Consider the following 215,729-nt stretch of genomic DNA (forward strand, 5'->3'; position numbering starts at 1 on the left):
CTGCTTAAAGAAGGACTCAATCAAGCTCCTTTTGGCTTCTGGTTGCTGCGCTACATAGCTGAGCATCGACGGTTAGTTACATCGCAGAGAACTTCTATGGACGCACCTAAGACCCTTAGCAGCGAATCCGAGCGCGCATCACGAACAGCTCTTTTATCGTGGCCCGAGTTGTATCCCTTGGTAGGCATTGTTTCGAGGATACGAATCGCGAAAGGACCAAGCTTCAAAGTCCCCGATTTTGACCCCCTCGATGGCGGTATCAAAGCGCAAGTCTTGTTCCTTCTGGAGGCTCCTGGTCCCAAAGCAGTCGCTAGCGGGTTCGTTTCGCGAAATAATCCAGATGAGACGGCTAAAAACTTTTACCTGCTCAACAACGAAGCAGGAATTGATCGTCGCCGCACAATTATTTGGAATGCTGTCCCTTGGTACATTGGATCAGGGACGAAGATCAGACCAGCTAAGCGCGACGACGTGCGCGAGGCTGATGAATGGCTAAAGTCCTTACTCGACACCCTACAACAGCTTCGAATCGTTGTGTTCGTTGGCCAGAAGGCATTGCACGCGCAGAGAGTTGTGATGGGCTACCGTCCGGATATTGAAGTCATGACTATGCCTCACACAAGTCCGATGTTTATCAATCGCGCCCCAGGGAACCGTGATCGTGCCCTTGCTGCCTTAAAAGAACTATCGGTTCGTATGGCTAATTGCGATGCCTAGGCTCACTTCCAAAGCCAAACCTCAGTCACAGCCATTCACCGCTTCAACCCCGCATAGAAATTTTCATGCGGTCCGATTGCCAACAGCATGGCTTCAATGGGGGCTGTTTTGTGCGGTTGCAGTTCATAGGCCAGCAGGGTTTCTTGGCCGTTCAATTTGAACTTGTAGACGAACACACCCGCGAGGTCGCCTTTCTTTTCTTCGCCCAGCTGCGGATTTTGAAGAATGGCCTTGATGGCTTCATCCAGTGTTTTTTTGTCGCGGGCGTGCAGTTTTTTGGCCACCCGGTTGAACGATGGCGATGCGCTGACTTGCAGCATCAGCCAAACTCATAAGGCGCAGCCAGTCCGGCTTTCACTTCTTCACGCGAGAGCATGGTGTCTTGTATCAGCCGCAAAGGCATGTCCGGGTTGTCGATCACGGCTTTGCCGATGCGTGCCCAGTACTCGATTTGCCGTGGCACAGAGCGGTGCTCTGCGGCGGCGTAGGGTTTGGCGTCTTCGACCAACTCGTCCGACAGTTTCATTGCAACAGCCATGGGGTATCTCCTTGATGGGTTGTATTTTGTAACCAATGGGTGTTTTGTGCAACCCGGCAAGTCTTTGATGCAGCTTGATTCACGGTGCTACAGGGTGCGAATCCAGCCCTGACACCCCAATGTCTTAAGATCACCCCCCTATGAACTGGCTCGACAAAATCAAATGGGACGACAAAGGCCTGGTGCCGGTCATTGCCCAAGAAAAAGACACTGGCGACGTGCTGATGTTCGCGTGGATGAACCGCGAGGCCTTGCAAAAGACGGCAGAGCTGAAAAGGGCGGTGTATTTCAGCCGTTCACGCAACAAGCTGTGGTTCAAGGGTGAGGAGTCCGGCCATGTGCAGACGGTGCACGACATCCGCATCGACTGCGACAACGATGTGGTGCTGCTCAAAATCACCCAACTGGGCCATGAGCCGGGCATTGCCTGCCACACGGGCCGCCACAGCTGCTTTTTCCAGAGCCTGCAAGCCGATGAGTGGCAGGCGACCGATCCGGTCCTGAAGGACCCTGAAACCATTTACAAGTGAGCGCCCCAAAGCCTATGACCAACCAGGACATCCTTGACCGCCTTGCGGCCGTGGTCGAAAGCCGCAAACCCGCCAATGGTGGTGACCCCGAAAAAAGCTATGTGGCCCGCCTGCTGCACAAAGGGCCCGACGCCTTTTTGAAAAAGATCGGCGAAGAAGCCACCGAAACCGTGATGGCCGCCAAAGACGTTGACCATGGCGGTGACAAAACCAAGCTGGTGGGCGAGGTGGCCGACCTGTGGTTTCACAGCATGATCGCGCTGGCGCACTATGGTTTGACGCCTGCTGACGTGGTCAACGAGCTGGCCCGCCGTGAAGGCCTGAGCGGCCTCGAAGAAAAAGCCATGCGCAAAGTGAAAGAGCGCGAGCGCTTGGGCGATTAAGCCATGAACGACCAACCCATCGACGACAGCACCCACACCATCAGCTGGGTCAGCTACATCCTGCACCTGATCGTGGCGGTGAGCGCCGTGATTCCCGGGGCGCAGATGGGCCCGGCTTTGTTGGTCGTTGCGCTCATCATCGATTTGGTCAAGAAGGGTGATGCCGCCGATTGGGAGTCCACCCATTTCAGCTACCGCATCCGCACCGTGATCTGGGTGGCGTTGCTTTACTTGCTGACTTTGCCCTTGTGGTTGTTCTTTTTCTTCCCGGGCTGGCTGGCTTGGGTCGCCATTTCCATCTGGTTTTTGTACCGCATCGTGTTGGGCATGGTGCGCCTTAACGAGAAGCGGCCAATGGCCGACTGAATCTTTTACTTGAGAGGCCGAATAAGCCATGACCGACACCAACTGTATTTTTTGCAAAATCATCGCGGGCCAAATTCCTTCGCGCAAAGTGCACGAAGACGAGCATGTGTTCGCCTTCCATGACATCGCGCCTTGGGCACCCATTCATTTTCTGATCATCCCCAAGTTGCACATCCCGTCGATGGCCCACCTGGCTCCCGAGCATGCAGGTCTGATGGGCCACATGATGACTTTGGCCCCCAAGCTGGCCTTGCAGGAAGGTTGCAACCCTTACCCGGAGGGTGGCTTCCGAATCGTGGTCAACAACGGGGCCGAGGGTGGTCAAGAAGTTCACCACCTGCACATGCATGTCATGGGTGGTCCTCGGCCATGGTTGCGCGGCTGAAATTCGCGAGTGTCATCAATTCCTTGTTTAATCAAGGCAGATCTTTCTGCGAGGGCTTCAGCCCTTAGAATTCACCAACTAGCTTAGGAGATTTTCATGGGTTCGTTTTCAATTTGGCATTGGCTGATCGTGCTGTTGATCGTGGTCATGGTGTTCGGCACCAAAAAGCTCAAAAACATGGGCTCTGACCTCGGTGGTGCTGTCAAAGGCTTCAAAGACGGCATGAAAGAAGGCGGCACTAAGGACGAGGCAGCAGCCCCTGTCGCTGGTCAAGTCACGTCTTCGACCACGGCTCAGGCCGAAAAGACCACCATCGACGTCGAAGCCAAGACCAAGTCTTGATCGCTTGAACGACTGAACGCTGCACTGTGCTGGACTTAAGCTTTTCAAAAATGGCCCTCATTGGGGTGGTGGCGTTGATCGTCATCGGCCCAGAGAAGTTGCCCAAAGTCGCCCGCACGCTGGGCACCTTGTTGGGCAAAGCGCAGCGCTATGTCGCTGACGTCAAAGCCGAAGTCAACCGGTCCATGGACCTGGAAGAGCTCAAGAAAATGAAAGAGACTATGGAGACGGCGGCTCGCGATGTTGAGCAAACTGTCCAAACCACGGCTTCTGATTTCGAAAAAGACTGGGCCGACACCACGGCGGGACTGAACAGCGATTTGCCCGCCATCGAGCCACCACCACCTTATTACGTCCGCCCTGACAAAAATTGGCGTCTCAAGCGGGGTGCGATGCCGCAGTGGTACAAAGCGCGCTCAGGGGTGCGCACGAAAGCGCTTTCGGGTGCTGCACGCGTGGCCCGTTACCGTCCCAAGCTCCTCAATTCTCTGTGACGCTGGCGCACCTTGGGTGCGCAACGTCCAACCGACCCTGCCATGTCCGATACCCCCTCTCAGCCCGACGACGAACTCAAAGGTTCTGAACAACCTTTTGTGGCGCACCTGATCGAGCTGCGCGACCGCCTGATTTGGGCCGTCGCCGCGGTGGCTTTGGCCGCTGCCGTTTTGGCCATTTTCCCTGGCCCTGGCAACTTGTACGACATTTTGGCGGCACCCCTGGTGGTGCATTTGCCCAAAGGGGCCACCTTGATCGCCACGTCGGTGATTTCGCCTTTTATGGTGCCGCTCAAGATTTTGCTGATGAGCGCTTTCCTCATCGCTTTGCCGGTGGTTTTGTACCAAGTCTGGGCCTTTATTGCACCTGGCCTTTACAGCCATGAGAAAAAACTGGTCATGCCTTTGGTGGTGTCCAGCACCTTGCTGTTTTTCATCGGGGTGGCGTTTTGCTATTTCTTTGTCTTCGGCCAAGTGTTCAGCTTTATCCAAAGCTTTGCGCCTAAGAGCATCACCGCTGCACCTGACATCGAAGCCTATTTGAGCTTTGTGCTGTCCATGTTCTTGGCCTTTGGCTTGGCCTTTGAAGTGCCCGTGGCCGTTGTGGTGCTGGCCCGCATGGGCGTGGTGACCGTGGAAAAGCTCAAAGAGTTCCGGGGTTACTTTGTGGTGTTGGCCTTTGTGATCGCCGCCGTGGTCACGCCACCCGACGTGGTCTCCCAGCTGGCGCTGGCCATTCCCATGTGCTTGCTTTACGAGTTGGGCATCTGGGCAGCGCAAGTATTCATCAAGCACACCCAAGCGCCGCAAGAACCCGACATTTCGACCTGAACTCAGGCCTCTGAACTCCGGCTTGAACGCCTTCCGGCGTACCCAAAGAAAAGAGGCCTGAGGGCCTCTTTTGCATGGTGAGCCCGAAGGGGCGGCGTTGAAAATGACCTTACTTTCTCTGCTTGGCTGCAGGGCGCTCAGCGGGTGTCAAGCGCAGGTTCACTTCGCCTTGGCGACGCCAAATGTTCATCTCCGCAGGCACGCCAGGTTTCAAGTTGGCCACTTGGGTCAGCAACTCGGACACATTGCCCACAGGCTGCCCTGCCACTTTGACGATCACGTCGCCAGGGCGAATGCCTGCTGCTGCTGCAGGGCCATTTTTGAGAACACCCGTGATGACCACGCCAAGCGGTATGCCTTGGCCAGAAGTGGGCAGCTGAAATGTTTGTGCCAACTCGGCCGACATGTCTTGGGGCTCCACCCCGATCCAGCCCCGAATCACTTTGCCGTTTTTCAACAAATCTTGCATGACCTGTTGCGCTGTCGAGATGGGGATGGCGAAACCAATGCCCATATTGCCACCCGAGCGAGAGTAGATGGCCGTGTTGATGCCCATCAAATGGCCATTCACGTCAATCAGCGCACCGCCTGAGTTGCCTGGGTTGATGGCCGCGTCGGTCTGGATGAAGTTTTCAAAAGTGTTGATGCCCAGTTGGCTACGGCCCAAGGCGCTGACGATGCCCGAGGTCACCGTTTGACCGACGCCAAAGGGGTTGCCAATGGCCAACACCACATCGCCCACCTGCAGGTCTTGTGTTTGACCCAAAACAATCACGGGCAGTTTGTCGAGCGTGATTTTCAGCAAGGCCAAGTCGGTTTCGGGGTCCGTGCCGATGACTTTGGCGGCAGCCCGGCGGCCATCGGCCAGCACCACTTCGATGTCGTCTGCGTCTTCAATGACGTGGTTGTTGGTCAGGATGTGGCCTTGCGGGCTCACGATGACGCCGCTGCCCAGTCCTGCCGGATTCTGGTCTTCTTGCTCGCCATGAAAGAACTTGAACCAAGGCTCTTGGCTTTGAGGGTTACCGCTGTTGGTTTTGCTGGTGTTGATGCTGACCACCGCGGGTGAAGCTTGGCGGGCCGGGACACTCAGGCTGCCTGCTGGCCGACTCAGGGCCGAGCCCAGGGGCGCTTGCAACAAAGTCATGCCGTCTGCCGAGCGTTTGGCACCGCGTAACCATTCGGGTTGCAAGGTGGCGATGACAAACCAGATGGCCAGCAACACCGTGACCCATTGGGAAAATAAAAGCCAATAACGTTTCATGGCTTGGATTGTCCTTGATTCGTGCCCAACGGGTATTGAACGGCCTGCGCCACAATAGGCGGTCAAGACAGAAAGCTTTAGCCAATGACCTCCGCGAAAATTTTGGGCCAGGCCTTTGATGCTTTGCTCGAGCCAGAGAAGTTCCGCGATTACGGCCCCAACGGCCTGCAGGTGGAGGGCGACCGTGACATCCAATGGCTGGTGAGCGGTGTGACCGCCAGCCGTGCTTTGATCGAAGCGGCCATTTCGGCAAATGCCGATGCCATTGTGGTGCACCACGGCTTGTTTTGGCGCGGCCAGGATGGGCGCGTCACGGGCTGGATGCGTGAGCGGCTGCGTTTGTTGCTGGCCCACGGCATCCACTTGTTTGCCTACCACCTGCCGCTCGACGCCCACCCCGAACTGGGCAACAACGCCCAACTCGCGCGTGTGCTGGGCCTGCAAGCAGAAGGCCGTTTTGGTGAACAAAATCTGGGGTTTTTGGGGACAGGGACCCAAACATGGACTGGACCGCAGGCCCTGGCTGACCATGTGGCCCACACCCTTGGCCGATCGGTGACATGTGTGGGTGACAGCGAACGCCCAGTGCAGCGCGTGGCCTGGTGCACGGGTGGGGCGCAAAGCTACTTTGAGGCAGCCATTGCACAAGGCGTGGACGCGTTCATCACGGGCGAAATATCAGAGCCGCAAGCGCATTTGGCCCGAGAAACCGGGGTGGCTTTTTTGGCTTGTGGCCACCATGCCACAGAGCGTTACGGTGCCCCGGCCTTGGCTGCACATGTGGCGCAAAACTTGGGTATTCAGCACCGCTTCATTGAGATCGACAACCCGGCCTGAACCTCTTTTGAAACCTCTGCGAATGACCTCCAACGCTGCTTTGCTCCATCCCCTCATGACCCGTCCCATTGCCATCACGCCCGGTGATCCGTGCGGTATTGGCCCTGAAATCGTGGCGCGCGCTTGGTGTGAAGCCCCCGAGCTGACACAAGGCTGTTTTGTCGCGGGCGATGTGGGTCTGATGCGCCGAGCGATGGCCTTGGTGCCCACGGCGATCGCTTTTCCCGTTTGTGAAATTGAGACCCCTGCAGACGCTTTGCAAGTGCCGCCGCGTTGCTTGCCTGTGCTGCAGGTCGTGCCGCTTGCCCCTGTATTGCCTTGGGGGCAGGTCGACGCCCGTGCTGGGCAATTGGCGGGGGAGGCGGTGCTGTGGGCCACCCGTGCGGCTCTGCGCGGCGATGTGGCGGCGGTGGTCACTGCGCCCTTGCACAAAGAGGCTTTGCATGCCGCAGGCGCGCCCTACAACCAATACCCCGGCCACACCGAATTGCTGCAGGCCGAGTCGGCACGGCACAAGGGCGTCCCTGTTGAACAAATGCCTGTGCGCATGATGCTGGCCAATGACGAGTTGCGCACCGTGCTGGTGAGCATCCATGTGTCTTTGCTCCAAGCGCTGGAGGCCATTACACAGGAGCGCGTTTTGCAAACCCTGCGCATCACCGATGCAGCGTTGACGCCAGTGCTGGGCCGCAAACCACGCATGGCCGTGGCAGGCGTGAACCCCCATGCGGGCGAGGGCGGCTTGTTTGGTCGCGAAGAAGTCGACGTCTTGCAACCTTGTTTGGTGCGGGCCCTGCAAGAGGGATTGGATGTGCACGGCCCTTACGCGCCCGACACGGTGTTCATGCGTGCGCGACAACAAGCCGATGGCCGCCGAGAGTTTGATGTGGTGATTGCCATGTACCACGACCAAGGGCTGATTCCCGTCAAATACCTGGGGGTGGAGCAAGGGGTCAACGTGACCTTGGGGTTGCCATTGATTCGAACCAGTCCAGACCATGGCACCGCGATGGACATTGCGGGTCAAGGCGTGGCCAATGCCAGCAGCCTGATTCAGGCCATTCGCATGGCACGTCACATGGTCAGTGGCGCCCACTGACCTTGCAATGCCTCAGCTTTTGTTGCGCAGGCTGTCGCGAATTTCGCGCAACAACAAAACGTCTTCAGGGGTGACAGGGGCAGCCGCCGGGACTTCGGCTGGGGCCTGAGCGGCGCTCAGGCGGTTCATTTGCCGGATCATCAAAAAAATGATGAAAGCCAGAATCGTGAAGTTGAGTGCCACGGTGATGAAGTTGCCATAGGCAAAAACAGCCCCTAACTTTTTGGCCTCTGCCAGGGACAGCCCTGCATTTTGCCCAGCCAAAGCCCAGTAATAGTTGGAAAAATCCAAGCCACCAAAAGCACGGCTGACCAAGGGCATCACCAAGTCACCCACCACCGAGTCAACGATCTTGCTAAAAGCGCCGCCAATGATCACACCCACCGCCAGGTCGATGACATTGCCTTTTACAGCAAAAGATTTGAATTCCTTCAAAAAAGACATAGCAGTCACTCCAAAATGAAAATACAAGCGCCGATTGTGAACCAACACAGTGCAGTCAGGGGTCTTGTCAGTTATTTGTCTGTTTCACTCCGCTACAATCGCGGGTTGACCCTGATAACGACTCGCTAGAGGATTCCCATGAGTGACACCCCAGTCGACAGCAGCAAACGGACCTGGCTGATTGCCTCCGGTTGCGCAGGTGCCGTAGGCGCTGGCTTTGTGGCCACCCCCTTCGTCAGCAGCTTCCAACCCTCCGAACGAGCCAAAGCGGCTGGCGCGGCCGTTGAAGTGGATATTTCCGCTTTGAACCCGGGCGAGAAAATGACCGTTGAATGGCGCGGCAAGCCCGTGTGGATCATGAAGCGCTCACCCGAGCAGCTCGAATCCCTCAAGAAAATCGAAGGCCAGCTGGCCGATCCGGCCTCGGATCGCAAGTCTTACCCGACGCCTGAGTACGCCAAGAATGGCCACCGCTCCATCAAGCCTGAAATCATGGTGGCCGTGGGCATCTGCACCCATTTGGGTTGCTCGCCTGGCGATAAATTCGCCACAGGCCCACAGCCTTCGTTGCCTGACGATTGGACCGGTGGTTTCTTGTGCGCCTGCCATGGCTCGACATTCGATTTGGCTGGCCGCGTTTTCAAGAACAAGCCAGCACCTGACAACCTCGAAGTGCCGCCTCACATGTACCTGTCTGACACCAAGTTGATCATTGGTGAAGACAAGAAGGCTTGATGGAGAACAACATGGCTCATTTCAAAGAAATTTCTCCGAACGCCCCTGCGGGCGAAAAACTGCTCAACTGGGTAGACAACCGCTTCCCGGCGTCCAAGCTTTACAAAGACCATTTGTCTGAGTACTACGCATCCAAAAACCTGAATTTTTGGTACGTGTTTGGTGCCCTGTCGCTTTTGGTCCTCGTGATCCAAATCGTGACTGGCATTTTCTTGGTCATGCATTACAAGCCTGATGCAGCGTTGGCTTTCGCATCGGTCGAGTACATCATGCGCGACGTGCCCTGGGGCTGGTTGATCCGTTACATGCACTCGACAGGCGCGTCTGCGTTCTTCGTGGTGGTTTACCTGCACATGTTCCGTGGCCTGATTTATGGCAGCTACCGCAAGCCGCGCGAGCTGGTCTGGATCTTCGGTTGCGCCATCTTCTTGTGCCTGATGGCGGAAGCTTTCATGGGCTATTTGTTGCCATGGGGTCAGATGTCCTACTGGGGCGCCCAGGTGATCGTGAACTTGTTCTCGGCCATTCCTTTCATCGGTCCTGATCTGGCTTTGCTGATCCGTGGTGACTTTGTGGTGGGCGACGCCACCTTGAACCGCTTCTTCAGCTTCCACGTCATTGCGGTGCCTTTGGTTCTGTTGGGCTTGGTTGTGGCGCACATCATCGCGCTGCACGAAGTGGGCTCCAACAACCCTGACGGTGTGGAGATCAAAGCAGCAGATGCACCTAAAGATGCCAAGGGCAACCCTTTGGATGGCATTCCATTCCACCCTTACTACACCGTGCACGACATCTTCTCTGTCAGCATCTTTTTGATGGTGTTCACAGCGGTTGTGTTCTTTGCACCTGAGTTGGGCGGCTATTTCTTGGAGTACAACAACTTCATCCCGGCCGATCCCCTGACCACGCCATTGCACATTGCCCCCGTTTGGTATTTCACACCCTACTACTCCATGCTGCGTGCCATCACCAGCGAGATGATGTATGTGTTGATCGCTTGCGTGGTGGTGGGTGCCGTGTTGGCCGTGGCCAAAGGCAAACTGCCGACATTGCTCAAAGGTGCCGTCATTGGCGCTGCGGTGGTGATCTCTGCCCTGATGTTGGCCATCGATGCCAAGTTCTGGGGTGTGGTCGTCATGGGTGGTGCTGTGATCATCATGTTCTTCTTGCCATGGTTGGATTACAGCCCGGTCAAGTCGATCCGCTACCGTCCCGATTGGCACAAGTACATGTATGCCGTGTTCGTGATCAATTTCTTGATTCTGGGCTATTTGGGCGTTCAGCCACCATCACCCATCGGTGAACGTGTCTCTCAAGTGGGTTCTTTGTTCTATTTCGGCTTCTTCTTGTTGATGCCATGGTGGAGCAAGCTGGGTACACCCAAGCCTGTTCCTGACCGCGTGACCTTCACGCCTCACTGAGATCACGGAGATTCAAGAACATGAAAAACATCAAGAAACTCGCTTTGGGCTTTGTGATGGCTCTCGGCCTGATGGCCGGTGCCCACGCCGCTGGTGGCGGTATCGCCTGGGACAAAGCACCTCATAAAACCAACGACTTGGCTTCATTGCAAAACGGCGCCAAGCTTTTTGTCAACTATTGCCTGAACTGCCACTCCGCCGCTTTCATGCGTTTCAACCGCTTGAAAGACATCGGTTTGACCGAGCAACAAATCAAGGACAACTTGTTGTTCCCCACAGACCGCGTGGGTGACAACATGAAAGTGGCCATGGACCCTGTCTTGGCCAAAGACTGGTTTGGTAAGAACCCACCCGACTTGACTTTGATGGCCCGTTCGCGTTCAGGCCACGGTGGCACGGGTGCCGACTACCTCTACACTTACCTGCGCACTTACTACCGCGATCCGGCCAAACCCACAGGTTGGAACAATTTGGCCATGCCCAACGTCGGTATGCCCAACCCACTTTGGGAACTTCAAGGTGAGCGCGAGCCGGTTTACACAGAAAAAGAAGAGCACGGCCACACCGTCCAAATCTTCTCTGGCTGGAAGCAAGTCAAGCCGGGCACCATGACGCCCTTGCAATACGATCAAGCCGTCGGTGACTTGGTGGGTTACATGCAATGGATGGCGGAACCCGCCCAAAACACCCGTGTGCGAATTGGCGTCTGGGTTCTGATTTTCTTGACCTTCTTCAGCTTTATCGCTTGGCGTTTGAACGCTGCGTACTGGAAAGACGTCAAGTAATTGATCTTTCACCTGGCCTTGGGGCTGGGTCTTGTGGAGTGGCAGGCCTTGGGGCCTTCCACTCTTTTTGATTTTTTGAGGAGCCTCCGCCATGATGGTGCTTTATTCCGGAACCACTTGCCCTTTTTCCCACCGTTGCCGGTTTGTGCTGTTTGAAAAGGGCATGGATTTCGAAATCCGTGACGTTGACCTCTACAACAAGCCCGAAGACATCAATGTCATGAACCCTTACGGCCAAGTGCCGATTTTGGTGGAGCGTGACCTGATTTTGTACGAGTCGAACATCATCAATGAGTACATTGACGAGCGTTTCCCTCACCCTCAGTTGATGCCCGGTGACCCAGTTGACCGTGCTCGCGTGCGCCTGTTCTTGCTCAATTTTGAAAAAGAACTCTTCGCCCATGTGTTGACGCTGGAAAACCGTACGCTCAAAGGCAACGACAAAGCCCTGGAAAAAGCCCGTTCGCACATCCGCGACCGCTTGACGCAATTGGCCCCCGTGTTCTTGAAAAACAAGTTCATGTTGGGTGACAACTTCTCCATGCTCGACGTGGCGATTGCGCCGCTCTTGTGGCGTCTGGACTACTACGGCATTGAGCTCAGCAAAAATGCGGCACCTTTGCTGAAATACGCTGAACGCATCTTCTCGCGCCCCGCTTACATTGAAGCATTGACCCCTTCTGAGAAGGTGATGCGCAAGTAAGTTCTGCCGGAGCCTACGATGATCAGTGCCACTGAATTGCCATCCACACGCCCGTACTTGATTCGGGCTTTGTACGAATGGTGCTCCGAAAACGGTTTCACGCCCTATGTGGCTGTGAAGGTGGACGCCTCCGTACAAGTGCCCCGTGAGTATGTGCAAGGGGGCGAGATTGTGCTGAACGTCAGCATGGACGCCACCAGCTCGCTCAAGCTGGGCAATGACTTCATTGAATTCAAAGCCCGCTTTGGCGGCAAGCCGCGAGACATCATGGTGCCGATTCACCGTGTGATGGCCATTTATGCCCGTGAAAACGGTCAAGGCATGGCATTCCCCATCACTGAAGACGGTGCACCCGTGACCACTCTGTCGGCGGTCAATCTGAACGAAGCCCAGTCGATGCCAGACGATGAGCCGACACCACCGAGCACATCGCCTTCGCGTCCTGCTTTGAAACGCATCAAGTGAAAAATTAACAGCCCTGGGCTCCAAAACGGGCTCAGAGCGCGTTAGAATTCAGCCCGTGCCGCTTTAGCTCAGTTGGTAGAGCACCCGCCTTGTAAGCGGTAGGTCGTCAGTTCGAATCCGACAAGCGGCACCACATTTAAAAGGCCCTGATCTTTGATCAGGGCCTTTTTCTTTGGGGCAACTCAAACCACGCGGTTCTGAACCTTGATGCGGATGGACGTCACCGCCAAACCTTTTTGCAGCAGGTGTGCTTGGAGGGCGGGCAGCAATTGACGCAGTTTGGCCGCCACTGCGTTGGAGCTGACCAGCAGGCACCAGCAACCCTCATCAATGGGGCCTGCTTGGACACTGGCCCGCAATGGCGCTGGCAACAAACCCCGAATGGCCTGCAAACGATCACTTGAAGCGCGGATCAGTTCGGACAAGCGAGCGAAGGTCGGCGACTCTTGCGCCGCTTGCTGAAGGGGAATGGCTTGGTGGCGTCTTTGCATGATCTGGAGGGTTGGGCTTCATTATCCGGTAGTGCGTGAGTCTGTGGAATCTGCCCTGAAAACCGAGCCGCCTAGGGGCTAAAATCATTCAATTCGATGGGCACCTGAGAGCCTGTCGTGGGCGTGGGGAATTCAATCCCGCAGTCTGCTTCATTTGAACTCTTAACTAGACAGGATAGACGGTCTGTTTTTCAGCCAAGGGGCTGAGAGAAGATCTCGTAGACATGGCCATCCCATTCCTCACCAAAATTTTCGGCAGTCGCAATGACCGCCTGCTCAAGCAGTACCGCAAAACCGTGGAGCGGATCAACGCACTGGAAGCCGGGCTGGAGTCCATCAGTGACGATGAATTGCGCGCCAAGACCCAAAACTTCCGCGAGCGATTTACAGCTGGCGAAACACTTGACGCGATGCTGCCAGAAGCCTTCGCAGTAGTTCGCGAAGGCTCCAAGCGCGTGATGAAGATGCGTCACTTTGATGTGCAGTTGGCGGGCGGTATCGCTTTGCACAACGGCAAAGTGGCCGAAATGCGCACTGGCGAAGGCAAAACGCTGACGTCCACGCTGCCAGCCTACCTCAACGCTTTGGCGGGCAAAGGCGTGCATGTGGTCACCGTGAACGACTACTTGGCCAGCCGCGATGCGCGTTGGATGGGCAAGCTGTTCAACTTCCTCGGCTTGTCGGTGGGCATCAACTTGGCCCAAATGTCGCGTGAAGAAAAGCAAGCGGCTTACAACTCGGACATCACCTACGGCACCAACAACGAATACGGCTTTGATTACCTGCGCGACAACATGGTTTATGAAGCCCATGACCGCGTTCAGCGCCCGTTGAATTACGCCATCATCGACGAGGTGGACTCGATCTTGATCGACGAGGCCCGCACGCCTTTGATCATCAGTGGTCAAGCTGAAGACCACACTGCCACGTACCTGTCGATGAAACAGGTCGTGCCCTTGCTCACCCGCCAAGAAGGCGAAGCCGATCCCCGCACCGGTGAGGGCGTGATCACACCGGGTGACTTCACGCTGGACGAAAAAGCGCACCAAATTTTCTTGACCGAACAAGGCCACGAAAAAGCCGAATCGGTGTTGGCACAGTTGGGCATGATTCCGGAAGGCGCAAGCCTTTACGACCCCGCCAACATCACCTTGATGCACCACCTCAATGCTGCATTGCGTGCGCAGCATTTGTACCACCGCGACCAGCATTACGTGGTGCAAGAGGGCGAAATCGTCATCGTGGACGAGTTCACGGGCCGCTTGATGACCGGTCGCCGCTGGAGCGATGGCCTGCACCAAGCCGTTGAGGCCAAAGAGGGCGTGCAAATTCAGGCCGAAAACCAGACCTTGGCTTCTATCACCTTCCAGAACTATTTCCGCCTCTACAACAAGATCGGCGGCATGACCGGTACGGCCGATACCGAGGCTTATGAGTTCCAGGAGATCTACGGCCTCGAGACCGTGGTTGTTCCGCCGCACCGCAAGAGCCAGCGCGAAGACCAGTTGGACCGTGTTTACAAGACCTCGCAAGAACGTTACACGGCCGCGATCGCCGACATCCGCGAATGCCATGAGCGCGGGCAGCCTGTGCTCGTGGGCACTACCTCGATCGAAAACTCCGAGTTGATTGCACAGTTGCTGACACAAGAGAAACTGCCACACCAAGTGCTGAACGCCAAGCAACACGCGCGTGAGGCGGACATCGTGGCCCAAGCCGGGCGTCCCGGCATGATCACGATTGCGACCAACATGGCCGGTCGAGGTACCGACATCGTGCTGGGCGGCAACATCGAAAAAGACATCCAGGCGGTGGAAGCCGACGAAAGCCTTTCAGAAGAAGCCAAGCAAGCCCGCGTGACGCAATTGCGTGAGCAATGGAAAGTGGTGCACGAACAGGTCAAAGCCTTGGGCGGTCTGCGCATCATCGCCACCGAGCGTCACGAATCACGCCGCATCGACAACCAGTTGCGTGGCCGTTCGGGCCGTCAGGGTGACCCAGGTTCATCGCGCTTTTATTTGAGCCTGGACGATCCGCTGATGCGCATTTTCGCGGGTGACCGTGTGCGCTCCATCATGGACCGCCTGAAAATGCCCGAGGGCGAAGCCATTGAAGCGGGCATCGTCACGCGCAGCATCGAAAGCGCCCAGCGCAAGGTGGAGTCGCGCAACTTCGATGTCCGCAAGCAATTGCTGGAATACGACGATGTCTCGAATGACCAGCGCAAGGTGATTTACCAGCAGCGCAACGACATCTTGGATGCACAAGACCTGAACGGCCAAATTGCCTCGCTGCGTGAAGGTTGCTTCAGCGATTTGGTGCGCCAATTCGTGCCCGCTGAAACGGTGGAAGAGCAGTGGGACTTGGCCAGTTTGGAAAAAGCCTTGGCCGAAGAATGGCAGCTGACGCTGGATTTGCGCGGCCAAGTGCAAGCCTCCAATGCCATCACCGACGAAGAGATTCTCGAGACGGTGGTCGGTGCGGCCAACGCCCATTTCCAAGCCAAGTTGGACGCTGTGGGTGCAGACAACTTCACCTCGTTTGAGCGCATGATTTTGTTGCAAAGCATCGACACCCATTGGCGTGAACACCTGAGTTCGCTCGACTACCTGCGCCAAGGCATTCACCTGCGCGGTTACGCTCAAAAGCAGCCCAAGCAGGAATACAAACGCGAGGCGTTTGAGTTGTTTGGCCAGTTGCTCGATGCCGTCAAAAACGAAGTGACCCGCACTTTGATGACCGTGCGCATCGATTCGGGTGATCAGATCGAGCAAGCGGCCCAAGCCATTGAAGAGCGTGCTGAGCAGATCAGCAACGTGACCTACACCGCTCCGGATGAGTCGGGTGATCCGCAAACCGTCTCGGCAGATTTGGCCAGTTTGCAAGAAGCCTTTGGCCAAGTGGGTCGCAACGAACCCTGCCCTTGCGGCAGCGGCAAGAAGTTCAAGCAGTGCCACGGCAAACTGGCTTGAACGGGCTGCGCGGATGAAACGGGCTTCGGCCCGTTTTGTTTGTGTGAAACCCGAAACGTTTTTTTCAAAGGACCACCATGCCTGTGAACCTGCCTCCTCTGGATCCCGCCCAACTCAGCCCCATTGCGGGCGTGCGCATCGGTGTTGCCGAAGCGGGTGTTCGCAAAGCCAACCGCAAAGACCTCACCGTGTTTTTGCTGGACGAAGGCACCAGCGTTGCGGGTGTGCTCACACGCAACCGTTTTTGCGCCGCGCCTGTTCAAGTTTGCCGCGAGCACTTGGCCGCAGGAAGTGCCGTGCGTGCGCTGGTCATCAACACGGGCAATGCCAATGCGGGCACGGGTGCACCCGGTTTGGCCCATGCACGCCAAACCTGTGAGGCCATGGCCAGTTTGATGCAATGCACGCCCGCACAAGTGTTGCCGTTTTCAACGGGCGTGATCATGGAGCCGCTGCCCGTGGACCGCATCGTCGCAGGCATGCCTGCTGCACTGGCCAACGCGCAAGCCGCCCAATGGGCTCAAGCGGCCGAAGGCATCATGACCACCGACACCGTGCCCAAAGCGGCGAGCGTGCAGGTGCAATTGGGCGGCAAAACAGTGAGCATCTCCGGCATCAGCAAGGGCGCGGGCATGATCCGCCCCAACATGGCCACCATGCTCGGCTTTGTGGCCACCGACGCGTGCATCGATCCGGGCTTGCTGCCCGCTTTGGCCAAACAACTGGCCGATGGTTCGTTCAACCGCATCACCATCGACGGCGACACCTCGACGAACGATTCCTTCATCCTGATCGCCACGCACAAGGCGGGCAACGCTCAGATCAATGCCTTGGACAGCGCAGACGGCCAGGCCTTGGTGAAGGGCTTGATGCAAGTGGCCCGCCAATTGGCGCACGCCATCGTGCGTGATGGCGAGGGCGCCACCAAGTTCATCACGGTGCAGGTCGAAGGCGGCCGCACGGGCGAGGAATGCCGTCAAGTGGCTTATGCGATTGCGCATTCACCCTTGGTCAAAACCGCTTTCTTTGCCAGTGACCCCAACCTGGGCCGCATTCTGGCGGCCGTGGGATACGCCGGTATTGAAGACCTGGACCAAGCTTTGATTGAGCTGCACCTGGACGATGTGCATGTGGTTTCGCAAGGTGGACGCCGCGCCGAGTACCGCGAAGAAGACGGTCAGCGTGTCATGAAGGGGAGCGAGATCACCGTGCGCGTGGGCCTGGGCCGCGGCACCGCCAGCGACACCGTGTGGACCTGCGACCTGAGCCACGAATACGTCACCATCAACGCGGATTACCGTTCATGAACTCTCCTGCTTCTTCAGCTCTGGACCAACTGCTGGCCAAAGTCAGCCAGCTGGTGGACCGCATCGAATCGGTCTTGCCCCAACCCTTATCGGCCCCCGACTGGACGCAGGCCATTGCTTGGCGCTACCGCAAGCGCTCGTCAGGTCACGGTGTGCTGGAGCCGGTGCGCCATGTGGCGGCCATGACGCTGGCTGACCTCAAAGAAATCGACGACCAAAAGGAAAAGCTCCAGCGCAACACCGAGCAGTTTGTGCACGGCCGCCCGGCCAACAACGTGCTGCTCACGGGCGCACGCGGCACCGGCAAATCCTCTTTGATCAAGGCCTGCCTGAACACTTACGCCCCGCAAGGCCTGCGTTTGATTGAGGTCGACAAAGAAGACCTGACCGACCTGCCTGACATCATCGAAGTGGTGGCGGGTCGCCCCGAAAAGTTTGTGGTCTATTGCGACGATTTGAGCTTTGAAGACGGCGAGCCGGGCTACAAAGCGCTCAAGTCGATTCTGGACGGCACCGTGGCGGCTTCGACCCCCAATGTGCTGGTGTACGCCACCAGCAACCGCCGCCACCTTTTGCCCGAGTACATGAGCGAGAACCTCACCTACAAACACACCGACGACGGCGAGGTTCACCCGGGTGAGGGCGTGGAAGAGAAAATTTCTCTGTCCGAGCGCTTTGGCTTGTGGATCAGTTTCTACCCCTTCTCCCAAGACGAGTACCTGACCATCGCCGGCCAGTGGCTCAGCGCTCTGGGTGCCACGCCCGCGCAAATCGACGCTGCCCGCCCTGATGCGTTGCTCTGGGCTTTGGAGCGCGGTTCGCGCAGTGGTCGTGTGGCCTACCAGTTTGCGCGGGACATGATGGGCCGCCAAGCAGACCCCGCATGAACGCAGGTTTGCTGGTCGCCGATGGCGAACGCGCACGCGAAGACCTGAGCGCAGGCCAGGCCGAGCGTGCCGTGGTCGATGTGGCCGTGGGTGTACTGTTGCAAGCCGATGGCCAGTTTTTGCTGACCTCTCGCCCCGAAGGGAAGGTCTATGCAGGTTACTGGGAATTCCCGGGCGGCAAACTCGAAGTGGGCGAATCGGTTGAGCAAGCCCTTCGCCGCGAGTTGCAAGAAGAATTGGGCATCACCATCGGTGCCGCCCAAGTCTGGAAAACCCAGATGGTCGATTACCCACACGCGCTGGTGCGACTGCACTTTTGTAAGGTGTGGGACTGGCAGGGTGAGTTGCAAATGCGCGAAGCGCAATCACACGCTTGGCAGTTGCTGCCCGTGGCTGTGACGCCGGTGCTGCCGGGCACCATTCCCGTGCTCTCTTGGCTGGCCGAAGAGCGCCAGTTCACAGACGCCACACACGATTGAAACCCAACGGGTTTCGGGCTTCTCACTGCAAACGTGGATCGCCAAAAGTCTCGTCGGGCGGGGTTTCGTCGGGCAGCTTGAACTCTTCGCTGGCCCAGGCCCCCAAGTCCACGCCTTTGCAGCGGGCGCTGCAAAACGGTCGGTAGGGGTTTTTAGGGCTGTAAAGGCTGGTGCCTGCGCAGGCAGGGCAGCGCACTTTGCGGGGTTCGAAGGCTTGGGGCTGGTTCGAGTCGCTCATGCGCACAAAGACATCTCAAAAGGCACATCGTCGGTGGTGGCCAGCAATTTGCCATCGGCCTGCTGCTGCATCATGCGAATGACCACCAACAAGCGGTTGCAGCTGATTTCAGGGGTGATGCCCAATGAGGGATCAATTTTCAGCCGCAGCAATTGGAAAGTGCGTCCTTGCGGCAAGTTTTGTTGCAGCTGACCGGCTGTGGCCATGACTTTCTGACTGCTGCCCGATTCGCGCAGCATTTGCAGCAGCAGCTTCACGGCTTGGGCCAAGGGGCCAAACGGTGCTACCCATTGCGACAGGTCTTGGGCACGGCTGGCGGCATCGTGGTGCTGCCAAGCGTGGTAGGCCGGCAGGTCAAATTCGCAAGTGCCGCCCGGGATCACGGCACGGCTACGTAAGGCCATCAGAAAATCGTTGTCGCTCAGGCCTTGGCCAATCTTGCCGCTGACCTGGTTGAGTGCTTCAAAGTGCTCGTCGAGCTGGGCGATCAGGCCGTCCAAGGCTTTTTCCGAGATGGCGGGGTTGCCGCGGTAGCCGTTGTAGAGTTGCTTTTGGCGATCCAGGTCTTTGAGTACATCGGATTTGAGTTCCGAGCGCGAAGCCACTTCGATGATCTCGAACAAAGTGGTCAGCGCAAAGTGGTGGTCCAAGGCCTCGCTGCGGGCCATCAATTGGCCCAGGCGGTTGAACAGTTGTTGCAAGCGCAGGTAAGTGCGGATGCGTTCGTTAAAAGGGTATTCGTACAGTATCACGCGGCGTCTTCCAGTGCCGCCATCATAGCCCGAAGTCAGCGGCCACTTGAGCCACTTGGGCCTCTAATTCGGCCAGACTCAGGCCCTGGTTGAAGATCACCTGGTCGGCACAGGCCAGACGCTGCGCACGGGGGGCTTGCAAGGCGATGATCCGGTCAATCTCTTCAACGGCCAAGCCACTGCGGGCCGTGACCCGTTGCCGCTGGGTTTGGGCATCGCAGTCCACCACGATCACCCGGTCGACTTGTTTTCGCCAGCGTTCGCCCGATTCGACCAAAAGAGGCACGTCAAACACCAGCACGCGATGACCACTTTGCACCGCCGCATGTGCTTGCTCTGCGGTGAGCTGGCTGACCAGCGGGTGGATGATGGCTTCCAGCTGTTGTTTGGCCTGGGGGTTTTGAAACACCACATCGCGCATGGCTTGCCGGTCCATCGCGCCTTGGGCATCGACCATGTGTGGCCCAAAAGTTTGTGCAATCGCGGCCATGGCCCGTCCGCCTGGGGCGGTCAAGCTGCGCGAAATCGCATCGGCATCGATCACGGCGGCCCCTTTGGCGGCCAACATGCCCGCCACAGTGCTTTTGCCACTGCCAATACCGCCTGTGAGGCCCAAGCGCCAAATGTGTGGGGTGTTCATGTTTTAAACCTGAATGAAAGGCAGGGGGCCTAAAGCCATGACCCACAGACCCGCCAAAGCCAAAAAGGGCCCAAAGGGCATCTGACCGTCTTGCGGCATGCGTTGGCGCCAGCGCAAGTAAAGGCCATAGGCCACACCCGTGAGAGACGCGATCAAGACCAGCGAGAGCAAGGCGGGCCAACCCAGCCAAGCGCCTAAAGCCGCCAGCAGTTTGAAGTCACCTTGGCCCATGCCTTCTTTGCCGGTGATGAGCCTGAACAGCCAATACACCGACCACAAAAACAAATAGCCCACCACAGCCCCCCAAAGCGCGGTGCTCAGGCTCACTTGGCTGAGCCCCAAGCTCGCGGCCAGCAAACCGGACCACACCAAAGGCTGGGTGATGGCATCGGGTAACAGGGTGGTGTCGGCGTCGATCGCCGCCAAAGCGACCAGCGCCGCGGCAAATCCGGCCCATGCCAAGGCTCTGGCGCTCAGGCCATGCTGGGCAAAAACCCATGCAAACAAGACCGCACACAAAATTTCTATGGCGGGGTAGCGCCAACCAATGGGGGTGTGGCATTGTTTGCATCGGCCTTTGAGCCACACATAGCTGAGCACGGGGATGTTTTCCGTCCAGGACAGTTCGTGCTGGCAGTGCGGGCAATGCGAGTGGGGCACAGCGATGTTGTAAGGGCCTTCAGACGAGGCTTGGGCGTCTTGTGCCATCTCTGCAGCCCATTGCGCTTCCATCATGCGGGGCAGGCGGTGAATCACCACGTTCAAAAAGCTGCCAATGGCCAAGCCCAGCAAGACCACCAAGGTCCAGGAAAAGAGGTCCAGGCTCATCTCAAAAGACCTGACCCAAGCGAAAAATTGGCAAATACATGGCCACAAGAATACCGCCAATCAGACTGCCCAGCACCACGATGATCAAAGGTTCCAGCAAACTGGACAAGCCATTGACCCGGTCGTCGAGTTCGGTTTCCATCAAAGCGCCTGCCCGTGCCAGCAAATGGTCCATCGAACCGGTCTCTTCACCCGTGGCGCACAGTTGCACAATCATGGGGGCAAAGCGCCCGCTCTGGGCCATGCCCTCGCTCAGGCGGCTGCCCTGTGCCACTTGCCTTTGCAGCTGCAAAGTCAAGCGCCCATAGACCGCCTGATCGCAGGCCTGGGCCACAGGTTCCAAGGCCTCGGTCAAAGGCACACCTGCCGCCAGCAAGGCCGACAAAGTCTGTGCCCAGCGGGCCACCACAGCCGTTTCCAGTAGCGCCCCGAAGACGGGTAGCTTGAGCAACCAGCGGTCCCGCCAAAGCCGAATTCGGGCGGTGCTGGGTGTGGTTTTTTGCTGTGCAGGCAGCCACCACCCCAGCCCGGCTAAAACCAGCACCAGCGCCAGTGGGCCCGACGAGCTCAGTCCCTCGCTCAGTGCCACCACCATTTGGGTGGGCCAGGGCAACTCGGCCCCGAAGGACTTGAACACATCTTCTAACACGGGCACCACCCACACCAAAATCAGCACCAACACCGCCATGGCCACGCCCAGCACCGCCATGGGGTACATGAGTGCCGATCGCACCCGCGAGCGCAGGGCTTCGTTCTTCTCCAAGGTGTGCGCCAAGCGTTCGATCATGGTGTCCAAAATGCCGGCCGACTCGCCTGCTTGCACCATGCTGATGTAAAGCCCGGAGAACTGCGCTGGGTGCTTGGCCAAGGCATCGTGCAAGGCCGTCCCCGAGGCCACATCGTTGTGCACCTGTTGCATCACTTCGTTCAAGGCCAAAGAAGGCAGGCTGCGTGACAACATGTCCAGAGACTGCAGCAGCGGCACACCAGCCCGAAGCAGGGCCGCGAGTTGCCGGGTCATGAGCGACAGTTCGTTAGGGCGCACGCGGGGCAGGCGGTCCCACCACAGCCGCTGCAGCCGCACCTGCATGACACCCTGCCTGCGCAATTGGGCCCGGGCCAGGCCAGCGCTGGGGGCCTTTAGCCGGCCCTGCTGTTTGCGGCCCTGAGCGTCTCGCCCTTGCCAAGCGAATGGAATGGGCTGGCTCATGCGCCGGACCGGGTATTGGCCAACACCTCGTCCAGTGAGGTCACACCTTGCAGGACTTTGCGCAGCCCAGCCAGCCGCAGTGTGCTGACCCCTTCGCGTTGGGCCAGTTCGCCCATCGCTTGGCTGCCAGCCTCTTGCAAAATGAGGTGTTGCATGTCTGCGCTGACGGGCATGACTTGAAAGATCCCGGTGCGTCCGGCGAAGCCTTTGTGGCAGTGCGCACAGCCGACCGGTTGGTACGCATCCACCGTTGGCCCGGTCAGCCATTGGGCAGGCCAACCCGCTTGCAAGCACACATCGGCTGGCAAACTCACGGGCACTTTGCACAGCGGGCACAAGCAGCGCACCAAGCGTTGCGCTGTGATCAGGGTCACGCTGGCCGCGATGTTGTAGGCGGCTGTGCCCATGTTGCGCAAACGCACCAAGGTGCTGGGGGCGTCGTTGGTGTGCAAGGTCGACAGCACCAAATGGCCCGTTTGTGACGCCTGAATGGCGATGTTGGCCGTCTCCAAGTCGCGCACTTCGCCCACCATCAAAATATCAGGGTCTTGCCTCAAAAAAGCCCGCAAGGCGATGGCAAATGTCAGCCCCGGCTTGTCCTGCACATTCACCTGGTTGATGCCTTGGAGCTGGATTTCACAGGGGTCTTCCACCGTGGCAATGTTGACTTCGGCGGTGTTGAGCCGGTTCAAACAAGCGTAAAGCGATTGTGTTTTGCCAGAGCCTGTCGGCCCGGTCACCAGCACCATGCCGTGGGGTCGGTGAATCGCCTCCACCAGGCGGGCCAGGTCTTCTGGCTCATACCCCAGTTGCGTCAAATCGAGCTGGGCTTGAGCGGTATCGAGCACCCGGATCACCAACTTTTCGCCGAACAAGGTCGGCAAGGTGCTCACCCTCAAATCGAGCGCGCGTTCGCTGGCCAACACCAGTTTCATGCGACCGTCTTGCGGCAAGCGCTTTTCGGCAATGTCCAACCGTGACAACACTTTGATGCGCGAGGCAAGGCGGTCTTTCAAAGCCGCTGGCGGCGTGGCCACTTCACGCAGCTCACCATCGATGCGCATGCGCACGCGGTAATGGTGTTCATAAGGCTCAAAGTGCAGGTCAGACGCTTTGAGTGCGACCGCTTGCTCCAGCAGTTGCTGAACCCACTGCACGACCGGCGCATCGTCCACGGCAGCCATCGGGGATCGGTTGTTGAGCTTGTCCAGCATCGCATCACCTTGAGCTATTTTGTTTTCATCAAGGTGGTCATCATGGTCTGAGTTCTTGTTTTTGTAAATCGCCGGATGAATGGGTGCGCTGGATCACCGCGAACAGCCCACTAAGATTGATAATCTGATGAAAATTCTTACCAGTTTTTTCGGTTTTCTAGATTGAGACCCCGCATGAAATTCATTGGCTTCATTGCACTGTTGTTTTGCCTACCGGTCTGGGCGGATCACTACAGCCCCATCACGGTTTGGCAAACCGTGCCCTTCATCAAAGGGCAAGACCTTTGCCAGTTCCAAGAAGCCTACGGCAGCACCGCACAAGAGAGCCAGAAAAAGTTAAGCCAACAACTGGTGACCTTGCTCAATGCGGGGGCTGACCCGGCCCAGTTGATCGACTTGATCAACGCGCTGGACCGCTACACCCAACAAAATCGTGAGCGCGCCAGTGCCGGTAAAGGCATGGACACGCTGCTGGAGGGCAGCCTCAAAGCCTCTTTGGACGCGCAGTACACCCAGCGGCAGCCACGCAACCGCAACATCACCTTCTTCAATCCGGCACCGATTTTTGCTTTGGCCCGTGACTTGCGTGAAGAAAAACGCCAGGGTTATTTGGATGCCAGCATGTTGGGCCAACTCAATGCCATGGCCTGGGGCACCTATTCTTATGCACCCTCGTGCAAAGGCGATTTGGTGGTGACCTTGCACATCCAGGTCACCTCCGGCAGAACCTACAACTACCAAGCGATTGGCCGGCCAGAGCAGGTCATGCGGGCCATCAGCAGCCAGTTGTTCGCCGAATTCCAGCACACCCAGTTCCCCTCCAAAGTTCAGATGGGCAGCCGGACATTGGAGTTGGTGGGTGCGCCCGGTGTGCCCATCAGCCACACCCGAAGTGCGGAAGCCGCAGAGCGGACCTGCAAAGGCATTCAGGCGCGCTTGCCCACAGCAGAAGAATACGAGTTCATGGCCAATTTGGGGGATTGGAACCAAGGCATTCGCACCGTCGGTCGTACTTGGGCCTTGGCCAACAAAATGGTGTTGGCCCCCGATTTGCCCAACCCTTCACCGATCCGCACGGAAAGCGAAGTGCGTGCACACGAGCTCTATTACTACTGCGTGCGGTGATGGCTCAAACGGGGCTGCTGGCCTGATGACTGGGGCCGAAGCCGTCAGCGTGGCATTCAGGTGAATTTGACGGGTTGGTACTGAGGCTCGGTGTGCTCGCAAGCCTCGGCCTTGGCGCAAGGCATCTGGCACAGGTCCCGGTCGGTGACCGGACAGGCGCGGTTGAAGGTGACCACATGGTCCACTTCGGCGCGAATGCCAATCCATTCGCCCAGCTTGTGGTCATGGTGACTGGGCACATGGGCCATGAGCTGCTCGCCCGTGGCCAAGCGCAGGGTGTACAAAAACTCGGAGCCGCGAAAAGTTTTGCGAACAATTTGCGCTTTCACGGGGGCATCGTCGTCGTGCACGATGTCGTCCGCCCGCAGCAGCACATCACATTGGCCGCCTTCAAAAGCGCAGGGCAGGGGGCATTCACCCACATCGCGCAGCTCGCCCACGGGGGTGCTGACCAAAATATGCCCGTCCACTTCTCGCAGCGTGGCGGGCGTGAAAACGCCGTGCCCAATGAAGTCGGCCACAAAGCGGGTGGCCGGTCGGTGGTACAGGCTGTAGGCATCGTCCCATTGGTGCAGCTGGCCTTGGTTCATCACACCGATCACGTCGCCAATGGCAAATGCTTCCAATTGGTCGTGGGTGACGAGCAAGGCCGTGGCTTTGGCCGCCTTCAAGATGTTGCGCACTTCGTGGGCCAGGCGTTCGCGCAGGTCCACATCCAGGTTGGAAAACGGCTCGTCCAGCAGCAGCAAATCGGGCCTTGGGGCCAACGCTCGGGCCAGGGCCACCCGTTGTTGTTGGCCACCCGACAGTTCATGGGGGAAGCGTTTGTCAGAACCTTCCAGTCCGACCAAAGTCAGCACCTCGGCCACACGCTGTTGGCGTTCGGCTTTGGACAGTTGCGCCAGACCAAAACCGACGTTGCTGCCCACGTCCATGTGGGGAAACAGCGCGTAATCCTGGAACACCATGCCGATGCGGCGGCGCTCAGCCGGTTCGGTGTGGGCGTTGTCACTGACGACCCTGTCAGACAGCAAGATTTGCCCGCCCGACACTGGCTCCAGACCCGCGACTGCCCTGAGCAAAGTGGTCTTGCCGCAACCCGAAGGCCCAATCAAGACCCCAATGTCGCCAGCCTTTAGGCTCAGGCTGACGCCCTGCACCGCAGGCACGGTGCTCCCGGGGTATTGGATGTCCAGTTGACGCAGTTCTAGAAACATGCTCTGGATTGTAGGCAGGTTGGCCTGCGCTCCTACAATCGAAGACTATGTTGACCACCTTGACCCGCCGTTTATCGGGTCTCCCCTCCTTGTTTTTGGCCCTGCTGGCGCTGGCTTTGGCCATGCCGGTCTTGGCCGTATTGGGTTCGTGGCTGCAATGGGGTGGCGAAAGCGCCAATCTGTTGTTGGAGATGGCCCGCACTGTGTTGCCCGATTACGCGCTCACCACACTGGGTCTTTGCCTGATGGTGGCGGTGGGTGTGACCCTGTTGGGCTTGGCCACGGCGGCGCTGGTGACGCTGTTTGATTTTCCGGGGCGCGGCGTTTTGGAGTGGTTGCTGCTCTTGCCTTTGGCGATGCCGGCTTATGTGGTGGCCTATGCCTACACCGATTTTTTGCAGTTCAGCGGGCCGCTCCAGGTGGCTTTGCGCGAGGCGTTGGGATTGCAAGGGCGATTGTGGCCCGATGTGCGCAGCGTCTGGGGGGCGGCGCTGGTGTTCACGCTCTCGCTTTACCCGTATGTGTATTTGTTGGCCCGCACCGCCTTGGTCGAGCGGGCTTCTGGCCTGATGGAAGCAGCCCGCCTGCTGGGTGCCCCTTTGTCCCGCCGCATTCGCGAGATCGCCTTGCCGCTCGCCCGCCCCGCTGTGGCTGCGGGTGTGGCACTCGCGCTCATGGAAACTTTGGCCGACTTTGGCGTGTCCAGTTACTTTGGCATCCAGACCTTTACAGCGGGCATTTACAAAGCTTGGTTGTCCATGGACAACCGCATCGCCGCGGCCCAGCTGGCCACGGTGCTGTTGGCGGTGGTGGTGGTTTTGTTGCGGCTGGAGCAGCGTGCCCAAAAGCGCATGCGCTTTAACCAAGGTCGCGGCTCGCGTCAGGGCTCTGCAGAGTCACAGCCCCTGCAGCTTCAAGGCCTGCACCGTTGGCTGGCTTGGGGCGTGTGCGGTTTACCGGTGCTGCTGGGTTTTGTGCTGCCGGTGCTCATCATGTTGCGGGCTTTTGTGGGCGAAACCAGCGAAATGCCTTGGGAGCGCTTTGGCCAGTGGGCTTGGACCAGCTTGCGCTTGGGCGCGGTAACGGCCGTGCTGGCTGTGGGTGTGGCGATGGCACTGTCTTTCACCGTGCGCACCCGGGCCAACCGCATCAGCCTATGGGCCATTCAGCTGGTGGGGCTGGGTTACGCCATTCCCGGCGCCGTGGTGGTGGTGGGTTTGCTTTTGCCCTTGGGCTGGATTCAGCAAACCTGGCCAGCATCGTCAGCCGGCGCATGGATCACCGCCACGTCTTTGGGCTTGGTTTGGGCCTATCTGGTGCGTTTTTGCGCAGTGGCCTTGCAGTCGGTACAAAGCGGCTATGCCCGCATTCCGGCCAGTTTGGACGATTCGGCCCGCATGTTGGGCGTGACGGGCTGGGGCCTGATGCGCAGGGTGCATGCCCCGCTGCTGCAGCGCACCACTTGGGCGGCCATGCTGCTGGTGTTTGTGGACGTGATGAAGGAGCTGCCTGCCACCATGGTGCTGCGCCCTTTCAACAGCGACACCTTGGCCGTGGTGGCCTACCAATTGGCGCGCGACGAACGCTTGGGCGAAGCGGCTTTGCCATCGCTGGCGCTGGTGTTGGTGGGTTTGATCCCGGTGATCTTGCTCAGCCGTACTTTGCGCCCGTCCGCCCACTGACAAACTTCAGGCGGGGTGGGCCCGGTCCATCAGGGTTTTGAACGGCCTGGATTCATCAGCGATTTTTCTTCCAAGATTTGCCGCACGATGGCTCGGGCATGGTCTTCGGTGATGCTGAATTCACGGCGCAAATGTTCAATGGTGCGCTGTTCTTTGGCGTCCACTTGACCGTCTTTGAGCAGTTCTTCCACTTCAGTGATGAACTCCAACTCATGCGTACGCACCCGGGTGGCAAAGGCCGAAGCCACAATGCCGGTCAACAAGGCCACTGTGAAAACCCCCGACAAGGCCGTGAACGCGCCGATCACTTTGCCCCAAGGGGAGACGGGCGTCACATCGCCATAGCCCACCGTGGTGATGGTGACGATGGACCACCACATGGCATCGGGAATGGTGCCCAGTTTGTCGGGCTGCAAGGCGTGTTCGGCAAAATACATCAAGCATGATGTGATGAGGATGGACAAGGCCAGCAGGTAAAGCGCCGAGATGAAAGCGTCTCTTTCGGCGTAAATAGAGGCCAACAGGTCTTCCAGGGCCGTGGAGTAATGCGACAACTTCAGGATGCGCATGATCCGGACGACACGCAAAAAACGCAGGTCCAGACCCGGCAAAAAGGCCTGCAAAAAGAAAGGCAAGATGGCCAGCAAATCCACCAAGCCGTGAAAACTGAGTACATAAGCCCAGCGGCGGCGGATTTCTGTGGTGTGTGTCTGCAGGTTTCGATCCGCTGCAGTCCAAACACGCAGCAGGTATTCCATGCTGAAAAATGCCACTGAAAAAGTATCAAAAAACACCAAGTAGGAACCGTATCGCGATTCGATCGACGGCACAGACTCCAAGATCACCGCCAACACATTGCCCAGCACCATCAGGGTCAACAGCCAAGAAAACAACCAAGCCAGTTTTTTGTCTTTGTGGCTCTGAAGCTCCAAGATGAGGAACAGCCGCTGCCTGAAAGTATGGGTGGATTGCATCACGGCATCTTAGGCGGTGTTCTTAGCTTTGTTTGTGAATAAACAAACAACTATTCGTTGGTTAAATAGAGGGTAAAAATCGGCACAATCTGTCCCCAACACCACCTATCCCGTTTGGAGCCCTTATGAACTTTCAATTATGGTTATTGACCGGCGCGTTGATTTCAACGGCAGGTTTGGCGCAGGCACAGTCTTCGGAGGCTTTGCAAGCGCGCAGTTGGGCGGCTTCTTGCGCTGCTTGCCATGGCACGAACGGCCAAGCGCAGCCCGGCATGATCAGCTTGGCGGGCCTGCCCCAAGAGGTCACCGTCCAAAAAATGCAGGACTTCAAAGCAGGGCGCATGCCCGCGGCGACCATCATGCACCAGTTGGCCAAGGGCTACTCGGATCAGCAGATTGTTGCCATTGCCGCTTACTTTGCTGCACAAAAGAAATAAGGAAACAAGGTCATGCAACGTCGTCAATTTTTGCAAACGGGCTCCGCATTGGGCGCGATGGGTCTGGTTTCGGGTTGTGCCACCGTGGGTGGTGGAAGCGGTCCCAAAGTGGTGGTCATCGGCGGGGGTTACTCGGGTGCCACGGCTGCCAAATACCTGCGCATGTGGTCCGAGCACAAGATCCAGGTCACCTTGGTTGAACCCAGCGATGCCTTCATCTCTTGCCCCATGTCCAACTTGGTCATTGGGGGCAGCAAAACCATCACCGAGATCACCACGCCTTATGACAACCTGACCAAGCGCCACGGTGTCAAAGTCATCAAAGACCGCGTCAACACCATCGATGCCGACAAGCGCATTGTCAAGTTGGCGGGTGGCGCCGAGCTGACTTATGACCGCTTGATCGTCTCACCCGGCGTGGACTTCATGTGGGAAACCTTGCCTGGCATGAACAAGGCCGGTGCCAAAGACAAAGTCATGCACGCTTGGAAAGCCGGCGAACAAACCGTCACCCTGCGCAAGCAACTCGAAGCCATGCCCGACGGCGGCGTGTTTGCCATGTCCATCCCGCTGGCCCCTTACCGCTGCCCTCCCGGTCCTTACGAGCGCGCTTGCCAGGTGGCCGACTACTTCAGCAAGGCCAAGCCCAAGAGCAAGGTGTTGATCTTGGACGCCAACGACGACGTGACTTCCAAAGGTCCGCTGTTCAAAAAAGCCTGGGCCGAGCGCTACAACGGCATCATCGAATACCGCAACAAACACAACGTGACCGATGTCGACGCGGCCACCAACACCTTGAAGTTTGAGTTCAACGACGACATCAAGGCCAACGTGCTCAACGTGATTCCGACCATGCGCGCTGGTGACATCGCTGTCAACGCGGGTCTGGCCACGGCCAACAAGCGCTGGTGCGAAGTGGATTTCCTCACCTTCGAATCCAAAGCCGCCCAAAACGTGCACGTTTTGGGCGACGCGATCCAGATCGCGCCTGGCATGCCCAAGTCGGGCCACATGGCCAACCAGCACGGCAAGACCTGTGCGGCAGCGGTCATTGCCTTGTTGATGGGCAAAGAGGTCAACCCCATGCCCATTTACAACAACACCTGCTACAGCTATGTCAGCACCAAAGATGTGGTGCATGTGGCCAGCGTGCACCGTTATGACGCGGAGAAGAAAACCATGCTGACCGTGCCAGGTTCAGGGGGTGTCTCGAGCGCTGCCAACGAACTGGAAGGTGTTTACGCTTGGGCTTGGGCGCAAAACATTTGGGCTGACACACTGGCTTGATGTGACGACCGTGACCCTTTACTCTCGACGCGAATGCTTGCAGCAGGCGGCTGGCCTCAGTGCGGGCTTGGCTGCCACAGTTTGGCCTTCCTGGGTGGGTGCAAGCTCACCCGTTTTTGAACGCAAAACCCTGGCAGAGGTTGCCAAAGCTCTGGGTGCTAAATCCCTGACACTCAGCGCAGATGTGAAACTCAACACGCTGGATTACGCTGAAAACGGGGCATCTGTGCCCATGGACATCAGCACCAGCTTGTCGGGTGTCAGCAGCTTTGCGTTGTTTGTCGAAAAAAACCCTGTCCCTTTGGCTGCGGTGATCAAGTTGACCGAGGGCGTGGGTTCGTCTTTGACCATGCACATCAAGATGGCGCAGACCTCGGTGGTTTACGGCCTGGTGCTTTTGAACGATGGACGTGCTTTTTACGCCAAGAAAGAAGTCAAAGTGGTGCTGGGCAGTTGTGGCGGCACATCCGACACGGTGGACGATGTGGAGGCCAAACGGGCGACCGAGCCGACCAAAATCCGCACCCAAATTCAAGGCGAGTCTGCCTTGGTGCGCATGCGCATGGCCCACGAAATGGAATCAGGGCAACGCAAAAACGCTGCAGGCAAGGTGGTGATGGCTTGGCACATTGACAGGGTGGTCATCAGCCACAACGCCAAAGAGGTCATGACCGCAGATTGGGGCCCGGGTGTTGCCCGCCATCCTTACCTGCAGTTCAACCTCAAAAGCGCCAAATTGGGCGATAAACTTTCCGTTTTTTGGCGCGACAACAAGGGTGCATCGAGAACGGATGACCTGCTGATACTTTGATGGCACTTTTCTATTGGGAGTTCAGATGAAACTGATTTATTCGACCATCGCTTTTTACGCGTTGACCATGTCCCCTGCCTTCGCCAGCGCTGATCTGGCCAAGAAAAATGCCTGCATGTCTTGCCATGCTGTTGACAGGAAATTGGTGGGACCTTCCTATCAAGACGTTGCCAAAAAATATGCAGGCCAGAAAGATGCCGTGGCCAATTTGGCCAACAGCATCAAGGCCGGTGGTGCCGGGAAATGGGGCCCTGTGCCCATGCCCGCTCAATCCGCGTTGAGCGAAGTAGATGCCAAAACACTGGCCGCTTGGATTCTGGCGGGGGCCAAATAAAAAAATCGCACCGATTGGGAGCGGGTGCCGATCAAAGGGCGTTCAAAGGAATTTTGACGTAGGCAATGCCGTTGTCTTCCTTGGGCGGCAACTCGCCAGCGCGGATGTTGATTTGCACCGCAGGCAGGATCAGCACCGGCATTTCCAAAGTAGCGTCTCGCTTTGTGCGCATCTCGACAAACTCGGCCTCACCAATGCCGTCGTGCACATGGATGTTCTTGGCTTTTTGTTCGGCCACAGTCGTTTCAAAATTCACCGAGCGGCCATTGGGCGGGTAGTCGTGGCACATGAACAACCGGGTCTGGGGCGGCAAGCTCAAAATTTTGCGTGTCGAGGCGTACAAGGTTTTGGCGTCGCCACCGGGAAAGTCGCAACGTGCGGTGCCCACATCGGGCATGAACAGGGTGTCGCCCACAAAAACGGCATCGCCAAATTGATAAGCCACACAAGCGGGTGTGTGGCCCGGCACGAACAGAGTGCTGCCTGTCAGGTTGCCAATGGTGATGGCCTCTTCCTCGGCGAACAGATGGTCGAACTGCGACCCGTCAACCTTGAAGCTGTCTTCCATGTTGAAGATGCCCTTGAACACTTTTTGCACGCCACCAATGTGGTCACCGATGGCGGTTTGGCCACCCAAGTGTTGTTTCAGGTAAGGGGCGGCGCTCAGGTGATCGGCGTGGGCATGGGTTTCAAGAATCCAGGCCACCTTCAGATCCTTGGCTTTGACAAACTCAATCACCTTGTCCGCTGACTTGTGGCTGGTGCGGCCCGACTTGGGGTCGTAGTCCAACACCGAATCAATGATGGCGCAAGCGGCCCCCGGTTTTTCGTAGACCACATAAGTGACGGTCCAGGTAGCGGGGTCAAAAATGCCGTGGACTTGGGGGGTGACAGTGGCGGTATTCATCGCAAAGCCCTTTGAATTAAGTTTTCAATAGTATATTGACTAATAGTTTGTTTGTCAATATAATTTACCATCCTTAATTGAAAAGCAGGAAAACCCGCCCATGGACACCAACACCCTGGACCTTGAAAAAATGAAAACTTCAGCCGGCCATGCTTGCCGTCTGATGAAAGTCCTCTCCAACCCGGACCGCTTGATGCTGCTGTGCCAACTGTCTCAAGGCGAAAAGCGTGTGGGCGAGTTGGAAGAGCTCTTGGGCATCGTGCAGCCCACCCTGTCGCAGCAGCTGACGGTACTCCGCGACGAAGAGCTTGTCACCACCCGCCGCGATGGCAAAAACATTTACTACCAAATCGCCAGCCCCCAAGCGCTGGCGGTCATGACCGTTTTATTCGAACAATTTTGTGGACCACAAGAAGGAGCATCAGCATGAACATCGATTGGGCACATTTCACGCCTTTCGCCTCTCTCGTCGGCGGCATCATTTTGGGGGTGGCCTCGGCCATCTTCATCTTGGTCAACGGACGCATCTTGGGCATCAGCGGCATTTTGGGTGGGCTGCTGCCACCTAAAGTGGGCGACGCCACTTGGCGTGTTGCATTTCTCCTGGGTATGTTTGCCGCACCCACGGTTTTTCACGCCGTGGTGCCCGCGCAGTACATCACCGCCCCGCGCATTGACGCGTCTGACTGGATGGTGATTGCTGCCGGTTTGCTGGTGGGCATCGGCACCCGCTATGCCTCTGGTTGCACCAGTGGTCATGGTGTGTGTGGTTTGTCTCGTCTGTCACCCCGCTCCTTGGTGGCCACCCTGTCTTTCATGGGTGCCGGCTTTGTCATGGTCTACGTGCTGCGTCACATCCTCTAAGGAAATCAACATGCTTAACAAAAACCACCTCCACCGCATCGCTGAATTTGTCGTTGGTCTGCTGTTTGGCTTGGGCCTCATGCTCTCGGGCATGACCGACCCCGGCAAAGTCATGGGCTTTCTTGACCTCTTTGGCACTTGGGACCCTTCCTTGGCACTGGTGATGGGCGGCGCCATCATGGTCGGCTTTTTCGCTTTCACCGTGGCCAAAAAACGCACCAGCACCTTTTTGGGCGGCGCTATGCGCCTGCCCACCAACATGGACATGGACAAAAAACTGGTGATTGGCAGTTTGTTGTTTGGTGCAGGTTGGGGCTTGGCTGGTTTTTGCCCTGGCCCGGCCCTGGTGTCGATGGCCGATGGCCAACCCAAAGCACTGGTGTTTGTCGTGGCCATGTTGGTCGGCATGCTGGGCTTTGAGTTGATGGACCGTTTTGTCCACGCACCCCGCAAAGCCAAATTCAACGCGGCTTGAGCCTCACGATGGACTCCCCCAACGCTGAAGTGGTGGACCGATGACCGCGTTGCGACAATGGTTCCCCACTGTTCCCATGCTGGTGTGGGGTCGCCTGTACAACCGAGAAGCTTTCACCAACGACATGGTGGCGGCACTCATCGTCACCATCATGCTGATCCCGCAAAGCTTGGCCTATGCATTGCTGGCAGGCCTGCCGCCTGAGGTGGGTTTGTATGCCAGCGTCGCGCCTTTGCTGCTCTATGCGGTGTTGGGCAGCAGCCGTGTCTTGGCGGTGGGGCCTGTGGCCGTCGTGTCTTTGATGACCGCTGCTGCGGTGGCGGAACATGCGGCTGCGGGGACGCATGCTTATTGGCAAGTGGCCATCACTTTGGCATTTTTGTCGGGCGGCATGTTGCTCATCATGGGGTTTTTGAGATTGGGCTTCTTGGCCAATTTTTTAAGCCACCCAGTCATCTCTGGTTTTATTTCGGCCTCGGGTCTGTTGATCGCTTTGAGCCAAATCAAAACCCTCATGGGTGTGAAAGCCGAGGGCCACAACTTTGTAGAGCTGCTGTCTGCGCTGATGCACCAAGCTTCTAACCTCCACTTGCTCACCTTGGGTGTGGGCTTCGCCGCCACCGTGTTTTTGTTTTGGGTTCGCAAAGGCTTGAAACCACTGCTCATTGCTGCAGGCCTCAAACCCAAGCTGGCCGATGTGCTGGCCAAGGCAGGTCCCGTGGCCGCCATTGCCCTGACCACGGCGTTGGCTTGGGCGCTGGACTGGCAAGGCCAAGGCATGAAGTTGGTGGGCACGGTGCCGCAAGGTTTGCCCCCGCTCACTGCGCCGCTGTGGGACTTGGCTTTGTGGCAAGAGCTGTGGGTGCCAGCGCTGCTCATCAGCGTGGTGGGGTTTGTTGAATCGGTGTCGGTGGGCCAAACCTTGGCCGCCAAACGTCGTCAACGCATTGAACCTGACCAAGAGTTGGTGGCCTTGGGTGCCAGCAACTTGTCGGCGGCATTCACGGGCGGCTTTCCCGTGACCGGTGGTTTCGCACGCTCTGTGGTCAATTTTGATGCCGGCGCTGTCACGCCAGCCGCAGGCGTGTACACGGCGGTGGGCATCACGCTGGCTTCGCTGTTTTTAACCCCTGCGCTTTACTATCTGCCGCAGGCCACACTGGCGGCCACCATCATCGTGGCGGTGCTCTCTTTGGTCGACTTTGGCATCTTCAAATCCACTTGGCGATTCTCCAAACTCGACTTCATCGCCGTAGCCACCACTTTGCTGGCCACCTTGTTGGTGGGTGTGGAAACGGGTTTGGTGTTGGGTGTGGTGGTGTCTTTGGCCCTGTTTTTGTTCCGAGCCAGCCGCCCCCACATGGCCACTGTGGGGCTGGTGCCGGGCACCGAGCATTTCCGCAATGTGCTTCGCCACAATGTGTTGACCAGTCCCAAGCTGGTCTGCCTGCGGGTGGATGCCAGCCTGTTTTTCGCCAACGCCCGTGGCGTGGAAGACCGCATCAACGCCGAGGTGGCAGCGCATCCAGGCTTAGAGCATGTTGTGTTGCAATGTTCTGCGGTGAACGACATCGACGCCAGTGCCTTGGAAAGCTTGGAAGCCATTGCCAGTCGAATGAAAGACTCTGGGATTGCACTGCATTTTTCAGAGATCAAAGGCCCGGTGATGGACAAGCTCAACACCACGCACTTTTTGCAGCATTTGCACGGGAGGGTGTTTTTGACCAATTACCAAGCCATCCAGGCGCTCACGCCTGAGGTCATTCGGTAATTTGGATTGGATGGCGTTTGGTGCCCCCGACAGGAATCGAACCTGTATCACTCCCTAGTACTGGCAAGGATTGCAACGAATTCTACGTTAGATCCTACCTAATTTCTAGCTAAACAGCTTACTTGGCAGAAATCTGTTGAGTCAAGACATAAGGGGGGAGGGGTGGAGCTGTCAGAGTTGCCAGTGCAGGTGCTTGCTACATTCACAAAAAAAGAATTCTGAAACGGTTAGGTAGTTAGCTAGTTAGTCAGTTCTTTGGTGAGTTCACAGGGATCGAGGCCAAGGGCCATACAGATGTCCAGCACCTCTATGAAGTCCATTTTCCTCTCCCCACTCTCGATTTTTGCTATGTAAGACTGAGGTTTTGCAAGTTGTTCTGCGACATCAACCTGACGCAGGCCAGCGGCAAGACGTGCCTGTTTAAGGCGCTCCCTCAGTGTTTTTTCTCTATCTCTAACGAGCCGCATGAGGCAATGCTGAAACCTCTTGCGGGATATCCCAAATTAGGATATCTTTTGAGTTCAGCAACAAAATGCAACCAGTTTTATGAAAAAAATTCTAGTAACTGCCTCATTGATGCTTCCTTTGCTGATCAGTTCTTCTGCAATTCATGCAAGTGCAGGCACTCTTAAGTCGTGCGAGGGGGTTAGCACGGCTCAAGGCTTCAAGTACATTGGGACATATTGTGTGGACTTTGAATGTAAATTCGTTACTAGACGGATGTTTGATAGTTATTGCCCTTTCCAAATTCCGAATTAAAAGTTTATAAAAATTTAAAATATAGGATAAGATAATTTTTATCACCTAAAATATATTATGGAAAAATATATTAATAAGGCATTCTTTGCATTTGTTATGCTATTTTTTTCGTCAGTACATTCCTACGGCCAAGAATTCCCATTTAGTCTTTCATGTGCAGGTAGTGGAACATCAGGTGGCAATCAATTAAATGTAAATTTTGAAAACTTTTTAATTGGTTCGGGATCTGTTGATGGCGTGCCGATAGTGTTTAGTAATCAGCTTTCGGGAGGGGATGCATCTTACAATTTAATTGGTTGGCCGCGTGTACAAGATACTGGTAATGCGCGTGATATTAAACATAAAATAGAAATATCTATTAATAGGTATAATGGGAATTATGCTATGACTATTTCTAGAGTTGGTGGTGCAGATGGAGTGACAGGTAGATCAAGCGGTCAATGTGTAAAAAATCAAAGTTCACAAAAGTTTTAGGTCGCATTATTAGTGTTTATCTAAATAACTTTAGAAAATAATTATTTCAGCAGTAATGGCTTGCCGCACTCCTTGTCCATTATTTCTTTAGCACCTGCTCCACAGAATGAATTAGCACACAGACCTAAAATCACGCATCGTGGTTAGGTAGGGTTGTAATGTGAATCTGCGGTTACTAGTAATGCTTTCCTGTCTTACTGTCTGTCCCCTATCTACTACTCTTCTTCTCTACCTTAGTCTTAGCACCGTCTATGACATTGTTAGCCCATTGCTTAGCCATCTGATCCCACAGCCAGCTCTCGTTGTCAGCAGTCGTTATGAATGAGTCATGAACTGGTAACACAACTATCCCTTTATTAGCTCCTGCTTCCATGATTTCTAGTGCTATCTGACCTTCTAGACTTTGCAGCATGACACCTACACCTGTGAACAGGGGTAGTCCCTCATACAAGCTGGTTGCAGCCAACTTGATCTTGTTGAACAACTCCTTATTGAACCTCTTACGCTTTAGCGAGTTGAAGGCTTTAACCTCTGAATCTGCCCCCAAACTGGCTGTAGTGAACACCTTGATTTGATCCCGACTACATTCTGAAATCTCAGCTATCGCAAGGTAAGGATCATCCGGTAGCGGTTGTCCCAGCATTGCAATGAGCATCATCAAGTGATTGGATTTGTAATCCAGTTCCACGGTCTCCTTGCCATCAATGAGCATCTGTGCACGGAGCTCCTTGGGCATGTTCTGGAACCTTGTGTACACCCGCCCGCTGTAGACGGGGTTTTTCTTGTACATAACCCTGATAGGGCCTCTTTGTTGCCAATGGTGATCTTTTAGGAACCTGTTGATCCTTGTTACCCGACTGACATCAGGGTGGTCTTCGCTCAGGGTGTCGGCCTTGTATGGGAAGTCAGTTAGTACAACCTGTGCTGCATCTTCGTCCCAGCCAAAGTCCACTGCCTCCGCAATCTTTAGAGCATCAACTCTCTGTGCCAGCTTGTCAGTTCCAAAGACTCGCGTCAATCTTGAGAATCCTCCGGGACCGTTGTAAACGCCCTTCATTTGGACTATCAGACCATCTTCAACAAGACGGTCGAGCGCGGGGACAGTGAATTTGTAAGTCAGACCACAGCTGCTCCAATAAGAGGCCTTCTGAAACGACTGCGTGCCCCTTGGTATGGCGGTATGGACCTTACGAACGCTGTTGTAGACCACATTCAAAAGGATCTGCCTGTACACATCGCGTAGGTCATGCCTTTGATCTTTGGTCAACTTTGTCGGATGAGTATCGATTAGTTCTTTAAGTAAATCCTTGAGGGCTGACTGCTGCTCCCCAATGACATTCAGTTGCATTGGTTCCAATGGCAGTGAGTAGTCCAAATCCTCAGGTGGATGACCAAATGAACTCATTTATTCTCCAAGTAATTCGATAAATTCAGGGCTATAGAGGGTGCTTAACTGACCCTCACATTCACTTTTCCAGCCAGTCGTATGCCTTACCTAACCATTCAAGCTTTAGTTCCACTGGGTAACCCTGCCCATAGTGGACCGATACATCATGGCTTGATGACCAGCCCCCGATTTCCTTAGCCACGGACTCCGGGCACATCACTGCCCGTAACTGATCTCTCATCGCATGACGGAAACAATGCATGGATTTACCCTCCACGTGTTTCTTCGCCCATTTGTTCAAGGTGGCAGAGGCAGAATCAGCGTTGGTTCCTTCGGAACTGGCATAGCTCGGAAACAGGTAATCTCCCATCACAGCATTGGCTTGCTTCGTCAAGGCTTCAAAGGCTAGCTCAAGCAATGGAACCACTCGGTTTGATTGCTCGGTTTTGACGGAGCGCGACGAGTGCTCACGAATATGGATGCTCCTAGCCACGGGATCAAAGTCATCTCCACGTAGGCCTACTATCTCAGCAAGGCGAGCACCTGTAAGGGCAAGTAAAAGGACAATCCTGCGCTGTTCATCGTCTAACCTGAGCGCCTCAGTCACCAGCAACTGAATCTCATCTTTTGCGTAGGGAATCCTATTCTTAGAGTTGCGATTGGAGAGCTTGATTTCAAGTCCTGCAAACTCATTAGGAATGCCAAGGGACAGTTCACGTATAGCCTTAGCGAACACAGCCCTAAGGACATTGATTTCACGCTTCACCGTTGAAGGTGCAACCCCAGAGGCTAGTCGGTGGTCTCTGTATTTCTTAGCATCCAAGCGAGACACGGCCTTGATAGGTACATCCCCGAGCAGATCAACAAGCTTGTTCCAGTGTTGACGCTGAGCCTCAATGAATTTCTTGTCGCTTCCCTTGGAATGGTTATCAAGGTAAATGGGGAATGCTTCAGACAAAAGAACTGGCAGCGTGTTGTTCAAGGCTGCAAATGCGGCAGTTGTTGCCGCTGAAGGTTCATAGTCTCTCTCAGACAGAAAGTCATGCAGAAGATCTGCTGCGTTGAGCGTTTCGGTTCTACCGTTGCCGTGGGATGTAACGTGGTCGTTGAGACCATCACCCGGGCGCATACCTGCCATTTCAAGGAGAGCTACCCCGGAAAGTTTAGCTTCGGTGGGTGTAATGGTTGAGTCTTCCTTCATCGCCCGAAACAAGGCGGAGTATTTTTTGTCCAGACGGTGACACTGCAAGGCTAGGTTTCCGTTGTGCTCATGTAGCCGGACTTTTATGGTCGCTTTCCCGCAGCGACTTCTCAAGGCCAATGGCACAGCCTTTTGGAAGTACGGGAGACCGTTATTGATGGTGTAGCCGTTCACAATGATTGTGATGCTACCAAATTGGAGTGTGGACATTGGCTCTACCTAGGAAATACCTAAACAAGGTGTCCTTGGCAGTGCTAAGTAGTTGAGGCGTATAGATATTTTTTCTATAGCTGGTGCCCCCGACAGGAATCGAACCTGTATCACTCCCTTAGGAGGGGAGAGTTCTATCCATTGAACTACGGTGGCTTAGAGCGTGGGAGATTGTAAGCGGGCACAAGCGATGGCCGCTTCAGGCAAAACTCACTTGCTGAGCATGCGCATGGCGTCTTCTAAGCCCTTGAGCGTCAGCGGGAACATGCGGTTGCTCATGAGCTGCTGGATGATGGAAATGCTTTGGCGGTATTGCCAAACACCCTGCGGCTCGGGGTTGATCCAGGCGAACTTGGGGAAGGTGTGTGTCAAGCGCTGCAGCCACTCGGCCCCAGCTTCTTCGTTGTTGTATTCAACGCTGCCGCCTTTTTGCAAAATTTCGTAGGGGCTCATGGTGGCGTCCCCGATGAAGATCAGTTTGTAGTCTTTGTTGTACTTGCGCAAGATGTCCCAGGTCGGGAACTTCTCGGCGTAGCGGCGCTTGTTGTTCTTCCACATGAAGTCATAGACGCAGTTGTGGAAGTAATAAAAATCAAGGTGCTTGAATTCGGCCTTCACCGCCGAAAACATCTCTTCGACGCGGGCGATGTGGTCGTCCATGGTGCCGCCCACGTCCATCAACAGCAGCACTTTGACGTTGTTGTGGCGCTCCGGGCGCATCAAAATGTCCAGATATCCTGCGTTAGCTGCCGTTTTGCGGATGGTGCCGTCCAGGTCCAGCTCTTCCACCGAACCCTCGCGTGCGAAGCGGCGCAGGCGGCGCAGCGCCACCTTGATGTTGCGCGTGCCCAGCTCTTGTTGGTCGTCGTAGTCTTTGTAGGCGCGCTGTTCCCACACCTTAACTGCACTGCGGTTGCCACCCTTGCCGCCAATGCGGATGCCTTGGGGGTTCTGGCCGCCATTGCCAAAAGGCGATGTGCCACCCGTGCCGATCCACTTGTTGCCGCCTTCATGGCGTTCTTTTTGCTCTTCGAGGCGCTTCTTCAAAGTGTCCATCAACTCGTCCCAGCCCATTTTCTCGATGGCGGCTTTTTGCTCGGGTGTGAGTTCTTTCTGGAGGATTTTTTCGAGCCAGTCGAGTGGCACTTCTTTGGTGAAGTCGGTCAACATTTCCACGCCCTTGAAGTAGGCGCCGAAAGCCTTGTCGAACTTGTCGAAATGCTTTTCGTCCTTGACCATCACGGTGCGGGCGAGGTGGTAAAAATCGTCGATGCTGCAGGCGTCTGATGCCGGGCCAACCACATTGGCCTGCAAGGCTTCGAGCAGCGTGAGGTACTCGCGCACCGAGACGGGCAGCTTGGCGGCACGCAGGGTGTAGAAAAAATCGATCAGCATGACGTGTCTCCGTGCTCAGGCCCGAACGCGAGCGAGTTGGTAGTCCAAATGCGTTTTCACATTGGGCCATTCGCTGGCCACGATGCTGTAAACGCAGGTGTCGCGCAGTGCACCGGGTGCCATGGGATGTGGGTTGATCTGGTGGCTGCGCAACACACCGTCGAGCTTGGCACCCAAGCGCTCGATGGCGCGGCGGCTTTGCTGGTTGAAGAAGTGGGTGCGGAATTCCACTGCGATGCAGTTCAGTTGCTCAAAGGCGTAGGCCAAGAGCAGGCGTTTGGCCTCTGTGTTGAGCGGGCTGCGCTGCACACTTTGGCGGTACCAGGTGGAGCCGATTTCAACGCGGCGGTTGGCGGCGTCAATGTTCATGAAGGTGGTCATACCCACAGCGCGGCCGGAGGCTGGCTCGATCACGGCAAAAGGGCACATGCTGCCTTTGGCTTGCAGGTCCAAGCGGCGTGTGATTTCTGCGCTCATGCTCTCTGGCGTGGGGATGACGGTGTACCAGTGGTTCCAGAGTTCACCATCGCGCACGGCCTCTACCAAGGCTTCGTGGTGCGCGTGCGACAAAGGTGCGAGCTGCACATGTTGACCCGAGAGCGAGATGGGCGCGATCCAAGAATTCATGAGGGGTCCGTGTCGCTGTCTTGGGTTTTTTGTTTCGCGCGCCAAAAGCGGGCCAAGTGCAAACCGCCGCCTCCGCCCAGACCCACCAGCAAAATGCCGCCAATGCTGGCGTTGTCGTAACCTGCGCTGAAGATGTTCAGGCCCAACAACTTGCCAGCCCAATAGCCTGCCAGCGCACCACCGACAAAGCCCACAGCGTCAGAAATGCCTTCAATCAAAGGGTTGGGGCTGCTCATCGTGTCTGGATCAGCGGTTGCGCTGGTTCATGAACACCAGCTTTTCAAACAAAGTCACGTCTTGTTCGTTTTTGAGCAAGGCGCCCACCAGCGGCGGCACAGACACTTTTTGGTCCGCGCTTTGCAAGGCTTCGAGCGGAATGTCTTCTGCCACCAGCAGTTTTAACCAGTCGAGCAATTCGCTGGTGGAAGGCTTTTTCTTCAGGCCGGGCAGGCCGCGCACGTCATAAAAGGTTTTGAGTGCCAGGGCCAGAAGGTCTTTCTTGAGCGTGGGGAAATGCACGTCCACGATCTGCTTCATGGTTTCGGCTTCTGGGAACTTGATGTAGTGGAAGAAGCAGCGGCGCAAGAAGGCGTCAGGCAATTCTTTTTCGTTGTTCGAGGTGATGAACACCAGCGGACGGGTCTTGGCTTTGATCAGCTGGCGCGTCTCATAGCAATAAAACTCCATGCGGTCGATCTCGCGCAACAGGTCGTTCGGGAACTCGATGTCGGCTTTGTCGATCTCGTCGATCAAGATGGCGACTGGGGTTTCAGACGTGAAGGCCTGCCAAAGCACACCCTTGATGATGTAGTTCTCGATGTCTTTGACTTTTTCTTCACCCAGCTGGCTGTCGCGCAGACGGCTCACCGCATCGTATTCGTACAAGCCTTGCTGCGCTTTGGTGGTCGATTTGATGTGCCACTGCAGCAGCGGGAGGCCCAGGGCTTCGGCCACTTCTTCAGCCAACATGGTTTTGCCAGTGCCAGGTTCGCCTTTGACCAGCAGTGGACGCTTGAGGGTGATGGCGGCGTTCACGGCCAGCATCAGGTCCGGTGTGGCGACGTAGTTTTCGGTGCCTTGGAATTTCATGGTGAACAGTTCTCAAAAACAGGAATAAAGCTTCTCAGGATTATGAGGGCCAGCCCGATATAATCCGCACTTGATTTTTATCAATCACTTAGATTGTGTGAGCAAAATGAACAAGCTGTTGACCTCGATGTTTGCCTTGGCTGTCGCTTCCGTGACCGCCGTCTCCGTCCATGCCCAGGAAATCAAGGGCGATGCCAAAGCCGCTGAGCAAAAAATCGCCATGTGCATTGGTTGCCACGGCATCAAAGGCTACCAAGCCAGCTTCCCTGAGGTCTATCGCGTGCCGATGATCTCTGGTCAAAACGCCAAATACATCGTGAACGCTTTGACTGCCTACCAAAAAGGCGAGCGCAAGCACCCCACCATGCGCGGCATTGCTGCCAGCTTGACGGACCAAGACATGGCCGATCTGGGCGCTTACTACGAGCAGCACGGAAAAACCGAGCCTGTGGCCACGACACCCAAGACGCCTGATGCCAAAGTGGCCGCCTTGTTGCAAAAGGGCGCTTGTATCTCTTGCCACGGTGACAACTTCTCCAAGCCTGTTGACCCGAGCTACCCCAAGATTGCTGGCCAACACAAAGATTTCTTGTTTGTCGCGCTCAAGTCTTACAAAGTGGAAAACCAAGCCACTTGGGGCCGCAACAACGGTGTGATGGGCGGTATTGCCAAGCAGTTCTCGAATGCAGAACTCAAAGCGATTGCCGGTTATGTTGGTTCTTTGGATGGCAACATGAAAGTGGTGCCCCAGTCCAAGTTCCGCTGATCAGAGCCTCTTCAAGCAAAAAGCCAGTCTGTTGACTGGCTTTTTTCATGGGCTCGGGCGTTGAGGGCAACGCCGTCGGCAATTTGGGCTGACGCCCAAGAGCCCGTTCAGGCTTGGCCGTTGATAACCTGTTGCAGTTCACCCGATTCGTACATTTCCATCATGATGTCCGAGCCGCCGACGAACTCGCCTTTGACATAAAGCTGGGGGATGGTGGGCCAGTTGCTGTATTCCTTGATGCCCTGGCGGATCTCGGCGTCGTCCAGCACGTTCACGGTTTTGACGGTTTTCGTGTCCACGCCCACGGCTTTGAGGATCTGGATGGCGCGGCCGGAAAAACCACACATCGGGAAGCTGGCGCTGCCCTTCATGAAGAGGGTGATCTCATTGCCTTTGACGAGTTCGTCGATGCGTTTCTGGGTGTCGCTCATGGTCTTTACTCCAAATGGTGCCGTTTTAATGGGTTGGATTATCCCTCTGATTGAAAGTCTGCTTTGATCAGAGGGCTGTTGGGTGTCGGTGTCTGTGCGAGATGTTAAATGGGTTTCATACCGCCGGTACAGCGATCGCCGCCTGCCAAGTCTTGGTGAGACGCGATTTTCTCAAACCCGGCTTGGCGCAGCAAGGCCTGCACGGCTTGCGCTTGGTCCCAGCCATGCTCTAGCAAAAGCCAGCCACCCGGTATGAGGCGGCTGGGGGCTTGGGCGATGATTTGGCGGATGTCCTGAAGGCCATCGGCTCCGCTGGTGAGTGCCTGCAGGGGTTCGTGGGTCAGGGCGGCCAGGTGGGGGTCACCATCGGCCACATAGGGCGGGTTCGAGACGATCAGATCAAACGGGCCAGTTACGGCGTCCATCCAGTGGCTGTGAATGAAATGCACAGGCAAATTCAGGCGCTGTGCATTGGCGCTGGCCACGGCCAATGCGTCGGCACTGGTGTCCACCGCCGTCACCTGCGCAGCAGGGCGCTGTTGCTGCAGGGCCAGGGCCACGGCCCCGCTGCCCGTGCCCAGGTCCAACACGCGATGGGTTTTTTGAGGCGCTGTGGGCAGAAGTTCAAGCGCCCATTCGACCAAAATTTCGGTGTCGGGGCGCGGGTCCAGCACGCGGGCGTCCACGTTCAGCGTGAGGCCAAAAAAGTCTTTTTGCCCCGTGATATAGGCCACGGGTTCGCCCTTCAGGCGGCGCTGCAGGGCTTGGTCGCAACGGTGTTGTTGCACATCGGTCAAGACATCGGTGTCGTGTGCCAACAACCAAGCGCGGTCGTGAAGGTCGCGCCCCAGCGCGTGCAGGTGCAGCAGCTGGGCATCGATGCGGGCCAAGCCGAGCGTTTGGGCGCGCTGCTGACTTTGGGCAATGGTCGGTGGCGAACTCATGCGGTGCCGCCGATTTCAAGTGCCGCCAGTTGTTCGGCCGCTTCATAGGCTTGCAGGGCGTTGACCACATCTTGCAAATCGCCTTCCATGATGCTGAGCAGCTTGTACAGCGTCAGGTTGATGCGGTGGTCTGTCAGGCGGCCTTGCGGGAAGTTGTAGGTGCGGATGCGGTCCGAACGGTCACCGCTGCCGATCAGGCTTTTGCGTTCGGCGGCGTCTTTGGCGGCACGTTCGGACCGGTCTTTTTCTTGGATGCGGGCTGTGAGTACTTTCAGGGCTTGTGCTTTGTTGCTGTGCTGGCTGCGGCCGTCTTGGCATTCGGCCACGATGCCGGTGGGCAAGTGGGTGATGCGCACCGCCGAGTCGGTTTTGTTGATGTGCTGCCCGCCCGCACCGCTGGCGCGGTAAGTGTCGATGCGCAAATCCGACGGGTTGATCTTGATGGCTTCGGCTTCGTCCGGCTCGGCCAACACGGCCACGGTGCAGGCGCTGGTGTGGATGCGGCCTTGTGTTTCGGTGGCGGGCACGCGCTGGACCCGGTGGCCACCCGATTCAAACTTGAGTGCGCCATAGACTTGCTCGCCTTCAAAGCGAACCACCACTTCTTTGTACCCACCCAATTCGCTGACCGACTCCGAGACGATGTCGGTTTTCCAGCCTTGGCGTTCGGCGAAACGCGAATACATGCGCAGCAAGTCGGCTGCAAACAGGGCCGATTCGTCGCCCCCGGTGCCGGCTCGGATCTCGATAAAAGCAGGGCGGGCATCGTCGGGGTCCTTGGGCAGCAGCATGCGCTGCAAGTCGGCCTCCAGGGTTTGCAGCTCGGCGCTGGCACTGGCGATTTCTTCTTCGGCCATGTCGCGCAGGTCTGGCTCGCTCAGCATGGCTTGTGCAGCGGCCAAGTCGGCGTTGCGTTGCTGAAAACGGGCAAAGCGCGAAGCCACTGCGGTGACCTCGGCGTGTTCGCGTGAGAGCTTCAGAAACTGGGTCATGTCGCCCATGATGTCTTCGCGCGAGAGCAAAAAGTCCAGCTCGGTCAGCCGAAGCGCGTAGCGTTCGAGTTGTTGAATCAGAAAGGGTTTCATGGCTCGGTATGGGGGTGGGCGGTGCTTGAGCGCCGGGTGGCCGCTCTTGCAGAGCGCCAAGACTTTGCCAGAGCGTAAGCCCCGGTCTGTCATTCAGTCGCTAACGCTCTTGCCGCAAAAACAGGCGCTGCACCGATTGCATGGTTTGCTCGCGGTGGGCCGGATCGGCGCTGCGCAATTCGGCCAGAGCCCCGTGCAGCAACTTCTGCGTCAAACCTTTGGCCAGGGCTTCCAGCACGGCATCTGCGTCATCGCCTTTGGCCAGCATTTTGCGGGCACGGGCCAGTTCGGCTTCGCGCCAACTGTCGGCCTGTTGGTGCAGTTGCTGGATCAGAGGCACCGAATCGCGTTGGCCCAGCCAATGGCTGAAACTCTGCACGCCTGCATCGATGATGACCTCGGCATCGGCCACCGCCGCTTGCCGCTGGGCTTGGCCTGCTTGCACCACGCTGGCCAAGTCGTCCACGGTGTAGAGGTAAACGTCTTCGAGTGCTTTGACTTCGGGCTCGATGTCGCGCGGCACCGCCAAGTCGACCATGAACATGGGACGGTGCTTGCGCTTTTTAAGGGCCCGCTCTACCGCGCCCAAGCCGATCAGGGGCAGTGTGCTGGCGGTGCAGCTGATCACGGCGTCAAACTCGTGCAAGCGTTCAGGCAGGTCGGCCAGGCGCATGACTTCTGCCCCAAAACGGCTCGCGAGTTTTTCGCCGCGCTCCAGACTGCGGTTGGCAATCGCCATGCCTTTGGGCTGTTTGGCGGCAAAGTGGGTCACCACCAACTCGATCATCTCGCCAGCGCCGACAAACAGCACCTTGATGCCTTTGAGGTCTTCAAACAATTGGCTGGCCAGGCGCACAGATGCGGCGGCCATGCTGATGGAGTGTGCGCCAATCTCGGTGGAGGTCCGGACCTCTTTGGCCACCGCAAAACTGCGCTGAAACAATTGGTTGAGCGTGCTACCCAATGCGCCCGCTTGCTCGGCGGCGCGAACCGCGTCTTTGAGTTGGCCCAAAATTTGGGCTTCGCCCAGCACCATCGAGTCGAGTCCGCTGGCCACCCGAAACGCGTGCCGCGCAGCCTCGGTGCCTTCTAGCAAATAAGTGTGGGATTGGAGCTCCTGGGGCGAAACACCGCCCGCCTGGGCCAACCAGCGCAAGGTGCCGTCGGCGGCGGATTGGTCAGCGGCGCAATAGATCTCTGTGCGGTTGCAGGTGGACAAAATCGCCGCTTCGGGCGTTTGTGCATTGCCAAGGGCCAGATCGTTGCGCAAACCGTGCAATGTGGGGGCCAGTTGGTCCAAGGCGAAGGCAAACCGGCCGCGCAGATCCAGCGGCGCAGTGGTGTGATTCAAGCCCAGGGTCCAAACTGCCATCTGCTCATTATAGAAAGCCTCTTTTCTCAGCCCGCCAATGAGCTCAGGAGAGGCCTTTCAGGGCACAATTCACAGGCTATTTCAAGCGCTTACCACGTCACTCTATTTGTTCATGACCGCCTGGCTCCTGATTCTGCACTTGTTCAATTTTGTTCTGCCGGCGCTGGCCATGGCCGCACTCATGCCGTGGGCCGGGTATTGGGTGTTGCGTTCGAGCAGGGCGGTGCCTGTACGCAGGCGCATGGCGGTGCATGCCCTCTGCGGTGTGGCCGTGCTGGTGGCTGGGCTGTTGTTCCAGGGCCAAGATGGTCAAATGGCCACTTATGCTGCATTGGTTCTGTTGGCGGCCACTGCCGAATGGGCCATGCACCGCGGCTGGAAACAAACCTGAACTGGCTGGCCCCTTGGCGGTCGCAAACACAAGATAAACCATGATTTCAAGAACTCATCGCCGGCGCTTTATTCTCCAATGGGTTGTGGGTCTTGCGAACGCCTTGGTCGTGACGGGGAGTGCTTGGGCCTTTCCCACCAAGCCCATCCGCGTGGTGATGGGCTTTCCGGCCGGAGGCCCACTTGACCAACACGCCCGGCTGCTGACCGACCGCCTGCAAGCCCAACTGGGCCAGCCCATCCTCGTGGACTACAAAGCGGGCGCGGGCGGCACCGTGGGTGCGCAGGAAGTCATGCGAGCTGCGCCAGACGGCCACACCCTGATGCTGGCCAACACGGGGGTCATGGTCATCAACCCTGCGCTGTACACCAAGTTGTCTTACAACACACTCAAGGATTTTGTGCCCGTGGCACGCACCGTCATGCAGCCGCTGGCGCTGCTGGTCAACCCCAATGTGCCGGTACAGAGCTTGACCGAATTTGTGGCCTATGCCAAAGCCCGCCCCGGTCAGATCAATTACGGTTCAGCAGGCAACGGCGGCAGCAGCCACCTGGTTCCTGAAATGTTCAAGGCCGCCACAGGCCTGTTCATGGTGCACATCCCTTACCGTGGCAGCGCACCCGCTTTTACCGATTTGATGGCCGGTCAGGTGCAGTTCATGGCCGAGAGCATTCCGCAGGCTGCGCAGTACCACAAGCAAGGCAAAGTTCGTGCTTTGGCCGTGACCAGTCGCGAGCGCAATCCGGCCTTGCCCGATATCCCCACAGTGATGGAAACCGGCATCAAGAACTTTGAGGTGGTGGGCTTTTACGGCTTTTTGGCCCCGGCAGGCACGCCCAAAGAGGTGGTGAACAAACTCAGTGACGCTTTCAAGGCGGTGATGAACCAGCCCGACATCAAGAGCCGCATGGTCGCGCAAGGTGCTGATCCGGCTTTCTTGGGCTCGGACGACTTTGCCAAATTCCTCGCGGCCGAAATGCCCCGCTGGGCGGAAGTGGTTCAGAAGTCGGGCGCCAAGCTCGACTGAAGAGGTCCGCTCAGGCAGGGCTGAACAGGTCCACACGATCCGTAATGATGCCGTCGGTGCCCAGCGCCAAAAGGTGTTGGGCGGCCCATTCGTCGTTGACGGTGTAACTCAGGCACTTGAGGCCTGCACCTTGGACCTGGGCCACGGTGTTGGCGTCCCACAGCGCGTAGTTGGCGACCACGGCGCAGCACTCCAGTGCCAGAGCTTTCTCAAACCAGCCATCCCACAGCGTGTCGACCAACAGGCCGCGAGGCAACTCGGGTGCCGCTGCTTGTGCGGCCGCCAATGCGTCGGGTTTGAAGGAGGTCAGCAGTGGCGGCACTTCAGCGCCTTGCCACAGTTGAGCAGCCAAACGTGCAACCGCCTCTCCAGTGGCCGCTTCGGTGCCCGGCGTGGGTTTGATTTCGATGTTGAGCAGGTAATGGTTGGCCTGGCAAAACCGGGCCAGGGCTTCGAGCGTGGGCAGGGGTTCGCCCGCATGGGTGCGCGAATGCCAGCTGCCTGCATCCAATTGCGACAGGGCATGCCAGGTTTGGTCGCCGCCGATGCCCTTGCCATTGGTGGTGCGCTCCAGCGTGGCGTCGTGCATCAAAAACACCACACCGTCGGCGCTGAGCTTGGCGTCGCACTCGAACATGCGGTAGCCGTGCGCGGCCCCCAGCCGAAAGGCGGCCAGGGTGTTTTCGGGGGCAAGCTTGCCTGCGCCTCGGTGAGCGATCCAGCGCGGGTAGGGCCAGTGTTGCATGGTGCTCAGTTTAGGCGATGCGTTTTTGGGTGGCGGCGTCAAACCAGTGCACCCGGTCGGCGCGTGGCGTGGCGTGGAAGGTGCTGCCTGGCTGCGGTGCTGGAAAAGACTCGTCCAACCGCAGGGTCAGCGTTTCTTGGCCTAGACGGGCGTGCACCAGGCGCTCAGCGCCCAGCAGTTCCACCGTGTCCACTGTCAGCGTCCAGCCACCGTTTTGGGCGGTGGGCGTGATGTCCAAGTGCTCTGGTCGGATCCCCAGAATTTGCCCTGCAGGCGTACCCGGCGCTTTCTTGAGCAGGTTCATGGGCGGCGAGCCGATGAAGCTGGCCACAAAGGTGCTGGCCGGGCGGTTGTAGACCTCTTCGGGCGTGCCGAACTGCTCCATGTGGCCGCCGTTCATCACGATCATGCGCTGGGCCAGCGTCATGGCTTCGACTTGGTCGTGCGTCACAAACAGGCTGGTGATGCCCAACTCGCGGTGCAATTTTTGAATCTCCAATCGGGTCTGGGCGCGCAGCTTGGCGTCGAGGTTAGACAGCGGTTCGTCAAACAAAAACACTTGCGGCTGGCGCACGATGGCGCGGCCCATGGCCACGCGCTGGCGCTGGCCACCGGACAGCTCGCGGGGTTTGCGCTGCAGCAGGTGCGAGAGTTCCAAAATGCCTGCTGCTTTGTCCACCCGAGCCTTGATTTCTTCCATCGGGCGCTTGGCGATCTTCAGGCCATAGGCCATGTTGTCGAACACGCTCATGTGCGGATAAAGCGCGTAGTTCTGAAACACCATCGCGATGTCGCGTTCGGCCGGTTCTAGGTCGTTCACCACGCGCTCACCAATCGAGATGGTGCCGCCCGAGATGTCTTCGAGGCCTGCCACCATGCGCAGCAAAGTGGACTTGCCGCAGCCCGAGGGCCCGACGATGACCACGAATTCGCCGTCAGCGATGCTGGCGTTCAGGTCGTGGATGACGGTGTTGGCCTTGGCGCCAGCGCCATAGGTTTTGAGGATGTGGGAGAGGGTGATGGATGCCATTATTTTTCCGTATCGACCAGGCCCTTGACGAACCATTTTTGCATCAGGACCACGACCAGCGCTGGGGGCAGCATGGCCAAAATGGCTGCAGCCATGACCACGTTCCATTCGGTCCAGGATTCCCCCGAAATCAAGCGTTTGATGCCCAGCACCACCGGGTACATGTCTTCGTTGGTGGTCACCAAAAGCGGCCACAGGTATTGGTTCCAGCCATAGATGAACTGGATCACAAACAGCGCCGCGATGTTGGTGGCCGACAAGGGCAGCAGCACGTCTTTGAAAAAGCGCATCGGCCCGGCCCCGTCCATGCGGGCGGCCTCGACCAGTTCGTCGGGAATGGTCAAGAAAAACTGCCGGAACAAAAAGGTGGCCGTGGCCGAGGCGATCAGCGGCACCGTCAGACCCGCAAAACTGTTGAGCAAGCCCAAGCCTGCCACCACTTCGTAGGTGGGGCTGATGCGCACTTCGACCGGCAGCATCAGGGTGACAAAAATCATCCAAAACACCAGGTTACGCAGCGGAAATCGGAAATACACGATGGCAAAGGCCGACAGCAGCGAAATCGCAATCTTGCCAATGGCAATGCCTAGGGCGCTGATCAGGCTGATTTTCATCATGGGCCACATGGCGGGCAGTGGGCTGCCTTGTGAATTGGGGCCCCCAAACAGCGTCAGGCGGTAGGTTTCCCAAAAGTGGCCGCCCGGCAGCAGGGACATGGGCACGCTTTGGTTGATTTGTTGGGCGGTTTGGGTGGAACCGATGACCGTCAGGTAAAGCGGAAAGGCCACGATGGCCACGCCAATCAGCAAGATGACATGCCGCAAGATTTGCAGGCCGGGGCGGCGTTCGATCATGGCTGGCCTCCGAAGTGAATGGATGGGCGCAACATCAGTACTGCACTTTCTTTTCAACAAACTTGAACTGCAAAACCGTGAGCGAGACCACGATCACCATCAGCACTACCGATTGCGCGGCCGAGCTGCCCATGTCCAGTGCCTTGAAACCGTCGTAATAGACCTTGTAGACCAAGATGGCTGTGTCCTTGCCCGGGCCACCGTGGGTGGTGGCGTCCACGATGGCAAAGGTGTCAAAGAAGGCATAAACGATGTTGATCACCAGCAGGAAGAAGGTGGTGGGCGAGAGCAGGGGGAACACGATGGTCCAAAACCGCCGCCAGGGGCTGGCCCCGTCGATGGCGGCCGCCTCGATCAGCGATTTGGGGATGGACTGCAAGCCCGCCAGAAAGAACAGGAAGTTGTAGGAAATTTGCTTCCAGACTGCCGCCATCACGATCAGCGCCATGGCGTGGTTGGGGTTGAGCAAGTGGTTCCACTCGATGCCCACGGCCCTGAGCGCATAACCCACCACGCCCATGGGCGAGGCAAACATGAACAGCCAAAGCACGCCCGCTACCACGGGGGCCACTGCGTAGGGCCAGATCAGCAAGGTTTTGTAGAGGCCCGCGCCGCGGCCGACACGGTCTGCCATCACGGCCAAGAGCAGCGACACCGACAAACCGGTCACCGCCACCAACAGCGAAAAAACGGCGGTGGTCTTGAAAGAGTCCAGGTAGCCGCTGTCGTTCCAAAGGCGTGCAAAGTTCTCCAGGCCCACAAATTCACGGGAAGCGCCAAAAGCGTCTTCTTGCAGCACGCTTTGGTACAGCGCTTGCCCGGCAGGCCAGAAAAAGAACACCAGCACGATGCTCAGCTGCGGCGCGATCAGCAGCCAGGGCAGCCAGCGGGATTTGAAACGGACGCGTTTTTCCATAAATTCTTTGAAGGATTCAAGCTTGAAGTTTCAGCCCAAAATGCGCAAAAGCAGAGGCATGGCCTCTGCTTTTTCAGTGAAAACCACCCCGAAGGGTGGTTTGAGCATCACTTGTTGGCTTTTTCGAAGCGTTCGAGCTGCTCGTTGCCGCGTTTGATGGCCATGTCCAAGGCTTCTTTGGTGCCTTTTTTGCCGCTCCACACGCCTTCGAGTTCCTCGTCAATGATGGTGCGAATCTGCACAAAGTTGCCCAGACGCACGCCGCGTGACTTGTCGGTGGTCTTGCGGATCATCTGTGTGACCGACACGTCGGTGCCAGGGTTCTTTTTGTAGAAACCGGCTTTTTCGGTCAACTCAAAGGAGGCTTTGGTGACCGGCAGGTAGCCGGTGCGCTGGTGGCTGGCGGCAGCCACGTCGGCCTTGGACAGGTGGGCAAAGAACTCTGCCACGCCTTTGTACTCGGGGGCTTTCTTGCCGCTCATCACCCACAGACTCGCGCCGCCGATCACGGTGTTTTGGGGGGCACCGTTCACATCGGGGTAGTAGGGCAGGGCACCGATGCCATAGCCAAATTTGCCATTGCGCACCACGCTGCCATACAGCGCCGAGGAGCCGGTTGCCATGGCGCATTCGCCTGAGACAAAGGTGGCATCAGCCGCATTACCACGGCCTTTGTACACAAACAGGCCTTGCTTGGCCATGTTGGCCAGGTTGTCAATGTGGCGCACATGCAGCGGGGTGTTGAAGCTCAGACGTGCGTCCATGCCGCGCATGCCGTTGCCCTTGGTGGCGAACTCGGTGTTGTGCCAAGCCGAGAAGCTTTCCAGCTGTGTCCAGCTGATCCAGCTGGTGGTGAAGGGGCACTTGTGGCCGCTGGCTTTGAGTTTGGCAGCCGCCAGAGCCACTTCAGGCCAAGTGGTGGGCGGGGTGTTGGGGTCCAGGCCTGCGGCCTTGAAAGCGTCTTTGTTGTAGTGGAAGACGGGGGTGGAGCTGTTGAAGGGGAAGCTCAACATCTGACCGTTGGGGGCGGTGTAATAACCGGCCACGGCGGGCACATAGGCGTTTTGGTCGAACTTGAGGCCCGCATCGGTCATGACCTTGCCCACGGGCACGATGGCGCCCTTGCTGGCCATCATGGTGGCGGTGCCCACTTCGAACACCTGCAAGATGTGCGGGGCGTTGCCAGCCCGGTAGGCCGCGATTGCGGCCGTCATGGACTCGTCGTAGTTGCCCTTGAAGGTGGGCACGATTTTGTAATCTTTTTGGCTGGCGTTGAAGTCTTTGGCCAAGTCGTTGACCCATTCGCCCAGTGCGCCGCCCATGGAGTGCCACCATTGGATCTCGGTTTGAGCTTGCGCGGAAAGACTGGCCAAGCCCAAGGCCAAGGCGGAAAGAGTCAATTTGATTTTCATGGTTACTCCTGAATAAAAATGTCATTTTGCTTAAATAGTAAGCAATTTCAAAAATGAGTTTGGCAATGCTTCATGTCTAAGGCATTAAAAATCTATGTCGGTTTGATGACAACCCGGGGTTTCCATGACACCCAGAGCCTTGCGCGACAGGAGCCCCTGCCCTTGGCGCGTGTTTGATGCACTGCGGTAACATCCAAGCTCAGCCGGTTTGACGCCTCTGTCTGGGTCTGGCTGACCGCGTTTTCATCAACGCATTGACCGCGCTTATCCCTATGAATGCACCCACCACGCTCCAACATTTGATGCAAGCCGACGCTGATGCGCCGCGTTTGCGCGAAATTCCTTACAACTACACCAGCTTTTCCGACCGTGAAATCGTGCTGCGTTTGCTGGGCGAGTCGGCTTGGGATTTGCTGAACCAGTTGCGCGAAGAGCGTGGCACGGGTCGTTCTGCCCGCATGCTGTACGAAGTGTTGGGCGACATTTGGGTGGTCGAGCGCAACCCCTACTTGCAAGACGACCTGCTGGACAACCCGGGCCGTCGCAAACTGTTGGTCGAGGCCTTGCAGCACCGCTTGAGCGAGGTGCAAAAGCGCCGCACGCCAAGTGTGGACGCCGCCCGCGATGCCTTGGTGGGCCAACTGTTGACGCTGGCCGCGCAGGCGGTCACACAATTCAGCGAGCGCTTTACCCGTATGGCCAAGCTGCGCAGCCAGGTGCAAAAGACCCTGGGGCGCTTGACGGCCAAAGACAACATCAAGTTCGACGGCCTGTCGCGCGTGAGCCATGTCACCGACGCCACCGATTGGCGCGTGGAATACCCCTTTGTGGTGTTGACCCCCGACTCCGAAACCGAGATGGCCGGGTTGGTGAAGGGGTGTATCGATCTGGGCTTGACCATCGTGCCTCGGGGCGGCGGCACGGGCTACACGGGCGGTGCGATCCCCTTGACGTGGAAGAGTGCGGTGATGAACACCGAAAAGCTCGAAGCCATGACCGAGGTCGAGATGGTCGACTTGCCCGGCATTGCCCACAAAATTCCGACGATTTACACCGAAGCCGGTGTGGTCACCCAGCGTGTGGCCGATGCGGCCGAGCGCGGTGGTTTTGTCTTTGCGGTGGACCCGACATCGGCCGAAGCCAGCTGCATTGGCGGCAACATTGCCGTGAATGCCGGTGGCAAAAAGGCCGTTTTGTGGGGCACGGCCCTGGACAACTTGGCCAGCTGGCGCATGGTGACGCCCGATGCCGAATGGCTGGATGTGGTCCGCATGGACCACAACATGGGCAAGATCCACGACGCCGAAGTCGCCACTTTTGAGCTGCGTTACTTCAAGGCCGACGGCAAAACACCGATCCGCACCGAAACCCTGGTCATTCCTGGCAAAACCTTCCGCAAGGAGGGGCTGGGCAAGGACGTGACTGACAAATTCTTGAGCGGCCTGCCGGGCGTGCAAAAAGAAGGCTGCGATGGCCTGATCACCAGCGCACGCTGGGTCCTGCACCGCATGCCCACGCACACCCGCACGGTGTGCATGGAGTTCTTTGGCCACGCCCGTGAGGCGGTGCCCAGCATCGTCGAGATCAAAGATTTCATGTTTGCCGAGCAAAAGCGCACTGGCACCGTGATGGCCGGCTTGGAGCACCTGGACGACCGTTACCTGCGGGCCGTGGGTTATTCCACCAAGTCCAAGCGCGGTGGTTTCCCCAAAATGGTGTTGCTCAGCGACATCGCGGGTGATAACGCGGACGATGTGGCCAAGGCCGCTTCAGAGATCGTGCGCATCGCCAATTCACGCAGCGGCGAAGGTTTCACCGCGATCAGTCCAGAAGCCCGTAAAAAGTTCTGGCACGACCGCAAAAAGACCGCGGCCATTTCACGCCACACCAATGCCTTCAAGGTCAACGAGGACGTGGTGATTCCCTTGCCGCGCATGGCCGAGTACACCGATGGCATCGAGCGCATCAACATCGAGCTGAGCCTTCGCAACAAAATCCAGCTGTGCCGTGAGATCGAGGCCTTTTTGGAGCGTGGCAACTTGCCGCTGGGCAAGCAAGACGACGCCAGCGACATCCCTTCGGCTGAAATGCTGGAAGAACGCGTGGCACAAGCCCTGGCGGTGGTGCACGAAGTCCAGGATCAATGGCAAGGCTGGTTGACCAACGTGGATTCGCTGTTCCCGCAATTGCAAGAACACAGCTTGCGGGCCAGCTGGAAAACACAAATTCGCCCGGCCTTTCAAAACATCTTCTCGGGCGCAGCGTTTTTGCCGATCCTGAACGAGGTCACGGCCATTCACCAGCGGGTGCTCAAAGGCCGCGTCTGGGTCGCGCTGCACATGCACGCGGGTGACGGCAACGTGCATACCAACATTCCCGTGAACTCCGACAACTACGAGATGCTGCAAACCGCCCACGAAGCGGTGGCCCGCATCATGGTGTTGGCCCGCAGCTTGGACGGCGTGATCTCGGGCGAACACGGCATTGGCATCACCAAGCTGGAGTTCATGACCGACGCCGAGCTGGCCAATTTCACGGCTTACAAAGCCAAAGTGGACCCGCATGGTCGCTTCAACAAAGGCAAGCTGCTGCGCGGCGCTGCGCTGACAGGCTTGGGTGACGATGTTCACGCCGCCGATTTGACGCACGCCTACACCCCCAGCTTTGGCCTGATGGGCCACGAGTCGCTGATCATGCAGCAGTCGGACATTGGTGCGATTGCCGCCAGCGTGAAAGACTGCCTGCGTTGCGGCAAGTGCAAGCCTGTGTGTGCCACGCATGTGCCGCGTGCCAATTTGCTGTACAGCCCGCGCAATAAGATTTTGGCCACTTCCTTGCTGGTTGAAGCCTTCCTTTATGAAGAGCAAACCCGTCGGGGCATCTCCATCAAGCACTGGCAAGAGTTCGAAGATGTGGCCGACCACTGCACCGTTTGCCACAAGTGCCTGACACCTTGCCCGGTCAACATCGACTTTGGCGATGTGTCGATGAACATGCGCAATTTGCTGCGCAAGATGGGGCAAAAGAGCTTCCGCCCCGGCAACGCAGCGGCCATGTTCATGCTGAACGCCACCAACCCCGAGACCATCAAGCTGGCCCGTGCCGCCATGGTGGGTGTGGGCATGAAAGCCCAGCGTTTTGTGGCCGGTTTGCTCAAGGGCGTGGCCCGCAAGCAAACCAGCGCACCGCCCGCCTCGGTGGGCACAGCGCCGATCAAAGAGCAGGTGATCCACTTCATCAACAAGAAGATGCCTGGCAATTTGCCCAAGAAAACGGCGCGTGCCTTGTTGGACATCGAAGACAACGATTACGTGCCGATCATCCGCAACCCGAAGGCCACCACGTCTGAATCAGAAGCGGTGTTTTACTTCCCCGGCTGCGGCTCCGAGCGCTTGTTCAGCCAAGTGGGTCTGGCCACTCAGGCCATGCTCTGGCATGTGGGTGTGCAGACCGTGTTGCCACCGGGCTACCTGTGCTGCGGTTACCCGCAAAAGGGTTCGGGCCAGTTCGACAAGGCCGAGAAAATCATCACCGACAACCGTGTGCTCTTCCACCGCGTGGCCAACACGCTCAACTACCTGGACATCAAAACCGTAGTGGTGAGCTGCGGCACCTGTTACGACCAGCTGCAAGGTTACGAGTTCGACAAGATCTTCCCGGGCTGCCGCATCATCGACATCCATGAGTTCTTGCTCGAAAAAGGCATGAAGCTCGATGCGGGCGGTGCTTACCTGTACCACGACCCTTGCCACAGCCCCATGAAGCAGCAAGAGCCTATGAAGACCGTCAAGGCCTTGATGGGTGATAACGTGCTGGAAAGCAAGCGTTGCTGCGGCGAGTCGGGCACGCTGGGTGTGACGCGCCCCGACATCTCCACCCAGGTGCGCTTTCGCAAGGAGGAAGAGCTGCTCAAGGGCGAAGCCGCCTTGCGCGACAGCGGTGCTTTGGCGCCGCAGGCCAATGTCAAGATTTTGACCAGCTGCCCCAGCTGCTTGCAAGGCTTGTCCCGCTTTGGCGACGACATGAAAAACGGCCTGCTCGAAGCCGATTACATCGTGGTCGAAATGGCCAAACACATCTTGGGCGAAGAGTGGATGCCCGAGTACGTGAGTGCGGCCAATTCAGGTGGCATTGAGCGCGTGTTGGTTTAACCCCGAAAGCAGACCATGGCCGGATTGAAAAAAGACATGCCCCATCCCGAGTCTTTGACCCTGCACGGTCAAACTCGGGTGCTGGAAATCGGGTTTTCCGATGGGGCGAATTTCCGTATCCCGTTTGAGTTGATGCGCGTTTATTCGCCTTCCGCCGAGGTGCAAGGCCACGGCCCGGGGCAAGAAGTGCTGCAAACAGGCAAGCGTATGGTCGGCATTCTTGAGATCGAACCCGTGGGCAACTACGCCGTCAAGCCCACCTTTTCTGACGGGCATGAGTCGGGCTTGTTCACCTGGGAGTACCTGTATTTTTTGGGTTCCGAGCAAGACGCCCTTTGGAAACAATACGAAGACCGCTTGCAAGCCGCCGGCATGAGCCGCGACGTGCCCATGCCCGAAAAAGCGGGCAGCAGCTGCGGTCACAACCATTGAACATCCGGTTGAAAGGCTTGTCATGAGCAGCACGCATTTCGGTTTCAAAACCGTTGACGAAAAAGAAAAAGCCAAACACGTCCGAGGCGTGTTTGACTCGGTGGCGTCCAAATACGATGTCATGAACGACCTCATGTCCATGGGTCTGCACCGCGTTTGGAAGGCTTACACCGTGCAGGTGGCCAACCTCAAAGAGGGCGACCAAGTGCTGGACATCGCAGGCGGCACAGGCGATTTGTCCATGGCCTTTGCCAAAAAAGTGGGCGCAACTGGCCGTGTGGTGCACACCGACATCAACGAGGCCATGCTCTCGACGGGGCGTGACCGCTTGGTGGACCAAGGCTTGGCACTGCCCACGCTGGTGTGCGATGCCGAAAAACTGCCTTTTCCAGATGCACATTTCAACGTGGTCAGCGTGGCTTTTGGTCTGCGCAACATGACCCACAAAGACGTGGCGCTGAAGGAAATGTGCCGGGTGCTCAAACCAGGTGGCAAGTTGCTGGTGTTGGAGTTCTCCAAGGTGGCCAAGCCTCTGGTAAAAGTGTACGACTGGTACAGCTTCAACATCTTGCCCCAGCTGGGCAAGTTGGTCGCGGGTGATGCCGACAGCTACCGTTATCTGGCCGAATCGATCCGCATGCATCCCAGTCAAGAGGATTTGAAAACCCTTATGAAAAATGCCGGATTTGGGCATGTGGATTTTCACAACTTGTCAGCGGGGGTGGTAGCCTTGCACATGGGCATCAAGTGTTGAAGCCCACACTTCGAATTTCCTGAGTTGGAGACACCATGAACAACAAGTTGATGACCCTGATGCTCGCTGGCGTGATGGCCCTGGGCAGTCTGAATGCTGAGGCCGCACGCCGCATGGGTGGTGGCAAATCCATTGGACAGCAATCCAGCCAGGTCACCAAGCGCGATGCCGCACCGCAAACGCCAGCTGCCCCTGCGCAAAACGCCGCACCTGCCAACGCCGCAAAACCTGCTGCGCCTGCGCCTGCCGCTGCCGCACCCAAGCGCCCTTGGGGTGCCATGTTGGGTGGTTTGGCCGCTGGCTTGGGCTTGGCTTGGTTGGCCAGCTCCCTCGGTATGGGTGAGGCCTTTGGCAACATCTTGATGGCTTTGCTGATCGGCGTGGCTGTGATCGCTGTGATTGGCATGATCATGCGAGCCCGCCGCGGCGGCGCTGCACAGTCAGGTGGTTTGGCTTACCAGGGTGCGGGCGCTTCAGCCGAGAACCCCTCTACCTACAAGCAATACAGCCCCAACAATGTGGGCAACGACGCCTCGGCGCGTCCTTGGGAAGGTCAAAACACCCGTTTTGACAGTTCGGCTGCATCCCAATCGAGCGGCTCCATCATTGGTTCTGGCATCGGCTCGGGTCTGGCTTCTGAGGCCAGCTCCGGCACCAGCGGCTCGCAAAGCTGGGGAATTCCCGACGGTTTTGATGTCGAGAGCTTCATCACCGCTGCCAAGCGCAATTTTGTGACCTTGCAAGATGCCTGGGACCGTTCTGACATCAGTGCCCTGCGTTCCATGATGACGGATGCTATGGTGGTTGAAATCCGCAACCAACTGTCTGAGCGTGAAGCCCAGTTCCCGGGCCAACCCAACAAGACCGAAGTGGTCATGCTCGATGCCCAGCTTTTGGGCATTGAAGAGCAGGCCGATGCTTACATGGCCAGTGTTGAGTTCAACGGCATGATCCGCGAAGACGCTGCCTCAGGCCCCAGCCCATTCCGTGAAGTCTGGAACATGACCAAATCCAAGCAGGGCGGTGGATGGTTGGTGGCGGGCGTGCAAGCGCTGCAATAAAGCCCGGGCCCTTTTGGGGTCTGTACTTTCGGGAATAATCGGGGACTATGGCAACACAGTCCCCTTTTTCATGGGCCGCTCAGGCGCTCCCCGATCTGGCCGCGCAAATGGCCCAACAATTCAACAGCGCGTTTCACCCCCCTGAATGGGTGGTTGACGAAGCCCTGAACCGTTTGATCTTGTTTCTGAACCATGTCTTGATGAGCGAACCCGAAGCCATGAACCGCCTGGCCCGTCAAAAAGGCCAACGCATCGAGTTGCTTTGGGAGCGTGTTCAGTTGCAATTGACACCCACACCGGCGGGTTTGTTGGAGCGTGGCCGGTTTGAAGGGTTCGATTTGCGCCTGACCGTGACGGAAGACTCGGCTGTTTCTCTGGCGTCTGCCTTGGCCCGCGGTGACAAGCCCAAGGTGCGCATTGAGGGTGATGTGCAGCTGGCCGCCGAAGTCAATTGGTTGATCGACCATGTGCGTTGGGATGCTGAAGAAGACTTGGCTCGATTGATCGGTGACGCGCCAGCCCATACGCTTGCTCAAGCCGCTCGGCAGGCCATGAGCGCTTTGCGCAGTTTTGTGGCCAAACGCCCTGGTACTGAACTTCGCACGGGCGGCACAGCATGATGCGCTGGGGCCGTTTTGGACGTGGCGCCTTCATCGTCTTCATCGTCTTGCGCTACGGGCTGGACGAGTTGGTGCTCTCGAGCTTTCAAAAACCATGGCTGCGCGTGCTGGCCCGCGTGTTGTCTGTGGGGCGCGATTTGCGTTCACCACGCGCCGTTCGGCTGCGCGAAGCCTTGGAGCGCCTGGGTCCGATCTTTGTGAAATTTGGACAGGTTCTGTCCACCCGTCGTGACTTGTTGCCACCCGATATCTCCGATGAGTTGGCCAAGCTGCAAGACCGCGTGCCTCCCTTCAGTTCAGCCATTGCGGTGGCCTCCATTGAACGGGCGTTCAATCGCCCTGTCGACGACATTTTTGAAACGTTTGAACGGGAGCCCGTCGCCAGTGCTTCTATCGCACAGGTGCACTTTGCCACCTTGCGCGGTAAATCAGGCGATGTTCGCGAGGTGGCCGTCAAAGTCTTGCGCCCTGGCATGCTGCCCGTGATCGACAAAGACCTGAGCCTGATGCGGATGATGGCGGGGTGGGTTGAGAATTTGAGCGCTGACGGCAAACGACTCAAACCCCGCGAAGTGGTGGCCGAGTTTGACAATTACCTGCACGACGAGCTTGACCTCGTGCGTGAAGCGGCCAATGCCGCGCAGCTGCGTCGCAACATGCAAGGGCTTGATTTGGTGCTGATCCCCGAGATGATCTGGGACTATTGCCATCCTGAGGTCATTGTCATGGAGCGCATGCATGGCATCCCGATCAGCCAGGTGGATCGCCTGCGCGAAGCGGGTGTGGACATCCCCAAATTGGCACGCGATGGTGTGACCTTGTTTTTCACGCAGGTGTTTCGCGACGGGTTTTTTCACGCCGACATGCACCCTGGCAACATCCAGGTGAGTTTGGCCCCCGACACCTTTGGTCGCTACATTTCTCTGGACTTCGGCATTGTCGGTACGCTGACGGAGTACGACAAAGAGTATTTGGCGCAAAACTTCACCGCTTTTTTCCGCCGCGACTACAAGCGTGTGGCTGAGTTGCACATCGAATCCGGCTGGGTGCCTGAAGACACCCGGGTGGACGAGTTGGAGTCGGCCATTCGTGCGGTGTGCGAGCCTTACTTTGACCGACCGCTGAAAGAAATTTCGCTGGGCATGGTACTGATGCGTTTGTTTCAAACCTCGCGTCGCTTTCAAGTGGAAATCCAGCCGCAATTGGTGCTTTTGCAAAAAACACTGCTCAACATCGAAGGCCTGGGTCGCGATTTGGACCCCGAGCTGGACCTGTGGAGTTCGGCCAAGCCCTTTCTCGAAAAGTGGATGCTGGAGCAAATTGGCCCTAAAAAGCTCTGGGAGGAGATCAAGGGGCAAGCGCCGCATTACGCCAAGTTGATGCCGCAACTGCCACGTTTGCTGCACGAGTATCTGAAGCAGCCTCGACAAAGTGATGCCAAGCTGATCGAGCTCTTGTTGACCGAACAAAGGCGCACGAACAGCTTGTTGCAAATCCTGCTTTACCTGGGCATGGGTTTTGTCTTGAGTTTGCTGGCCTTGCAGGTGTGGTCGCACATGAAGTTGTATTGAACGCTTCTCATCATTCCCTGGAGACATTGCTGTGTTGTTGACCCTCGTGATTGCCTACCTCTTGGTGACCATTGCGATCGGCTTGCTGGCCGCCAAACGCGTTAAAAATACCGCCGACTTCGCCATAGCCGGCAGACACTTGCCTCTGGTGATGATCGTGACCACCACCTTCGCCACTTGGTTTGGTTCCGAGACGGTGCTGGGCATTCCTGCGAAATTCGTCAATAGCGGTCTGAACGGCGTGGTCGAAGACCCTTTTGGGGCAGGCAGCTGCCTGATTCTGGTGGGTTTGTTCTTTGCGGCACGGCTTTACCGCATGACCTTGTTGACCATCAGCGATTATTTCCGCGAGCGCTATGGCCGCAGCGTCGAGGTGATTTGTTCCATCATCATCATGGTCAGTTACCTGGGTTGGGTTTCAGCGCAGGTCACGGCTTTGGGGCTGGTTTTTAATGTCTTGTCTGACGGCGTGATCAGTTTGCCTGTGGGCATGGTGATTGGCGTGGTGTCCATATTGGCCTATACCTTGTTTGGGGGCATGTGGTCTGTGGCCATCACCGATTTCATCCAGATGATCATCTTGGTGGTGGGGCTGGCCACGCTTGCCGTGTTTGCAGGGCATCAGGCGGGTGGGGCGGACAAAGTGCTGGCCCTGGCCGTGAGTCAAGACATGTTCAAGTTCTGGCCTGAGCCCAATTTCAAGGACATCATTTTCTTTGTTGCTTCGGCCATCACCATCATGCTGGGCTCCATCCCCCAGCAAAACGTGTTCCAGCGTGTCATGTCCGCCAACAGCGAATACGCGGCCACCCGGGGCCCAGTGATCGGCGGCGTTTTTTACATTTTGTTTGCTTTTGTGCCCATGTTTTTGGTGGTCAGCGCCTTGATCATCATGCCGGAGGAGGCGGCGAGGTTGATTGCGGAAGATCCGCAGAAAATCTTGCCCACCCTGGTCATGACCCAGATGCCTTTCATCATGCAGGTTTTGTTCTTTGGCGCTTTGATCTCGGCCATCAAATCTTGCGCATCGGCCACTTTGCTCGCGCCCAGTGTCACTTTCACCGAAAACATCTGGCGGCAGTTTTTCCCGTCTCAAACTGACCAGCAGGAGCTCAAGGCCATGCGCGTGACAGTGCTGGTGTTCAGCGCCTTTGTACTGGCTTATGCGGTGGCCATGCAGGGCACGTCGATTTACGAAATGGTTTCAGGGGCCTACCAAGTCACCTTGGTCGGTGCGTTTGTCCCCCTGGCTTTTGGGCTTTATTGGAAAAAAGCCGCCACCCAGGGGGCCTTGTTGGCCATCGTTTGGGGCTTACTGACCTGGTTGCTGTTCATATTCACGCCAGCGGGCGAGGCGTTTCCGGCTCAACTGGCGGGCGTGCTGGCCAGCTTGGCAGGCATGCTGATCGGCTCGCTGTGTCGTCAGGTGATGGCCAACCGCCATGGGGCCCACCATGATTTGCCCGGTTTTGCCTGAGATTCTTTGCAGCTTGAAGAGGAGCCCCCCCGCCTATAATTGAGGGTTTTGTGTTTCCAACTTAAAAGAGCCCTCTTCATGCCCATTTACGCTTACAAATGCGACGCCTGCGGCCATGCCAAGGATGTTCTGCAAAAGATGAGTGATGATCCACTGACCAACTGCCCGGTCTGTGCAGCGCCTCAGTTCAACAAACAGCTCACGGCCCCGGGCTTTCAGCTCAAGGGCACAGGCTGGTATGCCACCGATTTCAAAGGCGGCGGTGCTGCCGCTGTGCCTGCCGCAGCAGGGACCGCTGCTGACGCCGTGTCAAGCCCAGCACCATCACCGAGTGCAGACTCTTCTTCATCTGCCGCTTCTCCCGCTGCAGCGCCGGCGGCATCAACGACAGCGAGCGCGGGTGGCTGCGCGGCCTCTTGCGCATGCCATTGAGCACGTTTGTGCCTGAATCCACCGATTGCATCACCCCATGAAACACCGCAGCTTCAAACAGTATTTCATCACCGGCTTGCTGGTGTGGCTGCCCTTGGCCATCACCGTGTGGGTGCTCATGTGGTTGGTCGGTTTGTTGGATGCCGTCTTTTTGGCGGTCTTGCATGCGGCCGACACCTTGATCCCTGGCATCCACGTCAATGCCGAATACCTGCGCGGTGTGCCCGGTCTGGGTGTGGCCCTTGTGGCTGTGTTCATTTTTTCAACGGGCGTTTTTGTGGCCAATATGTTTGGCCAATGGTGGTTGCGCAAGTGGCATGGTTTGATGAACCGTATCCCGGTCGTGCGCACCATTTACACCAGCGTCCGCCAGGTGGCCGACACCTTGTTTTCGGGCAGTGGCAATGCGTTCTCCAAAGCCTTGCTGGTGCAGTATCCGCACCAAGGGTCTTGGACCATCGCTTTCCTGACCGGTACGCCAGGGGGTGAAGTGGCTCGCCACTTTGATCAGCCCTTGGTCAGCGTCTATGTCCCCACGACCCCCAACCCGACCTCTGGCTTTTTCTTGATGATGCCCAAGGCCGATGTGATCGAACTCGACATGAGCGTTGACGATGCCTTGAAATACATCATTTCCATGGGGGTGGTGGTGCCTGGTGCACCTGCTCCTGCTGCCAAGGCCGATGAAAATCGCACCCAGTCTGTCTGAGCCCCCAATTTTTGAAACCTTTTCCCGCGAATCCTGAAAGTACAACATGTCCATGCGTTCCCACTACTGCGGTCTGGTGACCGAAGCCCTGACCGGCGAATCCGTGAGCCTGTGCGGCTGGGTCAACCGTCGCCGTGACCACGGCGGCGTGATCTTCATTGACCTGCGCGACCGCGAAGGTTATGTGCAAGTGGTGTGCGACCCCGATCGCCCAGACATGTTCAAAGTGGCCGAAGACGTGCGCAACGAGTTTTGCGTCCAGATCAAAGGCGTGGTGCGTGCCCGCCCTGAGGGCACCACCAACGACAACATGAAAAGCGGCAAGATCGAAGTGCTGTGCCACGAACTGATCGTGCTCAACGCGTCCGTCACGCCACCTTTCCAGATCGACGAAGAAAACTTGTCCGAGACGACCCGCCTCACGCACCGCGTGCTGGACCTGCGCCGCCCGTACATGCAAAACAACCTGATGCTGCGCTACAAAGTGTCGATGGAAGTGCGCAAGTACCTCGATGAAAACGGCTTCGTGGACATTGAAACCCCCATGCTCACCAAGAGCACACCCGAAGGCGCGCGCGACTACCTGGTGCCCAGCCGCGTGCACGACGGTCAGTTCTTTGCTTTGCCCCAGTCGCCCCAGCTGTTCAAGCAGCTTTTGATGGTGGCGGGTTATGACCGTTACTACCAAATCACAAAGTGCTTCCGCGACGAAGATTTGCGCGCTGACCGCCAGCCCGAATTCACCCAGATCGATATCGAAACATCGTTCCTGACCGAAGAAGAAATCCGCGACATGTTCCAAAGCATGATCAAACGCGTGTTCCAAAAAACCATTGGTGTGGACTTGGGCGAATTCCCGGTCATGACGTACCAAGACGCCATGCACTTGTATGGCTCGGACAAGCCTGACCTGCGTGTGAAATTGCAGTTCACTGAAGTGACCGACGTCATGGGCGATGTGGACTTCAAAGTGTTCTCAGGCGCTGCCAACATGAAAGGCGGCCGCGTGGTCGCTTTGCGTGTGCCCAATGGCTCGGTCGAAGGCGGCGGCATCAGCCGTGGCGAGATCGATGCGTACACCGAGTTCGTCAAGATCTATGGTGCCAAAGGGTTGGCGTACATTCGCGTCAACGACCTGTCCAAAGGTCGCGATGGTTTGCAGTCGCCCATCGTCAAGAACATCCACGATGCGGCACTCCAGGCTGTTTTGGAGCGCTCGGGTGCGCAAAACGGCGACTTGATTTTCTTCGGCGCCGACAAAGAAAAGATCGTCAACGACGCCATCGGTGCCCTTCGCATCAAGATCGGCCACAGCGCCTTTGGCAAAGCCAACGGTCTGTTTGAAGACCGCTGGGCCCCGATGTGGGTGGTGGACTTCCCGATGTTCGAATACGACGACGAGAACCAGCGCTACACCGCTGTGCACCACCCCTTCACCGCGCCCAAAGACGGTCACGAAGACTGGATGGTCACCGCCCCCGAGAAGTGCATCTCCAAGGGCTACGACATGGTGTTGAACGGTTGGGAAATGGGTGGCGGCTCGGTGCGTATCCACCGCGCCGATGTGCAGCAAAAAGTGTTTGACGCTTTGAAGATCACCCCTGAAGAAGCTCAACTCAAGTTCGGCTTCTTGCTTGACGCTTTGCAATACGGCGCACCTCCACACGGTGGCTTGGCCTTTGGCCTTGACCGCATCGTAACCTTGATGACCGGTGCAGAATCCATCCGCGACGTGATTGCTTTCCCCAAGACCCAACGCGCTCAGTGTTTGCTCACGCAAGCGCCAAGCCCGGTGGACGAAAAGCAGTTGCGCGAATTGCACATTCGCTTGCGCAATCTGGATGCTGCCAAAGCCGCTTAAACAGCGCTGAACCTGCAAAACGGCAACGCCACCTTCGGGTGGCGTTGTCGTTTGTGGATCAGATGTGCTGGCCTTCGTCACCGCAACTGGTAAGACGGGACAAAAGCAAAAAGGCTTCAAAACCGAAGTCTTGAAGCCTTTGATGTCTGAACCCAACGCAGGGCTGGGTCAGAAATTTTGTAACGGCATCGCTGCCGTTGACAGGGTTTGCAGGGCTTAGTAGCCGCCGCGACCGCCGCCGCCACCGCCGTAGCCGCCACCGCCGGAGCGATCGCCGCCACCGCCGTAACCGCCGCCACCGGAACGGCCACCGCCGCCGTAGCCGCCACCGCCGGAGCGGTCACCGCCACCGCCGTAACCGCCACCACCACCGAAACCACCGGTACGTGGAGGACGTGCCTCCATCGGACGGGCTTCGTTCACAGTGATGCTACGGCCACCCAAAGATTGGCCATTCATGCCAGCAATAGCGGCTTGTGCTTCGGCATCGCTGCCCATTTCGACAAAGCCGAAACCTTTAGAACGACCTGTGTCGCGTTCCATCATGACTTTGGCGCTGGTGATGGCGCCGAATTCGCCGAATGCCTGTTGCAGGTCTTCGTCGCGAACGGTGTATGGCAGGTTGCCAACGTAAAGTTTATTGCCCATGGAGGACTCCTCAGAAATACAAAAAAACAAAGCGATGGGGTCCCGAAAGCACAACAAACTGAAAACTGCCGCCGTAGCGCGCGAAACTGACCGATCACCTGACTTGTGCCGTTTTTAAAGACGTGCACAGACACATTATGGGGCATAGCGTGAAAAAGAGGTGAAATTGACGCCGCTTATATTTTTGCCCTTGTTTCAGAAAGGGGACCCAGCGCGCATTGATTTCAAAAGGCACTCGAGGGAGGACCATGGACTTCAACACTTTCAGTGAAGGAATTTGACCATGACCCCCCACACCCCTGATGCAGGCCAATGCCCCGTGATGCATGGCGCCAACACCGACAAAGCGACCGCCAATGCGGCCCAAGCTTGGTGGCCCAAGGCGCTCAACTTGGACATCTTGCACCAGCACGACACCAAGACCAACCCGATGGACGCCGACTTCAATTACCGAGAGGAAGTCAAAAAACTGGACGTGCCTGGCCTCAAAAAAGACTTGACGGCACTCATGACCGACAGCCAAGACTGGTGGCCTGCCGACTGGGGCCACTATGGTGGTTTGATGATCCGCATGGCGTGGCACTCGGCAGGCTCCTACCGCATTGCCGATGGCCGTGGCGGTGCGGGCACCGGTAATCAGCGTTTTGCACCGCTCAACTCTTGGCCCGACAACGTCAACCTCGACAAAGCCCGTCGCCTGCTCTGGCCCATCAAGAAAAAATATGGCAACCGGCTCAGCTGGGCCGATCTGATCGTGCTCGCGGGCACAGTGGCTTACGAGTCGATGGGCCTCAAGACCTTTGGCTTTGCGTTCGGCCGTGAAGACATTTGGCATCCCGAGCAAGACATCCACTGGGGCGCTGAAAAAGAATGGTTGGGCTCCTCGCGCTATGACAGCGACAGCCGCGACTCGCTTGAAAACCCTTTGGCCGCTGTGCAAATGGGTTTGATTTACGTGAACCCAGAAGGTGTGAACGGCCAGTCTGACCCCTTAAAAACCGCGATGGATGTGCGCCTGACCTTCAAGCGCATGGCCATGAACGACGAAGAAACAGTTGCCCTCACCGCTGGCGGTCACACCGTGGGCAAGGCCCACGGCAACGGCAGCGCACAAAACTTGGGGCCTGTGCCCGAAGCCGCCGATGTGGCAGAGCAAGGCATGGGCTGGATCAATCATTCCACCCGCGCCGTGGGGCGTGACACCGTATCCAGTGGACTTGAAGGCGCATGGACCACGCACCCCACACAATGGGACAACGGCTATTTCGACATGTTGCTCAACCACGAGTGGGAACTCACCCGAAGCCCCGCAGGTGCCTCGCAATGGAAAGCCATCAACATCCAAGAAGTGGACATGCCGGTGGACGTGGAAGACCCTTCCATTCGTGTGCAACCCATGATGACCGACGCCGACATGGCCATGAAGATGGACCCGGCGTATCGAAAAATTTCTGAACGCTTTTACAAAGACCCCGAGTATTTTTCTCAAGTGTTTGCACGCGCATGGTTCAAGCTGACCCACCGCGACCTCGGACCCAAGACGCGCTACATCGGCCCCGAAGTGCCGCAGGAAGACCTGATCTGGCAAGACCCCGTGCCCATGGGCAACGCCAGCTACGACGTGGACGCCGTCACCGCCGACATTCTGGCCAGCGGTTTGAGCGTGAGCGACCGAGTGGCCACAGCGTGGGACAGCGCCCGAACCTTTCGCCATTCCGACAAGCGCGGCGGCGCCAACGGTGCGCGGATTCGCCTCAGCCCACAAAAAGACTGGGCCGGCAACGAACCTGAGCGCTTGGCCAAAGTGTTGGCGGTGCTGGAAGGCATCGCTTCGAAAACAGGTGCCAGCGTGGCCGATGTGATTGTCTTGGCCGGCAACCTGGGCGTGGCCCAAGCTGTCCAAGCCGCAGGTTTTGATATAACAGTGCCGTTCAAGCCCGGCCGTGGCGACGCCACCGCTGAGATGACCGATGCCGAATCATTTGCAGTGCTCGAACCCGTGCACGATGGTTTTCGCAACTGGGTAGGCAGCGCCAACCTCGGCAGCCCTGAAGAGCTGTTGCTGGACCGCGCCCAACTCATGGGCTTGACCGCACAACAAATGACGGCCCTGATCGGCGGCATGCGTGTTCTGGGCACCAACCATGGCGGCAGTCAGCACGGTGTGTTCACCGACCGTGTTGGGGTCTTGAGCAACGACTTCTTTGTGGCCCTGACTGAGATGGCTTACCAGTGGAAGCCGACGGGCCGAAACGCGTACGACATTTGCGAACGCAAGTCGGGCAAGGTCAAGTGGACCGCCAGCCGGGTGGATCTCGTGTTCGGCTCCAACTCGGTGCTGCGGGCTTATGCCGAGGTCTATGCGCAAGACGACAACCGCGAGAAGTTTGCGCGTGACTTCGTTGCCGCTTGGACCCAAGTCATGAACGCAGATCGGTTCTAAGCACTGTTGTAAGCACTGAAAAGCGCCACCCACGGATGGCGTTTTGCTGGCTGCGGCTTAAATGCCGCGTCTCTGAAAAACGCTTGACTTGATTGTCAGCGCAAAGATCCCGTGCGCGCCATTTCGCTGCGAACCAATTCTTGGTAGCGCAAATTGTGCTCGGGTGTCGCTGAATGGTAGGCGGCCACGCCAAACCAAGTGTTGCCGTGCCGCAGCAAACTGCGCTTGAGGTGCCAAGCTGCCACATGGGTGGCCACGCAGGGGTCCATGAGTTTGCTGGGGGTGATGCCCCACTGGGCCAATTCTGGAAAGTGGATGGAGTTGATCTGGGCCATGCCCACGTCCATGGTGCCGTTGCGGTTGTGGTTCACCACATCCGCACGCATGCCCGATTCAACCTGCAAGATGGCCTTCAGTATTTTGGGGTTCACGCCATGGCGTTGTGCGGCCGGCAGCAAACAGCGCTCCGCTGCAGGGGGGCGCACCGCACGGGCGTTTAAGGTGGTCTGGCCCACTGCCGTGCTGTGCCCCAACAAGAGGGTCCAAGCGCACAGTGCAGTCAATGCCCAAGGTTTAAAAGCAAACAAAGTGGGAAACATTCAAAAACGGCCGGGTTCACAAGGCGTATTGGCTGGTACGCCATAAAGTCCATATGACAACAGACATCATTTGAGTATCGACACCACAGGACTTTTCTTGACTTACAACTGAAGCACCGCTGCCAGTGTGAGGTGAGCGGGTGTTTCATAGTCGGCGATCAAGCAAGCCCTTTTCGGATCCCGGAAAGTGTCCCTCAATAGCTCTTGCAGCACGCGTATGGATGTTGCGTCGAGCGAGACAAACGGTTGGTCAAGCAGCGTCACCGTGGCCCCTGAGGCCAGTGCCGCAACCAGGCCCACTTTGCGGCGGCTGCCTGTGGACAGCATGTTCAAGCGCTTGTCCAAATGGGGTGTCAGTTGCAAAGCGGTGACCCATGCATTCTGGGTGTCTTCAGACCAAGCAGGCCACATCGGTGCCAAAGCAGCCCAGCATTGGCCTGGGGTGTTCTCGTCGTGTTGTGGCATGCGCAAGTCTGTCCAAAACACAGCCCCGGGTGGTGGCGCGTACAAGCTGGCCTCAACCCCCAACACGCGAAGTTGCCCGGATTGGGCGACCAAATCGCCCGACAGCAAGCGTAAAAGGCTGGTTTTTCCGCAGCCTTCGTCCCCTAGCAGTGCGCAAACGCCGGGTGGAATGCACAGATCCAAGTTTTTGAAAAGAAGAAGGTCTTCTGGGCCGCCGTTCAAGCCTTGCACTTCCATCACAGGATGGGGTGTTTCAGTCTGCAGAAAGGTTGTGGAAATTAGCATGGGTGGAATGCTTAGAGCAGCTTTTGGTGTTGGGGTGTCGTGCCAGCAAGGCGCTGACTACAATGGTTTGAAGTGGTATTTTTCCACGGAGAACCCCAACCCATGTCTGACCCTGTGGTTTACAAAATCCCCGAATCGGTTTTGGTGGTCATCCACACGCCAGAACAAGAGGTGCTCTTGATCCGCCGAACGGATGCAGGCACTTGGCAGTCGGTCACGGGCAGCAAAGACCACCCCCATGAACCATGGGCCGAGACGGCCATTCGAGAGGTGTGGGAGGAGACCGGTATCGACGCACGCCAACCCGACTGCTACTTGCACGATTGGGAACTGGAAAACCAATACGACATTTACCCCGCTTGGCGCTGGCGCTACGCACCCGAAGTCAGCCGAAACACCGAACGCGTCTTTGGCCTGCGCGTGCCACAAAAACTGCCCATCACCCTGAGCCCTGCCGAACACACCGACTGGCAATGGCAGCCTTGGCAGGCCGCGGCGGATCAGTGTTTTTCGCCCTCCAATGCCGAGGCCATTTTGATGTTGCCGCGCTTTTCAAAACCCGTCGGCTGAGCATGCCCCAAAGACACGAACACCCTGTTTTGCGTGTGGCCACCTACAACATCCACAAGGGTGTGCAGGGCGTGGGGCCCACCAGGCGTTTGGAAATTCACAATCTGGGCCACGCGGTTGAGCAGCTCGATGCCGACATCGTGTGCTTGCAAGAGGTTCGCCGCATGCACCGCCGAGAAGAGCGGCATTTTGCGCATTGGCCCAAGCAGACCCAAGCCGACTATCTGGCCCCAGAAGGCTATGAATCGGTGTACCGCACCAACGCCATCACCCGCCATGGCGAGCATGGCAATGCCATGTTGTCGCGTTGGCCTGTCCTGTCGCACCAGCAGCAAGACATCTCGGACCACCGTTTTGAACAGCGCGGGTTCTTGCACAGCACGGTGCAGGTCGTCGACCGGGTGGTGCATGTGATCGTGGTGCACTTGGGGCTTGTGCCTGCCAGTCGGGTCCGCCAAGTGGTGCAGTTGCTGGCGTTCATCGAAAACACCATTCCCACCCAAGCTCCGGTGCTGGTGGCGGGTGACTTCAACGACTGGGGCACAGGACTGGGGCGGTCTATGGCGCAGGCTGGTTTTGGGGAGTGGCGTGAACAGCCCACGCCCACATTCCCCTCGCGCTTGCCTTTGAACCAGTTGGACCACATTTATGCACGCGGCCTCAAGCCGATACACGCCATGGTGCCCATGGGGCGGATTTGGCACCGCATGTCGGACCATTTGCCCCTGGTCGCCGAATTCACTTGGATGGATTGAGCATGGGACATGGTGCGCCTTTGCATGACGGTCATCACATCCGATTGATTGAAGGCGGCCAAGCCTATTTCGATGCCTTGGTCGCCGCCCTTGACCAAGCCAGCAGTCAAGTGCACCTGGAAACCTATATTTTTGATTTTCATGGCGCGGCTGCTCGGGTGGCAGAGGCATTGGAGCGTGCAGCTTTGAGAGGGCTGCGCGTCTGGGTGGTGGTGGACGGGGTAGGAACCCCCCGATTGCCGCCAGAATGGCAAGAAAGGTTCCTTCTTGCCGGTGTAGCGTGGCGGGTTTACTCCCCGTTGGGAACTCTGGGCTTGTTGATTCCCAGCCGTTGGCGGCGCTTGCACCGCAAGCTGTGCGTGATCGATGGTCAGTTGGCGTTTTGTGGGGGCATCAACATACTGGACGACTGGTACGACCCCCATTACGGCACCCTGGCGCAACCCCGCTTGGATTTTGCAGTGTCGGCACGCGGCGTTTTGGTCCAGCAAATGCAAGAGACGATGGCCCAGTTGTGGTGGCGGATTCAGGGCGTCCATCATGCGAAACAGCAGCAATTTCCAGAGGCCTTGAGCTCATTTCGCGTGGCAGGCGTTCATTTGTCTTGGCAACAGGAGGCAGATTTGGCTTTGGAAGCCAAAGTGGTCGCCAAGGCCGGACTTCTGCTGCGTGACAACGTGCTGAACCGCGGTCAGATTGAGCGCGCTTACCTCAAGGCGATCGGTGCATCGCGGCACGAAATCGTCATCGCCAATGCGTATTTTTTGCCAGGGCGTCGTGTGCGTCAGGCGCTGATCCACGCGGCCAAACGCGGCGTGCGTGTGCGCTTGTTGTTGCAAGGGCGGTACGAGTATTTCATGCAATACCATGCCGCCCGGCCCGTGTATGGGGCGTTGCTGGCTGCTGGCATCGAAATACACGAATACGCTGCCAGCTTTTTGCATGCGAAGGTTGCAGTGATCGATCCCGACCACGACCGCCCCTGGGCCACCGTGGGTTCGTCCAATTTGGACCCGCTCAGCTTGTTGTTGGCGCGTGAGGCCAACGTGATGGTGGCCGACAAAGCTTTTGCCCAGCAATTGCACCAGCGATTGATTTTGGCGATCGAGCAACAAAGTACCCCTGTAGGGATGCAAAGCTTTACAAAAAGTCCTTGGCACTTGAGGCTGCGTGACCGTGTGGCTTTCGCACTGATGCGTTTGGCGCTGTTTTTGACAGGCAATCGTTATTGATAAAGGTGTGTCCCCTCTTCAGTCATGGCCGTTCGGATGTCCGCAGATTGACGCTGCCAATCGCTGGTACGATGAAGCCCATATCAATAAACCCCAGATGCCATGACTGCTTCTGTCACCACGCCCGAAGACGAAGGCGTACCCGTTTCGGTAAAAATCCGCGAGCGCATCAACGCCTCGCGCAAACGCTTTCACGCCAACGACAACATTGCCGAGTTCATTGAGCCCGGCGAACTCGAAAAGCTGCTCGACGAAGTCACTGAAAAAATGGCGGACGTGCTCGACAGTCTCGTGATCGACACGGTCAACGACCACAACACGGGCGATACCGCACGCCGTGTGGCCAAGATGTATCTGAAGGAAGTGTTCAAGGGCCGCTACATCGAAGCCCCCGAAATCACCGAGTTCCCCAACGCTGAGCACCTGAATGAGCTGATGATCGTTGGCCCCATCACCGTGCGCAGCGCCTGCAGCCACCACTTTTGCCCCGTGATTGGCAAAATCTGGATCGGCGTGCTGCCCAACGAGCACACCAACGTGATCGGCCTGTCCAAATACGCCCGCCTGGCTGAATGGATCATGGGTCGTCCCCAGATTCAAGAAGAAGCCGTGGTGCAGCTGGCTGATTTGATTCAGCGCAAGACCCAACCCGATGGTCTGGCCATCGTGATGGAAGCCAGCCACTTTTGCATGGGTTGGCGTGGTGTGAAAGACATGGACAGCAAGATGATCAACTCGGTCATGCGCGGTGCCTTTCTCAAAGACCCGAACCTGCGTCGTGAATTTTTGTCTCTGATTCCCAAATAGGATTAACCATGTTGGTACGCCTGCTTTACGCCAGCCGCGCGGTGGACACCCGGCCCGAAACCATTGAGTCCATCTTGAGCCAGTCGCGCCAATTCAATCCGGCATCTGGCATCACGGGCATCTTGTGCTACGGCGGTGGCATCTTTTTGCAAGCCATCGAGGGCGGGCGAACCGCCGTGAGCGAACTGTATGGCCACATCCAGAAAGATGCGCGCCACAAAGAAGTGGTCTTGCTGCATTACGAAGAAATCTCAGAGCGCCGCTTCGGTGGCTGGACCATGGGCCAGGTCGACGCCTCGCGCGTCAACACCAACATCTTGCTCAAATACTCCGAGCGTGCCGAGCTGGACCCGTACAACGTGTCGGGCAAAGTCTCGCTGGCCTTGCTCGAAGAGCTGATGGCCACCGCGTCCATCATCGGGCGCGCCTGAGCTTTGTAGGAGCGACGCCCTCGTCGCGAAGCGAACCATGAACCTCATTGGCTGCGACTTCTCCAGCAGCCCCAGCAGGCGCAAACCCATCGTGCTTGCGCTGGGCCAAGCCCGCCAGGGCAGGGTGCAGCTGCAAGCCCTGCAGACCTTTGACACGCTGTCTGCGTTTGGCGACTGGCTCGCGCAGCCCGCTGATTGGGTGGGCGGCTTTGACCTGCCTTTTGGCTTGCCGCGTGAGCTGGTCGAGACCTTGGGCTGGCCCACCGACTGGGCGGCTTGCATGGACCATTACTGCGCCTTGGAGCGCCCCCAAATTCGCGAGCAGTTTGCCGCGTTTTGCAATGTCCGGCCAGTGGGTGGCAAGTTTGCGCACCGCGCCGCCGACAAGCCCGCAGGTTCCAGCCCGTCCATGAAATGGGTCAACCCGCCCGTGGCCTACATGCTGCACGCGGGCGTTCCCCTGCTGCGCCAAGCGGGTCTGCACCTGCCCGGCCTGCAGGCAGGCGACGTGCGCCGCGTGGCGCTGGAAGCCTACCCCGGCTTGCTCGCACGGGAAGTGCTGGGGAACACCAGCTACAAAAGCGACGACAAAGCCAAACAAACGCCAGAGCGTTTGCTGGCCCGGCGAGAGTTGCTGGGCGCGTTGGAACGCGGGCAGACCCGTCTGGGCCTGCGCTTGGTGGCCAGCAATGCGCTGCTGGGCCGTCTGGCCGACGATGCCAGCGGCGATGCGCTCGACGCCACCCTGTGCCTGATGCAAGCGGCTTGGGCGCAGCAGCAGCACGAGGCGGGGCATCCGCAATACGGCTTGCCGCCGTTTGATCCATTAGAGGGATGGATCGTTACCGCCTGAAAGCCATGTTCATCAGCATGGCCTGTTGCTCAAGGTCATACCCCAACGACTGTTAGATCAAGTCAAAGTCGATCTCAAAGCCAGCGCATAATTAATGGATATAAAAATACTCATTAAAGAAGGTGTTGACATGATTGCACTTTTTGATAGCATTCCCAGTGTCAGCACGAAACACCGAAGAACCTTGCGTGCTGTATTTGCCAAGCCCACATTGGCCTCGCTGGTTTTTGCAGACATTGAATCGCTGCTGGTGGCCTTGGGTGGTGATGTGCATGAACGCGAAGGTTCCCGCATCAAGATCACCCTCAAAGACGAGCAATGGCGCTGCCATCGCCCGCATCCAGGCAAAGAAGCCAAGTGCTATCAAGTGGAAGAAGTGCGCGAGTTGTTAGAACGAGTTGGAGTCCATCCATGAACACCATGACTTATAAAAACTATTTGGCCCGCATCGAGTTTGATGAGCGGGACAACATTTTTGTGGGCCGCGTTTTGGGTCTGCGCTGCATCATCGGATTTCATGGTGAAACAGTGTCAGAGCTTCGGCATGAGTTTGAAGTGGCCATTGATGATTTTTTGGACGACTGCAAGGCTCAAGGCATCCCACCCGAAAAACCAGCCTCAGGCAAGCTCATGCTACGTGTGCCGCCTGAAACCCATGGTGCTGCTTTGGTGGCGGCACAAGCCGCCGGAAAGAGTTTGAATCAGTGGGCGACCGAGGTTCTGCAATCTGCAGCGAGCTCCGCTGCATGAATAAGGAAGCCATCGTCATGACAATTCCTGAAAAACCCAAAGGCCCCGCGTCTTATTTCCCTTCCATCGAAAAGAAGTACGGCCAACCGATTGGGCATTGGCTTGACTTGCTCAAGTCGTGCGATGGCATGAAACACATGGAGATGGTGGCCTGGCTCAAGACCGAGCACGGCATGGGTCATGGTCATGCCAATGCCGTCGTGGCTTACTGGCGGGCCTCTCAAACCGCATAAGGATGCACAAGACTGTTCAGTCAATTCAACCCAAGCTCTCAAGGAGATGCAGATGACGACACAAGGTTTCGTGGTCACCCACGCCAAGGACGCGCAGTTTGAAAAGGGGCTACGCTCATTTTTTGAGTACCGTGATCTCGGCATGAAAGATGCCACCCAGGGCAGGGTGACGGCCAGCGTCATTCGCGCCGCTGGCGGCAAGGAATTTTCGAGTCAGCCGCACCTGCACCACACCGAGTTTCAGCTGGTCTATGTACTCAAAGGTTGGATCGAGTTTGAGTACGAAGGGCAGGGCGTTGTGCGCATGGAGGCCGGCTCTTGTGTGCACCAACCGCCTGGCATTCGCCACCGGGAACTGGGGCACAGCGACGATGTGGAGTTGCTTGAAGTCGTTTTGCCCGCAGACTTCAAGACCGAGACGGTAAATAACGTCAACCCCTGACCCTTGCACCATCACCTGAAGGCTTTTGGATGTTCCGCAGTTTTTTTCTATCACGCCGTTGGGCTTTGTGGGCTTGGGGTGGTTTATTGGTCTTGGTCGCGCTGGTGTTCATCACGGTGCAGCAGACCGTCAAGCTCAACAGTTGGTACGGCGAGTTTTACGATTTGCTGCAAAAGCCCGAGCAGGCCGGGGGCCTAGAGAAGTTTTGGGGCTTCATGGTTCAGTTTGCGTGGATCGCGTTTCCCTACATGGTGCTGCGCAGTGTGGAAACTTATTTGGCCTCACATTACGCTTTTCGCTGGCGGCAGGCCATGACCGAGGGTTATTTGCCGCGTTGGCAAAAGACCAGCGAGACGATTGAAGGGGCTTCGCAGCGCATTCAAGAAGATTGCATGCGCTTTGCCCGCCAGACCGAAAACCTGGGTCTGGGTCTGGTGCGTGCGGTGCTCACACTGGTGTCTTTCATTCCGATTTTGTGGGCCTTGTCCAAGGGCATGGCCATTGCCTGGCTGCAGTTTGAGGGCTCGCTTTTCTGGGTGGCTTTGACCACTGCGGTGGGTGGCACCCTCTTGTCGTGGTTTGTGGGCATTCGCCTGCCTGGTCTGGAATACAACAACCAGAGAACCGAAGCCGCTTTGCGTAAGGATTTGGTTTACGCCGAAGACGACCGTAGTCGCATGGATTTACCCACCGTGTTGAATTTGTTCACCGGGGTGCGTTTGAACAACTTCCGTTTGTTCAACCACTACGCTTACTTCCATTTGTGGAGCAATTTCTACAGCCAGACGATGGTGATTTTTCCCTACCTGCTGATGGGGCCATCTCTGTTCACGGGCTTGATCACGCTGGGCGTGATCCAACAGGTGAGCAATGCGTTTGGCAAGGTGAATGAGGCGTTCTCTTACCTGATCGAGCGCTGGACCGACATCACTGAGCTGCGGTCGATTTACAAGCGTTTGACCGAGTTTGAAAAAGGCTTGGTTTGATCGTTGGCAAAATGGCCGACAGTTAGGAGAACCTATGCCCCACACCGTTACATTTCAGCGCGTCTTTCGCGCACCCGCTGAACGTGTTTTTCGCGCTTTCATCGACCCCGATGCGATGGCCAAGTGGTTGCCGCCCCATGGGTTCACGGGCCGCGTGCATGAGATGGACGCCCGTTTGGGCGGCGTCTACAAGATGTCATTCACCAACTTGAGCAATGGTCAATCGCACAGCTTTGGGGGCAAGTTTTTGGAATTTCGCCCCGCTGAGTTGCTGAGCCACACCGACCGTTTTGATGCCACCGATTTGCCGGGCGAGATGGTCACCACCATCCGGTTTCAAACGGTCTCGGTGGGCACCGAGTTGAACATCGAGCAAGCGGGCATTCCCGATCCGATTCCGGCTGAGGCCTGTTGTCTGGGCTGGCAAGAGTCGCTGCAATTGCTGGCGCTGCTGGTCGAGGCGGAAATCCCCGCTTGATGGGTTTCAGATGGCAGCTGCGCCCATGTCGTCTGGCAGCGGGTCGAGCGCCTTGAGTGCTTGCAGCGCTTCGGCATCGGTGCGGTACATCTTGAGAAACGGCCCCTCGTTGAGTTCACCAGCACGGCGCAAAGCGCTTTCAACGGGCAACTTGATACCACTGATGTAAAGGGTGATCCCCCGTTGGGCCAATTGGCGGTGCAGTTGTCCAAATGTCTCCACGCCTGTGGCATCCACCCGATTGATGGGTTGTGCAAACAGGCCAACATGCTTCGTGTCGGGGTGACGCGCCAAGTGATCGGTGATGGCCCGCTCAAAGTCGCTGGCGGCGGCAAAATCCAATTCAGCATCCATGCGCATCGCATACAGGTGTTGCGCCAATGGCGGCAATTTCCACAAGTGGCGATCACGCAAACTGCCATCGGCATGCAGGCCCACTTCGATGATGCGCGGGTGCAAGCGGGTGTGCAAAAAGTGGCTCAAGCCCACCAACACGCCGGTCATCACGCCCCAGTAAATACGCGGTGCGGTGGCCAGCGTGATGGCAAACGTGATGCCTGCGGTCAGGGTTTCAATGCGATCGATGCGCCAGAGTTTCAGGAATTGCCGGGGTTGGAACAGGTTCAGCACGGCCACAATGACGGCGGCTGCCATGACCGAGCGCGGCACGTATTGCAACGCAGGCATGAGGATCAGCAAAGCCAGCAGCACAAAGCCGACCGAGGCCACCACCGCCCAACCAGACCGCGCGCCTGAATACAGCATGAGCGCTGAGCGAGAGAATGAAGTGCTGGTGGGAAAGCTGCCCGAAAACGCTGAAGCCAGTTTGGCCAACCCTTGGCTAAACAGTTCGGTGCTGTCATCCCAGCGTTTGCCGTCGCGTTGGCATTCGATGCGGGCACTGGATGCGGTTTCCAGAAAGCTCACCAAGGCAATCACCATGGCGGGCACCCACAGTTGGTTGAGGGTGTCCAAACCTGGCCAGTGAGGCCAGTAAAAGTCGGGCAAGCCCGAAGGCAGCAGGCCAACAATCTCACCGTGGTCTGCATACCCCGTGGCGTAGCCTACAGCCGAGGCGACGCCCATCACCAGCATGATGCTGGGCCAGCGGGGTTTGATTTGGCGCAGCACCAAGAGCGCGCCCAAACTGACCAAACCAAACAAGGCTGGCCAGTTGGTGAGCCATGTGGACCAAGTGCTCGGGTCCCAGCTCCAGGCCTTGACGCCCAGCAAAGCGGGCACTTGTGAAGCCATGATCAGCAAAGAGGCTGCTTGGGTAAAACCCATCATGACGGGGGCACTGACCAGGTTGATGAGCCAGCCGTAGTGGCCCAAACCCAGCAGCAGCTGGATGGCACCCGACAACAGTGACAGCCACACCGCCAGTGCGACCCATTCGGGTGAACCGGGCTCGGCCATGCCGGTCAGCGATGCCCCAATCAACACACAAGTCAGCGCAGCCGGGCCAACCGACAAGCGGGTGGCGCTGCCAAACAACACGGCCAGAAGGGCCGGAATCAGGCAGGCGTAAAGCCCTGTGACCAATGGCATGCCTGCCAGGCCCGCGTAGGCCACGGCTTGCGGCACCATGACCAAGGCCACGGTCAAACCCGCCAGCATTTCGGTGCGGGCCAGCGGAGCTGTCAGTTGGGGCCACTCACGAAAAGTGAGGAATCGATCTATATAAGCCATGCTCGATCTTAGCCGCCGCCACTTCAACGCTGCGGCATGTCCTTGACCGAGTAACCCAAACTGACCGTGGCGTCTTCGGGGATGGCGGGCACGGTGGCGTCCCAGTTTTCCCACGCAGAGCGCATGGCTTGCAAGCGCTCCGGCTGCCGTCCGCCCAGGTTGGCACGTTCGCGCTCATCTGCCGGGATGTTGAACAGGTAGTCGTTACCGTCCACCCGCAGGTATTTGTAGTCGCCCATGCGCAGGGCGCGTTGGCCCCGGTGGTTCATGCGCCAGTACAGCGGGCGCTCAAACTGGTGCTTGGCGTCGCGGAGCACGGGGGCGAGCGACACGCCGTCAAACGGGTGCTCAGCATCGGCCTGTGCACCTGCCAACTCGACCATGGTGGCCGACCAGTCCATGGTCATGCAATGCTGGGCGGATGTGCCGCCCGGCGCGACAACAGCAGGCCAGTGGGCGATCCACGGCACGCGGATGCCGCCTTCGGTCAGGTCCATCTTGCCACCTACCAGCGGCCAGTTGTCGGAAAAGCGTTCGCCGCCGTTGTCGCTGGTGAAAACGATCAGGGTGTTGTCGAGTTGGCCTGTCTTTTTGAGCGCGTCCACCACCCAGCCAATGCCTTCGTCCATGTGGTGGATCATGCGATGGTAGGTGTGGATGTTGCCGCCGTGCAGGTGGAACAAGTTGTCTTTGACTTCAGCCGCCAGCGCATGGTCTTCGCGGGTTTCCCAGGGCCAGTGGGGTGCGGTGTAGTGCAGGCTCAAAAAGAAGGGTGTGCCCTGCGCAGCGCCCGGGGCCATGCGTTCCACAAAATCGACCGCTTTGTGCGAGATCAAGTCGGTCAGGTAGCCGTCTTCGTGTTTTTCTTCTTCGTTGGTGTACAGGTCGTGCGTGCCGTTGTTGCTGGCGTGGGTGAAATAGTCCACCCCGCCTGACATGGGCCCAAAGAACTCTTCGTAGCCTGACTTGATCGGGCTGAAATGGGGCGGGTAGCCCAAATGCCATTTGCCGATCAAGCCCGTGCGGTAGCCACTCGCCTTGAGCAGCGAGGGCAGCGTGGGGTGCTCAGGCGGCAGGCCCAGAATAGTGCTGCCTTTGCTCTTGCTGTTGATGGGCTCTTCCCCACCGCCGCGCAGGCGGTATTGGTAGCGGACGGTCATGAGGGCAAAACGGGTGGGCGAGCACACGGGCGAGTTGGCATAACCCTGTGTGAACTTGAGACCCGCAGCGGCGAGCTGGTCGAGCACGGGCGAGACCTTGCCGAACTTCGCGTCGCGACCGCCGTAACAACCGAGGTCGGCAAAGCCGAGGTCGTCGGCCACGATGAAGATGATGTTGGGGCGTGGGGTTGTCATGAGAGGTCAGTCAACTTTCATGCCTGTGGCGCGGATCACGCGGCCATAGCTGTCCGAGAGTTTGCTCAGTCGCGCGGCCGCTGCACTGCCGGTCAGGCCTTCGTAGGCCATGTCCAAATCGTTCAGTCGGGTTTGCAGCTCGGGTTTGGCCATGGCATCGGTGATGGCTTTGGCCATGGTTTGCATCAGAGGCTCGGGGGTGTTGGCAGGGGCCATGACCACGTAAAGCACTTCGCTTTCCAGATCCTTGAAACCGGCTTCGGCCATGGTGGGGACATCCGGGGCCAAGCGTGAGCGTTTGCGGCTGGTGACGGCCAGCGCCGTGACTTTCCCGCCTTTGACTTGCGGCAGCATGCCGGGCGTTGCCAGGGTGCCGCCGTCCACTTCGCCCGACACCACGGCCATCACTGCGGGCGAGTTGCCTCGGTAAGGCACATGGACCAAGCGCGTGCTGGCAGACACATTGCTGATGTTGACCCACAAATGCCCGGGCGAACCATTGCCACCCGAGCTGAAGTTCAAGCTTCGGTCACGGGCTGCTTGCATGAAGTCTTTCACGTTTTTGATGCCGGTACTTGGATGCACACCCAAGAGCAAGCCGGAACTGGAGAGCACCACCAGTGGCTTGAGGTCGGCCTCTTTAAAAGGCATGGTTTTGTAAATATGCGGGTTGATGGTGTGGGTGGTGTCGATGCCCCACAGCAGGCTGTAACCATCGGCTGCTGATTTGGCCACTTGGTCTGCACCCACATTGCCTGCAGCGCCGGGTTTGTTTTCGACCACAAAGGGCTGGTTGAACTGCTTTTGCAGCACATCACCCACCGCGCGGGCCAAAATATCAGAAGGGCCTCCCGGCGGGAAGCTGTTGACAAACTTGACGGGTTTACTGGGCCAAGGGGCATTTTGGGCGATGGCGCAGGTGCCCACCAGCAGGGCCAAACTGCCCATCAAACAAGCGCGACGAAATGACTTTTGCATGGGTTTATCCTTGTCTGCTCAATGTTTTCAGTCCAATTGCACGCCTGTGGCTTTGATGGGTTTTTCCCATCGGTTGAGGTCGGCTTTCTGTGCTGCCGCCAGATCGGCTGAGTTCGAGCCAATGGGTTCAAGGCCCAATTTGAGCATCTTGTCTTTCATGGCCGGGTCGCGTGCGATCTTCATCATGGCTTTCTCCAGGCGGCCAAGGGCATCGCCTTTCAGGCCTGCGGGGCCGTACATGGCGAACCAAGCCGTGGCCTCCATGTTGATGCCCGACTCTTTGAGCGTGGGCACTTCCGGCACTTGCGAATCGCGCTGGCTGCCGGTCACGGCAATGATGCGTGCTTTGCCTGCACGGTGCATTTCGGCGGTTTCCGACACCACGTCAAACTTGTAGCCGATGTGGCCGCCCAGCAAGGCGTTGTTGGCCGGCGCACCGCCCTGGAAAGGCACATGGTTCAGGCTGATGCCTGCAGACTGCTCCATTAAGACGCCCATGAAGTGGGGCAAGGTGCCCGCGCCGGGCGTGCCATAGCTGGCATTGCCGGGATCGCTCTTGGCTTTGGCCACCATCTCGGCCACGTTTTTTACGTTGCTGGCGGGGCCGGAGACCACGCCAAACTGAAAGCGGGCAATTTGAGAGACCGGGGTGAAGTCTTTCACCGCGTCGTAGTCGAGCTTTTTGTAGACATGGGGAAACAGCACCATGGGGCCACTGGGCAACACGATCACGGTCTGGCCATCGGGTTTGGCTGCTTTGACGATGTTCAGCGCAATGCGCCCGCCTGCGCCAGGTTTGTTGTCGACGATGATGGTGCCAAAGTCATCGCGCAGCGCATCGGCCACCATGCGGGCCAAAACGTCGGCCGAGCCGCCGGGCGGAAAGCCCACCACTATTCGCAGAGGCGGTTTTTCTTGTGCCTGCAGGCTGGGCGAGAGTGCGGCCAGGCACAGCGCGATGGCGCCCAAGGTCCGGCGGGTGAGGGGGATGCGCAATGGCTGCATGAAAGTCTCCTTTTTTGCGGGGCGGCATGTCCCCGAATTAATTCATTGGTTCGCCACTGAATGTAGCGCCTTCGACGAGAATGATCTTCACGAATTCCTCCCTGAAAACCCTGATGTTTTTGAATTGTTCTTTTCGTTCGGCGAGGCCAGGCCCGTGTCTGATGGCATCCGCATGAGGAAGGCGGCCCCATGTCTGGCGGCGATGGCTTGTTGCTTGTCTTTGGGCGTGCAAGCGGCCGAATCTTGGACAGGCTGGGTCAGCTGGGTCATGGATGGCGACACGGTTTTGCTGGTACGCGAAGGCCAACACGAGCCGGTCAAGCTGCGCATCGAAGGCATTGACGCGCCCGAGACCTGCCAGCCCGGTGGGACCGAAGCGCGCGACGCGATGATTCGGCTGGCGCTGCGCAAGCCTGTGCAAGTGCTGGATCACGGCCAAGACAGCTATGGTCGGCAGATTGGGCGCTTGACGTTAGATGGCGTGGACTTGGGTGCCGAAATGGTCCGATCAGGCATGGCCTGGGCCTACAGGTTTCGCACGGGCAAGGGCCCTTACGCGGGTTTGCAGCGGCAGGCCCAACTGCAAAAGATCGGTGTATTTGCCGCACCTGATGCCGCCATGTCGCCGCCCGTGTTCAGGAAATTCCATGGCACTTGCCACGGCGCTTGACGGTTTGTAAATATTCGCGAATAGGGCCCGCTCTCACGATAGACCGTGGCCAGTTTGTCTGAAGGAGGCGACCCCGGCGACCGAAGGGTGTTCAGAATGGATGCTTGAACTGCGATGGTGTTGAGATGAGATTTGTGAGCATGGACACTTGCTAATGGAAAAACGTAAACACCATCATTCATAGGGGTGTGCAAGAAGTGGGCGGCCTCTTAAAGTGAAGTATTTTCCTCTTCACGCTCTATGGTCCCCGTTGAACTCACGCTGATGGAAGCGGCCACAGCGCTGCGGAAACGACAACTCGGACACCTGGAGTATGTCCTGGCCTTGATGGCGCAAACCGACCGACTTGCCCCTTTGAATGCCTGGATCAGCCGCGATCCTGAACGATTGATCCACCAAGCCAGAGCACTCGATCTGGTCAGGGCTGCGCCATCGGATCATCTCCCTTTGGCGGGCATACCGGTGGCGATCAAGGACAACATCGACACCGCCGATCTGCCCACCAGTGGTGGCACGCGCGCCTTGCTCGCTTCCAGACCCCAGCGCAATGCCGCTGTGGTCGATCGCCTGCTGCAATCGGGCGGCTTGATCGCTGGCAAAACCAATCTGCACGAACTGGCCTTGGGGGGCACCACCCACAACGCGGTCACGGGTGCTTGTCGCAACCCCTGGAACCCCCTGCGCGTCCCGGGTGGCAGCTCTGGTGGATCGGCCGTGGCCGTGGCCTCGCGCATGGTGCCCGCCGCTCTCGGCACAGACACCGGTGCTTCGGTGCGCCTGCCAGCCGCTTTGTGTGGTGTGGTGGGGTTCAGGCCCAGCATGGGCCGCTACCCCTCGCAAGGCATCTTGCACTTGTCACCCAGCAAAGACACCGTGGGGCCGATGGCCCGCAGCGTTGCCGACGTGGCTTGGCTCGACGCTCTCTTTGCTCAAGATTCACCGAACGTGCCGGATGTGTCACTCAAAGGCCTACGTCTGGGTATTCCGCGAGGGGACTTCTTTGAAGGCGCTGACCCGCAAGTTCTGGCGGTCATTGAGCAAACGCTGGATACGCTGGTCGCTGAAGGCGTTGTGTGCGTGATTTTGGATGTGCCCGACCTGAAGCGGCACAACGACACCACGGGATCGACCTTGGTGATGTTCGAAATGATGCAAAGCCTGCCCGCTTATGCCAAGGCGCAGGGCTTGTCGATGGACGCCCTGCTGGCGGGTGTGGGCAGCCCAGATGTGGTCCGGATTTTGTCTGGGCAACTCGGCGATACACGCGTCACGGCCACGGCCACGGCCTATGCTGGGGCACTGAGCAGGCGGCAAAAGCTGCAGGCCGCTTATGCCCGGCACTTTGCCAACCACCGCCTGGATGCACTGGCTTTCCCAACCTGCCTCATGACGGCCCCACTGATTGGTCACGACGAACTGGTGGATTTGCATGGGCAAGCAGTGCCCACATTCCAAACCTTGATCCGCAACACCGACCCCGGCAGCAATGCCGGACTGCCCGGCATCAGCCTTCCGGCGGGTTTGACGGCCGAGGGCTTGCCCGTGGGGCTGGAGCTGGACGGCCCCTTGGGCACAGATCGCCACTTGTTGGGTGTGGCGGCGGCCATTGAGCGGGTTTTGCCACGCCTGCCTCGGCCACCGATGATTCAGGCCTGATGCAACAGTTGTCCGATGTGGGCGGGTAATTTGTTGCGCCCCTGAACGCCGAGCTTTTCAAACGCGTGGCCCAAGTGGTAGCGCACGGTGGTAAAGCCAATCTGGAGCTGCCGTGCAATGTCCTTGTCTGAGCAACCGTTCAGGCAAAGCAGCACCACATCGGCCTCGCGCTGGCTGAGCTGACAAGGCCCGCTCAACAAGCGGCGCAGCTCGGCTTTGTCATGGCCCATCCAAGCGGGTTTGGTGGAATCCACCGCCTCCAGTCGGCTCAAGGCCGCTGTGAACACCGGCGCCAGGATGTTCAGGCAAGCCATGTCCTGAGGACTGAAGTCTTCTCGTCCCCGCGCCCGGTAAATGACCAGATCGCCCAGACACGCATCACCACGGTAGGCGTACAGGTTCACACCCCAGTGAATGCCGTCCTGGCGCAGGTGGTCGTTGTAAAACTCGGAGCCCTCCAGCTCTTGCGCAGAACACACATCGCTGACCCGAGCGGGCGTGCGCACGGCCCGAAGGCGGGGTGTGATGGGGTCACAAAACTGGAAATGCGCTTCATACGCCCGGATTCTGGATTGCTTGACGTTGTAAGACGCGCAGATGGCGTAGCGATGGGTGGTGGAATTCCATTGGCGGGACACCAGATGATCGGCCTGCATGAACTGCGCCAAGGGTTGCGCCAGGGACTGGAGCAGTTGCGCTTTCGTGACGTCCGATGCCATGACCGCGCACAGCTCTGCCAGCATTTTGGATTGTTGTGTGTTCAGGTACATGGGGGGCTTTTCACAAGCACTTCAAGTTAACAAATGCAAAGGCAAGGTCAAGAGAGATTACCCGCTGTGTGGCGCCTTGAACTGGACCAACCGTCAATTTTGAGGGTGTTCGCTTCCGGCATAAAACCCTAAAGTCATCTCGTGTGTTTTTCAACTTTTGAACCTTAAGGAAGCGCGATGAAAACGAAACTCTGGTTGGGCAGCGTGTTGCTGCTGTTATCTGGGCTGGCGCAAGCCAACGACCCGGTCCCCCTTAAAGTGTTGGTGGGTTTTGGCGCTGGCGGCTCGGCCGACCTGGCCGCACGTCTGCTGGCCGAACGCCTCAAGGACGAATTGGGCCGCCCGGTGGTGGTCGAAAACCGCGTGGGTGCAGGTGGCCGCATCGCCGCTGAAGCCTTGAAGAATGCCGCGCCCAACGGGGCCACGGTGATGTTGGCACCCATTGTGGTGCCGGTGCTGGCACCGCTGGTTTACAAGAAACTCAACTACGACGTGCAAAAAGACCTTGCACCTGTGGCGCACATTGCAGACTTCCAGTTTGGTGTGTCGGTCAAGGCCGACAGCCCCATTCGCAGCATTGCGGACTTGGTGCCCGTGGTCAAAAAGAATCCCAAAACCGGCTCATTTGGCTCACCCGCCCCAGGCAGTTTGCCGCATTTCTTTGGCGTGATGATCGGCCAGAAGACGGGGCTCGATCTGACGCATGTGCCCTACAACGGCGGCGCGCAATTGATGACGGCACTCATCGGCGATCAAGTGACTTTGGGCATTGACACCTTGGTGGACCAGGGCGAGATGCACCGCGCAGGCAAAAGCCGCATCCTGGCCACCTCAGGCCCTCAGCGCAATGCCTTGTTTCCGGATGTGCCCACGCTGCGTGAGTCAGGCTTCAAGGATTTGGTGGGCGTGGGCTGGTTTGCCCTGTTCGCACCAGGCGGTACCGATTCCGCGCAGATCACCACCTTGAACGCCGCCGTGAACCGGGCTTTGAAAAACCCGGCACTCAAAGATCGCTTCACCAAAATGGGCCTGGAAATCGGTGGTGGCAGCCCGCAAGACCTGCAAGCGCTGATCAGCTCAGAAACCGCCCGCTGGGCACCTGTGGTTAAGGCTTCCGGTTTCACGGCTGACTGAGCACGCACTTCTAAAAAACGGCCAGGTGGGGTCATCCCACCTGGCCTTTTTTTGCATTCAAACCGGCTCAAGGCCGGTCTTGATCAGATCGCTGGCGCTTTGACCGAGCCCCAAACCGCTTCGATGCCCATGCCAATGGCGAGCAAATTGGTGTCTGACCCCAGTGGTCCGTCGATTTCCATGCCCACGGGCAAGCCGCCAGCCGTCAGACCCGCAGGGATCGACAGGCTGGGAATGCCGGCGTTGGTGCACGGGTCGGTATGAAAGATGCAGGTGCCAAAGGTGTCGCGTGCGGTTTGTTTCGCCACACCGCCAACGGTGTAGGGGAGTTTTCCCGAACTGGAGCCTGTTGCCGTATCTATTTTGGGCGCTGCCAAAAGAGTGGTGGGGAACAAAACACACTCCACGCCTTGCGCTGCAAAGTAGTCTTTGTAAAGTTTTTGCAGTTGTGCGCGGCCACCTGTGGTGGGGACCATGGCAGCGTCATAGGCGGCCGCAAACACATCGCCCGCAATGGCACCAAAAGCGCCTTGTACGTCAGGACTGGCCAATCCAGCCTGCACTTGTGCAACGGTGGTCACAGGCGCGCTGTTCGCGCTCAAGTAAGCAGGAATCGCAGCGACGGGTTCGTGCAGGGCAATCGGGAAAGACATCGAGTCGTTGAGCGCCATGATGCCGGTCAAGTCGGCGTCGACGAACACCACACCTGCATCGGCCAGTTTTTTCTTGGCTGCCTCCGCAACAGTTTTCACGCTGTCGTCCAGATCCGCCCAGAAGGCGGCGGGAATACCGATCTTCAGACCTTTGAGCGCTTTGGCCGTGGGCACAACGCCGCCCGTGATGACCGCGTCGAGCAAGGCGATGTCTGCCACGGTGCGGCCCATGGGGCCCACGGTGTCTCGTGTGGTGCTGATTGGCAGCGCATCTGTCGCGGTGTCTGGGTAGCGGCGACCTTTGCCAGCGCCATCGCCCACCGAGGGGCGAAAGCCCGCAATACCGCAGAACGACGCGGGCACGCGTGTCGAGCCACCGGTGTCGGTACCCAAACCTGCCGGCGCAAAGCGCGCAGCGATGGCAACGCCGTTGCCACCCGATGAACCGCCAGGAACACGGCTGGTGTCATAGGGGTTTTTGGCAGGACGTGTGGCTTCTTTGCTGATCGGGTCAATGCCCAGCGTGAAATTGGTGCTGGTGATGCCAAAGGCCCACTCGTGCAAATTGGTCTTGCCCAAAATGATGGCGCCTGCATCGAGCAGTTTTTGCACAGAAGGCGCGTTGGTTTTGGGCTGGAAATTGCGCAGTGAAGAGGTGCCGCCCGTGGTCTTCATGCCTTTGGTGTTGATGTTGTCCTTGACCACAATCGGCAAGCCAGCCAATGCACCCAATGTTTTGCCAGCGGCCCGGTCGGCATCGACTTGCTTGGCCGCAGCCAAGGCGCCCGCTTCGTCAAGGGTGATCATGGCGTTGAGCTCAGACAAGGACTTGGCACGGTTGATCAGACTGGTGACGTAAGTGGTGGCGGTCAAGCTGCCTGCTTTGTAGGCGGCCAAGGCCTGCGTGGCGGTGAGCGCCAGCTGTTCATCAGCGCTCAATGCAGCAACGCCACTGCTGTTGCCGCCGCAGGCTGTCAAGCCAGCGCCGCCCAACATGGCTGCAGCTGAAACAGCGCCCGTGCTTTTGAAAAATTGTCGACGTGATGTATTGGGTGTCATGAAGGTCTCCTTGGATGTTGAAACGCCTGGATGGACGTTCTGTTCATGCTAGGGAGACGGCCTGCCCGCAACCATCCTCAAGATTCAGGAGTTTGCGGCCCTCAGGCGCGCAATTTGTGCACCAGTGCTGCGCGGCTGCTCACGCCCACTTTGCGAAAAGCATTTTCCAAATGCGTACGCACTGTGGTGGGTGATATCTGCAAGGCCCGCGCGATCTCTTTGTCTGGCATGCCCAGCATCACCAGCCGCGCAGTCTCTTGCTCACGGGGTGTTAAGCGCTGAGACAAGGTGTTGAGCTGCAAGTCCTGCGGCTGTGTCGACCGTTGAGCTCTGGCCAGTGCGGTCACAAATGCTGGCTGCAACATGTCCAGCAGGCGCAACTCATCGAGAGAAAAGTTCTCACGCCGCTTGTCACGCCAGATGCGCATGTCTCCCAGGTTTTGCCCTTGGTGCCAGGCATACAGGTTCACACCCCAATACAGCCCATCTTTGTTCAAGAAGTCATTGAAGAATTCGGTTTTTTGAAGCGCCTCATGGGCCAACACATCGGTTGCACGTACAGCCACCTGATAGCGTTGCATCAGGGGTGTGATCGGGTCATGAAACTGGTAATAGTTTTCGTAGGCCCGCAGATTCATGGGGTCCATGTTGATCTGGATGGGTTGTGAAAAACTCTGGCTGCCGGGCTGCCAGACATAGCTGGCGTAATACTGCGCACCGAGCAACTGCATGACCAAGTCACCCATGATCTCTCGGATCTCGGTTTCTTCGTGCGGCTCGGCCAAGGTCTGCATGATCTGGCCAAGTAGCGTTGCCTGTTTGGAGCTCAAATACATGGTGTGCGTGTGTTTGCGGAATGACCTGTCTGGATTACATAACGAATTACTGCATCTGACGAACCGGGTTTGCCCCATCCTCTTTATCAAGGAGGGGCAGGCCAGCAGGCCATTTCAGGATGAGCGGTGCGCCGCGCACACCGGGCAATCCGGGTTGCGTTGCATGCGGATGTCGCTCCAGGACAGCTCGCGGCCATCGAGCATGAGCAAACGCCCGGCCATGTGGCTGCCCATGCCGCTCAAGATTTTGAGGGCTTCGGCCGCTTGTACTGTGCCGATGATGCCCACCAAGGGCGCAAACACGCCCATCGTGGCGCACCGGGTTTCTTCGGGGGCTTGCTCGGGCGGGAAGATGCAGGCGTAGCAAGGCGCCTCAGACTGGGTGATGTCAAACACCGAGACTTGCCCGTCCATACGGATGGCCGCACCCGAGACCAGGGGTTTGCGGTGCTTCACGCAGGCCTGGTTCACGGCTTGGCGGGTTTCAAAGTTGTCGCAGCAGTCGAGCACCACATCGGCCTGGGCCACCAAGGAGTCGAGCAAAGCCGCATCAGCGCGCTGGGTGATGGGGGTCACGGTCACATCGGGGTTGATTTGCGCAATCGCCGTGCGCACCGAGTCGGCTTTGAACTGGCCCACCCGGTCCAAGGTGTGGGCAATCTGCCGCTGCAAATTGGTGGCGTCGACCAGATCGTCGTCCACCACGGTGATGTGCCCCACGCCTGCACTGCCCAAATAGAGGCTGACGGGGGAGCCCAAGCCGCCAGCGCCGACGATCAGGGCGTGCGAGGCCAGAAGTTTTTCCTGGCCGTCGATGCCCAGTTCATTGAGCAACAGGTGCCGCGAATAGCGCAGCAGCTGCGCGTCATTCATGCGCGTCCACCATGGCGATTAGTCTTCTTTCTTGTCGACTTTACGCTCGGCCAAAGTGCTGCTGGCCTTCACGGGCAGACCCTTGAGCTTGTTCAGGGCCTGGATCAGCTGGAAGTCCTTGTCAGAACCAAATTCGGGCAGTCGGCGTTCGGCGACAGGCTTTTTGGATTCTTCTTCCAGCTTTTTGAGGGCTTCTTCACGGGCTTTTTCGCGGGCCGGGTCTTTCTTCTCTTCGGCCTCTTTGCCGTTGGACAAGTGCTTCTCCAGATCGGCCTCGCGGGTGCGCAGGGCGGCAAACACGTTGCCCTCGGCGGTTTCGTCCAGCATCACTTCAGGCACGATGCCTTTGGCCTGGATCGCACGGCCGTTGGGGGTGTAGTAGCGGGCGGTGGTGATCTTGAGTGCCGTGTCCGGACCCAGTTGGCGCACGGTTTGCACAGAGCCCTTGCCAAAGGTCTGGCTGCCCATCAGGGTGCCGCGTTTGTAGTCTTGCAAGGCACCTGCCACGATTTCGCTGGCCGAGGCCGAGCCTTCGTTCACCAAGACCACCAAAGGCACTTTCTTCAAGGCACCACCGGTGGCTTGGGTCATGCGTGCAATGGGGTCATTGTTGTTGTTGCGCCGCCAAAATTGGGGTGATGCTTTGTAGGCGAATTTGCTTTCTTCAAGTTGGCCGTTGGTCGTGACCACGGTGACGTTCTCTGGCAAAAATGCGGCGGACAAAGCCACGGCAGCGTCGAGCAAACCACCCGGGTCGTTGCGCAGGTCAAGCACCAAGCCTTTGAGTTGAGGCTCTTGCTTGTACATCTCTTCGATCTTGCGGGCGAAGTCATCGACGGTGCGTTCTTGGAACTGCGAGACGCGAATCCAGCCATAACCTGGCTCGATGACTTTGGATTTGACCGATTGGGTCTTGATTTCCTCGCGCACGATGGTCACTGGGAAGGTGCGGTTTTCGGATTTGCGGAAGATGGTCAGCAGCACCTTGGTCTTGGGCTCGCCACGCATGCGTTTGACGGCGTCGTTCAAGCTGAGACCTTTGACCGCGGTGTCATCGATCTTGGTGATCAGGTCATTGGGTTTGAGGCCAGCGCGGTCTGCGGGAGAGCCTTCGATGGGAGAAACCACTTTGACCAGACCGTCTTCTTGGCTGATTTCGATGCCCACACCCACAAATTTGCCAGAAGTGCCTTCAGAAAACTCTTTGAAGCTCTTTTTGTCGAAATATTGAGAGTGTGGATCCAGGCTGGCGACCATGCCAGAGATGGCCTCAGAAATAAGTTTTTTCTCGTCAACGGGCTCGACGTAATCGCTCTTGACCATGCCAAACACGGCGGCCAATTGCTGAAGCTCTTCCAGGGGCAGGGGGGCCAGGTTGCCGCGTGCCACCGTTTGCAGTGACACCGTGGTCAGTACACCCGCCAATGCGCCCACGCTGAGCCAGCCTGCGATCTTGAGTTTTTGTCCCATGTGCTTCAGTCTATCTATTCAGAATCAGGTCAATATACACCCGAGGGGCGGTGGAATGCACCGCCTGGGGTTATCAGGCTTTGCCCTGGCTGGCCACTGCCGCGGCGGCCTTGGCGGCGGCTTCTGCATCGCCCAGATAGTAGTGGCGGATGGGCTTGAGGTTCTCGTCCAATTCGTACACCAGCGGAATGCCGTTGGGGATGTTCAGACTCACGATGTCTTCGTCAGACACATTGTCCAGATACTTGATCAGCGCTCGGATGGAATTCCCGTGCGCGGCCAGCATCACACGTTTGCCCGCCTTGATGCTGGGGGCAATGCTGTCGTTCCAGGCCGGTATGACCCGGGCCACGGTGTCTTTCAGGCATTCGGTCAGCGGAACAGCTTGGGCACTCGGGTAGCGCCGGTCGCTGCGCTCGCAACGAGGGTCGGTGGACTCCAAGGCGGGTGGCGGCGTGTCGTAGCTGCGGCGCCACACCAGCACCTGTTCATCGCCAAATTCTTTGGCCATGTCCGCTTTGTTCAGTCCTTGCAGTGCCCCATAGTGGCGTTCGTTCAGGCGGTAGTCCTTGACCACGGGCAGCCAAGTGCGGTCCATTTCGTCCAAAGTGAGCCAAAGCGTGCGTATGGCCCGCTTGAGCACCGAGGTGTAACAAATGTCAAAGTCCCAGCCCTCGGCTTTGAGCAGCTGACCGGCTGACATGGCTTGGCTCACGCCGACGGGGGTCAAATCGACATCGGTCCAACCCGTGAAACGGTTTTCAAGGTTCCAGGTGGATTCGCCATGGCGGATAAGAACAATTTTGTACATGTGAAGTGAGACTTTGAAGGTCGTGAAATCAAAGGATAAGCCGGTCATTTTAGAATCTACACCTCCCGGCCTTTCATCTGGCCCTTGTTTTTTTGCCTTTAAAGGTCTGATTCGTGAAATTTTTCCTCGACAACTGGATGCTCATCACCGTGGCTTTGGTCTCGGGGGCCGCTTTGCTTTTCCCTGTTTTGAACAAAGGCAATGGCTTGAGCCCACAAGACATGGTGCAGCTGATGAACCGTGAAAAAGCCGTCGTCATTGACGTGTGCGAGCCCGAAGAGTTCGCGCGCAGTCATGTGATGGGCGCCAAAAACCTGCCTTTGGGCCAACTCGAAGACAAATTGGCCCAGTTGGTCAAAAACAAATCGTCCCAAGTGGTGATGGTCTGCCAGGTGGGTGCCCGCTCGGCCCGCGCGGCTGCAACGGCCCGCAAACTCGGGTTTGAGAATGTGCATTCGCTCGCTGGAGGCCTCAAGGCCTGGCAAGCTGCCAGCATGCCTGTCGACAAAGCCTGAACCCCAAGGAAAACCGATGCAAACCGTCAAGATGTACACCACCGCTGTCTGCCCTTACTGCGTGCGAGCCAAGCAGCTGCTCAAATCCAAAGGCGTCGAACAGATTGAAGAAATCCGCATCGACTTGGACCCCGTGCAGCGCGACCTCATGATGCAAACGACAGGTCGCCGCACCGTGCCTCAAATCTATGTGGGCGAGACCCATGTGGGCGGCTGCGACGATTTGATGGCGCTGGACGCCAAAGGCGGTTTGGTGCCTTTGTTGCAAGCCGCCTGACTTTGAGGCGTTTTTGATCGCTGATAATTGGGCGGTCTTATTTTTGGACATTCCCTGAAAAGCCTGTCCGCATTCATTTTGAAGAGAAATCCATGACCGATACCGCAGTCAACACCGAAGCTTTGGCCCCTGTTTTTCAAATCCAACGCGTTTACCTCAAAGAGGCTTCGCTCGAGCAACCCAATTCCCCCGCCATTTTGTTGGAGCAGCAGCAACCCAGCGTGGACATTCAACTGGGCGTGGAAGCCACACCCGCTGCTGAGGGCGTGTTTGAGGTGTGTGTGACCGCCACGGTGCACACGAAAATCGCTGACAAAACCGTATTTTTGGCCGAATGCAAGCAAGGCGGCATTTTTGAAATCCGCAACCTGCCCGAAGACCAAATGGGTCCGGTCATGGGCATCGCTTGCCCACAAATCGTCTACCCTTACCTACGCGCCAGCGTGGCCGACTTGATCACACGCGCTGGCTTTCCGCCCGTGCACTTGGCTGAGATCAACTTCCAAGCCATGTACGAGCAGCAGCAAGCCCAGCAAGCTGCTGCCCCTCAGCAGTAAAAGCGACACGCGCCCGGCATGCAGATCACCGTCATCGGTGCGGGGGCTTGGGGCACCGCGCTGGCCATTGCGGCCAGCCGCCAAACCTCAGCCCACCAGGTGAGCCTGCATGTGCGTGATGCGGCCCAGGCGCAGGCCATGCAAGCCCTGCGTCGCAATGAACGTTATTTGCCAGGCATTGATTTGCCAGCTGCCCTGAACATCGTTTCTGGTCCTTTGGATGCAGAGCGCCAACAGGCACGATCTGAAGATCTGTTCGTCATTGCCACCCCCATGGCCGGTTTGCGCAGCAGCTTGCAAGCGCTGCAAGGCACTGCAGCTTCGGTGGCTTGGTTGTGCAAAGGGTTTGAGTCCGGCACCGGCCTCATGCCGCATGAGGTGCAAGCCCAAGTGGCCCCGCAGTTGTTGGCCGGGGCCTTGAATGGTCCCAGTTTTGCGCAAGAAGTGGCCCGCAGCCAGCCGACGGCTTTGGTGGCTGCCAGTTCGCACGCCTCCGTGCGTGAGGCCTTGGTCAAAGCATTCCATGGTGGGGCTTTGCGCGTGTACGCCAACGACGACATCGTGGGGGTTGAGGTTGGAGGGGCCGTGAAAAACGTGCTCGCCATTGCCACGGGCCTGTGTGATGGCCTGGAATTGGGCCTGAACGCCCGTGCGGCGCTCATCACACGGGGCCTGGCCGAGATGACCCGATTGGGCGTGGCTTTGGGGGCCAAGACCGAAACTTTCATGGGTTTGTCCGGTTTGGGCGATTTGGTGCTGACCGCCACAGGCGACTTGAGCCGCAACCGCAAGGTGGGATTGCTGCTGGCACAGGGCCTGAGTTTGGAACAAGCTGTGACATCGCTCGGCCATGTGGCCGAAGGCGTTTACAGCGCCCGCACCGTTTGGCAACGCGCCCAGAGTCTGGGTGTTGACATGCCCATCACGCAAGCTGTCGTTGCATTGCTGGATGGCCACTTGCAAGCCCTTGAGGCCGTGCAGGTGCTGATGGGGCGTGGGCCTCGGGGCGAGGCGGTTTAAGTTGCTGGCCAGCCGCTGTTGGCGGTTTCAGATCTCGAAATTGTCAATCAAGCGCGTTGCGCCCAACTTGGCCGCGCCCAAAACCACCAACGGATCGCCTGCTTGGGGCGTTTGCAGGTCATGGCGGCGGCGCACGGTCAGGTAGTCGGGATGCCAGCCGCGCTGGCGCAGACCTTCCATGGCTTTGGCTTCGAGGGCGGGCAAGTGAGCGGCCAGCGCATCGGCAGCGGCCACAGCGTCGCGGCCCAGTTCGCGCAGGGCCAATGACAGTTGCAGCGCTTCGGCCCGTTCGGCTTCGCTCAGGTAGCCGTTGCGCGAACTCAGTGCCAGGCCATCTTCGGCGCGGCAGGTGTCCACGCCCAGCACGGTGATGGGCAGTGCGAACTGGCGCACCATCTGGCGAATCACCATGAGCTGCTGGTAGTCCTTTTTGCCGAACACGGCCACGCCCTGGGCCTTGCCCGCGAACACGCTCATGAACAGCTTCATCACCACGGTGGACACGCCCGTGAAAAAACCGGGGCGAAAGTGACCTTCCAAAATGTCGGCCAGCGCCGGGTCGGCGTGCACCTTGACGGTCTGGGCTTCTGGATAAAGATCGGTCTCGCGCGGGGCAAACACCACATCGCATCCTGCGGCCTGCAGCTTGGCGCAGTCGGCTTCCCAAGTGCGGGGGTAGCTGTCAAAGTCTTCGTGCGGCAAGAACTGCAGGCGATTCACAAAGATGCTGGTCACCGTGCAGTCGCCTTGGGGCTTGGCCAGCTCGACCAGCTTGATGTGGCCTGCGTGCAGGTTGCCCATGGTGGGCACAAAGGCGGGGCGTTGTGAGGCGCTCAGGGCTTGGCGGAGTTCGTCGATGGAACGGGCAATGATCATGGGGGACATCTCTGTAGAAATGGCGCTTGGCCAAGCGTTGTGTGCGTTGTCAGGCGCGCGTGCTTGGCTGGCCTTCAGCTGGGTGTGTAAGCCAGCCGAACGTAAATCGGTGCAAAAGCCTCGGCTTGGGTGATCTCAATCAGGGTTTCTTTGGCCAACTCGAGCAAGGCGATGAAGGTCACCACCAACACCGGGGTTCCCAATGTAGGGTCAAACAAGTTCTCAAACTCCACAAACTTGCGGCCTTGCAGGTGCTTGAGCACGATGGTCATGTGTTCGCGCACGCTGAGCTCTTCGCGGCTGATTTTGTGGTGCTGAACCAAGTTGGCGCGTTTCAATATGTCACGCCACGCCAATTGCAGCTCGTCCATGTTCACATCGGGAAAGCGCGGTTGCAGGCTTTGCTCGATGTAAACCTGTGCCTGCAAAAAATCGCGCCCGTACTGAGGCACCACATTCAGTTGCATGGAGGCGAGCTTCATTTGCTCGTACTCCAGCAAGCGTCGCACCAGCTCGGCCCGGGGGTCTTCAGCTTCTTCGCCCTCAGCCACCTTTTTGGGGGGCAACAACATGCGCGACTTGATCTCGATCAGCATGGCCGCCATCAACAGATACTCGGCCGCCAGTTCCAGGTTGCGTTGGCGGATTTCGTCCACATAGGCCAGGTACTGGCGCGTGACACCTGCCATGGGGATGTCGAGGATGTTGAAGTTTTGCTTGCGGATCAAATAGAGCAGCAAATCCAGTGGGCCCTCAAAAGCCTCCAAAAACACCTCCAGTGCATCCGGCGGGATGTACAGGTCGGTGGGCATGGAGAACAAAGGCTCGCCGTACAGCCGAGCCACCGCCACATGGTCGACCACCTGCGGCATGGACGCGGGCGCGTCTTGCAGCGGGGCAGGCAGTTCGGTGGGGAGGGTCATGGAAAGGGCTGCGCTCAGGAGGCCTGAGTTTGGTAAACGTAAGGTTTTTGAGCCACTTGACCGTCTTTGAAGGCTTGCTGCTCCACGCGGCTCACGGGCTTGTCCCAGAGCAAAGCACGGCCTTGGCGTTGCTCTGCTTCCAACTCAGGGCGTTGGGCCTTGAGTTGCTCAATGAATTGGGTGGTGTCGGAGGTGTAATCGGGGCGGCGGAAAATGGACATACAGGTCTTTCTTTTGGGCAGTCGGGCAGCGCAAAGGCGCGTGTGAAACGGCTCAACAAGGCTTGATTTTACTGGCCTTGAGGGGCGAACTGACGGACAGCCCTTTGCAGACCCGAAGGCAGATCGGCTTCCAGTCGACCTTGAAGGTGTTCCAGTATCCCGCTTCGCACTGCAATGTCGAGGGGCTGGTGTTCCAAGCCACAGACGATCAGCTGAATCTCTTTTTTCTGGCAAGTGTCGATCAGGTTCATCAAGGCATCTGCACCCGAGGAGTCGATGTAAATCACGTTTTTGAGGTCCACCACCAAGACAGGCGTGCTGATCTTGTCTTCAATCTCTTCGATCAATTTGACGGCACCAAAGAACAAGGCTCCGTAAAGACGCCAAGCTTGGACCCGGGTTTCATAGCCCACCAGTGCGGCTTGGTCCCGTGGGCTCACACTTTCGCAGCGGCTCAGGCTGGAGATGCGGTAAATAAAGGTCAGGCAGGCAGCGATGAGACCCACTTCGATGGCCACCGTCAGGTCAAACACCACGGTGAGTAAAAACACCGCCAGCAAGGTCAACCGGTAGGGCAGGCGGTATTGGCGCAACAGCCAAAACTCTCGCCACTCGCCCATGTTCCAGGCCACAAACATCAAGATCGCTGCCAGTGCCGCCAGGGGAATGTGCGCGGCCAAGGGGGCCGCCACCAGCACCACAGCCAGCAAAGTCAGCGCATGCACCATGCCGGAAATGGGGGTGGTCCCGCCGCTTTGGATGTTGGTGACGGTCCGTGCAATCGTCCCCGTGGCAGGCATGCCGCCAAAAAAAGGCGTCACGAAATTGGCCACACCTTGTGCCATCAATTCTTGGTTGGGGTTGTGGCGGTCCCCGGTCATGCCGTCGGCGATGCGGGCGCAAAGCAAGGATTCAATCGCCCCCAAAAGCGTCAATGTCAGGGTCGGCATGAGTAGAAACCGGGCGCTGTCCCAGCTGAACTCAGGCCATACGAAAGCAGGCATGGACGACGGGATGCCACCGAACTTGCTGCCAATGGTCTCTACCGGCAAAGACAGCAACCAAGCGACCCCAGTCGCGAACACCAGCACGATGACAGAGCCCGGCACCATGGTGATGGCCTTGAAGGGGGTGTCTGCCAAGCGGCGGCTCATGCGCAACCAACCGACCAGCAAGGACAAAGAGGCCAAGCCCAGTAGAAAAGAAGCCAAGCTGGCACTTTGCAGGTTGTGCCACAGCGCGTGCAAGATGCCAAAAAAGTCTGCCGGCATGTTGATGATTTTCAGGCCCAAAAAGTCCTTGATTTGCGTCAACATGATCAATACCGCGATGCCGTTGGTGAACCCAATGACCACCGACACCGGAATGAACCGAATCAAGCTGCCCAGTCGGAAGAGGCCCATCAAAAACAGCAACACGCCCGACATGGCGGTGGCCAAAATCAGGTTGGCCAAGCCGTAGCGCTCCACGATGCCGTAAACGATGACGATGAAGGCGCCAGCCGGTCCGCCGATTTGCACGCGGCTGCCTCCCAGGGCCGAAATCAAGAACCCCGAAATGATGGCGGTGAACAAGCCCGCCTCGGGTTTGAGGCCAGAGGCGATGGCAAAAGCCATGGCCAAGGGCAAGGCCACGACACCGACCGTTATGCCTGCGCTCACATCTTGAACAAAGCGTTGCCGGTTGTAGCCTTGCAGGCTGTCCAGCAATCGGGGTCGAAAGAAATGCATGGCCTGCACCCAGTTCATGTGGCGTGGGATCGCAGGTCGGACAACAGAGGGCGCAGACACAAAATCCAAAGCAAGGCGGCCAAGGGCAAGGTGGTGATGTAGCCCCCGTGTTTAAAGCCCAAAGCCCCAACCAGTCCGCCAACTAAGAATCCCAGCACCAATGACGCTTGTACCCGCAAGCGTTGGCGGTTGGCCAGCACGGGCTGAGTCAGGTGGGACCGATTCATGTAAAACAGTTTGCCCAGCTCAATCCCCAAATCGGTGACCAGACCCGTGATGTGCGTGGTGCGGATTTCGGCCTTCGAGATCTTGGTGATGACCGCATTTTGCAGGCCCATGATGAAGCACAGCAGGACCACCGTGATCGGAACAAACACCTGCGACCAAGCCGCAATGGCTGCGCCAAACAAGCCGAAAACGAGCAAGGCCACAGACTCCAGCAGCAAAGGAAGGCTGTAACTGCTGTGCAGGCGCTGACGCAACCCCCAGTTGACCAGCATGGCCGTGCACATGGCGCCCGCCATGAAAGCCATGAGGCAAACCACACCCGCCAAGGCCAGGGTCATGTTCCCCAGCACAAGATCGTCGGCGACCGAAGACACGATGCCCGTCATGTGCGATGTGTAACTGCCCACCGCCAAAAAACCACCCGCGTTGGTGGCCCCGGCCACAAAGGTCAGAACCAGCCCTAAGCGAAGATTGGCCTCAGGGCTGCGCTGTACATCTGTCCATCCACGAATCAGGGGAAACATGTCCAGCGCTTTCTCAGGGCCAGGCGATCAGTGAATCCGCATGCCGGGCTTAGCACCCGGCCAAGGGTGCAGCACATGAATGCCGGGTTCGGCTTTTTCGTCAGCATGGCTGGCAGCCAGCACCATGCCTTCACTCACGCCAAACTTCATCTTGCGCGGGGCCAGGTTGGCCACCATGACCGTCAGTTTGCCGATCAGGTCTTCGGGCTTGTACATGCTGGCGATGCCACTGAACACATTGCGCGTGCGACCCTCGCCCACGTCCAGCGTCAGGCGCAGCAACTTGACCGAGCCTTCCACAGGTTCGCAGTTCACGATTTGGGCGATGCGCAAATCGATTTTGGTGAAGTCATCGATGGAAATCGTGGGCGCGATCTCTTCACCGCCGGGGATCAGCTTTTCTTCGACCACGGCAGGCGGCTCGAACAAAGCGTCGAGTTGTTCGGGGGTGACGCGTTGCATCAGGTGTTGGTAAGCGTTGATGGTGTGGCCCGCGCCCAGCAGGCTTTGCGCCTGGTCAAACGTGAAAGGGGACACATTCAGGAAGGCTTCGACCTGCGCCGCCAAAGCAGGCAAGACGGGTTTGAGTTGCAGGGAGAGCAGGCGGAAGGCCTCGATGCAGGCACTGCAGGCATCGTGCAAGCGTACTTCCTGGCCTTCTTGCTTGGCCAGTTCCCAAGGTTTGTTTTGGTCCACGTAGGCGTTGACCTTGTCGGCCAGCAACATGACTTCGCGCAGGGCCTTGGCGTATTCGCGCTCCTCGTAAAAGGCGGCAATCGTGGGTGTGGTGCTTTGCAGAGCAGTCAGCAGCGCCTGACCGTCGGCGCTCACCATGCCCAGTTTTCCGTCAAAGCGCTTGGCAATGAAACCGGCCGAGCGGGAGGCGATGTTGATGAACTTGCCAATCAAGTCAGAGTTCACCCGTGCCATGAAGTCTTCGGCGTTGAAGTCGATGTCTTCGTTGCGGGCCGACAGCTTGGCGGCCAGGTAGTAGCGCAGCCACTCGGGGTTCATGCCCAGGCTGAGGTACTTGAGCGGGTCCAGGCCCGTGCCCCGGCTCTTGCTCATTTTTTCGCCGTTGTTCACCGTCAAAAAGCCGTGCACGTTCACCTTATTGGGCGTCTTGCGGCCCGAAAAGTGCAGCATGGCGGGCCAAAACAGCGTGTGGAAGGTGACGATGTCTTTGCCGATGAAGTGGATTTGCTCCAGATCCGGGTTGGCCATGTAGGCGTTGTAGTCCTCGCCGCGCTTGTCCAGCAAGTTCTTGAGCGAGGCCAAGTAGCCCACAGGTGCGTCGAGCCACACATAAAAGTATTTGCCCGGCGCATCGGGGATTTTGATGCCAAAGTAAGGCGCGTCTCGCGAGATGTCCCAGTCGCCCAAGCCTTCGCTGGTCGTGCCGTCGGGGTTGGTGCGAACAGAAAACCACTCTTTGACCTTGTTGGCCACTTCGGGTTGCAGCTTGCCGTCTTGCGTCCACTGGCTCAAAAATTCAACGCAGCGTGGGTCGGACAACTTGAAAAAGAAGTGCTCCGAGGTTTTGAGCTCGGGTTTGGCACCCGACAGAGCCGAGAAGGGGTTGATCAGGTCGGTGGGGGCGTAGACCGCGCCACACACCTCGCAGTTGTCCCCGTACTGGTCTTTGGCGTGGCACTTGGGGCACTCGCCTTTGATGAAACGGTCGGGCAAAAACATGTTCTTTTGCGGATCGAAGAACTGTTCGACCGAGCGCACCTCGATCAGCGAGCCGCCATCGGTCTTTGAGATGTCGCGCAGGTCGCGGTAAATCTGGCGGGCCAGCTCGTGGTTTTCAGGCGCGTCTGTGCTGTGCCAGTTGTCGAACTGGATGTGAAAGCCGTCCAAATAAGGCTTGCGGCCCGCCGCGATGTCGGCCACGAACTGCTGGGGCGTCTTGCCCGCTTTTTCGGCCGCGATCATGATCGGTGCGCCATGGGTGTCGTCGGCACCTACAAAGTTGACCTGGCTGCCCTGCATGCGCTGGAACCGCACCCAGATGTCGGCCTGGATGTACTCCATGATGTGGCCGATGTGGAAATTGCCGTTGGCATACGGCAAGGCGGTGGTGACAAAAAGCTGGCGCGGGGCGTTGGGGGCAGACATGGTGGGGCAGTTTGTAGGGGAATCGCTGATTTTAGGGTGTACGCGTTGGCTTGTCGGTAAACTCCGCCCCATTCTAGAAAGTGACCATGGCGACCACAGAACAACTCCTACAGGCCCTCCAAGCCGTTATTGACCCCAACACGGGCAAAGACTTCATCACGACCAAAACCCTGAAAAACCTGCAAGTCGACGGCGGCGATGTGTCGTTTGACGTGGAACTGGGCTACCCCGCCAAGAGCCAGATCCCTGGGATTCGCCAAGCGCTGATTGCCGCTGCCAAGGGCGTGGCGGGTGTGGCCAACGTGTCGGCCAACGTGATCAGCAAGATCGCCGCCCATTCTGCTCAGCGCGGCGTGGCGCTGCTGCCGCAGGTGAAAAACATTGTGGCCGTGGCCTCGGGCAAGGGCGGCGTGGGCAAGAGCACCACCGCCGTGAACCTGGCGTTGGCGCTGGCCGCCGAGGGTGCCAAAGTGGGCCTGCTGGACGCCGACATTTACGGCCCCAGCCAGCCCATGATGATGGGCATCGAAGGCCGCCCCGAGAGCGACGATGGCCAGACCATGGAACCCATGGAGAACTACGGCGTGCAGGTCATGTCGATTGGTTTTCTGGTCAGCCAAGACGAGGCCATGATCTGGCGCGGCCCCATGGCCACCCAGGCGTTGGAGCAGCTGCTGCGCCAGACCAACTGGAAAGAACTGGACTATTTGATCGTCGACATGCCACCTGGCACGGGCGACATCCAGCTGACGCTCAGCCAGCGCGTGCCCATGACGGGCGCGGTCATCGTCACCACGCCGCAAGACATTGCGCTCTTGGACGCCAAAAAAGGCGTGAAGATGTTCGAAAAAGTCGGCGTGCCGATTTTGGGTCTGGTAGAGAACATGGCGGTGCACGTTTGCACCAACTGCGGCCATGTGGAGCACATTTTTGGCGCAGACGGTGGCAAGAAAATGGCCGCCGAATACGGCATGGACTATCTTGGTGCTTTGCCGCTCGACATGCAGATCCGCTTGCAAGCCGACAGCGGCAAGCCTACTGTGGTGTACGACCCCGATGGCGAAGTTGCCCAGATCTACAAAGCCGTGGCACGCCAAGTGGCGGTCAAGATTGCGGCCAAGGCCAAGGACTTCTCCAGCAAGTTTCCCAGCATCAAGATCAGCAAGGACACCTGATCAGGCGTGATCCATGCGCCCAGAACACGGCGTTCTGGGCATGAAAAAGGGGCACCCAAAGGTGCCCCTTGTGCATTCAGCCTGAACGTCAGCTTTTTTGACCGGCCCTCATCAGCTGGCCTGGTAAGGCGCCTGTGGCCTGCTGGTGTTCAAAGATGGGCTGACCAGCCACCAAGGTGGCGATGTAGCCATCGCAGCGCTGGGTCAAGCGCCGTCCGCCTGCGGGCAGGTCATAGACCATCTCTGGCGCGTACAGGCGCAGTTTGTCGTAGTCGATGATGTTGATGTCGGCTTTTTTGCCCACTTGCAGCGTGCCCCGGTCGTGCATGCCGTAGATGCGTGCCGTGTCCTGCGTCTGGCGTTTGACCATGGCTTCCACGCTGAAGGTGCCGCCCCTTGTGCGCGAACGGCTCCAGTGGGTGAGCATGAAGGTGGGCATGCTCACATCGCAGATGTAGTTGCAGTGCGCGCCACCATCTGACAGGCTGTTGACGGTCACATCGGTTTGCAGCCATTCGTGCAGGTGGTCCAGGTTGCCATACGAGTAGTTGAAGCTCGGGTAATACAGCATGGCCATGCCCTCGCGCTCCATCATCAGGTCGTACACCACTTCCAGACCGCTGCGGCCCTGGGCCTGCATCATGGCTTTGACGCTTTCGCTGGCTTCGGGCTCGTAGTCCGGGTTGTCGGCCAGGCGGTAGATTTTGTGGAAGTTGCCAAACATGGTGCGCATGCGCTCATCGGTGCGCAGGCGTTCGCCGGTCAGGATGGCTTCGCGCACCTCGGGCAGGCGCAGCCGGGCGATGCGCTCTGGCCAGGGCAGCTTGGCGATCTCCAGGAAAGCCGGGCTCACGATGAAGGGATGCAAGCTGCTGTGCCATGAAAACAGCAGGCCCACGGGCCGTCCGCAAACGCCGCCATACAAGGGAATGTTTTGCGCATGGGCTTCCTTGAGGGTGCCCAGAATGTCTTTCCACAAATCGGGCGCCGGGTCGGTCTGCTGCAGGTTAAAAAGCACGGGCAGCTTGTTTTTGAGGGCCAAATTGCGCATCCAAGGGATCTCGTGGTGCATGGAGATGTGGTTGGAGGTCATCTGGAACACGCCGTGACCCACCTCGCCCAGCACTTGGCCCAGGGTGGAGATTTCTTCGCCCGTGGCAAAGGTGCCGGGCGGGTATTTGCGTTGGTCGTATTTGTGCAAAAAGGTGCGCGAGGTGGAAAAACCGTAGGCCCCAGCCTTCAGGGCCTCGCGCACAATGCCGCACATCTCAAACAAATCGTCGGGCGTGGTTTCGTCGTGCTGGATGCCGCGCTCGCCCATCACATAGGCGCGAACGGCCGAGTGGGGGATTTGCGTGGCGATGTCCAGGGCCTTGGGGCGGCGCGCCAGCGCGTCCATGTATTCGGGAAAACTTTCCCAGTCCCACTGGATGCCTTCTGAGAGCACGGCGCCAGGGATGTCTTCGACGCCTTCCATGACCGAAATCAGCCAGTCGCGTTTGTCGGGCTTGACCGGGGCAAAGCCCATGCCGCAGTTGCCCATGACGACGCTGGTCACGCCGTGCGCCGTGGACGGCGAGAGGTAGGGGTCCCAGGTGGCCTGGCCGTCGTAATGGGTGTGGATGTCGATCCAGCCGGGTGTGACGATGGCACCTTGGGCGTCGAGGGTGCGGCGCGCAGGGCCTGCTTTGCCGCCCACCTGGCTGATGACCCCCTGGTCGATGGCGATGTCGCCTGCTTGGGCGGGAGCGCCGGTGCCGTCAATGAGGCTGCCGCCGCGAATCACGAGATCGTGCATGGTGTTGTCCTTGTTGGTTGTAGATGGGCTTGGTGCTCAGTCGAGCTTGAGGTTCAGGCGTTTGATCACCGTGCCCCAGCGTTCATGGTCGCGTTTGACGATGCGGGCAAACTCTTCAGGACCAGCACCGCTGACTTCATTGCCTTGGTTGGCGATCATTTGGCTGACCTCGGGCGATCTCAAAGCGCGGCCCATGGCGTCCGAGATTCTTTTGCTCAAAGCAGGTGACATGTTGCCGGGTGCAAAAAAGCCCTGCCAGCCCACGATGTCGATGCCGTCCACGCCGGCCTCGGTCATGGTGGGCAGATCGGGAAGTACCGTCAGGCGCTTGTCTGCTGCTACGGCCAGCAGCTTGAAGCGTCCGGCCTTGGCGCCCTCTACGGCGGTGGCTGTGCCATCAAAGTAAAACTGCACATCGCCTGCCATCAGGGCCCGTGTGGCGTCCGGCGTGCCTTTGTAGGGCACATGCACCATTTGGGTGTTGCTGCGCATCATCAGCATTTCGGCATTCAGGTGCGATGTCGATCCTTGGCTGTAAGAGGCAAAGTTCAGTTTGCCCGGGTTGCTGCGCGCATAGTTCACCATGTCGCGTACCGAATTGAAGGGCGACTCCTTGTTGACCACCAGCACCGTGGCCGAGCGGGCCACCTGCGTGATGGGCGTGAAGTCCTTGAACGGGTCGTAGGGCAGTTTGCTGTACAGGTGCGGGTTCTGGGTGTGGGTCACCACGATGGTGTACAGCAGGGTGTGACCGTCATTGGCGGCGCGTGCCACATCTTGTGCGCCAATTAGCGTGCCCGCACCGGGCTTGTTGTCCACGACAAAGTTGCCACCGGTCTCCTCGTTTAACTTGCGCGCAATCGTTCGTGCCAACCCATCAGAACCAGAACCGGCAGGGAACGGCACCACGATGCGCACGGGTTTGCCGGGTGTGGGCCACTGAGGCTCCTGCGCCATGGCCGGTGCACTGCTCACGCCCAAGGCCAAGAGCATCAGGGCCGTCAATTTCCGGCGAACTGGTTGCAGCGATTCGTTCTTGCGAAAGTTCATTGTTGTCTCCTGTAGTAGTGGTTGAATGGCTGGCCAAGGACGCCGTGATCAAAGCCGTGGGCTGTCACCTGCAGCGCATCAACGCTCAGCTTAGGGGCTTGCGGTGTTGAAAACAATTGCAAAATAATATGAATCGATTGAATATTTTTTATGTTGAACCTCAAACGCTTGGAACACTTGGTCGTCATCGCGCAAGAGCATTCGTTCTTGAAGGCTGCCCAGCGCTTGCACCTGACACCCCCGGCGTTGACCCGCAGCATCCAGACGCTGGAGAGCACCTTGGGTTTGACGTTGCTCAACCGAACCCATGAGGGGGTCAGCCTCACCGATGCGGGCCAGCTCGTGGTGCAGCGGGCCAACCGTCTCTTGGGGGATGCACAGAACCTCAAAAATGAAGCAGACCAGTTGCGCGGCGTGCAGACCGGGCAGGTCAACTTCGGGGTCGGGGTTTTTCCGGCTGCGGCTTTTTTGACGGGGGTCTTGATCCACCAGGCCCGCGAGCGTCCCGGACTCAAAGTCCAGGTGGACATTGGCAGCTGGCAGAGGTTGTTGGGCAAGCTCGAACGCCATGAACTTGATTTTGTGGTGGCCCTGACCCAGAGCTTGCCGCCCCCGCAGGATTTTCAGATTCAAGACTTGCCCAGCCAGCGGTTTGCTTTTTTTGTCCGAACGGGGCATCCCTTGTTGGCGATGAGCGCGGTCAGTCAGTTGGCGGCTTTTCGGACCTATGGTTTGATGGGCCCCCAGTTGCCGCGTAAGGCCCAGGAAAACCTGTGCGCTTTGTACGCCATCGAGGATGTGCAGGCCTTGCCCATGGCCCTGATTTGCGACGAGATCCATGTTCTGCAAGCCGTGGTGGCTGCCAGTGACCATGTGTTGCTGGCCACGCACGAGGGCATGCACAGCTGTTTGACACAAGGGCGTGTGCAGGTGTTGCGCCACGTGCAGTACACACAGGCCCAGCCGGTGGGCATTTCTGTGGTTCACCACCGCCAGCGCAGCTTGTCCCCGGCGGCGGCTTGGTTTGTCGAGTTGATCGGCCAGTCGCTGAGCGGTCAGTGGCCGCCTGAGGGCTAGCCCGCCCGATCAGACTTGCGCGTGGGGTGCGCCCGAGCTCATTCAGGGCGCTGCCTTGGGCAGGATGCCCGGCCTAAAATTCACCAGCAAGGCCAGCAAAGTCAGCAAGATGCCCGCCCACTGCCAAGCGGTGATGACTTCTTGCAAAGCGAAAGCGCCTGCAGCCAGTCCGACCACCGGCACTCCCAGACTCAAAGGCGCCACTTGGTTGGCCGGGTGTCGTTTGAGCAGCCCTGTCCACAAGGCGTAAGCGATCACGGTGGCAAACCAGCCCAGGTACAGCACACTGGCCCAGCTGAGCCAGCTGACTTGCGCCAGATGCGCCCAGCTCAAAGGCGGGTCCAGTTGCCAGCTCAGCAGCATGAAGGGCAGGATGGGTAAGGCCGAACTCCACACCACAAAGGCCACCGGGTCCAGGCTTTGGCCTGGTTTGCAGGCCTGCTGCGCTTGGCGTGCGACGATGTTGGACGCGGCCCACATGGCCGCAGCAGCCAGGTTCAGGGCCAGTCCCGCCCAGGTCACGCCCACCGATGAGCCCGCCAGGATGCCCAAACCAAAGCAGGTTAGCGCCAGGCCGCCCAAGCCAAGGCTGTACCTTTGGTGGCGGGCCAGTTTTTCTTGCAACAAGACCAGGCCGAACAGCGCCGTGAAAAACACCTGGGTTTGCATCAGCACCGAGGCAAGTGATGCGGTCATGCCCACCTTGAGCGCCAGGAACAGCAAGCCGAACTGCCCCAGGCCCTGACACAAGCCATACAAAACCACCCACTGCCAAGGGATGGCAGGCGGGCGAATGAGCAGCAGCAGTGTCAAAGCAGCCGCCATGTAACGACCTGCGCCCAATTGCAAAGGCGTGAAGTCTTGCAGGCCAAACTTCATGGCCACAAAGTTGGTGCCCCATATGGCGATCACGCCCAATGCTGAGAGGTAGTCTTTGGTGGTGAAGGTCGAAGCAGAACTCATGCGGGCAGGTGTCTCGAAAAACCAGGCTCTCAGCCGTGTGAGAGCCCAAAAAAACTACGGTGCGCTGACCGTGGCATCGCATGATAAGGACGCCGCAGCCCAAGACCTGAGCCTTGGGCGACGCCCGTTTCAGGGAGCGTTCTTTTCCAATTCACGCAAGCGAAAGCGCTGGATCTTGCCAGTGGCGGTCTTGGGCAACTCGGCCACAAACTCGATGAACCGTGGGTATTTGTAAGGGGCCAAACGCTCTTTCACAAAGGCCTTGACCTCTTCTTGCGTCAGACTTTGACCGGCTTTGAGCACGATGAAGGCTTTGGTTTTGGTCAGGCCGTCGCTGTCTTCTTTGCCAATCACGGCCGCTTCCAAAATGGCGGGGTGTTGCACCAGGGTGGACTCGACTTCAAAAGGCGAGACGTAAATGCCACTGACTTTGAGCATGTCGTCGTTGCGCCCGGCATAGGTGTAATAACCGTCGGCGTCACGCGTGTATTTGTCGCCGCTTTTGGTCCAAACGCCCTGAAAAGTGTCTCGGGTTTTGTCTCGGTTGTTCCAGTACATCAGGGCGCTGCTGGGGCCTTGGATGAACAGGTCGCCTATCTCGTCGTGTCCGGCGAGCACGCCGCCGTCCTCGCCCCGAAGTTGCAATTCATAGCCGGGCACGGCCTTGCCGGTGGTGCCGTAACGCACGTCTCCCGGGCGGTTGGACAAAAACACATGCAGCATTTCTGTCGAACCAATGCCGTCGATGATGTCGCAGCCAAAGTGCTTGGACCAACGCTCGGCGATGTCGCGTGGCAAGGCTTCCCCCGCCGACGAGCACAAACGCAGAGCCACTGCACTTTTTGCTGGCAAGTCGGGCTGCGCCAACATGCCGCCGTAGCCGGTGGGTGCGCCATAAAACACAGTGGGCTGGTGGTCGACCAGGCGCTTGAAAGTCGCTTGTGGGGTGGGGCGCTCGGCCATCAGCACCACGCTGGCCCCTACGCTCAATGGGTAGGTGAGGGCATTGCCCAGGCCATAGGCGAAGAACAATTTGGCGGCCGAGAAGACCACATCGCTTTCGCGCAATGCCAGCACGCCCTTGCCATACAGCTCGGCCGTCCAGTACAGGTTGCCCTGACTGTGCACGGTGCCTTTGGGTTTGCCTGTGGAGCCGGAGGAATACAGCCAGAAAGCCGGTTCATCGGCCAAGGTTTGCACGGGCAGCACGGGGTTGTTCTGGGCCACGAAGTCGGCCATGTTGTACTGGCCTTGCGCCAGCGGGCCCGCGGGGCGTGAGACCACCACATGCTGGACTTCGGTTTTGACCAAATCCAGTGCGGCTTGCAGTGTGGGCAGCAGCGCAGCCGAGACCAAGGCTGCCTGGGCGCGGCTGTTGCTCAGCATGAAGGCATAGTCTTCGGCAGTCAGCAGCGTGTTCACGGCCACGGGCACGATGCCCGCGTAAAGCGATCCCAAAAAGGCCACCACCCAGTCGCTGCTGTCTTGCATGAGCAGCAGCACACGCTCTTCGCGCTTGAGGCCCAATGCCTTGAGACCGCCTGCAAAGTGGCGGACCTGCTCGGTCAACTCGCCATAAGTCGTGTTGCCTGTATCGTCGATCAGGGCGATTTTTTCAGGACGTGCTGCGTTGGTGGCGATCAGATGCTGGGCGAAGTTGAACTCGGTGGGTGGTGGGGTCATGTGGCTCATGTTTGTCTCCTCGGTGTTTCAGTGTTCTTTAGAGCGCCAGCTTGCCGCCTTGGGCCGCAAGTTGTTCCAGCGCGAGCGAACTGCCTTGCACCGCTGTGCGGCGGTGGTAGAAGTTGAGTGCCCGCAGGCCGCCCAGCTCTTCGCCGCCCCCAGCGCGGCCAGGGCCGCCGTGCAGGCTCATGGGCATCACGTTGCCGTGGCCGCTGTGCAGGGCCGCCACATCGGGTGAAATGGCATGCACCCGGCCGTGGCTGCTGGCCAGCTCGACCGAGGCTTGTGCGGTGAAAGCGGGGTCTTCGCTGTAGACCGAGCACACGAGCGAGCCTTCGCCGCGGCGGATCAAGGCGTAGGCCTCGTCGATGCTGTCGTAAGGCATCAGGGTGGACACGGGGCCAAACACCTCGACCGCGTGCAGCACTTGGGCGGTCATGGGTGACTCGGTGCCCAGCAGCACCGGGGCCACGCAGGCGCTCGATGCATCTGCATCCACCAGCGCAGCGCTGTTGCCGTCAAACAAAACGGTGGCTTCGGTTTTGAGTTGGGCCAGACCCGCCAGCACGCTGGCTTTTTGTTCCTGGCTGACCAGCGCGCCCATGCGCACGGTCTCGTTGCGTGGGTTGCCCACGGTGGTTTTGGCCAGGCGCGCGCCAATGGCTTCAGCGGCGGCTCGGTACAAGGCGCGTGGCACAAAAACGCGGCGGATGGCAGTGCACTTCTGTCCCGATTTGACGGTCATCTCGCGGGCGACTTCGGCCACCAGCAGCTTGAAGGCTTCGCTGTCGGCCGTGGCCGCTGGCGAGAGCAGGGCAGAGTTCAGGCTGTCCGCTTCGATGTTGCAGCGCACCGACAACTCGGTCACGGCGCGGTGGCTGCGGATGATCTTGCCCGTCTCGGCCGAGCCGGTGAAGCTGACCACGTCAAAGGCCTGCAGCTGGTCCATCAGGCCTGCGGACGAGCCGCAAATCACCGACAAAGCGCCCACGGGCAGCACGCCCGCATCGACCACGTCTTTCACCATGCGCTGGGTCAGCCAGGCGGTGGCGGTGGCGGGTTTGATGATGACCGGCACGCCTGCAAGCAGGGCCGGGGCGGCTTTTTCCCACAAGCCCCAGCTGGGGAAATTGAAGGCGTTGATGAACAGCGCCACGCCGCGTGTGGGCACCTGGATGTGTTGGGTTTGGAAGGCAGGGTCCTTCGCCATGCGGATGCGCTCGCCGTCGAGCAGCAGCGTGGCGTCACCCAAGGCCGCGCCCTGTTTGGCGTAGTAGCCCAGGGTGAAGATGGCGCCGTCGATGTCCACGCCCGAGTCTTTGGCCACGGTGCCGCTGTTGGCGGTGGCGATCTCGTAGTAGGCATCGCGGTTGGCTTGCAGCACTTCGGTGATTTTGGTCAGCAAGGCAGCGCGCTGGCCATAGCTCAGGGCACGCAGGGCCGCACCGCCTTGTTCGCGGGCAAAGGCAAAGCCTTCGGCCAGGTCGATGCCGTTGCTCGACACACGGGCCAGCTCGGAGCCCAGCACCGGGTCAAACATCGGCGTGCCTGGGCCGGTGCCAGTTTGCCAGCGGCCTGCGAAGAAGTTGGGGAGCAAAGGGGTCATGGCGCGCTTTCGGATGCAATTCGGAAAAAAGGAAGGCAGCTTGAACTGTGATGGCACAAAGCACTTTTACTTCAGGCCAGATGGCGGTATAAACTGTGTGACATGCACTATCGTGCTTGCCTGTGAGTATGCAATAAAGTGCATGTTTTGTGTGCTCTGAAATACTGGGGTTTTCCCTTAATTTGAATGCCATGTTGAATTTGTCCCCCGAAGAGAACTCGACTGCCGACCTGACCGAATCAGAGGCTAAACGCAACCCTTTTTTGGAAGCTTTGGGCGAGCGGGTTCGCAACTTGCGTTCGCGCCAAGGCATGACCCGCCGCGCTGTGGCGCTGGCGGCCGAGGTTTCAGAGCGCCATTTGGCCAACCTTGAATACGGCACTGGGAACGTCTCGGTGCTGGTGCTGCTCCAAGTGGCCAACGCCCTGCAGTGCACTTTGGCTGAATTGCTGGGTGATGTGACCACCCGCTCCCCTGAATGGCTGTTGATCCGCGAGTTGCTGGGTCAGCGCAGTGAGGTGGACTTGCGCCGGGCCCGGGTGCAGTTGGTCGATCTGTTTGGCGAAGGCGGTAACGCACAAGAGCGCAAAAACCGCATCGCCTTGATCGGTTTACGCGGGGCAGGCAAAACCGCACTGGGCCAGCGTCTGGCGGACGATATGGGTTTTCCATTCATTGAGCTCAGTCGCGAAATTGAGCAGTTTGCCGGTTGCCAGATCAGCGAAATTCACAACCTGTATGGTGCCAATGCTTACCGGCGTTACGAGCGCCGGGCGCTCGAAGAGGCCATTCAAATTTACCCTGAGGTGGTGATCGCCACGCCTGGTGGGCTGGTCTCGGACTCTGCCAATTTCAATTTGCTGTTGTCGCACTGCACGACGGTGTGGTTGCAGGCAGATCCCACAGACCACATGGGTCGTGTGGCAGCGCAAGGCGACATGCGCCCCATGGCTGCCAGCCGAGAGGCGATGGAAGACTTGAAGCGCATCCTGGAAGGACGTGCCGCCTTTTATTCCAAAGCTGACATGGCCATCAACACCAGTGGCCGCACCGAGGACCAGGCTTTTGAGTCCCTGCGTACTTCGGTTCGCCAACATGTGGAGCGTCCTGCCTGATCTGGGGCATGAATGGGGATTTCCTAGGGTAACTACTTAGAAAATGCATTAAAGTGCATGCTATCCAAAGTGGGAAGTTGCACTAAACTTCAGGTCAACATGCAGTGAAATGCATTTTTGACTCAAATCAAACTTGATTTACCAATGGAGACAGCCATGACAACACCCTTTCAGGTCAATTACCAAACCAGCCCTGCCGAATACAAGCACATCAACTTGGCTTTTGATGGCGAGATCGCGACCTTGTCGATCAACATCAACGAAGACGCTGGCATTCGCCCTGGCTACAAACTCAAGCTCAACAGCTATGACCTGGGTGTGGACATCGAGTTGCATGACGCGCTGCAACGCATCCGTTTCGAGCACCCCGAAGTGCGCTCGGTGGTGGTGACCAGCTTGAAGGATCGCGTGTTCTGCTCCGGTGCCAACATTTTCATGCTGGGTGTGTCCACCCACGGTTGGAAAGTGAACTTTTGCAAGTTCACCAACGAAACCCGCAACGGCATCGAAGACTCCAGCAAGCACGACGGCCTGAAATTTGTGGCTGCCTTGAACGGCGCTTGCGCTGGCGGCGGCTATGAGCTGGCCCTGGCCTGCGACGACATCGTGCTGGTGGACGACCGTTCTTCTTCGGTGTCCTTGCCTGAAGTGCCTTTGCTGGGGGTGTTGCCTGGCACCGGTGGCCTGACCCGTGTGACCGACAAGCGCCATGTGCGCCACGACCTGGCCGATATTTTTTGCACCAGCGTTGAAGGCGTGCGCGGCCAAAAAGCCGTCGACTGGCGTCTGGTGGACGCGATTGCCAAGCCTGCCGTGTTCAAGGATGTGGTCAAAGCGCGAGCCACCCAGTTGGCCGCTGGCAGCATCCGCCCCGCAGGCGTCAAGGGCGTTGAACTGACACCTTTGAACCGCACCATCAAGGCCGACGCGCTGACTTACACCAACGTCACGGTCGAGATCGACCGCGCCAAGCGCATCGCCACCTTCACCGTCAAGGCCCCTGCCACAGCCCAGCCCACGAATATCGCTGGCATCGAAGCCGCAGGCATGGACTGGTGGCCCCTGCAGATGGTGCGCGAACTGGACGACGCCATCCTGCACATGCGCACCAACGAACTCGACATCGGCACCTGGGTACTCAAGACCTCGGGCGACGCTGCTGCCGTGCTGGCCTCGGATGCCACGATGCTCGCCAACAAAGACCACTGGTTTGTGCGTGAAACCATCGGCCACTTGCGCCGCACCCTGGCCCGCATGGACGTGACCTCGCGCAGCCTGTTCGCCCTGATCGAAGAGGGGACATGTTTTGTCGGCACACTCGCTGAATTGGCTTTCTGTGCCGACCGCGCCTACATGCTGGCCCTGCCGGACGACGAGGCCAAGGCCCCCAAGATCCAGCTGAACGAAATGAACTTCGGTTTCTTCCCCATGGTCAACGACCAGACCCGCTTGCAGCGCCGCTTCTACGAAGAAGTGCCCGCCATGGAAGCCGCACGCGGCGCCATCGGCAAAGCGCTGGACGCCGACGCCGCACTGGCCCTGGGCCTGGTGACTGCTGCCCCTGACGACATCGACTGGGCTGACGAGATCCGCCTGGCCTTGGAAGAGCGTTCTTCCATGTCGCCCGACGCTTTGACGGGTCTGGAAGCCAACTTGCGTTTCGCGCAGCAAGAGAACATGCTGACCCGCATTTTTGGCCGCCTGACCGCCTGGCAAAACTGGATCTTCCAGCGCCCCAATGCCGTTGGCGAAAAAGGTGCCCTGAAAGTCTACGGCAAAGGCGAAAAAGTCCAGTTCGACATGAACCGCGTTTGATGTTTTTGCGTTGTGCAGAGGGCCTCCCGGTGGTGCCCGCTGCAACCGAAATTTGACCCCACCGTTGCTTCTTTATATTTCTGGAGACTCTCATGTCCGGTATCAACTACAGCGAAAAAATTCCCAACAACGTCAACTTGAGCGAAGACCGCACGCTGCAACGCGCTTTGGAGCAGTGGCAGCCCAACTTCATCAACTGGTGGGACGACATGGGCCCCGAAGGCTCGACCGACATGGACGTGTACCTGCGCACCGCCGTGAGCGTGGACCCACAAGGCTGGGCCCAGTTCGGCCACGTCAAGATGCGCGACTACCGTTGGGGTGTGTTTCTGAACCCCGGCGAGCAAGACCGCAAAATCCATTTCGGTGACAACATCGGCGAAAAAGCTTGGCAAGACGTGCCTGGCGAACACCGCGCCAACCTGCGCCGCATCATCGTGACCCAAGGCGACACCGAGCCAGCGTCTGTGGAGCAGCAGCGCCATCTGGGCTTGACTGCGCCCAGCATGTACGACCTGCGCAACCTGTTCCAGATCAACGTCGAAGAAGGCCGCCACCTGTGGGCCATGGTGTATTTGCTGCACAAATACTTCGGCAAAGACGGCCGTGAAGAAGCCGACGCGCTCTTGCAACGCAACAGCGGTAACGAAGACAACCCCCGCATCTTGCAAGCGTTCAACGAGAAGACGCCTGACTGGTTGAGCTTCTTCATGTTCACTTACTTCACCGACCGCGACGGCAAGTTCCAGCTGTGCGCTTTGGCCGAGTCGGCATTCGACCCCTTGGCCCGCACCACCAAGTTCATGCTGACCGAAGAAGCGCACCACATGTTTGTGGGCGAGTCCGGCGTGAGCCGCACCATCCAGCGCACTGTCGATGTGATGAACCAGCTCAAGACCGACGATGTGGCCAAGCTGCGTGCTGCTGGCGTGATCGACCTGCCGACCATCCAGCGTTACATCAACTTCCACTTCTCGGTGACCATCGACTTGTTCGGTGCCGACCAGTCGTCCAACGCTGCTACTTTCTACAGCTCCGGCCTCAAAGGCCGCTATGAAGAAGGCAAGCGCACCGACGACCACGTCTTGAAGGGCAACAGCTACAAGATCTTGTCGGTCGAAGACGGCAAGCTGATTGAAAAAGAAGTGCCGATGCTCAACGCTTTGAACGAAGTGCTGCGCGACGACTACATCACCGACTCGAAAGGCGGCATCGACCGTTGGAACCGCGTGATTGCTAAGGCGGGCATTCCTTTCACCTTGACTGCCCCCCACAAGGCGTTCCACCGCAACATCGGCTCTTTGTCCGGTGCCAAGATCACGCCCGATGGCCGTGTGGTGAGCGACGAGCAGTGGATGGCTCAAGTGGGCGAGTGGTTGCCCACCAACGAAGACCGCGCTTATGTGGCCAGCCTGATGGGCCGTGTCGTCGAGCCAGGCAAGTTCGCCAACTGGATCGCGCCACCCGTCATGGGCATCAACCGTCAGCCTGTGGACTTTGATTACGTCCGCTTCAACTGATACGTTGAATCTTTGATTGACTGCCGCTTCCATTTCTGGGGGCGGCAGTTGACAGAGGAAGGGGCGGGTTCCTCATGCTGGGGTACCAGAAATCGTCACCCGCCCCTTCCTCTGTCAACTGCATGGGTGCGTTATGCGCACAAACACCGGTAGACTGCCGAGGTTAAAACTGGCAGAGAGCGACGGCATGGCCTGGGGCCGGGCACCGATTTTGCGGTACTCCGTATGAGGTGCCCGGCCCCAGGCCATGCCGTTGCGGACCACGCAGACTACAAGCAATACAAGACAGAAAAACACAAGAGAGCCAAGACATGAGCACCGAAGCGACGCTGATCAAACAACACCTGATTGACCCGGAAATCTGCATCCGCTGCAACACCTGTGAAGCAATTTGCCCGGTCGGGGCCATCACTCACGACTCGCTCAACTACGTCGTCAAGGCCGACATCTGCAACGGTTGCATGGACTGCATCTCGCCATGCCCCACAGGCTCGATTGACAACTGGCGCATGGTGCCCAAGGCCAAGGCCTACAGCATCGAAGAGCAACTCAAGTGGTACGACTTGCCAGCAGAGCTGAGTGCCGAAGAGTTGGCTGCAGTGGGTGGAGTGGCTGGTACCGCACAAGAAGAAGCACAAACGGCTGTGCAAGCGGCGGCAGCGTCCTCGGCTTCAGCCGTCAGCACCGCCGCCGCCTCGGGCTTCAATTCGGCGCAGTTTGGCGCGACCATTCCCCCTTGGTCTGCCGCCCACGCCTACACCAACCTGTATGGACCTAAGGCACAAGAAAAAACCATCACCGCTACTGTGACCGGTAACCTGCGTGTGACCGAAGTAGGCAAACTCGATGGCCAGCAAGACTACGACACCCACCACATCGTGCTGGACTTCGGCAACCTGCCCTTCCCAGTGCTCGAAGGCCAGTCGATTGGCATCATCCCGCCTGGCGTGGATGCCAACGGCAAGCCGCACCATGCCCGTCAGTACTCGATCGCCAGCCCGCGCAATGGCGAGCGCCCAGGTCACAACAACCTGTCGCTGACCATCAAGCGTGTGCTCGAAGACCACGACGGAAAACCCGTTCGAGGTGTGGCTTCCAACTTCATGTGCGACCTGAATGTGGGCGACAAGGTTCAAGTGATTGGCCCATTTGGCGCGAGCTTCCTCATGCCCAACCACCCCAAGAGCAACATCGTCATGATTTGCACGGGTACGGGCTCTGCGCCCATGCGGGCCATGACCGAATGGCGTCGCCGATTGCGGGCCAGCGGCAAGTTCGAGGGCGGCAAACTGATGCTGTTTTTCGGCGCACGCACCCCCGCTGAGCTGCCTTACTTCGGGCCCCTCAATAACCTGCCCAAGGACTTCATCGACACCGAGTTTGCTTTCTCCCGCGAAGTGGGCAAGCCCAAGCGCTATGTGCAAGATGCCATGCGCGATCGCGCCGCCGACATCGCACTGCAGCTCAAAGACCCCAACACCTGTTTTTATGTGTGTGGCCTGAAGAGCATGGAAGAGGGCGTGGTCATGGCGCTGCGCGACATCGCACAGAACGCCGGGCTCGATTGGGACAGCATCGGTGCGGCGCTCAAAAAAGAAGGCCGTTTGCACCTCGAGACCTACTGATCCCGTATGGCGAACGCCACCCACATCGGCCTGGACCAGGTTCGCCAGCAACTGCGCCAACCGCGGTCGCAGCTCAAAGGCCGGCAGGCCTCTGGCCCAGCCCTTGAAGAGGTGAGGGCCCTGATCGGTGAACCGTCCAAAAACGGCCACCGCCGTGACCTGCTGATCGAGCACCTGCATGCGCTGAACGACCACTTCCACGGTCTGTTCGAGCGCCACATCGTGGGATTGGCCGCCGAGATGCGGCTGCCCGTGGTCGAGGTGTTCGAGGTGGCGTCTTTCTACCACCACTTCGAGATTTTGAAAGACGCTGAAGCTGCACCGCGCATCACCGTGCGGGTCTGCGACAGCCTCAGTTGCAGCCTGGCCGGCAGCGACAGCTTGCTGCGCCAATTGCAAAACGATTTGCTGGATGTGAAAGTCGTGCCCGTGCCCTGCCTGGGCCGTTGCGAACAAGCCCCGGCCGCCCAGGTGGGCCAGCAGGCTGTGGCGCACGCGACCTTTGACGCGGTAACGCAGCGTGTGGCCCTGAATCAGACCGAACCCAACGCCTTGCCCGATGCGATTCACATGAGTGCCTACCTGCAAGCCGGGGGTTACCAGTTGGCACAGAAAGTGGCCTCGGGCGAGCGCGAGGCCGAATCGGTGATCCAGGTTTTGGAGTCCTCGGGCCTGCGCGGTTTGGGCGGCGCGGGTTTCCCGGCCGGCCGCAAATGGCGCATTGTGCGCAGCCAGCCCGGTCCACGCCTGATGGCGGTGAACATCGACGAGGGCGAGCCCGGCACCTTCAAAGACCGCACTTGCCTGGAAGCCGACCCGCACCGCTTTCTGGAAGGCGTGCTGATCGCCGCCAGCGTGGTCGGGTGCGAGGCGGTTTACATCTACCTGCGTGACGAGTACCACGAAGCCCGCCTGCTGCTCACGCAAGCACTGGCCGATTTGCGCGCCAATGCGCCCTGCGATTTGCCGCACATCGAGTTGCGCCGAGGCGCGGGTGCCTACATCTGCGGCGAAGAGTCCGCCATGATCGAGAGCATCGAAGGCAAGCGCGGCGAGCCGCGCATGCGCCCGCCCTTTATTGCCGAGGTGGGCCTGTTTGGCCGCCCGACGCTGGAGCACAACTTCGAGACGCTGTACTGGATTCGTGAACTACTGGAGCAGGGCGCAGACAGCTTTGCATCGCATGGCCGCCATGGTCGCCAGGGCCTGCGCCGCTTCAGCGTGAGTGGGCGCGTGAAGCACCCGGGCGTCAAGCTTGCGCCCGCGGGCATCACGCTGCGTGAACTGGTGGACGAATACTGCGGCGGCATGGCGGAAGGCCATACGCTCTACGCCTATTTGCCTGGTGGGGCGAGCGGCGGCATCTTGCCCGAGCGTTTGGCCGATGTGCCTTTGGACTTTGACACACTGCAGCCGCACGGATGTTTTATCGGATCAGCGGCTGTGATGGTGCTGAGCCAACACGACAGCGCCCGCGAAGCGGCCCTCAACGTGATGCGCTTTTTTGCGCACGAGAGCTGCGGCCAATGCACGCCCTGCCGTGTGGGCACCGACAAAGCGGCGCAACTCATGACTGCTGATGTCTGGGACCGCGACACACTGGAAGATTTGGCGCAGGTCATGGGCGACGCGTCGATTTGCGGTCTGGGACAGGCCGCGCCCAACCCGATCCGCTGCGTGCTGCAGTATTTCCCTCACGAAGTGGGGACGGCATGAGCACGGTTCAATTCACCCTCAACGGCCAATCGGTTGAGGCGCCAGCCGGGAAAAGCATTTTCAACATCGCCAAGGACCTTGGCATCGCCATCCCGCACCTGTGCCACAAAGAAGGCCTCGCGCCCGACGGCAACTGCCGCGCTTGTGTGGTCGAGGTGGCCGGTGAACGCACACTCGCCCCCAGCTGCTGCCGCAGTGCCTCGCCCGGCATGCAGGTGCAGACGAACAGCGAGCGCGCGGTCAAAAGTCAAAAGATGGTGCTGGAGATGCTGCTGGCCGATCTGCCCGAGCAGGGCCACAAATGGCTGGACGATCGGGCTGAAGCCCCGCATGGCGAGCTGAGCCAATGGGCCGAACACCTTGGGGTGCAGGTGCGCCCGGCGTTGGCTGCGATCAAGCGCGAGGCCGTGCCCGCCGACCTGTCGCACCCGGCCATGGCCGTGAATCTGGATGCTTGCATCCAGTGCAACCGCTGCGAACGCGCTTGCCGCGACCTGCAGGTCAACGATGTGATTGGCTTGGCCTTTCGAGGTGCACACACCCAAGTGGTGTTTGACCTGGCCGACCCGATGGGCGGCAGCAGCTGCGTCGGTTGCGGCGAATGTGTACAGGCCTGCCCTACAGGCGCACTCATGCCCAAGAGCCACATGGGCCCGCAAAAGGTGGACCGCGAAGTCGACTCGGTGTGCCCGTTTTGCGGCGTGGGTTGCTTGGTGACTTACCAGGTCAAAGATGAAAAAATCATCAGTGTCAAAGGCCGCGAAGGCCCGGCCAACGAAGGGCGTTTGTGTGTCAAGGGCCGTTTTGGCATGGACTACATCCACAGCCCGGACCGCATCACGAAGCCGCTGATCCGCAAAGCGGGCGTAGCCAAAGACGTGTCTTTGCTGGATGGCCACACCGACTGGCGCGAAGTGTTCCGCGAAGCGACGTGGGAAGAAGCGCTCGATCTGGCGACGCAGCCTATGAACGCTTTGCGTCAACAACACGGCCCCAAATCCCTCGCCGGTTTCGGCTCGGCCAAAGGCAGCAACGAAGAAGCCTATTTGTTCCAAAAGCTGGTGCGCACCGGCTTTGGCAGCAACAACGTGGACCACTGCACACGCCTGTGCCACGCCTCCAGCGTGGCAGCCCTGCTCGAAGGTGTGGGCTCGGGCGCGGTGAGCAACCCGGTGCGCGATGTCGAACACTCCGACCTGATCATCGTCATTGGCTCCAACCCCACAGCCAACCATCCCGTGGCCGCCACTTGGATGAAAAACGCGGCCCAACGCGGTACGCGCATCGTGCTGATTGATCCGCGCATCACCGACATTGGCCGCTACACCTGGCGCAATCTGCAGTTCAAGGCGGACACCGACGTGGCTTTGCTCAACGCCATGCTGCACGTCATCGTGACCGAGAACCTTTGCGACGAAGCATTCCTGCGCGACCGTGCCGACAACGTGGCCGCTCTGAAGGCCCATGTGCAGGGCTACACACCCGAAGCCATGAGCTTGGTGTGTGGCATCCCGGCCGAGACCATCCGCGAAGTGGCGCGTGCTTATGCAGGTGCCAAAGCCGCCATGATTTTGTGGGGCATGGGTGTGAGCCAGCATGTGCACGGCACCGACAACGCGCGTTGCCTGATTGCGCTGGCCAGCACCACCGGGCAGATTGGACGCCCCGGCACTGGACTGCACCCCTTGCGGGGCCAGAACAATGTGCAAGGTGCGAGTGACGCGGGCCTGATCCCGATGATGTACCCCAACTACCAGCGCGTGAGCGACAAATCGGCGCACGACTGGTTCGAGAAATTTTGGGACACGAAGCTCGACGACCAACCCGGCTACACCGTGGTCGAAATCATGCACAAGGCGCTTGCTGACAACAGCGACCCGCACAAGGTGCGCGGTATGTACATCATGGGTGAGAACCCGGCCATGAGCGACCCCGACCTGAACCACGCCCGTCACGCGCTGGCCAGCTTGCAGCACCTGGTGGTGCAAGACATCTTCTTGACCGAGACCGCTTGGCTGGCCGATGTGGTGCTGCCCGCCAGCGCTTGGCCCGAGAAGACCGGCACCGTGAGCAACACCGACCGCACGGTGCAGATGGGCCGCCAGGCCGTGCTGCCGCCGGGCGATGCCCAACCCGATTTGTGGATCATCCAGCAGATCGCCCAACGCATGGGCCTGAACTGGCACTATGCGGGCGAGCAAGAGGGCGTGGCCCAGGTCTACGAAGAAATGCGTCAGGCCATGGCCCCGGCCATTGGCGGCATCGACTGGGCGCGCCTGAATGCGGGCTCGGTCACCTACCCTTGTGTGAGTGCCGACGACCCGGGCCAACCCATCGTCTTTCATGACCATTTCCCGACGGCAGATGGCCGTGTGCGCTTGGTGCCCGCCAGCCTGATCCCCGCCGACGAGCAACCCGATGCCGAGTACCCCATGGTGCTCATCACCGGACGCCAACTGGAGCACTGGCACACCGGCAGCATGACGCGCCGCGCCACGGTGCTCGACGCGCTGGAGCCTGCGGCCACCGCCTCTTTGCATGCGGCCGATATGGCCCGCATGGGCGTGCAGGCGGGGCAGCGCATTCGTGTGGCCTCGCGCCGGGGCCATGTGGAGTTGGTGGTTCGGCAAGACAATGGCACGCCTTTGGGTGCCGTGTTCATCCCGTTTGCCTATGTCGAGGCCGCCGCCAACGAGTTGACCAACGCGGCACTGGATCCGTTTGGCAAGATCCCTGAGTTCAAGTTTTGTGCGGTCCGAATCGAGGCCCCTTTGCTCGCATAATTCCCCACCTGACACAGGGGTCAGTTGGAAGGGCTTGGATGAATTTGGATTTGCGCACCGTCTTTTGGATGGATGCCGTGCTGTACCTGATGCTGCACGGGGCCATCTGGTTCGGTTTGGCACGGTACCGCAGTGGTCTGGTGTCTTTGTGGAGCGCTTCGGGCATTCTGAGTGCCGTCGGCTTGGGTTTCTTGGGTAGCCGCGGTTTGGCGCCTGAATGGTCGGTGGTGTTGCTGGGACAACTTTTCATGGCCGCCGGCAATTTAGGCCGTCAGATTTCTTTGCGCTCTTTGACAAGTCAGCCCACGCGACGCTGGCTTTGGGGGCATGGGGCCTTCAACCTGGCTTACCTGTGTTTGGTGTTTGTGCTCTTTTTAGCAGGGGCATCCGACTGGCTCATGATGCTGGTCTTTTATCTTTTCTACACCATCAGCTGCTTCGATTATTTTCTAATCGGCCGTCAAATCCGCCAGATGTCCACCCTCAACGGCTCCAAAGCGGTCATGACCGCAGGCCTGGTGTTCAGTGGCAGTTTGGGCCTCAAATCTCTGGCGCTGATCGGAGGTTGGGGGGCGCCAGGCTTGTATGACATGGCCTGGGATCAAATGGTGGTCTTCATTGGCCAGTTTGTGGCCATCAGCCTGGTCAGTGTGGGTTTTATCCAGATCTTTGTCGACCAAATCCAAGTGGCCCGCGTCAAGGCCGAACTCGACCTGGTCCGTGCTCAAGAACGCGCGGTGGTGTTGGGGCAAAACGCCGACACGCTGGGGGCCTTGCTGCTCGAGCGTGACGAAATCATTCGCCAACTCACACTGTCCAACAAGTCGGCGGGCATGGGGGCCTTGGTGGCCAGCATTGCGCATGAGCTGAACCAGCCTCTGACCACCATCGTGATCAAGTCGGAGCTGATCGAAAACCACCTGCGAAAAAAAGAAGATGTGCCTGGGGCCGTGGCCGAAGCGCACAAGCTGGCCCAGCTTATCCGGGACGACACACGCCATGCGGCCGCCATCATCCGCACCTTGCGCAGCATGTTCACCACGGGCAAGGGTGAGTTCGCGCGTCTCGATTTGGCGACTGTGGTGGGCGATGTGATCCGGATCGTGCGGGCTCGTGCCGAGCGTTCGGGCATCTTGCTCGATGTGCGCTTGGAAACGCCTTTTCTCATGACCGGCGATGTCACCCAATTGCAGCAAGTGGTGCTCAATTTGCTGAACAACGCCATCGATGTTTTGGTGGAACAGCCCGCTTGGCCATCCCGCATCACCGTGACCGGTGAGGTCCGCCCCGGCTTGGTCGAAATAAAAATCGCCGACAACGGCCGCGGCATTGACCCTACTCAGCATGACGATGTGTTTGCCTTGTTCAAGACTTCCAAGTCACAGGGCATGGGTGTAGGCCTGTGGCTGAGCCAGTCCATTGTGACTTCGCACCGTGGACAATTGACCTTGCAAAGTGCCCCCGGTCAAGGTGCGGTATTCTCGCTGACCCTGCCTTCCCACGAGTACGTGGTGGCTTCTTGATGTTCGATGTTTCCAAGGTTGTTGTCCATGTCTTCCCGTCCGCAAATTGATGTGGCTGTCTTGATGCGCCGCGAAGCGGTGCAAGGCCCCATGGCCCGCTGGCAAGCTTGGCGTTGGGTCTTGGACGATGTGGTGCCCAACGAGCTGGGTTTTGGCACGGCCCCTCGCAGCTTGCGCCAAACCGACACCGAGTCCCTCTGGATGTATCCGGCCTGGGCCGTGGCGCTGTTCACCGACGATGCCGAGGGTTATTGGTTGAACGCGACCTCTCCCACACCCTGTTATTTTGTGATGTGGCGCCTCATCGATGCCGAAGACGGCAGCGAGCCTGTGGCGGTGCCCCAAGCGGTCAGTCTGAGTTACCACGACGCCGGCCGTTGGTTGGATGCCCAAGAAACGGTGGAGACCATCGCGGTCCCTGCCGAAGTGGCCGAGTGGATGCTTTCTTTTGCCACACAGCACTTTGTACCCGAAGAAAAAAAGCGCCAGCGCCCCCAGAGTTTTCAGCGTTTGACCGATCGCTTTGGCCAGCCCGTCTCGGTCAGCACCGACAGCAAGCGCAAGGGCGGCAGGCCCCAGTCATGAGCGACAATTTTTTTAGCCGTTGGTCACGCCGCAAGCAAGGCATTGACACGAGCGAGGTGGCGCCAGCCCAATCCGTCAAGCCGGTTGCACCTCCCCTTTCCACTCCAAAAAGCGCGGACGTGCAGGCCACCCCTGCCCAAGCCTCCACATCGGCCGCTTCGCCAACACAGCCTCTTGAGAAGACGGCCCAGGAGCCACAGCCGCCCGTGCCGACGATGGACGATGTGCAGCACCTGACGCCCCAATCCGATTACCAAGGCTTCATGCGCCAAGGGGTGCCCGGCGAGGTGCGCAACGCGGCCATGAAGAAACTTTTCACCGATCCCCACTTCAATGTGATGGACGGCCTGGACATTTACATTGGCGACTACAACACGCCAGACCCTTTGCCTGCGGGCATGCTCGAAAAAATGGTCGGTGCCGAGTTTTTGAACTTGTTTCCCAAAAAGGTCTCAGATTTGTCGCCTGCTTTGGCCAATTCCCCAGCGCCAGAAAATCCCGAGCAAAGTCCCGACGCGCCAGAAGGCTCGCCACTTGTGGCACAGTCGCCGCCATTCCCCATGACACCCGCACTGCAGGCCACACCGGCGCTGCAGGCATCCGAACCGACAGAACATGACCACCCTGATTTGCAACTGCAACCAAACCATGCCCCTTCAAGCCCAGACTCTGGGCAAAGCACTGGGTGAAGACCTGACGCTGCACACCACTTTGTGCCGCCGCGAAGCGGGGCAATTCCAAAAAGCCGTGAAAACCGGCGAGACCGTGGTGGTGGCCTGCACCCAGGAAAAACGTTTGTTCTCCGAGCTGGCCGAACAAACCGAAGGGGCGATCTCGCCCATCCGGTTTGTCAACATCCGCGAAACCGGCGGTTGGGGCCGTGAAGCCGAGCACGCCATGCCCAAAATGGCCGCCTTGTTGGCCGCTGCCCGACTGCCTGAACCCGAGCCGGTGGCCACCGTCACCTACAAAAGTGAAGGCCGCGTGCTCATCATTGGGGCCATCGATGTGGCCGAACGCGCTGCTGGTCTTTTGTCAGACGCCATGCAGGTCACCATTTTTGCCCAAGGCCCAGGCAACGGTGGGGGCAGCCAGGAGCGGCGTTTTCCGGTGCTGGCCGGTCGCTTGCAAGGCCTCAAAGGCTGGTTGGGCGCATTTGAGGTGTCGTGGGATGCCAGCAACCCGATTGACCTGGACCTGTGCACCCGTTGCAACGCCTGCGTGGCGGCTTGCCCAGAGCAGGCCATTGGTCTCGATTACCAAGTGGACCTGTCGCGTTGCAGCTCGCACCGCGACTGCGTCAAGGTGTGCGAAGCCGCGGGGGCCATCGACTTCAGTCGCGAGGCGCGCCCTCAAACCGAGCGCTTCGATGTGGTGCTCGACCTGCGCGGCGACCAAGCCTCCCCCACCTTTTCCTCACACGCCTTGCCGCAGGGCTACTTCCGCTGGGATGGGCAAGACCTGCAAACCTTGCTCAAGGTGCGCGAGTTGGTGGGCGAGTTTGAAAAGCCACGCTTTTTTGCCTACAAACAAAAGCTTTGCGCCCACAGCCGCAACGAGCAAGTCGGCTGCAGTGCCTGCATTGATATCTGCTCGGCCGAAGCCGTGCGGTCTGACAAAAGCCGCCAGCAAATCGTGGTCAACCCCAACCTGTGCGTGGGCTGCGGCGCGTGCACCACGGCTTGCCCCACGGGCGCACTGACTTACGCCTACCCGCGCCCAGCAGAGCAGGGGGCCAAAATGCGCACGCTGCTCTCGGCCTACCAGGCTGCAGGCGGGCGCGATGCTGCTTTGCTTTTGCACAGCCAGGAAAAAGGTCAGGCTTTGATCGACGAGCTGGGCCGCGGTGCGCAGCTGGGCGTCATGCAAGGCGTGCCGGCTCGCGTGATGCCCGTGGCCTTGTGGCACACCGCCAGTGTGGGCATGGAGCTGTGGCTGTCGGCTGTGGCTTATGGTGCACGCCAAGTCATGGTGTTGCTCACTGCCGAAGAAGCACCGCAATACCGCGCTGCGCTCATGGAACAAATGGCCGTGGCCCAAAGCCTGCTCAACGGTCTGGGTTACACGGGTGTGCATTTCCAGCTGATCGAAGCCAAAACAGTCACAGCTTTGGATGGTGATCTGCAGCGCCTGTTCGCCCGCAGCCTCAAGGCCGCCAGCCTGCCCACCGGCCCGGCCATCGCCGCCCGGCACGCGGTGCAGGCCGAAAAGCGCAGCAACCTGGAGCTGGTCATTGACCACCTGATGGCCCAGTCGCCCGTGATGGCCATGGATGAGGTCAGTCGCCCCAAAGCGCTGGACTTGCCTGCGGCCGGTTCGCCCCTGGGCACCATCGTGGTCGATCCCAACAAGTGCACCTTGTGCATCAGCTGCGTGGGCGCATGCCCCTCGTCGGCGTTGCAAGACAACCCGCTGCAGCCCGAGCTGCGCTTTGTCGAGAAAAACTGTGTGCAGTGTGGCTTGTGCGTCAAGACTTGTCCCGAAAATGCGATCACGTTGCAGCCCAGGCTTTCGCTGCTGCCCGAACGCACGCAGGTGCGTGTTTTGCACGGCAGCCCACCTTACGCCTGCATCCGTTGCAGCAAACCGTTTGGCACGCTCAAGGGCATCGAAGCCATGCTGGGCCGCTTGGCCGGGCACAGCATGTTCCAGGGCGCAGCGCTGGAGCGCCTGAAAATGTGCGGCGACTGCCGTGTGGTGGACATGTTCACCGACGAAAACCAGACGCGCATCTCTGGCGTTAACCCTTCCAAACCCCAATAAGCTTCTCGCCATGAGCCAAGACCTGAACCTGTACGCCAGCAGCCGTGCGCTGGACGAAGAAACTGCCCGCGCCGAAATTTACGGTTTGCTGTCGCAGCTGTTTTATGCCGCGCCCAGCCCTGAGTTGCTGGACCAACTGCAAGTGGCCGTGACCGAAGCACCCGCTGCGGGCGGCTTTTTGGAAGAGCCTTGGCGCAATTTGGTGGCCAGCGCCCGCAGCCTGAGCCATGCGCAAATTTCGGCCGAGTTCAACAGCCTGTTTGGCGGTGTGGGCAAGCCCGAGGTGTATTTGTTCGGCTCGCATTACCTCAGCGGTTTTTTGAACGAAAAACCTTTGGTGCGCTTGCGTGACGACCTGGCCGAGCTGGGCTTGGCCCGCAGCGAAGGCATGTCAGAAACCGAAGACCATGTGGCCTATGTGTTTGAAGTCATGCGTTTTCTGATCGCGGGTGACGATGTGGCGGTGTCGAACCTGACGCGCCAACACGCCTTCTTCAACCAGCATGTGCAAACCTGGTTGCCAGCCCTGTGTCAGACCCTGCAAGCCCACCCTCGAGCGTCTTTCTATGCCAGCTTGGCCGCTTTCACGGAAAGCTTTGTCAGCGTGGAACTGCAGGGCTTTGATTTGGTGGCTTGATTGAAATTATTTGTGCTTTGAATTGAAAAAAATGGTCATTTTGGCCCGGGTTTTCACCTAGAACTCCACAACAGTCTTATTTCATAATGATGACCAAGCGGTAACTTTTAACGCTTAAAAGTTCAACAACCTCTGGAGACATCCTTGACCGAAGCCAAAACCCCCCGCCGTCGCAACCTTCTCAAAGGCGCTGCCGTCGCCGCTGGTGCCTTGTCTGCACCCATGATCGCATCGGCCCAAACCGGCCCGATCAACATGCGTTGGCAGAGCACTTGGCCTGCCAAGGACATCTTCCACGAATACGCCTTGGATTACGCCAAAAAGGTCAACGACATGACCGGTGGCGATCTGAAGATCGAAGTGTTGCCAGCCGGCTCTGTGGTGCCTGCTTTTGGCTTGCTCGAAGCCGTCTCCAAAGGTACTTTGGACGGTGGTCACGGTGTGTTGGGTTACCACTACGGCAAGCAAAACGCTTTGGCTTTGTGGAACTCTGGCCCTGCTTTCGGCATGGACGCTAACATGGTTTTGGCATGGCACAAGTACGGTGGTGGCGCTGAGTTGCTGGCCAAGTTGTACGCGTCCATCGGTGGCAACGTGCAGTCGTTCTTGTATGGCCCCATGTCCACTCAGCCACTGGGTTGGTTCAAAAAGCCGATCACCAAGTCGTCCGACTTCAAGGGCTTGAAGTTCCGCACCAACGGTTTGGCCATTGATCTGTTCACCGCCATGGGCGCTGCTGTGAACGCTTTGCCAGGCGGCGAGATCGTCCCTGCCATGGACCGCGGCTTGCTGGACGGCGCTGAGTTCAACAACGCTACCTCTGACCGTGTTTTGGGCTTCCCCGACGTCTCCAAAGTGTGCATGCTGCAAAGCTACCACCAGAGCGCTGAAACGTTCGAGATCATGTTCAACAAGACCAAGTACGACGCGCTGCCTGCCAAGATGAAGGCTGTGATTGCCGGTGCCACAGAAGCGGCTTCGGCCGACATGTCTTGGAAAGCCGTTGACCGTTACTCCAAAGACTATGTTGAGCTGCAAACCAAAGACAAGGTCAAGTTCTACAAGACACCTGACGCCATTTTGCAAGACCAATTGAAAATTTGGTCTGAAATTTTGGAGAAAAAGTCTGCCGAGAACCCACTCTTCAAAGAAATCGTGGAATCCCAAAAAGTATTTGCAGCCCGCGCTGTGAAGTGGGACCAGGACACCAACATCAGCCGTCGCATGGCTGTGAACCACTTCTTCGGTGCGAAGAAAGCCTAAGTTAAAATCTTAAGCTGGTAGACCTTGGGACTGAAGTCTGCGCGAGCAGATCTTCAGTCTTTTTCATTTTTAAGAACAATATGAACACACTGAAACTGCTCCACACAGCAGACAACATCAGTACATGGGTGGGCAAAGCCTTCGCATGGCTGATCGTGGTGCTGATGGTGATGGTGATGGGCGAAGTTTTCAAGCGCTACGCTTTGAATGCCCCCACAGCCTGGATTTTTGAAGCCAGCAACATGCTCTACGGCACGGCCTTCATGATGTGCGGCGCTTACACATTGAGCCAAGACGGCCATGTCCGTGGCGACTTTTTCTATGGCAGCGCCAAGCCCCGCACACAAGCATCGCTGGACTTGGTGCTTTACATTCTGTTTTTCCTCCCTGGCGTGATCGCCCTGACTTGGGCAGGTTGGACTTATGCCGGTGACGCCATCACCATTCGCGAAATGACCAACAGTGCGGATGCGATTCCCCTCTACCCGTTCAAGGCCATCATCCCGATCACTGGATTTTTTGTTTTGATGCAGGGCTTGGCTGAAATCGTGCGTTGCGTGGTGTGCCTGAAAACAGGCGAATGGCCCGCACGGTTGAAAGACGCCAACGAAATTGACGTGGTCGAGCAGCAGTTATCGGCCAGTATTTATGTGGACGAAGACGCCAAACGCGACGCCATTGAGCGCGCGAAAAACATTGACGATGAGGCCCACCAACGCGGCGGCTTGATGGGAGAAAAAAAATGAGCGATCCAGCACTCGGTCTGTTGATGCTCTGTCTGATCATTGTGGTGATCATGATGGGCTTTCCCACGGCCTTCACCCTCATGGGTTTGGGCATGGCATTTGGCTTCACTGCCTTTTATGACCCCAGCCAACCTTGGCTTGAAAATCGTGTTTTCAACCTGATGGTCCAGCGCACATACGGGGCGATGACCAATGACACCTTGTTGTCCATACCGCTCTTTGTGCTGATGGGGTATGTGATGGAACGGGGTGCGCTGGTGGACAAAATGTTCCACAGTGTGCAGCTGGCTTTCCGCCGTTTGCCGGGCTCTTTGGCCGTGGCCACTTTGGTGATTTGCACCTTCTGGGGCATTGCCAGTGGTTTGGTGGGCGCAGTGGTGGTGCTGATGGGAGTGATCGCCATGCGCCCCATGCTGAATGCAGGCTATGACACACGTTTGGCAGCAGGCGTGATCACGGCTGGCGGCACTTTGGGCATTTTGATTCCGCCCTCGGTCATGATCATTGTGTACGCCGCTGTGGCAGGCCAGTCTGTGGTCAAGCTCTATGCAGCTGCCATGTTCCCTGGTTTCTTCTTGGCCTTTTTGTATCTGATCTATGTGATCGGCTGGGTCATGATTGATCCGAAAATCGCCCCACGCTTGCCCGAAGAGCAAACCAGAGCGCCCGTGTCGCCTTGGCTGGACAAGTTGGGTGAGCAATACTCCAAACGCATGTTGCCTGCCTTGGCCAAAGCCGTGTTGATGCCTGGTCGTGCACTGCAGATCAACGTGTCCGACATGCGCGTGACCTGGGGCCTTTTGGTGCGCAGTTTCAGCATGGCCTTGGCACCCGTGTTCATCGTTTTGGCGATGTTGGCCACCTCATGGTGGTATGTGGTGGTCTATTCACAAGCCAACGCCAATGCCCAAGCTGGCACGGACATTGTTCAGATGAGCACCGACATCGTGGCTGAAAAAACCACGACTGAGGCTACTGAGGCTGATGGCGTCAAGGAACTGGGTGGCGATGAGGTCGAAGAAACTGAGGCGGCCGTTGAAGGCGGCGCAGCCCAGTCTCTGGGCAATGAAGTGGTCGAAGCCAATAAAGTCGTTGAAGTTCCCGAGAGTTTTTACACTGGGTTCTGGGGTACGGCCTTGGTGTTGTTCGCTTTGCTGGTCTGGTATTACAAAGACTTTGATGCCGAGCAGTATGAGATCCTGAACATGCTGGTCAAGTCGGTGATGCCTTTGGGTATTTTGACGGCCGTGGTGTTGGGCGTCATCTTGCTGGGTTTGGCCACTGCGACTGAATCGGCTGCTGTGGGTGCCACAGGTGCGTTCCTCATGGCCTGGTGGTCAGGCTCGTTGAACTTCGACAAGACCAAACAAGCGGTGTTCTTAACTGCCAAAACCACCTCCATGGTGTGCTGGTTGTTTGTGGGCTCTGCTTTGTTTTCTGCCGTGTTCGCCGTCCTGGGCGGCCAACGTTTGGTGGAAGAGTGGGTCATGGCCATGGACCTGTCACCGCTGCAGTTCATGCTGCTGTCGCAAGCGGTCATCTTTGTGCTGGGTTGGCCTTTGGAGTGGACCGAAATCATTGTGATTTTTGTGCCCATCTTCCTGCCATTGCTGACGCACTTTGGGATTGATCCCATCTTGTGGGGCGTGTTGGTGTTTGTGAACTTGCAAGCGGCCTTCTTGTCACCGCCTGTGGCGATGTCCGCCTTCTATCTGAAAGGGGTGTCACCGCCGCATGTGACCATCAATCAGATTTTTGCCGGCATGATGCCTTACATGTTCATCGTCATCATCTGCATGGTCCTGATGTACATCTGGCCAGGCTTGACCCTTTGGTTGCCCGAATACCTGTACGGACCCAAATAATTGACGTGTGATTTCTGATGCCGCAGCGCTCAAAAAGCGCTGCGGCTTTTTGTTGCCCAACACACACATGTTGAGCCCGTCACTGATGTGTCATAAACCCGGGCGCATAAGGGTTTTTACGTCGAAAACTGCCTGCTCAAACGGTATGATCACCTATGCAACAAACTGCCTAGGTCAAATGTTCTATGGCGCAGTTGCCTTGTCCCAATTTCAGGAGCCTTTGATGTCTTCCAAAACTTCCGCTCTTTCTCGTCGCAGCCTGTTTTCGGGTGCTGCAACGGTCGGTGCTGTGGCAGCAGCCACAGCCGTTTTGCCAGGCGTGGTCAAGCAAGCGGCACCCGTTGCTGCAGCGTTGCCCAAACCTGCGCGTGGCGGTGGCTATAGCCTGAGCGAGCACGTTCAGCAGTACTACCAGACCACACGCGTCTGATTTTTCGTCTCTCTTTCCTGTTCTTCCCCAACTGGAGCCCTCCATGTTGCTGACCAAAAAAACCTCGGGCACTTCGGGTGCCATTTCTTCCCCGTTCATCCACAGCTTGCGCCGTGGTTTGTCGCAGGCTTTGCCCACGCTGGACCGTCGCAGCTTTTTGCGCCGTTCAGGTCTGGGTGTGGGTGTGGGCTTGGCCGCATCGCAACTGAGCTTGGTGCAAAAAGCACAGGCCGCCACAGGCGCCGCCATCCTGGGTGCTGGCAAGGTCGAGGTCAAACGCACCGTTTGCACCCACTGCTCGGTGGGTTGCGCCGTGGACGCCGTGGTTGAGAACGGTGTTTGGGTGCGCCAAGAAGCGGTGTTCGATTCGCCCATCAACCTGGGTGCGCACTGCGCCAAAGGTGCTGCATTGCGCGAGCACGGCCATGGCGAATACCGTCTGCGCTACCCCATGAAGCTGGTCAACGGCAAGTACGAACGCATCAGCTGGGATACGGCGCTCACCGAAATCAGCGCCAAAATGCTGGAGCTGAAAAAAGCCAGCGGTCCTGATAGCGTGTACTTCATTGGATCATCCAAGCACAACAACGAGCAGGCCTATTTGCTGCGCAAGTTCGTGAGCTTCTGGGGCACCAACAACTGCGACCACCAGGCGCGGATTTGCCACTCCACCACGGTGGCGGGTGTAGCCAACACCTGGGGTTATGGCGCCATGACCAACTCGTACAACGACATGCAAAACAGCAAGGTCGCTTTGTACATTGGTTCCAACGCTGCCGAAGCCCACCCGGTGTCCATGCTGCACATGTTGCACGCCAAGGAAAACGGCTGCAAGATGATCGTGGTCGATCCACGCTTCACCCGTACCGCTGCCAAAGCTGACGAGTTTGTTCGCATCCGCTCGGGCACAGACATTCCTTTCTTGTTCGGTGTGCTGTACCACATCTTCAAGAACGGCTGGGAAGACAAAAAATACATCAACGACCGTGTCTATGGCATGGACGCCATAAAGACAGAAGTGCTGGCCAAGTGGACACCCGACAAGGTGGAAGAAGCTTGTGGTGTCAAAGAAGAGCAAGTCTTCAAGATCGCCAAGATGCTGCACGAGAACAACCCCGGCACCATCGTCTGGTGCATGGGACAGACCCAGCACACGATCGGCAACGCCATCGTGCGTGCATCTTGCATCTTGCAATTGGCTTTGGGCAACATCGGCAAGACCGGTGGCGGTACCAACATTTTCCGTGGTCACGACAACGTGCAAGGCGCGACCGACGTCGGCCCCAACCCTGACTCTTTGCCCGGTTACTACGGCTTGGCCGAAGGCTCTTGGAAGCACTTCGCCAAAGCTTGGGACGTGGATTTCGAGTGGATCAAAAAGCAGTTCGCATCGCCCGCCATGATGGGCAAGAACGGCATAACCGTTTCCCGCTGGATCGACGGTGTGCTCGAAAACAACGAGCTGATTGACCAAGACAGCAATTTGCGCGGTGTGTTCTATTGGGGCCATGCCCCCAACTCCCAGACCCGTGGTCTGGACATGAAGCGCGCCATGGACAAGTTGGACTTGTTGGTGGTGGTCGATCCCTATCCATCGGCCACTGCGGCCATGGCCGCGATGCCGGGCAAAGCGGGGGACCTGAACCCCAACCGTGCGGTGTACCTGTTGCCCGCAGCCACCCAGTTCGAGACCAGCGGTTCTTGCACCGCGTCCAACCGATCCATCCAATGGCGCGAGAAGGTCATCGAGCCTTTGTGGGAGAGCCGTTCCGATCACATGATCATGCAGCAGTTCGCTGACAAATTGGGTTTTGGCAAAGAGTTGTCCAAGAACTACAAGATGCAAAAAGTCGGTGGCTTGGACGAACCCATGCCCGAAGACATCCTGCGCGAAATCAACAAGTGTGTCTGGACCATCGGTTACACCGGCCAAAGCCCAGAGCGCCTGAAGGCCCACATGAAGAACATGAACGTGTTCGATGTGAAAACCCTCAAGGCCAAAGGTGGCAAAGACAAGGAAACCGGTTACGACTTCACAGGCGATTACTTCGGTCTGCCTTGGCCTTGCTACGGCACGCCCGAACTCAAACACCCCGGTTCGCCCAACCTGTACGACACCTCCAAACACGTCATGGAAGGCGGCGGTAACTTCCGCGCCAACTTTGGCGTGGAGCGTGAAGGCAAGAGCCTGTTGGCCGAAGATGGCTCGCACTCTTTTGGGGCCGACATCACCACAGGTTACCCAGAGCTCGACCACATCCTCCTGAAAAAGCTGGGTTGGTGGAACGAGTTGTCCGAAGCCGAAAAAACAGCGGCCGAAGGCAAGAACTGGAAGACCGATTCGTCAGGCGGCATGATTCGTGTGTTCATGAAAGAGCACGGCTGCCACCCGTTTGGCAACGCCAAAGCACGCGCCGTGGTCTGGAACTTCCCGGATCCGATTCCACAACACCGCGAGCCTTTGTACGGCACCCGTCCCGACATGATGGCCAAGTACCCCACCCACGATGACCGCAAGGCTTTCTGGCGTCTGCCCACCTTGTACAAAACGGTGCAGGACAAGAACATCGCCGACAAGGTGCACGAAAAGTATCCGCTCATCCTCACATCAGGCCGCTTGGTCGAGTACGAAGGTGGCGGCGAAGAAACCCGTTCCAACCCATGGTTGGCCGAGTTGCAGCAAGAAGCCTATGTCGAGATCAACCCCAAGACCGCCGCTGACCGTGGTATCAGGGATGGCGACCGTGTCTGGTTGCTGGGTGCCACGGGTGCGCGCTTGAATGTGCAGGCCTTGGTGACCGAGCGTGTCGATACCGGCACCGTGTGGATGCCTTTCCACTTCTCGGGTCGTTGGCAAGGTGCCGACATGCTGGCGCATTACCCCAAAGGTGCAGCGCCCATCGTGCGCGGCGAAGCGGTCAACACCGCCACCACCTATGGTTATGACAGCGTCACCATGATGCAAGAGTCCAAGACCACCGTCTGCAACATCGAAAAAGCCTAAGCGCATCAGGAGAACACGATGGCACGAATGAAATTTATCTGTGATGCAGAGCGCTGCATCGAATGCAACGGCTGCGTGACCGCTTGCAAAAACGAACACGAAGTCCCTTGGGGTGTGAACCGCCGCCGCGTGGTCACCTTGAACGATGGTGTTCCGGGTGAAAAGTCGATCTCTGTCGCTTGCATGCACTGCTCCGATGCACCTTGCATGGCCGTTTGCCCGGTCAATTGCTTCTACAAAACAGACGAAGGTGTGGTGCTGCACGACAAGGACATTTGCATTGGCTGCGGTTATTGCTCATATGCCTGCCCGTTTGGTGCGCCTCAATTCCCGTCCAACGGCACCTTCGGTCTGCGCGGCAAGATGGACAAGTGCACTTTCTGTGCCGGTGGCCCAGAAGAGCACGGCAGTCAGTCTGAGTTTGAGAAATACGGCCGCAACCGTTTGGCCGAAGGCAAGTTGCCCGCTTGCGCCGAAATGTGTTCCACCAAAGCACTGCTGGCCGGTGACGGCGACGTCATCACCGACATCCTGCGCGGCCGAGTGATCAGCCGTGGCAAGGGCGCAGAAGTCTGGGGTTGGGGTACGGCTTACGGCAACCAAGCCAAACAAGGAGCCTGAACATGAAAGCAGTTTTCATTTTTTGCAGTGCCATCTTGTTGGTGGCTTGTGGCGAAAAACCGCAAGAGGTCAAGGGCGTGCGCACCGACAAACCGCCTTACAGCGGTACGGGCGTCGCCTCTTTCACCGAAGCTGGCTGGAAAGCCGGTGACAAAGACGGGTGGGCCAACCACCTGAAGGCCCGTGCCACTTACGGCCAAAACGACCACGTCCGCGCACCCAAGTGAGCGCCAAGGAGAAGTTCATGCGCCGCATGTTATTGACTTTTGGGCTGGCCTTGGCGGCGTTGGGTGCTCTTGCCCAAACGCCAGCCCCGGTTGCGCCCGCGACCTCGGCTCAAGCTGAAACCAGCTTGGGCGTGAAAAGCGCCAACGTGTTTCAGTTGGCACCGGGTGCCGACGCCGATGCCAAATACAAAGACCAAACCAACGCCGAGCGTGGCCAAGTGCAGCCTGGCAACAACGCGCCCATGTGGCGTGCTGTGGGTCAAGGCGTCACCGGTTACAGCAGCTTGCCCAAAAGCCAAGCGCCTGAGGCGGGCAACCTGATCCAGCCCTTTGTGCAGTACCCCGGTTCGCGCTTGGCTTCGGCCGGTGAATCGTGGCGTCAGGTGCGCAACAACATCATCATTCCTTATGGCGCGGCTTTGTTGCTGATCGCTGTGGGTGCGATGGCGTTGTTTTATGTCAGCAAAGGCACGATGGAGTTGCATGGCCAAGAAACCGGTCGCAAGATCGAGCGTTTCACGCCGTTTGAGCGCTCAGCCCACTGGGCCAACGCCATTGCCTTCGTGGCTTTGGCCGTCTCCGGCATCGTCATGGCTTACGGCAAGTTTTTCTTGTTGCCCATCATTGGCAGCACCTTGTTTGGCTGGCTGACTTACGCACTGAAAAACCTGCACAACTTTGCAGGGCCCCTGTTTGCCGTGTCCTTGGTGATTGTGTTTGTGACCTTTCTCAAAGACAACTTGCCAAGTAAAGACGACTTGGTTTGGATCGCCAAAGGTGGCGGCTTGTTCACTGGCACCGAAGTGCCTTCGCACCGCTTCAATGCCGGTGAAAAGGTGGTGTTTTGGGGTGGTGTGCTCTTCTTGGGATTGATCGTGGTCGGCTCAGGTTTGGTGCTGGACAAGGTGATCCCGGGTCTCATTTATGAGCGTGGCACCATGCAAATCGCCAACATGGTTCATGCTGTCGCCACCTTGTTCATGATGGCCATGTTCATCGGTCACATCTACATGGGCACCATCGGCATGCGCGGCGCCTACAAGGCGATGCGCGAAGGCTATGTGGACGAAACTTGGGCCAAAGAGCACCACGAACTTTGGTACAACGACGTCAAGTCCGGCAAGATTCCTGCACAGCGTTCTGTGCCTGCGTCCCATACAACGGCAACACCGGCCAAAACGGCTTCGGTTTGAGCCAGGAGAACACCATGAAAAAATACCTGCTTGTCATGTCTGCCTTGGCCATCAGTTTTAGCGCGATGGCCAAATTGCCCGCCTTGAGCGACGAAGCCAAAGCCAAGGCAGCCGAAGCCGCTGCCAAAACAGCGCACGGCAACAAAGTGGCCGACTTCCAGCTGTGCAAATCCCGCGAAAAAGTAGCTGCCCACTATTACAAAACCAACGGCAAAGGCAAGCCCGCGCCTACAGCCACACCGCCTTGTGTGGACCCAGGCGCTTACAAGCCCGCTGAGGTGACGGCAGCAGCACCATCTGCTGCCCCTGCCGCTCCCTCTGCCACTGCACCAGCTGCGGCCAAGCCTGCAGCCGCACCGGCCAAAAAAGGCTGATCCTTTTTAAGCATCATCGCAAAATCCCCCGTCGGTAACGGCGGGGGATTTTTACGTTAGGCTCAAGCCATGTCTGTTGTAACGAACGCCTCCGCGGCAGCGTCTGTCCTCCCCAAGCCCCACCTCACCCGGGCGCGTGCCACCCTCACGCGCAGTGTGTCCGTGTGCAACGAGTTCGGTGAAACCTCCGAAACCCAAATCCCGGCCGAACGCGCGCTCACGATTTACTTGGACAAAAAAGAACTGGTCACCCTGATGACCCTGGGTGCTGAGCCCGAGTGGCTGGTGCTGGGCTTTTTGCGCAACCAGCGCCTCATCGATTCGGTGGACCAAATTGAATCCATCACCGTGGATTGGACGATAGGCGAAGGCGAAGTGGGCGAGCCAGGCGTAGCCGCCGTCAAAACCCGCGCCAATTCCCAAGTCGTGATCGAGCGCAGCGCCGACCGCGTGGTGACCACCGGTTGCGGTCAGGGCAGTGTGTTTGGCGACCTCATGGCCCACATCGACGAAATTCAACTGCCACCAGCCCAAATCACCCAAGGCCAGCTTTACGGTTTGGTGAACGCCATCCGTCTGCAAGAGACCACTTACAAATCGTCTGGTTCGGTGCACGGTTGTGCCTTGTTTCAGGGCGAGGACATGCTCATGTTCGTTGAAGACGTCGGCCGTCACAATGCGGTCGACACCATCGCTGGCTGGATGTGGATGAACGACATCGACGGGAAAGACAAAGTCTTCTACACCACAGGCCGATTGACCAGCGAGATGGTGATCAAATCCGCACAAATGAGCGTGCCGGTGGTTGTCTCCCGCAGCGGCATCACCCAAATGGGCCTGGATGTGGCCAAACGTTTGGGCTTGTGCGCCATTGGCCGCGCCACCAACAAACGCTTCTTGTGCTTCAGCGCTCCCGAACGCCTGGTCTGGCAACCCGAACTGGCCCGGTAAGCCATTCGCGAGCAGGGGCACGCTCCCACAAAAATGCCTTGTTCACAGCCGTGATTTCTGAGTGCTGTAAGGTCGGGAAATGAACAAACAAGGATGGATGCACGGCCTGCGGCTGGGCGGGCGTAATTTGTGGCGCGATTTGCGCGCGGGTGAGTTGCGCTTGCTCATGGTCTCAGTGGCATTGGCGGTGGCGGCCCTCACTGCGGTGGGTTTTTTGGCCGATCGCATGCAGTCTGGCCTGTGGCGCGATGCACGTCAGTTGCTGGGTGGCGATGCGGTGGTGGTCAGTGATCAAATCACCCCAGCCAACTTTGTGGCGCAAGCGCGCAGCATGGGCTTGCAAACCAACACCAATGTGGGCTTTCCGACCATGGGCCGCGCTTTGGCCGATCAGGGGGGGGGCAGCCGATTGGTGGCGCTCAAGGCGGTGGAGCCGGGTTACCCTTTGCGTGGTGAGCTGTTGGTGCAGCATGGGCCCGAAATCTTGTCGCTTGCAAAATCCCGCATCCCCCCGGTGGGCGAGGTGTGGGTGGACCCAGCACTGCTCGACAACCTGAACCTGAAAGTCGGGCAAATGCTGGGCTTGGGTGATCGCAGTTTCCGCATCTCGGCCGTCATCGAACGCGAACCCGATCGGGGCGCAGGCTTCATGACCTTTGCCCCCCGCGTCATGATGAACGTGGCCGATTTGGCATCGACGGGTTTGGTGCAACCGGCCAGCCGTGTGACTTGGCGCATGGCCGTGGCAGGCGATGGTGCGGCAGCCGAGCGCTTTGTGCAGTGGGCCAAGCCCGAAGTGGCATCGGCGCATGTGCGCGGTGTGCAGATCGAGTCATTGGACAGTGGTCGCCCCGAAATGCGCCAGACGCTGGACCGCGCCTCGCAGTTCTTGAACCTGGTGGCTTTGCTGGCTGCCTTGCTTTGTGCTGTGGCCGTGGCCTTGGCTGCCCGCAGTTTTGCCGAGCGGCAGCTCGATGCCTGTGCCTTGTTGCGAGTGTTAGGTCAAAGCCAGCGCACACTCACTTTGAGTTATGGCTTGGAGTTTCTGGGTGCAGGTCTGCTGGCCAGCGCTTTGGGGGTGCTTGCAGGTTATGCCGTGCACCTGGGCTTTGTGTTGCTGCTGGCGGGGCTGGTGGACGCGCAACTGCCCGCTGCCACTTGGCAACCTGCCTTGATGGGCATGGGCATGGGCCTCACGCTGCTGGTGGCTTTCGGTTTGCCACCCGTGCTCCAGTTGGCTCAGGTGCCGCCATTGCGTGTGATTCGACGCGATCTGGGCGGCCTGCAAGTGCGCTCAGGCTTGGTGTTGGTCATGGGTCTGCTGGGTTTTGCCTTGACGTTGCTCATGGTCAGCCGCAACCTGACATTGGGCTTGATCACTGTGGGCGGTTTCGCTGTCGCCTTGTTGGTGTTCGCCGGCTTGGCGGCTTTCGCTTTGTGGCTGCTGCGCCGCGCCGTACCCAGTGAGACCTCGCCACGCTGGTTGCGTTTGGCCACACGCCAAGTGGCGGCACGCCCCGTGTTTGCGGTGGTGCAGGTCAGCGCTTTGTCGGTGGGCTTGTTGGCCCTGGCTTTGTTGGTTTTGCTGCGCACCGACTTGATCGCCAGTTGGCGTCAAGCCACGCCCGCCAATGCGCCTGACCGTTTTGTCATCAACGTGCAGCCCGAGCAAGCCATCGACTTTTTGGCCAGTTTGACCAAAGCCGGTGTGCAGTCGCCCGATTGGTTCCCGATGATCCGTGGCCGTTTGGTGGCCATCAACGGCCGCGAGGTCAGCCCTACCGACTTTGAAGGTGACCGCGCCAAACGCCTGATTGACCGCGAAATCAACCTCTCGCACTCGGCCACCTTGCCCACCCACAACCCCTTGACCGCAGGCCATTGGGTGACCGAAGAAGCCGACGGCTTGAGTGTGGAGCAAGGCATTGCTGACACATTGGGACTCAAATTGGGCGACCAGTTGCGCTTTGACATTGCCGGTCAATCCCGCGAGGCGCGTGTGACCAGTCTGCGCAAAGTGGACTGGACCTCCATGAGGGCCAACTTCTTCATGATGTTCCCCGTCTCACAAATGCCCGACCTGCCCATGACCTACATGGCCGCCTTCCGCTCGCCGCAAGGCTCTGCCGGTTTTGACAATGCACTCGTCAACCAGTTCCCCAACATCACCAGTGTCGACATGCGCAGCACCTTGGCGCAGGTGCAGCGCGTGATGGACCAGGTCATCCGAGCGGTGGAGTATTTGTTTGCGTTCACCCTGGCAGCAGGCCTGATGGTGCTCTTGGCTGCCGTGGGCGCCAGCCGCCAAGCGCGTGAGCGTGAATACGCCATCATGCGTGCATTGGGTGCAGGACGATCCTTGCTGGCCCAAGTGCAGCGCACCGAATTGCTGGGCTTGGGTTGGTTGGCAGGCTTCATGGCCAGCAGCATGGCTTTGGTGGTGGGTTGGGCCTTGGCCCGCTTTGCCTTTGAGTTTGCGTGGCAACCCCCACTTTGGGCCCCCCTGGCTGGCGGCACATTGGGCGCACTGCTGGCTTGGGCCGCAGGCAGCCTGAGCCTGTCTGGCGTTTTGCGCCAACCGGTCATGCAAACTCTGCGGCAATCCACCGACTAAATGAATTGTGAATTGGGGTCAGATCCCAATTATTCACAACGGTTCATTCGCGAGCAGGGGCTCGCTCCCACATCAACAGCCTGTTCGTGCCGACCCGGCACAATACAAACCATGCAAATCGAAGACAAGCCCCCGTTTGATTCCCCATTCGAGTGGATGGGGGGAGAGGACCGCGTCAAAGCCCTGGCTGAGCGCTTTTACGACCTGATGGACATCGAGCCCAGCTACAAAGAACTGCGTGCAGCCCACGGCAGCACTTTGCAAGCGGCACGCGACAAGTTGTTTTGGTTTTTGTGTGGCTGGCTGGGCGGGCCCGAACATTACACCGAACGCTTTGGCCATCCGCGCCTGCGCATGCGCCACATGCCTTTTTCGATCGGTGCGCTTGAACGTGACCAATGGTTGGCGTGCATGGACCAAGCCATGCAGGAAACCCAGGTGGACCCGGTGCTGCGCGAGCGCCTGAATGGCAGTTTTTTCAAAACCGCCGACTGGATGCGCAACCGCGGCGTTTAAAAATCCTTCGCGAGCAGCGGCTCGCTCCCACAAAACACCGGATCAAGCCGTGAAAATCAATTCTCTGCAAGACCTGAAACAGGTCAAAAAGAAGCTGGCCGATGCGCATGAAAAAGCGCAAGCGGCGGAGGCTGCACGCCTTGCCGCTGCCCGTAGGCGAGAGGCCGAAGCCAATCTTTTTGTCCGTGCTGTGGGTGTGGTCCAGCGCATGCCCTTGAACGACCAAGCCAGCATCAGCCCCCCAGCCCCAGCCCCTGTCGCCGCTCAACGGCAAAAAGACGAAGAAGCAGTGTTGCGTGATGCGCTCAGCGACGGGTTTGATGTGAGCACCTTGCTCGACACCGATGACGCTTTGAGTTTTCGTCGGCCAGGCATTGGCATTGACGTGACCCAAAAACTGCGCAAAGGCGGGTGGTCTATTCAACGCGAGATCGATTTGCACGGCCTGCGCAGCGACGAAGCCCGCGTGGCACTGGCCGAGTTCATCCGGATTGCCCACAAACAAGGCCTCAGATGCCTGCGGGTGGTCCACGGCAAAGGGCTGGGCTCACCAGGTAAAACCTCGGTGCTCAAGCCCAAAGTGCACAGCTGGCTGATTCAAAAAAACCAGGTTATGGCCTTTGTGCAAGCCAAAGCCACAGAGGGCGGTGCTGGCGCGCTGGTGGTCTTGCTCAAGCCGGGTGGCTGAGCCTGCGCAAACATTCGGCAGCAAGAGCTGCCTCCCACAGCAAACATATTTAATTGGGGTCAGATCCCAATTTTTCCTTTTTGTTAATTGGGGTCAGACCCCATTTTTGAGCCCCCATTTTTGCCAATTGGTCCCTTTGGGTTTTCAACCCGGTTTCTGCGCCTGCTCGCACTTCACCTGAATCAACTCGTGCTGCCCATCGCCAGACAGCCGCATTGCGCTCAGGCACCCACCCCACACGCAACCGTTGTCCAGTGCCCACACGTCTTCGCGTTGCAGCAAACCCAAAGTCGACCAGTGGCCAAAGGCCACAGTGATGTTGGCGGTTTGCCTGCCCGGCACATCAAACCACGGCATGAAGCCCGCAGGGGCTGCATCGGCCCCTTCTTTGCTTGCGAACTCCATCTCTCCGGTCACCGAACAAAAGCGCAGCCGTGTCAGCGCATTCACGATCACCCGCAAGCGTCCCACACCTGTCAAGTCATCGCGCCAAACTGCAGGCTCGTTGCCATACATCTGGTGCAAGAACTCATTCATGTCAGGCCCACGCAAAATCGACTCCACCTCGCTGGCCAGTGACAAGGTTTTCGTCACGCTCCACGACGGCAAGACCCCTGCATGCACCGACAGCACATCGTTTCCCCAAATCGCCATGCGCTGGTGGCGCAGCCAGTCCAGCAGGGCAGGGCGGTCGGCCGCTTGCAAGATACCGTCCAGCGTGTCCATGGGTTTGAGTCGCCCCGCACCGGCCGCCACCGCCAGCAAATGCAGGTCGTGGTTGCCCAGCAAACATTGCGCAGCATCGCCCAGCGCCATCAAGCGCCGCAGCACCTGTTCAGAAGCTGGCCCGCGGTTCACCAAGTCGCCTAAAACATACAAGGTGTCCCGACTCGGCGAAAAATCAAGCGCGCCGAGCAAGCGCCCCAAAGGCGCATCGCAACCCTGAACATCACCCACCCAATAAACAGCCATAAACACCTCTTTGGCCCATTGTCCCAAATCGTTCGCGCTGACGATTTGAGCCTCATGGCCTCGACTCCTCTAGGCATGACCACTGCCTGCCACCACTCTTGGCACAATGGCGGTTATGGATTTTCTACTGATCGTTTTTCTCACCTTGCTCAATGGTGTGTTTGCCATGTCTGAGTTGGCGCTGGCCTCAAGTCGCAAGGCCCGCTTGGCCGCCATGGACGAGGCCGGTGACAAAGGGGCTCAAGCGGCCCTCAAACTGCTGGAAGAGCCCACCCAGTTTTTGTCCACCGTGCAGGTGGGTATTACCTCGATCGGCGTGCTCAATGGCATCGTGGGCGAGGCGGCCTTCAGCGGTGGTTTGGCCCTGAAGTTGATGCAGTGGGGATTGACTGAGCCGGTTGCTGCCATTTCTGCTACGGCCATTGTGGTCACCATCATCACCTTCACCACCATCATTTTTGGTGAGCTCGTGCCCAAGCGCATTGGCCAGCTTTACCCCGAGGCCGTGGCCCGCATCGTGGCCCGCCCCATGGCGGGCTTGGCCAAAGCCGCTGGGCCGTTTGTCAAATTGCTGTCGCTCTCCACGCAAGGCATGCTCAAACTCATGCGCATCGACAGCAAAGGCAGCCGCGCTGTGACCGAAGAAGAAATCACCGCCAGTTTGGTCGAAGGGGTCGACGCGGGACTGATCGAAGAGCACGAGCACCAAATGGTGCGCAACGTTTTCCACCTGGATGACCGTGCGCTCACCTCCATGATGACGCCGCGCAGCGATATCCAATGGCTCGAAGCTAACCTCACGCCTCAGCAGGCCATGGACCGCATCAACCAGATGCGTGGGGAGGGCAACCATTCTTGGTACCCGGTTTGCCGCGATGGTTTGGGCCACATCATTGGCGTCATCAGCTTGTCGCACCTCCTGGCCCTGCCAGAAAGCGATGAACGCGCTTTGGAGAATCACGCCCAAACTGCCCATTTCGTGCCTGAAACCTTGACCGGTATGGAATTGCTTGAACAAATGCGCGACCAGTCCAGCCGCATGTTGTTTGTGGTGGACGAATATGGCGAGGTCCAGGGTCTGCTGACCCCATTGGATTTGCTGGAAGCCATCACAGGCGAGCTCAAGTCCGACACCCAAACCGACGCCTGGGCCACCCAGAACGACGACGGCAGCTGGGTGCTCGACGGTATCATGCCTGTCAACGAACTCAAGGCACGCCTGGACATCAAAGAGCTGCCTGCTGAAGACAAAAACCGCTACAACACCTTGGCGGGTTTGCTCATGTATGCGCTGGGCCAACTGCCCACCCAAGGCCAAGTGATTGAGCTGGACGACTGGCGCTTCCAAGTCGTCGACCTCGAAGGCCGCCGCATCGACAAGGTGATTGCCACCTTACGTCCAGGTATTTTGGATACGTCAGTTTGAAAATGATGCAAGCGAGTGAAAATAATAAAAATATCAAATAAAAAATATTTTTGATTGCCAATAACCCTCCCATTGACAAATATCAAAGAATAAACTGCCTGGCCTCTGATGGCGGCAGTAAATCGGGTATATTCGGCGTCTTTATCTCATCAGGATCAAATATGACTTCCAGCTACAAAGACTTATTGGCTCAGCGTGAAACCTTGGAGCAAGCCATTGCTCAAGCCCGTCAAAACGAAATCTCGGCCGCCGTTGCTAAAGTGCGCGAATTGGTTTCGGAGTTTGGTTTAACAGCCCAAGATGTGTTTCCTGGCCGCGGTGCAAAATCGGGTTCCACCAAAACGGTGAGCAAAGTCGCCCCCAAATACCGCGATCCTGCCACGGGCCAAACTTGGACCGGCCGTGGCAAAGCCCCTAAGTGGATTGATGGCAAAGACCGCGCACCTTTTGTTATCGCTTGATTTTCCCCTGTTCAGCTGCGAGGCGAGGTACTTTCGTACTTCGCCTTTTTTTTCGGCATGTGAAACAGCTGAAATCGGCTTGTCTTTGATACCATTCACAACTTGGCCCTCTCTGGTGGCCTTTTCCCCTTGCAGCTTTGACCCGCGGCTTATGTCTCAAGGGTCATCTTTTGTCGATCGAATTGTCCAAGCTCATTTCCCCTAATGCTCTGCCTCAGCACATTGCCATCATCATGGATGGCAATCGCCGTTGGGCTAAAAATCGCTTTTTACCCGCTTCTTTGGGGCATGCTGCGGGTGCCAAACAAGTCCGTGAAGTCGTCAAAACGTGCGCGGAGATGGGTGTGCCGTATTTGAGTTTGTTCGCTTTCAGCACTGAAAATTGGAAGCGGCCCGAAGACGAAGTGTCCAGCCTCATGGGTTTGTTCATGTCTTATCTGCAAAAAGAGGTGGACAGCATGAATGGCAATGGCGTCCGCCTGAAGGTGGTGGGCGATACAAGCCGATTTGCCCCTGTGTTGCAGGACCTCATTGCCAAAGCAGAACGGGAGACTGCTTCCAATACGAAGATTACCTTGACCATCTGTGCCAATTACGGTGGCCGATGGGACATGGTTCAAGCGGTCAAGGCGTGGCAAAAGGCACACCCTGAACAAAGCCTTCAATCGCTGACCGAAGAAGCGCTGAGTCACTATTTGAGCACCCACGATGCACCAGAAGTAGATCTTCTGATTCGCACGGGTGGAGAGTCCAGGGTGAGCAATTTTCTGCTTTGGCAGGCTGCTTATGCGGAATTGTTTTTCACAGACGATCTCTGGCCAGACTTTTCCAAACAGCGTTTACAGGAAGCGGTGGAATGGTTCTCAGGTCGTGATCGGCGCTTTGGTTCATCGGCCCCTTTGTAAAATAGTGCTCAAATTCAATACAGTGGTCCAACCATGACAAATCGCAAAGGTATCATTCTCGCGGGGGGCTCAGGAACTCGTCTGTACCCTGTCACTCAGGCGGTAAGCAAGCAACTCATGCCTGTTTATGACAAGCCCATGGTTTATTACCCCTTAACCACCCTCATGTTGGCGGGCATTCGGGACGTCTTGCTCATCAGCACCCCGCAAGACACGCCCCGATTTGTGGATCTGTTGAAGGATGGCAAACAGTGGGGGATGAACATTCAATATGCGGTTCAGCCTCAGCCAGACGGTTTGGCCCAAGCCTTCATCATTGGCAAAGACTTTATCAACGGTGACCCCAGTGCATTGGTGCTGGGTGACAACCTCTTTTACGGGCATGACCTCGTTAAATTGTTGAGCAGTGCGCATGCGCAAACATCAGGTGCCAGTGTCTTTGCTTATCACGTTCAAGACCCGGAGCGCTACGGGGTGGTTGATTTTGATGCGCACAAGCGTGCCCTGAGCATCGAAGAAAAGCCAAAGTCACCTAAAAGCAATTTCGCGGTGACTGGCTTGTACTTTTATGACCATCAAGTGTGTGATATCGCCAGCGGGATCGCGCCCTCAGCTCGGGGCGAATTGGAGATTACCGATGTCAACAAACAATATTTGAAGCAAAACCAGCTCAATGTGGAAATCATGGGCAGGGGCTATGCCTGGCTGGACACGGGCACACACGACAGCTTGCTCGAGGCTGCTGGTTTTATTGCCACCTTGCAAAAAAGACAAGGGTTGATGGTCGCGTGTCCTGAAGAAATAGCGTTTCATCAAAATTGGATTTCGGCCGACGATCTTCTGAAGTTGGCCCATCCATTGTCCAAAAATGGCTATGGCCAGTATTTGTTGAATTTGCTCAAAAAATAAATTCGCTTCTAAACCGAAGCCACTGTTGTTATGCCCTTTATCTCTACGCCGACCGCCATACCCGAAGTTTTGATCTTGGAGCCGAAGGTCTTCGGTGATGCAAGAGGGTTTTTTTTTGAAAGTTTCAACGAATTGGATTTTCAAAAGGCAACGGGCTTAAACATCCATTTTGTCCAAGACAATCACAGCAAGTCAGCCAGAGGTGTTTTGCGAGGCTTGCACTACCAAATTCAGCATCCGCAAGGCAAATTGGTGCGAGTGGTTCAGGGTGAGGTCTTCGATGTGGCGGTGGATCTGAGGAAATCCTCCCCGACTTTTGGCAAATGGGTGGGCGTTCTATTGAGCGAAAAAAACCACCGACAACTTTGGGTTCCGCCGGGCTTTGCCCATGGCTTTGTGGTGCTCAGTGAATCGGCAGAATTCCTTTACAAAACCACCGATTATTGGTTTGCAGAGCACGAGCGCAGTTTGATTTGGAATGATCCCGAGGTGGCGGTGGAGTGGCCCATTGATTTTGAACCGCAACTGGCAACGAAAGACCAAAACGGGGTTTTTCTAAAAAATGCGGATATATATGACTAAACTCAAATTTGGTGCAGTTATTTAAAATGGCATCAACATTGGTTGTGGTTTTATTTGCACTGTATGCACTTTTAGACGCCATTGCACTCCTGCCCAGGGTGGCTGGTTCTCTGTTGAATAAAAACGGACTGGGTTACACATTTTCTGTCATGGTTCACACCTTGAAGAGGGTGTTTGTGGTGTCCTATCCACCTTTGTTGGGTTGGATTGCACTTCAAGGCGAAAGCTTGTATCCAGCCATCTTTGCTTCGTATTTTTGGGGTGCCTTAGCGGTTGTTCTGGTTTCTATCTTCAAGTACCCCATCATCAAGTGCTTTATCCATTGGATTGAAGGCTATGCGGTGGGTGGTTCCGTCTTTTATGCTGTTTTTCAGCATCCCTACACGCCGCACGAATCCATGGTCGGTCAAGGCAAGGTGGATTTTTCTTTCAGTTTTGACAAGTCTTTGATTTATTCATCTTCTTGGGTTTATTTTATTTATGGCTCTTCCCTGTTTTTCATCAATCTTTTCGGGGCTGAATTTCAAGACCAATCTGCGGTGATTTATCAACTGGTCGGCATCATCAATGCCTTGGGTACGGTCTTGATGTCTTTTTATTTGGACCCCAAAATCTCCAGAAATTTCGACCAAAAAGAACGCATCATGGAGAGCAACGATTCGGTGGTGGCCGGCCAGTTGTTGGCCTTGGTGGTGTGGGGGCCCGCCTCGATCGCCCTGTTCAGTTTGATTTTGTGAAAAATGCCAGCCACATGTCTTTCCTGATGGTCCGCACCAGACTGAGCCAAGGGCGCCCTTGATGCGCCTACTGCATGTTGTCAAGACAGTGGATGGCGCCCGGTGGGCCATCGATCAAGTGCGCGAGTTGGTGGCGCTTGGTCTGGAGGTGCATGTGGTTTTGCCGGCGTTCTCGGGTCGCTTCATGTCAAGTTGGCGCGAAACAGGTGCTGTGTTGCACGCCTTGCCTGTCGATTTACCGGTTAAATCGCCGTGGCGCATGCCCGAAATGCTCCGTCAAGTCAGGTGCCTGGTGGACCGGGTGAAACCAGACATCATCCACAGCCATTTTTTCGGAACCACCGTGTTGATGCGGATGGCTTTGGGCCCCAACCATCCGGTTCCTCGCATCTTTCAAGTGCCCGGTCCCCTGCACCTTGAGCACGCCCTGTTTCGGCGCTGGGAGTTGCAGACGTCCGGGCCTTGTGATCATTGGATCGCATCCAGCCGCTACATCCAGTCGCTTTACCTGGCACACGGAGTTTCAGAGGACCGAGTTTTCCTCAGTTATTACGGCAATCACCAAGCCTTGCCCACAGCGCTTGACGCGCCAACGCGTTCGGGTCCATTGCGACAACGCTTGGGCATTTCTTCGCATCAAAAGGTGGTTGGCAATATCAACCACATCTACCCACCCAAGTGGTATTTGGGACAGACCCGTGGATTAAAGCGCCATGAAGATGTGATCGACGCCCTCGCGCTGGTATGCCAGTCCAGAGACGATGTCACGGGTGTGCTCGTGGGCAGCCAGTGGGGTGCAGGAGACCGTTACCAAAAAAGTCTGATGCGACGTGCTGCACGAGCGGGTGCAGGGCGCATCTTGATGCCGGGGCACTTGGCCTCGGAAGAAGTGGCATCGGCATGGCATGACTTTGATCTGGCGGTCCATGTCCCTACTTCTGAAAACTGTGGCGGTGTTGTCGAACCCTTGCAAGCGGGTGTGCCTGTCATTGCCTCCAGGGTGGGGGGCTTGCCTGAAGTGGTTTTCGACGGTGTGACGGGGCAACTGGTGTCGCCTGACAACGTGCAAGAATTGGCGAAGGCCATTTCTAACGCACTGAACCAGCTCGAAGGGATGCGCCTAGGCGCAGATCGTGGCGCTGCGTTGGTGACCACCATGTTTGACGCAACAAGAACGGCCAAAGAAGTGGCCGGCATTTACGGGCACATTGCCAGCGCAGCACCTCGCCCTTTGTCCTTTGACTCGTCTGCTTTTGTGGCCAAGTTTTAAGCCATGACTTTGAAAAGATCCTTGGATTGTCTGGTGTCGGGTGTCGCATTGACGTTGCTGGCCCCCGGACTTTTGTTGGTTGCAGGGTTGATTTTTTTGAAGATGGGTGCTCCTGTGTTGTTCACCCAAGAGCGACCAGGGCTGGGCGGTCGCCCTTTCAGGGTTTACAAATTTCGCACCATGTCGGATGCCCGCGATGCGGAAGGTCAATGCTTGTCCGACGCTGAAAGATTGAGCACATTGGGCCTGCTGTTGCGACAATGGAGTGTGGATGAGTTGCCGCAGCTCTTCAACGTTTTGAAGGGGGATATGAGTTTGGTCGGCCCCCGTCCCTTGTTGATGGAATATTTGCCCCTTTACTCTCCCACCCAGGCGCGACGCCATGAAGTGCGGCCAGGCATCACGGGTTGGGCGCAGGTCAATGGCCGCAACGCCATCAGCTGGCCAGACAAGTTTGCACTCGATGTTTGGTATGTGGACCACCACAGCCTGTGGCTGGATGTGCGCATCTTGTGGCTGACCTTGCGCAAGGTACTTTTGCGTGATGGCATCAGCGCTTCAGGCGAGGCGACGATGCCTAAATTTGAGGGCGACAGGTCATGAAACGTTTTGCCATCTTTGGTGCCAGTGGTTGTGGCCGGGGTGTTTTGCCTTTGGTGCGTGAGCAGTTGCAAACCAGTTTGGCGGTCGGTGAATGTGATTTGGTCTTTGTAGACGACCATCCGCCATCCCCTGTGGTGAACGGGCATCGGGTTTTGACTTATGCGCAGTGGCTGAGTGAGCCCGCCAGCAGCCGTCAGATCAATGTGGCCATTGCCAACAGCCGTGTACGCGAACAGTTGGTTCAGCGCTGCTTGGCCGATGGCGTGGATTTTTACCAGGCGCGAGCGGCCAATGTGGTGCAGCTGGACGACGTGGAGCTGGGCGAGGGTGCGGTCTTGTGCCCCTTCGTCACGCTGACGAGCAACATCCGTATTGGCCGGCATTTCCATGCCAACCTTTACAGCTATGTCGAGCACGATTGTGTGATCGGTGACTTTGTGACGTTTGCCCCTGGCGTGATGTGCAACGGCCATGTCCACATTGAAGACCATGCCTACATTGGTGCGGGCGCGATGATCAAACAGGGCTTGCCCGGCAAACCTTTGGTGATAGGCCGGGGCGCTGTGGTGGGCATGGGCGCGGTGGTTACCAAGAGCGTCCCCCCCGGGGTGACGGTGGTGGGCAATCCTGCGCGGCCTTTGACGCAACACTGAAGAGGCGACATGCTGAACACCCATTTTTCACCTTGGCCCAGTTTCACACCCGAAGAGGCCGATGCGGTGCACCGGGTCCTGCTTTCCAACCAAGTGAACTATTGGACAGGCACTGAAACCCGTGCATTTGAAAAAGAGTTTGCCGCATGGTGCGGGACGGCCCATGCAGTTGCGCTGGCCAATGGCACGTTGGCGCTCGATGTGGCACTGAAGGCCTTGGGCGTAGGCCTGGGTGATGAGGTGGTGGTGACGCCCCGCACGTTCATCGCATCCATTTCGTGTGTGGTGAATGCAGGGGCCATTCCAGTTTTCGCCGATGTCGAGGCCGACAGCGGGAACATGTCGGCACGCACCATTAAGGCGGTTTTGACGCCACGAACCAAGGCGGTGGTGTGTGTGCATCTGGCAGGTTGGCCTTGCGACATGGACCCCATCATGGCGCTGGCTGAAAAACATGGATTGAAGGTGATCGAGGACTGCGCCCAAGCACATGGTGCGCGTTACAAAGGGCGGCCTGTCGGCAGCATCGGCCATGTGGGGGCTTGGAGTTTTTGCCAAGACAAAATCATGACCACCGGTGGCGAGGGCGGCATGGTGACCACCAACGACGCGGACTTGTGGCAGGCCATGTGGTCGTACAAAGACCACGGGAAGAGCTACGAGGCCGTGTACGAGCGCCAGCACCCCCCAGGTTTCAGGTGGTTGCATGAGGGCTTTGGCACCAATTGGCGCATGTTGGAGATGCAGGCCGTGATTGGGCGCATTCAGCTGCGGCGCATGGCCGACTGGTCCGATGCCCGCAGACGCCATGCACAGGCCATTGGGGCGGCTTGCGCCGAGTTTGCCGCCTTGCGGGTGCCACAGCTGCGCTGCGCCAGTTGCTCGGGTGGGTGTACTTTGGCGGACGCGGCTTGCGAGCATGCGCATTACAAATGTTATGCCTATGTCCAGCCTGAGTATTTGGCGTCTGGTTGGACGCGAGACCGGATCATCGGGGCCATCATGGCCGAGGGCGTGCCTTGTTACCAAGGGTCTTGTTCCGAGGTGTATTTGGAAAAAGCGTTCAATGAAACCGGGTGGCGGCCAGCGGTTCGCTTGCCTGTGGCCAAGGCATTGGGTGAAACGTCGATCATGTTTTTGGTGCACCCCACCCTGACGCAGGATGAAATCCAGAAAACGTGCCAAGTGATTCGCCAAGTCATGGCACAGGCTTGCCATGGAACCGAAGGACGCAGTCCGCTGTTTTCCACATGAACATTTCTTTGTTGACGGATTACCTCCTGAAGTTATCAAGGCCAGTGAAGCGTTCATTGGCATTGGGTGCAGACGCCTTTGTTTGCGGCATCACGGTGTGGATGGCCTTTAATTTGCGCCTCGAGTCTTGGACGGCTTGGTCTCCGGCGCATTTCACCGCATTTGTGGGCGCCGTGGCATTCGCTTTGCCCTTGTTCATTGTGTTCGGTCTCTACCGCGCTATTTTTCGTTATTCAGGCTTGCCGGCCATGATGACCGTGGTGAAGGCAGTGTTCATTTATGCGGCCATTTATGGTTTCGCTTTCACCGTGGTCAGTGTGCCAGGGGTGCCGCGATCGGTGGGCATCATCCAGCCGCTGTTGCTCTTGGTCGGTGTCTCATTGTCTCGGGCGTTTGTCCGTTATTGGTTGGGGGGCATTTACCAAAGCCTGGTGGGGAACGAGCAATTGCCCCGCGTGCTCATTTACGGTGCGGGTTCAGCTGGGCGGCAATTGGCGGCAGCCCTGAAGACCAGCCCAGAGATGGTGGTGGTGGGGTTTTTGGACGACGATGACCGTTTGCACGGACAAGTGCTCAATGGTTTGAAAATTCACAACCCATCTGGCATGTTGGAGCTGGTGGCCAAGTTGAGGGTCACACAGGTATTTTTGGCCATACCGTCTGCGACCCGTACGCGCCGCAATGAAATTTTGGAGCTGGTGCGGGCTGCCCATGTGCAAGTTCGCACCTTGCCGGGCGTCTTGGCCTTGGTCCAAGGTGAGGTGCAGGTGTCTGACCTGAAGGAGTTGGACATTGAAGACTTGCTGGGCCGTGATCCCGTGCCACCCAACCCCTTGCTGCTGGCCAAAAATATCAGGCACAAAGTGGTAATGGTGACCGGAGCCGGGGGCTCTATTGGCTCAGAACTTTGCCGTCAGATTGTGGCGGCTGGCCCCTCTGTGTTGTTGTTGGTGGAGATGACCGAATTTGCGCTCTATGCCATCGAGCATGAGTTGCAAAGTTTGGTTTTGAAAGGTGCGCATCCAGAAGTGCGGGTGGTGTCCATGCTGGCGAATGTTCGTGATGCTGCGCGCATGGATGAAATTTTGCGAACTTGGAAACCCGACACCCTGTACCACGCTGCCGCATACAAGCATGTGCCTTTGGTCGAGCACAACCCGGCCGAGGGTGTGATGAACAATGTGTTGGGCACACTGAACACCGCTCAGTTGGCGGTCACCCATGGGGTCGCCGACTTTGTCTTGATCAGTACAGACAAGGCCGTGCGCCCCACCAATGTGATGGGCGCGAGCAAGCGTTTGGCCGAGATGGTGTTGCAAGCGCAGGCTGCATGGGTGCGAGAGCAGGGTGGCCGAACCCGTTTCAGCATGGTGCGTTTTGGCAATGTGCTCGGGTCTTCGGGTTCGGTGGTGCCGCTGTTTCGCCAACAGATCAAAGATGGCGGCCCCATCACCCTGACGGACGAGCGAATCACCCGTTACTTCATGACCATTCCTGAGGCCGCTCAGCTGGTGATTCAGGCCGGTGCCATGGCCAGTGGCGGCGATGTGTTTGTGCTGGACATGGGCGAGCCCGTCAAGATCATCGATTTGGCCAAGCGCATGGTGGAGCTTTCGGGTCTGGCTTTGAAGGACGCAGGCAACCCAAGCGGCGACATTGCAATTGCCGTGACGGGTTTGCGACCCGGAGAAAAGCTTTATGAAGAGCTTTTGATCGGTGACAACGCTTTGCCTACCGGTCATCCACGCATCATGAAAGCCCACGAAGACTTCTTACTTTGGGAGGCGCTTCAGGCCAAATTGGCAGATTTGGGCACGGCACTGGATGCCAACCAGGTCCTGATGATTCAGTCATCCTTGAAAGAATTGGTGCCAGGCTACCAACCCAATGGCGAGGTGGTGGATTGGGTGTGGTTGGAGCGTGCCAGGGCAGACGGTTTCAAACCACCACTTTGATCTTGCCCGCAGCATCCCGAGCACGTTGCAGCGCGCCTGGGCCTTTGGCCAGCGCCACGGCCATGCGGCGGTAAGGCCGCGTGGTGGGCTTTCCAAAGATTCGCACATCCACGCCCGACTCGCTGAGCGCCGCTTCCACGCCCGTGTAGGTGGGGGCGCTGCCTTCCTTGTCGGCCAGCACCACGGCGCTGGCGCCTTCCACGCATTCAATGTTCGGGATCGGCAGGCCCAAAATGGCGCGGGCGTGCAGGTCGAACTCGCTCAGGTTTTGGCTGATCAGCGTGACCATGCCCGTGTCGTGCGGACGGGGGCTCAGCTCGCTGAAAATCACCTCGTCCTTGGTCACAAAAAACTCCACACCAAACAGGCCGGCACCACCCAAATCGGTGGTGACTTTTTCGGCCATGTCTTGCGCAGCCTTCACTTGCTCGGGCGTCATGCCTTGGGGTTGCCAGCTGTATTGGTAGTCGCCGCGTTCTTGCACATGGCCAATGGGTGGACAAAACAGCGTGGGACCTTTGCGCTGGCGCACGGTGAGCAGGGTGATTTCAAATTCAAAGTGGATGAACTCTTCGGCAATGACTTTCTGCCGATCGCCGCGCATGCCGGCACAGGCAAAGTCCCAGCTGGCTTGGATGTCGGCCGCCGTCTTGGCCACGCTCTGGCCTTTGCCCGACGAGCTCATGACCGGCTTGATCACAACCGGGAAACCAATTTCGGTGGCACGCGCCAGCAGCTCGGCGGCCGAATCGGCGTAGCTGAACTTCGCGGTGCGTACACCCAGGCCCACGGCCACATCGCGGATGCGGTCGCGGTTCATGGTCAGGTTGGCGGCGCGGGCGCTGGGGATGACTTCAAAGCCTTGCTTCTCCACATCCAGCAACACTTCGGTGCGGATGGCTTCGATCTCAGGCACGATCAAATCGGGTTGGTATTTGGCAATCGCTTCGCGCAGCGGTGCTTCATCCAGCATGCTGAAGACGCAAAACTCGTCGGCCACTTGCATGGCTGGCGCACCTGCGTAGCTGTCGCAGGCGATGACGTGGCAGCCCAGGCGCTTGGCGCTGATGACGAATTCTTTGCCGAGCTCACCGGAGCCGAGGAGGAGGATTTTTTTCATGGTGATAAGAAGGTTACAGATAACACACAAGCCTCATTGTTGCTCAGTTGCCTGACGCACAGCCTGCACATGGACCGATCTTGATCTGGATCATGGGCGTGAACCGTATCGATCACCAGAATGGGTCGTATGAATGCTGTTTGGATCTGGATTCGCCAACATGGCGGCCAATTGGTGTCGAGCTTGCTGGCTATTCTGGTTGGCATGGTTTTACTGCGCTGGTGGATGGGCCCGCAGGTGCAGACCGAGGCCGTGCAGCGCCGTGATTTGCTGCAAACCGTTGTGGCCAGTGGCCGCGTAGAGACACCGCACCGAGTGAACATTGGCGCGCAAATCACCGGCACCGTGGCGCGTGTTCCTGTGAGCGAAGGGCAAGTCGTGAAGGCGGGCGATGTATTGATTGAGTTGGTCAGCACAGAGCTGCTGTCTGCCCAGCGTCAGGCCCAGCAGGCCGTGGTGCAGGCGCAGAATCGGCTGCGGCAAATAAATGAGTTGCAGGGGCCTGTGGTGCAGCAGACGCTGCGCCAGGCGCAGGCCAGTCTGGACACGGCGCAGGCCAGTTCGCAACGCAATGGCACGTTGTTTGACCAAGGCTTCATCGGTCAGGCGGCGCTGGACGAGTCACGCAAGGCTTTGGCCCTGGCCGACGCGCAAGTGCTGGCCGCACAACAACAAGTGGCCTCGACCCAGGCTGGCGGCGCTGAGCACAGCCTGGCCGTGGGTGCTGTTGCCGAGGCACAGGCCAACGCCGAAATGGTCAGCGCTAAGGTCCGCTATGCAGTGATCAAGGCACCCGTGAATGGGCAGCTCATAGGCCGAAGCGTGGAGGTGGGCGATGTGGTCCAGGCGGGTAAGGTTTTGATGACTTTGTCGCCTGAAGGAACCATGCAATTGGTGGTTCAGATCGATGAAAAAAACCTGCGCCTGATCGCGCTCGAGCAACAGGCATTGGCATCAGCCGATGCTTACCCGCAGAAAAAATTCAAGGCCCAAGTTGGCTACATCAATCCCAGCATCAATGCCCAGACCGGCGCGGTAGAAATCAAGCTGAATGTGCTGGAGCCACAGCTGACACTCAAACAGGACATGACTGTGTCGGTGGATTTGGCAGTGGCACGCAAATCACACGTTTTGGCGCTGCAGGTGGGGCGTGTCAACGACATCAATGGGGCATCACCTTGGGTGTGGCTGCTGCAGGTTGGCCATGCTGTGCGTCGCCCAGTGCAGCTGGGTTTGCGGGGTGGCGCATGGGTTGAGGTGCTGGAGGGCCTGAGCGAGGGCGATGCCGTGATCGCCTTGCCCAGTGCTTTGAGCGAAGGCCAACGCGTGCGAACGCAGTTTTGAGCGGGTTGCAGCATGTTCAAGCCCTGGGTACCCTTTGAATGGATCGTGGCGATCCGTTTTTTGCGTGAAGGCCGGATGCAGACGGTGTTCATTTTGGTCGGCGTGGCCATTGGGGTGGGCGTGATCGTGTTTATGTCTGCGCTGCTGGCGGGCTTGCAGGGTAACTTCATTGCGCGGGTTTTGTCGGGTCAAGCGCACATCCAGCTTTTGCCCCCCAAAGAGGTCACGCGTACATTGCACCTCGAAACCCCTGACGAGATAGAAGCCGCCATCGTGCAGCCGCCTTTGCAAAGACTCAAGTCGATTGACCAATGGCAATCCTTGCTGACCACTGTGCGCGACATGGCCGATGTGACCGTGGTCTCTCCCGTGGTCGGCGGCTCTGCGCTGGCGGTGCGCGGCAGTGCCAGCCGGGCGATCAGCCTGACGGGGGTGGAGCCCGAGGGGTATTTCCAGATCGTTAAGCTGCCCGAGAAAATCGTGCGCGGCACCCCGAGACTGACGGGACAGGACATGCTGATCGGCACCGATCTGTCCAGCGACTTGGGCGTGGATGTGGGCGACAAGCTGCGTGTGGCCAATGCGGCGGGACTGGCCACCACCTTGACCATCAGCGGCGTGTTTGACCTAGGCAATAAGGGGGCCAACCAGCGCAGCACCTTTGTGGCGCTGCGCACCGCTCAAAGCCTGCTGGGCTTGCTGGGTGGGGTGACCAGCATTGAAGTGACGGTGCGCGATGTGTACGCGGCCGAAGTCATTGCTCAACGCATTCAGGCTGCCACCGGAGTGCAGGCCGACAGCTGGATCAAGACCGGGGCACAGTTTTTTGCGGCCGTGAGTGCGCAAAGTACCGCCAACACGGCCATCCGGTTTTTTGTGGGTCTGTCGGTGGCCTTTGGTATTGCCAGCGTGCTGGTGGTGTCGGTGGTGCAAAAGTCGCGCGAGATTGGGATCATGCGGGCCATGGGCATTTCACGTGGGCAGGTGCTGCGGGTGTTTTTGTTGCAAGGCGGCTTGCTGGGGTGGGGGGGCGCGGTGCTGGGCTGCGTGGTGGGCGCTTTGGGCTTGGTGCTGTGGCAAAAGCTGACCCTGAATGCCGATGGCACGACGCTGTTTCCGCTGGTGCTCGAGCCGACCTTGTTTGTGCTGGCACTGGGTTTGGCTACGCTCACGGGCCTGGCAGCGGCTTACGCACCGGCCTTGCGGGCAGCACGTCTGGACCCGGTGGAGGCCATCCATGGCTAGCGCGGATGTGGTGGTGCACTTGCAAAGCGTGCGCAAGGCCTTCAACGTGGGCACCGGTATCGAGACCGAGGTGCTGCACGGCATTGACCTGACGCTGTACCGGGGCGACTTTTGTGCGGTGATGGGGCCGTCGGGCTCGGGCAAGAGCACCTTGCTCAACATCATCGGTTTGCTAGACCGACCCACCTCGGGCTTGCTGCAAATGGCTGGCGAAGAAACCACGTTGTTGGCCGACCAAGCTCTGACGCGCTTGCGCGGGCACCACATTGGCTTTGTGTTCCAGTACCACCACCTGATCTCGGCCTTTACAGCCCTCGAGAACGTGATGATGCCTCTGCTGGGCGCTGTGGGGTTCCCGAATCATGCCATGCGTGAGCGGGCCGAAGCCCTGCTGGAGAGCGTGGGCCTCACGCCCTGGAAAAACAACATGGCCAACAACATGAGCGGCGGGCAGCAGCAGCGTGTGTCTTTGGCCCGGGCCTTGGCCATGAACCCGGGTTTACTGCTGGCCGATGAACCTACCGGCAACTTGGACACCAAAAGTGCAGATGCCGTTTTTGCGTTGCTGCGCCGCATCAACCAAGAGCAGGGCACCACGGTGCTGCTGGTCACACACAATCCCGAGCTGGGCAGGCGCTGCGACAAGACCATCCATGTGGTGGATGGCCTGATCCAGATTTAGGCTTTTGCAGCTTCTGCGGCTATGCCTTGGAGCTGGGCGGCTGTCAAGCGATTGCCGTGCTGGCTGACCACAGCTGCGGCTGTTCGGTTGGCCAGTGCAGCGGCTTGCGCGGGTGTGTGGCCGTGCGTCATGCCATACAGAAAAGTGCCGGCAAACATGTCGCCTGCGCCGTTGGTGTCCACCGCTTGGGTGGGCACGGCGGGCACTTCGGTGCGCTGGCTGCCTTGTACGACGATGCAACCTTGTGGGCCCCGCGTCAGGCACACGGTTTTGGCCAAAGCCGACAACTGGCCAATGATGGTGTCCAGGTCGGTGCTGCCGCACCAGGTTTGCGCTTCTTCTTCGTTGGCAAACAGATAGTCCAGGCCGTCGCCGATCATGGCTTCCAGGCCTTCGCGGCAGAAGTTGATCATGCTGACATCGCTGAGCGTCAGCGCTGTGGCCACTTTGTGCTGAATGGCGATTTGGCGGCCTTGGACGGCGGCTTCCAAGCCTGTGGGTGAGGCGGCCAAGTAGCCTTCCATGTAATAAATTTGGGACTTGGCGATGTCTTGCGGGTGCAGGGCGCTCGCGTCCAGCTGCGAGGTGGCACCCAAAAATGTGCACATGCTGCGCTCAGCGTCGGGAGTGACCAACACCATGCAGCTGCCGGTTTGGCCTTCGCTGGCTTGGGTGTGCGTGAGGTTGGTGGACACGCCGTTGGCCAGCAAGTCTTGTGTGTAGAACGCACCGAGTTCATCGTCCGCAACCCTGCAAGAATAAAACGCTTTGCCGCCCAATTGGGCCAAGGCCAACACCGTGTTGCCTGCCGAACCGCCGCCCGTGCGCCGGGCGAGCAGACCTTGCACATGGGTCAGCAGTTCCGCGCGTTGGGGTGTGTCGATCAGCGTCATGTGGCGCTTGCTCACGCCCATGGTGTGCAGCAAGGCATCTGAGACTTCGTATTCGGTATCGACCAAGGCGTTGCCGATGGCGTAGAGGTGGTGGTGGGACATGGAAGTCAAGGTGTTGGGATAAACCCATGAGTTTACCGATCCTCACATCAGGCCTGCTTCGGCCATCGACAGGGCTTGTCCTTGTCCGACGATGATGTGGTCGAGCACGCGCACATCGACCAGCGCCAGGGAGGCTTTTAATGTTTGAGTCAGGTGCTCATCGGCCCGGCTGGGCTGCACCGAGCCGCTGGGGTGGTTGTGCGACAGCACCACTGCGGCGGCCTGGTGGTGCAGGGCGCGCATGACCACTTCGCGGGGGTAAACGCTGGTCTGGCTCAGCGTGCCCCGAAACAGTTCTTCCATGGCCAGCATGCGGTTTTGGCTGTCCAGAAACAGCACCGCAAAGACTTCGTGGTTTTTGTGAGCCAGTTGCAGCTGCAAATACTGTTTGACGGCACCCGGCGTTTGAAATGCCTCGCGCTCTTTCAGGCGCTGGCCCAAGGCCCGGCGGGCCAGCTCGAACACGGCCAGCAGCTCGGCCTGTTTGGCCGGCCCCAGGCCCTTGACCAATTTGAGCGACTGCGCCGTGGCCTGCAGCAAGCCTGCAATGCCATCAGGCTCCAGCAGTTCTTCGGACAACTGAAACACATTTTTGCCCGCCATGCCGGTGCGCAACAAGATGGCCAACAGCTCTACATCGCTCAGGGCCTGGGGCCCACGGGCCAGCAGTTTTTCGCGCGGACGCGCATCGACAGGCAAGTCTTTCATGCTCATGCGTTGCCCCTCCCTGGAGCGAGCCCGGTCCTTTTATTCCCTTGGGTGGGGTGGCTTGGCCGAGTTTTTTTACAATAATGGCTTCTTTATGCCCGTTTGGCCGCAATTGCGGCATTCCAGAAAACCCTTATGCCCATTGTCGAAACCGGTTCTTTCTTGACGCTTCACTACCGCCTGGCCGGGCCGCAGGGCGACATCATCAACACCTTCAACGAAAAGCCGGCCACCTTGTCGCTGGGCTCAGGCACTTTGTCGCCTGCGGTGGAGCAGCGTTTGCTGGGCTTGGCCGAAGGCACGCGGGTGGTGATGGAGATTCCGGCTGGTGAGGCTTTTGGTGAGCACATTGCCGACATGCAGCAGTGGGTGGCGCGCAAGCTGCTCAATGAGTTGGGCGATCCGACCGAAAAATATGCAGCGGGCGATGTGGTGCAGTTCCCAACGCCTGACGGGCTGGGCTCTTATGCCGGCACGGTGCTCGAAGTGGGGGAGGGCGGTGCGGTCTTGTTTGACTTCAACCACCCGCTGGCCGGTCAGCCTGTGACCTTTGAAGTTGAACTGATTGGGGTGCTGTGATGACATCTGAAGTCTTTTTGGCCGAACCGCGCGGCTTTTGCGCCGGGGTGGACCGTGCGATCGACATCGTGGAGCATGCGCTGACCAAATTTGGCCGCCCGATTTATGTGCGCCACGAAATCGTGCACAACACCTACGTGGTCAACGACCTGGAAGAAAAAGGCGCGATCTTCATTGAAGAGTTGGCCGATGTGCCGCCTGGTGCCACGCTGATTTTCAGCGCCCACGGCGTGAGCCGGGCCATTCAGGATGAGGCCGAGCGACGCGGTTTCCGCATTTTTGACGCCACCTGCCCCCTGGTGAGCAAGGTGCACGTCGAGTTGGCCAAGCTGCACAAAGAGGGCTATGAGTTCATCATGATCGGCCACAAGGGCCACCCGGAAGTGGAAGGCACCATGGGCCAGCTCGACAGCGGCATCCATTTGGTGGAGGACGTGGCCGATGTGGCCAAAGTCCAACCCTCTCAAACCGACTTGCTGGCGGTGGTCACACAGACCACGCTCAGCGTGGACGATGCGGCCGAGATTGTGGCGGCCGTGAAAGCCCGATTCCCTCAGGTGCGCGAACCCAAACAGCAAGACATTTGTTATGCCACCCAGAACCGCCAAGACGCGGTCAAGCTCATGAGCCCGCTGGTGGACGTGGTGATCGTGGTGGGCAGCCCCACCAGCTCCAACAGCAACCGCTTGCGCGAGCTGGCTGACCGTTTGGGCACGCCTGCTTACATGGTGGACAGCGCTGCCGATTTGCAAGAGTCCTGGTTTGACGGGGCCCAAAAAGTGGGCTTGACGGCCGGTGCCTCAGCCCCGGATGTCTTGGTGCAAGAAGTGATTGCCCGGTTGCGAACGCTGGGTGCCGTGTCGGTGCGCACGCTGGACGGCATTCAGGAAACCATCAAGTTTCCGCTGCCCAAAGGTTTAAAGCACTGATCCTTTGACCCGCTCCCCCATGTGGGAGCGAGCCCCCGCTCGCGAATGCCCACCTGAGCCACGGCGTGCATCCGGTCGTTGGGGCAGCCTCCCACGTCACTACAATCACGCCATGCTTGATATTGTTCTACTCCGCAAAGATCTGGACGCCGCCGTGGCGCGTTTGCAGACCCGTAAAAATCCCCAACCCTTTCTGAATGTGGACGCTTTCCGTGCTTTGGAAGGTGAGCGCAAAACGCTGCAAACCCGCACCGAAGAGTTGCAAAGCCAGCGCAACAGCTTGTCCAAGCAAATTGGTATGCTCAAGGGCAAAGGTCAGCACGCCGAGGCCGATGCGGTCATGGCCCAAGTGGGCGCGATCAAAGAAGAGTTGGATGCTTCGGCTCAGCGCTTGGAGGTGATTCAGGCCGAGCTGCAAACCCTTTTGTTGGCCGTGCCCAATTTGCCGCACGAATCGGTGCCCGTGGGTGAAGACGAACACGGCAACATCGAAGTGCGACGCTGGGGCACGGTGCCCAGCTTTGACTTTGAGGTCAAAGACCATGTGGACATCGGCGAAAAGCTGGGTCTGGACTTTGCCACCGGCACCAAATTGACCGGCTCACGCTTTACCTTCATGCGCGGGCCGATGGCTCGTTTGCACCGTGCTTTGGCGCAGTTCATGCTGGATGTGCAAACCCAAGAGCACGGCTACACCGAGTGCTACACGCCTTACATCGTGAACGGCGACACGCTGCGCGGTACGGGCCAGCTGCCCAAGTTCGAAGCCGATCTCTTTGCCGCCAACAAGGGTGGCCAAGAGGGCGAAGAAAGCCAGGCGCTTTACCTGATACCCACTTCTGAAGTGACGCTGACCAACGTCGTGCGCGACGAAGTGTTGGCCGAGAGCGATTTGCCCATCAAGCTGACGGCGCACACCCCGTGCTTCCGGTCCGAAGCGGGCAGCGGTGGCCGCGACGTCCGTGGCCTGATTCGGCAGCACCAATTTGACAAAGTCGAGATGGTGCAGATCGTGCACCCTGAACAAAGCTACGAAGCGCTCGAAGCCATGACGGGCCATGCAGAAGCCATTTTGCAAAAACTGGGTTTGCCTTACCGTGTGATGAGCCTGTGCACGGGCGACATGGGTTTTGGTGCCAGCAAAACTTATGACTTGGAAGTCTGGGTGCCTGCACAAAACACTTACCGCGAGATCAGCTCGGTATCGAACTGCGAAGCCTTCCAGGCCCGTCGCTTGCAGGCGCGTTTCAAAAACGCACAAGGCAAGAACGAGTTGGTGCACACACTCAATGGTTCGGGTTTGGCGGTGGGCCGTGCGCTGGTGGCGGTGCTCGAGAATTATCAAAACGCCGATGGCTCGGTCACGGTGCCCGAGGTGTTGCGCCCCTACATGGGTGGTGCAGCGCTGCTGAGCGTTTAAGAGGCTGACGCTCTGCTAGAATCTCGCCTTCGACAAGCGAAACCGAATCCGGAGGGGTGGCAGAGTGGTCGAATGTACCTGACTCGAAATCAGGCGTAGTGGCAACACTACCGAGGGTTCGAATCCCTCCTCCTCCGCCATTACAAAGACCTCAAGCCTGCTCAGCAGGCCTTGAGGCGGCCTCAGGCCCCGCACCAAGCGGGGCTTTTTGCTTTGGGCACCTGATTCATGAAACAGAAGAAGGTTCGCCAATCGCCGCTTTTAAAAACTCAGCTGAAAGCTGTTTTCTTGAATGGCAATGCCGTTGAGTCTTTTGCCAACCATGTCGGGCACGGTGTAGACACTGGTGCCATCGAGCAAGGTCAGCAGCGTGGCATTGAGGGTTTGTGTCGCAGCCGCCGGCAATTCTTTCCCATCAGCGGTGCTTAATTTCAAAATATTGACTTTTGAAATTTCAATGTTCCCTGTGTCTTTGTTCCAAACAGGTTGGGTGTCTATGCAAAAGTCACCATTTGTTTTGGGAAACTTGGTGGCCCAAGTGCCACACAATTCAATTTTCTGTCGCGCTTTGCTGAATGTGGTGGATGGCTTATCCAGCGTGATGGTGGCTTTTTCTTTGGGGAATTTTTTGGCCACGGCTGCATCAATCAGCGGTTTGGGGATGCCCAGAGAAAAACCATGGGAAAACCCATGAAACAGCATCAACATCACGATGAGGCCATGTGTTTTTTTTATGAGGCAGTGATGCACAGCGTTTCTCCTGTTAAAAATTTTAAAATGGACTCTGTTGTTATTGTCCACAGATGAGTGGTTTTTTGCATCTTCAGAATCAGTTTATGAAATTTCTCTTCTTGTTTTTGGCCGGGTTTGTGATGACCTGCCTGTCAGGCTGCACATTGCTGGCCATTGCGGACGCTGCGGGATCTGCGGTGGTTTATGGTGTCAAGACCACGGTGAACGTTCTGGACGCGGTCACGCCCGACATCGTGAACAAAAAGAAATAAACCAACAGACGCTTGTGTTGCGCTGGACGGGCGCTTCAGGACTTGCGGTGTTCCGCCAGGTCGTTCCAGACGTCTTGGCGCATGATCAAACCCTCTTGAACGACCATGCGGTCGATGAAACGGATGCCTTGAAAGCCTTGGCCGTCCAGCCAGGCGCCTTGCAAGTGGCCATGGCAAAACACCACCGTGGCATCGCCTTGCCAGCTTTCTTCAAAATGCTCGTATTGCTTGGCAATGCTCTGGTAGCGTTGCTGTGCCCAAGTCGTCATGTCTTGCAGCGAGTGCATCACCACACCGCCCGGAAAGCACATGCGAAAGTCGGGGTGCAAAAACGATTGGGCTTTTTCCAAGTCCCTGTCCTGCATGGCTTGCAGAAACGACTTCACCACCTCAGAAGCCACGGGGTGGGCTGCGCGGCCTTCACTGAACACCTTGCCGTCGCGACGGTAGGTGCTGACCTCATTGACAAAAACCGTGGTGCCCGCTTCGGGCGTGGCGATCACCGAACGCACCGCATTGGCCACGCTATTGACCATGCGGTGTTGGGTCGCCTGGTCGTATCCAGGCAGCAAGGTGATGGATACAACCGGCATATCGGCCGTTAAATGCCCAACCAGCCGTTGGTGCGTGCAAAGTGCAAAGCCTGTGTGCGGCTGTTGACACCCAGTCGGCGGAACAGACGCCAAAAGTGCACTTTGACGGTGTGTTCGCTGATGTCGAGTTTTTCAGCGATTTCGCGGTTGGACAAACCTTGGTCCAACATCAAAATCAGTTGCTTTTGGCGCTTGGAGAGCTTGGTCGGTCCCGCGGGTGCTGCGTCGTCTGAGGCTTCTTCTTCCTCGGTGATCAGCAAGCTGCGCAGCGCGGCGATGATTTGTGTGGGGCTGTTGGACTTTTCGATGAAAGCGTTGGCACCGGCTTCGAGGCAACGGCTTTCAAATTCGCTGGCGCTGGCGCTGGTGACCACGGCCAAGGGGACGTTCGGGAATTTGGCTTTGAGGACCTGAACACCGGACATGCCCAAGGTGTCGGGCAATTGAAGGTCAAGGCAGAAAAGTTCCGGCAAGCCGTTCTTCTCGACTGTCGACTCGACCACATTCAACTTGTGGATCGGAATGATTTTCAGACCAGGTTTGACGCGGTGCACAAGCATCGTCAAAGCATCGCGCATCAGAGGGTGGTCATCAATGACATAGACGGTCATGTTGTTAGGTCTCAATGGAAAACTGAAGGTTTAAGGATACACTTATTTGTTGATTTCTACAATGATAATTGGCAAATCTGCAAAAGTTATTTAATCGTTTTTTGTGAATTAAACAATTTTTCCAAAGCATCTAGGGCCAATTTTTGTTGCTCTGGAGACTGTGGCTCCAGAATCTGCGCCCATTCAGACAGGTCTTGCAGGTTTTCAGCTTGCAGTTGGGCGATGATTTGACCCGCGTCTTTGGGCGAGGCGAACCCCTTACTTTGCAAGAGCACTTGGCCTTGTGCATCGACCAATTTGAAGTAAAACTGCCCGTCTTTTTCGCGGTATTGCTTGAAGCTGGCCGCAGCCGTTTTACTTTCTTTGGCGGCCACGGCAGTGATGCCTGACGACAAGGGGCGCAGGCCCACCGCGTGGCGCACTTCGCGCATGAAGGGCGTGGCCAGTTGGCGGGCTTTCTCGGCACCTGCCAACAAAATGCTGTCCATCTGTGCCGGGTTGTCGATGAGGGCTTGGTAGTGCTCTCGCATCGGTGCGATCTCTCTGTCAATGCGCTCAAACAGCATTTGTTTGGCATCGCCCCAGCCAATGCCTTCGGCATAGGCGCGGGCCATGGCCGCGGTTTCTTCGACACTGGCAAAGGCTTGGTAAATCTGAAACAGGGCTGACCCTTCGGTGGCCTTGGGCTCACCGGGCGCTTTGGAGTCGGTCACGATCCCCGCGATCTGTTTGCGCATCTGCGCGGCCGGGGCAAACAGCGGGATGGTGTTGTCATAGCTTTTGCTCATCTTGCGACCGTCCAAGCCAGGCAAAAGGGACACGGATTCTTCGATCACGGCTTCGGGCAAAACAAAGTGCTCGCCGTACAAATGGTTAAAGCTCGAGGCCATGTCCCGCGCCATTTCGATGTGCTGGATCTGGTCGCGCCCCACGGGGACTTTGTGCGCCTTGAACATCAAAATGTCGGCCCCCATGAGCACCGGGTACATGAACAGGCCGGCTGTCACGTCGCTGTCCGGGTCGTGGCCAGCGGCGTTGTTTTTGTCCACGGCCGCTTTGTAGGCATGGGCCCGGTTGAGCACGCCTTTGCCCGTCACGCAGGTCAAGAACCAGGTGAGTTCAGGAATCTCAGGGATGTCGGACTGGCGGTAGAAGGTGACTTTTTCAGGGTCGAGGCCCGAGGCGATCCAGCTGGCGGCAATCTCGAGTGTGGAGCGCTGGATGCGGGCAGGCTCGTCGCACTTGATGAGCGCGTGATAGTCGGCCAAAAAGTAAAAACCATCGGTTCGGGTGTCCCGGCTGGCTTGTACGGTGGGCCGAATGGCACCCACGTAGTTGCCCAAGTGGGGCGTGCCGGTGGTGGTGATGCCGGTGAGGACGCGGGTGCGGGTCTGGAAGGTCATGAGAAAAGCCAAAAACGAAATTGAAAATCAGCGCAAAAAAATCAGCGGAACAGGGCTGCCAGTGGGCTGAGGGTGAGTTTCAAAAAATCAAAAGTCACGCCCATCAAAGGCTGCATCCACCAGGTGCTGATGATGCCGGTGAGGACCAAGCCCATGACGATGAAAAAGCCCCAAGGCTCGACCTTCGAGAAAAGCACGGCCTGACGCCATGGCAGCAAACCAACCAGAATGCGGCCCCCATCCAGCGGGGGCAGTGGGAACAGGTTGAAGGCGAACATGACCACATTGGTCAGCATGCCGGCCTTGCACATCTCGATGAAAAAACGCTCGGTGATGCCACTGCCCGCCAGCACATAAAACAGCACGCCCCACAGAATGGCTTGCACTAAATTGGACCCAGGTCCTGCCAAGGCCACCCAAATCATGTCGCGTTTAGGGTGGCGCAGACGGTCAAAACGCACCGGCACCGGCTTGGCGTAGCCGAACAAAAATGCACCGCTGGTGCTGAAGTAAAGCAACAAGGGCAACAAGATGGTGCCCATCCAGTCGATGTGTGGCCAGGGGTTGAGCGTGACGCGGCCCATCATGGCGGCGGTGTTGTCTCCCAAGCGCATCGCCGCGTAACCGTGCGCTGCCTCGTGCAAGGTGATGGCAAAGATCACTGGCAATGCATAGATCAGGACGGTTTGAATCAGGTCGGACATGGTGGGATTGTCTCAGAGGCCCAAACGGGCCGGGTCGCCTTGGCCGAGTCGTATGACCTGGAGTTCGTCTCCGCTCATATCGATGATGGTGGTGGGCTCGAGAGAGCAGGCCCCTGCGTCGATCACTGCGCCCACTTGGTGCTCCAAGCGTTCACGGATTTCCTCTGGGTCGTTCAACGGCAGGTCTTCGCCTGGCAGGATCAACGTGGCCGCCAAGAGCGGCGCGCCGTGTAGGGCCAGTAAGGCTTGCAAAACTTGGTGATCGGGCACGCGCAGGCCAATGGTTTTGCGTTGGGGGTGGCTGACGCGGCGTGGAATCTCCTTGGTGGCTTCCAGAATGAAGGTGAACGGACCCGGTGTTGCTTGTTTGAGGGCACGAAACCGCTGGTTGTCCACTTTGACGTAATTGGCCAATTCGCTCAGGTCACGGCAGAGCACCGTCAGGTGGTGTTTTTCGTCCACACCCCGAATGCGACGCAATTGGTCCACTGCGTTTTTATCGTCCAAATGGCACACCAGTGCGTAGCTGGAGTCGGTGGGCACCGCCAGCACACTGCCTTGGTTGAGCAGGTGCACGGCTTGCTTGAGCAACCTCACTTGAGGGTTGTCAGGGTGGACGCTGAAAAATTGGGCCATGGGCAGCTTGCTTTGTTGCGGTCAGCTCTCAAAGCCCATTCATTGGATGCGATCGGTCAGCAGACTCCAAACCGTGGTGAGTTGTCCTGGCAAGTAGGGCAGTGTGCCCAAATCGATGCGGCTTTCTTCAGGGCTGTGAAAGTCGCTGCCGCGCGAGGCGGCCAGATCGAACTCGAGCGCGGTTTCGGCATAACGCACCGCCTCTGGCGAAGAGTGGCTGCCCGTGATGACCTCCACACCGCGCCCGCCGTGGGCCTTGAACTCACTGAACAGCGCGTACTCTTCGTTCGGCGTGAAACCATAGCGGGCGGGGTGAGCGATGACGGCGATGCCGCCTGCATCGGTGATCCATTGCACCGCTTCTTGCAGGCGTGCCCAGCGGTGGGGCACATAGCCCGGTTTGCCTTCGGTCAGGTATTTGCGAAAAACTTCGGAGGTGTCGCTGCACACGCCTGTGTCCACCAGGTGCCGCGCAAAGTGGGTGCGCGAAATCAATTCGGGATTGCCGACATAACGCAGCGCGCCTTCATAGGCGTTCAGAATGCCGACTTGGGCCAAGCCGTCTGACATTTCTTGGGCACGTTCTTCGCGCCCGCCACGGGTGCGGCGCAAACCTGCGATCAAAGCGGCGTTGTCTGCGTCAAAACCCAGCCCGACAATGTGCACCGTTTGGTGGGCAAAGGTGACCGAAATCTCGGTCCCCGTCAGGTAAGGCAGGCCCAAGGCGCGAGCAGCGGCCAAGGCGCGCGCTTGCCCTGACACTTCATCGTGGTCGGTCAGCGCCCAAAGCTCCACGCCATTGGTTTTGGCGCGTTCGGCCAAGGCTTCTGGCGTGAGGGTGCCGTCAGACATGACGGAGTGGCAGTGCAGGTCGGCGTTGATCATGCAAACATTTTAGGCCTTTGCCATGCCTTCAGCGTGGGGTGTGGGCTTATGTTCCGGCAGCTAGCGGTGCCAAGAGAACAGCCTTGCGCACTTCCAGGGTGATGAGGGTGGTCGATAATCTGAACATGACCTTGATGCACCATTTTGCGGAGCCCGACCCATGGCACTGATGATCACCGACGAATGCATCAACTGCGATGTGTGTGAGCCCGAGTGCCCGAATGAGGCGATTTATCTGGGCGAAGAAATTTACGAAATCAACCCGTCCAAATGCACCGAGTGTGTGGGCCATTTTGACGAGCCCCAATGTGTGCAGGTTTGCCCCGTGGCATGTATTCCCGTCAACCCTCAGCATGTCGAAAACCAAGAGTCACTCTGGGCCAAATACCGGCGATTGCAAATCCAGTGAGGCGGATGGACGTTTACTCAGGCAATTGACCCTCGGCAACAGGCGCTTTCGCAGGCCGAGGGGGTTTGGGGCGCGGCGGCTTGCTGGTGTGAATTTGGGCCATGGCTTTTTCCATCTGGCCTGACAACACCAACGGCAAGGCTGCAACCGATCGGTAAATGCTGTCGTCGATGGCCTTGCGGTGCTCCAGCATCGGTTTTTTCAATACCCAGCTGACCACTTCGGCTTTGTCGCCAGGGTGGCCCACGCCAATCCGTAGACGCCAGTAGTCTGCCGTGCCCAGTTGGGCGTGGATGTCACGCAGGCCGTTGTGTCCGGCGTGGCTGCCGCCCAGTTTGAGTTTGGCCTCGCCCGGGACGATGTCCAACTCGTCGTGCGCGACCAAAATTTCTTGCGGCTGAATTTTGAAGAACCGGGCCAGCGCACTGACCGATTTGCCCGACAGGTTCATGAAAGTTTGGGGTTCGAGCAGCCAAACGGTTTGGCCATTCACCGTGGTGCGGGCCAGCAAGCCGTGGTAGCTGCGCTCGGGCACCAATGAGACTTTGAGCTCGCGGGCCACGGCGTCTATCCACCAAAAGCCTGCGTTGTGGCGGGTGTCTTCGTATTCATGGCCGGGATTGCCCAGGCCGACAAGCAGTTTGATCATGGGGCGTGATTATCCTTGTTGCAGGCGGCCCAGCGAGCTTGCGCAGGATCTCCCCAAAACAAAAGGCCCGCTTGCGCGGGCCTTGAAGAGCGAGGCCTTGGACAGGCCTGGGCGAGAAGATTACTTCTTGCCTTTGCCCTTTTTGGCGTCTGCAGGTGCAGCGGCCACTGGGGCTGCCACAACTTCTTCCACCGGAGCCACTGCCGTGACCACAACAGGGTTCTTCTTGCCGTGTGTGACGGCTTTGCAGCCAGCAGGCAAAGTGATGTCGTTCAGGTGCAAAGACACGCCTTTGGTCAAACCGGTCAAGCTCACTGCAATGAACTCGGGCAGGTTGGCGGGCAAGCAAGCGATTTCGAGCTCTGTCACCACATGGTTGACGGTGCACTTGTCGGTCTTGACGGCTTCGGACTCTTCTTCGCCGCTGAAGTGCAATGGCACTTTCATGTGCAAAGTGGTGTTGGCATCGACGCGCTGGAAGTCGATGTGTTGCACCAATTGTTTGTAGGGATGCATCTGGTAGTCACGCAGCAAAACTTTGCTGGACTGACCGTTGAATTCCATGTCCAGAATCGAAGCGTGGAAAGCTTCTTTTTTCAGGGCATGCCACAAAGCGTTGTGGTCCAGTTCGATCAGCTGAGGGGCCGATGTGGAACCGTAAACGATGCCAGGTGTACGACCGGCGTTGCGGAGACGGCGGCTCGCACCCGTGCCCTGCTTGGAGCGCTCAAAAGCGACAAATTTCATACATTTCTCCTTCTAGGGTCCACCGCGACCAGTGAGACCCTGACTCAAAAAAGCCAGCCAGTCCACAAGGACGGCTGGCCACTGTGGCCTTTTCCCGATCAGGACTGATCGGAAAACAGACTCATCACCGACTCGCCGTGCGCAATTCGGTTGATCGTTTCGGCGATCAGCGGTGCGACGGAAAGTTGGCGAATCTTGGAACACGCTGCGGCTTCGACCGACAACGGGATGGTGTTGGTGACCACAACTTCGTCGAGGGCTTCGCCTTTGGCGATGCGGTCGATGGCCGGACCCGAAAAAATCGGGTGTGTGCAGTAGGCATAAACTTTTTTGGCGCCGCGCTCTTTGAGGACTTCGGCGGCTTTGACCAATGTGCCTGCAGTGTCGATCATGTCGTCCATGATCACGCAGTTGCGGCCGTCGATCTCTCCAATGACGTGCATGACTTCGCTCACGTTGGCCTTGGGGCGACGCTTGTCGATGATGGCCAGATCACAACCGAGTTGCTTGGCCAAGGCACGGGCACGCACCACACCCCCCACATCAGGGGAGACAACGATCAAGTCGTCGTATTTTTGCTGGCGCAGATCACCGAGCAGAACTGGGGATGCGTAAATGTTGTCCACCGGGATGTCAAAGAACCCTTGGATTTGGTCGGCGTGCAAGTCCATGGTCAGGACGCTGTCCACACCCACGGCTTGCAGCATGTTGGCCACCACTTTGGCCGAAATCGGCACACGGGTTGAACGTGGGCGGCGGTCTTGGCGGGCATAGCCAAAATAGGGGATCACAGCACTGATGCGTCCGGCTGATGCGCGTTTGAGCGCATCGACCATGATCAGCAGTTCCATCAGGTTTTCGTTGGTCGGGGCGCAGGTGGACTGCACAATGAACACTTCGCGAGCCCGAACGTTTTGCTTGAGCTCTACGGTGACTTCGCCGTCAGAGAAGCGACCTACGTCAACAGCACCGAGCTGAGTGCCCAAGTGCTTGGCGATCTCAGCGGCCAAAACTGGGTTGGCGTTGCCTGTAAACAGAAGGGGGAGTGAGGCAGGCTGCATGTGCATTCCAGCGATCAGTAAAAAGGGCCTGTACGAATGAACGTATTTGGCAGGGGAAGAAGGACTCGAACCTTCGAATGCCGGAATCAAAATCCGGTGCCTTAACCAACTTGGCGACTCCCCTACACGGGTTGACCGCTGAAACAGCGACCGACCGATCAACTTTCGCTGGCTGCCCAACCCTGTAAAGGGTGAACCTCCAAATTGCTGCACTTGCGCACTTGCCAGTGGTCAGGAACCACGATTTGCGGTGTGCTTGGCGTGCAATGTGCGAACACTGCACTGCCAGAACCTGTCATCTTGCCGTTCATGCCCGCCAACTTCAGCGCTTCGAGCGCTTCGGTGATTTCGGGGCATATGGCTTGAGCAACAGGCTGCAGATCATTGTGACCGAAGTCATATGCCTGTGCAGCGAAGACCGAAATTGTAGCAGGCTTTGTGTCGCGTTGAAGGGCCGGATGCTTAAAAATTTGAGCTGTTTCGACCCCGGCGGGGGGTTTGATGACCCAAAAATTCGCGGATGTTAGTTCAATGGGTGTAATTTTTTCACCCACGCCCTCCACCCAGGCATTGCGCCCACGCAAAAAGAACGGGACATCTGCGCCCAGTTGCAAGCCCAGTTTTTCAAGTGTTTCAAGGTTCAGCTTGAGGTTCCAGAGCTGGTTCAGGGCCAGTAAGCAGCTGGCGGCGTCAGAAGAACCGCCACCCATGCCCGCTTGTGCCGGTATTTGTTTGTCCACAGCAATGTGAACACCTTGACTGCAGCCCGTTTGCTGTTGCAGCAGTTTGGCTGCGCGGGTGATCAGGTCATCGGCAGGCAGGGGCACCGTCAAATCTTCGCGGCTGATGGCCCCTCCCGGGCGCTGCTCAAAGTGCAGGGTGTCGCACCAATCGATGAGCATGAACACCGATTGCAGCAGGTGGTAGCCGTCGGGGCGTTGGCCTGTGATGTGCAAAAACAGGTTGAGTTTGGCGGGGGCTGGGACGTCGAACAGCTTTTTCATAGGCAGAAATTATGGTGGGCAGCCCGGCTTGGAGGAGTGTGTTCGATCAGCGGTCGAGCACGATGCGCAAGACCGCTTCGGGCCCGGGCGTGCTTCGCTTGGCCGTCAAGCGGCCTTGTGGGTAGGCCGACAAGTCCACTTGCCAACCTGACGCTGGGGTGGCTTGGCCTGCCAGCCATTCAAACAAAGCGGAGATGGGCAGGTTTGTGCCGGTCAGCCGCTGGCTGAGGCTTTGCAGGCTGGTGCTTTCGGTTTTGTCTTGGCCTTGCTCGAGTTGGGCGGATTGGGGGGTCCAGCTCAGGCGGGCCAAGGTGGTGCCAATGGGACTGAGCAACAGCATTTGCCCCTGTGCGGCCGAGCCTTGCAGTTCAAAGCTGGTGCTCCAGTTTTGAGGTGGGTTACTTTGCAATTGCAAGGCCAAACGCCCTGACCAAAAAGCGGCCGGGTCAGTGGGCGCTGGGCGCTGGGTGGCGCAACCGGCCAACACCAACAATCCCCAGCCGCCAAGGCCCAGACCCACAAGCCGCTTGGCCGGTTGTTGCAAGAGTTCTTGAGGAGGCCTCATGGCTTGAAGTTGAAACGCTTGAGGGTTTCGAGCAAGGTTTCGTTGTCGGCTTTGAGCAGCAAACCTTCGCGCCAGAGGGTGCCCGCTTCTTTTTGCTGGCCCATCACCCAAAGCACTTCGCCCAAATGGGCTGCGATTTCAGCATCCGGTTTGGCTTTGTAAGCGGCTCTCAGTATGGCCAACGCTTCGGCTTGTTGGCCAAGGCGAAATTTCGCCCAGCCCAAGCTGTCTTGGATGTAAGCGTCTTGAGGCGCCAATTGCACCGCTTTTTCGATCAGTTGTAGCGCTTCGTTCAGGCGGATGTTCCGATCCGCCAAGGAATAACCCAAGGCATTGAAGGCGTGGGCTTCTTGGGGTGCCAGGGCCATCAACTGACGCAGCAGGGCCTCCATTTCGTCGAAGCGCTTGAGTTTTTCGCAGACGAGGGACAACTCGGTCAACAGTTCGGTGTTGTTCGGTTGTTTGTCCACCGCGGCACGCACCAACACATAGGCTGCTGCCGTGTCGCGGTTTTCACGCAGCCAAAAGGATTGCGCCAACACTTTGCGCAGCGCTTGCTCTGCATTGGTAGGTTTGACCTGTGCAAGGACTTGACGTGCCTCGTCTAGCCGCCCTTGTTGGGCCAGCACATCGGCTTGGCGGCTGGCCAGTTTGATGGGGTCCGCCCCAGCGGGCATTTGGGCCAGCCATTGCTGTGCCCGTTCCAGTTGCCCTTTTTTCTGTGCAATTTGCGCCAGATTCATCAAGGCTTCGGCCAATCCGGCCTGGTGCTCAGGGGTGTTGCTGGGGGTGACCAAACGCACATACTGTTCAAGGCGTTTTTCGGCCTCTAACAGGTTCGAGCTTTCTTGCAGCACCAAACCATGGATCAGCCAGCCGTCCGCAAACACGGGGTACTTGTCATTGAGTTGCACCAACTGCGCCAAGGCATCGGGGATCAGCTGGAGTGACACCAGCGTGCGTGCATAAGCCAAGCGCAAATCGGGTGTGACATCGTTTCTCATGGCCGCATCGACCATCGGCTTAAGGCTGTCGGCGTTGACCAGCAAGCTTAGCGCCAATATCAAGGGGCCTGCGGCTTTCGGGTCGGCTGCATGGCCTTGGGTCACCGCTTCAACTGCCCGAGAAATTTGGCCTGCATCGCGTCGCATGCGGCCGACGGTGGTCCAGGCGGTCGCCACGGTGGTTTTTTGAGTGAAGGCTTTTGTCAGTGCGCGTTCAACAGCATCGGCTGCGAGGGCTTGGTCTTTCACCACGCTGAACAAGCGCGGTACCGAGGCGATGGCGCCGGGTTGTTCATCCAAAGGCAGCTCGTTGATGGAGACGGCCAAGGCTTTTCCCGCTTCATCGATTCGGTTGAGGGCCAGCAAAATTTGCAAGACATAGCGGCTGGCTTCGGTGGCTGAGGGGATTTCCCTTTTCCAGGTTTGCGCTGCTTGCAGTGCCGCTTCGCCGGATCGGGCTTGCAAGGCCATGTCCACCGAACGTTGGAACAAGGCTGGGTCGCGGGTTTTGCGGGCAGCGTCCAGCATGATGGAAAAACCGCTTCCGGTCGAGCCTTGCCGCGTGTTCAATTCTCCCAGCAGAATTTGGTAAAAAAGGGCCGCGTCCAACGCCGAAGGTTTGGGCGGAGACTCTGCTTTGGGGGCTGTAGGCTGCGCCCAAGCACCGATGGCGAGCGAGGACAAGACGGCAAGTCGGAACCAGAATTTCATGCTGGACATCATAATCCAGCCACCTTTTTAACAAGCGCGGCAGAGGCCAATGGCCACCTGTTCGCCGGACCCTTGCATGCCTGAACTCCCGGAAGTTGAAGTCACCCGCCGCAGTTTTGCCGACCGCATTGCCTCGGCGCACATTTTGGCGCTGCACATGGGCAAGCCCTTGCGTTGGCCCCTGGGCGTGCCTGCTGCCAACTTGGTGGGGCGGCAAATCTGGGGTGTGCGCCGACGTGGCAAATACCTGCTGTTGGACCTGGACCAAGGCTTGCTGCTGGTGCATCTGGGCATGTCGGGCAGCTTGAACTTCGCCCCAGCCCAACCCGAGGCCGGGCCGCACGACCACATGGACTTGGTGACCGACCGGGGCGTGCTTCGCCTGCACGACCCACGCCGCTTCGGTGCGGTGGTCTGGGCGCCATCCGAAGATTCGCCGCAGGCGCAAAAGCTGCTGGGGCGGCTGGGTGTGGAGCCCTTGAGCGCTCAGTTTGATGTGACCGCCTTTGCCCAAGCGCTCAAAAAACGCCAATCTGCCATCAAACAGGTGTTGTTGGCAGGTGATGAGGTGGTGGGTGTGGGCAATATTTACGCGTCTGAGGCTTTGTTCATGGCGGGCATTCGCCCCACCACCAAAGCCGCCCGTCTGTCCAAACCCCGGGTGGCCCGGCTGCATGCGGCCATCGTGCAGGTGCTGACCCGCGCTGTGGAGCAGGGCGGCAGTTCGCTCAAGGATTTTGTGAATGCCGAAGGACGAACCGGGTATTTCCAGTTGGAGGCGGCGGTTTACGGTCGCGCTGGCGAACCATGCAGGGTGTGCGCCACACCCATCAAGTCCATGTTGCAAGGCCAGCGCACCACCTTTTACTGCTCGATATGCCAGAAACCCTGATGAACTTGCCTGATGGTTTTGCCCGGCGCATGGTGGATTGGCAGCTTTTGCATGGTCGCCAAAGCCTGCCCTGGCAAAACACCCAAGACCCCTACCGTGTCTGGTTGTCCGAGATCATGCTGCAGCAAACGCAGGTGACTACCGTGCTCGATTACTTTCCCCGGTTTTTGGGGCGTTTTCCGGATGTGGCCGCTTTGGCTGCTGCGCCGCAAGACGATGTGCTGGCGCTGTGGAGCGGCTTGGGCTATTACAGCCGCGCCCGCAACCTGCACAAATGTGCCCAAGAGGTGATGGGGCGTTTTGGCGGGGTCTTTCCGCGTCGTGCTGAAGACCTGCAAACCTTGCCTGGCATTGGCCGATCGACGGCCGCAGCCATTGCAGCGTTTTGCTTTCAGGAGCGCTCAGCGATTTTGGACGGCAATGTGAAACGGGTGTTGACCCGCGTGCTGGGCTATGGCGCTGACATGGCGGTGGCCAAGAATGAAAAAGCACTTTGGGCGTTGGCGCAAGACCTTTTGCCCGAGCAAGCCGCAGACATGCCGCGCTACACCCAAGCCCTGATGGACTTGGGGGCCACGGTGTGTTTGCCGCGCAAAGCCCAGTGTGAGGCCTGCCCAGTCAGCTTGGTGTGCCGAGCGAAAGCGCAAGGCGAACCGCTGGCCTATCCCGTCAAAACCCGCAAACTCAAGCGCAGCAGCGCCACGTTGTGGCTGTTGTGGGCCGTCAATGCCCAAGGTCAGGTGTGGCTGCAAAAACGGCCAGAAAAGGGCATTTGGGCGGGGCTGTTCAGCTTGCCGGTGTTTGAGTCTGAATCTGATTTGTTGGCCGCTTGGCCTGAGGGCGCTGAGCCGCAATACATCCCGCCCTGGAAGCATGTGTTGACACACCGGGATTTGCACTTGCACCCGGTGCGCATGCTGGGGTCTGGGCAGTCAGGCCCGGCCAGTGAGGGTCAGTGGGTGGATGCCCAGGTGTGGCCGGGAATGGGCTTGCCTGCACCAATCAGGCTTTTGCTGGCTGGCGAATGAAAAAAAATGGATCCCAAATCAAGTGCGGGATGACCTTTGCAGTTCGGGATGTCGTGGACCGCTCAGATGGCGTCAAGTTCGCGGTGCCGCTTGAGCGTGAGCCAACGTGCACCAAAGCTTTGTGCCAGTTGCTCCACCATGAACACCGAGCGGTGTTGCCCCCCGGTGCAGCCGATGGCCACGGTAACGTAGCTGCGGTGGTCGCGCTCGATGGCTGGGATCCAGTGTTTTAAGAACCCTTCGATTTGCAGCTGCATCTGCACGAACTCTTCCGATTGCCGAAGGTAAGCTTGTACGGGCTCGTCTCTGCCCGTCAGTGGGCGCAAAGCGCTTTCGTAATGGGGGTTGGGCAACATGCGCACGTCAAACACATAGTCGGCATCGGTAGGGATGCCGCGCTTGAAGCCAAACGATTCGAACACCAGCGTCAATTGGGCCCGTGGCGCACTGACCAAAGTTTTGATGTAAGTTTGAAGCTGTGCCGAGCGCAGCAAACTGGTGTCGATGACGTGGGCACGATCGCGCAAATCTGCCAGCAGTTCACGTTCAAAACCAATGGCTTCAATCAACGCTTTGTCGCTTTGGGGCTTGTCGCCGCCCGACAAGGGGTGTTTGCGTCGCGATTCTGAATAACGCCGCTGCAGGGTGTCGGAGTTCGCATCCAGAAAGACCGATTTGACTGACATGCCCATGTCACGCAGCAAACTCATTTGCTCGGGCATGAGGTGCAGCGAGTTGGCGCTGCGCACATCGATCGCAATGGCCAAGCGTTGTTCTTGGTGTTGCTCTTCGAGTTTGACGAAGGGAATCAACAATTCCGGGGGCAGATTGTCGACGCAGTAATAGCCCGCGTCCTCCAGCGCGTGCAGCGCCACCGATTTGCCGGAGCCGGACATGCCGGTGATCAGAATGATGTCCATGCTCAGCTTTGTGCGGCTTTGCGGCCAGAGGGTTGGGGTGAGGGCTTTGGGGGTGGAGTGCCCAGCATTTCTCGGGCGTGGGCCAAGGTGGTGGCGGACAGCTTTTCACCGCCCAGCATGCGGGCGATTTCGCTCACACGTTCTTCGCCGTTCACCCCGCAAACTTGGCTGCTGATCTGCCCTTTGACCGCCGCCTTGCTGACCAGCAAGTGGTGGTCTGCACAGGCAGCCACTTGGGGCAAGTGGGTCACGGCCAACACTTGGCGGTGTTGGCCCAGCTGTTTCATGAGGCGCCCCACGGTTTCGGCCACGGCACCACCGACACCCGAGTCGACCTCGTCAAAAATCAAGGTGCCGGCTTCGCCCAGTTCGCTGGTGGTCACGGCGATGGCCAGCGCGATGCGCGAGAGTTCGCCCCCCGAGGCGACTTTGCCGACGGGCTTGGGTGTGCTGCCTTCGTGGCCCGCGACCAGAAAACCGACTTCTTCCAGGCCATGCTGAGCGGGTGCGTCGAGGGTTTGCAGTTGCACTTCAAAACGGCCGCCTTTCATGCCCAACTGCTGCATGGCGCTGCTGACCGCTTGGGCCAGGGGTTTGGCCGCTTGCTGGCGTTGGCGAGAGACAGCTTTAGCCGCTTGTGTGAAGGCGGTTTGTGCGGTTTGTGCGGCTTTTTGCAAGGCTTCCAGATCGCCCGCAGCATCGAGTTGTGCCAATTCTTGACGCCAAGTTTGCAAGGCCAAAGGCAGATCGGCGGGTGTTTTTTTGTAACGACGGGCCAGTGACAACCAAAGCCCCATGCGTTCGTCGAGCCTGCCCAGCTGCGCGGGGTCCAAGTCGGTTTTTCGCAAATAGGTGTGCAGGCTGTGGGCCACATCTTCGGCTTGGGCCTGGGCCGAAGTCAGCACCTCAGCCAAAGCGTTGAATTCGGGCTCAAACTGCCCCAGCGACTGCAGGGTTTGGATGGCGCGGGACAACTGGCGCAAAACCCCTCCATCGTCTTCGCCTTCTAGCAAAACAGTGCTCTGATTGGCCCCATCAATCAGGGCTTGCGCGTTGGCCAAACGGCTGTGCTGGGTGCTCAGCTCTTGCCATTCGTCCACTTGTGGATTGAGCTTGTCCAGTTCGCCGATTTGCCAAGCCAGTCGCTCACGTTCGTTGGCCAGTGTGCTTTGGGCTTTTTCTGCTTCGGCTAATGTCTGCAGAGCTTGTCGCCAGGTTTGCCAAGTGGCTTTCAATGGGCGGGTGTCGATGCCCGCATAGGCATCAAGCAAGCCGCGAACCGCGTCTGGCCTGGTCAGGCTCTGCCAAGCGTGTTGGCCGTGGATGTCCAGCAGTTGCTCGCCCAGTTCGCGCAGTTGCGTGGCCGTGGCCGGGCTGCCGTTGATCCAGGCGCGGCTTTTGCCGGTGGTGTCTACTGTGCGGCGCAGCAGCAAGGCGGTATCGGTTTCAAAACCAGCCTTTTCAAGCCAGGTCTGAATGGCGGGTGTGGGATCGAATTCGGCACACACTTCGCATCGGCTCGCCCCTTCACGCACCACGCCAGATTCGGCACGGGCCCCAAGCGCCAGTTGTAAAGCGTCAATCAGGATGGATTTGCCGGCACCGGTTTCGCCTGTCAAGACGCTGAAACCTTGCGCCAGGTCCAGTTCGAGGGTTTGCACGATCACAAAGTCGCGCAGGGTGATGTGCGTCAACGCCATGGCTCAATCGCCCCCATTCCAGTGCATTTTTTTGCGCAAGGTGTCGAAGTAATTCCAACCAGCGGGATGTAAAAAACGCACCGTGTGTTCGGAGCGATTGACCACGATGCGGTCGCCCAAAATCAGGTCGGCCAGTGATTGCATGTCAAAGTTGGCGCTGACATAACGTCCTGCCACGATCTCGATGCTGATCTCGGACGATTCAGGCAAGACAATCGGGCGGTTGGACAAAGTGTGCGGTGCGATGGGGGCCATCACCCAACCACCAATGGAGGGGTGCATCAGCGGCCCACCGACCGACAGCGAATAAGCGGTGGAGCCAGTGGGCGTGGCAATGATCAAGCCGTCGGCGCGTTGGTTGGACACAAAATGACCGTCGACCTCGACCCGCAGCTCCACCATGCCCGAGGTGCCGCCTCGGTTGACCACCACATCGTTCATGGCCAATGCGTTGAACACGCTGCGTTGGTCCCGCATGACGTGGGCTTGCAGCAAACTGCGGTCTTCTGTTTGGTAGTGGCCCTGAAGCATGGGCAACAACACATCTTGGTAGCTTTGCAGCGGGATATCGGTGATGAAGCCCAGTCGCCCCTGGTTGATGCCCATGAGTGGCAAATTGAAACGGGCCATCTGGCGGCCAATGCCCAGCATGGTGCCGTCGCCGCCAATGACCAAACCCAGATCGCATTGCGTGCCAATGTCGTCCATGTCCAGCATGGGGTATTGGTTCAAACCGGTGTGCATGGCGGTTTCTCGGTCCAGCACCACTTCGCAGCCTTGTCGGGTCAAGAACTGTGCGACGTCGTCCAAAGCCCGACGGGAACTCTCCAACGCCCCACCATGCGCGGTGGTGTGGTACTTGCCAAAGAGTGCAACGTAACGGAACTTGGATGTCATCTCTAAATTACATCATTAAAATGACCAAATGCTAGATGATCGTGCCAAGTTATTGCTCAAAGCGCTGGTGGAGCGTTATATCGCGGATGGCCAACCCGTTGGCTCTCGCACGCTCTCCAAAGCCTCGGGCCTGGACCTCTCGCCTGCCACCATTCGAAACGTCATGTCCGACCTGGAAGAGTTGGGCCTGATCGCCAGCCCCCACACCTCGGCCGGCCGCATCCCGACCAGCCGTGGCTACCGCCTGTTTGTGGACACCATGCTCACGGTGCAACGCGATGGCTTCGAGACCCCCGCCCTGATTCCTGACCAGCCGCAAAAGGTGATTGCCAGTGCGGCCAACTTGCTCTCTAACCTGTCGCATTTTGTGGGCGTGGTCATGACGCCGCGCAGGCCTTCGGTGTTCCGGCACATCGAATTTTTACGTTTGTCTGAGCGGCGTTTGCTGGTCATCATCGTTTCGCCAGAAGGTGACGTGCAAAACCGCATCCTGTTCACCGAGACCGATTACTCGCAAAGCCAGCTGATTGAGACCTCTAATTTCTTGAACACCCATTACGCGGGCATGGCCATCGAGCAGGTTCGCAGCCGGGTGCAGCAAGAGCTGGTCAGCCTGCAAAGCGAAATCGCCACGCTCATGCAGGCAGCGGTTCAGGTCAGCACCGAGGCGCTGGCCGATGACCAAAACGAGGTGGTGATTGCAGGCGAGCGCAACTTGCTGTCGGTGAGCGATTTCTCCAGCGACATGGGCCATCTGCGGCGGGCTTTTGACCTGTTTGAGCAAAAAACCCAGCTCATGCGCTTGCTGGACGTCTCGAGCCAGGCAGAAGGTGTGCGCATCTATATTGGCGGCGAAAGCCAGATCGTGCCGATGCAAGAGTTGTCGGTGGTCAGTTCGCCTTATGAGGTGGATGGTCAGATCGTGGGCACCCTAGGTGTGATTGGCCCGACCCGCATGCCCTACGACCGGATGATCCAGATCGTCAACATCACCTCGCGCTTGGTCAGCAACGCGCTGAGCCAGTCCAAATAAGCCGTTTCCGGGCCACTACAATCATGGCTTCGGTGGGGGCGTTAGCTCAGTTGGTTAGAGCAGAGGACTCATAATCCTTTGGTCCACGGTTCAAGTCCGTGACGCCCTACCATTTCAATACTTCAAGTCACTTTGCAAGGCGTTGCAAAGTGACTTTTTTCTTATGTGCTTCAAGACAGGATAGAGGTTTTAAACCCATTCATCTTTCCAGCGGCAAACCTTTTAGCCAGTTGTCGCCACGCCGGTAAAGTTCTTGAACAACATCACCCTTGAGCATGGGCATGTCCATTTTCACGGTGTAGCCAATGCGTGTTTGGATATAGGCCAAGTGCCGATAGCCCTCCGGAAAATGAGACAAGGCTTCGGCGTCTAACTTGAGAACGGCCGATGGATCAACGGGATCGATCCGGTCTTTTTCGTAAATGGGCTGGCGGTGAACCAAGCCCCATTGGCCATTGCGCTCTTCAAAGAAGTCGTAAAAACGACCAGTGCAAACCACATCGCACAACACACCTTCCACCATGCCGCGCTGAGAAATGGTCATTTTTGTTTGAGAGATGGCGCGAGTCCCTTGGACTTCAATGGCGGAGCCACCCAAGAAGTGCAAAATGCTGACGCCCTTGTTCCAGCCCTCAATGGTTACCTTGATGAACTCTTCGAAGGGGCCCTGAAACCAGGTGGCCATCATCACGCCATCGTGGTGCCAGACGGTGCGAAACTTGTCCCAAAGTCCTGCATCGCGCCAGACGGCCCAGTTTTCGACCAACTGCCTGATGCGCAACTGCTGTGTCATGTCATGTGTCATTTTTTTAGTCTCGTGTTTATTCAAGTTCAATTTTTTTGTCTTGAATCACTTTTTTCAAGTTGCGCATGTCTCGCTCAACACGCGTTTTGAATTCATTCGGCGAACTGGCTTGGGGCGAGCCTCCAAATGAGATGAGTTTTTGCTTGACGTCCTCTTGGTTGAGAACGGCACGGATTTCTTTGTTCAGGCGATCAACCAATTCGGGCGGTGTCGTGGCAGGCGCAGCAATGCCCAGCCAAGATTCAAACACCACCCCAGGGTATTGATCGGCAATGGCGGGTACACCCGACACAGGGCTCGCGCCCGGTGGAGAGGTGACCGCAATGGCCCTGACGCGCTGGTCTTTCAACAATGAAGCGGTCAAGGTCATGGTGTCCACCATCACATCCAGGCGCCCAGCCAGCAACTCCGTCAAAGGGCCAGTTCCGCCCTTGAAAGGAATGTGTGTCACTTGCACATTGGCATCACCGAATGCCCACTCGGCTGCGAGGTGCATGGCCGTGCCAATGCCAACAGAAGAATAGGTGTACTTGTTGGGTTCTGCTTTGGCTTTTTGAATCAAGTCAGCATAAGACCTGATCGGCGAGTTGGGCGCGACTGTGAAGGCCAGAGGGTAAGTGGTGACGGTGCTGACCCATGCCAAATCCTTGATGGGATCAAAAGGCAGTGATTTTTTCATGGCCGCGCCGCTGGCGTGGCCACTCGGAACCAAGAGAAGGGTGTAACCATCGCCCGCTGAACGAACCAACATTTCTGTGGCGATGTTGCCACCCGCCCCAGGTTTGTTGTCCACCACCACGTTTTGTCCGAGGCGATCGCCCAATGACTTGGCAACCAGTCGGGCCACGATGTCCGATCCACCCCCTGCTGGGAAACCCAGCAAAAGGCGAATAGGCTTTTGGGGCCAGTTGTCTTGCGCGCTGGCCATGGGCATGAAGCCAACGGCCAGGCAAAGTGCGAGCAAGCGTTTCCAGGGTGTCATGCTGCGACGTCGTCTTTGATGGTGTTGCGCAAAATACCCACGGCATCCACTTCAATTTCAACCACATCACCGGGTTTCATGAAAACCTGGGGTGTGCGCTTGTTGCCCACGCCGCCCGGTGTGCCGCTCACAATCACATCGCCTGGTTCAAGGGGAATGAAGGTGGAGATGTAGGCAATTTGACGAGGGATGCTGTGAATCATCATGTCGGTGGTGGCGCGTTGCAACTCAACACCATTCAAGCGCGTGCTCAGGGTCATGGTTTGACCAGGTTGGATTTCATCGGCCGTGACCATCCAGGGGCCAAACCCGCCCGTGCGCCAGAAGTTTTTACCGGCAGTCCACTGGGTGGTGAAATTTTGCCAATCTCGCACCGAGCCATCGTTGTAGCAAGAGTAGCCAGCAATGTGCTTCCAGGCATCCGCCTCAGAAATACGGCGACCCCCCTCACCAATGATGATGGCAATTTCACCTTCGTAGTCCAGGCGATGCGACTCTGGCGGACGCATGATGTCTTGGCCATGACCCACTTGCGAAGAATTCACGCGTGAAAAAATGGCGGGTTTCTCTGTCAGGTCACGGCCTGTTTCTTTGACGTGGTCGTGGTAGTTCAAACCCACACACATGATTTTTTCTGGGTTGGGAATGACGGGCAAAAGCGTCAAGTCGTCAAAATTCAAATCGGGTGTGTGGGTGCTCAATGCTTGCGCTGCTTGCGCGAACATTTTTTTGGCAATCAGGGTTTTCAGATCGGGCGCTTGTGCACCCAAGAGAGGCGTCAAGTTAAGAACTTTGTTGCCTTGAACTGCGCCATAGCATGCGGTGTTGTTGAGCAAGAAGCTGATGAGTTTCATGGTGTTTCTTCAAGTTAAAAAGGGGTGTAGCCCATCCGGCTCGCCATCTCGGCTTGCCATGTGGTGCGCAATTGAAATTTAGGACGTGACCTGGCAATTTTTTCTGATTTCGCCAAGATCGTTGCATCGTCATCGTTCAGATCGATGAGTTCTCGAAGGGGTTGCTCGCAATACCATGGGGTATCGACAAAGGCTTCAATCCGATTGCCTTCAGGGTCTCGGAAATAAATCGAGATGGCATTGCCATGGGTCACACACAGCATTTCGGTGGTGCCAGGGTCTTGTTCGGCCAGCGCTTTGACAGCCCGGAGCACATCCAGCCCCTGCACGCGAAATGAAATTTGGTTGATGGCATTGAAGTTCATGCCCTCTGGCTTGCCGCCTGCCAAGATGATTTGATGGTGTTCAGCCGGGTCGCGGCTTAAAAAAATCAAAGGGACCGTTCCCAACAAACCGCGGTCAGTGATGGTGAAACCGAGGACCGTTTGGTAATAAAGGGCCATGCGCTCTGGATCGCGCACAAAAAAGCCCATGTGACTGAAGCTCAGGGCCGACTGCGCTTGAAGCAGAGGGTGTTTGACTGGGGTCACTTAAAAAGATCCCCGCTTGGCCAATGCACTCAGCGGCTTGCGTGCGTTGGGTGCTTCTCTTTCGCGCAAGGCATCGGGCAGTGTGGCCGCATCGCCGCGTTTGCCCACAGTGGCCAACATTTGCAAGGTGTGGTCAGAGGGCAGGGACAAGACCTGAGCCGCTGCGTCTTTGTTAAAGCCGCCAATGCCATGCAGTGAAAAGCCATTCAGGTGCGCTTGCATGGCCATGTAAGCCCAAGCGGCGCCCGTGTCGAAAGCGTGCATGCCATTGGGAATCAAGTCGGGCGATCCCGCTTTCGCTGCCAATTGGTAAGAAGCAATGGCCACCAAAGCGCCCGCTTTGCCGGCCCAAGCCTGGTTGTTGGGGTTCAAAGTTGCAAACAGGGCATCCCATTGAGGGTCGTTGCGCAGCACAACGGCAAAACGCCAGGGTTGCGCGTTATTTGACGAAGGTGCCCACCGTGCAGCCTCGAGCATGCTCATGACGGCGGCTTCAGAAACGACTTCATCCGAGTAAGCACGCGGTGACCACCGCTCTGTAAATTGCGCGTCAATGGGGAAGTCGGCCTTTCGGCTGTTGGTCACGGGAGATGCATGGCTCATGAAAAATTTTCCTGTTCAAAAAATAGATGTTCGTTTTGGGGATGCGCGCTGAAGCGGGGTGTCTTAAGCTTTGGGTGCAAGCTGGGGCATCAAACGCAAGGCATTGCCTCTGTCAATGGCCACGCGTTCTGCCTGCGTGAACTGCCTTTCAGACAAACCTTCGCGAGTTTCTGCTCCAGGACGGTAAGGATAATCCGATCCGTACATGATTTGGGAGGTGGGAATCAATTGCCGCAAGGCCTTCATGGCACCTTCGTGGTGTCCTTGTGCTGTGTCGTAGTAAAACTTTTGGACTTCTTTCAAGACACCATTCGGCAGCACTTCTTTGGCTTTCTCTTTCATGTCCACCTCTTGGCGGGTGAAGCGGCTCCACAAAAAAGGCATGGTGCCGCCGCTGTGCGACCAAATCCATCGAATGTCTGGGAATTTGTGGGCTGCCCCAGAGAACAACATGCTGGCGATGGTTCTGGTGGTGTCGGTTGCATACTCCAGCGAGGAATTAGGCAGACCAGGAATGAGGTTGCGGCAGCAATCGGGCAGAAGGGGGTGAACGTAAATCACAGCTTTGCGCCTGTTGAGCTCTTCCCAGATGGGCCAAAAATGCTTGTCGCCCAAGTACAGATCGCCGTAGCTGGTCATCAAGCCAATGCCATCGGCTTTGAGGGTGTCGTAGGCATAGGCGATTTCTCTCAAGCTGCCTTCGACATCCATCAGCGGAAGCGTTGCAAAAGAGCCAAATCGGCCTGGAAAATCGCGTGACATTTGGGCGGCGTATTCATTGGCCTCACGCGCCATGCGCCGGTCAGCCGTCACATTTTTGAAAAATGCACCGGGCTGAATCAGGGCCACCACCGAGGTGGCGATGTCATTTTTGTCCATGTCATCGATGGACATCTGTGGCGTCCAGCGAGGCACACCACCCAAACCCATGCGCCGCATGTCTGCGGCGTAGGAGGGGGGCACCATGTGGTGGTGAATGTCGATGCGGGGTGACTTTGCCGGTTTGGCAGAACCGAAGACGCTGTCTAGCGATTGGCAACCTGCCAAAGTCGCGCCAAGGCCAGCAGCAGTGCCTGTGGCCAGCAAAGAAGAGAGAAAGCCGCGCCGTGTTGATCCGCTGCTGGGTTGACTTGACGTGGTGCAATCGGCATCGCACAAACAAGACAAATGGGCGGGGGATTGAGTTGATTTCTCGAGGGTGCTCATGAAAGACTCCTTAACCATTGTTGTGCTTCAAGTTTCAGTTGCTGGCTTGCTTCGGATCGGGTGGTGGGCAGTTCAGGATTGACCTGGGCACCATTGAAAGATTGCAGATAAGCCAAGTGGCGATAGCCTTCAGGAAAGCGCAGAAGGCGCTCGCTTGAGAGTTCAATGGCATCTCCCACATGAACGGGTGTCAATGTGTCTTTGTCGTAAATGACATTGCGTTTAGCAATTCGCCATAGCCCATCGCGCTTTTCAACGCGGTCGTAAAAGACCCCAATGCAATGGACATCGACAGGAACCGCGTCCAATTTGCCACGCACCAAAATGGCCATGCGCGTTTGCGCAATCGCTTTGGTGCCCTGCACTTCAACGACCGTGCCACCTTGGAAGTGTTGCGAACTGGAGCCCTTTCGCCATGCGTCTTGCATGCCAGAAATAAATGCTTCGAACGTGCCATGAAACCATGTGGCCGTCATGGTGCCGTCGGCATAGACGGTCGCTCGCAATTTATCCCAGTCGCCTGCGTCACGGTAAAGCGCCCAGCTTTGAACCAGCTCTGCAATCTCGAGTCGCTCTAAAAGGGCTTGTGACATGAAGCGAATCTGTTGGCGTGAATTACTCTTGCGCGATGCCTGCGTTTTTAAGAAGTCTCGGCCATTTGGCCGCTTCAGACTTCATCATGGCTTCGGTTTCCGCGTTGTTCATTTGAACAATGCGGCCGCTGCCCTGTTGCAGTTTTTTGCGCACATCGGCCGATTGCATGGCTTTGTCAATCTCAGCCCGGAGTTTGTCAACAATGGCGGGGGGTGTTTTGGCCGGTGCAAACAAGCCAAACCAGGTTTCCATTTCCAAATCCATAGCGCCCGTTTCCATCAAGGTGGGGATCTGTGGACCATCGGGGGCGCGTTGGCGGCTGGAGACGGCAAACGCCTTCAACTGGTTGCTCTCTAAATAAGTGCGGGTGGTGGTGGTGTTGTCGAAAAACAAATCAACGCGCCCACCGAGCAAGTCCATATAGACAGGTTGCGCACCTTTGTAAGGCACCAATTGAATGTCGACATTGCCCATGCCCTTGATCAGTGAGGCCAGGATGAATTGGCCCGTGCCAGGACCACTGGTGCCAAAGTTCAGTTTGCCTGGATTGACTTTGGCATAGGTCAACATGTCTTTCATGTTGTTGAAGGGCAAATCTTTGCGGCCGACCAAGGTGTAGGAGTGCGAAACCACAATGCGCAGGGGAATGAAGTCCGTCAAGGGCTCGTACCCGGGATTTTTATACAGGCCGGCATTCAAAGCCATGTTGGACAAACCGCCCACGATGAGGTGATAACCATCGGCAGGCGCTTTGGCAATGACTTGTGTGCCTGCCAAGGTGCCGCCACCTGAGCGGTTTTCCACGACAAATTGCTGCCCCATCTGCTCTGACAATTTGCTCCCTAAGACCCTGGCCACCAAATCAAAGCCGCCACCGGCAGCGGAGGGGGCCACGATCCGAATGGGCTTGGTGGGGTAGTCGGAGCTGGCTTGTTGAGCCCATGTCCAAGAGCTGGAGGTCGCCAATACGGTCAGTGCAAAGAATAATTTTTTAAACATGTTGGAGTGCAAATTCAATCAAAAAAAATGAAACTCAAAAAATCAACTGCGCATGATCGCTTTGCCCCATAAATTCAAAGTGCGCTCTTCATGCTTCCATTCACCAACAGGGCGACTGGCATCGCACATTTCAATTTCAGAGGAAATTTCTGCCAAATTGCCATCCGGGTCGCGCACCATGAAAAACACATCGTTGCCAGGTCCGTGACGCCCCACACCCCACACAATCTCCACGCGCAATTGGCCCATGTGGTCGGCCCAATCTTTCAACTCATGCCAACCGGGTGTTTCAAACGACTGGTGATCAAAGCAGCTGACAGGTGCACCAAAAAGAGCCAGGGTGTGGTGCATTTCATTGCCCCGAACAAAGCAGGCTTTGAGTTGCCCTGTGTCGTCTTTCACCACATCCGACAAAATAAAGCCGAGGTCTTCGGTGTAAAAACGCACCATGGCTTGAATGTTTGGGGTTCGAAGCGCGAAATGCTGTGAGGCTGCAGGCGGCAATGGATCTGAATTCGTCGCCAAAGATGGGCGTTGTGTTGGCGACTCAAGGTCTGATTCAGGGACAAAAACCACGCAATTTTGGTCAGGATCGATGAAACCCATGGCCGTGTCGGGAAGTTCTGGGTAGGCCTTCAAATCGGCCGTTCGCAAGGCGCGGGTTTTCAGTTTGAATGCAGCCCATTCTTCAGAACCTTTGATGCCAAACAGGGCATAGTGAAGTTGCCCCGCTTGCCCCTCAGACACCAGAACTTCTCGGTCTTCATTTCGGCAAAACCAAGTCCCATGCGCTTCATGGCATGACATACCGAATGCTTTTGAATAAAACTGAGCAAGCGCGTGTGCTTGAGGCGACTGCAAATGCAGTCGTTTCAATTGACGTTGGGGATACATAGAGCAGCGTGTTCTTCTGATACAACCCGCCGACTATCACTGGATGAAAGCTGGGACTCCAGAGGATTAACCCCTAGACTTTTCAAATTCTGGCAGCGGCGGGAATTTAATTCACGAGCGGGTCATGTCCTGTTTTTGAAATCATTCAAAATCGGCATTCAATTTCGCTTCTCGCTCGCGATCAGGAACCCTCATGACACATTGGCCTTTTAATCTCAGATCCGTTTTTTCAAAATCAACAGCGGGTTTGACGTTGGCGGCGCTGACCTTGCTCGTTAACAACGGTTGGGCGCAAACAAGCAACGTTGCCAGCACCTGGCCCACCAAACCTGTCCGTTTCATCGTGCCATTTGCATCGGGTGGCGCCAACGACTTGTTGGCCAGGGCTGCGGCAGAGGGGGCAAGCAAGGTCCTGGGTCAGCCGGTGATCATCGAGAACAAACCCGGTGCAGGCGGTACCTTGGGGACCATGCTGGGCATCAAAAGTGCGCCGGATGGCTACACTTTTTTGATCAGCGCGGCAGGCGTCATTTCCAACACTCTGATTAAAAAATCTGCGCCCTACAAAGACAATGAGTTGGTGCCCGTGGTCATGATTGGTTTGGCCCCTTCCATCATCGTGACATCGGCCAAATCAAAGCACAACACCTTGAAAGACTTCATCGACAACGCCAAGAAAGGCCAGGGTGCGCACTTTGCGACAGCGGGCACGGGCAGTACCCCACACTTTGTGGCAGAGATGATGAACTTGAAGTACGGTACCAATTTCATTCCAGTGCCTTACAAAAGCGGCTCTGAAAGCTCGACAGCGGTCATGGGTGGCCAAGTCGATGGCACCTCAGAGGCGAGCATCATCTCTTTGCCGCACATTCAGCCGGGTGGCAAATTCAGGGCTTTGGCCACCACTTGGACCCAGCGCATGTCGGTAGCCCCCGATTTGCCGACCACCGCTGAGCTGGGTTACCCCGATGTCCAAATTGCGCATTGGGCGGGCATTCATGCGCCGGTGGGTGTGCCGCCAGAAATCATGGACAAAATGGCCGCTGCCGTGGATGCCGCCATGAAAAATCCTGCCATTTCGGAACGTCTCAAAAGCATGGGCATAGAGCCTATCGGTGGCACACGCCCGCAATTCAATGACTTTGTGAATGCTGAGCGCACCAAGTTGGGTGCCATCATTCGTGCATCTGGAATGAAGGAAGATTAAATGACGGTTTCAATGGGGCACCCAGGCACTTTCTTGCGTCAGCGCGTCGGTCAAAAAAATGGTTTGCTTGTCGCTGGTGCGGCCAACGCATTGGCAGCGCGTGTCATTCAACAAGTGGGTTTTGAAGCGGTCTACCTCAGTGGTGCAGGCATTACCAATACGTTTTATGGCATTCCCGATTTGGGTTTCATTGGCCTGAGTGATTTGGCGCAGCACACTGCCGCTGTTCGAGATGCCGTGGACCTGCCCATCATCGTGGATGCTGACACGGGCTTTGGCAATGCCTTGAATGTTCGCCAGTCGGTGCGCACACTCGAGCGATCGGGCGCCAATGCGATCCAACTCGAAGACCAGTTGATGCCCAAAAAGTGCGGACACTTTGCGGGCAAGTCCGTTGTGCCTGTTGAGGAAATGATTGGCAAAATCAAAGCCGCGGTGGATGCCCGTCAGCATGCGGATTTCTTGATCATTGCGCGCACTGACGCGCGTGCTGTGCTGGGTTTGAATGAAGCGCTTGATCGTGCAGCAGCCTATGCTGAACACGGTGCAGACATGACGTTTGTTGAAGCGCCCGAAAGCGAAGACGAAATGAGGCGCATTGCCCGTGAATTGGCTTGCCCTCAGATTGTGAATGTGGTGATTGGTGGCAAAACACCGGCGCTGCCGCAGCAGGTGTTGGCGGACATGGGGTTCGGTTTGGTGCTGTATGCCAATGCGGCGCTGCAAGGCGCCGTCAGGGGCATGACCCTTGCGCTCCATCAGTTGAAGGCCACTGGCGAATTGCAAGAAGACCCCAATGTGGTGGCCACTTTTGCAGAGCGTCAAGGTCTGGTTCAAAAACCATTCTTCGACGCGTTAGAAGCCAAGTACAAATAGGGCAAAGCCTGGCGTTCTAAGACTTCCGGGCTTCACCTCAATTGAGCAATGGAATGGTCTTGTAATCGGGCCCCTTGGGAATGGATTTGAGGTAAGCATGGATGTCCACCAATTCTTGGTTGGACAAGATCTTTTCACTGTAAGGCGGCATAGGTCCTTTTGTGTGCCTCACGAAAGCTTGTATGTATTCAATCGGTTTGGGCTCGGGCGCCAGCTTGGGCCCTGCAACACCGCCTTGACCCACAAAGCCGTGACACCCCCAGCAACCATTTTTGAAAAAGGCTTCTTTGCCTTTTTCGGCGGAACCCGCTGTGGTTTGTGCATTGGCAAGGAGGGTGCTGCTCAAGAGCGCAACACCTAAAGACATCATCGCAATCTGTTTTTTCATGGTGTGATCTTTCTTCAGCGTGGTTGAGTCCACACATTCAACAAAGCCGGATGACCAGACTTCACAACGGCCACAGCTTCCTTCAAGGCAGATGCCAATTGAGCTGGATCCTTGATCGGCCCTTTGGCCCACCAGCCCATTGACTTGGCCAGTTCGTGGTACTGGATGTCAGGGTTTTCGATGCTGGTGCCCACAGGTCCCATGTCCCCTTCTAACTTCACTTTGCGATTTCGGAAGTTGGCCAACCGTTGCAGGTGCATGACCTCTTGGTGATAGCCTCTGTTGTTGTGCATCACGGAGAGCAGGGGGATTTTGTGTTTGGCCGCTGTCCAAAGAACACCGGGTGCAAACATCAAGTCACCATCCGATTGAATGCTGACCGAAAAACGTCCCAGATCGCGGTTGGCCAAAGCGGCACCCACAGAAGCGGGTGCACCGTACCCGACGCCGTAACCCCCTGATCGGCCCAGCCATTGGTGGTGTTTCTCCATCGGCCAAAGGCGGGTTGGCCAATTGCTGACATTGCCCTCAGAGGCCACCAATGCCCAGTCTTCATTTTTGACTGCTGCAAAAGTTTCCATGACCAATCTGGCCGTACTTATGGGGCTTTCGTTCCACCCCAGTGCTGCGGCAGTTCGGGTGCGGATTCGATCCTCTTCGTAGGCTTTGCGCTGGACTTCGCCCCGTTTGGCGATGGCATCTTTTTTATCTGCGGGCAAAGCAGAACGGACCGCCTCGATCAAGGAAGGCAATGTCGTTTGGGCATCGGCCGCCATCTGGACATCAACGACTTGAAAGCGCTGGAAGTCTTGGTAGTTGGCTTTGGTGAGCAGGTCCACCGAATTGATGCTGATCAACTTGGTTTCAGGTTTGATGCGAGATGCGTTGGTGCCGTGTCCATCGTTGGAGTTGTTGTCGGTGTAGGCATTGACGGTGGCCCAGAAATCGGAGAGCTCCAATCCAATGATCACGTCAGCATTGGCAATGGCCGTTGCTGGTGCGCTCAAGTAATGGGTCTTGGGGAAGTTCATGCGACTGCCCTGATCGATCACTTTGGCCTGCAGCAACTCGGCCAATTGAACCAACAAACCCACACCTTCTGGCGTGCGTGCAGCCCTGTCGGCCACAATGACCGGGTTGTTGGCATTGGCCAATAATTTGGCGGCTTCCTTGACAGCGCCCGAGTCACCTTGAGGCGGTGAAGTGGGCACGTATTTCGGGATGTAAGGCATTTTGCCTTCGTGCAAATGCACGGGTGCCATCTGTAAAGCCGCATCCAGCGATATCGCTACGGGGCCATAAGGTGGTGTCATGGCGATTTTGTAGGCGCGCACAAAGGACTGCGAGAAGTGCTGCAAAGAGACTGGTGTGTCGTCCCATTTTGTGTAGTCGCGAACCATGGCGTTGATGTCTTGGGCCGCATGGAATGTCGGCACGCCAGGGGGGCGATAAGCTGCATCCAAATCATTGCCACCCACCACAATCACAGGCACGCGGTCGCACCAAGCGTTGTAAATAGCCATGGAGGCGTGTTGCAAGCCCACAGTGCCGTGGCACAGGGTCAGCAGTGGTTTCCCGGAAGCTTTGAAGTAACCATGGCCCATCGCCACAGCAGACTCTTCATGCAAACAAGTGAGGAATTCAGGTTTGGTGTTGCCCCCGTAATCAATCAAAGACTCGTGCAAAGCCCTGAAGCTTGAGGCGCAGTTGGACGGCAAGTACTTGATGTCCAAGGATTTGATGACATCGACCATGAAGTCGGAGCCCGGCATGCCTTCGCCACGACCCAAGTCGGGTGGAATGCCTGTTTCATGGAGAGCGCCTTTTCCGGAGGGCGGAAGGGCTGAGGGCTTGGCAGGACCTGCAGCCTGTGCGGGTGATGCGCCCAAGCTGGCTGCCGTGCTGGCGGCCACTGCGCCAGATGCCAGAACCCCCCCTAAAAAGCCCCGACGCCCCGATACTTTTTCGGCAGGATGGGATTCAGAGGATTTTCTCTGTGGATTGTGTTCTGTCATCTTTGTGCTCCTCAAAAATTGTTTCTTTTCAGTTGTCCAGTTCGATTTTTCTTTCTTTGGCCACTTTGGTCCAGCGGTCGATATCGGACTTGATGAAGGACTGAAAATTCCCAGGGGTCATGGGTCGCACAGCGACAGCTTCAGAAGACAGTTTGTCTTTGAAGTCTTGTTGCGTGAGAATTTTGTTCAGCGCTTCATTGATTTGACGTACCAACGCATCTGGCGTGCCTGCAGGTCCCATCACGCCGTACCATTGCTCACCATCAAAGCCAGCCAGACCCATTTCTTCAAAGGTGGGCACATCCTTGAGCAATTCATGCCGGGTTTTTCCGGTGACCGCCAAGGGGCGCATGCGGCCACTGCGAATGTGTGGCAATGCCCCGGCCAAGCTTGGAAACAAGGCTTGCGTCTGTCCTGACATCAAGTCCACATTGGCAGGGGCTACACCCCGATAAGGGATGTGGATCAGGAACGTGTTGGTCTGCAACTTGAACAACTCGCCCACCAAATGCGTCAGGGTGCCTGCACCTGCCGAGCCATAGGCCAGTCTGCCGGGTTGACTTTTGGCATATTGAATGAAGCTTTGAAGGTCTTTCGCGGGCACCGACGGGTTGACGCACAGGACGTTTGGTGCGGTGCCAATCATGCCGATCGCGCTGAAATCTTTCAGTGCGTCGTAGGGCAATTTCCGGGTTGCTGGGGAGGTCCCATGTGTGGCGACATAGGCCTGAATGAGGGTGTAACCATCTGGCTGAGCGCGCGCTGCTGTCTGGCAAGCGATGGATCCGCCGCCGCCCGAAATGTTTTCAATGACGATGGGTTGGCCCAAGGCTTTGGAGAGTCGCTCGCATGTGGCTCGACCAATCATGTCGGCCCCACCGCCCGCAGGCACGGGGATGATGTAGCGTATCGGTTTGATCGGGTAGGACGCTTGGGCCATGCTCAAGGGGCTCAAGCCCATCAAGGATGCAGTGGCCAAAAACGTTCTTCTTTTCACCAAGGGCATGATCACTCCGTTCAATGAGTGACACCGTAACACCACCTGAACGCTTGTCCGTCAGGATTAACCCCAGTGGCTTGTGAGTTCAGGTCTTGCCCGTGTATGACATGAACTCATAGTCAGGCCTCAGTTGCGTTGAGCCCAGATTTGCGCCGTCCGTTGGGGGCCTTGGTGGTAGCGGCCTTCGCTTAAAACCCTTTCCTCTTCACGCGCATGGATCAAATGCAGCGGACCGATTTCCTGGCGCAAGACGTTCAAACCTGGGTAGCGCTCCTTTCCTGATGGGTCGGCACCGACTTTGGACTCGAGGACAAAAGCACCGCCAGGATGCAAACTTTGGCTCAATTGTCCATAGAGCCTTTGCCGGACAGCACTTTCAGGTTGCGAGAAAACAGACACCACCAAGTGCCAGCTTTCGTGGCTCATGTCGAAGTCTTTCAAGTCAGCGCAAATGCATTGGATTTGAACGCCGTGTTGTTGAGCCAAGGCCTGGGCTTTTTGCAAACCCACCTCAGAAAAATCAACGGCTGTGACCTCGAACCCCAATTTGGCCAGGTACACCGCATTTCGGCCTTCACCTTCGCCCAATGACAGGGCTTTACCGCGAGTCAAACGGGGAGCACAGGACAATAAGAAATCGTTCGGCTCTTCGCCATAAGCAAAACCCTGTTCCTGAAAACGGGCGTCCCAATAGCTGCTGCCCTTCAGAGGAGCGGGGGTCTGAGAGGTGGTCATTCGAATTCCTGAGTGGGTGGTTGAGCGTGGGGCCATCCCAAACGCGCCACCTTGTTGCTCACTTACCCGAGGATAGCGCGTGCTGCTGTTTTGGGCCCGAAACGGCCACGGCTGTGTCTTTGCAATAAATTGCACAGCACCTCAAAGGAGCTCACAAAAGCTTGCTATAATTCAACGCATGATGCGGCTGTAGCTCAGCTGGATAGAGTACTTGGCTACGAACCAAGGGGTCGTGGGTTCGATTCCTGCCAGCCGCACCAAAAATTAGAAAGCCCACAACGAAAGTTGTGGGCTTTTTCTTTTTTCTAATCTTCAACAGCACCCATGAGCCAAGCCCTCACCCAAGATGCCGGTGGTGACGATGACGAAGAGCTGGGCTTACCCGCTTTGCCTTCGGGTGCGCGCAACTACATGTCGCCTGCAGGCTATGCACGCTTGAGGGCAGAATTATTTTCCCTGATCGATGACGAGCGCCCCAAGGTCGTGGAGATCGTGCATTGGGCGGCCAGCAATGGTGACCGCTCTGAAAATGGTGATTACCTGTATGGCAAAAAACGTTTGCGCGAGATCGATCGCCGCATACGCTTTCTGACCAAGCGCCTGGAAATTGCCGAAGTGGTGGACCCCACCGTCCACCATGGCAGCGATCAAGTTTATTTTGGCGCGACGGTCAGCTATGTGGAAGATTCGGGAACCGAACGCACGGTGACGATTTTGGGCATCGACGAAGCCGACAGCTTGTTGGGGCAGGTGACTTGGGTGTCGCCCATTGCGCGCACTTTGCTCAAGTCTCGCGAAGGCGATGAACTCAAACTGGTCACCCCAGCAGGCGTGTTGAACATTGAGGTCTTGCGCGTGACTTATCCCACTCAGGCGTAAGGTACGGCTTCCATCAATGGCTGCTGGGGCCTTTGTTGGTTTGACGGTCGGCTTGGATGACTGAAGGGGTGCGTTTGAGGTGGCGCATCACTTGATCCAGGTGCGCCGTGTCGCGGACGGCCACCACAAATTTCAACTCGGCGGTGTCTTGCGGTGTTTCTTGGCCCATGTCGACGTGAACGATGTCGGTCTCCGCGCTGGCCAAGGCACCGGCCACTCGGGCCAATACGCCTTTGCCATTGACCACCGTGACGTTGATGCTGGTTTCAAAACTCCGGGTCATCTCGTCTGACCACTCCACACCGATGAAGCGTTCGCTGTCCTTGTGTTCCAGCTTTCGGGCTGTGGCGCAATCCCGTGTGTGAACCGCAAGACCTTCGCCGCGGCCCAAATAACCCACGATGTCGTCACCCGGTAAGGGACGGCAGCAGCGTGAGTAGACCACCGACGCGTTTTCACTGCCATCCAAAGTAATGGCGCCTTGAGAGATGGATTCGTGTGCTGTGAAGCGCTCGCGTGTCATCAGCAAGGCATCGGGTTTTTGGCCGTTTTCAGACAACAGCGCCGCCAAGCGTTTCGCGACGATGGTGGCGATGCGTTTGCCCAGACCAATGTCCATCAGCAAATCGGCTTGGTTGCGGTTGCCGGTGAAGCGAAGCAGTTTGTCCCACAAGGCTTGGTGGGCATCGTCGTCTGCTGGCAGTTTGTCAATGCCCTCGGCGCGCAGCGATTGGGTCAAGAGTTTTTCACCCAACTCCACCGATTCGGTTTGTGCCATGGTTTTGAGGTGGTGCCGAATCTTGGAGCGGGCGCGTCCGGTGCGCACAAAACCGAGCCAAGCCGGGTTGGGCGCAGACACCGGGGCGGTGATGACTTCAATCACATCGCCATTTTTCAGTTCGGTGCGCAAGGGTACCTGCTCGCCATTGATGCGGGCGGCCATCGCGTGGTCGCCCACTCGGCTGTGGATGGCGTAGGCAAAGTCCACCACCGTGGCACCCCGGGGTAAGGCCATGATCTGGCTCTTGGGGGTGAACACATAGACCGCGTCGGGGAACAAATCGACTTTGACATGGTCCCAAAACTCGGCGGCGTCACGCGTTTCTGTTTGGATGTCCAAAAGCGATTGCAACCACTGCGTGCCCAAGCGTGCCGACTGGGCGCTGGCCGACTCGTGTTCCTTGTAGAGCCAATGGGCGGCAACGCCCGATTCGGCCACCAAGTTCATGTCTTCGGTGCGCATCTGAAACTCGACGTTCACGCCCGACGGTCCCACCAATGTGGTGTGCAGCGATTGGTAGCCGTTGACCTTGGCAATCGCGATGTGGTCTTTGAACTTGCCGGGTACGGGCTTGTAAATCTGGTGCAACCAGCCCAAAGCGGTGTAGCAATCGACGACAGACGGCACGATGACACGAAAGCCGTAAATGTCGGTGACTTGGGCAAAACTCAGGTGCTTGTCGTCCATTTTTTTATAAATGGAGTAAAGCGTTTTTTCCCGGCCGCTGATGCGCACATTCATTTTGGCTTGGGCAAAAACGGCTTCGACGTCAGCTTGTACTTTTTGAATCAGGTCACGGCGGCGGTTGCGTGCGCGAGAGACCGCTTTGGTTAATACCGCATAGCGCCACGGCAGCAAATGCTTGAAGGCCAGGTCTTGCAGTTCGCGGTAAATTTGGTTCAGACCCAGGCGGTGTGCAATGGGCGCGTAAATCTCCAGCGTTTCAGAAGCGATGCGGCCCCACTTGGTGCGCGGCATTTCCGACATGGTGCGCATGTTGTGGGTGCGATCGGCCAGCTTGATGAGGATGACCCGTACATCGCGGGCCATGGCCAGCAGCATCTTGCGAAACGACTCGGCCTGGTTTTCTTCCCGGGTGTTGAACTCCAGCTTGTCCAGTTTGGTCAGCCCGTCCACCAGTTCGGCCACGGGTGAGCCAAAGCGCTCGATCAATTCGATTTTGGTGACGCCGCAGTCTTCCATGGCGTCGTGCAGCAGTGCTGCAGCCAAGGCCTGGGCATCGAGCTTCCATTCGGTGCACAAAACAGCCACTGCAATTGGGTGGGTGATGTAGGGTTCACCGCTTTTGCGCATCTGGCCCAAATGGGCTTCGTCGGCAAATTTGTACGCCCTGCGCACCATGTTCGTGTCGGCTTCGTTCAAGTACCCCAGTTCGGCTTCCAGCAGCGCAAAGCTGGCCGCCGCCGCGTTGGCCGCTGCCGGTGCAACAGCCTTGGATGGGCTGTGACTTGCCAGAGATGAAGGGGGTGAAGCATTGCGCATGGCATCAATGTAACGCAAGCTTTTGCTCGACTTTGTGGCGCAACTTGAATGGACGTAAAAAAAGCCCCACAAAGGGGCTTTTGTCAGGGTGATGGCCTTGCGTGAGCGAGGCCATCAGTTCGCAGCGGTCTTCAGGAGACGCGCTTAAGCATTTCGATGCCGACTTTGCCTGCAGCAATTTCACGCAAGGCGGTCACGCCTGGTTTGTTTTTGCTCTCAATGCGGGCGGTGTGACCTTGGCTCAACATGCGGGCGCGGTAGGTTGCAGCCAAAACCAGCTGAAAGCGGTTGGGAATTTGTTCCAGGCAGTCTTCAACGGTGATGCGGGCCATGATGTTTTCCTTGAGAATTTCTGTGCTGGGTTCAAGCCATTTTGAGTGCTTGAAAGGTGTCAGGCCGGGCGCGGCGCTGAACGTGGTACTTGAGCCGTTGGGCGTGGACAACCGCTTTGAGGTCAAACAAGGCACGATCAAATACTTCGTTGATTATAACGAAGTCAAATTCAGGGGCCTGGGCGATCTCGACGGCCGCATTTTGCAGACGCAAAGCGATGATGTCGGGCGCGTCTTCGCCCCGGCGCTCCAGGCGGGAGCGCAGTTCTTCCCAGCTGGGGGGCAAGATGAAGATCAAGACCGCGTTGGCGTACATCTTCTTGATTTGCAAAGCGCCTTGGTAGTCAATTTCCAAAATCACATCGGCACCTTGAGCCATGCGGTCTTCGATCATTTTTTTGGAGGTGCCGTAGCGCTGGCCATGCACATGCGCCCATTCGACAAAGGCATCGCCCAGCACCATGGCATCAAATTCTTGAGCCGAGGCAAAAAAGTATTCCCGGCCATGCTTTTCCTGACCCCTTGGGGCTCTGGTGGTGTGCGAGACGGTGGGTTGGACGCGCGAGTCCAGCTCCATCAAAGCCTTGACCAGACTGGATTTGCCAGCCCCGCTGGGGGCGGCCACGACGAAGAGGTTTCCGGGGTAATCCATGTGGGGCTCTTTATTCGATGTTCTGAACTTGTTCGCGCATTTGCTCGATCAGCACTTTCATGTCCACCGAGATGCGGGTCATCTCGAGCACGGCCGATTTGGAGCCCAGCGTGTTGGCTTCGCGGTGCAATTCCTGAATCAGGAAGTCCAAGCGCTTGCCAATGTCGCCACCTTTGGTGAGCAGGCGTGAGAGTTCGTCCAGGTGTGAGCGCAAGCGTGTGAGTTCTTCGGCCACGTCGATGCGGATCGCAAAAGCGGTCGCTTCTGTCAGCGCCCGGTCTTGGGCTGCTTCGGGCAGGTGGCTGCCGTCGGCCAGGGCCATGGCGTCTTTCCAGCGTTCCAAAAAGCGTTGGCGCTGCTGCTCGACCAGTTGCGGCACCAGCGGAACGGCCTGTTCGGCCAGGCTGCGCAGCTGCTCAATGTGGCCTTGCAGCATCTCGGTCAGCCGTGCGCCTTCTCGGGCGCGGGCTTCGCGCAGTGCGTCTACCGCTTGGGTGGCCAGTAGCATCCAGGCCGCTTCGTCTGGGGCAGCTTGGCCCGAGCTGCCAGCGGTCATGCGCAGCACATCGGCCACGCTCAAAGGTCGGGCTTCGGGCAGCCAGTCTTTTATCTTGTCTTGCAGGGCTGCGATTTTTTGCAGCGCTTGGTGGTTGGGGGCTTGCAGGGCGGCACCGTCACCGGCATCTTGACTGGCCCTCACTTCGACTTTGCCGCGTTTGATCTGTCGCGTGATCAGTTCGCGCAGGCCTGGCTCGAGCTGGCGGAGCTCTTCAGGCAGGCGAAAACTCAGGTCCAAAAAGCGGCTGTTGACCGAGCGGATTTCGAACCCCAGCCGGGCTGTGGGGGCCGTGCTGGAAGGGGTTTCACCGTCTGCGGCCAGCGGGCTGTGCTGCACGCTGGCGTATCCGGTCATACTGTAAACTGACATCGATCAAGTTCCTTGTGGCAGCGACTGACCAAACCGGCCTTTGTGCGCTGCAAATGTCCAGCCTAACAGCTGAGCATGAAACGAGGCATTATCTCAAACTCTTGTGTCTGACCCGCCCTCCTGCTTTCGGGCGCATTTTCAGGACACAGGTCCAACACCATTTCAGCGCCACCATGAACACCACCCACGCATATGTCCGAACCGGTCGCACTGCCGACGCCCTGCGCCCTGTGCGCATCACCCGCGGTTACACCGTGCACGCCGAAGGCTCGGTCCTGATCGAATTTGGCCAGACCCGCGTGCTGTGCACTGCTTCGGTCGAAGAAAAAGTGCCGGGCCACAAAAAAGGCAGTGGCGAAGGTTGGGTGACGGCCGAATACGGCATGCTGCCCCGCGCCACCCACACCCGGGGTGACCGCGAAGCCGCTCGCGGCAAACAAAGCGGCCGCACGCAAGAAATCCAGCGCCTGATTGGCCGCTCATTGCGCGCCGTGTTCGACCTCAAAAAACTGGGCGAACGCACCATTCACCTCGACTGCGATGTGCTGCAAGCCGACGGCGGCACTCGCACGGCCAGCATCACGGGTGCTTTTGTGGCCGCCCAAGACGCTGTCAGCTGGTTGATGAAGACCGGCAAACTGACCGAATCACCGATCCTGGACCGCGTGGCGGCCATCTCGGTGGGCCTGAAAAGTGGTACCGCATTGCTCGACCTCGATTACCCCGAAGACTCGGCCTGCGACACCGACATGAACGTGGTCATGACGGGCGCTGGCAATTTTGTGGAAGTGCAGGGCACCGCCGAGGGCGTGGCCTTCACCCGCGTCGAGATGGACCGCATGCTGGCGCTGGCCGAAAAAGGCATTGCTCAGCTGGTGCGACTGCAAAAGCAGGCGCACGACGAGCCCCAAACGCTGACTTTCAGCGCTTGAAGCGAGGGCCATGGCGCACATGAAAATCGTTCTGGCTTCCAACAACGCGGGCAAACTGGCCGAATTGCAAACCTTGTTTGCGCCTTTGGACATGACGCTGGTGCGCCAGTCCGAGCTGAACATTCCCGAAGCCGCAGAGCCTTTCAAAACCTTTGTTGAAAACGCCTTGGCCAAAGCTCGGCACGCAGCGCAGCTGAGTGGATTGCCGGCCTTGGCCGATGACGCGGGCCTGTGTGTGGACGCTTTTGGCGGTCAGCCCGGTGTGGACACGGCTTATTACGCCACCCACTTTGGCTACCCCAAAGGCGATGACACCAACGTCACCGCTTTGCTGGAACAAATGCAGGGCATCACGAACCGCCGTGCGGCCATGGTCAGCACCTTGGTGGCTGTGCGCAGCGCTGACGACCCTGAGCCGCTGATTGCCGTGGGCCGGGTGGTCGTCCAGATCACGCCTGAGCGCCGTGGCACGAACGGTTTTGGTTTTGATCCGGTCATGTTCTTGCCTGAGTTTGGCAAGACCTTTGCCGAGTTGCCCCCTGAGGTGAAAAACGCGAACAGCCACCGAGGACGCGCGGCGCAAGCCATGCTGGTGCTGATGCGCGAGCGCTGGATGGAAGGCGCGGGTGCATGAGCGCCAACATGGATCCGGTGCACGCCATGCGCCCTGGCGTGCTGCAACTGAACGCCTTGCCGCCCCTGTCGCTCTATGTGCACCTGCCTTGGTGCATCAAAAAGTGCCCTTATTGCGACTTCAATTCGCATGAATTCCGTGAGGGCGCTGATCCTGTATCGGTGCAAGACGCCTACATCAACGCGCTCTTTGCCGACCTGGAAGCCAGCTTGCCGCTGATTTGGGGCCGCAGCATCCAGACCGTGTTTTTGGGCGGGGGCACACCCAGCCTGTTTTCACCCGAAGCGATTGACCGTTTGGTCTCGGGTATCCGGGCACGGGTGCGATTGGCACCTGACGCAGAAATCACCATGGAGGCCAACCCCGGCACTTTTGAAAAAGACCGTTTCAAAGCCTTCAGGCAGGCGGGCATCACCCGCTTGTCGATTGGCGTGCAGAGTTTTGACAATGCGCACCTGAAAGCCTTGGGCCGTGTGCACAACCGCGACCAAGCCTTGGCTGCCGTGACCGAGGCTGCGCAGGTGTTTGACACCTTTAACCTCGACCTGATGTACGCCTTGCCGGGCCAAACGCTCGAAGGCCTCACACAAGACATCCAGACCGCTTTGGCCTTTGCGCCGCCGCACATTTCTATTTACCACCTGACGATTGAGCCCAACACGGTGTTCGCCAAGTTTCCGCCTGCTTTGCCCGAAGACGATCTGGCCTACGAGATGATGGACCGCATCACCGAGCTGACGGCGTCGGCTGGGCTGGGCCGGTACGAAGTGTCAGCCTATGCCAAACCTGGGCACCAGTGCTCGCACAACCTGAATTACTGGCAGTTTGGCGATTATTTGGGGATTGGTGCCGGGGCGCACAGCAAGCTCAGCTTTGCGCACCGCGTGTTGCGGCAGGTGCGTTACCGCGAGCCTGCGCTTTACATGCAACAAGCCATGAAGGGCGAGCCCGTCACTCAAAGCAACGAAGTGACACGCCAAGAGTTGCCGTTTGAGTTCATGCTCAATGCGCTGCGTTTACGGAGTGGGTTTGCATTGGCCGATTACGTAGACCGCACGGGCTTGGCCATGACCAGCATCCAAAAAGGACTGCTGGAGGCCGAGAAAAAGGGGTTGGTGGGCCGTGACCTGCACCGGGTCTGGCCAACGGAAAAAGGCTTCGACTTTTTGAGCGACTTGCAGGCGCTGTTTTTGGCTGAGGGCGATTGACTTCAAATGTGAAGCGCAATCCAACCCCATTCAGTTTTTAACGCGTACCCGGTCCAACACAAATTTAAAGGCGTAAAGCATCAACAGCGCACCTGTGACGTTGCCAAAAAACATTGGCCAGACATCCACCCAGGGGTTCACGTTGGGCTTGTCTATCAGCAGCCACAACAATTGATGGGCGATAGCACTGGCGGCTGAAAATGCAAGCGTCATGTTCAGCAATTGGCGTGTTGTGAGCGAATGCAGTTGTTGGTTCAACCATTGGCGCATGGTCAAGTACTTCAAAATCAACCAGGGCGTGAAACCACTGACAACACCGTTCAATATGGCCAAGGTTTCATTGGAGCCGCCAAACAGTTCGCGGTCAATGTACCAACTGCCCAGCATCAGACCCAATCCCCCTGAAAAGCCCAATACGAGCACCAAGATGATTCGGAAACCTGCTGGCAAAAAGACCCAGCTGACACCTTGGCTGTGTTCAAGGCTCGCAAAAATCCAAGAATTGAACTGAAAGAAACCCACAAATAAAATGGCGCTGAAAGCGATCAGCATCGATTTTTGAAGGGCGTCTTGAATAAATCGCGTCATGCTTGCGGGGTTTGGTTGGCCACCTGCATTGACTGCCCTAAGTTATTGAAGTAGTTCAATGTCCGGGGGGTTGGAATCAAAAATTTGGCGCGTCTGTCGCCTTCCAAATTCAAGGTGCTGAGCATTTCTTTTTCACGCAAACGCGTGACGCGCTTGTGCAAAGTAGCAGGTGAGCCCAGATCGGCCAATGCAATGGCTTCGCGCACGGTCATGGGCGAGTTTTCGTGCCAACGCAGGACCACGGCTTGTAGCAAAGCTTGCTCGTTGGCGTCCATTTCCATGCCATCTGGCAAGGCTTGGATGACTTTAGCCAACTGTAAAAAACGCAAGTATGCGGAAGCAAAAGGACTTTTTGGGCTATTGGTGTTTTCCATGCATTGATTTTATCGAATTTCCGTTCTGAACAGCAGGGTGTTGATGGTCAATTGTTAAGCTTATGACATTAGGAGATACAGATGACACATCGATTGGCCATCATCGGGCTCGGCATCATGGGCCGACGCATGCTCGAAAACGCGTTGCAACACCCCGCTTTTGAAGTTTGCGGTGTTTGGGACCCGTCCGCCGAGTCGGTCGGCAAAACACGCGAAGCCCACCCGACAGCCCCTTTTGCGGCCAGTGCTGAAGCCGCCATGGCGGGCGCCGACGTGGTTTATTTGGCTTGCCCGCCTGGACCGCGCAAAGCTTATGCCCTGCAAGCTGCTGCGGCCGGCCAAGGCGTTTTCATGGAAAAGCCGCTGGGCACTGACAACGCCCAAAGCCGCGACCTCGTCGCCCAGTTGCGCCATGCCCGTTTGCCCGGTGTGGTCAACTTCACACAAGCCGCTTCGCGGGGTTTCGAAGAACTTCACCGAGCCATCAACGCTGGCGAAACAGGCGAAATTTTGGGCATTGACATCGTTGTGAATTACCCTGCTTGGCCACGCGCTTGGCAAAAAGACGCCGACTGGCTGCGCCTGCGCCATGAAGGCGGTTACACCCGCGAAGTGATTTCGCATTTCTTGTTTTTGGCTGGGCGTTTTTTGGGGCCGCTGACCCTGGAACACGCATCCCCTCGATACCCGCAGGACCCAACTCTTTGCGAGTTGGACATGCTGGCCAGGTTGACCACTGCAAACGGTAAACCTGTGACCGTCATGGCCACCACCGGAGGCCAGCAACCCGACCGTCAGGAAGTCACCGTGCGCGGCAGCCGCATGAACCACCAGTTCCGCGAGTTTTACCAACTGTGGCGCTCAGAAGGCGGCCCTTGGGTGGAGGCTTTGGACTGGCGCACCGAAGATCCGCGCACCAGTGCCTTGCAGCGTCAATTGAGCGAGGTGGATTCGTGGCTGCAAGGCAAGCCGCACAAACTGGCGACAGCCGAAGAGGCTTTGCAGGTTCAGGAGTTGGTGGAGGCGATGCTGGTGGGAAAGAGGTGAAGGGTCTGCTCCATGCAAAACGCCCCTTGAAAGGGGCGTTTTTGTGTATTGGCGGAAGCGGTGAGATTCGAACTCACGGACCTTTTCAAGTCGCCGGTTTTCAAGACCGGTGCAATCGACCACTCTGCCACGCTTCCTTGGGGATGGATTGTAACGACTAAAAAAGTCGTTCAACCTTGGCCGAGCATCCCGCGTTTTTCAATGAAAGCCACCACCTCGGCCAAGCCGTCCAGCGTTTTCAGGTTGGTCATCACCCAGGGGCGCGTCTCGGGGTTGGGGCGCATGCGGTTGGTGTCGTCGCGCATCACTTGCAAATCTGCGCCCACATGCGGGGCCAGATCGGTTTTGTTGATGACGAACAAATCGCTTTTGGTGATGCCGGGTCCGCCTTTGCGGGGAATCTTTTCGCCTGCGGCCACGTCGATCACGTAGATGGTCAGGTCGCTCAATTCGGGGCTGAAAGTGGCGGCCAGGTTGTCGCCGCCGCTCTCGATGAACACCACGTCGGCGTTAGGAAACTTCTCCAACATGCGATCAATAGCTTCGAGGTTGATGGACGCGTCTTCGCGGATGGCCGTGTGCGGGCAGCCACCGGTTTCCACGCCCATGATGCGGTCCGCAGGCAGGGCGCCACTCACCGTGAGCAGGCGCTGGTCTTCTTTGGTGTAGATGTCGTTGGTGATGGCGATCAGGTCCCAGCGCTCGCGCATGTTTTTGCACAGCATCTCGAGCAGTGTGGTTTTGCCGGAACCCACAGGCCCGCCAATGCCCACACGCAGGGGCGGCAGTTTTTTGCTGCGGTTCGGGATGTGGTGCAGTGCAAAAGAGGATGTGCTGTTCATGATCGGAAAATTCGGGAGTATTGGGTTTCGTGACGTGCCGACAGGATGGCCAGCATGGGGCTGAAGGCTTGGCGTTCTTCGTCGGTCATTTGCATGGCGGTTTGCACGGCCAAGGGGATTTCGCGGGCCAGCCGCGCCAACATGCGCTGTCCCGCGCTTTGGCCCAGCGGCACGGCCTTGAGGGCAGCTTGGGTCATGTTCTCGGCCCAGCCAAAGGCGACCGCTTGCAGTGCTTGCTCAAGGGGCGCTTGCGCCAAGGACAAGGCCAGCGCCATGGCCAAGGGGTAGGTGGGCGGCAATTGGGCGCAGCAGACCAGCTGCGCGTCGCTCGCTTGTTGCAGGTTGCGCAGCCAGTCGAGGAGCGATCGACCCATTTGCTCGGCTTGCAAGCGCATCTCGGCGGTTTCTCGGGTGGTCATCACCCAATCGTTCAGCGCTTGGAGGCGCTGGGTGTCCATGCACTGCCAGGCGGGTATGGCTTGAGCCAGCACGGCCATGTCGCCTCGTGACTGCGTCAGGTGCAATTGGTCCACCACCCAGTCGGTGGCGCTGGCTTCGTTGTGCACCAGGCCTTGTTCGATGGAGGCCTCCAGTCCTTCAGAGTAAGAGAAGCCGCCGATCGGCAACGCTGGCGATGCGAGCCAAATCAGTTGCAGCAGGCCTGTCGGCGCAGTGTCAGTGGTCATGACCGCAGCCGGGGCCGTGCACATGCGGGTCAGCAGGGGCCGCGCGGACGGGGATGGCGATGCGTTTGCCAGCTGGCGGTTTGGCTGCAGGTGCCGCGTGTTCGTGCTGGCAATCGGGACCGTGCACATGGGGCTCGGCGTGGGCTGCGTGCGCATGATCCGCATGGCCATGTTCGTGGCTGTGCCCATGTCCATCTGAAGCTGCGCCATGGTCGCCATAGGCACCGTTTTCGGGCTCGAAAGGTTCTGACACTGCCACCACCGTCATGTGCATGGCCCGTAGCATGTCGGCCAGAACATGGTCGGGCTCGATCTTCAGGTGGTCGGGTTTGAGTTCGATCGGCACATGGCGGTTGCCCAGGTGGTAGGCGGCGCGGGTCAGGTCAAAAGGCGAGCCGTGTTCGCTGCAAGCGGTGATGCGCAGTACGTTTTGTGGTGCGGCTTCGACACGAAGGAGTGAGCCATCTTCGGCCACCAGCACATCGCCACCGCGCACCACGGTGCCCCGAGCTAAAAACACCCCAAGTGCACGCCCTGCGCTGTCTGTGGCGTCAAAGCGGCTTTTTTTTCGGGTGTCCCAGTCGAGCGTGATGGTGCTGGCGCGTTGGACCAACACACGGGCCAGGCCACGGCCTTGGGGCATGAGTTTGGAGCAGAGGATCATCAGAACAAAAAGTAGCGTTGCGTCATGGGCAGGCTGGTGGCCGGTTCACAGACCAGCAGTTGGCCGTCGGCGCGCACCGCGTAGGTCTGTGCATCGACCTCCATCCGTGGCGCGTAGTCATTGTGAATCATGTCCTTCTTGCCCACTTGGCGGATGTTCTTCACGGCCGACAAGGTTTTTTGCAAGCCATAACGCGCACCAATGCCCGCTTGCAAACCGGCTTGCGAGACAAAGGTCAGCGAGCCGCGAGAAAGCGCCCCGCCATAGCTGCCAAACATCGGACGGTAGTGCACCGGTTGTGGTGTGGGGATGGACGCGTTCGGGTCGCCCATGGCGGCGAGTGCGATGAAACCGCCTTTCATGATGAGTGCAGGTTTCACGCCAAAGAAGGCGGGCTTCCAGATCACCAGATCGGCCCACTTGCCCACTTCGATGCTGCCCACTTCGTGGCTCATGCCGTGTGCGATGGCGGGGTTAATCGTGTACTTGGCGATGTAGCGTTTCACGCGGGCGTTGTCGTGGCGGTCTGTGTCGCCTGGCAGGCTGCCGCGCTGCTGCTTCATCTTGTGCGCGGTTTGCCAGGTGCGGATGATGACCTCGCCCACCCGGCCCATGGCCTGGCTGTCGCTGCTCATCATGCTGATGGCGCCCAGGTCGTGCAGGATGTCTTCGGCCGCAATGGTTTCTTTGCGGATGCGGCTTTCGGCAAAGGCCAGGTCTTCGGCAATCGCCGGGTCCAGGTGGTGGCAGACCATCAGCATGTCCACATGCTCGTCGAGCGTGTTGATGGTGTAAGGCCGTGTGGGGTTGGTCGATGATGGCAGCACATTGGCTTCGCCCACCACTTTCAAAATGTCGGGGGCATGCCCACCGCCAGCGCCTTCGGTGTGGAAGGTGTGGATGGTGCGGCCCTTGAAGGCGGCCACGGTGTCTTCCACAAAGCCCGATTCGTTGAGCGTGTCGGTGTGGATCGCCACTTGCGTATCGGTTTCTTCGGCCACGCTCAGGCAGTTGTCGATGGCCGCGGGGGTGGTGCCCCAGTCTTCGTGCAACTTGAGGCCAATCGCCCCTGCGCTGATCTGCTCGTGCAGCGCAGCAGGCAAGCTGGCATTGCCCTTGCCCAAAAAGCCCAGGTTCATCGGGAAGGCGTCGGCCGCCTGCATCATGCGCTCGATGTTGAAAGGGCCAGGTGTGCAGGTGGTGGCAAAAGTGCCGGTGGCCGGGCCTGTGCCCCCACCCAGCATGGTGGTCACGCCGCTGGCCAGGGCCTCGTCAATCTGCTGGGGTGCGATGAAGTGGATGTGTGAGTCGATGCCGCCTGCGGTGACGATCAAGCCTTCGCAGCTGATGATCTCGGTGCCGGGGCCGATGACGATGTCCACGCCCGGCTGTGTGTCGGGGTTGCCGGCTTTGCCAATGGCGGCAATGCGGTTGCCGCGCAGGCCGATGTCGGCTTTCACGATGCCCCAGTGGTCGATGATGAGGGCGTTGGTCAGCACGCAGTCCATCGCACCAGGTGCTTCAGGGCCCGTTCCGTGGGCGGCATTGGTGCGCTGCGATTGCGCCATGCCGTCACGGATGGTTTTGCCACCGCCGAATTTCACCTCTTCGCCGTAGCCGCCCGCTTGCAGTGTGAAGTCTTTCTCAACCTCAATCACCAAGGCGGTGTCTGCTAGGCGAACGCGGTCGCCCACTGTAGGGCCGAAGGTTTCTGCATAGGCGCGTTTGTCAATGTGGGCCATGTCAATTGCCTCGTGCTTTCTTGTCGTCAAGTTCGCCTTGGGTTAAACCGCGAAAGCCGTACACCACGCGATCGCCCGCATAGTCCACCAGCTCCACCGTGCGTTGTTGGCCAGGTTCAAAGCGCACAGCCATGCCCGAGGCGATGTTCAGGCGCATGCCGTGCGCGGCAGCGCGGTCAAAGCGCAAGCCCGCATTGGTCTCGGCAAAGTGGTAGTGCGAACCCACTTGAATGGGGCGGTCGCTGCCGTTTTGCACCACAAGGGTGCAGGTGCGGCGGCCCACGTTCAAGTCGTGTTGGCCGGGATCGATCAAAAGTTCACCGGGGATCATGTGCTGTGCCTCTTAAACAATGGGTTGGTGCACGGTCACCAATTTGGTGCCATCGGGAAAAGTGGCTTCGACCTGGATGTCAGGGATCATTTCGGCGATGCCGTCCATCACGTCGGCACGCGTCAAAACGGTGCGGCCTTCGCTCATCAATTGGGCCACGCTCTTCCCATCCCGTGCGCCTTCCATGACAGCGGCACTGATCAGCGCGATGGCTTCGGGATAGTTGAGTTTCAGGCCACGCGCCTTACGGCGTTCGGCCAAAAGGCCTGCTGTGAAGATCAACAGCTTGTCTTTTTCGCGGGGAGTCAGTTCCATATTGGTGCGCTCTGCTTGAGTTGGTGCATTGAATGTGGTCAATGTAGCAAAGAGCGTGCCCCTTTATAGAGGGTGTCTGATTTTCTAGGGAAATCGCAGGCCCATTTGGGGTGCATCAGGGTGCTTTGTGAAGCTGGCACGGCGTTTGCAATGAGTGAACCAGCGTTGCAAGTCTCCGCGTGTTTGTTTGAACAACCTACTTTCCTGATTGGAGTGATCTCATGTTGAATCGTCGTGGCCATCTCAAAGCCCTCGCAACTGCCGCTGCCATTGTGGCTGGCAGCTTGACCATTTCTGTGCAGGCCTTGGCCGCCGACACCATCAAGGTGGGCGTTCTGCACAGCTTGTCCGGCACCATGGCCATCTCTGAGACCGTGTTGAAAGACACTGTGCTCATGGCCATTGATGAAATCAACGCCAAGGGTGGCGTGCTCGGCAAAAAGCTCGAGCCCGTGATCGTGGACCCGGCTTCCAACTGGCCTTTGTTCGCAGAAAAAACCAAGCAGTTGCTCGGCCAAGACAAAGTCTCGGTCATCTTCGGTTGCTGGACTTCGGTGTCGCGCAAATCGGTTTTGCCAGTGGTTGAAGAAATGAACGGCTTGCTGTTCTACCCCGTTCAGTACGAAGGTGAAGAGCTGTCGAAAAACGTGTTTTACACAGGCGCTGCACCCAACCAGCAAGCCATCCCAGCTGTTGATTACCTGATGAGCAAAGAAGGTGGCGCGGCCAAGCGTTGGGTCTTGCTGGGCACCGACTATGTGTATCCCCGTACCACCAATAAAATCTTGCGCGCTTACCTGAAAAGCAAAGGCGTGGCTGACAAAGACATCGACGAAAAATACACCCCGTTTGGCCACAGTGATTACCAAACCATCGTGGCCGATGTGAAGAAATTCTCTGCTGGCGGCAAGACCGCTGTGGTGTCCACCATCAACGGTGACTCCAACGTGCCTTTCTACAAAGAATTGGGCAACGCCGGCCTGAAAGCCAAAGACGTGCCCGTCGTGGCCTTCTCGGTGGGTGAAGAAGAACTGCGCGGCGTGGACACCAAGCCTTTGGTCGGTCACTTGGCGGCATGGAACTACTTCATGTCCATCAAGAACCCTGCCAACGACGAGTTCACCAAAAAGTGGGCCGCTTATGCCAAGGCCAAAAACATCGCTGGTCACAAAGACAAGCCTCTCACCAACGACCCGATGGAAGCCACTTACATCGGCATCAACATGTGGAAGCAAGCGGTTGAAAAAGCCAAGTCGACTGACACCGACAAAGTGATCGCGGCCATGGCTGGTCAGACCTTCAAGGCGCCAAGCGGTATTACCAGCAAGATGGACGAGAAAAACCACCATTTGCACAAGTCGGTGTTCATCGGCGAGATCAAGGCCGATGGCCAGTTCAACGTGGTCTGGAAGACACCTGGCCCCGTGAAGGCCAAGCCATGGAGCCCCTTCATCCCCGGCAACGACGTCAAGCCTGACGAACCCGCCAAGAAGTAATCGTTTCAACGCGTTCTGAAAAAAGGGAGGGCGCAGTCCCTCCCTTTTTTCTGGAAGATGATCCACGGGCCACGTTGTGCCCGACCATGAGATGAGCAAGATGACACGATGGATTTTGAAAGCCGCGTTGATCGCCACTGCTGTTTGGGGCCTGACGGCCGCACAGGCTCTGACGATGGACGAGGCGCTGGCGATTTCAGTCGGCGAAAGCGATGCGCGTGTGCAGGCACTGGCGCAGGCCGTGGCCCAAGGCGATGAGAAGACCGCCGCATTTCTTCAGGCGCTGGCCGACGATGTGGTCAAAGTGGCCAAAGACCAGGTGCTGGTGGTGCGTGATGGCCAAGGCCTGAACCCGGTGACCGGGCAAGTGGTGCCCGTGCCCCAAGACAACGAAGATGTGATGCTGAACAACCGCTTGCGCGGCGAGATTGACACGGCCTTGGCGGCGCTGAAGTTGTTCAGTCCAGAGGTGAAGGTGCGCCGATTGGCCGCCTTGTCATTGCTGAAAGAGCCCGATGCCAGCCGTAGGGCGCTGCTGGACAAAGCCTTGGTAGCTGAAAAAGACCCGCAAGTTCAAAACCTGGTGCGACAAGCGCGTGCCGCCGCCATGCTGACCAGCGAGGCGCCCAATGACCGCTTGCTGGCCGCCCGCGAACTGGCCGACAGCCAACAACCTGAAACCTTGCTTTTGCTGAACCAGCAACTGGCCCAAGAGCAAGCCCCCTCGGTGAAAAAACAAATTCAAACAGCGTTGATCACCGTGCAGGAGGGCCTGCGCTGGGGCGAACGCCTGGGCACCTTGTTCACCGGGGCCAGCTTGGGTTCCATTTTGTTGTTGGTGGCTTTGGGGCTCGCCATCACCTATGGCCTGATGGGTGTGATCAATATGGCGCATGGCGAGCTGATGATGATCGGCGCCTATGCCACATATGTGGTGCAAGCGGCATTTCGCCAATACTTGCCGGGGGCATTTGACGCCTACTTGATCGTGGCCATACCGATGGCCTTCTTGGCCTCCGCAGTTGTCGGGGCTGTGATGGAGCGTACCGTACTCAAGCATTTGTATGGCCGCCCGCTTGAAACTTTGCTCGCCACCTGGGGCATCAGCTTGGTGCTCATGCAGGGTGTTCGCAGCTTGTTCGGTGCACAAAACGTGGGAGTGGAAAACCCTTCTTGGATGAGCGGTTCGCTGCAGTTGCTGCCCAATTTGCAATTGCCTTGGAACCGGGTGCTCATCATTGTGTTTGCCGCTGCGGTGCTGGTCGGTATGGCGCTGTTGATTGGCAAGACGCGCTTGGGCTTGTTTGTGCGCGGCGTCACGCAAAACCGTCCCATGGCTTCTTGCATGGGCGTCAACACTGCCCGCATTGACACCTACGCTTTTGCATTGGGCTCGGGCATTGCCGGTTTGGCGGGCTGCGCCTTGAGCCAAGTCGGCAACGTGGGCCCTGATTTGGGGCAGAGCTACATCGTGGACTCGTTCATGGTGGTGGTGCTGGGCGGTGTGGGGCAGCTGGCGGGCACGGTTTACGCCGCTTTGGGCCTGGGCTTGGCCAACAAATTGCTCGAAGGTTGGACCGGTGCGGTGCTGGCCAAGATCGCGGTGTTGGTGTTCATCATTGTCTTCATCCAGAAGCGCCCACAAGGCATCTTCGCGATGAAGGGTCGCAGCGCTGAAGCGTGAACGGGGATATGAACATGACGAAATTTGAACTTCCATCTCACGCGCCTTTGCTGGGGCGCAAAGCCTGGACGGCTTTTTTGCTGGCACTCATCGTGGTGGGCGTGCTGGCCCCTGTGCTCAACTTGTGGGTGCCTGCAGGCAATCCTTTGCACTTGAGTGACTTCGCAGTGTCTTTGGTTGGCAAGATCATGTGCTACGCCATTTGCGCTTTGGCCATGGACCTGATCTGGGGCTACACCGGTATTTTGTCGCTGGGCCATGGCCTGTTCTTCGCGCTGGGCGGCTATGTCATGGGCATGTACCTGATGCGCCAGATTGGGCAAGACGGCAACTACAAAAGCGAGTTGCCCGACTTCATGGTCTTTTTGGATTGGAAAGAGCTGCCTTGGCACTGGATGCTGTCGGACAGCTTCATCGCCACACTTTTTCTGGTGGTGCTGGTGCCAGGCTTGATTGCTTTTGTGTTCGGCTACTTTGCCTTTCGCTCACGCATCAAGGGGGTGTACTTCTCCATCATCACCCAGGCCATGACCTATGCGGCCATGCTCTTGTTCTTCCGCAATGAAACTGGTTTTGGCGGCAACAACGGTTTTACCGATTTCAAACGGATATTGGACTTGCCGATTGCCACCCCCAACATGCGCATGACGCTGTTTGTGTTGACCGGATTGACGCTCTTAGGCTTCTTTTTGTTCTCGCGTTGGTTGGTAGGCAGCAAATATGGCCGCGTGTTGATGGCGATTCGTGACGCCGAAACGCGTGTCATGTTTTCGGGCTATTCGCCACTGCCTTACAAGCTCAGCATCTGGGTGATCTCTGCCGTGATGTGCGGCATTGCAGGGGCTTTGTATGTGCCGCAGGTCGGCATCATCAATCCCGGTGAAATGAGCGCCGCCAATTCGATTGAGATGGCGGTGTGGGCGGCGGTGGGTGGCCGTGGCACCTTGATCGGCCCGATCGTGGGTGCATTTTTGGTCAACGGTGCCAAGAGTTGGCTCACCGTGACAGCCCCTGAGTTTTGGCTGTACTTTTTGGGAGCACTGTTCATTGCGGTGACTTTGTACCTGCCTCAGGGGGTTGTGGGTTTGGTGTCCAAGTTCAAAAACAAGAAAGGCGGTGCCGCATGACGCCCGACCTGCTGAAAAAAGGCGCTGAGCGCGTGGCCCGTTTGGCGCAGCAACGTGTGGAATCGACAGAATCTGGTGGCCGCAGCGCAGGCTATGGTCGTGTGCTGCAAGACGCGAATGAGGTCGATGTGACCCATGGTCGCATCTTGTATCTGGAAGACGTGAGCGTGAGCTTTGACGGTTTCAAGGCCATCAACAAGTTGTCGCTCGACATCGCCCCCGGCGAGCTGCGCTGCATCATCGGACCCAACGGCGCGGGTAAGACCACGATGATGGACATCATCACCGGCAAGACCCGGCCCGACGAAGGCACCGTGTTCTTTGGCAGCACCATCGACTTGCTGCGCCACAACGAACCCGAGATCGCCCAATTGGGCATTGGGCGCAAGTTTCAAAAGCCCACGGTCTTCGAGCACCTCACCGTGTTTGAAAACCTCGAACTCGCTTTGAAGACACCCAAAGGCGTGAAAGCCTCGATGTTCTTCAAGCTCGATTCGCGCCAAAGCGACCGCTTGGCCGAAGTGCTGCACACCATCCACCTGGCGGACAGCGTCAGCAAGCCCGCTGGCTTGCTCAGCCACGGGCAAAAGCAGTGGCTCGAGATCGGCATGCTGCTCATGCAAGACCCCAAGCTGCTCTTGCTCGATGAGCCCGTGGCCGGCATGACCGACCATGAAACCGAACGCACGGCCGAGTTGTTCCTCACGCTCAAAGGCAAGCATTCACTGATGGTGGTGGAGCACGATATGAGCTTCATCCGCACCATCTCGGACATCGTCACAGTGCTGTGCGACGGTTCGGTTCTGGCGCAAGGCACGCTCGATCAGGTGCAAGCCGACGAGCGTGTGATCGAAGTTTATTTGGGGCGCTGACCATGCTTGAAGTCAAAAAAATCCATCAGTACTACGGCGGCTCGCACATCCTGCGCGATGTGAGTCTGAGCGCCGAACAAGGGCAAGTCACCGTGTTGCTCGGACGCAACGGCGTGGGCAAAACCACCTTGCTCAAATCGCTCATGGGTCTGGTGCCGATCAAAAGCGGCAGCATCACCCTCAGCAATCAAGACCTGACGAATGCCAAGCCCTATGAACGCGCCGCCGCAGGCATTGGCTATGTTCCTCAAGGCCGTGAAATCTTTGCCCGCCTGACGGTCGAAGACAACTTGCTCATGGGCTTGGCCACACAACCAGGCGGCACGCCGATTCCGCCGGAGTTGTTTGAGTTGTTCCCTGTTCTGAGACAAATGCTGCACCGCCGGGGCGGTGACCTTTCAGGCGGCCAGCAACAGCAGCTGGCCATTGCCCGCGCACTGGCAGCCAAGCCGCGATTGCTCATACTGGACGAACCCACCGAAGGCATCCAGCCCAGCATCATCAAAGACATCGGCCGCGTGATTCGCCAACTGGCTGATGTGGGGCTGCAGGGCCAGCGAATGGCCGTGCTGCTTTGCGAGCAGTACTACGACTTTGCCGAAGAATTGGCTGATCAGTATCTGGTGATGGAGCGCGGAGAGGTGATTGCCCGTGGACCGGGCAGTGAGATGAAAGAAAAGAACATTCAGCAACTGGTGGCGATTTGAAAAGGCCGATTTTGGAATGCTGAAGGTATAAGTCGGCTAAGCAGCTTGGATTCAACCGATCGATGCAACACACTAGAAACTGCTTTAGCAGAAGGAGTGTTGCAGATGAAGCGAAGACCTAGAATTTACTACTCTGATAGCCAGAAGGCCCTAATGTGGGAACGCTGGAAA

Annotated in this window: 221 protein-coding genes, 7 tRNA genes and 1 pseudogene; 127 read left to right on the forward strand and 102 right to left on the reverse strand. The window is 57.9% G+C overall.

Annotation, left to right across the window (positions count from 1 at the left end):
- Positions 1–96: 96 nt before the first annotated feature.
- A complete protein-coding gene (locus B9Z40_RS12265; protein WP_100173639.1) occupies positions 97–717 on the forward strand; it encodes a uracil-DNA glycosylase in 621 nt (206 codons plus the stop codon).
- A 35-nt stretch (positions 718–752) separates the two neighbouring features.
- Here the strand turns inward: B9Z40_RS12265 and B9Z40_RS12270 are convergent, their stop codons facing one another.
- Positions 753–1,037, reverse strand: a complete 285-nt coding sequence (locus B9Z40_RS12270; RefSeq protein WP_199172562.1) for a type II toxin-antitoxin system RelE/ParE family toxin — start codon at positions 1,035–1,037, stop codon at positions 753–755.
- Positions 1,037–1,255: a hypothetical protein gene (locus B9Z40_RS12275; protein ID WP_100173640.1), complete on the reverse strand. Its 219-nt coding sequence runs from the start codon at positions 1,253–1,255 to the stop codon at positions 1,037–1,039. The genes B9Z40_RS12270 and B9Z40_RS12275 overlap by 1 nt, the downstream gene beginning before the upstream one ends.
- Before the next feature lie 140 nt (positions 1,256–1,395).
- Between B9Z40_RS12275 and hisI the strand changes: the two genes are divergently transcribed.
- From hisI to tatC, 7 genes are all read left to right on the forward strand, one after another.
- On the forward strand, positions 1,396–1,785 hold the full coding sequence (gene hisI / locus B9Z40_RS12280; RefSeq protein WP_100173641.1) for a phosphoribosyl-AMP cyclohydrolase: 390 nt from the start codon (positions 1,396–1,398) through the stop codon (positions 1,783–1,785).
- A gap of 14 nt (positions 1,786–1,799) precedes the next feature.
- A complete protein-coding gene (locus B9Z40_RS12285; protein ID WP_100173642.1) occupies positions 1,800–2,168 on the forward strand; it encodes a phosphoribosyl-ATP diphosphatase in 369 nt (122 codons plus the stop codon).
- Positions 2,169–2,171: 3 nt separating this feature from the next.
- Complete coding sequence (locus B9Z40_RS12290; protein ID WP_100173643.1) at positions 2,172–2,534, forward strand: hypothetical protein; 363 nt, start codon at positions 2,172–2,174, stop codon at positions 2,532–2,534.
- Positions 2,535–2,562: 28 nt separating this feature from the next.
- Positions 2,563–2,919: a histidine triad nucleotide-binding protein gene (locus B9Z40_RS12295; protein WP_100173644.1), complete on the forward strand. Its 357-nt coding sequence runs from the start codon at positions 2,563–2,565 to the stop codon at positions 2,917–2,919.
- Positions 2,920–3,015: 96 nt separating this feature from the next.
- Positions 3,016–3,261, forward strand: a complete 246-nt coding sequence (tatA, locus tag B9Z40_RS12300; protein ID WP_100173645.1) for a Sec-independent protein translocase subunit TatA — start codon at positions 3,016–3,018, stop codon at positions 3,259–3,261.
- 26 nt (positions 3,262–3,287) lie between these two features.
- A complete protein-coding gene (tatB, locus tag B9Z40_RS12305) occupies positions 3,288–3,755 on the forward strand; it encodes a Sec-independent protein translocase protein TatB (RefSeq protein ID WP_100173646.1) in 468 nt (155 codons plus the stop codon).
- Positions 3,756–3,797: 42 nt separating this feature from the next.
- Entirely contained in the window at positions 3,798–4,586 is a 789-nt protein-coding gene (gene tatC, locus B9Z40_RS12310) for a twin-arginine translocase subunit TatC (RefSeq protein WP_100173647.1), read from the forward strand.
- Between the two features lie 109 nt (positions 4,587–4,695).
- Here the strand turns inward: tatC and B9Z40_RS12315 are convergent, their stop codons facing one another.
- Positions 4,696–5,850, reverse strand: a complete 1,155-nt coding sequence (locus B9Z40_RS12315) for a S1C family serine protease (RefSeq protein ID WP_100173648.1) — start codon at positions 5,848–5,850, stop codon at positions 4,696–4,698.
- Positions 5,851–5,934: 84 nt separating this feature from the next.
- On the opposite strand from B9Z40_RS12315, the gene B9Z40_RS12320 reads away from it, so the two are divergent.
- Together B9Z40_RS12320 and pdxA are read left to right on the forward strand one after the other, a co-directional pair.
- The gene (locus B9Z40_RS12320) at positions 5,935–6,687 is read left to right on the forward strand and encodes a Nif3-like dinuclear metal center hexameric protein (protein ID WP_100173649.1); all 753 of its coding nucleotides are present in this window, start codon (positions 5,935–5,937) and stop codon (positions 6,685–6,687) included.
- Between the two features lie 55 nt (positions 6,688–6,742).
- Positions 6,743–7,786, forward strand: coding sequence for a 4-hydroxythreonine-4-phosphate dehydrogenase PdxA (gene pdxA, locus B9Z40_RS12325; RefSeq protein WP_100173858.1), 1,044 nt, complete (start codon positions 6,743–6,745; stop codon positions 7,784–7,786).
- A gap of 12 nt (positions 7,787–7,798) precedes the next feature.
- Here pdxA and mscL read toward each other — a convergent pair whose 3' ends face one another.
- A complete protein-coding gene (gene mscL / locus B9Z40_RS12330) occupies positions 7,799–8,230 on the reverse strand; it encodes a large conductance mechanosensitive channel protein MscL (protein ID WP_100173650.1) in 432 nt (143 codons plus the stop codon).
- A 138-nt stretch (positions 8,231–8,368) separates the two neighbouring features.
- Here mscL and petA point away from each other — a divergent pair, with 138 nt between their 5' ends.
- From petA to B9Z40_RS12360, 6 genes are all read left to right on the forward strand, one after another.
- Positions 8,369–8,965, forward strand: coding sequence for a ubiquinol-cytochrome c reductase iron-sulfur subunit (gene petA, locus B9Z40_RS12335; RefSeq protein WP_100173651.1), 597 nt, complete (start codon positions 8,369–8,371; stop codon positions 8,963–8,965).
- A gap of 11 nt (positions 8,966–8,976) precedes the next feature.
- A complete protein-coding gene (locus B9Z40_RS12340; protein WP_199172563.1) occupies positions 8,977–10,386 on the forward strand; it encodes a cytochrome bc complex cytochrome b subunit in 1,410 nt (469 codons plus the stop codon).
- A gap of 20 nt (positions 10,387–10,406) precedes the next feature.
- On the forward strand, positions 10,407–11,171 hold the full coding sequence (locus B9Z40_RS12345) for a cytochrome c1 (RefSeq protein ID WP_369823447.1): 765 nt from the start codon (positions 10,407–10,409) through the stop codon (positions 11,169–11,171).
- A gap of 91 nt (positions 11,172–11,262) precedes the next feature.
- Positions 11,263–11,874: a glutathione S-transferase N-terminal domain-containing protein gene (locus tag B9Z40_RS12350; protein WP_100173653.1), complete on the forward strand. Its 612-nt coding sequence runs from the start codon at positions 11,263–11,265 to the stop codon at positions 11,872–11,874.
- 18 nt (positions 11,875–11,892) lie between these two features.
- Positions 11,893–12,339, forward strand: coding sequence for a ClpXP protease specificity-enhancing factor (locus tag B9Z40_RS12355; RefSeq protein WP_100173654.1), 447 nt, complete (start codon positions 11,893–11,895; stop codon positions 12,337–12,339).
- 57 nt (positions 12,340–12,396) lie between these two features.
- A tRNA-Thr gene (locus B9Z40_RS12360) sits at positions 12,397–12,472 on the forward strand.
- 49 nt (positions 12,473–12,521) lie between these two features.
- On the opposite strand, the gene B9Z40_RS12365 is transcribed toward B9Z40_RS12360, so the two are convergent.
- The gene (locus B9Z40_RS12365) at positions 12,522–12,830 is read right to left on the reverse strand and encodes a DciA family protein (RefSeq protein WP_100173655.1); all 309 of its coding nucleotides are present in this window, start codon (positions 12,828–12,830) and stop codon (positions 12,522–12,524) included.
- A gap of 224 nt (positions 12,831–13,054) precedes the next feature.
- Here B9Z40_RS12365 and secA point away from each other — a divergent pair, with 224 nt between their 5' ends.
- The 4 genes from secA to B9Z40_RS12385 all read left to right on the forward strand — a co-directional run bounded on the left by secA (position 13,055) and on the right by B9Z40_RS12385 (position 18,475).
- Positions 13,055–15,802: a preprotein translocase subunit SecA gene (gene secA, locus B9Z40_RS12370; protein ID WP_100173656.1), complete on the forward strand. Its 2,748-nt coding sequence runs from the start codon at positions 13,055–13,057 to the stop codon at positions 15,800–15,802.
- Between the two features lie 77 nt (positions 15,803–15,879).
- Entirely contained in the window at positions 15,880–17,109 is a 1,230-nt protein-coding gene (gene argJ, locus B9Z40_RS12375; protein ID WP_100173657.1) for a bifunctional glutamate N-acetyltransferase/amino-acid acetyltransferase ArgJ, read from the forward strand.
- A complete protein-coding gene (locus tag B9Z40_RS12380) occupies positions 17,106–17,996 on the forward strand; it encodes an ATP-binding protein (RefSeq protein ID WP_100173658.1) in 891 nt (296 codons plus the stop codon). Before argJ ends, B9Z40_RS12380 begins: the two co-directional genes overlap by 4 nt.
- Complete coding sequence (locus tag B9Z40_RS12385) at positions 17,993–18,475, forward strand: NUDIX domain-containing protein (protein ID WP_100173659.1); 483 nt, start codon at positions 17,993–17,995, stop codon at positions 18,473–18,475. The genes B9Z40_RS12380 and B9Z40_RS12385 overlap by 4 nt, the downstream gene beginning before the upstream one ends.
- 22 nt (positions 18,476–18,497) lie before the next feature.
- Here B9Z40_RS12385 and B9Z40_RS12390 read toward each other — a convergent pair whose 3' ends face one another.
- The 6 genes and pseudogenes from B9Z40_RS12390 to B9Z40_RS12415 all read right to left on the reverse strand — a co-directional run.
- Positions 18,498–18,713: a DNA gyrase inhibitor YacG gene (locus tag B9Z40_RS12390; RefSeq protein ID WP_100173660.1), complete on the reverse strand. Its 216-nt coding sequence runs from the start codon at positions 18,711–18,713 to the stop codon at positions 18,498–18,500.
- Positions 18,710–19,465, reverse strand: coding sequence for a cell division protein ZapD (gene zapD, locus B9Z40_RS12395; protein WP_100173661.1), 756 nt, complete (start codon positions 19,463–19,465; stop codon positions 18,710–18,712). Before zapD ends, B9Z40_RS12390 begins: the two co-directional genes overlap by 4 nt.
- Positions 19,466–19,487: 22 nt before the next feature.
- The gene (gene coaE, locus B9Z40_RS12400; protein WP_100173662.1) at positions 19,488–20,105 is read right to left on the reverse strand and encodes a dephospho-CoA kinase; all 618 of its coding nucleotides are present in this window, start codon (positions 20,103–20,105) and stop codon (positions 19,488–19,490) included.
- A 3-nt stretch (positions 20,106–20,108) separates the two neighbouring features.
- Complete coding sequence (locus tag B9Z40_RS12405) at positions 20,109–20,933, reverse strand: A24 family peptidase (protein WP_100173663.1); 825 nt, start codon at positions 20,931–20,933, stop codon at positions 20,109–20,111.
- 1 nt (position 20,934) lies between these two features.
- Positions 20,935–22,143: a type II secretion system F family protein gene (locus B9Z40_RS12410; RefSeq protein WP_100173664.1), complete on the reverse strand. Its 1,209-nt coding sequence runs from the start codon at positions 22,141–22,143 to the stop codon at positions 20,935–20,937.
- Positions 22,140–23,366: pseudogene (locus tag B9Z40_RS12415) on the reverse strand (GspE/PulE family protein); the annotation flags it as partial. The gene B9Z40_RS12410 and the pseudogene B9Z40_RS12415, both read right to left, overlap by 4 nt.
- 165 nt (positions 23,367–23,531) lie before the next feature.
- Here B9Z40_RS12415 and B9Z40_RS12420 point away from each other — a divergent pair.
- The gene (locus B9Z40_RS12420; RefSeq protein WP_100173666.1) at positions 23,532–24,482 is read left to right on the forward strand and encodes a hypothetical protein; all 951 of its coding nucleotides are present in this window, start codon (positions 23,532–23,534) and stop codon (positions 24,480–24,482) included.
- 56 nt (positions 24,483–24,538) lie between these two features.
- Here B9Z40_RS12420 and B9Z40_RS12425 read toward each other — a convergent pair whose 3' ends face one another.
- A complete protein-coding gene (locus tag B9Z40_RS12425) occupies positions 24,539–25,699 on the reverse strand; it encodes an ABC transporter ATP-binding protein (protein WP_100173667.1) in 1,161 nt (386 codons plus the stop codon).
- A gap of 47 nt (positions 25,700–25,746) precedes the next feature.
- Here B9Z40_RS12425 and B9Z40_RS12430 point away from each other — a divergent pair, with 47 nt between their 5' ends.
- Positions 25,747–27,381 (forward strand): iron ABC transporter permease, encoded by a 1,635-nt coding sequence (locus B9Z40_RS12430; RefSeq protein WP_100173668.1) that lies wholly within the window; start codon positions 25,747–25,749, stop codon positions 27,379–27,381.
- Between the two features lie 29 nt (positions 27,382–27,410).
- Here the strand turns inward: B9Z40_RS12430 and B9Z40_RS12435 are convergent, their stop codons facing one another.
- Entirely contained in the window at positions 27,411–28,355 is a 945-nt protein-coding gene (locus tag B9Z40_RS12435; RefSeq protein WP_100173860.1) for an ion transporter, read from the reverse strand.
- A 125-nt stretch (positions 28,356–28,480) separates the two neighbouring features.
- On the opposite strand from B9Z40_RS12435, the gene B9Z40_RS12440 reads away from it, so the two are divergent.
- From B9Z40_RS12440 to B9Z40_RS12455, 4 genes are read left to right on the forward strand one after another with little or no spacing between them, the layout of a single operon-like run.
- Complete coding sequence (locus B9Z40_RS12440) at positions 28,481–28,792, forward strand: c-type cytochrome (RefSeq protein WP_100173669.1); 312 nt, start codon at positions 28,481–28,483, stop codon at positions 28,790–28,792.
- 12 nt (positions 28,793–28,804) lie between these two features.
- Positions 28,805–30,079, forward strand: coding sequence for an FCSD flavin-binding domain-containing protein (locus B9Z40_RS12445; protein ID WP_100173670.1), 1,275 nt, complete (start codon positions 28,805–28,807; stop codon positions 30,077–30,079).
- Position 30,080: 1 nt separating this feature from the next.
- On the forward strand, positions 30,081–30,890 hold the full coding sequence (gene soxZ, locus B9Z40_RS17435; RefSeq protein ID WP_369823449.1) for a thiosulfate oxidation carrier complex protein SoxZ: 810 nt from the start codon (positions 30,081–30,083) through the stop codon (positions 30,888–30,890).
- Positions 30,891–30,915: 25 nt separating this feature from the next.
- Complete coding sequence (locus B9Z40_RS12455) at positions 30,916–31,224, forward strand: c-type cytochrome (protein WP_100173672.1); 309 nt, start codon at positions 30,916–30,918, stop codon at positions 31,222–31,224.
- Positions 31,225–31,255: 31 nt separating this feature from the next.
- On the opposite strand, the gene B9Z40_RS12460 is transcribed toward B9Z40_RS12455, so the two are convergent.
- Positions 31,256–32,131: an MBL fold metallo-hydrolase gene (locus B9Z40_RS12460; RefSeq protein WP_100173673.1), complete on the reverse strand. Its 876-nt coding sequence runs from the start codon at positions 32,129–32,131 to the stop codon at positions 31,256–31,258.
- 100 nt (positions 32,132–32,231) lie between these two features.
- On the opposite strand from B9Z40_RS12460, the gene B9Z40_RS12465 reads away from it, so the two are divergent.
- Genes B9Z40_RS12465 through B9Z40_RS12480 form a run of 4 tightly spaced genes read left to right on the forward strand, consistent with a single transcriptional unit; the run spans position 32,232 to position 35,241 of the window.
- Entirely contained in the window at positions 32,232–32,561 is a 330-nt protein-coding gene (locus B9Z40_RS12465; protein ID WP_100173674.1) for a helix-turn-helix transcriptional regulator, read from the forward strand.
- Positions 32,558–32,995: a YeeE/YedE family protein gene (locus B9Z40_RS12470; protein WP_100173675.1), complete on the forward strand. Its 438-nt coding sequence runs from the start codon at positions 32,558–32,560 to the stop codon at positions 32,993–32,995. The genes B9Z40_RS12465 and B9Z40_RS12470 overlap by 4 nt, the downstream gene beginning before the upstream one ends.
- A gap of 10 nt (positions 32,996–33,005) precedes the next feature.
- Complete coding sequence (locus B9Z40_RS12475; protein ID WP_100173676.1) at positions 33,006–33,470, forward strand: DUF6691 family protein; 465 nt, start codon at positions 33,006–33,008, stop codon at positions 33,468–33,470.
- A 40-nt stretch (positions 33,471–33,510) separates the two neighbouring features.
- Entirely contained in the window at positions 33,511–35,241 is a 1,731-nt protein-coding gene (locus B9Z40_RS12480; RefSeq protein ID WP_100173677.1) for a SulP family inorganic anion transporter, read from the forward strand.
- Between the two features lie 239 nt (positions 35,242–35,480).
- Here B9Z40_RS12480 and B9Z40_RS12485 read toward each other — a convergent pair whose 3' ends face one another.
- On the reverse strand, positions 35,481–35,708 hold the full coding sequence (locus B9Z40_RS12485; RefSeq protein ID WP_100173678.1) for a helix-turn-helix domain-containing protein: 228 nt from the start codon (positions 35,706–35,708) through the stop codon (positions 35,481–35,483).
- Positions 35,709–36,057: 349 nt separating this feature from the next.
- Here B9Z40_RS12485 and B9Z40_RS17145 point away from each other — a divergent pair, with 349 nt between their 5' ends.
- A complete protein-coding gene (locus tag B9Z40_RS17145; protein ID WP_143473984.1) occupies positions 36,058–36,474 on the forward strand; it encodes a hypothetical protein in 417 nt (138 codons plus the stop codon).
- Between the two features lie 208 nt (positions 36,475–36,682).
- Here B9Z40_RS17145 and B9Z40_RS12490 read toward each other — a convergent pair whose 3' ends face one another.
- The 7 genes from B9Z40_RS12490 to B9Z40_RS12520 form a co-directional block, all read right to left on the reverse strand.
- Entirely contained in the window at positions 36,683–37,879 is a 1,197-nt protein-coding gene (locus B9Z40_RS12490; RefSeq protein ID WP_143473985.1) for a hypothetical protein, read from the reverse strand.
- 61 nt (positions 37,880–37,940) lie between these two features.
- On the reverse strand, positions 37,941–39,272 hold the full coding sequence (locus tag B9Z40_RS12495; RefSeq protein WP_100173680.1) for a tyrosine-type recombinase/integrase: 1,332 nt from the start codon (positions 39,270–39,272) through the stop codon (positions 37,941–37,943).
- An 81-nt stretch (positions 39,273–39,353) separates the two neighbouring features.
- Positions 39,354–39,428: transfer RNA gene (locus B9Z40_RS12500), tRNA-Arg, on the reverse strand.
- A gap of 54 nt (positions 39,429–39,482) precedes the next feature.
- Positions 39,483–40,667 (reverse strand): VWA domain-containing protein, encoded by a 1,185-nt coding sequence (locus tag B9Z40_RS12505; protein WP_100173681.1) that lies wholly within the window; start codon positions 40,665–40,667, stop codon positions 39,483–39,485.
- Between the two features lie 15 nt (positions 40,668–40,682).
- Complete coding sequence (locus tag B9Z40_RS12510; protein ID WP_100173682.1) at positions 40,683–41,294, reverse strand: GNAT family N-acetyltransferase; 612 nt, start codon at positions 41,292–41,294, stop codon at positions 40,683–40,685.
- Entirely contained in the window at positions 41,291–41,530 is a 240-nt protein-coding gene (locus B9Z40_RS12515) for a hypothetical protein (RefSeq protein ID WP_100173683.1), read from the reverse strand. Before B9Z40_RS12515 ends, B9Z40_RS12510 begins: the two co-directional genes overlap by 4 nt.
- Positions 41,531–41,540: 10 nt before the next feature.
- The gene (locus B9Z40_RS12520; RefSeq protein WP_100173684.1) at positions 41,541–42,383 is read right to left on the reverse strand and encodes a MoxR family ATPase; all 843 of its coding nucleotides are present in this window, start codon (positions 42,381–42,383) and stop codon (positions 41,541–41,543) included.
- Positions 42,384–42,489: 106 nt separating this feature from the next.
- Between B9Z40_RS12520 and B9Z40_RS12525 the strand changes: the two genes are divergently transcribed.
- A complete protein-coding gene (locus B9Z40_RS12525; protein WP_100173685.1) occupies positions 42,490–43,149 on the forward strand; it encodes a cytochrome c in 660 nt (219 codons plus the stop codon).
- 107 nt (positions 43,150–43,256) lie between these two features.
- Here B9Z40_RS12525 and grxD read toward each other — a convergent pair whose 3' ends face one another.
- The 4 genes from grxD to hemA form a co-directional block, all read right to left on the reverse strand.
- Entirely contained in the window at positions 43,257–43,580 is a 324-nt protein-coding gene (gene grxD, locus B9Z40_RS12530; RefSeq protein ID WP_100173686.1) for a Grx4 family monothiol glutaredoxin, read from the reverse strand.
- Positions 43,581–43,684: 104 nt separating this feature from the next.
- A complete protein-coding gene (prmC, locus tag B9Z40_RS12535) occupies positions 43,685–44,524 on the reverse strand; it encodes a peptide chain release factor N(5)-glutamine methyltransferase (protein ID WP_100173687.1) in 840 nt (279 codons plus the stop codon).
- Positions 44,521–45,609 (reverse strand): peptide chain release factor 1, encoded by a 1,089-nt coding sequence (prfA, locus tag B9Z40_RS12540; RefSeq protein ID WP_100173861.1) that lies wholly within the window; start codon positions 45,607–45,609, stop codon positions 44,521–44,523. Before prfA ends, prmC begins: the two co-directional genes overlap by 4 nt.
- A gap of 100 nt (positions 45,610–45,709) precedes the next feature.
- Positions 45,710–46,981 carry a glutamyl-tRNA reductase gene (gene hemA / locus B9Z40_RS12545; RefSeq protein ID WP_100173688.1) on the reverse strand — a complete coding sequence of 424 codons (1,272 nt, stop codon included), beginning with the start codon at positions 46,979–46,981 and terminating at the stop codon, positions 45,710–45,712.
- Between the two features lie 112 nt (positions 46,982–47,093).
- Here hemA and B9Z40_RS12550 point away from each other — a divergent pair, with 112 nt between their 5' ends.
- Together B9Z40_RS12550 and B9Z40_RS12555 are read left to right on the forward strand one after the other, a co-directional pair.
- On the forward strand, positions 47,094–47,372 hold the full coding sequence (locus tag B9Z40_RS12550) for a hypothetical protein (RefSeq protein WP_100173689.1): 279 nt from the start codon (positions 47,094–47,096) through the stop codon (positions 47,370–47,372).
- 40 nt (positions 47,373–47,412) lie between these two features.
- Entirely contained in the window at positions 47,413–48,399 is a 987-nt protein-coding gene (locus B9Z40_RS12555) for a tripartite tricarboxylate transporter substrate binding protein (RefSeq protein ID WP_233204907.1), read from the forward strand.
- Positions 48,400–48,409: 10 nt separating this feature from the next.
- Here B9Z40_RS12555 and ugpQ read toward each other — a convergent pair whose 3' ends face one another.
- From ugpQ to ugpB, 5 genes are all read right to left on the reverse strand, one after another.
- On the reverse strand, positions 48,410–49,144 hold the full coding sequence (gene ugpQ, locus B9Z40_RS12560; protein WP_100173690.1) for a glycerophosphodiester phosphodiesterase: 735 nt from the start codon (positions 49,142–49,144) through the stop codon (positions 48,410–48,412).
- 10 nt (positions 49,145–49,154) lie between these two features.
- Positions 49,155–50,174, reverse strand: coding sequence for a sn-glycerol-3-phosphate ABC transporter ATP-binding protein UgpC (gene ugpC, locus B9Z40_RS12565; RefSeq protein WP_100173691.1), 1,020 nt, complete (start codon positions 50,172–50,174; stop codon positions 49,155–49,157).
- Entirely contained in the window at positions 50,174–51,028 is an 855-nt protein-coding gene (gene ugpE / locus B9Z40_RS12570; protein WP_100173692.1) for a sn-glycerol-3-phosphate ABC transporter permease UgpE, read from the reverse strand. Before ugpE ends, ugpC begins: the two co-directional genes overlap by 1 nt.
- Positions 51,029–51,062: 34 nt before the next feature.
- Positions 51,063–51,944 carry a sn-glycerol-3-phosphate ABC transporter permease UgpA gene (gene ugpA / locus B9Z40_RS12575; RefSeq protein ID WP_100173693.1) on the reverse strand — a complete coding sequence of 294 codons (882 nt, stop codon included), beginning with the start codon at positions 51,942–51,944 and terminating at the stop codon, positions 51,063–51,065.
- 107 nt (positions 51,945–52,051) lie between these two features.
- Positions 52,052–53,356, reverse strand: coding sequence for a sn-glycerol-3-phosphate ABC transporter substrate-binding protein UgpB (ugpB, locus tag B9Z40_RS12580; protein ID WP_100173694.1), 1,305 nt, complete (start codon positions 53,354–53,356; stop codon positions 52,052–52,054).
- Between the two features lie 272 nt (positions 53,357–53,628).
- On the opposite strand from ugpB, the gene B9Z40_RS12585 reads away from it, so the two are divergent.
- From B9Z40_RS12585 to aspS, 10 genes are all read left to right on the forward strand, one after another.
- Positions 53,629–57,507 carry a DUF3683 domain-containing protein gene (locus tag B9Z40_RS12585; RefSeq protein ID WP_100173695.1) on the forward strand — a complete coding sequence of 1,293 codons (3,879 nt, stop codon included), beginning with the start codon at positions 53,629–53,631 and terminating at the stop codon, positions 57,505–57,507.
- Positions 57,508–57,522: 15 nt separating this feature from the next.
- Complete coding sequence (locus B9Z40_RS12590) at positions 57,523–57,939, forward strand: gamma-butyrobetaine hydroxylase-like domain-containing protein (protein ID WP_100173696.1); 417 nt, start codon at positions 57,523–57,525, stop codon at positions 57,937–57,939.
- A 22-nt stretch (positions 57,940–57,961) separates the two neighbouring features.
- Positions 57,962–58,693 (forward strand): bifunctional demethylmenaquinone methyltransferase/2-methoxy-6-polyprenyl-1,4-benzoquinol methylase UbiE, encoded by a 732-nt coding sequence (gene ubiE, locus B9Z40_RS12595; protein ID WP_100173697.1) that lies wholly within the window; start codon positions 57,962–57,964, stop codon positions 58,691–58,693.
- A 35-nt stretch (positions 58,694–58,728) separates the two neighbouring features.
- Positions 58,729–59,754 (forward strand): Tim44 domain-containing protein, encoded by a 1,026-nt coding sequence (locus B9Z40_RS12600; protein WP_233204908.1) that lies wholly within the window; start codon positions 58,729–58,731, stop codon positions 59,752–59,754.
- A 47-nt stretch (positions 59,755–59,801) separates the two neighbouring features.
- On the forward strand, positions 59,802–60,374 hold the full coding sequence (locus tag B9Z40_RS12605) for a hypothetical protein (protein ID WP_100173698.1): 573 nt from the start codon (positions 59,802–59,804) through the stop codon (positions 60,372–60,374).
- Positions 60,371–61,945 carry a ubiquinone biosynthesis regulatory protein kinase UbiB gene (gene ubiB, locus B9Z40_RS12610; RefSeq protein WP_233204909.1) on the forward strand — a complete coding sequence of 525 codons (1,575 nt, stop codon included), beginning with the start codon at positions 60,371–60,373 and terminating at the stop codon, positions 61,943–61,945. The genes B9Z40_RS12605 and ubiB overlap by 4 nt, the downstream gene beginning before the upstream one ends.
- Positions 61,946–61,976: 31 nt before the next feature.
- Positions 61,977–63,422: a sodium:solute symporter family protein gene (locus B9Z40_RS12615; protein ID WP_100173699.1), complete on the forward strand. Its 1,446-nt coding sequence runs from the start codon at positions 61,977–61,979 to the stop codon at positions 63,420–63,422.
- Positions 63,423–63,500: 78 nt separating this feature from the next.
- Entirely contained in the window at positions 63,501–63,854 is a 354-nt protein-coding gene (locus B9Z40_RS12620) for an FmdB family zinc ribbon protein (protein ID WP_100173700.1), read from the forward strand.
- A 37-nt stretch (positions 63,855–63,891) separates the two neighbouring features.
- A complete protein-coding gene (locus B9Z40_RS12625; protein ID WP_100173701.1) occupies positions 63,892–64,563 on the forward strand; it encodes a DUF502 domain-containing protein in 672 nt (223 codons plus the stop codon).
- Positions 64,564–64,609: 46 nt separating this feature from the next.
- Complete coding sequence (gene aspS, locus B9Z40_RS12630) at positions 64,610–66,424, forward strand: aspartate--tRNA ligase (RefSeq protein WP_100173702.1); 1,815 nt, start codon at positions 64,610–64,612, stop codon at positions 66,422–66,424.
- A 216-nt stretch (positions 66,425–66,640) separates the two neighbouring features.
- On the opposite strand, the gene B9Z40_RS12635 is transcribed toward aspS, so the two are convergent.
- Entirely contained in the window at positions 66,641–67,072 is a 432-nt protein-coding gene (locus tag B9Z40_RS12635; RefSeq protein ID WP_100173703.1) for an RNA-binding protein, read from the reverse strand.
- 283 nt (positions 67,073–67,355) lie between these two features.
- Here B9Z40_RS12635 and katG point away from each other — a divergent pair, with 283 nt between their 5' ends.
- Positions 67,356–69,515, forward strand: coding sequence for a catalase/peroxidase HPI (gene katG, locus B9Z40_RS12640; RefSeq protein ID WP_100173704.1), 2,160 nt, complete (start codon positions 67,356–67,358; stop codon positions 69,513–69,515).
- Positions 69,516–69,610: 95 nt separating this feature from the next.
- On the opposite strand, the gene B9Z40_RS12645 is transcribed toward katG, so the two are convergent.
- On the reverse strand, positions 69,611–70,114 hold the full coding sequence (locus B9Z40_RS12645) for a lytic transglycosylase domain-containing protein (RefSeq protein WP_100173705.1): 504 nt from the start codon (positions 70,112–70,114) through the stop codon (positions 69,611–69,613).
- Positions 70,115–70,216: 102 nt separating this feature from the next.
- Complete coding sequence (locus B9Z40_RS12650) at positions 70,217–70,864, reverse strand: ATP-binding cassette domain-containing protein (RefSeq protein ID WP_233204910.1); 648 nt, start codon at positions 70,862–70,864, stop codon at positions 70,217–70,219.
- A 102-nt stretch (positions 70,865–70,966) separates the two neighbouring features.
- On the opposite strand from B9Z40_RS12650, the gene nudB reads away from it, so the two are divergent.
- The 12 genes from nudB to B9Z40_RS12710 all read left to right on the forward strand — a co-directional run bounded on the left by nudB (position 70,967) and on the right by B9Z40_RS12710 (position 78,401).
- Entirely contained in the window at positions 70,967–71,434 is a 468-nt protein-coding gene (nudB, locus tag B9Z40_RS12655) for a dihydroneopterin triphosphate diphosphatase (RefSeq protein WP_100173707.1), read from the forward strand.
- Positions 71,435–71,436: 2 nt separating this feature from the next.
- Positions 71,437–72,189 carry an endonuclease/exonuclease/phosphatase family protein gene (locus B9Z40_RS12660; protein WP_100173708.1) on the forward strand — a complete coding sequence of 251 codons (753 nt, stop codon included), beginning with the start codon at positions 71,437–71,439 and terminating at the stop codon, positions 72,187–72,189.
- Positions 72,190–72,191: 2 nt separating this feature from the next.
- Positions 72,192–73,421, forward strand: a complete 1,230-nt coding sequence (gene clsB / locus B9Z40_RS12665) for a cardiolipin synthase ClsB (protein WP_100173709.1) — start codon at positions 72,192–72,194, stop codon at positions 73,419–73,421.
- A gap of 102 nt (positions 73,422–73,523) precedes the next feature.
- The gene (gene folE, locus B9Z40_RS12670) at positions 73,524–74,228 is read left to right on the forward strand and encodes a GTP cyclohydrolase I (protein ID WP_100173710.1); all 705 of its coding nucleotides are present in this window, start codon (positions 73,524–73,526) and stop codon (positions 74,226–74,228) included.
- Positions 74,229–74,236: 8 nt separating this feature from the next.
- Entirely contained in the window at positions 74,237–74,659 is a 423-nt protein-coding gene (locus B9Z40_RS12675) for a BLUF domain-containing protein (RefSeq protein ID WP_100119233.1), read from the forward strand.
- 37 nt (positions 74,660–74,696) lie between these two features.
- On the forward strand, positions 74,697–75,512 hold the full coding sequence (locus B9Z40_RS12680; RefSeq protein WP_100173711.1) for a DUF429 domain-containing protein: 816 nt from the start codon (positions 74,697–74,699) through the stop codon (positions 75,510–75,512).
- A gap of 130 nt (positions 75,513–75,642) precedes the next feature.
- Positions 75,643–75,927, forward strand: coding sequence for a type II toxin-antitoxin system HicA family toxin (locus B9Z40_RS12685; protein ID WP_100173712.1), 285 nt, complete (start codon positions 75,643–75,645; stop codon positions 75,925–75,927).
- A complete protein-coding gene (locus B9Z40_RS12690; RefSeq protein ID WP_100173713.1) occupies positions 75,924–76,262 on the forward strand; it encodes a type II toxin-antitoxin system HicB family antitoxin in 339 nt (112 codons plus the stop codon). Before B9Z40_RS12685 ends, B9Z40_RS12690 begins: the two co-directional genes overlap by 4 nt.
- Before the next feature lie 17 nt (positions 76,263–76,279).
- Positions 76,280–76,495: a DUF4287 domain-containing protein gene (locus B9Z40_RS12695; protein ID WP_100173864.1), complete on the forward strand. Its 216-nt coding sequence runs from the start codon at positions 76,280–76,282 to the stop codon at positions 76,493–76,495.
- A gap of 52 nt (positions 76,496–76,547) precedes the next feature.
- A complete protein-coding gene (locus tag B9Z40_RS12700) occupies positions 76,548–76,937 on the forward strand; it encodes a cupin domain-containing protein (protein ID WP_100173865.1) in 390 nt (129 codons plus the stop codon).
- A gap of 29 nt (positions 76,938–76,966) precedes the next feature.
- Positions 76,967–77,923, forward strand: a complete 957-nt coding sequence (locus B9Z40_RS12705) for a putative transporter (RefSeq protein WP_100173714.1) — start codon at positions 76,967–76,969, stop codon at positions 77,921–77,923.
- A 34-nt stretch (positions 77,924–77,957) separates the two neighbouring features.
- A complete protein-coding gene (locus B9Z40_RS12710; RefSeq protein WP_100173715.1) occupies positions 77,958–78,401 on the forward strand; it encodes an SRPBCC family protein in 444 nt (147 codons plus the stop codon).
- Between the two features lie 6 nt (positions 78,402–78,407).
- Here B9Z40_RS12710 and B9Z40_RS12715 read toward each other — a convergent pair whose 3' ends face one another.
- From B9Z40_RS12715 to B9Z40_RS12730, 4 genes are read right to left on the reverse strand one after another with little or no spacing between them, the layout of a single operon-like run.
- A complete protein-coding gene (locus tag B9Z40_RS12715) occupies positions 78,408–80,093 on the reverse strand; it encodes a SulP family inorganic anion transporter (RefSeq protein ID WP_100173716.1) in 1,686 nt (561 codons plus the stop codon).
- Between the two features lie 23 nt (positions 80,094–80,116).
- Positions 80,117–81,448 (reverse strand): sulfatase, encoded by a 1,332-nt coding sequence (locus B9Z40_RS12720; RefSeq protein ID WP_100173717.1) that lies wholly within the window; start codon positions 81,446–81,448, stop codon positions 80,117–80,119.
- A gap of 6 nt (positions 81,449–81,454) precedes the next feature.
- The gene (locus tag B9Z40_RS12725; protein ID WP_100173718.1) at positions 81,455–82,426 is read right to left on the reverse strand and encodes a tripartite tricarboxylate transporter substrate binding protein; all 972 of its coding nucleotides are present in this window, start codon (positions 82,424–82,426) and stop codon (positions 81,455–81,457) included.
- Positions 82,427–82,453: 27 nt separating this feature from the next.
- Positions 82,454–83,431, reverse strand: coding sequence for a tripartite tricarboxylate transporter substrate binding protein (locus B9Z40_RS12730; protein WP_100173719.1), 978 nt, complete (start codon positions 83,429–83,431; stop codon positions 82,454–82,456).
- A 202-nt stretch (positions 83,432–83,633) separates the two neighbouring features.
- Here B9Z40_RS12730 and B9Z40_RS12735 point away from each other — a divergent pair, with 202 nt between their 5' ends.
- Positions 83,634–84,101 carry a thermonuclease family protein gene (locus B9Z40_RS12735; protein ID WP_233204911.1) on the forward strand — a complete coding sequence of 156 codons (468 nt, stop codon included), beginning with the start codon at positions 83,634–83,636 and terminating at the stop codon, positions 84,099–84,101.
- A gap of 240 nt (positions 84,102–84,341) precedes the next feature.
- Positions 84,342–85,757, forward strand: a complete 1,416-nt coding sequence (gene iaaH / locus B9Z40_RS12740; RefSeq protein ID WP_100173720.1) for an indoleacetamide hydrolase — start codon at positions 84,342–84,344, stop codon at positions 85,755–85,757.
- On the opposite strand, the gene B9Z40_RS12745 is transcribed toward iaaH (B9Z40_RS12740), so the two are convergent.
- Positions 85,748–86,527 (reverse strand): helix-turn-helix transcriptional regulator, encoded by a 780-nt coding sequence (locus B9Z40_RS12745; protein ID WP_100173721.1) that lies wholly within the window; start codon positions 86,525–86,527, stop codon positions 85,748–85,750. The two genes, iaaH (B9Z40_RS12740) and B9Z40_RS12745, sit on opposite strands and share 10 nt — an antisense overlap.
- A gap of 177 nt (positions 86,528–86,704) precedes the next feature.
- On the opposite strand from B9Z40_RS12745, the gene B9Z40_RS12750 reads away from it, so the two are divergent.
- Entirely contained in the window at positions 86,705–87,661 is a 957-nt protein-coding gene (locus B9Z40_RS12750) for a Bug family tripartite tricarboxylate transporter substrate binding protein (RefSeq protein WP_100173722.1), read from the forward strand.
- Between the two features lie 83 nt (positions 87,662–87,744).
- On the opposite strand, the gene iaaH (B9Z40_RS12755) is transcribed toward B9Z40_RS12750, so the two are convergent.
- From iaaH (B9Z40_RS12755) to gpmA, 5 genes are all read right to left on the reverse strand, one after another.
- Positions 87,745–89,373: an indoleacetamide hydrolase gene (gene iaaH / locus B9Z40_RS12755; RefSeq protein ID WP_100173723.1), complete on the reverse strand. Its 1,629-nt coding sequence runs from the start codon at positions 89,371–89,373 to the stop codon at positions 87,745–87,747.
- Between the two features lie 101 nt (positions 89,374–89,474).
- The gene (locus B9Z40_RS12760) at positions 89,475–90,209 is read right to left on the reverse strand and encodes a LuxR C-terminal-related transcriptional regulator (RefSeq protein WP_158238097.1); all 735 of its coding nucleotides are present in this window, start codon (positions 90,207–90,209) and stop codon (positions 89,475–89,477) included.
- A gap of 114 nt (positions 90,210–90,323) precedes the next feature.
- Entirely contained in the window at positions 90,324–91,082 is a 759-nt protein-coding gene (locus B9Z40_RS12765) for a molybdopterin-synthase adenylyltransferase MoeB (protein ID WP_100173725.1), read from the reverse strand.
- Positions 91,083–91,100: 18 nt separating this feature from the next.
- The gene (locus B9Z40_RS12770) at positions 91,101–92,552 is read right to left on the reverse strand and encodes a S41 family peptidase (protein WP_100173726.1); all 1,452 of its coding nucleotides are present in this window, start codon (positions 92,550–92,552) and stop codon (positions 91,101–91,103) included.
- Between the two features lie 73 nt (positions 92,553–92,625).
- Positions 92,626–93,363, reverse strand: a complete 738-nt coding sequence (gpmA, locus tag B9Z40_RS12775; protein WP_100173727.1) for a 2,3-diphosphoglycerate-dependent phosphoglycerate mutase — start codon at positions 93,361–93,363, stop codon at positions 92,626–92,628.
- 113 nt (positions 93,364–93,476) lie between these two features.
- Between gpmA and B9Z40_RS12780 the strand changes: the two genes are divergently transcribed.
- The 4 genes from B9Z40_RS12780 (at position 93,477) to B9Z40_RS12795 (ending at position 95,732) form a co-directional block, all read left to right on the forward strand.
- On the forward strand, positions 93,477–93,878 hold the full coding sequence (locus B9Z40_RS12780) for a rhodanese-like domain-containing protein (protein WP_100173728.1): 402 nt from the start codon (positions 93,477–93,479) through the stop codon (positions 93,876–93,878).
- 16 nt (positions 93,879–93,894) lie between these two features.
- On the forward strand, positions 93,895–94,155 hold the full coding sequence (gene grxC / locus B9Z40_RS12785) for a glutaredoxin 3 (protein WP_100173729.1): 261 nt from the start codon (positions 93,895–93,897) through the stop codon (positions 94,153–94,155).
- 92 nt (positions 94,156–94,247) lie between these two features.
- Positions 94,248–94,712 carry a protein-export chaperone SecB gene (gene secB / locus B9Z40_RS12790; RefSeq protein WP_100173730.1) on the forward strand — a complete coding sequence of 155 codons (465 nt, stop codon included), beginning with the start codon at positions 94,248–94,250 and terminating at the stop codon, positions 94,710–94,712.
- An 18-nt stretch (positions 94,713–94,730) separates the two neighbouring features.
- Entirely contained in the window at positions 94,731–95,732 is a 1,002-nt protein-coding gene (locus B9Z40_RS12795; RefSeq protein WP_100173731.1) for an NAD(P)H-dependent glycerol-3-phosphate dehydrogenase, read from the forward strand.
- Between the two features lie 27 nt (positions 95,733–95,759).
- Here the strand turns inward: B9Z40_RS12795 and panC are convergent, their stop codons facing one another.
- From panC to metG, 6 genes are all read right to left on the reverse strand, one after another.
- On the reverse strand, positions 95,760–96,608 hold the full coding sequence (panC, locus tag B9Z40_RS12800) for a pantoate--beta-alanine ligase (RefSeq protein WP_100173732.1): 849 nt from the start codon (positions 96,606–96,608) through the stop codon (positions 95,760–95,762).
- A 74-nt stretch (positions 96,609–96,682) separates the two neighbouring features.
- Positions 96,683–97,531: a ScpA family protein gene (locus B9Z40_RS12805; protein WP_100173733.1), complete on the reverse strand. Its 849-nt coding sequence runs from the start codon at positions 97,529–97,531 to the stop codon at positions 96,683–96,685.
- Between the two features lie 14 nt (positions 97,532–97,545).
- Positions 97,546–97,752 (reverse strand): DUF3460 family protein, encoded by a 207-nt coding sequence (locus tag B9Z40_RS12810; protein WP_100173734.1) that lies wholly within the window; start codon positions 97,750–97,752, stop codon positions 97,546–97,548.
- 68 nt (positions 97,753–97,820) lie between these two features.
- Complete coding sequence (locus tag B9Z40_RS12815; protein ID WP_100173735.1) at positions 97,821–99,500, reverse strand: SulP family inorganic anion transporter; 1,680 nt, start codon at positions 99,498–99,500, stop codon at positions 97,821–97,823.
- A complete protein-coding gene (locus tag B9Z40_RS12820) occupies positions 99,497–100,234 on the reverse strand; it encodes a YoaK family protein (protein ID WP_100173736.1) in 738 nt (245 codons plus the stop codon). Before B9Z40_RS12820 ends, B9Z40_RS12815 begins: the two co-directional genes overlap by 4 nt.
- Before the next feature lie 27 nt (positions 100,235–100,261).
- Positions 100,262–102,355, reverse strand: coding sequence for a methionine--tRNA ligase (metG, locus tag B9Z40_RS12825; RefSeq protein ID WP_100173737.1), 2,094 nt, complete (start codon positions 102,353–102,355; stop codon positions 100,262–100,264).
- Positions 102,356–102,441: 86 nt separating this feature from the next.
- On the opposite strand from metG, the gene apbC reads away from it, so the two are divergent.
- Positions 102,442–103,530 carry an iron-sulfur cluster carrier protein ApbC gene (gene apbC / locus B9Z40_RS12830; protein ID WP_100173738.1) on the forward strand — a complete coding sequence of 363 codons (1,089 nt, stop codon included), beginning with the start codon at positions 102,442–102,444 and terminating at the stop codon, positions 103,528–103,530.
- Between the two features lie 88 nt (positions 103,531–103,618).
- On the opposite strand, the gene B9Z40_RS12835 is transcribed toward apbC, so the two are convergent.
- Entirely contained in the window at positions 103,619–105,328 is a 1,710-nt protein-coding gene (locus tag B9Z40_RS12835; RefSeq protein WP_100173739.1) for an amidohydrolase family protein, read from the reverse strand.
- 36 nt (positions 105,329–105,364) lie between these two features.
- Entirely contained in the window at positions 105,365–106,378 is a 1,014-nt protein-coding gene (locus tag B9Z40_RS12840) for a tripartite tricarboxylate transporter substrate binding protein (RefSeq protein WP_100173740.1), read from the reverse strand.
- Between the two features lie 150 nt (positions 106,379–106,528).
- On the opposite strand from B9Z40_RS12840, the gene B9Z40_RS12845 reads away from it, so the two are divergent.
- Positions 106,529–107,455 carry a LysR family transcriptional regulator gene (locus tag B9Z40_RS12845; protein WP_100173741.1) on the forward strand — a complete coding sequence of 309 codons (927 nt, stop codon included), beginning with the start codon at positions 106,529–106,531 and terminating at the stop codon, positions 107,453–107,455.
- 42 nt (positions 107,456–107,497) lie between these two features.
- On the opposite strand, the gene B9Z40_RS12850 is transcribed toward B9Z40_RS12845, so the two are convergent.
- The 3 genes from B9Z40_RS12850 to B9Z40_RS12860 all read right to left on the reverse strand — a co-directional run bounded on the left by B9Z40_RS12850 (position 107,498) and on the right by B9Z40_RS12860 (position 111,707).
- A complete protein-coding gene (locus B9Z40_RS12850; RefSeq protein ID WP_100173742.1) occupies positions 107,498–108,418 on the reverse strand; it encodes an EamA family transporter in 921 nt (306 codons plus the stop codon).
- A 129-nt stretch (positions 108,419–108,547) separates the two neighbouring features.
- Positions 108,548–110,101: a benzoate-CoA ligase family protein gene (locus tag B9Z40_RS12855; RefSeq protein ID WP_100173867.1), complete on the reverse strand. Its 1,554-nt coding sequence runs from the start codon at positions 110,099–110,101 to the stop codon at positions 108,548–108,550.
- Positions 110,102–110,138: 37 nt separating this feature from the next.
- Positions 110,139–111,707, reverse strand: coding sequence for a 3,4-dehydroadipyl-CoA semialdehyde dehydrogenase (locus B9Z40_RS12860; RefSeq protein WP_100173743.1), 1,569 nt, complete (start codon positions 111,705–111,707; stop codon positions 110,139–110,141).
- Positions 111,708–111,898: 191 nt separating this feature from the next.
- Between B9Z40_RS12860 and B9Z40_RS12865 the strand changes: the two genes are divergently transcribed.
- The 24 genes from B9Z40_RS12865 to B9Z40_RS12980 all read left to right on the forward strand — a co-directional run bounded on the left by B9Z40_RS12865 (position 111,899) and on the right by B9Z40_RS12980 (position 142,281).
- A complete protein-coding gene (locus tag B9Z40_RS12865; RefSeq protein ID WP_100173744.1) occupies positions 111,899–112,822 on the forward strand; it encodes a helix-turn-helix transcriptional regulator in 924 nt (307 codons plus the stop codon).
- A gap of 156 nt (positions 112,823–112,978) precedes the next feature.
- Positions 112,979–114,637 (forward strand): 2,3-epoxybenzoyl-CoA dihydrolase, encoded by a 1,659-nt coding sequence (gene boxC / locus B9Z40_RS12870; RefSeq protein ID WP_100173868.1) that lies wholly within the window; start codon positions 112,979–112,981, stop codon positions 114,635–114,637.
- Positions 114,638–114,729: 92 nt separating this feature from the next.
- The gene (boxB, locus tag B9Z40_RS12875) at positions 114,730–116,157 is read left to right on the forward strand and encodes a benzoyl-CoA 2,3-epoxidase subunit BoxB (protein WP_100173745.1); all 1,428 of its coding nucleotides are present in this window, start codon (positions 114,730–114,732) and stop codon (positions 116,155–116,157) included.
- Positions 116,158–116,468: 311 nt separating this feature from the next.
- Positions 116,469–117,782 carry a benzoyl-CoA 2,3-epoxidase subunit BoxA gene (gene boxA / locus B9Z40_RS12880; protein ID WP_100173746.1) on the forward strand — a complete coding sequence of 438 codons (1,314 nt, stop codon included), beginning with the start codon at positions 116,469–116,471 and terminating at the stop codon, positions 117,780–117,782.
- Positions 117,783–117,788: 6 nt separating this feature from the next.
- Complete coding sequence (locus tag B9Z40_RS12885) at positions 117,789–119,498, forward strand: NADH-ubiquinone oxidoreductase-F iron-sulfur binding region domain-containing protein (protein ID WP_100173747.1); 1,710 nt, start codon at positions 117,789–117,791, stop codon at positions 119,496–119,498.
- Positions 119,495–122,281, forward strand: coding sequence for a formate dehydrogenase subunit alpha (gene fdhF, locus B9Z40_RS12890; RefSeq protein WP_100173748.1), 2,787 nt, complete (start codon positions 119,495–119,497; stop codon positions 122,279–122,281). The genes B9Z40_RS12885 and fdhF overlap by 4 nt, the downstream gene beginning before the upstream one ends.
- Positions 122,282–122,319: 38 nt before the next feature.
- Positions 122,320–123,804, forward strand: a complete 1,485-nt coding sequence (locus B9Z40_RS12895; protein WP_100173749.1) for a sensor histidine kinase — start codon at positions 122,320–122,322, stop codon at positions 123,802–123,804.
- A gap of 21 nt (positions 123,805–123,825) precedes the next feature.
- Positions 123,826–124,389, forward strand: a complete 564-nt coding sequence (locus B9Z40_RS12900) for a DUF3305 domain-containing protein (protein ID WP_369823452.1) — start codon at positions 123,826–123,828, stop codon at positions 124,387–124,389.
- Complete coding sequence (locus tag B9Z40_RS12905) at positions 124,386–125,078, forward strand: DUF3306 domain-containing protein (protein WP_100173751.1); 693 nt, start codon at positions 124,386–124,388, stop codon at positions 125,076–125,078. Before B9Z40_RS12900 ends, B9Z40_RS12905 begins: the two co-directional genes overlap by 4 nt.
- Positions 125,005–127,152 carry a 4Fe-4S binding protein gene (locus B9Z40_RS12910; protein ID WP_233204912.1) on the forward strand — a complete coding sequence of 716 codons (2,148 nt, stop codon included), beginning with the start codon at positions 125,005–125,007 and terminating at the stop codon, positions 127,150–127,152. The genes B9Z40_RS12905 and B9Z40_RS12910 overlap by 74 nt, the downstream gene beginning before the upstream one ends.
- A gap of 10 nt (positions 127,153–127,162) precedes the next feature.
- On the forward strand, positions 127,163–127,789 hold the full coding sequence (locus B9Z40_RS12915; protein WP_100173753.1) for a molecular chaperone: 627 nt from the start codon (positions 127,163–127,165) through the stop codon (positions 127,787–127,789).
- A gap of 144 nt (positions 127,790–127,933) precedes the next feature.
- Positions 127,934–129,052 (forward strand): TRAP transporter substrate-binding protein, encoded by a 1,119-nt coding sequence (locus B9Z40_RS12920; protein ID WP_199172564.1) that lies wholly within the window; start codon positions 127,934–127,936, stop codon positions 129,050–129,052.
- Positions 129,053–129,132: 80 nt separating this feature from the next.
- Complete coding sequence (locus B9Z40_RS12925) at positions 129,133–129,798, forward strand: TRAP transporter small permease subunit (RefSeq protein ID WP_100173755.1); 666 nt, start codon at positions 129,133–129,135, stop codon at positions 129,796–129,798.
- Positions 129,795–131,663 (forward strand): TRAP transporter large permease subunit, encoded by a 1,869-nt coding sequence (locus B9Z40_RS12930; protein ID WP_100173756.1) that lies wholly within the window; start codon positions 129,795–129,797, stop codon positions 131,661–131,663. The genes B9Z40_RS12925 and B9Z40_RS12930 overlap by 4 nt, the downstream gene beginning before the upstream one ends.
- A gap of 223 nt (positions 131,664–131,886) precedes the next feature.
- On the forward strand, positions 131,887–132,093 hold the full coding sequence (locus B9Z40_RS12935) for a formate dehydrogenase (protein ID WP_100173869.1): 207 nt from the start codon (positions 131,887–131,889) through the stop codon (positions 132,091–132,093).
- Positions 132,094–132,136: 43 nt separating this feature from the next.
- Complete coding sequence (locus tag B9Z40_RS12940) at positions 132,137–135,097, forward strand: formate dehydrogenase subunit alpha (RefSeq protein WP_100173757.1); 2,961 nt, start codon at positions 132,137–132,139, stop codon at positions 135,095–135,097.
- An 18-nt stretch (positions 135,098–135,115) separates the two neighbouring features.
- Entirely contained in the window at positions 135,116–135,718 is a 603-nt protein-coding gene (fdh3B, locus tag B9Z40_RS12945; RefSeq protein WP_100173758.1) for a formate dehydrogenase FDH3 subunit beta, read from the forward strand.
- A 2-nt stretch (positions 135,719–135,720) separates the two neighbouring features.
- A complete protein-coding gene (locus B9Z40_RS12950) occupies positions 135,721–135,945 on the forward strand; it encodes a hypothetical protein (RefSeq protein ID WP_100173759.1) in 225 nt (74 codons plus the stop codon).
- A 17-nt stretch (positions 135,946–135,962) separates the two neighbouring features.
- Positions 135,963–137,138 carry a formate dehydrogenase subunit gamma gene (locus B9Z40_RS12955; RefSeq protein ID WP_100173870.1) on the forward strand — a complete coding sequence of 392 codons (1,176 nt, stop codon included), beginning with the start codon at positions 135,963–135,965 and terminating at the stop codon, positions 137,136–137,138.
- Between the two features lie 14 nt (positions 137,139–137,152).
- On the forward strand, positions 137,153–137,512 hold the full coding sequence (locus B9Z40_RS12960; protein ID WP_100173760.1) for a hypothetical protein: 360 nt from the start codon (positions 137,153–137,155) through the stop codon (positions 137,510–137,512).
- A gap of 69 nt (positions 137,513–137,581) precedes the next feature.
- The gene (locus B9Z40_RS12965) at positions 137,582–138,463 is read left to right on the forward strand and encodes a formate dehydrogenase accessory sulfurtransferase FdhD (protein WP_100173761.1); all 882 of its coding nucleotides are present in this window, start codon (positions 137,582–137,584) and stop codon (positions 138,461–138,463) included.
- Between the two features lie 79 nt (positions 138,464–138,542).
- Entirely contained in the window at positions 138,543–141,077 is a 2,535-nt protein-coding gene (locus B9Z40_RS12970) for an ABC transporter permease (protein ID WP_100173762.1), read from the forward strand.
- 111 nt (positions 141,078–141,188) lie between these two features.
- Positions 141,189–141,593: a group II truncated hemoglobin gene (locus B9Z40_RS12975; protein ID WP_100173763.1), complete on the forward strand. Its 405-nt coding sequence runs from the start codon at positions 141,189–141,191 to the stop codon at positions 141,591–141,593.
- A gap of 49 nt (positions 141,594–141,642) precedes the next feature.
- Positions 141,643–142,281 (forward strand): Smr/MutS family protein, encoded by a 639-nt coding sequence (locus B9Z40_RS12980; RefSeq protein WP_100173764.1) that lies wholly within the window; start codon positions 141,643–141,645, stop codon positions 142,279–142,281.
- Positions 142,282–142,425: 144 nt separating this feature from the next.
- Here the strand turns inward: B9Z40_RS12980 and B9Z40_RS12985 are convergent, their stop codons facing one another.
- Positions 142,426–143,253, reverse strand: a complete 828-nt coding sequence (locus tag B9Z40_RS12985; protein WP_100173765.1) for a symmetrical bis(5'-nucleosyl)-tetraphosphatase — start codon at positions 143,251–143,253, stop codon at positions 142,426–142,428.
- Between the two features lie 115 nt (positions 143,254–143,368).
- Here B9Z40_RS12985 and B9Z40_RS12990 point away from each other — a divergent pair, with 115 nt between their 5' ends.
- From B9Z40_RS12990 to B9Z40_RS13040, 11 genes are all read left to right on the forward strand, one after another.
- A complete protein-coding gene (locus tag B9Z40_RS12990; protein ID WP_100173766.1) occupies positions 143,369–144,679 on the forward strand; it encodes a hemolysin family protein in 1,311 nt (436 codons plus the stop codon).
- Positions 144,680–144,840: 161 nt separating this feature from the next.
- Positions 144,841–145,140 (forward strand): H-NS histone family protein, encoded by a 300-nt coding sequence (locus B9Z40_RS12995; RefSeq protein WP_100173767.1) that lies wholly within the window; start codon positions 144,841–144,843, stop codon positions 145,138–145,140.
- A gap of 170 nt (positions 145,141–145,310) precedes the next feature.
- Entirely contained in the window at positions 145,311–146,045 is a 735-nt protein-coding gene (gene uppS, locus B9Z40_RS13000) for a polyprenyl diphosphate synthase (RefSeq protein WP_100173768.1), read from the forward strand.
- 33 nt (positions 146,046–146,078) lie between these two features.
- Positions 146,079–146,954: a glucose-1-phosphate thymidylyltransferase RfbA gene (rfbA, locus tag B9Z40_RS13005; RefSeq protein WP_100173769.1), complete on the forward strand. Its 876-nt coding sequence runs from the start codon at positions 146,079–146,081 to the stop codon at positions 146,952–146,954.
- 30 nt (positions 146,955–146,984) lie between these two features.
- Positions 146,985–147,536 carry a dTDP-4-dehydrorhamnose 3,5-epimerase gene (gene rfbC, locus B9Z40_RS13010; RefSeq protein WP_100173770.1) on the forward strand — a complete coding sequence of 184 codons (552 nt, stop codon included), beginning with the start codon at positions 146,985–146,987 and terminating at the stop codon, positions 147,534–147,536.
- A gap of 11 nt (positions 147,537–147,547) precedes the next feature.
- Complete coding sequence (locus tag B9Z40_RS13015) at positions 147,548–148,273, forward strand: hypothetical protein (protein WP_143473986.1); 726 nt, start codon at positions 147,548–147,550, stop codon at positions 148,271–148,273.
- A 61-nt stretch (positions 148,274–148,334) separates the two neighbouring features.
- Positions 148,335–149,543 carry a glycosyltransferase family 4 protein gene (locus B9Z40_RS13020; protein WP_100173772.1) on the forward strand — a complete coding sequence of 403 codons (1,209 nt, stop codon included), beginning with the start codon at positions 148,335–148,337 and terminating at the stop codon, positions 149,541–149,543.
- A gap of 3 nt (positions 149,544–149,546) precedes the next feature.
- Positions 149,547–150,146: a sugar transferase gene (locus B9Z40_RS13025; RefSeq protein WP_100173773.1), complete on the forward strand. Its 600-nt coding sequence runs from the start codon at positions 149,547–149,549 to the stop codon at positions 150,144–150,146.
- Entirely contained in the window at positions 150,143–150,799 is a 657-nt protein-coding gene (locus B9Z40_RS13030; protein ID WP_100173774.1) for an acetyltransferase, read from the forward strand. Before B9Z40_RS13025 ends, B9Z40_RS13030 begins: the two co-directional genes overlap by 4 nt.
- A 9-nt stretch (positions 150,800–150,808) precedes the next feature.
- Positions 150,809–152,053, forward strand: a complete 1,245-nt coding sequence (locus B9Z40_RS13035) for a DegT/DnrJ/EryC1/StrS aminotransferase family protein (protein ID WP_100173775.1) — start codon at positions 150,809–150,811, stop codon at positions 152,051–152,053.
- Positions 152,050–154,008 (forward strand): nucleoside-diphosphate sugar epimerase/dehydratase, encoded by a 1,959-nt coding sequence (locus B9Z40_RS13040; RefSeq protein WP_100173776.1) that lies wholly within the window; start codon positions 152,050–152,052, stop codon positions 154,006–154,008. The genes B9Z40_RS13035 and B9Z40_RS13040 overlap by 4 nt, the downstream gene beginning before the upstream one ends.
- Here B9Z40_RS13040 and purT read toward each other — a convergent pair.
- Entirely contained in the window at positions 153,992–155,128 is a 1,137-nt protein-coding gene (gene purT, locus B9Z40_RS13045) for a formate-dependent phosphoribosylglycinamide formyltransferase (RefSeq protein WP_100173777.1), read from the reverse strand. The genes B9Z40_RS13040 and purT overlap by 17 nt on opposite strands.
- A 129-nt stretch (positions 155,129–155,257) precedes the next feature.
- On the opposite strand from purT, the gene B9Z40_RS13050 reads away from it, so the two are divergent.
- From B9Z40_RS13050 to B9Z40_RS13060, 3 genes are read left to right on the forward strand one after another with little or no spacing between them, the layout of a single operon-like run.
- On the forward strand, positions 155,258–156,472 hold the full coding sequence (locus B9Z40_RS13050) for an efflux RND transporter periplasmic adaptor subunit (RefSeq protein ID WP_158238098.1): 1,215 nt from the start codon (positions 155,258–155,260) through the stop codon (positions 156,470–156,472).
- Between the two features lie 12 nt (positions 156,473–156,484).
- A complete protein-coding gene (locus B9Z40_RS13055) occupies positions 156,485–157,717 on the forward strand; it encodes an FtsX-like permease family protein (protein WP_100173779.1) in 1,233 nt (410 codons plus the stop codon).
- Positions 157,710–158,399 (forward strand): ABC transporter ATP-binding protein, encoded by a 690-nt coding sequence (locus B9Z40_RS13060; RefSeq protein WP_100173780.1) that lies wholly within the window; start codon positions 157,710–157,712, stop codon positions 158,397–158,399. The genes B9Z40_RS13055 and B9Z40_RS13060 overlap by 8 nt, the downstream gene beginning before the upstream one ends.
- On the opposite strand, the gene B9Z40_RS13065 is transcribed toward B9Z40_RS13060, so the two are convergent.
- Positions 158,396–159,394, reverse strand: coding sequence for an adenosine kinase (locus tag B9Z40_RS13065; RefSeq protein WP_100173781.1), 999 nt, complete (start codon positions 159,392–159,394; stop codon positions 158,396–158,398). The two genes, B9Z40_RS13060 and B9Z40_RS13065, sit on opposite strands and share 4 nt — an antisense overlap.
- Positions 159,395–159,436: 42 nt before the next feature.
- Complete coding sequence (radC, locus tag B9Z40_RS13070) at positions 159,437–160,108, reverse strand: DNA repair protein RadC (RefSeq protein ID WP_100173782.1); 672 nt, start codon at positions 160,106–160,108, stop codon at positions 159,437–159,439.
- Positions 160,109–160,237: 129 nt separating this feature from the next.
- Here radC and B9Z40_RS13075 point away from each other — a divergent pair, with 129 nt between their 5' ends.
- The 4 genes from B9Z40_RS13075 to B9Z40_RS13090 all read left to right on the forward strand — a co-directional run bounded on the left by B9Z40_RS13075 (position 160,238) and on the right by B9Z40_RS13090 (position 163,170).
- The gene (locus B9Z40_RS13075) at positions 160,238–160,681 is read left to right on the forward strand and encodes a peptidylprolyl isomerase (protein WP_100173783.1); all 444 of its coding nucleotides are present in this window, start codon (positions 160,238–160,240) and stop codon (positions 160,679–160,681) included.
- On the forward strand, positions 160,681–161,610 hold the full coding sequence (gene ispH, locus B9Z40_RS13080; protein ID WP_100173784.1) for a 4-hydroxy-3-methylbut-2-enyl diphosphate reductase: 930 nt from the start codon (positions 160,681–160,683) through the stop codon (positions 161,608–161,610). Before B9Z40_RS13075 ends, ispH begins: the two co-directional genes overlap by 1 nt.
- Before the next feature lie 112 nt (positions 161,611–161,722).
- A complete protein-coding gene (gene serS, locus B9Z40_RS13085; RefSeq protein ID WP_100173785.1) occupies positions 161,723–163,030 on the forward strand; it encodes a serine--tRNA ligase in 1,308 nt (435 codons plus the stop codon).
- A 50-nt stretch (positions 163,031–163,080) separates the two neighbouring features.
- Positions 163,081–163,170, forward strand: a tRNA-Ser gene (locus B9Z40_RS13090).
- Between the two features lie 121 nt (positions 163,171–163,291).
- Here the strand turns inward: B9Z40_RS13090 and B9Z40_RS13095 are convergent.
- Positions 163,292–163,831 (reverse strand): hypothetical protein, encoded by a 540-nt coding sequence (locus B9Z40_RS13095; protein WP_143473987.1) that lies wholly within the window; start codon positions 163,829–163,831, stop codon positions 163,292–163,294.
- 35 nt (positions 163,832–163,866) lie between these two features.
- Between B9Z40_RS13095 and B9Z40_RS17235 the strand changes: the two genes are divergently transcribed.
- On the forward strand, positions 163,867–164,034 hold the full coding sequence (locus B9Z40_RS17235) for a hypothetical protein (protein ID WP_158238099.1): 168 nt from the start codon (positions 163,867–163,869) through the stop codon (positions 164,032–164,034).
- 35 nt (positions 164,035–164,069) lie between these two features.
- Here B9Z40_RS17235 and B9Z40_RS13100 read toward each other — a convergent pair whose 3' ends face one another.
- The 6 genes from B9Z40_RS13100 to B9Z40_RS13125 form a co-directional block, all read right to left on the reverse strand.
- A complete protein-coding gene (locus B9Z40_RS13100) occupies positions 164,070–164,627 on the reverse strand; it encodes a nuclear transport factor 2 family protein (RefSeq protein WP_100173787.1) in 558 nt (185 codons plus the stop codon).
- A gap of 8 nt (positions 164,628–164,635) precedes the next feature.
- Positions 164,636–165,238 (reverse strand): response regulator transcription factor, encoded by a 603-nt coding sequence (locus B9Z40_RS13105; protein ID WP_100173788.1) that lies wholly within the window; start codon positions 165,236–165,238, stop codon positions 164,636–164,638.
- Between the two features lie 86 nt (positions 165,239–165,324).
- Positions 165,325–166,641: a tryptophan--tRNA ligase gene (locus B9Z40_RS13110; RefSeq protein WP_100173789.1), complete on the reverse strand. Its 1,317-nt coding sequence runs from the start codon at positions 166,639–166,641 to the stop codon at positions 165,325–165,327.
- A gap of 41 nt (positions 166,642–166,682) precedes the next feature.
- Positions 166,683–167,345, reverse strand: coding sequence for a site-2 protease family protein (locus B9Z40_RS13115; protein WP_100173790.1), 663 nt, complete (start codon positions 167,343–167,345; stop codon positions 166,683–166,685).
- 12 nt (positions 167,346–167,357) lie between these two features.
- Positions 167,358–167,981 carry an L-threonylcarbamoyladenylate synthase gene (locus B9Z40_RS13120; protein WP_100173791.1) on the reverse strand — a complete coding sequence of 208 codons (624 nt, stop codon included), beginning with the start codon at positions 167,979–167,981 and terminating at the stop codon, positions 167,358–167,360.
- 39 nt (positions 167,982–168,020) lie between these two features.
- Positions 168,021–168,866, reverse strand: coding sequence for a 3',5'-nucleoside bisphosphate phosphatase (locus tag B9Z40_RS13125; RefSeq protein WP_100173792.1), 846 nt, complete (start codon positions 168,864–168,866; stop codon positions 168,021–168,023).
- Positions 168,867–169,026: 160 nt separating this feature from the next.
- Between B9Z40_RS13125 and B9Z40_RS13130 the strand changes: the two genes are divergently transcribed.
- The gene (locus B9Z40_RS13130; protein ID WP_100173793.1) at positions 169,027–169,275 is read left to right on the forward strand and encodes a YfhL family 4Fe-4S dicluster ferredoxin; all 249 of its coding nucleotides are present in this window, start codon (positions 169,027–169,029) and stop codon (positions 169,273–169,275) included.
- Positions 169,276–169,288: 13 nt separating this feature from the next.
- Here the strand turns inward: B9Z40_RS13130 and pth are convergent, their stop codons facing one another.
- The 7 genes from pth to B9Z40_RS13165 all read right to left on the reverse strand — a co-directional run bounded on the left by pth (position 169,289) and on the right by B9Z40_RS13165 (position 175,016).
- The gene (pth, locus tag B9Z40_RS13135; RefSeq protein WP_100173794.1) at positions 169,289–169,924 is read right to left on the reverse strand and encodes an aminoacyl-tRNA hydrolase; all 636 of its coding nucleotides are present in this window, start codon (positions 169,922–169,924) and stop codon (positions 169,289–169,291) included.
- Between the two features lie 120 nt (positions 169,925–170,044).
- Positions 170,045–170,671, reverse strand: a complete 627-nt coding sequence (locus tag B9Z40_RS13140; protein ID WP_100173795.1) for a 50S ribosomal protein L25/general stress protein Ctc — start codon at positions 170,669–170,671, stop codon at positions 170,045–170,047.
- Between the two features lie 98 nt (positions 170,672–170,769).
- Positions 170,770–171,738, reverse strand: a complete 969-nt coding sequence (locus B9Z40_RS13145; RefSeq protein WP_199172565.1) for a ribose-phosphate pyrophosphokinase — start codon at positions 171,736–171,738, stop codon at positions 170,770–170,772.
- A 41-nt stretch (positions 171,739–171,779) separates the two neighbouring features.
- Positions 171,780–171,856 (reverse strand) — tRNA-Gln (locus B9Z40_RS13150).
- Between the two features lie 34 nt (positions 171,857–171,890).
- Positions 171,891–172,736 (reverse strand): 4-(cytidine 5'-diphospho)-2-C-methyl-D-erythritol kinase, encoded by an 846-nt coding sequence (gene ispE, locus B9Z40_RS13155; RefSeq protein WP_100173796.1) that lies wholly within the window; start codon positions 172,734–172,736, stop codon positions 171,891–171,893.
- A 46-nt stretch (positions 172,737–172,782) separates the two neighbouring features.
- Positions 172,783–173,301 (reverse strand): lipoprotein insertase outer membrane protein LolB, encoded by a 519-nt coding sequence (locus B9Z40_RS13160; protein WP_100173797.1) that lies wholly within the window; start codon positions 173,299–173,301, stop codon positions 172,783–172,785.
- Entirely contained in the window at positions 173,298–175,016 is a 1,719-nt protein-coding gene (locus B9Z40_RS13165; protein ID WP_233204913.1) for a tetratricopeptide repeat protein, read from the reverse strand. The genes B9Z40_RS13160 and B9Z40_RS13165 overlap by 4 nt, the downstream gene beginning before the upstream one ends.
- A 76-nt stretch (positions 175,017–175,092) precedes the next feature.
- On the opposite strand from B9Z40_RS13165, the gene mutM reads away from it, so the two are divergent.
- Together mutM and mutY are read left to right on the forward strand one after the other, a co-directional pair.
- Positions 175,093–175,908, forward strand: coding sequence for a bifunctional DNA-formamidopyrimidine glycosylase/DNA-(apurinic or apyrimidinic site) lyase (gene mutM / locus B9Z40_RS13170; RefSeq protein ID WP_100173872.1), 816 nt, complete (start codon positions 175,093–175,095; stop codon positions 175,906–175,908).
- Entirely contained in the window at positions 175,908–176,936 is a 1,029-nt protein-coding gene (mutY, locus tag B9Z40_RS13175) for an A/G-specific adenine glycosylase (protein ID WP_369823455.1), read from the forward strand. The genes mutM and mutY overlap by 1 nt, the downstream gene beginning before the upstream one ends.
- 62 nt (positions 176,937–176,998) lie before the next feature.
- Here the strand turns inward: mutY and rapZ are convergent, their stop codons facing one another.
- From rapZ to B9Z40_RS13190, 3 genes are read right to left on the reverse strand one after another with little or no spacing between them, the layout of a single operon-like run.
- Positions 176,999–177,862, reverse strand: a complete 864-nt coding sequence (gene rapZ / locus B9Z40_RS13180; protein WP_100173800.1) for an RNase adapter RapZ — start codon at positions 177,860–177,862, stop codon at positions 176,999–177,001.
- A complete protein-coding gene (gene recN, locus B9Z40_RS13185; protein ID WP_100173801.1) occupies positions 177,859–179,556 on the reverse strand; it encodes a DNA repair protein RecN in 1,698 nt (565 codons plus the stop codon). Before recN ends, rapZ begins: the two co-directional genes overlap by 4 nt.
- 3 nt (positions 179,557–179,559) lie before the next feature.
- Positions 179,560–180,453 (reverse strand): NAD kinase, encoded by an 894-nt coding sequence (locus B9Z40_RS13190; RefSeq protein ID WP_100173802.1) that lies wholly within the window; start codon positions 180,451–180,453, stop codon positions 179,560–179,562.
- A gap of 28 nt (positions 180,454–180,481) precedes the next feature.
- On the opposite strand from B9Z40_RS13190, the gene hrcA reads away from it, so the two are divergent.
- A complete protein-coding gene (gene hrcA, locus B9Z40_RS13195; protein WP_100173803.1) occupies positions 180,482–181,486 on the forward strand; it encodes a heat-inducible transcriptional repressor HrcA in 1,005 nt (334 codons plus the stop codon).
- Positions 181,487–181,521: 35 nt separating this feature from the next.
- Positions 181,522–181,598, forward strand: a tRNA-Ile gene (locus B9Z40_RS13200).
- Positions 181,599–181,685: 87 nt separating this feature from the next.
- Here B9Z40_RS13200 and B9Z40_RS13205 read toward each other — a convergent pair.
- From B9Z40_RS13205 to B9Z40_RS13245, 9 genes are all read right to left on the reverse strand, one after another.
- Positions 181,686–182,291 (reverse strand): nuclear transport factor 2 family protein, encoded by a 606-nt coding sequence (locus tag B9Z40_RS13205; RefSeq protein WP_100173804.1) that lies wholly within the window; start codon positions 182,289–182,291, stop codon positions 181,686–181,688.
- Between the two features lie 16 nt (positions 182,292–182,307).
- Positions 182,308–183,273 carry a tripartite tricarboxylate transporter substrate binding protein gene (locus tag B9Z40_RS13210; protein WP_100173805.1) on the reverse strand — a complete coding sequence of 322 codons (966 nt, stop codon included), beginning with the start codon at positions 183,271–183,273 and terminating at the stop codon, positions 182,308–182,310.
- Positions 183,270–184,127 (reverse strand): fumarylacetoacetate hydrolase family protein, encoded by an 858-nt coding sequence (locus B9Z40_RS13215; RefSeq protein ID WP_100173806.1) that lies wholly within the window; start codon positions 184,125–184,127, stop codon positions 183,270–183,272. The genes B9Z40_RS13210 and B9Z40_RS13215 overlap by 4 nt, the downstream gene beginning before the upstream one ends.
- A gap of 14 nt (positions 184,128–184,141) precedes the next feature.
- The gene (locus tag B9Z40_RS13220; protein WP_233204914.1) at positions 184,142–184,717 is read right to left on the reverse strand and encodes a VOC family protein; all 576 of its coding nucleotides are present in this window, start codon (positions 184,715–184,717) and stop codon (positions 184,142–184,144) included.
- Positions 184,718–185,320: a nitroreductase family protein gene (locus B9Z40_RS13225; protein WP_100173807.1), complete on the reverse strand. Its 603-nt coding sequence runs from the start codon at positions 185,318–185,320 to the stop codon at positions 184,718–184,720.
- Between the two features lie 63 nt (positions 185,321–185,383).
- Positions 185,384–186,526 (reverse strand): amidohydrolase family protein, encoded by a 1,143-nt coding sequence (locus B9Z40_RS13230; RefSeq protein ID WP_158238100.1) that lies wholly within the window; start codon positions 186,524–186,526, stop codon positions 185,384–185,386.
- Positions 186,523–187,119, reverse strand: coding sequence for a nuclear transport factor 2 family protein (locus B9Z40_RS13235; RefSeq protein WP_100173809.1), 597 nt, complete (start codon positions 187,117–187,119; stop codon positions 186,523–186,525). The genes B9Z40_RS13230 and B9Z40_RS13235 overlap by 4 nt, the downstream gene beginning before the upstream one ends.
- A 22-nt stretch (positions 187,120–187,141) precedes the next feature.
- Positions 187,142–188,119 (reverse strand): tripartite tricarboxylate transporter substrate binding protein, encoded by a 978-nt coding sequence (locus tag B9Z40_RS13240; protein WP_100173810.1) that lies wholly within the window; start codon positions 188,117–188,119, stop codon positions 187,142–187,144.
- Between the two features lie 42 nt (positions 188,120–188,161).
- Positions 188,162–188,866 carry a VOC family protein gene (locus tag B9Z40_RS13245; protein WP_233204915.1) on the reverse strand — a complete coding sequence of 235 codons (705 nt, stop codon included), beginning with the start codon at positions 188,864–188,866 and terminating at the stop codon, positions 188,162–188,164.
- Between the two features lie 340 nt (positions 188,867–189,206).
- On the opposite strand from B9Z40_RS13245, the gene B9Z40_RS13250 reads away from it, so the two are divergent.
- Together B9Z40_RS13250 and B9Z40_RS13255 are read left to right on the forward strand one after the other, a co-directional pair.
- Positions 189,207–190,220, forward strand: a complete 1,014-nt coding sequence (locus tag B9Z40_RS13250) for a tripartite tricarboxylate transporter substrate binding protein (protein WP_100173812.1) — start codon at positions 189,207–189,209, stop codon at positions 190,218–190,220.
- Positions 190,221–191,096, forward strand: a complete 876-nt coding sequence (locus tag B9Z40_RS13255) for an oxaloacetate decarboxylase (RefSeq protein ID WP_199172566.1) — start codon at positions 190,221–190,223, stop codon at positions 191,094–191,096.
- Positions 191,097–191,133: 37 nt separating this feature from the next.
- Here B9Z40_RS13255 and B9Z40_RS13260 read toward each other — a convergent pair whose 3' ends face one another.
- The 4 genes from B9Z40_RS13260 to B9Z40_RS13275 all read right to left on the reverse strand — a co-directional run bounded on the left by B9Z40_RS13260 (position 191,134) and on the right by B9Z40_RS13275 (position 195,234).
- Entirely contained in the window at positions 191,134–191,484 is a 351-nt protein-coding gene (locus B9Z40_RS13260; protein ID WP_143473988.1) for a cytochrome c, read from the reverse strand.
- Between the two features lie 14 nt (positions 191,485–191,498).
- Positions 191,499–193,499 (reverse strand): thiamine pyrophosphate-binding protein, encoded by a 2,001-nt coding sequence (locus tag B9Z40_RS13265; protein WP_100173815.1) that lies wholly within the window; start codon positions 193,497–193,499, stop codon positions 191,499–191,501.
- Between the two features lie 28 nt (positions 193,500–193,527).
- Positions 193,528–194,505: a Bug family tripartite tricarboxylate transporter substrate binding protein gene (locus B9Z40_RS13270; protein ID WP_369823457.1), complete on the reverse strand. Its 978-nt coding sequence runs from the start codon at positions 194,503–194,505 to the stop codon at positions 193,528–193,530.
- Between the two features lie 120 nt (positions 194,506–194,625).
- On the reverse strand, positions 194,626–195,234 hold the full coding sequence (locus B9Z40_RS13275) for a bifunctional 2-polyprenyl-6-hydroxyphenol methylase/3-demethylubiquinol 3-O-methyltransferase UbiG (RefSeq protein WP_158238101.1): 609 nt from the start codon (positions 195,232–195,234) through the stop codon (positions 194,626–194,628).
- A gap of 183 nt (positions 195,235–195,417) precedes the next feature.
- Here B9Z40_RS13275 and B9Z40_RS13280 point away from each other — a divergent pair.
- Positions 195,418–195,494, forward strand: a tRNA-Arg gene (locus tag B9Z40_RS13280).
- Between the two features lie 64 nt (positions 195,495–195,558).
- Positions 195,559–196,113: a transcription elongation factor GreB gene (gene greB, locus B9Z40_RS13285; protein WP_100173817.1), complete on the forward strand. Its 555-nt coding sequence runs from the start codon at positions 195,559–195,561 to the stop codon at positions 196,111–196,113.
- 13 nt (positions 196,114–196,126) lie between these two features.
- Here greB and B9Z40_RS13290 read toward each other — a convergent pair whose 3' ends face one another.
- The 4 genes from B9Z40_RS13290 to B9Z40_RS13305 form a co-directional block, all read right to left on the reverse strand.
- Entirely contained in the window at positions 196,127–198,397 is a 2,271-nt protein-coding gene (locus tag B9Z40_RS13290; RefSeq protein ID WP_100173875.1) for a bifunctional (p)ppGpp synthetase/guanosine-3',5'-bis(diphosphate) 3'-pyrophosphohydrolase, read from the reverse strand.
- Positions 198,398–198,528: 131 nt separating this feature from the next.
- Positions 198,529–198,729: a DNA-directed RNA polymerase subunit omega gene (rpoZ, locus tag B9Z40_RS13295; RefSeq protein WP_019425866.1), complete on the reverse strand. Its 201-nt coding sequence runs from the start codon at positions 198,727–198,729 to the stop codon at positions 198,529–198,531.
- A gap of 31 nt (positions 198,730–198,760) precedes the next feature.
- A complete protein-coding gene (gene gmk, locus B9Z40_RS13300; protein WP_100173818.1) occupies positions 198,761–199,381 on the reverse strand; it encodes a guanylate kinase in 621 nt (206 codons plus the stop codon).
- A 10-nt stretch (positions 199,382–199,391) separates the two neighbouring features.
- The gene (locus B9Z40_RS13305; RefSeq protein ID WP_199172567.1) at positions 199,392–200,309 is read right to left on the reverse strand and encodes a YicC/YloC family endoribonuclease; all 918 of its coding nucleotides are present in this window, start codon (positions 200,307–200,309) and stop codon (positions 199,392–199,394) included.
- A gap of 173 nt (positions 200,310–200,482) precedes the next feature.
- Here B9Z40_RS13305 and rph point away from each other — a divergent pair, with 173 nt between their 5' ends.
- Genes rph through hemW form a run of 3 tightly spaced genes read left to right on the forward strand, consistent with a single transcriptional unit; the run spans position 200,483 to position 203,083 of the window.
- On the forward strand, positions 200,483–201,241 hold the full coding sequence (gene rph, locus B9Z40_RS13310) for a ribonuclease PH (RefSeq protein WP_100173820.1): 759 nt from the start codon (positions 200,483–200,485) through the stop codon (positions 201,239–201,241).
- A 19-nt stretch (positions 201,242–201,260) separates the two neighbouring features.
- Positions 201,261–201,875 carry an RdgB/HAM1 family non-canonical purine NTP pyrophosphatase gene (gene rdgB / locus B9Z40_RS13315; protein ID WP_100173876.1) on the forward strand — a complete coding sequence of 205 codons (615 nt, stop codon included), beginning with the start codon at positions 201,261–201,263 and terminating at the stop codon, positions 201,873–201,875.
- Positions 201,872–203,083 carry a radical SAM family heme chaperone HemW gene (hemW, locus tag B9Z40_RS13320; protein ID WP_100173821.1) on the forward strand — a complete coding sequence of 404 codons (1,212 nt, stop codon included), beginning with the start codon at positions 201,872–201,874 and terminating at the stop codon, positions 203,081–203,083. The genes rdgB and hemW overlap by 4 nt, the downstream gene beginning before the upstream one ends.
- A 30-nt stretch (positions 203,084–203,113) precedes the next feature.
- Here hemW and B9Z40_RS13325 read toward each other — a convergent pair whose 3' ends face one another.
- Positions 203,114–203,671 carry a hypothetical protein gene (locus B9Z40_RS13325; protein ID WP_199172568.1) on the reverse strand — a complete coding sequence of 186 codons (558 nt, stop codon included), beginning with the start codon at positions 203,669–203,671 and terminating at the stop codon, positions 203,114–203,116.
- The gene (locus B9Z40_RS13330) at positions 203,668–203,985 is read right to left on the reverse strand and encodes a hypothetical protein (RefSeq protein ID WP_233204916.1); all 318 of its coding nucleotides are present in this window, start codon (positions 203,983–203,985) and stop codon (positions 203,668–203,670) included. The genes B9Z40_RS13325 and B9Z40_RS13330 overlap by 4 nt, the downstream gene beginning before the upstream one ends.
- A gap of 141 nt (positions 203,986–204,126) precedes the next feature.
- Between B9Z40_RS13330 and B9Z40_RS13335 the strand changes: the two genes are divergently transcribed.
- Positions 204,127–205,092, forward strand: coding sequence for a Gfo/Idh/MocA family protein (locus tag B9Z40_RS13335; protein WP_100173824.1), 966 nt, complete (start codon positions 204,127–204,129; stop codon positions 205,090–205,092).
- A 49-nt stretch (positions 205,093–205,141) separates the two neighbouring features.
- Here B9Z40_RS13335 and B9Z40_RS13340 read toward each other — a convergent pair.
- The 7 genes from B9Z40_RS13340 to ureA all read right to left on the reverse strand — a co-directional run bounded on the left by B9Z40_RS13340 (position 205,142) and on the right by ureA (position 209,672).
- Positions 205,142–205,229: transfer RNA gene (locus B9Z40_RS13340), tRNA-Ser, on the reverse strand.
- A gap of 33 nt (positions 205,230–205,262) precedes the next feature.
- Positions 205,263–205,934: an urease accessory protein UreG gene (gene ureG / locus B9Z40_RS13345; protein ID WP_100173825.1), complete on the reverse strand. Its 672-nt coding sequence runs from the start codon at positions 205,932–205,934 to the stop codon at positions 205,263–205,265.
- Positions 205,931–206,620: an urease accessory protein UreF gene (locus tag B9Z40_RS13350; protein WP_100173826.1), complete on the reverse strand. Its 690-nt coding sequence runs from the start codon at positions 206,618–206,620 to the stop codon at positions 205,931–205,933. Before B9Z40_RS13350 ends, ureG begins: the two co-directional genes overlap by 4 nt.
- Positions 206,610–207,284: an urease accessory protein UreE gene (gene ureE / locus B9Z40_RS13355; protein WP_100173827.1), complete on the reverse strand. Its 675-nt coding sequence runs from the start codon at positions 207,282–207,284 to the stop codon at positions 206,610–206,612. Before ureE ends, B9Z40_RS13350 begins: the two co-directional genes overlap by 11 nt.
- Positions 207,284–209,026 carry an urease subunit alpha gene (gene ureC, locus B9Z40_RS13360; RefSeq protein ID WP_100173828.1) on the reverse strand — a complete coding sequence of 581 codons (1,743 nt, stop codon included), beginning with the start codon at positions 209,024–209,026 and terminating at the stop codon, positions 207,284–207,286. The genes ureE and ureC overlap by 1 nt, the downstream gene beginning before the upstream one ends.
- A 1-nt stretch (position 209,027) precedes the next feature.
- Positions 209,028–209,357, reverse strand: coding sequence for an urease subunit beta (locus B9Z40_RS13365; RefSeq protein WP_100173829.1), 330 nt, complete (start codon positions 209,355–209,357; stop codon positions 209,028–209,030).
- Between the two features lie 12 nt (positions 209,358–209,369).
- Entirely contained in the window at positions 209,370–209,672 is a 303-nt protein-coding gene (gene ureA / locus B9Z40_RS13370; RefSeq protein ID WP_100173830.1) for an urease subunit gamma, read from the reverse strand.
- Positions 209,673–209,896: 224 nt separating this feature from the next.
- Here ureA and urtA point away from each other — a divergent pair, with 224 nt between their 5' ends.
- The 5 genes from urtA (at position 209,897) to urtE (ending at position 215,558) form a co-directional block, all read left to right on the forward strand.
- Positions 209,897–211,168, forward strand: a complete 1,272-nt coding sequence (gene urtA, locus B9Z40_RS13375; protein WP_100173877.1) for an urea ABC transporter substrate-binding protein — start codon at positions 209,897–209,899, stop codon at positions 211,166–211,168.
- A 100-nt stretch (positions 211,169–211,268) separates the two neighbouring features.
- Positions 211,269–212,852, forward strand: coding sequence for an urea ABC transporter permease subunit UrtB (gene urtB / locus B9Z40_RS13380; protein WP_100173878.1), 1,584 nt, complete (start codon positions 211,269–211,271; stop codon positions 212,850–212,852).
- Positions 212,853–212,866: 14 nt separating this feature from the next.
- Positions 212,867–213,979, forward strand: a complete 1,113-nt coding sequence (gene urtC, locus B9Z40_RS13385) for an urea ABC transporter permease subunit UrtC (protein ID WP_100173879.1) — start codon at positions 212,867–212,869, stop codon at positions 213,977–213,979.
- Positions 213,976–214,851: an urea ABC transporter ATP-binding protein UrtD gene (gene urtD / locus B9Z40_RS13390; protein WP_100173831.1), complete on the forward strand. Its 876-nt coding sequence runs from the start codon at positions 213,976–213,978 to the stop codon at positions 214,849–214,851. Before urtC ends, urtD begins: the two co-directional genes overlap by 4 nt.
- A 2-nt stretch (positions 214,852–214,853) precedes the next feature.
- The gene (gene urtE / locus B9Z40_RS13395) at positions 214,854–215,558 is read left to right on the forward strand and encodes an urea ABC transporter ATP-binding subunit UrtE (protein ID WP_100173832.1); all 705 of its coding nucleotides are present in this window, start codon (positions 214,854–214,856) and stop codon (positions 215,556–215,558) included.
- Positions 215,559–215,729: the final 171 nt, after the last annotated feature.

The sequence above is a fragment of the Limnohabitans sp. 15K genome (genome assembly GCF_002778285.1).
Taxonomy (GTDB): domain Bacteria; phylum Pseudomonadota; class Gammaproteobacteria; order Burkholderiales; family Burkholderiaceae_C; genus Limnohabitans_A.

Bases quoted from the DNA above. Each gene is read 5' to 3' on its own strand.
- B9Z40_RS12265 (WP_100173639.1), top strand. From the start codon at position 97: ATGGACGCACCTAAGACCCTTAGCAGCGAATCCGAGCGCGCATCACGA.
- B9Z40_RS12270 (WP_199172562.1), bottom strand. From the start codon at position 1,037: ATGCTGCAAGTCAGCGCATCGCCATCGTTCAACCGGGTGGCCAAAAAA.
- B9Z40_RS12275 (WP_100173640.1), bottom strand. From the start codon at position 1,255: ATGGCTGTTGCAATGAAACTGTCGGACGAGTTGGTCGAAGACGCCAAA.
- hisI (WP_100173641.1), top strand. From the start codon at position 1,396: ATGAACTGGCTCGACAAAATCAAATGGGACGACAAAGGCCTGGTGCCG.
- B9Z40_RS12285 (WP_100173642.1), top strand. From the start codon at position 1,800: ATGACCAACCAGGACATCCTTGACCGCCTTGCGGCCGTGGTCGAAAGC.
- B9Z40_RS12290 (WP_100173643.1), top strand. From the start codon at position 2,172: ATGAACGACCAACCCATCGACGACAGCACCCACACCATCAGCTGGGTC.
- B9Z40_RS12295 (WP_100173644.1), top strand. From the start codon at position 2,563: ATGACCGACACCAACTGTATTTTTTGCAAAATCATCGCGGGCCAAATT.
- tatA (WP_100173645.1), top strand. From the start codon at position 3,016: ATGGGTTCGTTTTCAATTTGGCATTGGCTGATCGTGCTGTTGATCGTG.
- tatC (WP_100173647.1), top strand. From the start codon at position 3,798: ATGTCCGATACCCCCTCTCAGCCCGACGACGAACTCAAAGGTTCTGAA.
- B9Z40_RS12315 (WP_100173648.1), bottom strand. From the start codon at position 5,850: ATGAAACGTTATTGGCTTTTATTTTCCCAATGGGTCACGGTGTTGCTG.
- B9Z40_RS12320 (WP_100173649.1), top strand. From the start codon at position 5,935: ATGACCTCCGCGAAAATTTTGGGCCAGGCCTTTGATGCTTTGCTCGAG.
- pdxA (WP_100173858.1), top strand. From the start codon at position 6,743: ATGACCCGTCCCATTGCCATCACGCCCGGTGATCCGTGCGGTATTGGC.
- mscL (WP_100173650.1), bottom strand. From the start codon at position 8,230: ATGTCTTTTTTGAAGGAATTCAAATCTTTTGCTGTAAAAGGCAATGTC.
- petA (WP_100173651.1), top strand. From the start codon at position 8,369: ATGAGTGACACCCCAGTCGACAGCAGCAAACGGACCTGGCTGATTGCC.
- B9Z40_RS12340 (WP_199172563.1), top strand. From the start codon at position 8,977: ATGGCTCATTTCAAAGAAATTTCTCCGAACGCCCCTGCGGGCGAAAAA.
- B9Z40_RS12345 (WP_369823447.1), top strand. From the start codon at position 10,407: ATGAAAAACATCAAGAAACTCGCTTTGGGCTTTGTGATGGCTCTCGGC.
- B9Z40_RS12350 (WP_100173653.1), top strand. From the start codon at position 11,263: ATGATGGTGCTTTATTCCGGAACCACTTGCCCTTTTTCCCACCGTTGC.
- B9Z40_RS12355 (WP_100173654.1), top strand. From the start codon at position 11,893: ATGATCAGTGCCACTGAATTGCCATCCACACGCCCGTACTTGATTCGG.
- B9Z40_RS12365 (WP_100173655.1), bottom strand. From the start codon at position 12,830: ATGCAAAGACGCCACCAAGCCATTCCCCTTCAGCAAGCGGCGCAAGAG.
- secA (WP_100173656.1), top strand. From the start codon at position 13,055: ATGGCCATCCCATTCCTCACCAAAATTTTCGGCAGTCGCAATGACCGC.
- argJ (WP_100173657.1), top strand. From the start codon at position 15,880: ATGCCTGTGAACCTGCCTCCTCTGGATCCCGCCCAACTCAGCCCCATT.
- B9Z40_RS12380 (WP_100173658.1), top strand. From the start codon at position 17,106: ATGAACTCTCCTGCTTCTTCAGCTCTGGACCAACTGCTGGCCAAAGTC.
- B9Z40_RS12385 (WP_100173659.1), top strand. From the start codon at position 17,993: ATGAACGCAGGTTTGCTGGTCGCCGATGGCGAACGCGCACGCGAAGAC.
- B9Z40_RS12390 (WP_100173660.1), bottom strand. From the start codon at position 18,713: ATGAGCGACTCGAACCAGCCCCAAGCCTTCGAACCCCGCAAAGTGCGC.
- coaE (WP_100173662.1), bottom strand. From the start codon at position 20,105: ATGAACACCCCACACATTTGGCGCTTGGGCCTCACAGGCGGTATTGGC.
- B9Z40_RS12405 (WP_100173663.1), bottom strand. From the start codon at position 20,933: ATGAGCCTGGACCTCTTTTCCTGGACCTTGGTGGTCTTGCTGGGCTTG.
- B9Z40_RS12410 (WP_100173664.1), bottom strand. From the start codon at position 22,143: ATGAGCCAGCCCATTCCATTCGCTTGGCAAGGGCGAGACGCTCAGGGC.
- B9Z40_RS12420 (WP_100173666.1), top strand. From the start codon at position 23,532: ATGAAATTCATTGGCTTCATTGCACTGTTGTTTTGCCTACCGGTCTGG.
- B9Z40_RS12425 (WP_100173667.1), bottom strand. From the start codon at position 25,699: ATGTTTCTAGAACTGCGTCAACTGGACATCCAATACCCCGGGAGCACC.
- B9Z40_RS12430 (WP_100173668.1), top strand. From the start codon at position 25,747: ATGTTGACCACCTTGACCCGCCGTTTATCGGGTCTCCCCTCCTTGTTT.
- B9Z40_RS12435 (WP_100173860.1), bottom strand. From the start codon at position 28,355: ATGCAATCCACCCATACTTTCAGGCAGCGGCTGTTCCTCATCTTGGAG.
- B9Z40_RS12440 (WP_100173669.1), top strand. From the start codon at position 28,481: ATGAACTTTCAATTATGGTTATTGACCGGCGCGTTGATTTCAACGGCA.
- B9Z40_RS12445 (WP_100173670.1), top strand. From the start codon at position 28,805: ATGCAACGTCGTCAATTTTTGCAAACGGGCTCCGCATTGGGCGCGATG.
- B9Z40_RS12455 (WP_100173672.1), top strand. From the start codon at position 30,916: ATGAAACTGATTTATTCGACCATCGCTTTTTACGCGTTGACCATGTCC.
- B9Z40_RS12460 (WP_100173673.1), bottom strand. From the start codon at position 32,131: ATGAATACCGCCACTGTCACCCCCCAAGTCCACGGCATTTTTGACCCC.
- B9Z40_RS12465 (WP_100173674.1), top strand. From the start codon at position 32,232: ATGGACACCAACACCCTGGACCTTGAAAAAATGAAAACTTCAGCCGGC.
- B9Z40_RS12470 (WP_100173675.1), top strand. From the start codon at position 32,558: ATGAACATCGATTGGGCACATTTCACGCCTTTCGCCTCTCTCGTCGGC.
- B9Z40_RS12475 (WP_100173676.1), top strand. From the start codon at position 33,006: ATGCTTAACAAAAACCACCTCCACCGCATCGCTGAATTTGTCGTTGGT.
- B9Z40_RS12480 (WP_100173677.1), top strand. From the start codon at position 33,511: ATGACCGCGTTGCGACAATGGTTCCCCACTGTTCCCATGCTGGTGTGG.
- B9Z40_RS12485 (WP_100173678.1), bottom strand. From the start codon at position 35,708: ATGCGGCTCGTTAGAGATAGAGAAAAAACACTGAGGGAGCGCCTTAAA.
- B9Z40_RS17145 (WP_143473984.1), top strand. From the start codon at position 36,058: ATGGAAAAATATATTAATAAGGCATTCTTTGCATTTGTTATGCTATTT.
- B9Z40_RS12490 (WP_143473985.1), bottom strand. From the start codon at position 37,879: ATGAGTTCATTTGGTCATCCACCTGAGGATTTGGACTACTCACTGCCA.
- B9Z40_RS12495 (WP_100173680.1), bottom strand. From the start codon at position 39,272: ATGTCCACACTCCAATTTGGTAGCATCACAATCATTGTGAACGGCTAC.
- B9Z40_RS12505 (WP_100173681.1), bottom strand. From the start codon at position 40,667: ATGCTGATCGATTTTTTCTACACCCTGCGTGCCGCCAAGCTGCCCGTC.
- B9Z40_RS12510 (WP_100173682.1), bottom strand. From the start codon at position 41,294: ATGAATTCTTGGATCGCGCCCATCTCGCTCTCGGGTCAACATGTGCAG.
- B9Z40_RS12515 (WP_100173683.1), bottom strand. From the start codon at position 41,530: ATGAGCAGCCCCAACCCTTTGATTGAAGGCATTTCTGACGCTGTGGGC.
- B9Z40_RS12520 (WP_100173684.1), bottom strand. From the start codon at position 42,383: ATGAAATTCCAAGGCACCGAAAACTACGTCGCCACACCGGACCTGATG.
- B9Z40_RS12525 (WP_100173685.1), top strand. From the start codon at position 42,490: ATGAACAAGCTGTTGACCTCGATGTTTGCCTTGGCTGTCGCTTCCGTG.
- grxD (WP_100173686.1), bottom strand. From the start codon at position 43,580: ATGAGCGACACCCAGAAACGCATCGACGAACTCGTCAAAGGCAATGAG.
- prmC (WP_100173687.1), bottom strand. From the start codon at position 44,524: ATGAGTTCGCCACCGACCATTGCCCAAAGTCAGCAGCGCGCCCAAACG.
- prfA (WP_100173861.1), bottom strand. From the start codon at position 45,609: ATGAAACCCTTTCTGATTCAACAACTCGAACGCTACGCGCTTCGGCTG.
- hemA (WP_100173688.1), bottom strand. From the start codon at position 46,981: ATGGCAGTTTGGACCCTGGGCTTGAATCACACCACTGCGCCGCTGGAT.
- B9Z40_RS12550 (WP_100173689.1), top strand. From the start codon at position 47,094: ATGACCGCCTGGCTCCTGATTCTGCACTTGTTCAATTTTGTTCTGCCG.
- B9Z40_RS12555 (WP_233204907.1), top strand. From the start codon at position 47,413: ATGATTTCAAGAACTCATCGCCGGCGCTTTATTCTCCAATGGGTTGTG.
- ugpQ (WP_100173690.1), bottom strand. From the start codon at position 49,144: ATGCAACACTGGCCCTACCCGCGCTGGATCGCTCACCGAGGCGCAGGC.
- ugpC (WP_100173691.1), bottom strand. From the start codon at position 50,174: ATGGCATCCATCACCCTCTCCCACATCCTCAAAACCTATGGCGCTGGC.
- ugpE (WP_100173692.1), bottom strand. From the start codon at position 51,028: ATGATCGAACGCCGCCCCGGCCTGCAAATCTTGCGGCATGTCATCTTG.
- ugpA (WP_100173693.1), bottom strand. From the start codon at position 51,944: ATGGAAAAACGCGTCCGTTTCAAATCCCGCTGGCTGCCCTGGCTGCTG.
- ugpB (WP_100173694.1), bottom strand. From the start codon at position 53,356: ATGAAAATCAAATTGACTCTTTCCGCCTTGGCCTTGGGCTTGGCCAGT.
- B9Z40_RS12585 (WP_100173695.1), top strand. From the start codon at position 53,629: ATGAATGCACCCACCACGCTCCAACATTTGATGCAAGCCGACGCTGAT.
- B9Z40_RS12590 (WP_100173696.1), top strand. From the start codon at position 57,523: ATGGCCGGATTGAAAAAAGACATGCCCCATCCCGAGTCTTTGACCCTG.
- ubiE (WP_100173697.1), top strand. From the start codon at position 57,962: ATGAGCAGCACGCATTTCGGTTTCAAAACCGTTGACGAAAAAGAAAAA.
- B9Z40_RS12600 (WP_233204908.1), top strand. From the start codon at position 58,729: ATGAACAACAAGTTGATGACCCTGATGCTCGCTGGCGTGATGGCCCTG.
- B9Z40_RS12605 (WP_100173698.1), top strand. From the start codon at position 59,802: ATGGCAACACAGTCCCCTTTTTCATGGGCCGCTCAGGCGCTCCCCGAT.
- ubiB (WP_233204909.1), top strand. From the start codon at position 60,371: ATGATGCGCTGGGGCCGTTTTGGACGTGGCGCCTTCATCGTCTTCATC.
- B9Z40_RS12620 (WP_100173700.1), top strand. From the start codon at position 63,501: ATGCCCATTTACGCTTACAAATGCGACGCCTGCGGCCATGCCAAGGAT.
- B9Z40_RS12625 (WP_100173701.1), top strand. From the start codon at position 63,892: ATGAAACACCGCAGCTTCAAACAGTATTTCATCACCGGCTTGCTGGTG.
- aspS (WP_100173702.1), top strand. From the start codon at position 64,610: ATGTCCATGCGTTCCCACTACTGCGGTCTGGTGACCGAAGCCCTGACC.
- B9Z40_RS12635 (WP_100173703.1), bottom strand. From the start codon at position 67,072: ATGGGCAATAAACTTTACGTTGGCAACCTGCCATACACCGTTCGCGAC.
- katG (WP_100173704.1), top strand. From the start codon at position 67,356: ATGACCCCCCACACCCCTGATGCAGGCCAATGCCCCGTGATGCATGGC.
- B9Z40_RS12645 (WP_100173705.1), bottom strand. From the start codon at position 70,114: ATGTTTCCCACTTTGTTTGCTTTTAAACCTTGGGCATTGACTGCACTG.
- B9Z40_RS12650 (WP_233204910.1), bottom strand. From the start codon at position 70,864: ATGCTAATTTCCACAACCTTTCTGCAGACTGAAACACCCCATCCTGTG.
- nudB (WP_100173707.1), top strand. From the start codon at position 70,967: ATGTCTGACCCTGTGGTTTACAAAATCCCCGAATCGGTTTTGGTGGTC.
- B9Z40_RS12660 (WP_100173708.1), top strand. From the start codon at position 71,437: ATGCCCCAAAGACACGAACACCCTGTTTTGCGTGTGGCCACCTACAAC.
- clsB (WP_100173709.1), top strand. From the start codon at position 72,192: ATGGGACATGGTGCGCCTTTGCATGACGGTCATCACATCCGATTGATT.
- folE (WP_100173710.1), top strand. From the start codon at position 73,524: ATGACTGCTTCTGTCACCACGCCCGAAGACGAAGGCGTACCCGTTTCG.
- B9Z40_RS12675 (WP_100119233.1), top strand. From the start codon at position 74,237: ATGTTGGTACGCCTGCTTTACGCCAGCCGCGCGGTGGACACCCGGCCC.
- B9Z40_RS12680 (WP_100173711.1), top strand. From the start codon at position 74,697: ATGAACCTCATTGGCTGCGACTTCTCCAGCAGCCCCAGCAGGCGCAAA.
- B9Z40_RS12685 (WP_100173712.1), top strand. From the start codon at position 75,643: ATGATTGCACTTTTTGATAGCATTCCCAGTGTCAGCACGAAACACCGA.
- B9Z40_RS12690 (WP_100173713.1), top strand. From the start codon at position 75,924: ATGAACACCATGACTTATAAAAACTATTTGGCCCGCATCGAGTTTGAT.
- B9Z40_RS12695 (WP_100173864.1), top strand. From the start codon at position 76,280: ATGACAATTCCTGAAAAACCCAAAGGCCCCGCGTCTTATTTCCCTTCC.
- B9Z40_RS12700 (WP_100173865.1), top strand. From the start codon at position 76,548: ATGACGACACAAGGTTTCGTGGTCACCCACGCCAAGGACGCGCAGTTT.
- B9Z40_RS12705 (WP_100173714.1), top strand. From the start codon at position 76,967: ATGTTCCGCAGTTTTTTTCTATCACGCCGTTGGGCTTTGTGGGCTTGG.
- B9Z40_RS12710 (WP_100173715.1), top strand. From the start codon at position 77,958: ATGCCCCACACCGTTACATTTCAGCGCGTCTTTCGCGCACCCGCTGAA.
- B9Z40_RS12715 (WP_100173716.1), bottom strand. From the start codon at position 80,093: ATGGCTTATATAGATCGATTCCTCACTTTTCGTGAGTGGCCCCAACTG.
- B9Z40_RS12720 (WP_100173717.1), bottom strand. From the start codon at position 81,448: ATGACAACCCCACGCCCCAACATCATCTTCATCGTGGCCGACGACCTC.
- B9Z40_RS12725 (WP_100173718.1), bottom strand. From the start codon at position 82,426: ATGCAAAAGTCATTTCGTCGCGCTTGTTTGATGGGCAGTTTGGCCCTG.
- B9Z40_RS12730 (WP_100173719.1), bottom strand. From the start codon at position 83,431: ATGCAGCCATTGCGCATCCCCCTCACCCGCCGGACCTTGGGCGCCATC.
- B9Z40_RS12735 (WP_233204911.1), top strand. From the start codon at position 83,634: ATGGCTTGTTGCTTGTCTTTGGGCGTGCAAGCGGCCGAATCTTGGACA.
- iaaH (WP_100173720.1), top strand. From the start codon at position 84,342: ATGGTCCCCGTTGAACTCACGCTGATGGAAGCGGCCACAGCGCTGCGG.
- B9Z40_RS12745 (WP_100173721.1), bottom strand. From the start codon at position 86,527: ATGTACCTGAACACACAACAATCCAAAATGCTGGCAGAGCTGTGCGCG.
- B9Z40_RS12750 (WP_100173722.1), top strand. From the start codon at position 86,705: ATGAAAACGAAACTCTGGTTGGGCAGCGTGTTGCTGCTGTTATCTGGG.
- iaaH (WP_100173723.1), bottom strand. From the start codon at position 89,373: ATGACACCCAATACATCACGTCGACAATTTTTCAAAAGCACGGGCGCT.
- B9Z40_RS12760 (WP_158238097.1), bottom strand. From the start codon at position 90,209: ATGTATTTGAGCTCCAAACAGGCAACGCTACTTGGCCAGATCATGCAG.
- B9Z40_RS12765 (WP_100173725.1), bottom strand. From the start codon at position 91,082: ATGAATGACGCGCAGCTGCTGCGCTATTCGCGGCACCTGTTGCTCAAT.
- B9Z40_RS12770 (WP_100173726.1), bottom strand. From the start codon at position 92,552: ATGGGACAAAAACTCAAGATCGCAGGCTGGCTCAGCGTGGGCGCATTG.
- gpmA (WP_100173727.1), bottom strand. From the start codon at position 93,363: ATGTACAAAATTGTTCTTATCCGCCATGGCGAATCCACCTGGAACCTT.
- grxC (WP_100173729.1), top strand. From the start codon at position 93,895: ATGCAAACCGTCAAGATGTACACCACCGCTGTCTGCCCTTACTGCGTG.
- secB (WP_100173730.1), top strand. From the start codon at position 94,248: ATGACCGATACCGCAGTCAACACCGAAGCTTTGGCCCCTGTTTTTCAA.
- B9Z40_RS12795 (WP_100173731.1), top strand. From the start codon at position 94,731: ATGCAGATCACCGTCATCGGTGCGGGGGCTTGGGGCACCGCGCTGGCC.
- panC (WP_100173732.1), bottom strand. From the start codon at position 96,608: ATGATCATTGCCCGTTCCATCGACGAACTCCGCCAAGCCCTGAGCGCC.
- B9Z40_RS12805 (WP_100173733.1), bottom strand. From the start codon at position 97,531: ATGACCCTCCCCACCGAACTGCCTGCCCCGCTGCAAGACGCGCCCGCG.
- B9Z40_RS12810 (WP_100173734.1), bottom strand. From the start codon at position 97,752: ATGTCCATTTTCCGCCGCCCCGATTACACCTCCGACACCACCCAATTC.
- B9Z40_RS12815 (WP_100173735.1), bottom strand. From the start codon at position 99,500: ATGAACTGGGTGCAGGCCATGCATTTCTTTCGACCCCGATTGCTGGAC.
- B9Z40_RS12820 (WP_100173736.1), bottom strand. From the start codon at position 100,234: ATGTTTCCCCTGATTCGTGGATGGACAGATGTACAGCGCAGCCCTGAG.
- metG (WP_100173737.1), bottom strand. From the start codon at position 102,355: ATGTCTGCCCCCAACGCCCCGCGCCAGCTTTTTGTCACCACCGCCTTG.
- apbC (WP_100173738.1), top strand. From the start codon at position 102,442: ATGGCGACCACAGAACAACTCCTACAGGCCCTCCAAGCCGTTATTGAC.
- B9Z40_RS12835 (WP_100173739.1), bottom strand. From the start codon at position 105,328: ATGCACGATCTCGTGATTCGCGGCGGCAGCCTCATTGACGGCACCGGC.
- B9Z40_RS12840 (WP_100173740.1), bottom strand. From the start codon at position 106,378: ATGAACTTTCGCAAGAACGAATCGCTGCAACCAGTTCGCCGGAAATTG.
- B9Z40_RS12845 (WP_100173741.1), top strand. From the start codon at position 106,529: ATGTTGAACCTCAAACGCTTGGAACACTTGGTCGTCATCGCGCAAGAG.
- B9Z40_RS12850 (WP_100173742.1), bottom strand. From the start codon at position 108,418: ATGAGTTCTGCTTCGACCTTCACCACCAAAGACTACCTCTCAGCATTG.
- B9Z40_RS12855 (WP_100173867.1), bottom strand. From the start codon at position 110,101: ATGACCCCACCACCCACCGAGTTCAACTTCGCCCAGCATCTGATCGCC.
- B9Z40_RS12860 (WP_100173743.1), bottom strand. From the start codon at position 111,707: ATGACCCCTTTGCTCCCCAACTTCTTCGCAGGCCGCTGGCAAACTGGC.
- B9Z40_RS12865 (WP_100173744.1), top strand. From the start codon at position 111,899: ATGTTGAATTTGTCCCCCGAAGAGAACTCGACTGCCGACCTGACCGAA.
- boxC (WP_100173868.1), top strand. From the start codon at position 112,979: ATGACAACACCCTTTCAGGTCAATTACCAAACCAGCCCTGCCGAATAC.
- boxB (WP_100173745.1), top strand. From the start codon at position 114,730: ATGTCCGGTATCAACTACAGCGAAAAAATTCCCAACAACGTCAACTTG.
- boxA (WP_100173746.1), top strand. From the start codon at position 116,469: ATGAGCACCGAAGCGACGCTGATCAAACAACACCTGATTGACCCGGAA.
- B9Z40_RS12885 (WP_100173747.1), top strand. From the start codon at position 117,789: ATGGCGAACGCCACCCACATCGGCCTGGACCAGGTTCGCCAGCAACTG.
- fdhF (WP_100173748.1), top strand. From the start codon at position 119,495: ATGAGCACGGTTCAATTCACCCTCAACGGCCAATCGGTTGAGGCGCCA.
- B9Z40_RS12895 (WP_100173749.1), top strand. From the start codon at position 122,320: ATGAATTTGGATTTGCGCACCGTCTTTTGGATGGATGCCGTGCTGTAC.
- B9Z40_RS12905 (WP_100173751.1), top strand. From the start codon at position 124,386: ATGAGCGACAATTTTTTTAGCCGTTGGTCACGCCGCAAGCAAGGCATT.
- B9Z40_RS12910 (WP_233204912.1), top strand. From the start codon at position 125,005: ATGACCACCCTGATTTGCAACTGCAACCAAACCATGCCCCTTCAAGCC.
- B9Z40_RS12915 (WP_100173753.1), top strand. From the start codon at position 127,163: ATGAGCCAAGACCTGAACCTGTACGCCAGCAGCCGTGCGCTGGACGAA.
- B9Z40_RS12925 (WP_100173755.1), top strand. From the start codon at position 129,133: ATGAACACACTGAAACTGCTCCACACAGCAGACAACATCAGTACATGG.
- B9Z40_RS12930 (WP_100173756.1), top strand. From the start codon at position 129,795: ATGAGCGATCCAGCACTCGGTCTGTTGATGCTCTGTCTGATCATTGTG.
- B9Z40_RS12935 (WP_100173869.1), top strand. From the start codon at position 131,887: ATGTCTTCCAAAACTTCCGCTCTTTCTCGTCGCAGCCTGTTTTCGGGT.
- B9Z40_RS12940 (WP_100173757.1), top strand. From the start codon at position 132,137: ATGTTGCTGACCAAAAAAACCTCGGGCACTTCGGGTGCCATTTCTTCC.
- fdh3B (WP_100173758.1), top strand. From the start codon at position 135,116: ATGGCACGAATGAAATTTATCTGTGATGCAGAGCGCTGCATCGAATGC.
- B9Z40_RS12950 (WP_100173759.1), top strand. From the start codon at position 135,721: ATGAAAGCAGTTTTCATTTTTTGCAGTGCCATCTTGTTGGTGGCTTGT.
- B9Z40_RS12955 (WP_100173870.1), top strand. From the start codon at position 135,963: ATGCGCCGCATGTTATTGACTTTTGGGCTGGCCTTGGCGGCGTTGGGT.
- B9Z40_RS12960 (WP_100173760.1), top strand. From the start codon at position 137,153: ATGAAAAAATACCTGCTTGTCATGTCTGCCTTGGCCATCAGTTTTAGC.
- B9Z40_RS12965 (WP_100173761.1), top strand. From the start codon at position 137,582: ATGTCTGTTGTAACGAACGCCTCCGCGGCAGCGTCTGTCCTCCCCAAG.
- B9Z40_RS12970 (WP_100173762.1), top strand. From the start codon at position 138,543: ATGAACAAACAAGGATGGATGCACGGCCTGCGGCTGGGCGGGCGTAAT.
- B9Z40_RS12975 (WP_100173763.1), top strand. From the start codon at position 141,189: ATGCAAATCGAAGACAAGCCCCCGTTTGATTCCCCATTCGAGTGGATG.
- B9Z40_RS12985 (WP_100173765.1), bottom strand. From the start codon at position 143,253: ATGGCTGTTTATTGGGTGGGTGATGTTCAGGGTTGCGATGCGCCTTTG.
- B9Z40_RS12990 (WP_100173766.1), top strand. From the start codon at position 143,369: ATGGATTTTCTACTGATCGTTTTTCTCACCTTGCTCAATGGTGTGTTT.
- B9Z40_RS12995 (WP_100173767.1), top strand. From the start codon at position 144,841: ATGACTTCCAGCTACAAAGACTTATTGGCTCAGCGTGAAACCTTGGAG.
- rfbA (WP_100173769.1), top strand. From the start codon at position 146,079: ATGACAAATCGCAAAGGTATCATTCTCGCGGGGGGCTCAGGAACTCGT.
- rfbC (WP_100173770.1), top strand. From the start codon at position 146,985: ATGCCCTTTATCTCTACGCCGACCGCCATACCCGAAGTTTTGATCTTG.
- B9Z40_RS13020 (WP_100173772.1), top strand. From the start codon at position 148,335: ATGCGCCTACTGCATGTTGTCAAGACAGTGGATGGCGCCCGGTGGGCC.
- B9Z40_RS13025 (WP_100173773.1), top strand. From the start codon at position 149,547: ATGACTTTGAAAAGATCCTTGGATTGTCTGGTGTCGGGTGTCGCATTG.
- B9Z40_RS13030 (WP_100173774.1), top strand. From the start codon at position 150,143: ATGAAACGTTTTGCCATCTTTGGTGCCAGTGGTTGTGGCCGGGGTGTT.
- B9Z40_RS13035 (WP_100173775.1), top strand. From the start codon at position 150,809: ATGCTGAACACCCATTTTTCACCTTGGCCCAGTTTCACACCCGAAGAG.
- B9Z40_RS13040 (WP_100173776.1), top strand. From the start codon at position 152,050: ATGAACATTTCTTTGTTGACGGATTACCTCCTGAAGTTATCAAGGCCA.
- purT (WP_100173777.1), bottom strand. From the start codon at position 155,128: ATGAAAAAAATCCTCCTCCTCGGCTCCGGTGAGCTCGGCAAAGAATTC.
- B9Z40_RS13050 (WP_158238098.1), top strand. From the start codon at position 155,258: ATGAATGCTGTTTGGATCTGGATTCGCCAACATGGCGGCCAATTGGTG.
- B9Z40_RS13055 (WP_100173779.1), top strand. From the start codon at position 156,485: ATGTTCAAGCCCTGGGTACCCTTTGAATGGATCGTGGCGATCCGTTTT.
- B9Z40_RS13060 (WP_100173780.1), top strand. From the start codon at position 157,710: ATGGCTAGCGCGGATGTGGTGGTGCACTTGCAAAGCGTGCGCAAGGCC.
- B9Z40_RS13065 (WP_100173781.1), bottom strand. From the start codon at position 159,394: ATGTCCCACCACCACCTCTACGCCATCGGCAACGCCTTGGTCGATACC.
- radC (WP_100173782.1), bottom strand. From the start codon at position 160,108: ATGAGCATGAAAGACTTGCCTGTCGATGCGCGTCCGCGCGAAAAACTG.
- B9Z40_RS13075 (WP_100173783.1), top strand. From the start codon at position 160,238: ATGCCCATTGTCGAAACCGGTTCTTTCTTGACGCTTCACTACCGCCTG.
- ispH (WP_100173784.1), top strand. From the start codon at position 160,681: ATGACATCTGAAGTCTTTTTGGCCGAACCGCGCGGCTTTTGCGCCGGG.
- serS (WP_100173785.1), top strand. From the start codon at position 161,723: ATGCTTGATATTGTTCTACTCCGCAAAGATCTGGACGCCGCCGTGGCG.
- B9Z40_RS17235 (WP_158238099.1), top strand. From the start codon at position 163,867: ATGAAATTTCTCTTCTTGTTTTTGGCCGGGTTTGTGATGACCTGCCTG.
- B9Z40_RS13100 (WP_100173787.1), bottom strand. From the start codon at position 164,627: ATGCCGGTTGTATCCATCACCTTGCTGCCTGGATACGACCAGGCGACC.
- B9Z40_RS13105 (WP_100173788.1), bottom strand. From the start codon at position 165,238: ATGACCGTCTATGTCATTGATGACCACCCTCTGATGCGCGATGCTTTG.
- B9Z40_RS13110 (WP_100173789.1), bottom strand. From the start codon at position 166,641: ATGACCTTCCAGACCCGCACCCGCGTCCTCACCGGCATCACCACCACC.
- B9Z40_RS13115 (WP_100173790.1), bottom strand. From the start codon at position 167,345: ATGTCCGACCTGATTCAAACCGTCCTGATCTATGCATTGCCAGTGATC.
- B9Z40_RS13120 (WP_100173791.1), bottom strand. From the start codon at position 167,981: ATGGCCCAATTTTTCAGCGTCCACCCTGACAACCCTCAAGTGAGGTTG.
- B9Z40_RS13125 (WP_100173792.1), bottom strand. From the start codon at position 168,866: ATGATCAACGCCGACCTGCACTGCCACTCCGTCATGTCTGACGGCACC.
- B9Z40_RS13130 (WP_100173793.1), top strand. From the start codon at position 169,027: ATGGCACTGATGATCACCGACGAATGCATCAACTGCGATGTGTGTGAG.
- pth (WP_100173794.1), bottom strand. From the start codon at position 169,924: ATGATCAAACTGCTTGTCGGCCTGGGCAATCCCGGCCATGAATACGAA.
- B9Z40_RS13140 (WP_100173795.1), bottom strand. From the start codon at position 170,671: ATGAAATTTGTCGCTTTTGAGCGCTCCAAGCAGGGCACGGGTGCGAGC.
- B9Z40_RS13145 (WP_199172565.1), bottom strand. From the start codon at position 171,738: ATGCACATGCAGCCTGCCTCACTCCCCCTTCTGTTTACAGGCAACGCC.
- ispE (WP_100173796.1), bottom strand. From the start codon at position 172,736: ATGAAAAAGCTGTTCGACGTCCCAGCCCCCGCCAAACTCAACCTGTTT.
- B9Z40_RS13160 (WP_100173797.1), bottom strand. From the start codon at position 173,301: ATGAGGCCTCCTCAAGAACTCTTGCAACAACCGGCCAAGCGGCTTGTG.
- B9Z40_RS13165 (WP_233204913.1), bottom strand. From the start codon at position 175,016: ATGAAATTCTGGTTCCGACTTGCCGTCTTGTCCTCGCTCGCCATCGGT.
- mutM (WP_100173872.1), top strand. From the start codon at position 175,093: ATGCCTGAACTCCCGGAAGTTGAAGTCACCCGCCGCAGTTTTGCCGAC.
- mutY (WP_369823455.1), top strand. From the start codon at position 175,908: ATGAACTTGCCTGATGGTTTTGCCCGGCGCATGGTGGATTGGCAGCTT.
- recN (WP_100173801.1), bottom strand. From the start codon at position 179,556: ATGGCGTTGACGCACATCACCCTGCGCGACTTTGTGATCGTGCAAACC.
- B9Z40_RS13190 (WP_100173802.1), bottom strand. From the start codon at position 180,453: ATGACATCCAAGTTCCGTTACGTTGCACTCTTTGGCAAGTACCACACC.
- hrcA (WP_100173803.1), top strand. From the start codon at position 180,482: ATGCTAGATGATCGTGCCAAGTTATTGCTCAAAGCGCTGGTGGAGCGT.
- B9Z40_RS13205 (WP_100173804.1), bottom strand. From the start codon at position 182,291: ATGACACATGACATGACACAGCAGTTGCGCATCAGGCAGTTGGTCGAA.
- B9Z40_RS13210 (WP_100173805.1), bottom strand. From the start codon at position 183,273: ATGACACCCTGGAAACGCTTGCTCGCACTTTGCCTGGCCGTTGGCTTC.
- B9Z40_RS13215 (WP_100173806.1), bottom strand. From the start codon at position 184,127: ATGAAACTCATCAGCTTCTTGCTCAACAACACCGCATGCTATGGCGCA.
- B9Z40_RS13225 (WP_100173807.1), bottom strand. From the start codon at position 185,320: ATGAGCCATGCATCTCCCGTGACCAACAGCCGAAAGGCCGACTTCCCC.
- B9Z40_RS13230 (WP_158238100.1), bottom strand. From the start codon at position 186,526: ATGAGCACCCTCGAGAAATCAACTCAATCCCCCGCCCATTTGTCTTGT.
- B9Z40_RS13235 (WP_100173809.1), bottom strand. From the start codon at position 187,119: ATGTCACAAGCCCTTTTAGAGCGACTCGAGATTGCAGAGCTGGTTCAA.
- B9Z40_RS13240 (WP_100173810.1), bottom strand. From the start codon at position 188,119: ATGTTTAAAAAATTATTCTTTGCACTGACCGTATTGGCGACCTCCAGC.
- B9Z40_RS13250 (WP_100173812.1), top strand. From the start codon at position 189,207: ATGACACATTGGCCTTTTAATCTCAGATCCGTTTTTTCAAAATCAACA.
- B9Z40_RS13255 (WP_199172566.1), top strand. From the start codon at position 190,221: ATGACGGTTTCAATGGGGCACCCAGGCACTTTCTTGCGTCAGCGCGTC.
- B9Z40_RS13260 (WP_143473988.1), bottom strand. From the start codon at position 191,484: ATGAAAAAACAGATTGCGATGATGTCTTTAGGTGTTGCGCTCTTGAGC.
- B9Z40_RS13265 (WP_100173815.1), bottom strand. From the start codon at position 193,499: ATGACAGAACACAATCCACAGAGAAAATCCTCTGAATCCCATCCTGCC.
- B9Z40_RS13270 (WP_369823457.1), bottom strand. From the start codon at position 194,505: ATGCCCTTGGTGAAAAGAAGAACGTTTTTGGCCACTGCATCCTTGATG.
- B9Z40_RS13275 (WP_158238101.1), bottom strand. From the start codon at position 195,234: ATGACCACCTCTCAGACCCCCGCTCCTCTGAAGGGCAGCAGCTATTGG.
- greB (WP_100173817.1), top strand. From the start codon at position 195,559: ATGAGCCAAGCCCTCACCCAAGATGCCGGTGGTGACGATGACGAAGAG.
- B9Z40_RS13290 (WP_100173875.1), bottom strand. From the start codon at position 198,397: ATGCGCAATGCTTCACCCCCTTCATCTCTGGCAAGTCACAGCCCATCC.
- rpoZ (WP_019425866.1), bottom strand. From the start codon at position 198,729: ATGGCCCGCATCACCGTTGAAGACTGCCTGGAACAAATTCCCAACCGC.
- gmk (WP_100173818.1), bottom strand. From the start codon at position 199,381: ATGGATTACCCCGGAAACCTCTTCGTCGTGGCCGCCCCCAGCGGGGCT.
- B9Z40_RS13305 (WP_199172567.1), bottom strand. From the start codon at position 200,309: ATGTCAGTTTACAGTATGACCGGATACGCCAGCGTGCAGCACAGCCCG.
- rph (WP_100173820.1), top strand. From the start codon at position 200,483: ATGAACACCACCCACGCATATGTCCGAACCGGTCGCACTGCCGACGCC.
- rdgB (WP_100173876.1), top strand. From the start codon at position 201,261: ATGAAAATCGTTCTGGCTTCCAACAACGCGGGCAAACTGGCCGAATTG.
- hemW (WP_100173821.1), top strand. From the start codon at position 201,872: ATGAGCGCCAACATGGATCCGGTGCACGCCATGCGCCCTGGCGTGCTG.
- B9Z40_RS13325 (WP_199172568.1), bottom strand. From the start codon at position 203,671: ATGACGCGATTTATTCAAGACGCCCTTCAAAAATCGATGCTGATCGCT.
- B9Z40_RS13335 (WP_100173824.1), top strand. From the start codon at position 204,127: ATGACACATCGATTGGCCATCATCGGGCTCGGCATCATGGGCCGACGC.
- ureG (WP_100173825.1), bottom strand. From the start codon at position 205,934: ATGAACAGCACATCCTCTTTTGCACTGCACCACATCCCGAACCGCAGC.
- B9Z40_RS13350 (WP_100173826.1), bottom strand. From the start codon at position 206,620: ATGACCACTGACACTGCGCCGACAGGCCTGCTGCAACTGATTTGGCTC.
- ureE (WP_100173827.1), bottom strand. From the start codon at position 207,284: ATGATCCTCTGCTCCAAACTCATGCCCCAAGGCCGTGGCCTGGCCCGT.
- ureC (WP_100173828.1), bottom strand. From the start codon at position 209,026: ATGGCCCACATTGACAAACGCGCCTATGCAGAAACCTTCGGCCCTACA.
- B9Z40_RS13365 (WP_100173829.1), bottom strand. From the start codon at position 209,357: ATGATCCCCGGTGAACTTTTGATCGATCCCGGCCAACACGACTTGAAC.
- ureA (WP_100173830.1), bottom strand. From the start codon at position 209,672: ATGGAACTGACTCCCCGCGAAAAAGACAAGCTGTTGATCTTCACAGCA.
- urtB (WP_100173878.1), top strand. From the start codon at position 211,269: ATGACACGATGGATTTTGAAAGCCGCGTTGATCGCCACTGCTGTTTGG.
- urtC (WP_100173879.1), top strand. From the start codon at position 212,867: ATGACGAAATTTGAACTTCCATCTCACGCGCCTTTGCTGGGGCGCAAA.
- urtD (WP_100173831.1), top strand. From the start codon at position 213,976: ATGACGCCCGACCTGCTGAAAAAAGGCGCTGAGCGCGTGGCCCGTTTG.
- urtE (WP_100173832.1), top strand. From the start codon at position 214,854: ATGCTTGAAGTCAAAAAAATCCATCAGTACTACGGCGGCTCGCACATC.